General features: G+C 72.5%; 206 protein-coding genes, 3 tRNA genes, 1 other RNA gene, 4 pseudogenes and 2 riboswitches (1 of these 216 running past the window's edge). Of the genes and pseudogenes, 130 read left to right on the top strand and 84 right to left on the bottom strand.

The annotated features are described in order from the left end of the window. Positions 1-164: the 3' end of a molecular chaperone DnaJ gene (dnaJ, locus tag ABZU69_RS18745; protein WP_172899204.1), read on the top strand. It extends 982 nt beyond the left edge of the window; the window shows 164 of its 1,146 coding nt (coding positions 983-1,146); the start codon falls outside the window, past its left edge; the stop codon is at positions 162-164. Positions 165-187: 23 nt separating this feature from the next. Continuing rightward, positions 188-922 (top strand): 16S rRNA (uracil(1498)-N(3))-methyltransferase, encoded by a 735-nt coding sequence (locus tag ABZU69_RS18740; protein ID WP_354965586.1) that lies wholly within the window; start codon positions 188-190, stop codon positions 920-922. Between the two features lie 227 nt (positions 923-1,149). Here ABZU69_RS18740 and ABZU69_RS18735 read toward each other — a convergent pair whose 3' ends face one another. After that, positions 1,150-1,911, bottom strand: a complete 762-nt coding sequence (locus ABZU69_RS18735; protein WP_354965585.1) for an SDR family oxidoreductase — start codon at positions 1,909-1,911, stop codon at positions 1,150-1,152. Between the two features lie 62 nt (positions 1,912-1,973). Between ABZU69_RS18735 and ABZU69_RS18730 the strand changes: the two genes are divergently transcribed. The 8 genes from ABZU69_RS18730 (at position 1,974) to ABZU69_RS18695 (ending at position 9,370) form a co-directional block, all read left to right on the top strand. Then, a complete protein-coding gene (locus tag ABZU69_RS18730; RefSeq protein ID WP_089019445.1) occupies positions 1,974-2,333 on the top strand; it encodes a histidine triad nucleotide-binding protein in 360 nt (119 codons plus the stop codon). Next, entirely contained in the window at positions 2,330-3,727 is a 1,398-nt protein-coding gene (locus ABZU69_RS18725) for a serine hydrolase domain-containing protein (protein WP_354965584.1), read from the top strand. Before ABZU69_RS18730 ends, ABZU69_RS18725 begins: the two co-directional genes overlap by 4 nt. 131 nt (positions 3,728-3,858) lie before the next feature. Beyond that, positions 3,859-4,914, top strand: coding sequence for a PhoH family protein (locus ABZU69_RS18720; RefSeq protein WP_354965583.1), 1,056 nt, complete (start codon positions 3,859-3,861; stop codon positions 4,912-4,914). Between the two features lie 15 nt (positions 4,915-4,929). Then, positions 4,930-5,403 carry an rRNA maturation RNase YbeY gene (gene ybeY / locus ABZU69_RS18715; RefSeq protein WP_210912337.1) on the top strand — a complete coding sequence of 158 codons (474 nt, stop codon included), beginning with the start codon at positions 4,930-4,932 and terminating at the stop codon, positions 5,401-5,403. Then, positions 5,403-6,800 (top strand): hemolysin family protein, encoded by a 1,398-nt coding sequence (locus ABZU69_RS18710; RefSeq protein WP_354965582.1) that lies wholly within the window; start codon positions 5,403-5,405, stop codon positions 6,798-6,800. The genes ybeY and ABZU69_RS18710 overlap by 1 nt, the downstream gene beginning before the upstream one ends. Further along, on the top strand, positions 6,793-7,179 hold the full coding sequence (locus ABZU69_RS18705) for a cytidine deaminase (RefSeq protein ID WP_354965581.1): 387 nt from the start codon (positions 6,793-6,795) through the stop codon (positions 7,177-7,179). The genes ABZU69_RS18710 and ABZU69_RS18705 overlap by 8 nt, the downstream gene beginning before the upstream one ends. A 5-nt stretch (positions 7,180-7,184) precedes the next feature. Next, the gene (gene era / locus ABZU69_RS18700; RefSeq protein WP_354965659.1) at positions 7,185-8,081 is read left to right on the top strand and encodes a GTPase Era; all 897 of its coding nucleotides are present in this window, start codon (positions 7,185-7,187) and stop codon (positions 8,079-8,081) included. 167 nt (positions 8,082-8,248) lie between these two features. Beyond that, positions 8,249-9,370, top strand: a complete 1,122-nt coding sequence (locus tag ABZU69_RS18695) for an acyltransferase (RefSeq protein ID WP_354965580.1) — start codon at positions 8,249-8,251, stop codon at positions 9,368-9,370. Here the strand turns inward: ABZU69_RS18695 and ABZU69_RS18690 are convergent. Further along, positions 9,357-10,166, bottom strand: a complete 810-nt coding sequence (locus ABZU69_RS18690) for a DUF4097 family beta strand repeat-containing protein (protein ID WP_354965579.1) — start codon at positions 10,164-10,166, stop codon at positions 9,357-9,359. The genes ABZU69_RS18695 and ABZU69_RS18690 overlap by 14 nt on opposite strands. 102 nt (positions 10,167-10,268) lie before the next feature. Between ABZU69_RS18690 and recO the strand changes: the two genes are divergently transcribed. The 5 genes from recO (at position 10,269) to ABZU69_RS18665 (ending at position 13,366) form a co-directional block, all read left to right on the top strand. Then, positions 10,269-11,144 carry a DNA repair protein RecO gene (gene recO / locus ABZU69_RS18685; RefSeq protein ID WP_354965578.1) on the top strand — a complete coding sequence of 292 codons (876 nt, stop codon included), beginning with the start codon at positions 10,269-10,271 and terminating at the stop codon, positions 11,142-11,144. An 8-nt stretch (positions 11,145-11,152) separates the two neighbouring features. After that, entirely contained in the window at positions 11,153-11,953 is an 801-nt protein-coding gene (locus ABZU69_RS18680) for an isoprenyl transferase (protein WP_354965658.1), read from the top strand. A 69-nt stretch (positions 11,954-12,022) separates the two neighbouring features. Continuing rightward, positions 12,023-12,208 carry a hypothetical protein gene (locus ABZU69_RS18675; RefSeq protein WP_354965577.1) on the top strand — a complete coding sequence of 62 codons (186 nt, stop codon included), beginning with the start codon at positions 12,023-12,025 and terminating at the stop codon, positions 12,206-12,208. A 199-nt stretch (positions 12,209-12,407) separates the two neighbouring features. Further along, entirely contained in the window at positions 12,408-12,608 is a 201-nt protein-coding gene (locus ABZU69_RS18670) for a thioredoxin reductase (protein ID WP_354965576.1), read from the top strand. Further along, positions 12,605-13,366 carry a pirin family protein gene (locus ABZU69_RS18665; protein WP_354965575.1) on the top strand — a complete coding sequence of 254 codons (762 nt, stop codon included), beginning with the start codon at positions 12,605-12,607 and terminating at the stop codon, positions 13,364-13,366. The genes ABZU69_RS18670 and ABZU69_RS18665 overlap by 4 nt, the downstream gene beginning before the upstream one ends. Positions 13,367-13,407: 41 nt before the next feature. Here ABZU69_RS18665 and gndA read toward each other — a convergent pair whose 3' ends face one another. Continuing rightward, on the bottom strand, positions 13,408-14,850 hold the full coding sequence (gene gndA / locus ABZU69_RS18660; RefSeq protein WP_354965574.1) for an NADP-dependent phosphogluconate dehydrogenase: 1,443 nt from the start codon (positions 14,848-14,850) through the stop codon (positions 13,408-13,410). A gap of 445 nt (positions 14,851-15,295) precedes the next feature. Here gndA and ABZU69_RS18655 point away from each other — a divergent pair, with 445 nt between their 5' ends. Continuing rightward, complete coding sequence (locus tag ABZU69_RS18655; protein WP_354965573.1) at positions 15,296-15,697, top strand: hypothetical protein; 402 nt, start codon at positions 15,296-15,298, stop codon at positions 15,695-15,697. Positions 15,698-15,774: 77 nt separating this feature from the next. On the opposite strand, the gene ABZU69_RS18650 is transcribed toward ABZU69_RS18655, so the two are convergent. The 3 genes from ABZU69_RS18650 to ABZU69_RS18640 form a co-directional block, all read right to left on the bottom strand. Then, positions 15,775-16,575 (bottom strand): energy-coupling factor transporter transmembrane component T, encoded by an 801-nt coding sequence (locus ABZU69_RS18650; protein ID WP_354965657.1) that lies wholly within the window; start codon positions 16,573-16,575, stop codon positions 15,775-15,777. A gap of 11 nt (positions 16,576-16,586) precedes the next feature. After that, positions 16,587-18,002 carry an ABC transporter ATP-binding protein gene (locus ABZU69_RS18645; RefSeq protein WP_354965572.1) on the bottom strand — a complete coding sequence of 472 codons (1,416 nt, stop codon included), beginning with the start codon at positions 18,000-18,002 and terminating at the stop codon, positions 16,587-16,589. Positions 18,003-18,115: 113 nt separating this feature from the next. Beyond that, positions 18,116-18,706 (bottom strand): ECF transporter S component, encoded by a 591-nt coding sequence (locus ABZU69_RS18640; RefSeq protein WP_354965571.1) that lies wholly within the window; start codon positions 18,704-18,706, stop codon positions 18,116-18,118. A gap of 76 nt (positions 18,707-18,782) precedes the next feature. Beyond that, positions 18,783-18,887, bottom strand: a riboswitch (TPP riboswitch). A 103-nt stretch (positions 18,888-18,990) separates the two neighbouring features. Between ABZU69_RS18640 and ABZU69_RS18635 the strand changes: the two genes are divergently transcribed. The 5 genes from ABZU69_RS18635 (at position 18,991) to ABZU69_RS18615 (ending at position 24,162) form a co-directional block, all read left to right on the top strand. Beyond that, positions 18,991-19,821 (top strand): alpha/beta fold hydrolase, encoded by an 831-nt coding sequence (locus ABZU69_RS18635; RefSeq protein WP_354965570.1) that lies wholly within the window; start codon positions 18,991-18,993, stop codon positions 19,819-19,821. Between the two features lie 30 nt (positions 19,822-19,851). Further along, positions 19,852-20,652 (top strand): AAC(3) family N-acetyltransferase, encoded by an 801-nt coding sequence (locus tag ABZU69_RS18630; protein WP_354965656.1) that lies wholly within the window; start codon positions 19,852-19,854, stop codon positions 20,650-20,652. Beyond that, the gene (locus tag ABZU69_RS18625; RefSeq protein ID WP_354965569.1) at positions 20,649-21,398 is read left to right on the top strand and encodes an SIS domain-containing protein; all 750 of its coding nucleotides are present in this window, start codon (positions 20,649-20,651) and stop codon (positions 21,396-21,398) included. Before ABZU69_RS18630 ends, ABZU69_RS18625 begins: the two co-directional genes overlap by 4 nt. Before the next feature lie 136 nt (positions 21,399-21,534). Further along, positions 21,535-22,035, top strand: coding sequence for a DUF6328 family protein (locus ABZU69_RS18620; protein ID WP_354965568.1), 501 nt, complete (start codon positions 21,535-21,537; stop codon positions 22,033-22,035). A gap of 204 nt (positions 22,036-22,239) precedes the next feature. Then, a complete protein-coding gene (locus ABZU69_RS18615) occupies positions 22,240-24,162 on the top strand; it encodes an acyl-CoA dehydrogenase family protein (protein WP_354965655.1) in 1,923 nt (640 codons plus the stop codon). A gap of 34 nt (positions 24,163-24,196) precedes the next feature. Here ABZU69_RS18615 and ABZU69_RS18610 read toward each other — a convergent pair whose 3' ends face one another. The 8 genes from ABZU69_RS18610 to ABZU69_RS18575 all read right to left on the bottom strand — a co-directional run bounded on the left by ABZU69_RS18610 (position 24,197) and on the right by ABZU69_RS18575 (position 28,937). Further along, positions 24,197-24,364 carry a hypothetical protein gene (locus ABZU69_RS18610; RefSeq protein ID WP_167517539.1) on the bottom strand — a complete coding sequence of 56 codons (168 nt, stop codon included), beginning with the start codon at positions 24,362-24,364 and terminating at the stop codon, positions 24,197-24,199. Positions 24,365-24,374: 10 nt separating this feature from the next. Beyond that, entirely contained in the window at positions 24,375-24,992 is a 618-nt protein-coding gene (locus tag ABZU69_RS18605; protein WP_354965567.1) for a hypothetical protein, read from the bottom strand. A 314-nt stretch (positions 24,993-25,306) separates the two neighbouring features. Then, entirely contained in the window at positions 25,307-25,705 is a 399-nt protein-coding gene (locus tag ABZU69_RS18600; protein WP_354965566.1) for a Fur family transcriptional regulator, read from the bottom strand. Further along, complete coding sequence (locus tag ABZU69_RS18595; RefSeq protein WP_089019464.1) at positions 25,705-26,001, bottom strand: metalloregulator ArsR/SmtB family transcription factor; 297 nt, start codon at positions 25,999-26,001, stop codon at positions 25,705-25,707. The genes ABZU69_RS18600 and ABZU69_RS18595 overlap by 1 nt, the downstream gene beginning before the upstream one ends. 43 nt (positions 26,002-26,044) lie before the next feature. Further along, positions 26,045-26,911 carry a metal ABC transporter permease gene (locus ABZU69_RS18590; protein WP_354965565.1) on the bottom strand — a complete coding sequence of 289 codons (867 nt, stop codon included), beginning with the start codon at positions 26,909-26,911 and terminating at the stop codon, positions 26,045-26,047. A 2-nt stretch (positions 26,912-26,913) separates the two neighbouring features. After that, positions 26,914-27,675 (bottom strand): metal ABC transporter ATP-binding protein, encoded by a 762-nt coding sequence (locus ABZU69_RS18585; protein WP_354965564.1) that lies wholly within the window; start codon positions 27,673-27,675, stop codon positions 26,914-26,916. Further along, entirely contained in the window at positions 27,672-28,625 is a 954-nt protein-coding gene (locus ABZU69_RS18580) for a metal ABC transporter substrate-binding protein (RefSeq protein ID WP_354965563.1), read from the bottom strand. The genes ABZU69_RS18585 and ABZU69_RS18580 overlap by 4 nt, the downstream gene beginning before the upstream one ends. Positions 28,626-28,679: 54 nt before the next feature. Next, positions 28,680-28,937 carry a hypothetical protein gene (locus ABZU69_RS18575; protein WP_354965562.1) on the bottom strand — a complete coding sequence of 86 codons (258 nt, stop codon included), beginning with the start codon at positions 28,935-28,937 and terminating at the stop codon, positions 28,680-28,682. Between the two features lie 27 nt (positions 28,938-28,964). Between ABZU69_RS18575 and ABZU69_RS18570 the strand changes: the two genes are divergently transcribed. From ABZU69_RS18570 to ABZU69_RS18560, 3 genes are all read left to right on the top strand, one after another. Then, entirely contained in the window at positions 28,965-29,306 is a 342-nt protein-coding gene (locus tag ABZU69_RS18570) for an antibiotic biosynthesis monooxygenase (RefSeq protein WP_074313566.1), read from the top strand. A gap of 24 nt (positions 29,307-29,330) precedes the next feature. Next, on the top strand, positions 29,331-29,810 hold the full coding sequence (locus ABZU69_RS18565; protein WP_354965561.1) for a hypothetical protein: 480 nt from the start codon (positions 29,331-29,333) through the stop codon (positions 29,808-29,810). 115 nt (positions 29,811-29,925) lie between these two features. Continuing rightward, positions 29,926-31,305: a glycine--tRNA ligase gene (locus ABZU69_RS18560; RefSeq protein WP_354965560.1), complete on the top strand. Its 1,380-nt coding sequence runs from the start codon at positions 29,926-29,928 to the stop codon at positions 31,303-31,305. A 94-nt stretch (positions 31,306-31,399) separates the two neighbouring features. On the opposite strand, the gene ABZU69_RS18555 is transcribed toward ABZU69_RS18560, so the two are convergent. Beyond that, the gene (locus tag ABZU69_RS18555) at positions 31,400-32,374 is read right to left on the bottom strand and encodes a type IV toxin-antitoxin system AbiEi family antitoxin domain-containing protein (RefSeq protein WP_354965559.1); all 975 of its coding nucleotides are present in this window, start codon (positions 32,372-32,374) and stop codon (positions 31,400-31,402) included. Between the two features lie 177 nt (positions 32,375-32,551). On the opposite strand from ABZU69_RS18555, the gene dusB reads away from it, so the two are divergent. Next, on the top strand, positions 32,552-33,724 hold the full coding sequence (dusB, locus tag ABZU69_RS18550) for a tRNA dihydrouridine synthase DusB (RefSeq protein ID WP_354965558.1): 1,173 nt from the start codon (positions 32,552-32,554) through the stop codon (positions 33,722-33,724). Between the two features lie 66 nt (positions 33,725-33,790). Here dusB and ABZU69_RS18545 read toward each other — a convergent pair whose 3' ends face one another. Continuing rightward, positions 33,791-34,450 carry a C39 family peptidase gene (locus ABZU69_RS18545; protein ID WP_354965557.1) on the bottom strand — a complete coding sequence of 220 codons (660 nt, stop codon included), beginning with the start codon at positions 34,448-34,450 and terminating at the stop codon, positions 33,791-33,793. Between the two features lie 437 nt (positions 34,451-34,887). Between ABZU69_RS18545 and ABZU69_RS18540 the strand changes: the two genes are divergently transcribed. Beyond that, positions 34,888-36,024, top strand: coding sequence for a Clp protease N-terminal domain-containing protein (locus tag ABZU69_RS18540; RefSeq protein ID WP_354965556.1), 1,137 nt, complete (start codon positions 34,888-34,890; stop codon positions 36,022-36,024). Here ABZU69_RS18540 and ABZU69_RS18535 read toward each other — a convergent pair. Continuing rightward, positions 36,021-37,700, bottom strand: a complete 1,680-nt coding sequence (locus tag ABZU69_RS18535) for a beta-N-acetylhexosaminidase (protein ID WP_354965654.1) — start codon at positions 37,698-37,700, stop codon at positions 36,021-36,023. The two genes, ABZU69_RS18540 and ABZU69_RS18535, sit on opposite strands and share 4 nt — an antisense overlap. Positions 37,701-38,023: 323 nt before the next feature. Between ABZU69_RS18535 and ppdK the strand changes: the two genes are divergently transcribed. Beyond that, positions 38,024-40,732, top strand: coding sequence for a pyruvate, phosphate dikinase (gene ppdK / locus ABZU69_RS18530; protein ID WP_354965555.1), 2,709 nt, complete (start codon positions 38,024-38,026; stop codon positions 40,730-40,732). A gap of 50 nt (positions 40,733-40,782) precedes the next feature. On the opposite strand, the gene ABZU69_RS18525 is transcribed toward ppdK, so the two are convergent. Next, positions 40,783-41,283, bottom strand: coding sequence for a roadblock/LC7 domain-containing protein (locus ABZU69_RS18525; protein WP_354965554.1), 501 nt, complete (start codon positions 41,281-41,283; stop codon positions 40,783-40,785). Positions 41,284-41,537: 254 nt separating this feature from the next. On the opposite strand from ABZU69_RS18525, the gene ABZU69_RS18520 reads away from it, so the two are divergent. Genes ABZU69_RS18520 through ABZU69_RS18510 form a run of 3 tightly spaced genes read left to right on the top strand, consistent with a single transcriptional unit; the run spans position 41,538 to position 44,034 of the window. Then, the gene (locus ABZU69_RS18520) at positions 41,538-41,891 is read left to right on the top strand and encodes a VOC family protein (protein WP_354965553.1); all 354 of its coding nucleotides are present in this window, start codon (positions 41,538-41,540) and stop codon (positions 41,889-41,891) included. Between the two features lie 28 nt (positions 41,892-41,919). Beyond that, positions 41,920-43,188: a deoxyguanosinetriphosphate triphosphohydrolase gene (locus ABZU69_RS18515; RefSeq protein ID WP_354965653.1), complete on the top strand. Its 1,269-nt coding sequence runs from the start codon at positions 41,920-41,922 to the stop codon at positions 43,186-43,188. Between the two features lie 15 nt (positions 43,189-43,203). Beyond that, positions 43,204-44,034, top strand: coding sequence for a siderophore-interacting protein (locus ABZU69_RS18510; protein WP_354965552.1), 831 nt, complete (start codon positions 43,204-43,206; stop codon positions 44,032-44,034). A gap of 6 nt (positions 44,035-44,040) precedes the next feature. Here ABZU69_RS18510 and ABZU69_RS18505 read toward each other — a convergent pair whose 3' ends face one another. Further along, a complete protein-coding gene (locus ABZU69_RS18505; RefSeq protein WP_354965551.1) occupies positions 44,041-45,000 on the bottom strand; it encodes a low temperature requirement protein A in 960 nt (319 codons plus the stop codon). A gap of 9 nt (positions 45,001-45,009) precedes the next feature. After that, positions 45,010-45,249: a hypothetical protein gene (locus tag ABZU69_RS18500; protein ID WP_354965550.1), complete on the bottom strand. Its 240-nt coding sequence runs from the start codon at positions 45,247-45,249 to the stop codon at positions 45,010-45,012. A 113-nt stretch (positions 45,250-45,362) separates the two neighbouring features. Between ABZU69_RS18500 and dnaG the strand changes: the two are divergent. Continuing rightward, positions 45,363-47,265: pseudogene (gene dnaG, locus ABZU69_RS18495) on the top strand (DNA primase). Then, complete coding sequence (locus ABZU69_RS18490; protein ID WP_354965549.1) at positions 47,265-47,801, top strand: hypothetical protein; 537 nt, start codon at positions 47,265-47,267, stop codon at positions 47,799-47,801. The pseudogene dnaG and the gene ABZU69_RS18490 overlap by 1 nt, the downstream one beginning before the upstream one ends. Positions 47,802-47,840: 39 nt before the next feature. Here ABZU69_RS18490 and ABZU69_RS18485 read toward each other — a convergent pair whose 3' ends face one another. Both ABZU69_RS18485 and ABZU69_RS18480 read right to left on the bottom strand, forming a co-directional pair. After that, positions 47,841-48,860 (bottom strand): TAXI family TRAP transporter solute-binding subunit, encoded by a 1,020-nt coding sequence (locus ABZU69_RS18485; RefSeq protein ID WP_354965548.1) that lies wholly within the window; start codon positions 48,858-48,860, stop codon positions 47,841-47,843. Next, the gene (locus ABZU69_RS18480; protein ID WP_354965547.1) at positions 48,857-51,142 is read right to left on the bottom strand and encodes a TRAP transporter fused permease subunit; all 2,286 of its coding nucleotides are present in this window, start codon (positions 51,140-51,142) and stop codon (positions 48,857-48,859) included. Before ABZU69_RS18480 ends, ABZU69_RS18485 begins: the two co-directional genes overlap by 4 nt. A gap of 144 nt (positions 51,143-51,286) precedes the next feature. Here ABZU69_RS18480 and ABZU69_RS18475 point away from each other — a divergent pair, with 144 nt between their 5' ends. The 23 genes from ABZU69_RS18475 to ABZU69_RS18365 all read left to right on the top strand — a co-directional run bounded on the left by ABZU69_RS18475 (position 51,287) and on the right by ABZU69_RS18365 (position 79,019). After that, a complete protein-coding gene (locus ABZU69_RS18475) occupies positions 51,287-52,219 on the top strand; it encodes an ABC transporter ATP-binding protein (protein ID WP_354965546.1) in 933 nt (310 codons plus the stop codon). Positions 52,220-52,347: 128 nt separating this feature from the next. Further along, complete coding sequence (locus tag ABZU69_RS18470) at positions 52,348-52,887, top strand: hypothetical protein (RefSeq protein WP_354965545.1); 540 nt, start codon at positions 52,348-52,350, stop codon at positions 52,885-52,887. Positions 52,888-53,109: 222 nt separating this feature from the next. Next, entirely contained in the window at positions 53,110-53,286 is a 177-nt protein-coding gene (locus ABZU69_RS18465; RefSeq protein WP_354965652.1) for a DUF397 domain-containing protein, read from the top strand. 217 nt (positions 53,287-53,503) lie between these two features. Continuing rightward, complete coding sequence (locus ABZU69_RS18460; RefSeq protein ID WP_354965651.1) at positions 53,504-54,304, top strand: ABC transporter permease; 801 nt, start codon at positions 53,504-53,506, stop codon at positions 54,302-54,304. Between the two features lie 9 nt (positions 54,305-54,313). After that, a complete protein-coding gene (locus ABZU69_RS18455; protein ID WP_354965544.1) occupies positions 54,314-55,123 on the top strand; it encodes an ABC transporter permease in 810 nt (269 codons plus the stop codon). A gap of 62 nt (positions 55,124-55,185) precedes the next feature. Further along, positions 55,186-56,211, top strand: coding sequence for a YihY/virulence factor BrkB family protein (locus ABZU69_RS18450; RefSeq protein ID WP_354965543.1), 1,026 nt, complete (start codon positions 55,186-55,188; stop codon positions 56,209-56,211). 260 nt (positions 56,212-56,471) lie between these two features. Further along, positions 56,472-57,650 carry an ROK family transcriptional regulator gene (locus tag ABZU69_RS18445; protein ID WP_354965542.1) on the top strand — a complete coding sequence of 393 codons (1,179 nt, stop codon included), beginning with the start codon at positions 56,472-56,474 and terminating at the stop codon, positions 57,648-57,650. 106 nt (positions 57,651-57,756) lie between these two features. Continuing rightward, entirely contained in the window at positions 57,757-59,304 is a 1,548-nt protein-coding gene (locus ABZU69_RS18440; protein WP_354965650.1) for a sugar ABC transporter ATP-binding protein, read from the top strand. Further along, a complete protein-coding gene (locus tag ABZU69_RS18435; protein WP_354965541.1) occupies positions 59,301-60,428 on the top strand; it encodes an ABC transporter permease in 1,128 nt (375 codons plus the stop codon). The genes ABZU69_RS18440 and ABZU69_RS18435 overlap by 4 nt, the downstream gene beginning before the upstream one ends. 96 nt (positions 60,429-60,524) lie before the next feature. Next, complete coding sequence (locus tag ABZU69_RS18430) at positions 60,525-61,577, top strand: substrate-binding domain-containing protein (RefSeq protein WP_354965540.1); 1,053 nt, start codon at positions 60,525-60,527, stop codon at positions 61,575-61,577. 20 nt (positions 61,578-61,597) lie between these two features. Continuing rightward, entirely contained in the window at positions 61,598-62,824 is a 1,227-nt protein-coding gene (locus tag ABZU69_RS18425; RefSeq protein WP_354965539.1) for a Gfo/Idh/MocA family oxidoreductase, read from the top strand. 622 nt (positions 62,825-63,446) lie between these two features. Beyond that, positions 63,447-64,613, top strand: a complete 1,167-nt coding sequence (locus tag ABZU69_RS18420) for an inositol-3-phosphate synthase (RefSeq protein WP_354965538.1) — start codon at positions 63,447-63,449, stop codon at positions 64,611-64,613. Continuing rightward, positions 64,597-65,466: an SCO3242 family prenyltransferase gene (locus ABZU69_RS18415; RefSeq protein ID WP_354965537.1), complete on the top strand. Its 870-nt coding sequence runs from the start codon at positions 64,597-64,599 to the stop codon at positions 65,464-65,466. Before ABZU69_RS18420 ends, ABZU69_RS18415 begins: the two co-directional genes overlap by 17 nt. Continuing rightward, positions 65,463-66,482 carry a sugar phosphate isomerase/epimerase family protein gene (locus ABZU69_RS18410; RefSeq protein ID WP_354965536.1) on the top strand — a complete coding sequence of 340 codons (1,020 nt, stop codon included), beginning with the start codon at positions 65,463-65,465 and terminating at the stop codon, positions 66,480-66,482. Before ABZU69_RS18415 ends, ABZU69_RS18410 begins: the two co-directional genes overlap by 4 nt. A 57-nt stretch (positions 66,483-66,539) precedes the next feature. After that, on the top strand, positions 66,540-67,178 hold the full coding sequence (locus ABZU69_RS18405) for an EboA domain-containing protein (protein WP_354965535.1): 639 nt from the start codon (positions 66,540-66,542) through the stop codon (positions 67,176-67,178). Then, entirely contained in the window at positions 67,178-68,032 is an 855-nt protein-coding gene (locus tag ABZU69_RS18400; RefSeq protein ID WP_354965534.1) for a TatD family hydrolase, read from the top strand. Before ABZU69_RS18405 ends, ABZU69_RS18400 begins: the two co-directional genes overlap by 1 nt. After that, the gene (gene eboE, locus ABZU69_RS18395; RefSeq protein ID WP_354965533.1) at positions 68,032-69,234 is read left to right on the top strand and encodes a metabolite traffic protein EboE; all 1,203 of its coding nucleotides are present in this window, start codon (positions 68,032-68,034) and stop codon (positions 69,232-69,234) included. The genes ABZU69_RS18400 and eboE overlap by 1 nt, the downstream gene beginning before the upstream one ends. Beyond that, complete coding sequence (locus ABZU69_RS18390; RefSeq protein ID WP_354965532.1) at positions 69,231-70,655, top strand: nucleotide pyrophosphatase/phosphodiesterase family protein; 1,425 nt, start codon at positions 69,231-69,233, stop codon at positions 70,653-70,655. Before eboE ends, ABZU69_RS18390 begins: the two co-directional genes overlap by 4 nt. Next, positions 70,652-71,719 carry a polyprenyl synthetase family protein gene (locus ABZU69_RS18385; protein ID WP_354965531.1) on the top strand — a complete coding sequence of 356 codons (1,068 nt, stop codon included), beginning with the start codon at positions 70,652-70,654 and terminating at the stop codon, positions 71,717-71,719. The genes ABZU69_RS18390 and ABZU69_RS18385 overlap by 4 nt, the downstream gene beginning before the upstream one ends. Positions 71,720-72,005: 286 nt before the next feature. Next, complete coding sequence (locus ABZU69_RS18380; RefSeq protein WP_354965530.1) at positions 72,006-74,876, top strand: PQQ-dependent sugar dehydrogenase; 2,871 nt, start codon at positions 72,006-72,008, stop codon at positions 74,874-74,876. Between the two features lie 75 nt (positions 74,877-74,951). Beyond that, positions 74,952-77,069 carry a ThuA domain-containing protein gene (locus tag ABZU69_RS18375; RefSeq protein WP_354965529.1) on the top strand — a complete coding sequence of 706 codons (2,118 nt, stop codon included), beginning with the start codon at positions 74,952-74,954 and terminating at the stop codon, positions 77,067-77,069. Positions 77,070-77,307: 238 nt separating this feature from the next. Then, positions 77,308-77,793 carry an ATP-binding protein gene (locus ABZU69_RS18370; RefSeq protein WP_354965528.1) on the top strand — a complete coding sequence of 162 codons (486 nt, stop codon included), beginning with the start codon at positions 77,308-77,310 and terminating at the stop codon, positions 77,791-77,793. Positions 77,794-78,011: 218 nt separating this feature from the next. Then, positions 78,012-79,019, top strand: coding sequence for a sugar phosphate isomerase/epimerase family protein (locus ABZU69_RS18365; protein WP_354965527.1), 1,008 nt, complete (start codon positions 78,012-78,014; stop codon positions 79,017-79,019). Positions 79,020-79,058: 39 nt separating this feature from the next. On the opposite strand, the gene ABZU69_RS18360 is transcribed toward ABZU69_RS18365, so the two are convergent. From ABZU69_RS18360 to ABZU69_RS18345, 4 genes are all read right to left on the bottom strand, one after another. Then, on the bottom strand, positions 79,059-80,240 hold the full coding sequence (locus ABZU69_RS18360) for an ROK family transcriptional regulator (protein WP_354965526.1): 1,182 nt from the start codon (positions 80,238-80,240) through the stop codon (positions 79,059-79,061). Between the two features lie 105 nt (positions 80,241-80,345). After that, positions 80,346-81,416: a sugar phosphate isomerase/epimerase family protein gene (locus ABZU69_RS18355; RefSeq protein ID WP_354965525.1), complete on the bottom strand. Its 1,071-nt coding sequence runs from the start codon at positions 81,414-81,416 to the stop codon at positions 80,346-80,348. 95 nt (positions 81,417-81,511) lie between these two features. After that, on the bottom strand, positions 81,512-84,841 hold the full coding sequence (locus ABZU69_RS18350) for a ThuA domain-containing protein (protein WP_354965524.1): 3,330 nt from the start codon (positions 84,839-84,841) through the stop codon (positions 81,512-81,514). Between the two features lie 277 nt (positions 84,842-85,118). After that, the gene (locus tag ABZU69_RS18345) at positions 85,119-85,538 is read right to left on the bottom strand and encodes a hypothetical protein (RefSeq protein WP_354965523.1); all 420 of its coding nucleotides are present in this window, start codon (positions 85,536-85,538) and stop codon (positions 85,119-85,121) included. Between the two features lie 292 nt (positions 85,539-85,830). Here ABZU69_RS18345 and ABZU69_RS18340 point away from each other — a divergent pair. The 4 genes from ABZU69_RS18340 to ABZU69_RS18325 all read left to right on the top strand — a co-directional run bounded on the left by ABZU69_RS18340 (position 85,831) and on the right by ABZU69_RS18325 (position 89,640). Further along, a tRNA-Asn gene (locus tag ABZU69_RS18340) sits at positions 85,831-85,903 on the top strand. A 170-nt stretch (positions 85,904-86,073) separates the two neighbouring features. Next, entirely contained in the window at positions 86,074-88,197 is a 2,124-nt protein-coding gene (locus ABZU69_RS18335; protein ID WP_354965522.1) for an MMPL family transporter, read from the top strand. After that, positions 88,187-89,425, top strand: coding sequence for an FAD-dependent oxidoreductase (locus ABZU69_RS18330; protein ID WP_354965521.1), 1,239 nt, complete (start codon positions 88,187-88,189; stop codon positions 89,423-89,425). Before ABZU69_RS18335 ends, ABZU69_RS18330 begins: the two co-directional genes overlap by 11 nt. Before the next feature lie 141 nt (positions 89,426-89,566). Further along, a tRNA-Ile gene (locus ABZU69_RS18325) sits at positions 89,567-89,640 on the top strand. Between the two features lie 238 nt (positions 89,641-89,878). On the opposite strand, the gene ABZU69_RS18320 is transcribed toward ABZU69_RS18325, so the two are convergent. Genes ABZU69_RS18320 through ABZU69_RS18310 form a run of 3 tightly spaced genes read right to left on the bottom strand, consistent with a single transcriptional unit; the run spans position 89,879 to position 92,863 of the window. Then, positions 89,879-90,778: an aminoglycoside phosphotransferase family protein gene (locus ABZU69_RS18320; protein ID WP_354965520.1), complete on the bottom strand. Its 900-nt coding sequence runs from the start codon at positions 90,776-90,778 to the stop codon at positions 89,879-89,881. A 60-nt stretch (positions 90,779-90,838) separates the two neighbouring features. Beyond that, on the bottom strand, positions 90,839-92,038 hold the full coding sequence (locus tag ABZU69_RS18315) for an MFS transporter (RefSeq protein WP_354965519.1): 1,200 nt from the start codon (positions 92,036-92,038) through the stop codon (positions 90,839-90,841). A 33-nt stretch (positions 92,039-92,071) separates the two neighbouring features. After that, complete coding sequence (locus ABZU69_RS18310; RefSeq protein ID WP_354965518.1) at positions 92,072-92,863, bottom strand: SDR family NAD(P)-dependent oxidoreductase; 792 nt, start codon at positions 92,861-92,863, stop codon at positions 92,072-92,074. Positions 92,864-92,919: 56 nt separating this feature from the next. Here ABZU69_RS18310 and ABZU69_RS18305 point away from each other — a divergent pair, with 56 nt between their 5' ends. Both ABZU69_RS18305 and ABZU69_RS18300 read left to right on the top strand, forming a co-directional pair. Continuing rightward, complete coding sequence (locus ABZU69_RS18305) at positions 92,920-93,909, top strand: winged helix-turn-helix domain-containing protein (protein ID WP_354965517.1); 990 nt, start codon at positions 92,920-92,922, stop codon at positions 93,907-93,909. A gap of 134 nt (positions 93,910-94,043) precedes the next feature. Next, complete coding sequence (locus ABZU69_RS18300; RefSeq protein ID WP_354965516.1) at positions 94,044-94,484, top strand: hypothetical protein; 441 nt, start codon at positions 94,044-94,046, stop codon at positions 94,482-94,484. Positions 94,485-94,626: 142 nt separating this feature from the next. Here the strand turns inward: ABZU69_RS18300 and ABZU69_RS18295 are convergent. Continuing rightward, positions 94,627-94,878: pseudogene (locus ABZU69_RS18295) on the bottom strand (helix-turn-helix domain-containing protein); the annotation flags it as partial. Between the two features lie 284 nt (positions 94,879-95,162). Between ABZU69_RS18295 and ABZU69_RS18290 the strand changes: the two are divergent. The 9 genes from ABZU69_RS18290 (at position 95,163) to ABZU69_RS18250 (ending at position 107,823) form a co-directional block, all read left to right on the top strand. Further along, positions 95,163-95,543, top strand: a complete 381-nt coding sequence (locus tag ABZU69_RS18290) for an HD domain-containing protein (protein WP_354965515.1) — start codon at positions 95,163-95,165, stop codon at positions 95,541-95,543. Between the two features lie 20 nt (positions 95,544-95,563). Next, positions 95,564-95,761 carry a hypothetical protein gene (locus tag ABZU69_RS18285; protein ID WP_354965514.1) on the top strand — a complete coding sequence of 66 codons (198 nt, stop codon included), beginning with the start codon at positions 95,564-95,566 and terminating at the stop codon, positions 95,759-95,761. 276 nt (positions 95,762-96,037) lie between these two features. After that, the gene (locus tag ABZU69_RS18280) at positions 96,038-97,042 is read left to right on the top strand and encodes a multicopper oxidase domain-containing protein (protein ID WP_354965513.1); all 1,005 of its coding nucleotides are present in this window, start codon (positions 96,038-96,040) and stop codon (positions 97,040-97,042) included. A gap of 23 nt (positions 97,043-97,065) precedes the next feature. Continuing rightward, on the top strand, positions 97,066-101,004 hold the full coding sequence (locus ABZU69_RS18275) for a ThuA domain-containing protein (protein WP_354965512.1): 3,939 nt from the start codon (positions 97,066-97,068) through the stop codon (positions 101,002-101,004). A gap of 8 nt (positions 101,005-101,012) precedes the next feature. Then, positions 101,013-102,539, top strand: a complete 1,527-nt coding sequence (locus ABZU69_RS18270) for a plastocyanin/azurin family copper-binding protein (protein ID WP_354965511.1) — start codon at positions 101,013-101,015, stop codon at positions 102,537-102,539. A 32-nt stretch (positions 102,540-102,571) separates the two neighbouring features. Next, entirely contained in the window at positions 102,572-103,552 is a 981-nt protein-coding gene (locus ABZU69_RS18265) for a hypothetical protein (protein WP_354965510.1), read from the top strand. A 128-nt stretch (positions 103,553-103,680) separates the two neighbouring features. After that, complete coding sequence (locus ABZU69_RS18260) at positions 103,681-104,043, top strand: hypothetical protein (RefSeq protein WP_354965509.1); 363 nt, start codon at positions 103,681-103,683, stop codon at positions 104,041-104,043. A gap of 184 nt (positions 104,044-104,227) precedes the next feature. Continuing rightward, complete coding sequence (locus ABZU69_RS18255) at positions 104,228-105,022, top strand: class I SAM-dependent methyltransferase (protein WP_354965508.1); 795 nt, start codon at positions 104,228-104,230, stop codon at positions 105,020-105,022. A gap of 143 nt (positions 105,023-105,165) precedes the next feature. Then, positions 105,166-107,823 (top strand): LuxR C-terminal-related transcriptional regulator, encoded by a 2,658-nt coding sequence (locus ABZU69_RS18250; RefSeq protein WP_354965507.1) that lies wholly within the window; start codon positions 105,166-105,168, stop codon positions 107,821-107,823. Here ABZU69_RS18250 and ABZU69_RS18245 read toward each other — a convergent pair. From ABZU69_RS18245 to ABZU69_RS18235, 3 genes are all read right to left on the bottom strand, one after another. Then, positions 107,818-108,759, bottom strand: coding sequence for a GNAT family N-acetyltransferase (locus tag ABZU69_RS18245; RefSeq protein WP_354965506.1), 942 nt, complete (start codon positions 108,757-108,759; stop codon positions 107,818-107,820). The genes ABZU69_RS18250 and ABZU69_RS18245 overlap by 6 nt on opposite strands. Positions 108,760-108,769: 10 nt before the next feature. After that, positions 108,770-109,339 carry a dihydrofolate reductase family protein gene (locus ABZU69_RS18240; protein WP_354965505.1) on the bottom strand — a complete coding sequence of 190 codons (570 nt, stop codon included), beginning with the start codon at positions 109,337-109,339 and terminating at the stop codon, positions 108,770-108,772. A gap of 232 nt (positions 109,340-109,571) precedes the next feature. Continuing rightward, positions 109,572-110,774: a hypothetical protein gene (locus ABZU69_RS18235; protein WP_354965504.1), complete on the bottom strand. Its 1,203-nt coding sequence runs from the start codon at positions 110,772-110,774 to the stop codon at positions 109,572-109,574. Positions 110,775-111,048: 274 nt separating this feature from the next. Between ABZU69_RS18235 and ABZU69_RS18230 the strand changes: the two genes are divergently transcribed. The 3 genes from ABZU69_RS18230 (at position 111,049) to ABZU69_RS18220 (ending at position 112,581) form a co-directional block, all read left to right on the top strand. Continuing rightward, positions 111,049-111,180 carry a hypothetical protein gene (locus tag ABZU69_RS18230; RefSeq protein ID WP_354965503.1) on the top strand — a complete coding sequence of 44 codons (132 nt, stop codon included), beginning with the start codon at positions 111,049-111,051 and terminating at the stop codon, positions 111,178-111,180. A gap of 94 nt (positions 111,181-111,274) precedes the next feature. After that, positions 111,275-111,544 carry a hypothetical protein gene (locus ABZU69_RS18225; RefSeq protein ID WP_354965502.1) on the top strand — a complete coding sequence of 90 codons (270 nt, stop codon included), beginning with the start codon at positions 111,275-111,277 and terminating at the stop codon, positions 111,542-111,544. Next, positions 111,544-112,581: a hypothetical protein gene (locus tag ABZU69_RS18220; protein WP_354965501.1), complete on the top strand. Its 1,038-nt coding sequence runs from the start codon at positions 111,544-111,546 to the stop codon at positions 112,579-112,581. The genes ABZU69_RS18225 and ABZU69_RS18220 overlap by 1 nt, the downstream gene beginning before the upstream one ends. A gap of 49 nt (positions 112,582-112,630) precedes the next feature. On the opposite strand, the gene ABZU69_RS18215 is transcribed toward ABZU69_RS18220, so the two are convergent. Both ABZU69_RS18215 and ABZU69_RS18210 read right to left on the bottom strand, forming a co-directional pair. Continuing rightward, entirely contained in the window at positions 112,631-113,161 is a 531-nt protein-coding gene (locus tag ABZU69_RS18215; protein ID WP_354965500.1) for an SRPBCC family protein, read from the bottom strand. Beyond that, a complete protein-coding gene (locus ABZU69_RS18210; protein ID WP_354965499.1) occupies positions 113,162-113,473 on the bottom strand; it encodes a metalloregulator ArsR/SmtB family transcription factor in 312 nt (103 codons plus the stop codon). 98 nt (positions 113,474-113,571) lie between these two features. Here ABZU69_RS18210 and ABZU69_RS18205 point away from each other — a divergent pair, with 98 nt between their 5' ends. Continuing rightward, positions 113,572-114,501 carry an LLM class F420-dependent oxidoreductase gene (locus ABZU69_RS18205; protein WP_354965498.1) on the top strand — a complete coding sequence of 310 codons (930 nt, stop codon included), beginning with the start codon at positions 113,572-113,574 and terminating at the stop codon, positions 114,499-114,501. Positions 114,502-114,507: 6 nt separating this feature from the next. Here the strand turns inward: ABZU69_RS18205 and ABZU69_RS18200 are convergent, their stop codons facing one another. Then, on the bottom strand, positions 114,508-114,945 hold the full coding sequence (locus ABZU69_RS18200) for a hypothetical protein (protein ID WP_354965497.1): 438 nt from the start codon (positions 114,943-114,945) through the stop codon (positions 114,508-114,510). A gap of 101 nt (positions 114,946-115,046) precedes the next feature. On the opposite strand from ABZU69_RS18200, the gene ABZU69_RS18195 reads away from it, so the two are divergent. Next, the gene (locus ABZU69_RS18195; protein ID WP_354965496.1) at positions 115,047-115,820 is read left to right on the top strand and encodes a hypothetical protein; all 774 of its coding nucleotides are present in this window, start codon (positions 115,047-115,049) and stop codon (positions 115,818-115,820) included. Then, positions 115,817-117,100 carry an FAD-binding protein gene (locus ABZU69_RS18190; RefSeq protein WP_354965495.1) on the top strand — a complete coding sequence of 428 codons (1,284 nt, stop codon included), beginning with the start codon at positions 115,817-115,819 and terminating at the stop codon, positions 117,098-117,100. The genes ABZU69_RS18195 and ABZU69_RS18190 overlap by 4 nt, the downstream gene beginning before the upstream one ends. Here ABZU69_RS18190 and ABZU69_RS18185 read toward each other — a convergent pair whose 3' ends face one another. After that, entirely contained in the window at positions 117,101-118,249 is a 1,149-nt protein-coding gene (locus tag ABZU69_RS18185) for a site-2 protease family protein (RefSeq protein WP_354965494.1), read from the bottom strand. Between the two features lie 63 nt (positions 118,250-118,312). Next, positions 118,313-119,167 (bottom strand): alpha/beta fold hydrolase, encoded by an 855-nt coding sequence (locus ABZU69_RS18180; protein WP_354965493.1) that lies wholly within the window; start codon positions 119,165-119,167, stop codon positions 118,313-118,315. 153 nt (positions 119,168-119,320) lie between these two features. Between ABZU69_RS18180 and ABZU69_RS18175 the strand changes: the two genes are divergently transcribed. Genes ABZU69_RS18175 through ABZU69_RS18160 form a run of 4 tightly spaced genes read left to right on the top strand, consistent with a single transcriptional unit; the run spans position 119,321 to position 122,844 of the window. Beyond that, entirely contained in the window at positions 119,321-120,220 is a 900-nt protein-coding gene (locus ABZU69_RS18175; protein WP_354965492.1) for an ABC transporter ATP-binding protein, read from the top strand. Between the two features lies 1 nt (position 120,221). Continuing rightward, positions 120,222-121,037, top strand: a complete 816-nt coding sequence (locus tag ABZU69_RS18170) for an ABC transporter permease (RefSeq protein ID WP_354965491.1) — start codon at positions 120,222-120,224, stop codon at positions 121,035-121,037. Between the two features lie 26 nt (positions 121,038-121,063). Next, complete coding sequence (locus ABZU69_RS18165) at positions 121,064-122,194, top strand: histidine kinase (protein ID WP_354965490.1); 1,131 nt, start codon at positions 121,064-121,066, stop codon at positions 122,192-122,194. After that, on the top strand, positions 122,191-122,844 hold the full coding sequence (locus tag ABZU69_RS18160) for a response regulator transcription factor (RefSeq protein WP_354965489.1): 654 nt from the start codon (positions 122,191-122,193) through the stop codon (positions 122,842-122,844). Before ABZU69_RS18165 ends, ABZU69_RS18160 begins: the two co-directional genes overlap by 4 nt. A 55-nt stretch (positions 122,845-122,899) precedes the next feature. Here ABZU69_RS18160 and ABZU69_RS18155 read toward each other — a convergent pair whose 3' ends face one another. After that, positions 122,900-123,811: a L,D-transpeptidase family protein gene (locus tag ABZU69_RS18155; protein WP_354965488.1), complete on the bottom strand. Its 912-nt coding sequence runs from the start codon at positions 123,809-123,811 to the stop codon at positions 122,900-122,902. Between the two features lie 79 nt (positions 123,812-123,890). Next, positions 123,891-125,336 (bottom strand): alpha-amylase family glycosyl hydrolase, encoded by a 1,446-nt coding sequence (locus ABZU69_RS18150; RefSeq protein ID WP_354965487.1) that lies wholly within the window; start codon positions 125,334-125,336, stop codon positions 123,891-123,893. A 275-nt stretch (positions 125,337-125,611) separates the two neighbouring features. On the opposite strand from ABZU69_RS18150, the gene ABZU69_RS18145 reads away from it, so the two are divergent. The 4 genes from ABZU69_RS18145 (at position 125,612) to ABZU69_RS18130 (ending at position 130,368) form a co-directional block, all read left to right on the top strand. Then, complete coding sequence (locus ABZU69_RS18145) at positions 125,612-127,288, top strand: hypothetical protein (RefSeq protein ID WP_354965486.1); 1,677 nt, start codon at positions 125,612-125,614, stop codon at positions 127,286-127,288. Next, positions 127,288-128,751, top strand: a complete 1,464-nt coding sequence (locus ABZU69_RS18140) for an NADH-ubiquinone oxidoreductase-F iron-sulfur binding region domain-containing protein (RefSeq protein ID WP_354965485.1) — start codon at positions 127,288-127,290, stop codon at positions 128,749-128,751. Before ABZU69_RS18145 ends, ABZU69_RS18140 begins: the two co-directional genes overlap by 1 nt. 70 nt (positions 128,752-128,821) lie before the next feature. Then, complete coding sequence (locus ABZU69_RS18135; protein WP_354965484.1) at positions 128,822-129,418, top strand: redoxin domain-containing protein; 597 nt, start codon at positions 128,822-128,824, stop codon at positions 129,416-129,418. Continuing rightward, complete coding sequence (locus ABZU69_RS18130; protein ID WP_354965483.1) at positions 129,415-130,368, top strand: cytochrome c biogenesis CcdA family protein; 954 nt, start codon at positions 129,415-129,417, stop codon at positions 130,366-130,368. The genes ABZU69_RS18135 and ABZU69_RS18130 overlap by 4 nt, the downstream gene beginning before the upstream one ends. Here the strand turns inward: ABZU69_RS18130 and serS are convergent. The 4 genes from serS to ABZU69_RS18110 all read right to left on the bottom strand — a co-directional run bounded on the left by serS (position 130,365) and on the right by ABZU69_RS18110 (position 134,636). Beyond that, on the bottom strand, positions 130,365-131,651 hold the full coding sequence (serS, locus tag ABZU69_RS18125) for a serine--tRNA ligase (RefSeq protein WP_354965482.1): 1,287 nt from the start codon (positions 131,649-131,651) through the stop codon (positions 130,365-130,367). The two genes, ABZU69_RS18130 and serS, sit on opposite strands and share 4 nt — an antisense overlap. 113 nt (positions 131,652-131,764) lie before the next feature. Then, positions 131,765-132,853: a MerR family transcriptional regulator gene (locus ABZU69_RS18120; RefSeq protein ID WP_354965481.1), complete on the bottom strand. Its 1,089-nt coding sequence runs from the start codon at positions 132,851-132,853 to the stop codon at positions 131,765-131,767. A gap of 25 nt (positions 132,854-132,878) precedes the next feature. Beyond that, positions 132,879-134,123 (bottom strand): saccharopine dehydrogenase NADP-binding domain-containing protein, encoded by a 1,245-nt coding sequence (locus ABZU69_RS18115; protein ID WP_354965480.1) that lies wholly within the window; start codon positions 134,121-134,123, stop codon positions 132,879-132,881. A 63-nt stretch (positions 134,124-134,186) separates the two neighbouring features. Beyond that, complete coding sequence (locus tag ABZU69_RS18110) at positions 134,187-134,636, bottom strand: hypothetical protein (protein WP_354965479.1); 450 nt, start codon at positions 134,634-134,636, stop codon at positions 134,187-134,189. A gap of 137 nt (positions 134,637-134,773) precedes the next feature. Between ABZU69_RS18110 and ABZU69_RS18105 the strand changes: the two genes are divergently transcribed. Next, positions 134,774-137,605 (top strand): LuxR C-terminal-related transcriptional regulator, encoded by a 2,832-nt coding sequence (locus tag ABZU69_RS18105; RefSeq protein WP_354965478.1) that lies wholly within the window; start codon positions 134,774-134,776, stop codon positions 137,603-137,605. A gap of 28 nt (positions 137,606-137,633) precedes the next feature. On the opposite strand, the gene ABZU69_RS18100 is transcribed toward ABZU69_RS18105, so the two are convergent. The 5 genes from ABZU69_RS18100 to ABZU69_RS18080 form a co-directional block, all read right to left on the bottom strand. Beyond that, on the bottom strand, positions 137,634-138,182 hold the full coding sequence (locus ABZU69_RS18100) for a DsbA family protein (RefSeq protein ID WP_354965477.1): 549 nt from the start codon (positions 138,180-138,182) through the stop codon (positions 137,634-137,636). Next, positions 138,179-138,676, bottom strand: a complete 498-nt coding sequence (locus ABZU69_RS18095; RefSeq protein ID WP_354965476.1) for a redoxin domain-containing protein — start codon at positions 138,674-138,676, stop codon at positions 138,179-138,181. The genes ABZU69_RS18100 and ABZU69_RS18095 overlap by 4 nt, the downstream gene beginning before the upstream one ends. Before the next feature lie 65 nt (positions 138,677-138,741). After that, positions 138,742-139,428, bottom strand: coding sequence for a BON domain-containing protein (locus ABZU69_RS18090; protein WP_354965475.1), 687 nt, complete (start codon positions 139,426-139,428; stop codon positions 138,742-138,744). Positions 139,429-139,729: 301 nt separating this feature from the next. Further along, a complete protein-coding gene (locus ABZU69_RS18085) occupies positions 139,730-140,137 on the bottom strand; it encodes a hypothetical protein (protein WP_354965474.1) in 408 nt (135 codons plus the stop codon). A gap of 135 nt (positions 140,138-140,272) precedes the next feature. Next, a complete protein-coding gene (locus tag ABZU69_RS18080; protein WP_354965473.1) occupies positions 140,273-140,416 on the bottom strand; it encodes a hypothetical protein in 144 nt (47 codons plus the stop codon). A 390-nt stretch (positions 140,417-140,806) separates the two neighbouring features. On the opposite strand from ABZU69_RS18080, the gene ABZU69_RS18075 reads away from it, so the two are divergent. Further along, entirely contained in the window at positions 140,807-141,169 is a 363-nt protein-coding gene (locus ABZU69_RS18075) for an STAS domain-containing protein (RefSeq protein WP_354965472.1), read from the top strand. Positions 141,170-141,193: 24 nt separating this feature from the next. Here the strand turns inward: ABZU69_RS18075 and ABZU69_RS18070 are convergent, their stop codons facing one another. Continuing rightward, positions 141,194-142,021 (bottom strand): 5'/3'-nucleotidase SurE, encoded by an 828-nt coding sequence (locus ABZU69_RS18070; protein WP_354965471.1) that lies wholly within the window; start codon positions 142,019-142,021, stop codon positions 141,194-141,196. Next, positions 142,018-142,995 carry a PfkB family carbohydrate kinase gene (locus ABZU69_RS18065; RefSeq protein ID WP_354965470.1) on the bottom strand — a complete coding sequence of 326 codons (978 nt, stop codon included), beginning with the start codon at positions 142,993-142,995 and terminating at the stop codon, positions 142,018-142,020. Before ABZU69_RS18065 ends, ABZU69_RS18070 begins: the two co-directional genes overlap by 4 nt. Before the next feature lie 178 nt (positions 142,996-143,173). Here ABZU69_RS18065 and ABZU69_RS18060 point away from each other — a divergent pair, with 178 nt between their 5' ends. After that, positions 143,174-143,641, top strand: coding sequence for an SRPBCC family protein (locus ABZU69_RS18060; RefSeq protein ID WP_354965469.1), 468 nt, complete (start codon positions 143,174-143,176; stop codon positions 143,639-143,641). A 78-nt stretch (positions 143,642-143,719) separates the two neighbouring features. Here ABZU69_RS18060 and ABZU69_RS18055 read toward each other — a convergent pair whose 3' ends face one another. The 5 genes from ABZU69_RS18055 to ABZU69_RS18035 form a co-directional block, all read right to left on the bottom strand. Further along, positions 143,720-144,238 (bottom strand): hypothetical protein, encoded by a 519-nt coding sequence (locus tag ABZU69_RS18055; RefSeq protein ID WP_354965468.1) that lies wholly within the window; start codon positions 144,236-144,238, stop codon positions 143,720-143,722. Between the two features lie 117 nt (positions 144,239-144,355). Beyond that, positions 144,356-145,369, bottom strand: coding sequence for a hypothetical protein (locus ABZU69_RS18050; protein ID WP_354965649.1), 1,014 nt, complete (start codon positions 145,367-145,369; stop codon positions 144,356-144,358). Positions 145,370-145,425: 56 nt separating this feature from the next. Continuing rightward, positions 145,426-145,558: riboswitch (cyclic di-AMP (ydaO/yuaA leader) on the bottom strand. Positions 145,559-145,699: 141 nt separating this feature from the next. Then, complete coding sequence (locus tag ABZU69_RS18045; RefSeq protein WP_354965467.1) at positions 145,700-146,617, bottom strand: cation diffusion facilitator family transporter; 918 nt, start codon at positions 146,615-146,617, stop codon at positions 145,700-145,702. 106 nt (positions 146,618-146,723) lie between these two features. Then, positions 146,724-148,841: an AAA family ATPase gene (locus ABZU69_RS18040; protein ID WP_354965466.1), complete on the bottom strand. Its 2,118-nt coding sequence runs from the start codon at positions 148,839-148,841 to the stop codon at positions 146,724-146,726. 107 nt (positions 148,842-148,948) lie between these two features. Beyond that, positions 148,949-149,893, bottom strand: coding sequence for an alpha/beta hydrolase (locus ABZU69_RS18035; RefSeq protein WP_354965465.1), 945 nt, complete (start codon positions 149,891-149,893; stop codon positions 148,949-148,951). A gap of 114 nt (positions 149,894-150,007) precedes the next feature. Between ABZU69_RS18035 and ABZU69_RS18030 the strand changes: the two genes are divergently transcribed. After that, on the top strand, positions 150,008-150,697 hold the full coding sequence (locus ABZU69_RS18030; RefSeq protein WP_354965464.1) for a carbonic anhydrase: 690 nt from the start codon (positions 150,008-150,010) through the stop codon (positions 150,695-150,697). A 92-nt stretch (positions 150,698-150,789) separates the two neighbouring features. On the opposite strand, the gene ABZU69_RS18025 is transcribed toward ABZU69_RS18030, so the two are convergent. Beyond that, positions 150,790-151,119: a hypothetical protein gene (locus ABZU69_RS18025; protein WP_074313395.1), complete on the bottom strand. Its 330-nt coding sequence runs from the start codon at positions 151,117-151,119 to the stop codon at positions 150,790-150,792. A 309-nt stretch (positions 151,120-151,428) separates the two neighbouring features. Here ABZU69_RS18025 and ABZU69_RS18020 point away from each other — a divergent pair, with 309 nt between their 5' ends. Next, positions 151,429-151,920, top strand: coding sequence for a DUF3145 domain-containing protein (locus ABZU69_RS18020; protein WP_210917691.1), 492 nt, complete (start codon positions 151,429-151,431; stop codon positions 151,918-151,920). Between the two features lie 104 nt (positions 151,921-152,024). After that, positions 152,025-153,749 (top strand): glycoside hydrolase family 3 N-terminal domain-containing protein, encoded by a 1,725-nt coding sequence (locus tag ABZU69_RS18015; protein WP_354965463.1) that lies wholly within the window; start codon positions 152,025-152,027, stop codon positions 153,747-153,749. Positions 153,750-153,823: 74 nt separating this feature from the next. Here the strand turns inward: ABZU69_RS18015 and ABZU69_RS18010 are convergent, their stop codons facing one another. Then, on the bottom strand, positions 153,824-156,526 hold the full coding sequence (locus tag ABZU69_RS18010) for a sugar-binding protein (protein ID WP_354965462.1): 2,703 nt from the start codon (positions 156,524-156,526) through the stop codon (positions 153,824-153,826). A gap of 394 nt (positions 156,527-156,920) precedes the next feature. Between ABZU69_RS18010 and ABZU69_RS18005 the strand changes: the two genes are divergently transcribed. The 9 genes from ABZU69_RS18005 (at position 156,921) to ABZU69_RS17965 (ending at position 166,790) form a co-directional block, all read left to right on the top strand. After that, positions 156,921-158,084 (top strand): ROK family protein, encoded by a 1,164-nt coding sequence (locus tag ABZU69_RS18005; RefSeq protein ID WP_354965461.1) that lies wholly within the window; start codon positions 156,921-156,923, stop codon positions 158,082-158,084. A gap of 37 nt (positions 158,085-158,121) precedes the next feature. Next, the gene (locus ABZU69_RS18000) at positions 158,122-159,165 is read left to right on the top strand and encodes an extracellular solute-binding protein (RefSeq protein ID WP_354965460.1); all 1,044 of its coding nucleotides are present in this window, start codon (positions 158,122-158,124) and stop codon (positions 159,163-159,165) included. Between the two features lie 153 nt (positions 159,166-159,318). Further along, a complete protein-coding gene (locus ABZU69_RS17995; protein WP_354965459.1) occupies positions 159,319-160,392 on the top strand; it encodes an ABC transporter ATP-binding protein in 1,074 nt (357 codons plus the stop codon). Beyond that, positions 160,389-162,185: an iron ABC transporter permease gene (locus ABZU69_RS17990; protein ID WP_354965458.1), complete on the top strand. Its 1,797-nt coding sequence runs from the start codon at positions 160,389-160,391 to the stop codon at positions 162,183-162,185. Before ABZU69_RS17995 ends, ABZU69_RS17990 begins: the two co-directional genes overlap by 4 nt. Beyond that, positions 162,182-163,066, top strand: a complete 885-nt coding sequence (locus tag ABZU69_RS17985; protein ID WP_354965457.1) for a creatininase family protein — start codon at positions 162,182-162,184, stop codon at positions 163,064-163,066. Before ABZU69_RS17990 ends, ABZU69_RS17985 begins: the two co-directional genes overlap by 4 nt. After that, the gene (locus ABZU69_RS17980; protein WP_354965456.1) at positions 163,063-164,016 is read left to right on the top strand and encodes an amidohydrolase family protein; all 954 of its coding nucleotides are present in this window, start codon (positions 163,063-163,065) and stop codon (positions 164,014-164,016) included. Before ABZU69_RS17985 ends, ABZU69_RS17980 begins: the two co-directional genes overlap by 4 nt. A gap of 63 nt (positions 164,017-164,079) precedes the next feature. Further along, positions 164,080-165,540, top strand: a complete 1,461-nt coding sequence (locus ABZU69_RS17975; protein ID WP_354965455.1) for a lyase family protein — start codon at positions 164,080-164,082, stop codon at positions 165,538-165,540. Beyond that, positions 165,537-166,466 (top strand): ROK family protein, encoded by a 930-nt coding sequence (locus ABZU69_RS17970; RefSeq protein WP_354965454.1) that lies wholly within the window; start codon positions 165,537-165,539, stop codon positions 166,464-166,466. The genes ABZU69_RS17975 and ABZU69_RS17970 overlap by 4 nt, the downstream gene beginning before the upstream one ends. Before the next feature lie 105 nt (positions 166,467-166,571). Next, complete coding sequence (locus ABZU69_RS17965) at positions 166,572-166,790, top strand: hypothetical protein (protein ID WP_354965453.1); 219 nt, start codon at positions 166,572-166,574, stop codon at positions 166,788-166,790. A 59-nt stretch (positions 166,791-166,849) separates the two neighbouring features. Here ABZU69_RS17965 and ABZU69_RS17960 read toward each other — a convergent pair whose 3' ends face one another. The 8 genes and pseudogenes from ABZU69_RS17960 to ABZU69_RS17925 all read right to left on the bottom strand — a co-directional run bounded on the left by ABZU69_RS17960 (position 166,850) and on the right by ABZU69_RS17925 (position 175,285). Then, complete coding sequence (locus ABZU69_RS17960) at positions 166,850-168,274, bottom strand: carboxyl transferase domain-containing protein (RefSeq protein ID WP_354965452.1); 1,425 nt, start codon at positions 168,272-168,274, stop codon at positions 166,850-166,852. 23 nt (positions 168,275-168,297) lie between these two features. Next, the gene (gene fabF / locus ABZU69_RS17955; RefSeq protein WP_354965451.1) at positions 168,298-169,524 is read right to left on the bottom strand and encodes a beta-ketoacyl-ACP synthase II; all 1,227 of its coding nucleotides are present in this window, start codon (positions 169,522-169,524) and stop codon (positions 168,298-168,300) included. Between the two features lie 2 nt (positions 169,525-169,526). After that, entirely contained in the window at positions 169,527-169,766 is a 240-nt protein-coding gene (locus ABZU69_RS17950; RefSeq protein ID WP_074313380.1) for an acyl carrier protein, read from the bottom strand. An 86-nt stretch (positions 169,767-169,852) separates the two neighbouring features. Beyond that, on the bottom strand, positions 169,853-170,797 hold the full coding sequence (locus tag ABZU69_RS17945; RefSeq protein ID WP_210917650.1) for a beta-ketoacyl-ACP synthase III: 945 nt from the start codon (positions 170,795-170,797) through the stop codon (positions 169,853-169,855). Then, on the bottom strand, positions 170,794-171,963 hold the full coding sequence (locus ABZU69_RS17940) for an acyltransferase domain-containing protein (RefSeq protein ID WP_354965450.1): 1,170 nt from the start codon (positions 171,961-171,963) through the stop codon (positions 170,794-170,796). Before ABZU69_RS17940 ends, ABZU69_RS17945 begins: the two co-directional genes overlap by 4 nt. 78 nt (positions 171,964-172,041) lie before the next feature. After that, positions 172,042-173,334: pseudogene (locus ABZU69_RS17935) on the bottom strand (helix-turn-helix domain-containing protein); the annotation flags it as partial. Between the two features lie 31 nt (positions 173,335-173,365). After that, positions 173,366-174,008, bottom strand: a pseudogene (locus tag ABZU69_RS17930) (response regulator transcription factor). Positions 174,009-174,079: 71 nt separating this feature from the next. Beyond that, the gene (locus ABZU69_RS17925) at positions 174,080-175,285 is read right to left on the bottom strand and encodes a histidine kinase (protein WP_354965449.1); all 1,206 of its coding nucleotides are present in this window, start codon (positions 175,283-175,285) and stop codon (positions 174,080-174,082) included. Between the two features lie 120 nt (positions 175,286-175,405). Between ABZU69_RS17925 and pyrE the strand changes: the two genes are divergently transcribed. Both pyrE and ABZU69_RS17915 read left to right on the top strand, forming a co-directional pair. Next, complete coding sequence (gene pyrE, locus ABZU69_RS17920; protein ID WP_354965448.1) at positions 175,406-175,948, top strand: orotate phosphoribosyltransferase; 543 nt, start codon at positions 175,406-175,408, stop codon at positions 175,946-175,948. A gap of 201 nt (positions 175,949-176,149) precedes the next feature. Further along, positions 176,150-176,491 carry a hypothetical protein gene (locus ABZU69_RS17915; RefSeq protein ID WP_354965447.1) on the top strand — a complete coding sequence of 114 codons (342 nt, stop codon included), beginning with the start codon at positions 176,150-176,152 and terminating at the stop codon, positions 176,489-176,491. A gap of 62 nt (positions 176,492-176,553) precedes the next feature. Here ABZU69_RS17915 and ABZU69_RS17910 read toward each other — a convergent pair whose 3' ends face one another. Next, the gene (locus ABZU69_RS17910; protein WP_354965446.1) at positions 176,554-177,204 is read right to left on the bottom strand and encodes a hypothetical protein; all 651 of its coding nucleotides are present in this window, start codon (positions 177,202-177,204) and stop codon (positions 176,554-176,556) included. 240 nt (positions 177,205-177,444) lie between these two features. Here ABZU69_RS17910 and ABZU69_RS17905 point away from each other — a divergent pair, with 240 nt between their 5' ends. Continuing rightward, positions 177,445-178,080, top strand: coding sequence for a copper resistance CopC family protein (locus ABZU69_RS17905; RefSeq protein ID WP_354965445.1), 636 nt, complete (start codon positions 177,445-177,447; stop codon positions 178,078-178,080). Between the two features lie 113 nt (positions 178,081-178,193). On the opposite strand, the gene gltX is transcribed toward ABZU69_RS17905, so the two are convergent. The 3 genes from gltX to ABZU69_RS17890 form a co-directional block, all read right to left on the bottom strand. Continuing rightward, complete coding sequence (gltX, locus tag ABZU69_RS17900) at positions 178,194-179,603, bottom strand: glutamate--tRNA ligase (protein ID WP_354965444.1); 1,410 nt, start codon at positions 179,601-179,603, stop codon at positions 178,194-178,196. A gap of 85 nt (positions 179,604-179,688) precedes the next feature. Then, positions 179,689-180,966, bottom strand: a complete 1,278-nt coding sequence (locus ABZU69_RS17895; protein WP_354965443.1) for an MFS transporter — start codon at positions 180,964-180,966, stop codon at positions 179,689-179,691. Further along, positions 180,963-182,312 (bottom strand): GH1 family beta-glucosidase, encoded by a 1,350-nt coding sequence (locus tag ABZU69_RS17890; protein ID WP_354965442.1) that lies wholly within the window; start codon positions 182,310-182,312, stop codon positions 180,963-180,965. Before ABZU69_RS17890 ends, ABZU69_RS17895 begins: the two co-directional genes overlap by 4 nt. Positions 182,313-182,499: 187 nt before the next feature. Here ABZU69_RS17890 and ABZU69_RS17885 point away from each other — a divergent pair, with 187 nt between their 5' ends. Further along, complete coding sequence (locus ABZU69_RS17885) at positions 182,500-182,949, top strand: SRPBCC family protein (RefSeq protein WP_354965441.1); 450 nt, start codon at positions 182,500-182,502, stop codon at positions 182,947-182,949. Positions 182,950-183,133: 184 nt separating this feature from the next. Here the strand turns inward: ABZU69_RS17885 and aceE are convergent, their stop codons facing one another. Next, positions 183,134-185,872, bottom strand: a complete 2,739-nt coding sequence (gene aceE, locus ABZU69_RS17880) for a pyruvate dehydrogenase (acetyl-transferring), homodimeric type (RefSeq protein WP_354965440.1) — start codon at positions 185,870-185,872, stop codon at positions 183,134-183,136. A gap of 224 nt (positions 185,873-186,096) precedes the next feature. Between aceE and ABZU69_RS17875 the strand changes: the two genes are divergently transcribed. From ABZU69_RS17875 to ABZU69_RS17845, 7 genes are all read left to right on the top strand, one after another. After that, on the top strand, positions 186,097-186,501 hold the full coding sequence (locus ABZU69_RS17875; protein WP_354965439.1) for a YjbQ family protein: 405 nt from the start codon (positions 186,097-186,099) through the stop codon (positions 186,499-186,501). A gap of 210 nt (positions 186,502-186,711) precedes the next feature. Beyond that, entirely contained in the window at positions 186,712-187,116 is a 405-nt protein-coding gene (locus ABZU69_RS17870; protein ID WP_354965648.1) for a MarR family transcriptional regulator, read from the top strand. A gap of 51 nt (positions 187,117-187,167) precedes the next feature. Then, the gene (locus ABZU69_RS17865; RefSeq protein ID WP_354965438.1) at positions 187,168-189,567 is read left to right on the top strand and encodes a thiamine pyrophosphate-dependent enzyme; all 2,400 of its coding nucleotides are present in this window, start codon (positions 187,168-187,170) and stop codon (positions 189,565-189,567) included. Between the two features lie 113 nt (positions 189,568-189,680). After that, on the top strand, positions 189,681-190,118 hold the full coding sequence (locus tag ABZU69_RS17860) for a DUF3052 domain-containing protein (protein WP_354965437.1): 438 nt from the start codon (positions 189,681-189,683) through the stop codon (positions 190,116-190,118). A gap of 89 nt (positions 190,119-190,207) precedes the next feature. Next, positions 190,208-190,669 carry a peroxiredoxin gene (locus tag ABZU69_RS17855; protein ID WP_354965436.1) on the top strand — a complete coding sequence of 154 codons (462 nt, stop codon included), beginning with the start codon at positions 190,208-190,210 and terminating at the stop codon, positions 190,667-190,669. 88 nt (positions 190,670-190,757) lie between these two features. Next, positions 190,758-190,829 (top strand) — tRNA-Val (locus tag ABZU69_RS17850). Positions 190,830-190,918: 89 nt separating this feature from the next. Next, complete coding sequence (locus ABZU69_RS17845; protein WP_354965435.1) at positions 190,919-191,470, top strand: DinB family protein; 552 nt, start codon at positions 190,919-190,921, stop codon at positions 191,468-191,470. 84 nt (positions 191,471-191,554) lie between these two features. Here the strand turns inward: ABZU69_RS17845 and ABZU69_RS17840 are convergent, their stop codons facing one another. From ABZU69_RS17840 to ABZU69_RS17820, 5 genes are all read right to left on the bottom strand, one after another. Continuing rightward, the gene (locus tag ABZU69_RS17840) at positions 191,555-192,427 is read right to left on the bottom strand and encodes a class I SAM-dependent methyltransferase (RefSeq protein WP_354965434.1); all 873 of its coding nucleotides are present in this window, start codon (positions 192,425-192,427) and stop codon (positions 191,555-191,557) included. Next, positions 192,427-193,809, bottom strand: coding sequence for a hypothetical protein (locus ABZU69_RS17835; protein ID WP_354965433.1), 1,383 nt, complete (start codon positions 193,807-193,809; stop codon positions 192,427-192,429). The genes ABZU69_RS17840 and ABZU69_RS17835 overlap by 1 nt, the downstream gene beginning before the upstream one ends. Continuing rightward, on the bottom strand, positions 193,806-194,309 hold the full coding sequence (locus ABZU69_RS17830) for a SigE family RNA polymerase sigma factor (RefSeq protein ID WP_354965432.1): 504 nt from the start codon (positions 194,307-194,309) through the stop codon (positions 193,806-193,808). Before ABZU69_RS17830 ends, ABZU69_RS17835 begins: the two co-directional genes overlap by 4 nt. Positions 194,310-194,397: 88 nt before the next feature. After that, positions 194,398-195,144 carry a 3-oxoacyl-ACP reductase family protein gene (locus ABZU69_RS17825; RefSeq protein WP_354965431.1) on the bottom strand — a complete coding sequence of 249 codons (747 nt, stop codon included), beginning with the start codon at positions 195,142-195,144 and terminating at the stop codon, positions 194,398-194,400. A gap of 43 nt (positions 195,145-195,187) precedes the next feature. Further along, entirely contained in the window at positions 195,188-195,835 is a 648-nt protein-coding gene (locus ABZU69_RS17820) for a Pr6Pr family membrane protein (protein ID WP_354965430.1), read from the bottom strand. 56 nt (positions 195,836-195,891) lie between these two features. On the opposite strand from ABZU69_RS17820, the gene ABZU69_RS17815 reads away from it, so the two are divergent. Next, a complete protein-coding gene (locus ABZU69_RS17815; protein WP_354965429.1) occupies positions 195,892-196,824 on the top strand; it encodes a phosphatidylglycerol lysyltransferase domain-containing protein in 933 nt (310 codons plus the stop codon). Here the strand turns inward: ABZU69_RS17815 and ABZU69_RS17810 are convergent. After that, positions 196,709-198,004 (bottom strand): glycosyltransferase, encoded by a 1,296-nt coding sequence (locus ABZU69_RS17810; protein ID WP_354965428.1) that lies wholly within the window; start codon positions 198,002-198,004, stop codon positions 196,709-196,711. The two genes, ABZU69_RS17815 and ABZU69_RS17810, sit on opposite strands and share 116 nt — an antisense overlap. A 244-nt stretch (positions 198,005-198,248) precedes the next feature. Here ABZU69_RS17810 and ABZU69_RS17805 point away from each other — a divergent pair, with 244 nt between their 5' ends. Next, positions 198,249-199,391 carry a polysaccharide pyruvyl transferase family protein gene (locus ABZU69_RS17805; protein WP_354965427.1) on the top strand — a complete coding sequence of 381 codons (1,143 nt, stop codon included), beginning with the start codon at positions 198,249-198,251 and terminating at the stop codon, positions 199,389-199,391. 9 nt (positions 199,392-199,400) lie between these two features. Here the strand turns inward: ABZU69_RS17805 and ABZU69_RS17800 are convergent, their stop codons facing one another. Next, positions 199,401-199,607: a hypothetical protein gene (locus tag ABZU69_RS17800; RefSeq protein WP_354965426.1), complete on the bottom strand. Its 207-nt coding sequence runs from the start codon at positions 199,605-199,607 to the stop codon at positions 199,401-199,403. A gap of 82 nt (positions 199,608-199,689) precedes the next feature. On the opposite strand from ABZU69_RS17800, the gene ABZU69_RS17795 reads away from it, so the two are divergent. After that, the gene (locus ABZU69_RS17795) at positions 199,690-200,211 is read left to right on the top strand and encodes a DinB family protein (protein WP_354965425.1); all 522 of its coding nucleotides are present in this window, start codon (positions 199,690-199,692) and stop codon (positions 200,209-200,211) included. Between the two features lie 39 nt (positions 200,212-200,250). Here the strand turns inward: ABZU69_RS17795 and ABZU69_RS17790 are convergent, their stop codons facing one another. Beyond that, positions 200,251-201,123: a PfkB family carbohydrate kinase gene (locus ABZU69_RS17790; RefSeq protein WP_354965424.1), complete on the bottom strand. Its 873-nt coding sequence runs from the start codon at positions 201,121-201,123 to the stop codon at positions 200,251-200,253. 63 nt (positions 201,124-201,186) lie between these two features. Between ABZU69_RS17790 and ABZU69_RS17785 the strand changes: the two genes are divergently transcribed. Continuing rightward, the gene (locus ABZU69_RS17785; protein WP_354965423.1) at positions 201,187-204,456 is read left to right on the top strand and encodes a DEAD/DEAH box helicase; all 3,270 of its coding nucleotides are present in this window, start codon (positions 201,187-201,189) and stop codon (positions 204,454-204,456) included. After that, positions 204,453-205,382, top strand: a complete 930-nt coding sequence (locus ABZU69_RS17780; protein ID WP_354965422.1) for an SWIM zinc finger family protein — start codon at positions 204,453-204,455, stop codon at positions 205,380-205,382. The genes ABZU69_RS17785 and ABZU69_RS17780 overlap by 4 nt, the downstream gene beginning before the upstream one ends. A gap of 4 nt (positions 205,383-205,386) precedes the next feature. Here the strand turns inward: ABZU69_RS17780 and ABZU69_RS17775 are convergent, their stop codons facing one another. Next, complete coding sequence (locus tag ABZU69_RS17775; RefSeq protein ID WP_354965421.1) at positions 205,387-205,644, bottom strand: DUF3040 domain-containing protein; 258 nt, start codon at positions 205,642-205,644, stop codon at positions 205,387-205,389. Between the two features lie 430 nt (positions 205,645-206,074). On the opposite strand from ABZU69_RS17775, the gene ABZU69_RS17770 reads away from it, so the two are divergent. From ABZU69_RS17770 to ABZU69_RS17750, 5 genes are read left to right on the top strand one after another with little or no spacing between them, the layout of a single operon-like run. Further along, positions 206,075-208,123 carry a DUF1800 domain-containing protein gene (locus ABZU69_RS17770; protein ID WP_354965420.1) on the top strand — a complete coding sequence of 683 codons (2,049 nt, stop codon included), beginning with the start codon at positions 206,075-206,077 and terminating at the stop codon, positions 208,121-208,123. A gap of 8 nt (positions 208,124-208,131) precedes the next feature. Continuing rightward, positions 208,132-209,514: a DUF1501 domain-containing protein gene (locus ABZU69_RS17765; protein ID WP_354965419.1), complete on the top strand. Its 1,383-nt coding sequence runs from the start codon at positions 208,132-208,134 to the stop codon at positions 209,512-209,514. After that, positions 209,511-210,929, top strand: coding sequence for a ferredoxin reductase family protein (locus tag ABZU69_RS17760; protein WP_354965418.1), 1,419 nt, complete (start codon positions 209,511-209,513; stop codon positions 210,927-210,929). Before ABZU69_RS17765 ends, ABZU69_RS17760 begins: the two co-directional genes overlap by 4 nt. 11 nt (positions 210,930-210,940) lie before the next feature. Then, entirely contained in the window at positions 210,941-211,531 is a 591-nt protein-coding gene (locus ABZU69_RS17755) for an FMN-binding protein (RefSeq protein ID WP_354965417.1), read from the top strand. 49 nt (positions 211,532-211,580) lie between these two features. Further along, entirely contained in the window at positions 211,581-212,303 is a 723-nt protein-coding gene (locus ABZU69_RS17750; protein WP_354965647.1) for an FAD:protein FMN transferase, read from the top strand. Positions 212,304-212,566: 263 nt separating this feature from the next. On the opposite strand, the gene ABZU69_RS17745 is transcribed toward ABZU69_RS17750, so the two are convergent. Next, positions 212,567-213,238 (bottom strand): bifunctional DNA primase/polymerase, encoded by a 672-nt coding sequence (locus ABZU69_RS17745; RefSeq protein ID WP_354965416.1) that lies wholly within the window; start codon positions 213,236-213,238, stop codon positions 212,567-212,569. A 248-nt stretch (positions 213,239-213,486) separates the two neighbouring features. On the opposite strand from ABZU69_RS17745, the gene ABZU69_RS17740 reads away from it, so the two are divergent. From ABZU69_RS17740 to mctP, 7 genes are all read left to right on the top strand, one after another. After that, entirely contained in the window at positions 213,487-214,716 is a 1,230-nt protein-coding gene (locus tag ABZU69_RS17740; RefSeq protein ID WP_354965415.1) for a helix-turn-helix domain-containing protein, read from the top strand. A 16-nt stretch (positions 214,717-214,732) separates the two neighbouring features. After that, on the top strand, positions 214,733-215,305 hold the full coding sequence (locus ABZU69_RS17735) for a flavoprotein (RefSeq protein WP_354965414.1): 573 nt from the start codon (positions 214,733-214,735) through the stop codon (positions 215,303-215,305). 163 nt (positions 215,306-215,468) lie between these two features. Then, positions 215,469-216,305 (top strand): Nif3-like dinuclear metal center hexameric protein, encoded by an 837-nt coding sequence (locus ABZU69_RS17730; protein WP_354965646.1) that lies wholly within the window; start codon positions 215,469-215,471, stop codon positions 216,303-216,305. After that, complete coding sequence (locus tag ABZU69_RS17725; protein ID WP_354965413.1) at positions 216,295-217,032, top strand: C4-type zinc ribbon domain-containing protein; 738 nt, start codon at positions 216,295-216,297, stop codon at positions 217,030-217,032. The genes ABZU69_RS17730 and ABZU69_RS17725 overlap by 11 nt, the downstream gene beginning before the upstream one ends. A 3-nt stretch (positions 217,033-217,035) precedes the next feature. Next, on the top strand, positions 217,036-218,193 hold the full coding sequence (locus ABZU69_RS17720) for a bifunctional RNase H/acid phosphatase (RefSeq protein WP_354965412.1): 1,158 nt from the start codon (positions 217,036-217,038) through the stop codon (positions 218,191-218,193). Positions 218,194-218,356: 163 nt separating this feature from the next. Continuing rightward, on the top strand, positions 218,357-218,599 hold the full coding sequence (locus tag ABZU69_RS17715; RefSeq protein ID WP_354965411.1) for a DUF3311 domain-containing protein: 243 nt from the start codon (positions 218,357-218,359) through the stop codon (positions 218,597-218,599). Next, the gene (gene mctP / locus ABZU69_RS17710; RefSeq protein WP_354965410.1) at positions 218,599-220,248 is read left to right on the top strand and encodes a monocarboxylate uptake permease MctP; all 1,650 of its coding nucleotides are present in this window, start codon (positions 218,599-218,601) and stop codon (positions 220,246-220,248) included. The genes ABZU69_RS17715 and mctP overlap by 1 nt, the downstream gene beginning before the upstream one ends. Before the next feature lie 78 nt (positions 220,249-220,326). Here the strand turns inward: mctP and ABZU69_RS17705 are convergent, their stop codons facing one another. Beyond that, positions 220,327-220,812 carry a MarR family transcriptional regulator gene (locus ABZU69_RS17705; protein ID WP_354965409.1) on the bottom strand — a complete coding sequence of 162 codons (486 nt, stop codon included), beginning with the start codon at positions 220,810-220,812 and terminating at the stop codon, positions 220,327-220,329. Between the two features lie 54 nt (positions 220,813-220,866). On the opposite strand from ABZU69_RS17705, the gene ABZU69_RS17700 reads away from it, so the two are divergent. Next, on the top strand, positions 220,867-222,099 hold the full coding sequence (locus ABZU69_RS17700; protein ID WP_354965408.1) for an MFS transporter: 1,233 nt from the start codon (positions 220,867-220,869) through the stop codon (positions 222,097-222,099). A 25-nt stretch (positions 222,100-222,124) separates the two neighbouring features. Here ABZU69_RS17700 and ABZU69_RS17695 read toward each other — a convergent pair whose 3' ends face one another. Next, a complete protein-coding gene (locus ABZU69_RS17695) occupies positions 222,125-222,886 on the bottom strand; it encodes a sulfite exporter TauE/SafE family protein (protein ID WP_354965407.1) in 762 nt (253 codons plus the stop codon). A gap of 150 nt (positions 222,887-223,036) precedes the next feature. Here ABZU69_RS17695 and rnpB point away from each other — a divergent pair. Next, an RNA gene (rnpB, locus tag ABZU69_RS17690) (RNase P RNA component class A) lies at positions 223,037-223,453 on the top strand. A 167-nt stretch (positions 223,454-223,620) separates the two neighbouring features. On the opposite strand, the gene ABZU69_RS17685 is transcribed toward rnpB, so the two are convergent. Next, positions 223,621-224,010, bottom strand: coding sequence for a MerR family transcriptional regulator (locus ABZU69_RS17685; RefSeq protein WP_354965406.1), 390 nt, complete (start codon positions 224,008-224,010; stop codon positions 223,621-223,623). A gap of 116 nt (positions 224,011-224,126) precedes the next feature. Here ABZU69_RS17685 and ABZU69_RS17680 point away from each other — a divergent pair, with 116 nt between their 5' ends. Continuing rightward, positions 224,127-225,086 (top strand): TIGR03619 family F420-dependent LLM class oxidoreductase, encoded by a 960-nt coding sequence (locus ABZU69_RS17680; RefSeq protein ID WP_354965405.1) that lies wholly within the window; start codon positions 224,127-224,129, stop codon positions 225,084-225,086. Positions 225,087-225,302: the final 216 nt, after the last annotated feature.

Genomic DNA, 225,302 nt, shown 5'->3' with positions numbered 1-225,302 from the left:
ACCTCTACGTGCACCTGGACGTCCGGACGCCGACCAAGCTCGACCCGGACCAGGAGAAGATGCTGCGCGACTTCGCCAAGACCCGGGGCGAGGAGGTCGCCGAGCTGACCAAGCAGGGCGGCTTCTTCTCCCGGATGCGCGACGCGTTCAACGGCCACGCCTGACCGGCGCGGCTAGCCTGATCATCGTGTCCGCCCCACTGTTCCTGGTCGAGTCGCTGCCCACCGCCGACACGATGACCCTCGACGGTCCCGAGGGGCATCACGCCGCCACCGTGCAGCGGCTGCGGGTCGGCGAGGAGCTGCTGCTCGCCGACGGCCGGGGCGGCACGGCCGCCGCCGTGGTCACCGCCGTCGGCCGGGGCAGCCTGGAACTCACGATCACCTCTCGGGGATACGTGGACGCGCCCGTACCCCGGCTGGTGATCGTGCAGGGCATCGCCAAGGGCGACCGGGGAGAGCTGGCCGTGCAGGCGATGACCGAGGTCGGGGTGGACGAGATCGTGCCCTGGGCGGCGGTCCGCTCGGTCACCCAGTGGCGCGGCGACCGGGGCGTACGGGCCCGGGAGAAATGGGTGGCCACGGCCCGGGAGGCGGCCAAGCAGGCCCGCCGCCCCTGGTTGCCGGTGGTGGCCGGGGCGCCGGACGAGTCGACCGCCACGGTGACCCGCCGGATCGCCGGTGCCGCCGCCGGGTTCGTGCTGCACGAGGAGGCCGACGAACGGCTGACCGTCGCCGACCTGCCGCCGGCCGGGGAGATCGTCCTGGTGGTCGGCCCCGAGGGCGGCATCGCCCCGGCCGAGCTGACCGCTTTCCGCGAGGCGGGCGGCCGACCGGTCCGGCTCGGCCCTGCGGTGCTACGGACGTCCACCGCCGGGGTGGCCGCGCTCAGCGTGCTCGCCACCCGGCTCGGCCGCTGGTAGTCCGGGCTCGGAGCCGTTCCCACCCCCGAGGGCGACGCCCGCCCCGGCTGTCCTGCCCCCGACGTCCCAGCTCCCCCAACCACCCTGCCCGCGCCCTTTGCTCTGCTTCAACCACCGCAACACTTGCGGCCGTCGGGTGTTGCGCCCGTTGAAGCAGAGCAAAGGCGCGATGAGCAGGTCGGGCGACTCGACAACCGGCGGGTCCGGCTCGATCGCGGAACCGGCGGTCAGCTGCGCAGGTAGGAGGCGCCGTTGAGGTCGACGATGGTGCCGGACGCCCACTCGGCCTGGGGCGAGGCCAGCCAGTGCACCGCAGCGGCGATCTCCTCCGGCCGGGCCACCCGGTCGAACGGGCTCTGCGCCCGGATCGCCGCGCCCGGCTCACCGCGCAGGTGCTCGGTGGTCATGTCGGTCGCCACGAAGCCCGGCGCGACGGTGGCGACGGCGATGCCGTACGGCGCGAGCGCCACCGCGAGGGACTGGCCCAGCGCGTTCAGCCCCGCCTTGCTGGCGCCGTACGCCGGCTGCGACGGCTCGCCCCGGAACGCACCCCGGGATGAGACGTTGACGATCCGCCCGCCGCGCTCCCGCATGTGCTGGGCGGCGCACCAGGTGACGTTGCCGGCGCCGGTCAGGTTGGTCTCGAGCACCTGCCGCCAGCGCTTCTGCCACTGCTCGTAGGAGGCGCCGAAGATCGGGTGCGGGTCGTCCCGGTCGCCGTACACCCCGGCGTTGTTGACCAGCACGTCCAGGCCGCCCAGCAGTTCGGCGGCCCGGTCCACCATGGCCCGGACCTCGTCCGGGTCGGTGAGGTCGGCGCGGACCACCACGTGCCCCGCGCCGGGCAGTTGGGCGCGTAGCTCTTCAGCGGCGTCCGCGGAGTCGCGATGGTGGATGGCCACCCGGTCGCCGCCGGCCGCGAACGCCGTCGCCACCGCCCGGCCGATCCCGCGCGAGGCCCCGGTCACCAGTACCGCCCGATTCGTCACGCCGGACATCCTGCCGTAGCCGCCGCGGATGTCGGGACGGGACCCTTCCTTAGACTGCCCCGATGGGATCCGATTGCCTGTTCTGCCGCATCGTCGCCGGGGAGATCCCGGCCACCGTGGTCCGGGAGACCGCCACCACGCTCGCTTTCCGGGACATCGGCCCGAAGGCGCCGGTGCACGTCCTGGTGATTCCGAAGGAGCACTACGCCGACATCGCCACCCTCGCCCAGGGTGACCCGGCGCTGGCCGGGGAGGTGTTGGCCACGGCCGCCGCGGTCGCCGAGGACGAGGGGCTGCTCGGCGACGGCTTCCGGTTGATGTTCAATACCGGCGCGTACGGCGGCCAGGAGGTGTTCCACGCGCACGCGCACCTGCTCGGTGGCGCGCCGCTCGGCCCGATGCTCGCCCGGGACCTGGCGTGAGCACCGAGGCGGCGTCGACCCGAGTCGTGGACGAGCGGCTGGGCCGGCTGGTCCGCCGGGTGCAGGCCGACGCCCGGGTGCCGGCGGTGTCGGCGGCGCTGCACCGGGCCGACCGTCCGCTGTGGAGCTGCACCGTCGGCGGCACCGGCACCGACAGCCCGTTGGGGCCACGCACCCAGTTCCGGATCGGCTCGGTCACCAAGACTTTCACCGCGGTGCTCACCCTCCAGTGCCGCGACGACGGGCTGCTGGACCTGGACGACCCGGTGGGCCGGCACCTGGACCTGCCCGCGCACGGTGAGCTGACCGTCCGCCGACTGCTGTCGCACACCGGTGGTCTGCAACGCGAGCCGTTCGGCGACGTCTGGGACAGCCTGCGCGCGCCGGACGCCGGGCAGTTGGTGGCCGAGCTGGACCGGGCCGAGCGCGTGCTGCCGCCGGCCCGCCGATTCCACTACTCGAACCTTGGCCTGGCCGTGCTCGGCCAGCTGGTCGCCCGGCTGCGCGGCGGCAGTTGGGCCGAGGTGCTCGCCGAGCGGGTGCTGACGCCGCTGGGGCTGACCGACACCACCGTGACGCCCGGGCCTGCGGCGGCCACCGGGTTCCTCGTCGACGCGTACTCCGACGAGGCGCACCCGGAGCCGCCGACCGACTTCGGCGCGGTCGGCCCGGCCGCCCAGCTCTGGAGCACCGCGACGGACATGGCCCGCTGGGCGGCGTTCCTCGCCGACCCGGCCGCGTTGGACCCGGCCGGCGCGGTGCTCGCCCCCGCCACGCTGGACGAGATGCGCTGGCCGGTGACCACCACCGACGAGACGCTCTGGGGGGCCGGCTTCGGGCTCGGGTTGATCCTGGTGCCGCAGGGCGAGCGGGTGGTGCACGTGGGGCACGACGGGGCCATGCCCGGTTTCCTGGCCGCGGCGTACGGCAGAAGGGGCGGCGACGGCACGGCGGGCGCGATGGGCGCCGCGGTGCTCGGCTCCTCCGGCACGGCGGCGGAGCTGTTCGACCTGCCGCACCGGCTGCTCGCCGCGGCGGTCGAGCACGACCCGGCCGAGATCGAGCCGTGGCGGCCCGGCGCACCCGCTCCGGCCGCACTGCGGGGTCTGCTCGGTCGCTGGTGGGGCGAGGGTTTCGAGTACGTCTTCTCCTGGCACGACGGCACGCTGCAGGCGCGTGGGGCCGGCGACCCGGCGGGACGCCCACCGGCGGTCTTCACCCCGCTGCCGGACCGGCCGGACGTGTTCCGCACGGTCTCCGGTCGGGAGGCCGGCGAGCTGCTGAGGCTGACCCGGGACGAGTCGGGCGCCGTGGTCCGGATGCACTGGGCGACGTACCGCTTCACCCGCCACCAGGAGACCTTCGACCGGTACGACTTCCGGGCCGGGAGCTGATCGCGGCCAGCGGAAATGGACGCGATGCGGGCCGCGTTGAACGGATACGATGGGGGTGACGTCCGCACGCCGTGCCAGCAGGGCCGGCGCAGAGATCGAGAGCAGGTGCGCAGGGCCCTTCGGCCCGACCTATGACTGGCACCCCACCTCCCGGCCCGCCCCGGGTGCAGACCAGGATCACCGTGCCCGACTCGAAGATCATGGTCAATCTGCTCGGCGCAGGTGACGAGATCCTGCGACTCGTCGAACGCTCGGTCACCAGTGACGTGCACGTGCGTGGCAACGAGATCACCATCACCGGTGCGCCCGCGGACAACGCCCTCGCCGAGCGGGTCTTCACTGAGCTGCTCGAACTCATCGAGAAAGGCGAGACCCTGACCACTGACGCGGTTCGGCGTACCGTCGGCATGCTCGAGCAGGGCAGCGCCGAACGGCCCGCCGAGGTCCTGACGCTCAACATCCTCTCCCGGCGCGGACGCACCATCCGCCCCAAGACCCTCGGGCAGAAGCGGTACGTCGACGCGATCGACTCGCACACCATCGTCTTCGGCATCGGCCCGGCCGGCACCGGCAAGACCTACCTGGCGATGGCGAAGGCCGTCCAGGCGTTGCAGGCCAAGCAGGTCAACCGGATCATCCTGACCCGGCCGGCGGTCGAGGCGGGTGAGCGACTGGGCTTCCTGCCCGGCACGCTGAACGAGAAGATCGACCCGTACCTGCGCCCGCTCTACGACGCGCTGCACGACATGCTCGACCCCGAGTCGATCCCGAAGCTGATGGCCGCGGGCACGATCGAGGTCGCCCCGCTGGCGTACATGCGCGGCCGGACGCTCAACGACGCGTTCATCATCCTAGACGAGGCGCAGAACACCACGCCCGAGCAGATGAAGATGTTCCTGACCCGGCTCGGCTTCAATTCCAAGATCGTCGTCACCGGTGACGTCACCCAGGTGGACCTTCCCGGCGGCACGACCAGCGGTCTGCGGGTGGTCCGGGAGATCCTGGAAAACGTCGAGGACGTGCATTTCGCCCAGTTGTCCAGCTCCGACGTGGTCCGCCACCAGTTGGTCGGGCAGATCGTCGACGCGTACGCCCGCTGGGATGAGCGGGAGACCCAGCAGGCGCAGGGCGTCCACGCGGTGCCCGGGCGACCCGCCCAGGGCGGCCGTGCCGGCCGCCGCCGTTAAAGCAGAGGAAAGCAGTTGTCCATCGAGATCGCCAACGAGTCCGGTGTCGAGGTCGACACCGACGCCGTGCTCGCCGTCGCCCGGCACGCTCTCGACGAGATGGGGGTCAACCCTCTCGCCGAGCTGTCCGTGCTGCTGGTCGACATCGACTACATGACCGAGCTGAACCACCGCTGGATGGGTGGCGAAGGCCCGACCGACGTGCTCGCGTTCCCCATGGACGAGGGCAGCGTCGACCACGGCCCGGGCGAGAGTGCCCCGTCCGGCGGCGAGCCGGCCCTGCTCGGCGACATCGTGCTCTGCCCCGAGGTGGCGGCCAAGCAGGCGGCGACCGCCGGGCACGCTCCGGCCGACGAGCTGCACCTGCTCACCGTGCACGGGGTGCTGCACCTGCTCGGTTACGACCACGCCGAGCCGGAGGAGGAGCGGGAGATGTTCGCGCTCCAGGCCCGACTGCTGGCGAGCTGGCGGTCGACCCGCACCCAGTGATGCCCACTCCGCTACTGGCGGTCGGCCCCACGGCCGGCCTGCCCGACCTGCAACTGATCGTCTTCGCGGCCGGCCTGGTGGTGCTGGCCGGCCTGATCGCGATGACCGAGGCGGCGCTCGCCGCGGTTTCCCCGGCCCGGGCCGCCGAGCTGGCCCGGGACGGCGTACGTGGTGCCCGTACCCTCCAGACCGTCGCCGCCGACGTGGTCCGGCACCTCAACCTGCTCCTGCTGTTGCGGCTGCTCGCCGAGTTGACCGCCACCACGCTGGTGGCACTGGTCGCGGTGGACACCTTCGGCGCCGGCTGGCGGGCCGCGCTGGTCACCGCCGGCGCGATGACCGTGGTGAGCTTCGTGGTGGTCGGGGTCGCCCCGCGCACCATCGGCCGGCAGCACGCGTACGCCGTGGGGCGGGCGGTGGCGCCGCTGGTCCGCTGGCTGGGCCGGGCGCTCAACCCGCTCGCGTCGCTGCTCATCCTCATCGGCAACGCGGTCACCCCGGGGCGCGGCTTCCGGGAGGGTCCGTTCGCCACCCAGGTGGAGCTGCGCGAGCTGGTCGACCTGGCCGAGCAGCGCGGCGTGGTCGAGCACGGCGAGCGGCAGATGATCCACTCGGTCTTCGCGCTCGGCGACACCATCGCGCGTGAGGTGATGGTGCCGCGTACCGAGATGGTGTGGATCGAGGAGGGCAAGACCCTCGAACAGGCGCTGGCGCTGTTCCTGCGGTCCGGTTTCTCCCGGATCCCGGTGATCGGCGAGAGCGTCGACGACGTGCTGGGTGTGCTCTACCTCAAGGACCTGATCCGGCGGTCCCGGGGCGGTGACCCGGACGCTGAGCAGTTGCCGGTGGCCGAGTTGATGCGTCCGGCCACCTTCGTACCGGAGTCCAAGCCGGTCGACGACCTGCTGTCGGAGATGCAGGCCGCCCGCAACCACCTGGTCATCGTCGTCGACGAGTACGGCGGCACCGGCGGCCTGGTCACGATCGAGGACATCCTGGAGGAGATCGTCGGCGAGATCACCGACGAGTACGATGTCGAACGCCCGCCGGTCGAACGCCTGGCGGACTCCTCGGTGCGGGTCACCGCCCGCCTGCCGGTGGAGAATCTGGGCGAGCTGTTCGACACGGACCTGCCCACCGATGAGGTGGAGACGGTCGGGGGCCTGCTCGCCCAGTCGCTGGGGCGGGTGCCGATCCCCGGAGCGCAGGCCGAGGTGGCCGGCCTCCGGCTGGTCGCCGAGGGCACCACCGGCCGGCGCAACCGCATAGACACCGTTCTGGTCAGCCGGGTGGAACCGGGCGATGAGCAGGACACCGCGGGGCGTGGCGAGCACGCCGGCCCCGGGGACGGCCAGGACCACTATCGAGACGAGGAGAGGCAACCCGCCGATGCCTGACACATCCGCCGCGCCCGCCGCCCGGCCCACCCCCACCGCGCCGGCCCCGCTGAGCGCCGAGGACGGCAAGCTTGTCGTCCTGGCCCGCGGAGCCCGTGGGCGGGTCGGTGCCGTCGAGGGCGCCGCGGTCCGGGACCAGGATGGCCGGACGTACGCGGCGGCCAGCGTCGCGCTGCCCTCGCTGACCCTCACGGCGTTGCAACTGGCGGTGGCCTCGGCCGTGGCGGCCGGGGCGAGCCGGCTGGAGGCGGCGGTGGTGGTGACCGAGGCGTCGACGCTGGACGGCGCCGGGCATGCGGCGGTGCGTGACCTCGCCGTGGACGCGCCGATCCATCTGGCGGCGCCGGACGGCACCGTGCTCGGCACGGTGACCCAGTGACCCCCGTGCAGGATCCGGACGGTCGCCCGTACCGGGCCGGGTTCGGCTGCTTCGTCGGCCGGCCCAACGCCGGCAAGTCCACGCTGACCAACGCCATCATCGGCACCAAGATCGCGATCACCTCGAACAAGCCGCAGACCACCCGTCACGTCATCCGGGCCGTGCTGCACCGGCCCGAATCGCAGCTGGTCCTGGTCGACACGCCGGGCCTGCACCGCCCCCGTACGCTGCTCGGCGAGCGCCTCAACGACCTGGTCCGATCGACGTGGACCGAGGTCGACGTGATCGGCCTGTGCATTCCGGCCAACGAGCCGGTCGGCCGGGGCGACCGGTTCATCACCGGCGAGCTGGCCGAGTTGAAGGCGACCGTGCTGGCGGTGGTCACCAAGACCGACCTGGTCGACAAGCGTCGCCTGGCGGAGCAGCTGCTCGCGGTGAGCCAGATGGGGGAGTTCGCCGAGATCGTGCCGGTGAGCGCGGTCTCCGGGCACCAGGTGGACACGCTGGTCGACGTGATGACCAGCTACCTGCCGCCGTCACCGCAGCTCTACCCGGACGACATGCTCACCGACGATCCCGAGCAGGTGCTGGTCGCGGAGCTGATCCGCGAGGCCGCCCTGGAGGGGGTCCGTGACGAGCTGCCACACTCCATCGCCGTGGTGGTGGAGGAGATGATCCCCGAGGGCCAGGTCATGAAGATCTACGCCGACCTGTACGTGGAACGGCCCAGTCAGAAGGCCATCGTTCTCGGTCACAAGGCGAGCCGGCTCAAGGAGGTCGGCACCACCGCCCGCCGGCAGATCGAGGAGTTGCTCGGCGGTCGGGTCTACCTGGACCTGCACGTGCGTGTCGCGAAGGACTGGCAGCGCGACCCGAAGCAGCTGCGCAAGCTGGGCTTCTGACCGACCCCACCGGTCCGGCCAGGCATTCCGGTCGGACCGGGGCGCGATGATCGTCTTCGGTCGGGCTGAGGGGCAATGTCACGTTTGATCGGGGTGCCGACCGTTTGGCGCGGCGGCCGCGAAGGGTAGGGGAGGTACGCCCGGCGTCCCCGACCAGATGCAGGCTGATGCGCAACAGATACCTCGATCTGCTCCGTTTCCTCGCCATCGTCCGGGTGGTCGTCTACCACGTCACCGGGTGGGCGACCCTCACTCTCGTCTTCCCGGCCATGTCCGTGATGTTCGCGCTGGCCGGCTCGTTGATGGCCGCCTCGTTGACCCGCTCCGGACCGGCGGCGGTCGGCCGCCGGCTGCGCCGGTTGCTGCCGTCGCTGTGGGTGTTGGCGGTGATCTTCGTACCGGCCATGCTGATCACCGGGCTGCCGCTGTCGCCCCGGCTGCTGCTGTGGCTGTTCCCGATCGCCGATCCACCGGCGAACCACTGGGGCGCCCTGGCGCTGAGCGTCATCTGGTACCTGCGCGACTACCTCTGGTTCGTGCTCGCCTCACCGGTCGCGTTCTGGCTGTTCCGGCGCGCCCCGCTGCCCACTCTGCTCGCCCCGTACCTCCTGCTGGTGACGATCGAGGCGGGGATCTACCCGGCGCCGCCGGTGCTGCGCGAGTTCGGGCTCTACTTCGGCGCGTGGCTGCTCGGCTTCGCCTACCACGCCGGGATGCTGCGCCGCCTGGCCGGCCGGCTGGTCTACCCGCTGGCGCTGACGCTCGCGGTGGGCGGCGGGGCCTGGATCGTCGCGCATCCGGGCCCACGGGGGTACGACCTCAACGACAACCACCTCGGCAACGCCCTCTGGTCCGCCGCGTTCGTCCTGATCGTGCTGGGTCGGGCGCCGGCGGGGATCGCCTGGCTGGGCCGTAGCCGGCTGGCCGACCGGGCGGTGACCGTGGTCAACCGGCGGGCGCTCACCGTCTACCTCTGGCACATGCCGTTCGTGGTGGCGCTCACCCCGCTGGTGGACGTGGTCGGCTGGTCCCACCAGGACCCGCTGGGACTGGCCGTCCGGGTGCTGCTGGTCTTCGCGCTGGTGGGGCTGGTCACCCTGGCCGTCGGCTGGGTCGAGGACATCGCCGCCCGCCGACCGCCGGAGCTGGTGCCCGGCCGCCGGTCGCGTCCCGCCGACCCGGCGGTCCGGTCCGGAGCCGGGCCGGCCGGGGAGACCACCGGACGAGCGGTGGTGCCGGCCCAGCGGGTGGCCGGGGACGCGGCCACCGCCGAGGTCAGCGCTCGCTGATCGTGACGTTGCCGCTGCCGGCCGAACCGTCGAGCACCAGGGACGCGGCCGGGTTGTCGGCGACGGTGATCCGCTCGTCACCGGATCCGGCGTTGGAGCGGACCCGGTAGCTGCCCGCCGGCACCAGCAGGGTGACGTCCCCGCTGGAGGCGTGCGCGCGGGCCGAGGCGGGCGTCTCCAGCTCGACGATGACATTGCCGGAGCTGGCCTCGGCGTCGACCGTGCCACCCAGTCGACGTGCGGTGATGTCCCCGGACGTGGCATGCAGCCGTACGGCCGCGCTGGTCTCGCTCACGTCGATGTTGCCGGAACGGGTCTCCACCCCGAGCGCGCCGGAGGCGTCGGCGACCCGTACGTCGCCCGAGCCCAGCCGCAGTTCCACCGTGCCGACCCGGCTCAGCTCGACGTTGCCGGAGCCGACCTCGCCCTGCACGGCCACACCCTCCGGCACGGTCACCTCGTAGGAGATGCTGCACCGCGAGCCGCAGTCGGTGTCCAGCACCAGCTCGCTGCCCTCGATCTCGTACCTTGCGTTGTCCGGTTCGCCGCCCTGGTAGCGCACCACCCGCTTGATCCGCGCCTGCCCGGCCGGGCCGGTGCCCCGGACCACCACATCGCCAGAGCCCCCCTGCACCCGGATCGTGGCGATCTTCACCGTCTCGGTGTTGTCATAGTCGAGCCGGCGGAAGGACAGGTTGTCGCACCCGGCGAGCAGGATGAGGGCGGTGGTCAGCCCCAGCGCGATGGGGGCGGCGGCGCGACGGCGGAGGTCGGCGGTGGTCTGGTGCATTGCCATGGCGAGCACGCTACGGCCGGTCATCGGCCCGACGCATCGGGGTTCCTCCGCGCATCCACCCCGAGCCGACCCTGATTTCACACCCCGAGGGAGAATGGTCCGATGGCCGGGTACCGCCGACAGCTCTACCGCGACGACGCGGTGGTGCTGCGCGTGCAGAAGCTCGGCGAGTCCGACCGGATCATCACCCTGCTGACCCGCCGGCACGGCCGGCTGCGCGCGGTCGCCCGGGGGATCCGTCGCACCACCAGCAAGTTCGGTGCCCGGCTGGAGCCGTTCGGCCACGTCGATCTTCAGCTCGCCGGCGACCCGAAGGGCAACCTGGGCAGCTCGCTGCACACCGTCAGCCAGGTCGAGGGCATCGACCTGTACGGCAAGCGGTTCCTCGGGGACTATCCCCGCTACACGGCGGCCAGCGCGATCGCCGAGACCGCCGAGCGGCTGACCCCGGTGGAGCGGGAGCCGTCGCTGCGCCTGTTCCAGCTCACCGTGGGCGCGTTGAAGGCGCTGTCCCGGGGCGAGCACGCCACCACCCTGGTGCTCGACGCGTACCTGCTGCGCGGGATGGCCCTCGCGGGCTGGGCGCCGGCGCTGATCGCGTGCGCGGTCTGCGGCACACCGGGGCGGCACCGGGCGTTCTCCGTGCCGGCCGGCGGCGCGGTGTGCCCGGATTGCCGGCCGCCCGGCGCGGCCCATCCCGCGCCGGCCACCATCGACCTGATGTCCGCGCTGACCACCGGCGACTGGGTGATCGCCGACGCCACCGAGGCCGGCGTGCGCCGGGAGTGCAGTGGGCTGGTGGCGGCTCACCTGCAGTGGCACCTGGAACGCGCGCTACGCTCGCTGCCGCTGGTCGACCGGGGTCCCTCGGCGGCCGGCGCGGTCCCGCCGCCGGGCGGCGCGGGGGCCGCGACGCTCCGGCCGCACGGCGACGTGGTGGCCGGGGCGGACGGTGCGAACAGGGAGAGAGCCGAGTGATCCGATCGATGAGGGCCGGCCGGCGTGAGCCGGTGCCGCCGACACCGCACCCGTCGGGCGCCCGGCCGCCGGCGCTGCCGACCGAGGCGGTGCCGAAGCACGTCGCCGTGGTGATGGACGGCAACGGCCGGTGGGCCAAGGAGCGTGGGCTGCCCCGCACCAAGGGTCACGAGGCGGGGGAGCACAGCCTCTTCGACACCATCGAGGGCGCCATCGAGATGGGCATTCCCTACCTGTCGGCGTACGCGTTCTCCACGGAGAACTGGCGGCGCTCGCCGGACGAGGTCCGGTTCCTGATGGGGTTCAACCGGGACGTCATCCGCCGCCGCCGCGACCAGATGGTCGATCTCGGCGTCCGGGTGGTCTGGTCGGGCCGGCCCGGGCGGTTGTGGAAGAGCGTCATCTCCGAGTTGCAGACCGCCGAGGAGATGTCCCGCGGCAACTCGACGCTGACCCTGCAGTTCTGCGTCAACTACGGCGGGCAGGCGGAGATCGGCGACGCCGCCGCCGCGATCGCCCGCGACGTCGCGGCCGGCCGACTGGATCCGGCGAAGGTCACCGAGAAGACCGTGGCGAAGTACCTCTACCACCCGGAGATCCCGGAGGTGGACCTGTTCCTGCGCCCCTCCGGGGAGGAGCGCATCTCCAACTTCCTGCTCTGGCAGACCGCGTACGCCGAGCTGGTCTTCCTGGACACGCTCTGGCCGGACTTCGACCGCCGTCACCTCTGGTACGCGTGCGAGCTGTACGCCCAGCGTGACCGGCGGTTCGGCGGCGCGCTGCCCAACCCGGTCGCCCCGGTGGGCTGAGCCCAGGCTTACCGGCACGTCACGCTGGGTACCACTGCTGTCAGGAGCCACTGACGGAGGTGAACCCACATGATCCAGAAGCGCATCGCACAGTGGGCGGTGATGGCGATCGCGGTGCCGTTGGCCGCGGCTGGCGCCCGCCGACTCAGCCACACCCTGGAGGCCCGGCGTGGTCCCTCCGGGGCGACCCGGCTGCTGACAAAGGGCGCGGACTTCATGCGCCCCCAGAAGGCCAAGCGCCGCCGATTCTGGTAAGCCCGAACCACCCGGTGCCGCTCCCACATCCGTGCGAGCGGCACCGCCGCATCTCCACCTCGGCCCGCCCTCCCCCATGGTGGGGGCGGGGGGTGTGGTGGTTTTGGAGTTGTGGCGGGTGCGGGCGGGTAGGGTCCGAGAGTGGTGGGGTTGCGGCGGTCGGGGGTGGGATGTGCGGGATCTCCGGTACAAGATGATCATGGCGTTGAACGCGGCCGATCTGGGTGACCCGATCTGCGAGCAGGTGGCCGAGATCTGCGCGGAGATCGCCGAGCAGCACTGCGCCGAGTTCGGCCACACTCCGCAGCTGCGTACCGGCGAGATCGCCGAGCTGGCCACCGGGGACCCGGCCCTGACCTGGGCGCCGTCGTCCGCCGACACCGGGCAGCGTGCCTGGTGACCGCGTCCGCCCCAGCGGTCGACGTACGCCGGGCCGAGGACCGCTTCGCCACCCGGATCTCCTGGCTGGACTCCAAGCACTCCTTCTCGTTCTCCCGGCACTACGACCCGGCCAACACCCACCATGGGCTGCTGCTGGTCAACAACGACGACGTGGTCCGCCCGGGCGCCGGCTTCGAGACCCACCCGCATCAGGACATGGAGATCGTCACCTGGGTGCTGCGTGGTTCCCTCGTGCACCAGGACTCCACCGGGCACTCCGGGGTGATCTACCCGGGGCTGGCCCAGCGGATGAGCGCCGGCACCGGCATCCTGCATTCGGAGAAGAACGACGCCTGGCGGCTCAACAACCAGGAGCCGCACAGCGACCCGGTGCACTTCGTGCAGATGTGGGTGCTCCCCGACGAGGAGGGCGTCGACCCCGGCTACGAGCAGCTGGAGATCGAGGACGAGCTGCTGCGCGGCGGCCTCGTGCCGGTCGCCTCCGGAATGGAACGCTACGACGGGGCATCCGCGATCCGGATCCGCAACCGGTACGCCACCCTGCACGCCGCCCGACTCGCCCCCGGCGACGAGGTCACCCTCCCGGACGCGCCCTTCGTGCACCTGTACGTGCCCAACGGCACGGTGAACCTGGAGGGCAGCGGCCCGCTCGACACCGGTGACGCGGCCCGGCTCACGATGACCGGCGGCCGTCGGGTCACCGCCGACGAGCCGGCCGAGATCCTCGTCTGGGAGATGCACGCCACCATCGCCTGACCCCGCACTCGACGTCGGGAGAGGGGCCAGGCGGCGGGCCGTCAGGCCGGGGACTCGGTGCGGTCTCCCGCCCAGGTGGTGTGGAACGAGCCCTCGCGGTCGACGCGCTGGTAGGTGTGCGCGCCGAAGTTGTCCCGCAGACCCTGGATCAGCGCGGCCGGCAGGCGCTCGGCGCGCAGCGCGTCGAAGTACGCCAGCGACGACGAGAACGCCGGCGTCGGCACCCCGGCCCGGACCGCGTCGGCCACCACCCGCCGCCAGCTCGGCACGCCGGCCGCGACCGCGTCGGCGAAGTACGGCGCCACCAGCAGCGTGGGCAGGTCGGGCTGCTTGTCGTACGCCTCACGGATCCGGTTCAGGAAGCGGGCGCGGATGATGCAGCCGCCCCGCCAGATGGTCGCCGTGCCTCCGAGGTCGATGTCCCAGTCGTACTCCTGGCTCCCGGCGCGGATGTGGTCGAAGCCCTGCGCGTACGCGACGATCTTCGAGGCGAGCAGCGCGCGCCGGACGTCCTCGATGAACGCCTCCCGGTCGGCCACCTGCCACCTCTCGCCGGCGTCCGGGAACGCCCGATGGGCCGCATCGCGCTGGTCGACGTGCCCGGAGAGCGAGCGGGCGAAGGTCGCCTCGGCGATCCCGGTGATCGGCACGCCCAGGTCCAGCGCGCTCTGCACCGTCCACCGCCCGGTGCCCTTCTGCTCGGCCCGGTCCTGCACCACGTCCACGAAGGGCTGGCCGGTGGCGGCGTCGCGGTGCGCCAGCACGTCGGCGGTGATCTCGATGAGGAAGGACTCCAGCTCGCCGCTGTTCCAGTCACGGAAGATCTCCGCGATCTCCGCCGGCTCCGCGCCCAGGCCAGCCCGGAGCAGGTCGTACGCCTCGGCGATGAGCTGCATGTCGGCGTACTCGATGCCGTTGTGCACCATCTTGACGAAGTGCCCGGCGCCATCCGGCCCGACGTGCATGCAGCACGGCACCCCGTCCACGTGGGCGGAGATCTTCTCGAACATCGGGCCGAGCTTGGCGTACGACTCGACCGAACCGCCCGGCATGATGCTCGGCCCGAGCAGCGCGCCCTCCTCGCCGCCGGAGACGCCGGTGCCCACGAAGTGCAGCCCGGACCCGCGCAACGCCTCCTCGCGGCGGCGGGTGTCGGCGAAGTGGGCGTTGCCGCAGTCGACGACGATGTCGCCCTCCTCCAGCAGGGGCACCAGCTCGTCGATCACCGCGTCGGTGGGGGCGCCCGCCTTGACCATCACGATCACCGCGCGGGGCCGTTCCAGCGACGCCACGAAGTCGGCCATCGACTCGCCGGCCGCGAACGTGCCCTCGTCGCCGTGCTCGGCGACCAGGCTGCGGGTGCGCTCCGGCGAACGGTTGTGCACCGCCACGGTGAAGCCGTTGCGGGCCAGGTTGCGGGCCAGGTTGCGGCCCATCACCGCCAGCCCCGTCACGCCGATCTGCGCCGTCGCCTGCTCAGCCATCCGTGCCGCCACCTCTCACCGTCGTACTGCCGTGCTGCGACCGTATCGCGGTGCGCGGCGGAGCGGGCCGCCTCGTCGACAGCCAGTCACCGGCCGGTGGCGCTCGGCCCCGGACCAGCCGATTCTCCACGCGGTCACCGTCGTGTTGAGCGCGTCGGCCAGCAGGCCGCCGATGCTGTCGGGGAAAACGGATGCGCCGGTGCCCGCCCACGGGATAGCGTGCGGGCATGCGTAACTGACGCCCCATTTCCGAGCCGGCCCGCCGCCCCGCGCCGCGGTCCGAGCGCTCCCGGGCGTCCCGCATCCCCACCCGCCGTGCGGCGGTGCTGGCCCTGCCCGACCCCGGTGAGCAGTCCCTTCCCTCTCGACCGTCGCGGTGCGACGGTCACCAGCCGAGCCGACCGACCGCGGAACGCGGGAACGGGTCGGCACGAAGGAGGCCCGGATGCCTGCCAGGCGCAACCCGAAGAAGAAGTCGTCCCGTACTCCCGCACTGACGCGGCCCGGCACCGAGCCGGCGGCCGGCCGCGGCCCGCTTCCGGCCGTGTCGACCCGGTCCGACCTGCCGGCCCTGCCGGTCAAGTCGGCCCTGCCGGCGATACCGGTCGAGCCGGCCCGGCCGGTCGGGGTGCCACCGGCCGTCGAGGTGCCGGCGGCGATCGACGTGCCCGTGGTGGTCGACGTGCCGGCGGCGCTGGACGTTCCCCCGGTGGTCGACGCGTCGTCGGTGGCCGGGCGGTCGGCGGCGCCCAAGGCCGGCCCGCCGCTGCCCGGGGCGGCCCGCTCCGCCGGTGGCAAGAGCCAGCGAGCCGGTCAACCTCGCCGCTACGCCTTCCGCCGCAGCTGACCGGCCCCGCCCCGCGAGAATCGCGGTTGCCGCCTCCGCCGCAGCGGGGGCGGCAACCGCAGGATCGTGGGGGAGCCTCAGCCCAGCAGGGGGCGGAAGGTGCCGAGCAGCACGCTCACCGTCAGGGCCGCGCCGGCCAGCGCGACCGCTCCGGCGATGAGCAGTCCGTCGGCGAGGCCGAAGGGCTGACGGCGGGCCACGGTGCGGGGGGTGCCGGCGTCGAAACCGCGGGCGTCCATCGCCACGGCCAGTCGGGTGCCCCGACGGATCGCCCCGACCAGCAGCGCGAACCCGGTCGAGGCGAACAGCCGCAGCTTCGCCGCCGGGTTACGTCCGGCGTCGACGCCCCGCGCCCGCCGGGCCATGCTGATCATCTGCCACTCCTGACCGAGCAGCGGCACCAGCCGGAACGCTGCCAGTGCCCCGATGGCGAACCGGGCCGGCGCCTTCGCGTTCTGGATCAGCGCGTCCGCCAGGTCGGTGGGGTCGGTGGTGGCGAAGACGATGACGCCGGGCAGTGCGACCGCGAGCACCCGCAGGATCAGGCCGAGCGCGGTGAGCAGCACTCCGGTGGTCACCAGCACCGGCCCCGCGTCCAGCAGGACCCGACCGGACCGGTCGGAGGCGAAGAGCACCAGGGTGACCAGGATGCCGACGGCGCTGACCAGCAGCGGCCAGGCCCGCCGGGCCAGCACCCCGTAACGGATGCCGAACAGCGGCAGCACGGCGAGTTCGACGGCGATGGCGATCGCCGGGGCCACCGGGTCCAGGGTGGCCAGCAGGGTGAACGAGAAGACCAGCGCGGCGGCGACCTTCGCCACCGGGTTACGGCGGGCCAGCGGCGCACCGGGCGCGGCGACCGGCTCGATGCTGATCATCGAGCGGCCGGTCACGATCGCTCCAGGGTGACGGTGCGGTCGGCGAGCGCGGCGACGAAGTCCGGGTCGTGGGTCACGGTGACCACGCCGTGCCCGGCGTCGCGGAGATCGGCGAAGAGATCGACCAGCTCCCGCCAGGTCCGCCGGTCCTGACCGAAGGTGGGTTCGTCGCAGATCAGCAGGCGGGGCGCGGTGGCCAGGGCGGTCGCCACGCTCAGCCGCCGGGCCTCCCCACCGGAGAGGGTGTACGGGTTGGCCGCGGCGAGCCGGGTCAGCCGCAGCCGGTCCAGCAGCCCCGCCACGGTCTCCTTGACGGCCGCCTCGGGCTGGCCGGTCCGGCGCGGGCCGAGCGCCAGCTCGTCGAAGACGGTGCTGGTGACGAACTGGTGCTCAGGGTCCTGGAACACCGACCCGATCCGTCGCGCCAGCGCGGGCGCCCGCCACCGGTGCGGGGCGGTGCGGTGGTCCGGCCCGGCCAGTTCGGCGGACGCGGTGACTCGGCCGGCACCCGGCCGGAGCAGCCCACCGAGCAGCAGCGCGAGAGTCGACTTGCCGGCCCCGTTCGGCCCGCGCACGGCGAGCGCCTCGCCGGCGCGTACCGCCAGGTCGGTGGGGGCCAGCCGGGGTGGCAGGCCGAGCCGGTCGGCGGTGAGCAGCAGCTCGCCGGGGGCGGCGGTCGCCCGCCGGATGGCCACGGGATGACCCGGCACCCAGACGCCCTCGGCGGCGAGGGCGGCGCCGTGCGCGGCGAAGACCGCCGCGGGCGGGCCGTCCGCGCGGACCCCGCCGCCGGGCTCCAGGACGACCACCCGGTCGACCAGCGGAAGCGCCTCGGCGACCCGGTGCTCGACCAGGACCAGCGTGGTGTCGGCGTCCAGCGCGCCGGCCACCGCCCGCCGGACGAGGTCTGCCCCGGCCGGGTCGAGGTTGGCGGTCGGTTCGTCGAGCAGCAGCAGGCCGGGGCGCAGGGCCAGCGCACCGGCGAGGGCGAGGCGTTGCTGCTCGCCGCCGGAGAGCGCGGCGGTGGGCCGGTCCCGGTCGTACGGGAAGCCGACCCGGCGCAGCGCCTCGTCCACCCGGGGCCAGATCGCGTCCGTCGGCACCCCCCGGTTCTCCAGCCCGAAGGCGACGTCGTCGCCGCTACGGGCCATCACCAGCTGGGTCTCCGGGTCCTGGAAGACGATGCCGACCCGTTCCCGACCCTTGCGCGGGTCGAGCCCATCGATCTCGACGGTGCCCTCCTGCTCGCCGGAGTCCTCCGGCAGCAGCCCGGCCAGCGCGCTGAGCAGCGTGCTCTTGCCGGCCCCCGACGGGCCGAGCAACAACACCCGCTCCCCAGCCTCGACCCGCAGGTCCACACCGCGTACGGCCCACGCGAGCCGCCCGGCGTGCCGCCACCCGAACCCCCGTAGCTGGACCCCGCTCACCACACCCCCCTTCCCCCGCCCGGGCCGCTCTCACGTCGTTGATCAAGAGGTTTACGTCAGTTCGCCGCCCCTTGTTGACGCAAACCTCTTGATCAACGGGGAAGACGTGGGGGTCAGATGGCGGCGCGGTCGCGGGCGACCGGGAAGCGGTCCAGGACGCCGGTGTCTGCCATCGCGCGGGTGAGGACCCAACCGCCGACGCCGGCGATCACGGTGGCGCTGACGATGGTGAGCAGCGCGTACGGGATGCGGTAGTCGACCAGCTCGTACTCGGCGTTCCAGACGAAGAAGTCGAACAGCGCGGCGCTGAGCCCGGTCAGCGCGCCGGCCAGCGCCGCGGTCGGCAGCCGGAACGAGCGGTACCGGAAGGCCGCGAAGGCCAACTCGGCGCCGAGGCCCTGCACGATGCCCTGCGGGATCACCGTGCCGGCCCACTGGCTGCCCAGCAGCGCGGAGAGGACCGCGGCGACCGTCTCGCAGTAGAGCGCGGCGCCGGGCTTGCGGATGACCAGGCCGCCCACCACGGCCGGCATCAGCCAGACGCCGTAGATCAGCGTCTGTGCCGGCGGGAAGAAGGCGAACGCCCCCTCGGTGGCGCTCCAGACCAGGCCCCAGGCCCAGAAGATGACGCCGAAGGCGACCGCGATCACCGAGGCGACCACGATGTCGATGGTGCGCCAGCGGTTGGTGTCGCTGTGGTTCATGTGAATGCTCCCAGTTCTGACTGCGAACCAGGAGAAGACGCACGCCGCGCGCCCGGTGGCACCGGACGGCGGCGCGGCTGGAGGTCGACCGAACTCCCTGCGCTGGCATTACCCAGATCAGGTTCGAGGGTCTGCGGGCGTGCCCGCACTCTCAGCGCTGTGCGCTCCCCTGTCGGATGTGAAGTTGTCTCGCTGACGCTAGCACCGACCAGGGGTACCGGCCCAGCAGGGCGTCCCGCCGCAGGGTCCGGTTCAGGAGACTTCGGCTGGGTAGGCTGACGATCATGCGGGTTGACGCACGGGGTCTCAGGTTCGACGTACGCGCCGGTGGTCCGCCGGACGGCGCGCCCGTCCTGCTTTTGCACGGCTTCCCCCAGCACTCCGGCGAGTGGGACGAGGCCGCGACGGCGCTGCACACAGCCGGGCTGCGCACGTACGCGCTGGACCAGCGGGGCTACTCGCCGGGCGCCCGGCCGGCGGCGGTCCCGGACTACCGGATCCCCGAACTGGTCGCCGACGCGGTGGCGGTGCTGGACGCGCTCGGGCTGGACGCCGTCCACCTGGTCGGCCACGACTGGGGTGCGATCGTGGCCTGGGCGCTGGCCGCCCGGCACCCCGAGCGGGTCCGTACGTTGACCGCGGTGTCCGTGCCACATCCGGCAGCCATGGCGCACGCGCTCGCCACCGACGGCCAGCAGAAGGCGCGCTCGTCGTACATCGCGTTGTTCCGTAAGCCGGGCAAGGCGGAGAAGGTGCTGCTGGCGTGGAACGCCACCGCACTGCGCAAGTTGCTCACCGGGGTGGGCGACGCGTCCCGGGTGGACCACTACGCCGACCCGATGCGCGAGCCGGGCGCGCTCACCGCGGCGCTGAACTGGTACCGGGCGATGTCCCGCGCCGACCTGGCCGGCGTCGGCCCGGTCGCGGTGCCCACCACGTACGTGTGGAGCGACCGGGACATCGCCATCGGCCGGACCGCCGCCGAGGCGTGCGCCGCCAACGTCACCGGGGACTACCGCTTCGTCGAGCTGCCCGGCGTGAGCCACTGGATCCCGGACGCCGCGCCGGGCCCGCTGGCCGAGGCGATCCTGGCCCGAACCAGCGGAACGGCCTGAGCCATGGCGGTCGGGAGGCACACCGTGACGATGGACGCCGGCGGGCCGGGGACCCGGCGCTCGATCGCCGCGCAACTGCGCATGCTGGGCGTACGCCCCGGCGGGACGCTGCTGGTGCACGCCGGGCTGCGTCAGCTGGGTTTCGTCTGCGGTGGTCCGCAGGCGCTGGTGCTCGCCCTGCGCGACGCGCTCGGCCCGGACGGCACGATCGTGGTGCCCACCCACACCCCGGACAACAGCGACCCCGCGCAGTGGCGCGACCCGCCGGTGCCGGTGGACTGGTGGCCGCTGATCCGCGCCGAGATGCCCGGATTCGATCCGGCGGTCACCCCGAGCCGATTCATGGGCGTGTTCGCCGAGACGGTCCGCGGCTGGCCCGGAGCGCTGCGCAGCTCCCATCCCCACGTGTCGTTCGCCGCCCTCGGCCCGGCCGCCGAACAGGTGGTCGCCGGGCACACCCGGGCCGACATGCTCGGTGAGGGCTCCCCACTGGCCCGGCTCTACGACCTCGACGCCCACGTGCTGCTGCTCGGTGTGGACCACGCGGTGAACACCTCGCTGCACCTGGCCGAGTACCGCCGTCCGGCCCCACCCCACGAGCAGTTGGGCGCGGCGGTACGCACCGCCGACGGTGGCCGCGAATGGGTGTGGTGGCAGGACGTACGGCTCGACGAGACCGACTTCGACGCGTTGGGCCGGGACCTGGAGGCGACCGGGGCGGTCCGTACCGGACGGGTCGGCACCGGGACCGGGAGGTTGATGCGCCAGCGGGCGGCGGTCGACTTCGCAGTGCAATGGCTCGCCAGCAACCGGACGACGGAGGACGCATGACGGTGAGTGCCGAGGACTACCTGGCCGTGGTGACCGAGACGATCGGCCGGGTGGCCGCGAGTCAGCGGGCGGCGGTGGGGCGGGCCGCCGACCTGATCGCCGACGCGGTGCGCGCTGACGGGGTGGTGCACGCCTTCGGCACCGGGCACTCCGAGGCGTTGGCGATGGAGATCGCCGGCCGGGCGGGCGGTCTGGTGCCGACCAACCGGATCGCGCTGCGCGACCTGGTGCTGCTCGGCGGCGAACCGGCCGACCGGCTCGGCCCGTTGCTGGAGCGGGACCCGGCGGTGGCGCACCGGCTCTACGAGCTGGCCCCGGTGCGACCCACCGACGTCTTCGTGCTCGCGTCGAACTCCGGGGTCAACGGCGCGATGGTGGAGTTCGCCACGCTGGTCAAGCAGCATGGCCACGGACTGGTGGCGATCACCTCCGCACAGCACTCCGGCCGGATGACCTCCCGCCACCCGTCCGGGCGCAAGCTGGCGGACCTCGCCGACGTGGTGCTCGACAACGGCGCGCCGTACGGCGACGCGACGCTGCCGCTGCCCGGCGGTGGCGCGGTGGGCGCGGTCTCCTCGATCACGGCGGCGCTGCTGGCCCAGCAGGTCACCGTGGAGGTGGTGGCCAGGTTGCTGGCGGCGGGGGAGCGGCCCCCGGTCTACCTGTCGGCGAACATCCCGGACGGCGACGCCCACAACACGGCGCTGGAGGCGCGGTACGCGGGCCGCATCCGGCGCGGCTCCTGAGGCTCGTCCGGGAGGGGCCGGTGCCCCGGCGGCGGTCGGGGTGTCGTGAACCTGTTTCGCGCTCGACCGGGTGGGGCACTTGCCTTGCTGGCGGCGGCCCGTACCGCCGGCAGTACCGTCGCACCGGAGGTAGCGCGTGTCCAAGGAGACCGAGAAGCAGCGTTGGCAGCGCAATTTCGCCGACCTGTTGCAGGAGTTGCGGGTCGCCCAGACCGGCGTGCAGATCCTCTTCGCCTTCCTGCTCACCCTGCCGTTCAGCAACGGGTTCGGTCGCACGACCGAGTTCCAGCGGGACGTCTACATCGTCGCGCTGCTCGCCGCGGCCGCCGCCACGGCGCTGATCATCTCGCCGGTGGCGTTCCACCGGGCGCTGTTCCGGCAGGGGCGTAAGCCGGAGCTGGTCCGGTTCGCGCACCGGATGGCCAGCGGCGGCCTCGCCTTCATGCTGATCTCCATGGTCAGCGCGGTGCTGCTGATCACCGACTTCGTGCTGGACCGGCCGATCGCGTTCGTGCTCAGCGCGCTGACCGCGCTCTGGTTCCTCACGTTCTGGGTGGCCCTGCCGTTCTCCCGGCGCAGCTGGGGGGACGACGACATCGACGACGACGATGACGACCCGCGCACCCTCGCCAGCTGAGGCCGGGGCCAGGTATCGAACTCGATCTTCACGGACCGCTACCCCTGAGTAACACCCGGGGGTAGCGTGACGGTAGTCGCGCACGTCGACGCAGCCGCACCGAGGTTCGAGGGGGCAGCCGTGACCACGACGCAGAACGGCCGACCGGCAGCGGACGGCCCCGATCCCGGCACCGCTCCGAACACCGCCGGCGCCGCAGCGCCGTTGCCGAAGGAGGCGGGGCAGGTCTCCGAGAAGGAGGCCCGGCAGGTCGCCGAGGCGGCTCGCGAGTCCGCGTGGGACCGGCCCAGCTTCGGTAAGGAGCTGTTCCTCGGCCGGTTCCGGCTCGACCTGATCGACCCGTGGCCGCGGTCCGACCCGGACGACGTGGCCCGCGCCGACGAGTTCCTCGGCCGGTTCCGCGCCTTCCTTGCCTCTGAAGTGGACGGCGCGGCCATCGAGCGCGACGCGTCCATTCCGGACGCGGTGTTCCACGGGCTGGCCGACCTCGGCGCGTTCGGCATGAAGATCGACCGCGGGTACGGCGGTCTCGGGCTGAGCAACCTGCACTACTGCCGAGCGCTGATGCTGGCCGGCTCGGTCGGCCCGGCGATCGGCGCGCTGCTCTCGGCGCACCAGTCGATCGGGGTGCCGCAGCCGCTGAAGATGTTCGGCACCGCCGAGCAGAAGCAGCGCTTCCTGCCCCGGCTCGCCGCCGGCGAGGTGTCCGCGTTCCTGCTCACCGAACCGGACGTCGGCTCCGACCCGGCCCGCCTGGCCACCACCGCCGAGCCGACCGAGGACGGCACCGGCTACCGGCTCAACGGCGTGAAGCTCTGGGCCACCAACGGCATCGTCGCCACCCTGCTGGTGGTGATGGCCCGGGTGCCGGCCACCGAGGGGCGGCGCGGCGGGATCACCGCGTTCGTGGTGGACGGCGACAGCGCGGGCATCACCGTGGAGCGGCGCAACGAGTTCATCGGCCTGCGCGGCCTGGAAAACAGCCTCACCCGGTTCCACGACGTGTTCGTGCCCGCCGAGAACGTGATCGGCGGCGAGGGCAAGGGGTTGAAGATCGCCCTGACCACGCTGAACACCGGCCGGCTGTCACTGCCGGCGATGTGCGTGGGCGCAGGCAAGTGGGCGCTGAACGTGGCCCGGGAGTGGTCCGCCGACCGGGTCCAGTGGGGCCGACCGGTCGGCGAGCACGAGGCGGTCGCCCAGAAGCTCGCCTTCATCGCCGCCACCACGTACGCCATGGAGACCATGCTCGACCTCTGCTGCCTGCTCGCCGACGACGACCGCAACGACATCCGGATCGAGGCCGCGCTCGTCAAGCTGTACGCCAGCGAGATGGCCTGGAAGATCGCCGACGAGCTGATCCAGATCCGGGGCGGCCGGGGGTACGAGACGGCCGACTCGCTGGCCGCCCGCGGCGAACGACCGGCCGCGGTCGAGCAGATGCTGCGCGACCTGCGGATCAACCGGATCTTCGAGGGCTCCACTGAGATCATGCATCTGCTGATCGCCCGGGAGGCGGTCGACGCACACCTGTCGGTGGCCGGCGACATCATCGACCCGGACGCGGGGTGGGGCCGCAAGGCCCGTGCCGGGGCCCGGGCCGGGGCCTTCTACGCGAGGTGGCTGCCCACCCTGGCCGTCGGCCGCGGGCAGAGCCCGTCGGCGTACGCCGAGTTCGGGCCGCTGGCCGCGCACCTGCGTCAGGTGGAGCGCTCGTCGCGCAAGCTGGCCCGGTCGACGTTCTACGCGATGTCCCGCTGGCAGGGAAAGATGGAGCGCAAGCAGGCGTTCCTCGGCCGGGTGGTGGACATCGGCGCGGAGCTGTTCGCGATGTCCGCGGTCTGCGTCCGGGCGTCCGCCGAGAGGGACAGCCGGCCGGAGAACGTCGAGCTGGCCGACCTGTTCTGCCGGCAGGCCCGGGTCCGGGTGGACGCGCTGTTCGCCGCCCTGTGGGACAACACCGACTCGGTCGACACCGCCGCCGCGAAGCGCATCCTCGACGGCCGCTACGCGGCCTTGGAGGAGGGCGTCATCACCCCGTCCGACGAGCTGCCCTGGGTGGCCCGCTGGGCACCCGGTCCGTCCGCCGCCGACGACGTCCGCCGCCGTATCCCGCCGAAGCCGTGACCGGTGCCGCCCGGCGCGTCGCCGTGCCGGGCGGTCAGCGGGCGACCGCCCAGGCCAGCACCGCCGCCAGGATCAGGCCGTTGAGCACCGCCAGACCCAGGTACGCCGCGGGCGGGATCTTCCTGCCCCGTCGGACGAAGGAGACCAGGACCGCGGCGTAGCCGAGCAGCAGGACGGCGATGACGACCAGGAAGTAGAACACGCCGACGACCTTAGCGGGCCGCTCGGCTCCTGGCGCGCAGGCCGAGCTGCCGCAACTCCAGCGCGGCCAGGGCGTCGACGGTGTCGTCGTCACCGCGCCGCCACGCCTCGGCCACGTCGGGCGCGATCCGGGTCAGCCGGCCCAGTGGCTGGGTGGCCAGCGCGCGCAGGGCGAGCAGGTCCCGGCCGGCCGGCCCCGCGGCCAGCTTCGTGGCCGAGGAGGCCCGGCGCATCCAGCGGACCCGCAGGGGCAGCCACCCGAACAGCACCAGCCCGAGCGGGAAGATCAGCACTGCGATGGCGAGGGCGAGGGCGAGCTGGTCGACCAGGTGCTGCTGGTCACGGCCGGCGTCGGCGAGCGACCGGGCGGCATCGGCGGCCCGCTGGAAGGGCGCGGTCAGCTCGTCGCCGACCAGCGGCACCCGGCCGACCTTGCTGCCGGCGTCGCCCAGGTTGTCGGCGAGCCCGGTGCCGGCGCCCTCCAGCTTCTGCCCGGGTACGGCGAGCTTCTGCACCAGGTCGTGCAGCCAGAGCGCGCCGCGGATCGCGACGTACACCCAGGCGACGACGAGCAGATCGGTGAGCAACTGGCGGGCGGCGGTGGGAAAGCGATCGGCGTAGATCTTCACGCCGGACAGCGTGCCACGAACAGCCCGGCACGACACTCGTCGTCCCGCCCACCACGTCCACGGACCCCACCTCGAAGCCGGTGCTGGTGATCCGTGGATGCGGCTGGTTCACCCGTCGAAGCGTCGTCCGCCGCCGGCGCGGGCGGCATTACCCAGCGCCTTTGCTCTGCTTCAACTGGCGCAACACTTTCGGCCGGCCGCTGTTGCGTGGGTAGAAGCAGAGCAAAGGGCGCGCGGAGGGTGCCCCGGGCCGGGAGGGCGTGCGGAGGGTGGCCGGGCCCGGGAGGGCGTGCGGAGGGTGGCCGGGGCGTTGGTCAGTGGGCGCAGGCCGGGCAGGTGCCGAAGATCTCCAGGGTGTGGCTGACGTCGGCGTAGCCGTGCTGGGCGGCGACCCGGTCAGCCCAGCTCTCCACTGCCGGGCCGGCCACCTCGACCGTGTTCCCGCAGGCTCGGCACACCAGGTGGTGGTGGTGCCCCTCGCTGCACCGGCGGTAGAGGTGCTCGCCGCCCGGCGGGCGCATCACGTCGATCTCGCCCGCGTCGGCCAGCCCCTGCAGTGTGCGGTAGACCGTGGTCAGGCCGACCCGCTCGCCGCGCTGCCGCAGCATCGCGTGCAGGTCCTGGGCGCTGTGAAAGCCTTCCATCTCGGCGAGCAGCGCGCTCACCGCCGAGCGCTGCCGGGTGTTGCGCACCGCGGCGCCACTCTCGCTCATCATCCCTCCCCGGCGTGGCTGACCGCGTCCGCCACGATGTGCGCGACGTGCTCGTCGACCAGGCTGTAGGCGATCTCCCGCCCACGGCGGGAACCCCGCACCACGCCCGCGCCGCGCAGCACCCGCAGGTGCTGGGAGACCAGCGGTTGCGCGGCCCCGAGCTTCTCCACCAGCTCGTGCACGCACCGCTCGCCGTCGGCGAGCTCACTGACGATGGCCAGCCGGATGGGCGCCGACAGGGCGCGAAGCAACTCGCTGGCCCCATCGAACCCCTCGTAGCCCGTCGCGCTGGTCACCCTGCAACGGTAACCAATATCGGCGACATCCCGCTGATCAGGTTCACCCCAGCACAACCTCGTGCGGTTCCGGCGCCGGCGCGGCGGCCGGCGCGGCCCGGCGGCGCAACGCCCGCCAGACCCCACCCGCCACGGCCACCACCAGGAACGAGGCGATCGCCAGCAGCACCACCGAGGCGCCCGGCGGCGTGTCCGCCGTGGCCGCCACCCACACGCCGGAGCCGGCGGCGAAGAAGCCGAGCGCCATCGCGGCGGTCATCGTGCTGCGGAACCCCCGGGTGACCTGTTGGGCGGTGGCCACCGGCACCACCATCAGCGCGCTGATCAGCAGCACCCCGACGGCCCGCATCGCGATGGTCACGGTGATCGCGGTGGTCACCGCGATGAGCAGGTTGAGCGTACGCACCGGCAGGCCGGACACCCGGGCGTACTCCTCGTCGTGGCAGACCGCGAAGAGCGCCGGCCGCAGCGCGATCATGGTGACGAGGATCGCCGCGCCGAGAACCGCGATGGTGATCAGGTCACTGGCCTGGATGGTGGTCAGCGACCCGAACAGGTAGGCGTTGAGGTTGGTGCTGGTCGCGTCGGAGAGCCCGACCAGCAGTACGCCACCGGCGATGCCGCCGTAGAAGAGCAGCGCCAGGGCCAGGTCGCCGGAGGTACGCCCGCGGGCGCGGACCAGCTCGATGGCGATCGCCCCGATGGTGGCCACGATCACCGCCACCAGCACCGGCGAGCGGTTGAGCAGCAGGCCGGCGCCAACGCCGGTCAACGCCACGTGCCCGACGCCGTCGCCGATCAACGCCAACCGGCGCTGCACCAGGTAGATGCCGAGCGCCGGCGCGGCCAGGCCGATCACCAGCGCGCCGATCAGGGCGCGCTGCATGTAGGGGTACTGGAAGAGTTCCATGCTCAGTTGCTCCACAGCCCGGCGGGCTCGTCGGGACCGTGCGGGTGCACATGGTCGTGGTCGGGCTCCGCGTGATGGCCGGCCGGGTCCGGCACCGCACCGTCGTGACAGATGCCGCCCTGGTGAACGACGACCGCCCGGCTGATCACCGGTCGCAGCGGGCCCAGCTCGTGGGCCACCAGCAGCACCGTCCCGCCGCCGGCGACGAAGTCGCGCAGCGCCCCGGCGAACGCCTCCTGGCTGGCCGCGTCCACGCCGGCGGTGGGCTCGTCGAGGATCAGCAGCTCCGGTTGGCCGGCCAGCGCGCGGGCGATCAGCGTGCGCTGCTGCTGGCCGCCGGAGAGGGTGGACACCGGGTCCGCGGCACGGTCGGCGAGCCCGACCGCGCGCAGTGCGGCGTCGACGGCGGCCCGGTCGGCCCTGCCCGGTGGGCGGAGAACCCCCCGGCGGGCCAGCCGGCCGGAGGCCACCACCTCACGGACGGTGGCCGGCACGCCGCCGCCGGCGCCCAGGCGCTGCGGGACGTACCCGATGCGCTGCCACTGGCGGAACTGGCGCAACGGCCGGTCGAAGAGGGTGATCGAGCCGCCGCCGAGCGGCACCAGCCCGAGCACGGCCCGGATCAGCGTGGACTTGCCGGAGCCGTTGGCGCCGAGCACCGCGACCACCTCCCCGGCGGTCACGGTGAGCGAGACGTCCCGGAGCACCGGGCGGCCGTCGTAGCCGACCGCCCCGTGCTCGACGGTGATGACGGGTGCGTTCACGAGCAGCTCAACGCCGTCCGCAGGGTCTGCAGGTTGGTACGCATGACCGAAAGGTAGTCCGCGCCGCTGCCGGCGGCGAGCCCCTCGATCGGGTCCAGCACCGCGGTCCGCGCGCCGACCTGACCGGCGATGGTCTCGGCGACCTTCGGGCTGACCAGTGTCTCGAAGAAGATCGTGGTGGCCTGGTGCTCCTTCGCCTCCTCGATCACCTGCGCGAGCCGCTGCGGCGAGGGCTCGACGTCCGGGCTCAGCCCGGTGATGCCGACCTGCTGGAGCCGGTACCGGTCGGCCAGGTAACCGAACGCGGCGTGGCTGGTCACGATCTCCCGCCGCTGGCAGGTCCGCAGGCCCTCGGTGAACTCGCCGTCCAGAGTCGTCAGGTCGGAGCGCAGCGCCGCGGAGCGGGCGGTGTAGTCGGCGGCGTGATCCGGGTCGGCCTTGCCGAGCCGCTGGGCGAACTGGTCGCCGATGGCGGCCAGTCGGGTCGGGTCGAGCCAGACGTGCGGGTCCTTGCCGCCGTGCTCCTCCTCGGCGTGCTCATCCGCGCCCTCGCCAGCGTGGTTGTGCCCGCCGGCGCTCGCGTCCAGCAGCGGCTGCACGCTGGTGACGTCGAACGTCCGGTCGTCACCGTTCTGCGCGACGGCGTCGTCCACCGCCGGCTGGAAGCCCTTCAGGTAGACGATCAGCTCGGCCTCGCTGACCTGGCCGACCTGGCTCGGTGTGAGCTCCAAGTCGTGCGGCTCTGCGCCCGGCTTGGCGAGGTTGGTCACCCGGACCGCGTCGCCGCCGATCCGCTCCGCGAGGAACTGGAGTGGGTAGAACGCGGCGACCACGTCGACCCGCTGGGGGTCGGCGCCGGCGGCGCCGCCGACGGAGCAGCCGGCGCCGGCGCCCAGGGCGAGCAGGGCGGTCGCGGCGGCCAGGACACGAGACGAGGTGCGGTTGGTCATGTCACCAACTGTCCGTCGTAACGATAATGATTGTCAAAAACGCATGAGTGCATGTCAGAGCAGCTTCACCAGGCCCACCGTCACCAGCAGGGTCAGCATCAGCAGCCGGATCAGCCGGGTCTGCGGGGCCTGAACCGGCCAGGTGGTGGCCAACAGGGCGATCAGGCCCGCGGCCAGCGCCAGCGTCAGCAGCCCGCCGATCACCCCGGGCGTGAAGAACGCGACCAGCACCACCACCAGGGTGAGCAGGAACACCGACGTCGGGTTCGCCCCGGCCAACCGAGCCAGCAGGGGGCGCTGCGTACGCTGCATCCCACAGACTCTACGAGGAGGAACCCGGTGCTGGTGACCAACCGGTTCGTGGTCGACGTCGATGTCGCCGACGACTTCACCGAACGGGCGCACGCCGCCCTCACCGCGCTGGCCGCCCGCCCCGGCTACCTGCGCGGTCAACTGGTCCGGGCGCTGGACGACCCCCGCCACTGGTCCTTGGTCACCGAGTGGGAGTCGGTCGGCACGTACCGGCGGGCGCTGGGCGCCTTCGAGGTCAAGGTGAGCGCGGTGCCGCTGCTCGCCGAGTCGGTCGACGAGCCGTCCGCGTACGAGGCGCTGGCCACCGCGGCGCCCGGCGGGGCCGTGGTGGTCGCCGAGAGTGATCGGGCTGCTGGTCCTTACCGCTGAGCCGTCGGGCACTACCCTGCTCCTATGACCGCACCCGCCCCGCCGCCCGGTCCCGGGGTGGCGCCGCCGTTCGCCGCGCCCCCCACCGAGGGCCGCCGGACCCGGCTCTGGATCGGCCTCGGCGTCGGCGCGCTCGCCGTGCTGCTCTGCTGTGGCGGAGGCGGAGCAGCCGTGGTCGGCCTGGCCGTCACCGGCGTGCAGGCGATCCGGGAACAGGGCCGCACGGTGACCGGCGACTACTACCAGGCACTGGTCGAGCGGAACTACGGACGGGCCTACGACCAGCTCTGCGACGACGCGCAGCGGCGCGAGTCCCGCCCCGAGTTCGAGCGGCGCGCGGCCGCCGAGCCACAGGTCGCCGCGTTCCGGGTGGGTGAGGTGGACACCACCAGCCTGACCGTGCCCGTCGACGTGACGCTCGACGGCGGCGACCGGGAGCAGCAACAGGTCAGCCTGGGTCAGGACGGCCAGACCGGTGGCATGGAGGTCTGCGGGGTGAGCTGAGCCGCCCCCGGTATTCTGCTGGGCTCGGGGCGACAGTGGTCGTACCGTTGTCCCGAACTGACCCGCTCCATCCACATCTCGCCCCCGCCGACCGCCAGCCGGCGTAGGAGGAAACATGCCAGCCGACCGTATCGACGCCGTCGTCAGTCTCGCCAAGCGCCGAGGCTTCGTCTTCCCCTCCAGCGAGATCTATGGAGGCACCCGATCGGCGTGGGACTACGGCCCGCTCGGCGTGGAGCTCAAGGAGAATGTCCGCCGGCAGTGGTGGAAGACCATGGTCCAGCAGCGCGACGACGTGGTCGGCCTCGACTCCGCGGTGATCCTGGCCCGCAGGGTGTGGGAGGCGTCCGGTCACATCGCCGAGTTCGTCGACCCGCTCACCGAGTGCCAGTTCTGCCACAAGCGGTTCCGGGCCGACCACCTCGAGGAGGCGTACGCCGAGAAGCACGGCAAGCCGCTGACCTCGCTCGCCGAGCTCAACTGCCCCAACTGCGGCAACAAGGGCACCTTCACCGAGCCGAAGATGTTCAACGGCCTGATGAAGACCTACTTGGGCCCGGTGGAGAGCGACGAAGGGCTGCACTACCTGCGCCCGGAGACCGCGCAGGGCATCTTCGTCAACTACAAGAACGTCGAGACGGTCGCCCGCAAGAAGCCGCCGTTCGGCATCGCGCAGACCGGCAAGTCGTTCCGCAACGAGATCACCCCGGGCAACTTCATCTTCCGGACCCGCGAGTTCGAGCAGATGGAGATGGAGTTCTTCGTCGAGCCGGGCACCGACGAGCAGTGGCACGAGTACTGGCTCCAGGAGCGCTGGAACTGGTATCTCGACCTCGGCCTGTCGGCGGACAACCTGCGGCTCTTCGAGCACCCCAAGGAGAAGCTCTCGCACTACTCGAAGCGGACCGTGGACATCGAATACCGCTTCCAGTTCGGCGGCACCGAGTTCGCCGAGCTGGAGGGCATCGCCAACCGCACCGACTTCGACCTCTCCACGCACAGCAAGCACTCCGGCGTCGACCTGTCCTACTTCGACCAGACCAAGGGCGAGCGCTGGATGCCGTACGTCATCGAGCCCGCCGCCGGTCTGACCCGCGCCGTGCTCGCCTTCCTGCTGGAGGCGTACGACGAGGACGAGGCGCCGAACACCAAGGGCGGCGTGGACAAGCGCACCGTGATGCGGTTCGACCCGCGGCTGGCCCCGGTCAAGGTGGCGGTGCTGCCGCTGTCCCGCAACGAGGCGCTGTCGCCGAAGGCGAAGGACCTCGCGGCGCTGCTGCGCAAGCGCTGGGTGGTGGAGTTCGACGACTCGCAGGCGATCGGCCGCCGTTACCGCCGGCAGGACGAGATCGGCACCCCGTTCTGCGTGACGGTGGACTTCGACACCCTGGACGACAACGCCGTGACGGTTCGTAACCGGGACACGATGGCCCAGGAGCGGGTCTCCCTGGACCAGGTCGAGCGCTACCTGATCGAGCGTCTCCCCGGCTGCTGAGGTGCAAGGAAGGGCCCCTTCTTAACGCCTCAGGTATAGGAGGGGCCCCTTCTTAACCGCGCACACTCCGGGAGTGGAGTGTGCGCGTACCCGATCAGGTGCCTGCGTGCTCCGGGCCGGCTGAGTCGACCCGGACCCGGAGCGTGGCGCCGACGCCCTGCCGGGACTCGTACGCGTCCTCGACAGTTCGTCGGATGTGGTCCGGATGGCGCCGGAGTTGTGCTGGCGTAACGTGCAGTACCAGGACACCGTGCCGACTCAGCTCGTTGTGCCGTTCCAACGTCCGCGCCCAGTCGCTTGGACTGAAGTGGTACTCCTGCGAATCGACCTCCAGCGCCACCGCCGAGTCGGTCAGGTACCCGTCCGGCGTCGGCAGCGCCGCCCCGTCGAGCGTACGAAGGCGTGGATTCCATCGTATTTCTGGCAGAACTGCGCTGCCTGCCAGGCACTCACGCATCTCCGCCTCTGGAGCCGACCGGGTGCCGGCCACGACCTCCGCGTACGCCATCCTGATCAGCGCTGTGCGACTGCGCCGCGCCCGGCGGATCTCCTCGTCCAGCCTGCCGAGATCGGTGAAGCCGCGCTGGACGGACTCGGCGACGATGGCCCGCACTGGGCGAAGCTGCCGTAGGTCACGGGCCGCGTCCACCACCGCCCGCGCCGGCGAGCAAACCGGGTAGAGCGCGGTCGACCGGGGCCGATCATCGAGTGCCAGGGCTCGCCGAACAAGGGCGTAACCCGCCGACCGGCGCCGCGTGTGGTGCGGCACCACCAGGTGTACGTCGGTGTTGCGCGGAATCTGGCGGAACCCGTACCAGGCGAGCGCCGCGAAGCTGGTGAGCTGCGCCCGCGGCCCGGCGTAGAGCGCTGCGGAGATCCGCCGTTGTTCATCGGTCAGTACGCCCGTCACCAGGGCGTACGTCGCCGGCAGGACGCGTTGCCACTGCCCGCGCCGGGCCTGACGGTACAGGTACATGTCGTCGTAGCCGGCGGCGAGCAACTGAGCTCGGGTGGCGATCTGCTGCTGCCGCTCGACCACCGCCGCCAGCTCGGGTGGATGTTCACGCATGACCGCAGCCTGGCTGCCGGAGCCGGGCTGTTCCCGTCCCAGCCGTACGAGCTGTGGACAACCCGCCTGCTGTGGACAACCCCGTTGATCATTGCTTGGTGTGATATGCGTCGTGTTAATAGGGGGCCCTTCCTATGCACCAGGCGTTAAGCAGGGGCCCTTCCTTACACTTGTCCGGTGAATGTTTCGACCGTGCCTGTGCTGCGCCCGTTGACGCTCGGGCGGTATCAGGTGTGGCCGCCGGTTGTGCTCGCGCCGATGGCCGGGATCACCAACGTCGGGTTCCGGCGGCTGTGCCGGGAGCAGGGCGGCGGCATCTACGTCTGCGAGATGATCACCACGCGGGCACTGGTCGAGCGGAATCCGAAGACGCTGCGCATGATCGCGTTCGGTGACGACGAGCAGCCGCGCAGCCTCCAGCTCTACGGCACCGATCCGGAGATCACCGCCGCCGCGGTGCGGATCGTCGTGGAGCGCAACCTGGCCGATCACATCGACCTGAACTTCGGCTGCCCGGTGCCCAAGGTGACCCGCCGGGGTGGCGGCGCGGCGTTGCCGTGGCGACGCCGGCTCTTCGCCCGGCTGGTGAAGGCCGCGGTGGACGCCGCGTCGCCGGCCGGGGTGCCGGTCACGGTCAAGATGCGCAAGGGCATCGACGACGACCATCTGACGTACGTCGAAGCCGGGCTCGCGGCCCAGGAGGCCGGTGTCGCCGCGGTGGCCCTGCACGGACGCACGGCCGGGCAGCGTTACTCGGGCACGGCCGACTGGGACGCGATCGCCACGCTCAAGCAGGCCCTGGACGTGCCGGTGCTCGGCAACGGCGACATCTGGGAGGCCGACGACGCGCTGCGGATGGTCGCGCACACCGGCGTCGACGGCGTGGTGATCGGGCGCGGCTGCCTGGGCCGACCGTGGCTCTTCGCCGACCTGGAGGCCGCCTTCCACGGTCGGCCGGAGCGGCGGCTGCCCACCCTCGGCGAGGTGGCGGTGACCATGCGCCGGCACGCCGAGCTGCTGGTCGACCAGTTCGTCGCGGGGGCGCGCAACCCGGCCCGCGGTGAGCGGGACGGGTGCACCGACTTCCGCAAGCACGTCGCCTGGTACCTCAAGGGCTTTCCGGTCGGCGGCGAGCTGCGCCGCTCGCTGGCGATGATCGAGAGCCTGGCCCAGCTCGACGACCTGCTCGGCAAGCTCGACCCGGCGGAGCCGTTCCCGGTGGCCGCCCTCGGCCAGCCGCGCGGCCGGACGAACTCCCCGGGCAAGGTCTTCCTGCCCGACGGTTGGCTCGCGAGCCGGGACGACGACGTCGTCCCCGAGGACGCGGAGCTGGACGACTCCGGCGGCTGACCGCCTCCGACGACGACGAGAGGCCGGCCCCCGATGGGGGCCGGCCTCTCGCTCACGCGCAGGGGATCAGGAGGTGGCGTAGCCGCGGCTGGCGATCCAGTTCGCCAGGTTGGCGATGCTCACGTCGTAGGCGGGGTCGTTGGGGTTGGCCGAGTCGGCGATGGTGGCCGTGTCGCCGTTGTCGCGGTAGCCCACGACGCTGATGTAGTGGCCGTTGTCGTACGAATGGGTGTTGCCGTCGGTGTCCGTGGTGGTGCCGTAGATGTTGGCGACCACGGCCCGGCCCGCGTCCACGGTGCGGACGACGTCGGCGCGCAGCGTCTTGACCTGGGCGTCGCTCGCCTGGTCGTCGCGCATCTCGACGCTGTGGTACGCGTTCTTGCCGGTCTCCTGGTTGAGCACCGGGGTGATGTCGAAGATGGAGCCGGTGCCGGCCTCGGTGGTGCCCATCTTCTTGGCCATGTCGTCGACGCTGATCTCCTTGCCCAGTACGGACAGGGCGTTACGGGTTGCGGCGGGCCCGCAGTCGAAGAAGTTGGGCTGCGCCGCGTAGCGGACGTTCAGCTCGCGTTCGCTGGGGCTCTTGCGGTCGCCCTGCGTCTGGGTGGTGGCGGGCTTGGCGTCCGACGCGGCGTATGCAGCGGTGACGGGTCCGACGATGGCGCCACCGGTGCAGGCGAGGCCGGCAGCGGTCAGAGCGGCCTTACGAATCAGATCGGTACGCATGATGGCGTGCTCCTCTGCTCGGGGTACGCGCGACACAGTCCTGCGTCACACGGGATCGGGAAGGTCCGGAGTGATCTGCCGGGCGGCCGTGTGGCCTGCTCCGGTGTCCTGGGGATGTAACCGTCTGGGCCGGCGAGCCATTCCGCCGATGCAGAGGCGGCGGTCAACCCGAAACAGGATGTCCCGTCGGTTATCGACAATGCGGGAGTGCGGGCCCCATAAACCGGACATCAGTCGTTCCTGTCATATTACCGGGCTTTGGCATGTCCCCCCCAAATGCCGCCGGAACCGGACAAGGGCAATCTTCGCTCATCTCCTCGTGGTAATCGGGTCAGTACCTCTATGTACTGTGTGCCGCAGAACTGGTGCGCAGATCGGGAAGATGATCGGGCAAATCTTCGGCTGGTTGCTCCCCTGTGGCGGGGATGGGGCGGTAAGTGGTGACGGAAGGGCCGCGCGGGGGGCGGGAGGTCGTCTCGAATCTGGCCGCCGCGGCGGCGGCCTGCTGGCGACATGGGCGCGACGTCGTCGAGACGACGGACATCCTCGTCGAACTGGCGACCTCGATCGCGTCACTCGACCGTCTGCTCGGCCCGCGTGCGCACGATCTCCCCGAGGCGGTTCGTGGCCTTCCGGCGGAGCTTGCGTCGCCCGACGCGCCGGCGACGCGCGCACCAGCCGTCCGGGAGGCCGAGGCTGTCCTGCGAGAGGCGACCTGGGAGGCCCGCCGGGAGCTGCGGCACGACCGCGGCGAGGCGGCGCCCGCCTGGAGCGCGGCCAGTCGCGCCGCCGTCACCGGGGCCCTCGACACCGCCGCAGCCAGGGGTGTCCAGCACGCACACGGGATGCATCTCCTCTCGGCGCTGCTCGACGACCCCGCGTGCCGTGCCACCGGCGCGTTGACGCGCCTGGGTTTCACGCAGGACGACATCCTGCGGGCCGTGCCGGTGGGCAAGGTAGTGGCCGAGGAGGGCTCGCCGATCGCCTTCACCGCCGGCTTCCTAGCTGCGGCGGGACTGGTACGGGAGTCGGGCGGTGCGCTGTCCCGGCGAGTGCGCCACCGGCTGAGTCGCCTGGTGCTGCGACCGCACGCCGGTGTCGTCCTCGTGTGGCTCGAGCAGGAGGCGATTCGTCAGACTGTGCGGCTGGGCAGGGCCGACGTCGACAGTGTCGCGCTGCTGGCCGCGATCCTCTCCCTCGACGAGCAGTTGCGGTTCACGCGTCGCACCATCGCGGTGCCCTGGGCCGCCTTGAATGCCGCCCGGGAGAATCTCGTGGGGCACGGGCTCGATCTGCCCACGCTGGCGTCGCGGGCCGTGCCCCTGCCGTCAGCGGTGACCGCGCCGGGCCGGACGTACCACCGGCGGGACATGACCGGAGACCCACCGTTCGGGCGGGACGCGGCGGACGTGGTGGAGCACGCTCGTGGCCTGCCGGACCGACGTGACCTGGGCACGAGCCATCTGGTGCTGGCGATGCTCGCCGAGCCGGGATGCGCCGCTCATGCCCTGCTGGCCGGCGCGGTGGACCCGGCCCGACTGGGACGCGAGCTGTCGAACCGGCTGTCTGCCTAGCGCCGCCGCGGTGTCGACTCGGTGGCGGCGCGGGGCGCAGGAAGCGGCGGCGCGGCGGGCCAGGGGACGTCCGGGGCGGGGTGGAAGGCGATGCCGGCGGCGGCCCAGCGCGGGCCGTGCCCGGCCAGGCGGTCGCGGAACGCGGCCCAGTCGTGCGTCGCCCGGGGCGACCAGCCCAGCTCGGCGATGGCGGGCAGCCGGGGCAGCAGCATGAACTCGATCTCGGCCAGCGAGGTGACCGATTCGGTCCAGAGCGGTGCCTCGACACCGAGTACCGCCGCGTCAGGCACTCCCGTCACGTGTGACCCGGGATCCCAGTCGTACGCCCGGCGCACGTCGATCAGGCCGGCCCAGTCCTGCCCGAGCGGGGTGTCCGGGTCGTACTTCATGTCCAGGTAGGCGTGGTTGCCGGGGGAGAGGATCAGCCGGGCGCCCCGGCGTACCGCCTCGAGGGTGGCCGGGTCTTCGCCGTTCGTGCCCCACCACTGGAGTACCCGCCCGTCGACGTGCGCGGCCGGCGCGAGCTGGTGCCAGCCGACGACGGTCTTGCCGGTGTCGGCGACGATCCGCTGCGTCCGCTCGACGAAACCGGTGTAGACCGCACCCTTGACCTTGAACGCCTCGTCACCGCCGATGTGCAGCCACGGTCCGGGGGTGAGCGCGGCGATCTCACCCAGTACGTCGGCGATGAAGTCGTACGTCCGTTCGTCGGCCGGGTCGACGTAGCTGAAGCCGACCTCGGTGCCGGTGTACGGCGGTGGCGCGACCTTGTCCGGCGCCAGCTCGGGGTATGCGACCAGCGCCGCGTTGGTGTGCCCGGGGAGGTCGATCTCCGGGATGACGGTGACGTGGCGGGCGGCGGCGTAGCTGACGATCCGCCGGTAGTCGGCCTTGGTGTAGTGCCCGCCGGGGCCGCCGCCGACCTCGGTCGCCCCACCGACGGTGGTCAACCTCGGCCAGGAGTCGACGGCGATCCGCCAGCCCTGGTCGTCGGTGAGGTGCAGGTGCAGGTGGTTGAGCTTGTACCGGGCCAGGTGGTCGACGACGCGCAGGACGTCCTCGACGTCGAAGAAGTGCCGTGCCACGTCGAGCATCGCGCCCCGGTACGAAAAGCGGGGTGCGTCGGTGATGGTCCCGCCCGGCAGCATCCACCGTTCGGTGACCGGGGCCGGGCTCTCGATCGCCGGTGGCAGCAACTGGCGCAGGGTCTGCACGCCGTGGAAGAGGCCGGTGGCGGTGGCCGCGGTGATGGTGACGCCGGCGCGGGTCACGGCGAGCCGGTATCCCTCCGCGCCCAGGCTGTCGTCGTCGTTGAGCACGAGCGCGATGCCGCCCGCCGCCGGTCGGGTGGTGTCGGTGACCGGCAGCGGGTAACCGGTGGCGGGTCGCAGCAGCTCGGCGAGGTGCGCGGCGACCGTCAGCGCGGCGGGGTCGGCGCTGGCCACGATGACGGCGTCGGGTGGTAGCAGCCAGTCCCCGGCCGGGTCCGGCTCGACCTGCTGCGGCGCGGGCACGACGTCGGCCAGCCGGACCGGGGCCGGCGGGGCGAGCAGTTCGCCGGCGGCCTGCTCGGCAGACCGGGCGAGCGTGGCGGCGTCCGGTTCGTGCGCCGACAGCGGCATGGAGCCGGTGGGACCGGGTCCGCCGGGGGTGGCGGTGGGTCCGGGCGAGGGGATGGTCGACACGGCGGCGGCTCCGGGGGGTGTATTCGCGTCGGTTATGGCAAAAGTGAGGTTCACCGGCTGGCGTTGCCGTCAAGGGTACGGCGACAGGCCGGGATGCGTGATCGTGCGCATGGAAGCGTTCCCAAAAACCGGTACGAACGCGGATAGTCGTGATAGCTGTGCCGATTGTCACCGAACGGTCCCGGGCCACTCGATGTTCGCTTAACCTTCGCCCACCGATCGGCGTCGACCCCGGGATTACCGGTGGTCCGTCCCGGGGTATGAGGAAACTGAACCTTCGTTAAGTGTCAATCCGGCGCGCGTGGGAGGCTCTGGTGGCAGCGCAAGAGACCGTCGATCACAAGTACGTCTACGACTTCACCGAGGGCAACAAGGACCTCAAGGACCTGCTCGGCGGCAAGGGCGCCAACCTCGCCGAGATGACCAACCTCGGTCTGCCCGTTCCGCCTGGCTTCACCATCACCACCGAGGCCTGCCAGGCGTACCTCACGACCGGCCAGGAGCCGGACGGGCTCGCCGACCAGATCGAGGCGCACCTGGAATCGCTGGAGCGCGCGATGGGCAAGCGCCTCGGTGACCCGCAGGACCCGTTGCTGGTCTCCGTCCGCTCGGGCGCCAAGTTCTCCATGCCCGGCATGATGGAGACCGTCCTCAACGTCGGCCTCAACGACCAGAGCGTGGTCGGGCTCTCCGCGCAGGCCGGGAGGAACGACCGGTTCGCCTGGGACTCGTACCGGCGACTCATTCAGATGTTCGGCAAGACCGTCTGCGAGGTGCCGGGCGAGGAGTTCGAGCACGCCCTCGACGACATCAAGCGCGCCAAGAACACCCACAACGACCTGGACCTGGACGCGGACGACCTTCGCGGGCTGGTCGACGCGTACAAGAAGATCTTCCTGAAGCACACGGGTCGGGAGTTCCCGCAGCAGCCGCGCGAGCAGCTCGACCTGGCCATCCGGGCGGTCTTCGAGTCGTGGAACGCCGAGCGCGCGGTGCTCTACCGCCGCCAGGAGCGGATCCCGGCCGACCTCGGCACCGCGGTCAACGTGGTGACCATGGTCTTCGGCAACCTCGGCCCGGATTCCGGCACCGGCGTCGCGTTCACCCGCGATCCGGCCAGCGGCGCCCAGGGCATCTACGGCGACTACCTGGCCAACGCCCAGGGCGAGGACGTGGTCGCCGGCATCCGCAACACGGTGCCGTTGCAGGAGCTGGAGCAGCTGGACAAGACGTCCTACGACCAGCTGCTCTCCTTCATGGCCCGGCTGGAGGAGCACTACCGGGACCTCTGCGACATCGAGTTCACCATCGAGCGCGGCAAGCTGTGGATGTTGCAGACCCGCGTGGGCAAGCGCACCGCCGCCGCCGCGTTCGTCATCGCCGGCCAGCTCGTCGACGAGGGCCTGATCGACCTGGACGAGGCGCTGCACCGGGTCAACGGCGCGCAGTTGGCCCAGCTGATGTTTCCCCGCTTCCAGCTCGACCACGAGTTCCAGCCGGTCGCGAAGGGCATCGGCGCCTCGCCCGGCGCGGCGTCCGGCAAGGTGGTCTTCACCTCCGCCCGGGCCGTCGAGCTGGCCGCCGAGGGCGAGTCGGTGATCCTGGTCCGCCGGGAGACCAACCCGGACGACCTGAACGGCATGATCGCCGCCAAGGGCATCCTCACCTCGCGCGGTGGCAAGACCAGCCACGCCGCCGTGGTGGCCCGGGGGATGGGCAAGACCTGCGTCTCCGGCGCCGACGAGATCGACGTGAACGTGCCGGCGAAGCGGTTCACCGTGGCCGGCCAGACCGTGAGCGAGGGCGACGTCGTCTCCGTCGACGGCACCACCGGCAAGGTCTACCTGGGCGAGGTGCCAGTCATGCCGTCGGAGGTGGTGCAGTACTTCGAGGGCAGTCTCGACCCGGAGCACATCGACAACGCGCTGGTCCGTGCCGTACACCGGATCATGACGCACGCCGACGACAGGCGGCGGCTCGCGGTCCGCACGAACGCCGACACCGGCGCGGACGCCGCCCGGGCCCGGCGCTTCGGCGCCGAGGGCATCGGCCTGTGCCGCACCGAGCACATGTTCCTCGGCGACCGGCGCGAGCTGGTCGAGCGGCTGATCCTGGCCCGCGCGGACGATGAGCGGGAGGCGGCGCTGACCGCGCTGCTGCCGTTGCAGCGGGCCGACTTCGAGGAGATCTTCCGCGAGATGGACGGCCTGCCGGTCACCGTCCGGCTGATCGACCCGCCGCTGCACGAGTTCCTGCCGCCGCTGGAGCAGCTCGCGGTCAACGTCGCGGTCGCCCAGGAGCGCGGCGAGGACGTGGCCAAGGAGGAGGCGCTGCTCGCCGCCGTCCGGCGGATGCACGAGGAGAACCCGATGCTCGGGCTCCGGGGCGTCCGCCTCGGCCTGGTCATCCCCGGATTGTTCGCGATGCAGGTCCGGGCCATCGCCGAGGCGGCCGTCGCCTGCGCCCGCGGCGGCGGGGTGGCCAAGCCGGAGATCATGGTGCCGCTGGTCGGCGCCGTGCAGGAGCTGGAGACGGTGCGCGCCGAAGCCGAGAAGATCATCGCCGAGGTGGTCGGGGACAGCGGCGTCGAGGTGCTGATCGGCACCATGATCGAGGTGCCGCGGGCGGCGCTGACCGCCGGGCAGATCGCCGAGGCGGCCGAGTTCTTCTCCTTCGGCACCAACGACCTCACCCAGATGGCCTGGGGCTTCTCCCGGGACGACGTCGAGGGCGCGTTCTTCTGGCGCTACCTGGAGCTGGGCATCTTCGGTATCTCGCCGTTCGAGTCGATCGACCGCGACGGCGTCGGCCGGCTGGTGCGGATCGCCGCCGAGGAGGGTCGGGCCGCGCGGCCCGGACTGAAGCTCGGCGTCTGCGGTGAGCACGGCGGCGACCCGGACTCGGTGCACTTCTTCCACGAGGTCGGCCTGGACTACGTCTCCTGCTCGCCGTTCCGGGTGCCGGTGGCCCGGCTGGAGGCCGGCCGCGCGGTGGTGGAGACCGACGGCTCGGACAGCCGCTGACGCGGTGCCGGCGGCGGCCCGGGCCTCCGGACCGCCGCCGGCACCGATCATCAGATCGGCGGGCGACGCCAGGTGGGCCGCGCCGAGCGGCGCAACTGCGCCGGCAGGGTGGCCATCGGGGTACGCATGACCAGCGGCGCGTGCGCGTCCGGTACGGCCGAGACGGGGGGTCTCGCGTCCCGGTTGTCCAGCACCGAGCCGGCCCGGCGCGCCACCGCCCGGGCTTCCTCGTGCAGCCCCTCCAGGTCGTCCGCCGCCGTGACGGTGACCAGGGTCAGCAGGGCGGTGCGCCCAGCCGGGTAGGTGACCACGCAGCCGGCGGTGGTGCGCACCACCGACTCCCGGAAGTCGCCCCGCCGCACCGTGTCGGCCACCCGGTGACCCAGACCGAAGCTCGCGGCGGCGAGCGCGGCGAGGTGGGTGGCGTCGGTGCTGGGCAGGTCACTGGAGATGAGCAGCCCGTCGGTGCCGGCCAGCACGGTCCCCGCGACCTCGGGGCGGCGCCGACGCAGCCCGCGTAGCTCCGTGCCGACCACCATGTCTGCGTCCACGAGCGTCTTCTCCCTACCGGTCGGGCCCCTGCGTGCGATCAGTTGGTCACGTTCCGCGCCGGGAACGCTACCGGCGGCCACTTCCGTCCGCGAGCCCGTAACGGTCGGCGATCGGCTGACAACTCCCGGCCAATCGGCGGTTGTGGACCTTTCGGCGAGGCGTCGCGGGCAGGTCGGTCGGCCCTGGCGGGCGTAATCTTGGCTCGCTCGTACACCGCCGATTGCGCACGCCGTCGAGGGGGGAAGGGGACTGCATGAGCAGCGTCTGGGAGAGCCTGACCGTCGACGCCCGCGATCCGGCCCGACTGGCCCGCTGGTGGGCCGAGGCGCTCGGCTACCAGGTCGTCGCCGAGGAGCCGGACGGCGTGGAGATCCGCCAGTCCGCGGACCGGCGTCCCGCCCTGTTCTTCGCGCGGGTGGCCGACGGCAAGGAGCGGAAGAACCGGCTGCACCTCGACCTGCGCCCCGCTGACCAGGAGGCCGAGGTCGAGCGGTTGGTCGACATGGGCGCCCGGCACGTCGACATCGGCCAGGGCGACGTGGACTGGACGGTGCTGGCCGACCCGGAGGGCAACGAGTTCTGCGTTCTTCGTGAGCGCGAGGAGTGAGCCGGGTTTGCGAGCCCCGCAGTCGCGGTTGACCGCACCGCCGTCCGGCGCGGCGGACGCCCGGCTGGTCGAGGAGGCCCCCAAGGACACCGGCCACCGTCGGTCACCGTACGAGCGTGACCGCGCCCGGGTGCTGCACTCCGCGGCGTTCCGTCGACTGGCCACGAAGACGCAGGTGCACACCGCCGGCACGGACGACTTCCTGCGTACCCGGCTGACCCACTCGTTGGAGGTCGCCCAGATCGCCCGGGAGATGGGCGCCCGGCTGGGCTGCGACCCTGACGTGGTGGACGTCGCCGGGCTCGCCCACGATCTCGGGCACCCGCCGTTCGGGCACAACGGCGAGGCGGCGCTGGACCTGCTCGCCACGCCCTGCGGCGGCTTCGAGGGCAACGCGCAGACGCTGCGGGTGCTGACCCGGCTGGAGGCGAAGGTGCTCGCCCCGGACGGCTCGTCCGCCGGGCTGAACCTGACCCGAGCCTCGCTCGACGCCATCGGCAAGTACCCCTGGGCGCGGCGGCCGGGCCAGCGGAAGTTCGGGGTGTACGCCGACGACGTTCCGGTCTTCGACTGGCTCCGGGTTGGCGCGCCCGGCGACCGGCGCTGCCTGGAGGCGCAGGTGATGGACTGGGCCGACGACGTCGCGTACTCGGTGCACGACGTGGAGGACGGGATCCACGGCGGGTACGTCTCGCTGCGCCCGCTGCTCGCCGACGCCGACGAGCGGGCAGCTCTCTGCGCCGATGTGGCCGCCACCTACTCGGGGGAGTCCCCGGCGGACCTGGGTGAGGTGCTGGTCGAGCTGCTGGCCGACCCGCTGCTCGCCCCGCTCGCGGGGTACGACGGCAGCCACCGCGCGCAGGCCGCGCTGAAGGCCACCACCAGTGGACTGACCGGTCGGTTCGTCTCCGCGGCGGTGGCCGCCACCGAGGAGCGGTCCGGACCCGGCCCGCACCGCCGCTACGCCGCCGATCTGGTGGTGCCGCGGCTGGTCCGGGCCCACTGCGCCCTGCTCAAGGGCATCGCGCTGCGCTACGTGATGCGTCGCGCCGGCTTCCGGGGCCGCTACGAACGGCAGCGGACGATGCTGGCCGAGCTGGTGGCCGCGCTGGTGCGGCGGGCGCCGGACGGGCTCGATCCGGTCTTCGCCCCGCTGTGGCGGGCCGCGCCGGACGACGCCGCCCGGCTGCGGGTGGTGATCGACCAGGTCGCCTCGCTCACCGACCCGGCGGCCGTGACCTGGCACACCCGTCTGGTCGGCGGCGGCGCACCGCCGGCGGGCGACGGCGAAGATTAGGCTAGCCTAAGTGACATGACGGAACGCCCCAGGAACGTCACCTCGGTCCGGGTGCTGCGCACCGAGCGGCCCACCCCGCACCTCATCCGGCTCGTCCTCGGCGGGGACGAGCTGGCCGACCTGCCGGTGGGCGAGTGCACCGACCACTACATCAAGGTGGTCTTCCCGCAGCCGGGCGTCGCGTACCCGCAGCCGCTGGACCTCGCCGCGATCCGCCGGACCCTGCCCCGGGAGCAGTGGCCCCGGCTGCGGGCGTACACCGTGCGGCGCTGGGACCCGCTCGCCGAGGAGCTGACCGTCGACGTGGTGCACCACGGCGACGAGGGGCTGGCCGGGCCGTGGGCGGCCGCGCTGCGCCCGGGCGATCCGGTGCACTTCGTCGGCCCCGGCGGGGCGTACGCCCCGAGCCCGGACGCGGACTGGCACCTGCTGGTCGGCGACGAGAGCGCGCTGCCGGCGATCGGCGCCGCCCTGGAACGGCTGCCGCTGGGCGCCCCGGCCCATGTCTTCGTGGAGATCGCCGACCCGGCGGAGGAGCAGAAACTACTCAGCCCGGGTGCGGTCCAGCTCACCTGGCTGCACCGCGGTGAGCGCCCGGTGGGTGCCGCGCTGGTGGCGGCGGTCCGAGAGCTGGAGTTTCCGCCCGGTCAGGTGCACGCCTTCGTGCACGGCGAGGCGACCTTCGTCCGGGAGCTGCGCCGGTTGCTGCGCACCGAGCGCGGCCTGCCCGCCGATCAGCTCTCCATCTCCGGCTACTGGCGGCGCGGCATGGACGACGAGGGCTGGCGCTCGACCAAGGCCGACTGGAACCGGCAGGTGGCTGCCGAGGAGACCACGGCCGCCTGAGCACGGTCAGCCGCCGGACCGGCGATCCCACTCCTCGCGGACCGCGGTGAGTCGCCGGTTGAGCAGCACGGCGTACCCGACGATCGCCGCGGCGATCAGGAACAGCAGCAGCCGCGGCTCGCGTACCGTCGCGCCGATCAGGCTGACCGAGACCACCCCGTAGCCGGCGATCGCCACCCGGGCCCTGCTCGGTCGGGCCGAGAGCGCGTACAGGCACAGCCCACACACCACCCAGACCACCACCGAGGCAGCCAGCAACAGCCGCAGCTCCAGCGGCAATCGGCTCGCGCCACGGTCGACCAGCCGGACCGCCTGCCCGAGCGACCAGCCGAGCAGCAGCAGCGCACCGCTGAGCGGGATGTGCAGATAGGTGTACGCCTGCCCGCCACGCAGGCGGGTCGCCGCCTGGCGGGTGGTGACGAAGGTGGTGTAGACCCACCAGACGGCGGCCGGCACGACGAAGGCCAACCCGGCGGTGAGGATCATCTGCGGCCGGGGGTGGTCCGGCACCGCGAAGAGCAGGTTGGCCAGCGCGCTGCCCAGCACGATGATGGTGAATTGCCCGATCCGTTCCGGCAGGTGCCGGTTGTCCACCGGCCATTGCTCGAGCCGGCGTCGGCCGACCCAGGGCGTGGCCAGCTCGATGGCCATCGCGACGATCCACAGCACCGGGCGCGACGCGATCGGCACGACCAGCGAGACCAGCCAGATCAGCCAGCCCAGCCCGAAGCCGAACAGGTAGACCGTGGTCACCGTGCGGGCCTCCGGGTTGGTCGGCCGGGCCCGCAGATACAGCAGGAGCAGTACGCCCCGGACGATCAGGTAGCCGATCGGCAGCAGCGGGCTCTCCGGCACCTCGTCCACGCCGAGCGTCATCGCGCCGGCGCCAACCAGGGCCACCAGCACCAACATCCGGTGCGGCAGGTCGTCCGGGTCGAATCGGGTGTCGTAGTAGACCTGCCCCATCCAGGCCCACTAGACCACCACGAAGAGCCCGATCACGGCCAGCATGGCGTTCGGCGTCGGGGTCGGGTCGGTGCCCAGCCGGGCCACCACCGCCGCCAGCGCGTACACGAAGATGACGTCCAGGAAGAGTTCCAGCCAGGTGGCGTGCCGGTGCCCGGCCTCGTCCGTCAGCGGCTCAGGCCCGCGTACGCCCAGCCAACCGGTCAACCATCCGGGCAGGTGCGCGCTGACGGTCCGTACCCTGCGCATCTGGTCATGGTCCCCGCGCGGACCCGGCTCCCGGGCCGGAACCGAAGAGCCGGTGGCGGCCGCCGCCACACCGGCGTCCCCCGGCCGGCGCGTCGTCGGTCCGGCAGGGCAGGATGTACGCCGAGGGGGTGGCGCATGGCTGGGCGGATCCGGGACGAGGACATCGCACTGGTCCGGGAACGCTCCTCGATCGGGGATGTGATCTCCGAGACCGTCACGCTGAAGTCCGCTGGGGGCGGCAACCTCAAGGGCCTGTGCCCGTTCCACGACGAGAAGAGCCCGTCGTTCAACGTCTCCCCGGCCCGCAACGTCTGGTACTGCTTCGGCTGCGGAGCCGGCGGCGACGCGATCAAGTTCCTGATGGACGCCGAGCACCTCAGCTTCGTCGAGTCCGTCGAGCGGTTGGCCGGCCGCGCCGGCATCCAACTGCGCTACGTGGAGGACGACAAGGGCACCCCGCGCCCCCGTCCCCAGCAGGGCCAGCGCCAGCGCTTGGTGGCCGCGCACGCCGCCGCGGTCGAGTTCTACCGGGCGCAACTCAGCACCGCCGGCGCCCGGCCGGCGCGGGAGTTCCTGGCCCAGCGCGGCTTCGACCGGGCCGCCGCCGAGCGCTACGGCTGCGGCTTCGCGCCGGAAGGTTGGGACCTGCTCACCAAGCACCTTCGCCAGCAGGGCTTCACCCACCAGGAGCTGGTCACCGCCGGGCTGTCCCGAGAGTCCCGCTCCGGCACGCTGATCGACCGGTTCCGCCGGCGGCTGCTCTGGCCGATCCGCGACCTCGCCGGTGACGTGATCGGCTTCGGTGCCCGCAAGCTCTTCGACGACGACGACGGGCCGAAGTACCTGAACACCCCCGAGACGCCGATCTACAAGAAGTCGCACGTGCTCTACGGCATCGACCAGGCCAAGCGGGAGATCGCCAAGCAGGGCCGTGCGGTGATCGTCGAGGGTTACACCGACGTGATGGCGTGCCACCTGGCCGGGGTGACCACAGCAGTGGCGACCTGCGGCACCGCTTTCGCAGCGGACCACATATCTGTCCTGCGTCGGCTCCTGTTCGACAGCGACGAGGTGGCCGGCGAGATTATCTTTACCTTCGACGGCGATGCTGCCGGCCAGAAGGCCGCACTGCGCGCCTTCGAAGACGATCAGCGCTTCGTCGGGCGCACCTTCATCGCGGTCAGCCCGGACAACATGGACCCGTGCGATCTGCGGCTGGCCAAGGGTGACCTGGCGGTGCGTGACCTGGTCGCCCGCCGCGAGCCGCTGGTCGACTTCGCGCTGCGACACGTGATCAGCCGCTTCGACCTGGACACCGTCGACGGCCGGGTCGAGGCGATGCGCCACGCCGCGCCGCTGGTCGCGCGACTGAAGGACCGGGAGAAGCGCCCGGAGTACGTCCGCAAGCTCGCCATGGACCTCGGCATGGAGATCGAGCCGGTGCAGCGGGCGGTGCTCGCCGCCGCCAACACCCCGCCGCCCAACGCCCGGGACGCCGCACCCGCGGCCCGGCCCGCCCCGGCCCGCCCCGAGCCGGCGCTGGACAGCCCGCAGTCGATGGTCGAGCGGGAGGCGTTGAAGCTCGCTCTCCAGCAGCCGGTGCTGGCCGGGCCCATGTTCGACGCGGTCGAGGCCACCGAATACCGCCACCCGGTGCACGTCTCGGTGCGCGCGGCCATCGCGGCGGCCGGCGGGGCCGCGTCGGCGACCGGCGGCGCGGTCTGGATCGAGTCGGTCCGCGACGCCTGCGACGACCTGGCGTCCGCGGCGCTCGTCGGCGAACTGGCCGTGGAGCCGCTGCGGATCGACGGTGAACCGGACCCGCGCTACGTGTCGATCACGATGGCCCGGGTGCAGTTCGGGTCGGTGACGGCCCGGATCCGGGAGCTCAAGTCCCGGATCCAGCGCATCAACCCGGTCAACAACAAGGACGAGTACTTCGCCGCCTTCGGCGAACTGCTGTCTCTGGAGCAGCACGCGCGGGCGCTGCGCGAGCAGGCAGCAGGAGGGCTCTGATGGGACTGTTCAGCCGCAAGCCGAAGCTTCCCCCGGCCGACCGGCCGCCGCTGACCGCCGACGAGCGGGTGCTGGCCTGGGCGGCGGCGGGCAACGGCGAGGGCGACGGGGTGGTGGTGGCCAGCAACCTCGGGTTGTGGCTGCCCGGCCGCGGGCACCGGCTCGGCTGGCACACCATTCTCAAGGCGGTCTGGTCCGGCCGGGAGCTGACCGTCACGCCCGCCGAGACCCTCGTCGAACGCGACGGCTACACGGTGGTCACCGACGGGCCGGCCGAGACCTACCTGCTGCTCGACCCGGGCGAGCTGCCGCACCAGGTGCGGGCCCGGGTGACCCGCTCGGTCGCGTACACCGAACACCACCCGGTGCCCGGCGGCGCGGCCCGGGTCGCGGCCCGGCGCGTGGCCGGGGTGGACGGTCTGACCTGGACCGTCCGCGTCGACCCCGGCACCGCGCCGGACGACGACGACCTGCTCGCCGCGACCGACCGCCTGATCACCGTCGCCCGCGCCGCCACCGCACCTGTCGACGGCTAGCGGTCGGGCGGCCACTGACCGCCCGACCCCGCCCCCCGGTCAGTTGGCGCCGAGACCCTCCAGCGCCTTGGCGGCACCGCGGTGCAGCGGAACCGGCTCGGTCTTGCGGGCGTTCTCCAGGGAGATGCCCTTGGCCGCCGGGTTGGCCTGGGCGAGGGCGTCCCGCTTGTCGAACACCGTCCGGGTGATCGCGCAGGCGACGTTGGCGTCCAGGTCCTTGCGGACCAGCAGCACGTTCGGCACGACGATCGTCGGGGTGTCCGCCGCCGTCTTGTACGCGTCCCGGCCGATCGTTCCGGCCTGGTAGGCGGGGCTCAACTCGTTCATCTTCGGCAGCAGGGGCGCGATGTCGATGAACTTCACCGTGTCGCCGGCGGTGGTGAACAGGTCGGTCAGGCCGCCGGTGGGCAGGCCACCGGACCAGAAGAAGCCGTCGACGCTGCCGTCCTTCATGCCCTCGACCGTCTTGGCCAGGTCCAGGCGCTGCGCACGGATGTCCTTGGCCGGATCGAGGCCCGCGGCCTCCAGCAGCCGGTTGGCGATCACCTCCGTGCCAGACTTCGGGGACCCGGTGGAGATCCTCTTGCCCCGCATGTCGGCCACCGAGCCGATCTGGGCGCCGTTGCGGACCACGACCTGGGTGTAGTTGTCGTAGATGCGCGCGAGCGCCTCGACCGGCTGCGGCGCGGTGAAGCTCCCCTTGCCCTGAACCGCGTTGACCGCCGTGTCGAAGAGGGAGAACGCCACGTCGTACTGGCCGCCGACCAACTGCTCGACGTTCTGCACCGAGGCGCCGGTCTCCGCGGCGGTGCCGGTGAGCTTGCCGCCGGTCGCCCCGGACAGCTGCCCGGCCAGGGCGTTGCCGACCACGTAGTAGACGCCGGTCGCGTTTCCGGTGGCGATGCCCACCCGGGTCTCCCGGTCCACCTCACAGGTGACCTCGCTGGCCGCGTCGTCCTTGGCCGCGCCGCCCTGCTGGCCTCCGCACCCCGCCGCGCCGACCGCCACGAGGGCCACCACACTCAGGCCCGCCACGAGCCGTACGTCGATTCGTCTCACAGTTTCTCCTCCCGGAGGTTGGCTGGTGATCCGGCTCGCGGCCCGCCGGTCCGGCCGGCGGCTCCGCGTCGTACGAGCACCCCCGCCACCGCGACGGCGGCCAGTGCGGCGCCGACCGTGACCGGCACGGGTTCGAGCCAGAGCAGGGTGACCCCTGCGAGTGCGCCGAGCACGCGCTCCGGGGCGCCGGCGGGGCCGACGCCGGGCAGCCAACCGCCGGCGGCGACGGCGAGCACGGCCACGCTGAGCGCGACGACCACACCGGCGAAGGCGATCCGCCCCGCGCCGCCGATGCCGAGCAGCCCCAGCCCGGCCGGCGTGATCACGAAGGCGATCGGGGTCAGGTAGGCCGGCAGCGCGTACCGCAGGGTCTGCCACATGGTCGGCACCAGCCGGCCGCCGGTGACCGCCGCGGCGGCCACCGCGGCGAGCGCGGTCGGCGGGGACACCTCGGACAGGACCGCGAAGTAGAAGACGAACATCGCCGCGGCCGGCGCCGTCACGCCCAGGTCGAGCAGCGCCGGGCCGACGATCACCCAACCGATCACGAACGAGGCGGTGACCGGCACGGCCAGGCCCAGCAGGCTCAGTGCGACGGCCGCGAGCAGCGCGGTGAGCACCAGCACGAGGGTCGGGTCCGAGGTGACCGCCTTGGCCCCGCCGATCAGCAGCGCCGCCGCCTGCGGCCCGAGGCCGGTCTTCGTGGTGGTGGCGGTGATGATGCCGGCGGCGGCGCAGACGGCGGTCACCGCCAGCACCCCGCGTACGCCGGTGACGAAGGCGGTCACCAGCCGGGCCGGGGTGAGCTGGTGCGCCCGGTCCAGGAAGGAGAGCGCCACCGCCAGGAGGGTGGCGAGGACGACCGCCCTCGTCGCGGAGAAGCCGACGGCGAGAAGCACGACGATGGCGATCAGCGAGGCGAAGTGGTAGCCGAACCGGGCCAGCAGGCGCCACGGCGAGCTGACGTCGATCACCACCGGGCGTACGCCGGAGCGCCGGGCGTCGATCTCCACGGCGAGCAGGATGCCGAGGTAGTACAGCACCGTCGGCACGGTGGCCCAGCCCAGCACCTGGAGGTACGAGACGCCGAGGTACTCGGCGATGATGAACGCCGCCGCCCCCAGGGTGGGCGGGGAGAGGATCGCGCCCACCCCGGCGGCGGCGAGCATGCCGCCGGCCCGCTCCGGGGGGTAGCCGGCGCGGCGCAGCAGCGGCCAGGTGACCGCGCCGATGCTCACCGTCGTCGCGGCGCCGGACCCGGAGACGGTGCCGAGCAGGAAGCCGGAGGCCACCGCCGTCCGTCCGGCGGCGGTGCGTGAGCGGCGGAACGCCGCCGCCGACAGATCGACGAAGAACCGCCCCGCTCCGGAGAGCTCCAGCACCGCGCCGTAGATGGTGAACAGCACGATGTACGAGGCGGCCACGTCCAGTGGTGTGCCGTAGAAGCCGCTGTCCGAGTTGTAGAACGCGTCGATCAACTGGCTGAAGTCGAGCCCCGAGTGCGCGACCGGCCAGGCCTGCGGCAGCAGCCCGCCGTAGTAGCCGTAGCCGAGGAACAGCAGGCAGACGGCGGGCAGGATCCACCCGGTGGCCCGCCGGCACGCCTCCAGCAGCAGGAGCAGCAGGACGGTGCCCATCACCAGGTCCATCGGCACGAGCAGGCCCTGCCGGTCGAGGAAGGCGTTGTAGCCGCCGCCGCCCGTACCGATGCTGATGGGCAGCACGGGGTAGAGGCAGCCGGCCACCGCCAGAGCGACCAGGGCCCAGTCCACCGCGGTGGGTCGCGCCGGCGCCGAATGTGGCAGGCCCGGCCCGACCGGTCCGTCGCCGCCGGTGCGGCGCAGCCGGGCCCGGAGCCGGGCCGCGAGCCGCAGGTCGGCCGGGTAGACCAGAAAGACCAGCGGCAGTACGCCCGCCAGAAAGAAGATCAAATAGTATTTGCTGCCCTGCGCGAGGGGGCGGAACACCTGCCAGAGGGCGAGCGCGCCGACCGCCAGCGCCGCCGCGGTGAGGAGCAGACCGGCCGGCCCGGACAACACCCGCCCCGGCTTCTCGTCCTCGAACTGGGCGGCCAGGTCCCGCGTCGCCCGTTCGGCGTCGGCGCGGGCGTCGTCGTCGACCCGCCCGGCCTGGTCGCCGCCGTCGGTCGCAGCGGGCGCGTCGGTCTCGGCCGCTCGTGGTCGGGGCGGTGCGCCGCCGTCGCCCGGTGTGGGCTCATCGGCGGAGGAGTTGGCCGGCTGTGCGGGTGGCGGCGAACCGTCGGGCGAACGGGTGGGCGACACGAGGGGACGATACACGTCGATCAAGCGACAGGTGGGGCATCGACATCCGTTTCGCCGGGTGCGGTCGAGGGTTGTGGCAGCGTCCTGTCGTCCCTGCCGGAATTTGCCTGGAGGGCTGTCGGACCCGGCGGCTAGGGTCGGGCGGTGACTTCGGGGCGACCACTGATTCAGGCTCGCGGGCTGGTGAAGCGGTTCGGCGACTTCACCGCAGTGGCCGGCATCGACGTCGAGGTGCGCTCGGGCGAGGCGTTCGGCTTCCTCGGGCCCAACGGCGCCGGCAAGTCCTCCACCATGCGGATGGTCGGCTGCATCTCCCCACCGAGCGGTGGCGAGCTGCGCATCCTCGACATGGACCCGGTCCGCGACGGGCCGGCGATCCGGGCCCGGCTCGGCGTCTGCCCGCAACTGGACAACCTCGACCCCGAGCTGACCGTCCGGGAGAACCTCACCGTCTACGCGCGCTACTTCGGCATCTCGCGGCGGGTGGCCCGGGAGCGGGCCGCCGAGCTGCTGGACTTCGTCCAGCTCAGCGAGCGGGCCGACAGCAAGGTCGAGCCGCTGTCCGGCGGGATGAAACGCCGGCTGACCATCGCCCGCGCGCTGGTCAACGACCCGGAGATCGTGCTGCTCGACGAGCCGACCACGGGGCTCGACCCGCAGGCCCGGCACCTGGTCTGGGAGCGGTTGTTCCGGCTCAAGCAGCAGGGCGTCACGCTAGTGCTCACCACGCACTACATGGACGAGGCCGAGCAGCTCTGCGACCGGCTGGTGGTGATGGACGGCGGGCGGATCGTCGCCGAGGGCTCACCCCGGGCGCTGATCGAGCAGCACTCCACCCGCGAGGTGGTGGAGCTTCGCTTCGCCGCCGAGTCGCAGGAGCCGTTCGCCGGCAAGCTCGACGGGCTGGGGGAGCGGGTCGAGGTGCTGCCCGACCGGGTCCTGCTGTATGTGCCCGACGGCGACGCGGCGGTCGCCGAGGTCGCCGCGCTGGGGCTCAGCCCGGCCAATGTGCTGGTGCGGCGCAGTGGCCTGGAGGACGTCTTCCTGCACCTGACCGGCCGCACCCTGGTCGACTGACCCGATTGGGCGCCCGACGAACGGGTCAGATGGCGGATGACCGGAGGTGCGCTGCCGGAGTGATCTTGCGTAGCATCGGCGCCCGGGTCGGCATGTCCGCCCGACCCGGAGTTGACCACGGGGGTTTCATGTCCGACGTACAGACCAACAGCCGGCATCAGGCCGGGCTGACCGCCCTCTACCTGGGCATCTTCGCGATGGTCTGGTTCAGCGTGCCCGCCGCGGAGCAGCCGTTGCGTGCCCTGCTGGTGGTGGGCAGCATCGCGGCACTGCTCACCGCCGTGGTGGGCGTCGTGCTGTCGGCCCGCACCCGGGGCGCGGGCGGCCCTCGGGACCGGGCGACCGACCGTCGGTACCTGCTGATCGTGGTCGCGGAGTTCGCCGCCGCCGGGCTGGGCGCCGCCGTGCTCGCCGCCGCCGGCTGGTCCGAGTACATCCCGGTGCTGGTCTGCGCCGTGGTCGGGCTGCACTTCTTCCCGCTCGCCCCGCTGCTGCGGGACCCGCTGCTCCGGCCGCTCGGTGTCGCGCTGTGCGTGGTGGCGGTGGCGGGCCTCGTCACCGCGCTCGCCTCGGCGGTGTCCGCCGGTCTGGTGGTCGGCACCGGCGCGGGGCTGCTGCTGCTCGGCTACGCCGTCCAGGCGCTGACCCGCGCGTACCGCCCGGTGTGACCGGCCCGCGCTTCGCCGCCGAGGTCGACACGGTCCGATCGTTGACGGTTCAGCAGCAGCCTTTCCCGCGTGTCGAGCTGTTGAGCCGCCAACGATCACGGCTCAACGGGCTCTGGCCCAGGTGAGGAATCGGTCGCTGAGTCGGTCGTGACCGGCCTGGCCGGCGAGGTCCCCGGCCGCCTCGTAAAGCAGCGTGGCGAGGTAGATGAGCAGGCCGATCCGATCCTCGCGGTATTCGCCGAGCAGCGACAGACGGGCTGGGAAGCAGGGCCACGCGGCGCCGACAACCTTCCCGCGCTGGTGGCCGTGCGCGACTCCAAGGATCCGACCGGCCCGGTGCTGGCCTTCACGCCCGATGCCTGGCGCGCGTTCGTCGGGTCCGACGTCGTTCGCCGGTAGATAGCGGCCACGCCGTTCCGATCCGCTCCTAGATCCACTCGGCTTCCGGGAAGTCGGGGTGTCGCGGCGGCTTTGACGCCCCGACATCCTGAAAGCCGTGTCGATCATCGGGCCGAAACCCGGGGGACAGGTCGGCGGATGTCGCCGTAGGGTGACCGGCGGCCTGTCGTACCCCCGGGGTAGGAAGGTCGGTGTGGCGGGGGTGGTCGTGGTGAGCGTGGCGGGTTCGGCGCGGGAGCGGGCTCGGCCCGCGCTGCCACGGGTGCCGGCGCTCGCCGTGTTCGACTACTTCCTGGTGGGTTACCGGCGCACCTGGCGGGCCGGGGTGTTCTCCTCGTTCCTGCTGCCGGTGCTGACCGTGCTCGGCTTCGGGCTGGGCGTCGGCGCCTACATCGACCAGGGCGTCGGCGGGGTGCGCTACCTCGACTGGCTGGTCCCCGGGCTGATCGCCTCGACCGCCCTCCAGGTGACCGTCGGCGACTCGACGTGGCCGGTGTTCAGCAACTTCCGGTGGATCAAGACGTACTTCGCCCAGAGCGCGGCGCCGCTGCGGGTGGCCGACGTCCTGGCCGGGCACCTGGCCTTCGTGATGTTCCGGGTGCTCACCACGATCGCGGCGTTCCTGTTGGTCACCGGGCTGTTCGGGGCGTTGCGCTCACCGTGGGCGGTGGCCACCCTGCCGGTGGTGGCGCTGCTCGGGCTTGCCGTGGCCGCACCGACCTTCGCGTACGCCGCCTCGGTGACCAGCGACAGTTGGCTGGCGATGCTGTTCCGGTTCGCGGTCATCCCGATGACGCTGTTCGCCGGGGTGTTCTTCCCGGTCGAGTCGCTGCCCGAGGCGCTGCGCTGGCTGGCGTACGGGACACCGCTGTGGCACGCCGTCGACCTCTGCCGTGCGGCCACGCTCGGCGTCGCCCCACAGTGGTCGATCGCCGGGCACCTGCTCTACCTGGCGGCCTGGTCACTCGCCGGCTGGCTGTTGGCGCTGCGCGCGTTCCGTCGCAAGCTCATCGTCTAGGGAGTTGTCGTGGTCACGCTGACCCTGCCTCGGCTGGTCGACGTCTCCGCCGCGTCCCGGCGGTCGGCGTCGGTGGTCGAGCGCAACGTCGCGGCGCTGAAGTCGGTCTACTGGCTGCTGCTGCTCTCCGGCTTCGTGGAGCCGCTGCTCTACCTGCTCTCGATCGGGGTGGGCGTCGGCACGCTGGTCGGCGACCTGCCGCTGCCCGACGGGCGGCTGGTCTCGTACGCCGAGTTCGTGGCCCCGGCGATGCTCGCCTCCTCGGCGATGACCGGGGCGCTCGCGGAGACCACTTTCAACTTCTTCGGCAAGATGAAATACATGAAGCTGTACGACGGGGTGATCGCCACCCCGGTACGGCCGTTCGAGATCGCCCTCGGCGAGTTGGGCTGGGCGATGCTGCGGGGCAGCGCCTACTCGGCGGCGTTCCTCGGTGTGATGGTCGCGCTGGGCCTGACCAGCGTCGCCCGGGCGCTGACCGCGCTTCCGGCGGCCGTGCTGGTCGGGTTCGCCTTCGGTGCGCTCGGCATGGCGCTGTCCACCTTCATGCGCAGCTGGCAGGATTTCGACCTGATGGGCTCCGCCCAGTTCACCCTCTTCCTCTTCTCCGGCACGTTCGTGCCGGCCCAGGCCTACCCGGCCCTGCTGCACTGGTTGATCGAGGTCACGCCGCTCTACCGGTCGGTGCACCTGATCCGCGGCGTCGCGCTGGGCACCGGCGGCTGGCTCTGGCTGCTCGACGTGCTCTACCTGCTGGCGATGATGGCGCTCGGCCTGTTGGTCGCTTCCCGCCGGATGGGCAGGTTGCTCTACCGGTAGGGGTTACGCGCCGCCCTCCTCGGGGCATGTCGGAGGCGACACCACGACGATGAGGAGGGGCGATGGCCTCCGACCAGTCTTCCGTTGGCAGTGGGCCTGACCGTGACCCGGCCCGTGGGCCGGTCGGCCCGGACGAGGGGCCGGACAGCCCCACCGACCTGCCCGGCAGCGGCTGGAAGGCGGCGCTGCGCCGCACGGTCACTGAGTTCCAGGACGACAGTCTGACGGACTGGGCGGCCGCGCTGACCTACTACGGGGTGCTGTCCATCTTCCCCGGGCTGCTGGTGCTGATCTCCATCCTCGGCCTGCTCGGCCCGGCCGCCACCCAGGGTGTCGAGGACACCGTCAAGCAGGCGGTGCCCGAGGGAAACATTCAGCAGATCATCACGGACGCGATCACCCAGGCGGGTGACAACGGCGGGCTGGCGAGCATCGCCGCGATCATCGGTCTGCTGGCCGCGTTCTGGTCCGCGTCCGGGTACGTTGCCGCGTTCATGCGCGCCTCGAACACCATCTACGACGTGCCGGAGGGACGGCCGATCTGGAAGACGCTGCCGATCCGGGTCGGCGTGACCGCGGTGATCGGCGTGCTGCTGCTGGCCTGCGCGGTGATCGTGGTCTTCACCGGGCGCCTGGCCGAACTGGTCGGAAACGCGATCGGGGTGGGTTCGACGGCGGTCACGGTGTGGAACGTCGCCAAGTGGCCGGTGCTGCTGATCCTGGTCAGCCTGATGTTCGCGATCCTGTACTGGGCCTCGCCGAACGCGCGGCACGGCGGCTTCCGCTGGGTCAGCCCGGGTGGCGTGCTTGCCGTGGTGATCTGGCTGGTGATCTCCGGCCTGTTCGCCTTCTACGTGAGCAACTTCGGCTCGTACGACAAGACGTACGGGACGCTGGCCGGGGTGATCATCTTCCTGGTGTGGCTCTGGCTGAGCAACATCGCGATCCTGCTGGGCGCCGAGTTCGACGCGGAGCTGGAGCGCAGCCGGGCCATCTCGGCGGGCCACTCGGCCGACGAGGAGCCGTACGTCGAGCTGCGCGACGACCGCAAGCTGAGGAAGAAGCGGAACGCCGCGGGCCGTCGCTGACCACTCCCGCCGACCGCCCCGCCACCTGGGTGTCAGGTGGCGGGGCGGTGGCGTGTCCGGCGACGGCACATTGGGCGAGCGGACCCGGGCGCGGAGCGACCCTTTTCTTGATCGACTAGTAGCTTTTGTTCGCATGGACAAAAGTTGGGATCAGAACGGCTGAAGCTCTGGACAGGCGGCACGGAACGCTCCTACTGTGTCGGACACGACACATCGGCATTGCGCCGATGTGAACGAGTCCAATGAAGAGGTGAGTCCGGGTGCGGACCGTCGACCCCCTGCACGTCCGCCTGTTGCGGTTGCTCCGCGACGAGGGGGCCGTGTCCCGGGCCGAGCTGGCCGACCGGCTCCAGATGCCCCGCCCGCGGCTGTTGGCCGAGCTGGATCGACTGGTCGCGTTGGGCTACGTCGCTGAGGCCGGGCTGGCCGCCTCCCGGGGCGGACGTCGCTCCACGCTGGTCGAGCTGAACCCGAAGCTGCGGTTCGCGGCCGTCGACCTGGGCGCCAGCTCGATGGACGTCGAGGTGGTCAACGGCCGCCTCGAACCGGTGGCGCACTACGCCGAAGCCGCCGACATCCGCAACGGACCGAAGGTGACCCTGCAACGGGTCAACGAGCTGCTGCAGAAGGCCAAGGTCGACGGCGCGTACGAGCGGCTGGACGCGGTGGGCATCGGTGTGCCCGGCCCGGTCAGCTTCCGCGACGGCGTCCCGGTCTCGCCGCCGATCATGCCCGGCTGGGACCGGTTCCCGGTGCGCGAGCTGCTCAGCCGGGAGCACGGCTGCCCTGCGGTGGTCGACAACGACGTCAACATCATGGCGATCGGTGAGCGACACGGCGGGGTGGCCCACTCGGTGGACGACTTCCTCTTCGTGAAGATCGGCACCGGAATAGGGTGCGGGATCTACCTCACCGGCGAGGTCTACCGGGGCACCGACGGCTGCGCCGGGGACATCGGCCACATCCAGGTCGACGCGCACGGCCCGATGTGCTCCTGCGGCAACGTCGGCTGCCTGGAGGCGTTGTTCAGCGGCGCCGCGCTGGCCAAGGACGCCACCGCCGCCGCCCGCAGCGGGGTGTCGCCGGCGCTGGCCGAGCGGATGGCCATGCGCGGCGTGGTGACCGCTCTCGACGTCGCCGAGGGCGCCGTCGAGGGGGACGTGACCTGCATCCAGCTGATTCGTGACGGCGGACGGCGGGTCGGTGGGGTGCTCGCCGGCCTGGTCAGCTTCACCAACCCGTCGATGATCGTGATCGGCGGCGGGCTGGCCCAGCTCGGGCACATCCTGCTCGCCGAGATCCGCAGCGTCGTCTACCGCCGATCGCTGCCGCTGGCCACCGGAAACCTGCCGGTCGTGCTGTCCGAGCTCGGCGGTCGGGCCGGCGTCGCCGGCGCGGCGGTGCTCGCCAGCGACGTCGCGTTCGCGGAGGCCACATGAGCCCGCAGTCGCAAGCCGGAGAACCGTCGTGAGCGAGGAGGAGACCGTGGCCCAGTCCGAGGAGAACGTCGCCACCGAGCCGACGGACACCGGCACCGACGCGCCGTTGATCGAAGCCCCCGCCGACACCGTCGCCGGTGAGGTCGTCCTGCGCCTGACCGACGTGGTCAAGACCTTCCCCGGCGTACGCGCCTTGGACGGCGTGCAGCTGGAGGTACGCGCGGGCGAGGTGCACTGCCTGCTCGGGCAGAACGGCGCCGGCAAGTCCACCCTGATCAAGGTGCTGTCCGGCGTGCACCAGCCGGACTCCGGCGAGGTCGAGTGGCGCGGCGAGCAGGTCACCTTCGCCAATCCGCAGGCCGCCATGCGCGCTGGCATCGCGACCATCTACCAGGAACTCGACCTGGTCGAGGATCTCTCGGTGGCGGAGAACGCCTTCCTCGGCCACGAGCACCGCAGCTTCGGGTTCGTCCGGCGCGGCCGGATGGCCCGGCACACCCGGCAGATCCTCGGCCGGCTCGGCCACGGCGAGATTCCGCCCGGGCGGATGGTCCGGGCGCTGCCGGCCGCCGGCAAGCAGATCGTCAGCATGGCGCGGGCGCTGTCGCACGAGGCCCGACTGATCATCATGGACGAGCCGAGCGCGGTGCTGGCCCACGACGAGGTCGGCAACCTGTTCCGGATCATCCGCGAGCTGACCGCACAGGGCATCGCGGTCATCTACATCTCCCACCGCCTGGAGGAGATCCGCGAGATCGGCGACCGGGTCACCGTACTCAAGGACGGCCGGACCACGGCGGCGAACCTGCCGGCACGCGACACCCCGACCCGTGACCTGGTCAGCCGGATGACCGGCCGGACCATCGAGTACGTCTTCCCGGACCGGCCGACCGACGACACGGTCGGCGCCGAGCTGCTCCAGGTGGAGGGGCTGACCCGTCCCGGCGAGTTCGCCGACGTCTCACTCGACGTCCGCGCCGGGGAGATCGTCGGCATCGCCGGCCTGGTCGGCTCCGGCCGCTCCGAGCTGCTGGAGACCATCTACGGCGCCCGCGCCGCGGAGGCCGGCACGGTCCGGATGGCCGGGCGGGTGCTGCGTCCGGGCAGTGTCGGCGCGGCGGTGCGGGCCGGCATGGGGATGGCCCCCGAGGAGCGAAAGAGCCAGGCGCTGCTGCTCGGTGAACCGATCTACCGCAACGTCACGCTGGCCACCTTCGGCCGGTACGCGCGGCTCGGCTTCACCGACGCCGCCAAGGAGCGGGCCGAGGCCGACCGGATCGCCGAGAGCCTGGAGCTGCGGCCCCGGGACGTCGGCCGGCCGGTGCGCACCCTCTCCGGCGGCAACCAGCAGAAGGTGGTGGTCGGGCGCTGGCTGCTCGGCGGCACCAGGCTGCTGCTGCTCGACGAGCCCACCCGGGGCGTGGACGTGGGCGCCCGGGCTGAGCTCTACCAGGTCATCCGGGCGTTGGCCGCGCAGGGCGTCGGGGTGCTGCTGGTCTCCAGCGAGGTGCCCGAGGTGCTCGGCCTCGCCGACCGGGTGCTGGTGATGCGGGAGGGTCGGGTCGTCCGCGAGGCCCCGGCCGGCGAACTCGACGAGAACACCGTGCTCGACCTCGTGATGGCGGGGTCCCTGATGGAAGGCGCACCGGCATGAGCGACGCGACTCCCACTCCCACCGCGACACCGGAGCGCCCGCAGCTTCCTGCGCAGTCTCCGCCGGTGGACCCGGCGGAGACGGCGGCGGCCGGCGACACGACGGCATCCAGGGGCCGGCTCTCCTGGTGGCGGGGTGAAAACGGCGACGGCGTCAAGCGCAACCTCGGTCTGATCGGGGTGCTGGCCGCGCTCATCCTGGTCGGCGCGATCACCAAGCCCGACCTCTACGACGACCCGACCTGGGTCTGGAACAACATCCTGGCCATCCTTCAGCTGGCCTCCGTCGTCGGCGTGGTCACGGTCGGCATGACCTTCGTGATCATCGGCGGCGGGATCGACCTGTCGGTCGGAGCGATCGTCGCGCTGGCCGGCGTCTGGTGCACGACGGTGGCCACCCAGAGCTACGGCGCCGGCGGCATGATCTTCACCGCCATCGTGGTCGGCATCTGCGTGGGTCTGGTCAACGGCGTGCTCATCTCGTACGGGCGGCTGGTGCCGTTCATCGCGACGCTCGCGATGCTGGTGGCCGCTCGCGGGCTCGCGGCATCGATCTCCAACAAGCAGACCCAGGTGTCCAGCAGCACCTTCATCAACGACATCGCGGCGCGCAAGGTGATCGGGATTCCGATCCTGGTCTACATCCTCGGCGCGGTGGTGGTGGCCGGGTGGATCCTGCTCAACCGGACGACCTTCGGTCGGCGGACCATCGCGGTCGGCGGTAACCCGGAGGCCGCGCGGTTGGCCGGTATCAACGTCCGCCGGCACACCATGCTGCTCTACGCGCTCTCCGGCCTCTGCTGCGGCATCGCGGCCATCATGCTCACCTCCCAGGCCACCTCGGCCCAGGCGGCGATGGCCAACCTCTACGAGCTGGACGCGATCGCCGCCGCGATCATCGGCGGGACGCTGCTCAGCGGTGGCCGGGGCACTATCGTCGGCTCACTGCTCGGCGTGATCATCTTCGCCACGATCACCAACCTCTTCGCCATCAACGGCCTCTCCATCGAGGCGCAGAACATGGTCAAGGGCGGCATCATCGTCGCCGCCGTCCTGGTCCAGCAGTTCCAGTTCAAGTCCTTCACTCGGCTCCTCGCGCGGAACAGGCTCACCACCACAACCTGACGCACCGCACGTTGTTCCTGGCGACGTCGAGATATTCGACAGTGGCCGGACCTCGCACACCCTCAACAACTCCATTCCCGTTCCCAGGAGGTCGGCATGACCCAGCACAGTCGCGACCTGTCGCGCCGTCGGTTGCTTTTCGGTGGGGCCGCCGTCGGCGCCGCCACCCTGCTCACCGCCTGCACCAGTAACGAGACCCCGGCGGCGAGCACGCAGACCAAGGCCGCCGGTGACGGCGCCGGCAACAACGCCCCGGGCAAGAAGGTCGTCATCGGCTTCTCCGCCCCGGCCGCCGACCACGGCTGGATGGGCGCGATCCACGCCAACGCCAAGGCGCAGGCCGCCGCGTACTCCGACGTCGAGCTCAAGGAGGTCGACGGCGGGACGACGTCGGAGGCGCAGCGCTCCACGCTCGGCACGCTGATCGCACAGAAGCCGGACATCATCGTCGTGCTGCCGCACGACGGCAAGGAGGTCAACGCGGTCGCTCTCCAGGCGATGCAGGCGGGCATCCCGATCGTCAACCTCGACCGGGTCTTCCCCGACGCGCTGGCGTCGCGGCTGGTCATCAAGGGCGACAACTACGGCATGGGCGTGTCCGCCGGGCACTTCATCGGCAAGCAGCTCAAGGACAAGGGCGTCACCAACCCGGTCATCGGTGAGATCGCCGGTCTGGAGATCCCGCTGACCGTCGAGCGCAGCGCGGGCTTCACGGCGGCCCTGGCCACCTACGGCTTCAAGGTGAACAACCGCCGTTCGGCCGAGTTCACCTCGGACAGCGGCCAGCGCGAGGCGGCTCAGCTGCTCCAGGCGCTGCCCAAGATCGACGCGATCTGGAACCACGACGACGACCAGGGCATCGGTGTCCTTGCCGCCATCAAGCAGGCCAACCGCTCCGAGTTCTTCATGGTCGGCGGCGCGGGCTCGAAGCTTGCGATCGACGCGATCAAGGCCGACAACAGCGTGCTCAAGGCGACGGTCACCTACAACCCGTCGATGGCCTCGTCGGCGATCTCGCTCGCCCGGCTCATCGCGCAGGGCCGGGGCCTGGGCGACTTCACCGAGCTGCAGGTGCCCAAGGAAGTGACCCTCGCCTCGGAGACGATCACCAAGGAGAACGCGAGCAGCTACGAGAAGCTCGGGTTCTGACACACGGGGGGAGACCCACCTTGTCCACGACAGACAGAGAACTGCGGGTCGGCATGGTCGGCTACGCGTTCATGGGCGCCGCGCACTCGCAGGCGTGGCGCACCGTGAACCGCGTGTACGACCTGCCGGCGCGGGCCCGGATGGCGCTGATCTGCGGCCGGGACACCGGGAAGGTGGCGGACGCCGCCGACCGGCTCGGTTGGGACGCGTACACCACGGACTGGCGTGACCTGATCAGCCGGGACGACATCGACGTGGTCGACGTCTGCACCCCGGGTGACAGCCACGCTGAGATCGCCCTCGCCGCGTTGGCCGCCGGCAAGCACGTGCTGTGCGAGAAGCCGTTGGCCAACACGGTGGCCGAGGCGCGGGCGATGGCCGCCGCGGCGGACACCGCCCGGGCAGCCGGGGTGCGGTCGATGTGCGGGTTCAACTACCGCCGGGTTCCCGCGGTCACGATGATGCGCCAGCTCGTCGCCGACGGACGACTCGGGGTGATTCGACACGTCCGAGCGACGTACCTGCAGGACTGGATCGTGGACCCGCAGTTCCCGCTGGTGTGGCGGTTGCAGAAGGACAGGGCGGGCTCCGGGGCGCTCGGCGACATCGGCGCGCACATCATTGATCTGACCCAGTTCGTCACCGGCCAACGGATCACCGGTGTCAGCGCGGTCACCGAGACCTTCGTCAAGGAGCGGCCGTTGCCGGCCGGGTCCAGCGGGTTGGCGGCCTCGGTGGACGGCGGCGGGTCGGCCGACGGCAACGCCTCGGCCACCGGTGCGGTCACCGTCGACGACGCCGCGGTCTTCGTGGCCCGGCTCGACGGTGGCGCGTTGGCCACGTACGAGGCGAGCCGGTTCGCCACCGGCCGCAAGAACGCCCTGCGTGTCGAGATCAACGGCTCGCTGGGCACCGTGGTCTTCGACCTGGAACGCCTCAACGAGCTGGAGTTCTACGACGCCACCCGGCCCAGCGTGGAACAGGGTTTCAGCCGCATCCTGGTGACCGAGGGGGAGCACCCGTACATGTCGGCGTGGTGGCCGCCCGGCCACATCATCGGCTACGAGCACTCCTTCACCCACCAGATGCGCGACTTCATCGAGGCGGTCGCCACCGGCGTCGACCCGGCTCCCTCCTTCGCCGACGCGTTGCAGGTCCAGCTCGTGCTGGACGCGGTGACCCGTTCGGCGGAGATCGGCTCCTCGTGGACCGAGGTGCAACCGGCGCTGGCCGCGGTGGCCGTCTGACCTCTGACCATCCGCGATGGTGGTGTTCGCGCCGCCATCGCCCGACCGGCTTTCCGGAGTCGACCGGCGAGGGACCGGCCGCGGTTTGCGCCCCGCGGCCGGGACGAGGTCGGCACCGGAGGGCGTGCAGCCGGGCCGTACGGCCCGGTGGCGCACGAGCAGGACGGTCGTCCGGTGCGTCCGGACCGGGATTCCCCGGCCGCACCGGAGGACCGCCACCACCCCCGGCGATCCGGAGGACCTGATGGCACCGCCCGCCGCTGCCCCCACCCGTACCGCTTCCGCTCGCCGACGTCCGGCGGGCCGTACACCGGTCGACGATCCGGTGGGCACGGCGGCCTGAGACGTCCGGTCGGGGCACGCCGACGCCCCGGTCGGCCGGATGCGGGGGAGGCAGGGTCGAGACGCCGACCGACCCTGCCTACCAGCCCCGTCTGCCCGCACCCGTGCCGGAAGCCGGCCCGGCGTCGTCGCCGCCGACGCCGATGTCGGGATCCGGTGCCATCCCGGTGCGGGGCGGGCGGGCGGGGCCCATTCACCCAGGGCGTATCTTTTCGAGAAATATTCTGATATTCCTATATTTAGCTACACCGAGGGTTCCTCCTGAACGGGAAGGAGCACCATGCGTACGGGTGTCTGGTTGGTGGGTGCGCGCGGTTCCGTCGCGACCACCAGCATCGTCGGAGGGCTCGCGCTGCGAGCCGGCCTGGCCGGGCCGACCGGCTGCGTCACCGAGCTGCCGGAGCTGCGCGGCCCCGCCCTGCCGTCCTTCGCCGATCTGGTCTTCGGCGGGCACGACCTCGCCACCACCCCACTGTGCAAGCGGGCCGAGGCGCTGGCCGACAGCGGTGTCGTCCCCGGACGGCTGGTCGCCGCGCTCCCGGACGAGCTGGCCACCGTCGAGCGGGAGCTGCGCCCCGCGCCGGTCGGCGCCACCCAGGCCGACCGGGCCGCCGCCGTGGTGCGCGACCTCACCGCCTTCCGTGAGCGGCACGCACTGGACCGGGTGGTGGTCGTCAACGTCTCGGCCACCGAACCGGCTCCCGCACCGCATCCCGGGCACGCCGATCCGGAGGCGCTGCGCGTCGCCCTCACCGGCCCCGACGAGGTGCTGCCGTCCAGCTCCCTGTACGCGTACGCGGCGCTGCTGGCCGGCTGCCCGTACGTCGACTTCACCCCGTCCACCGGGCTGCGGCTGCCGGCGCTGACCGCGCTGGCCGAGCAGGTCCGGCTGCCGTACGCGGGGCACGACGGCAAGACCGGGGAGACCCTGGTCAAGTCGGTGCTCGCGCCGATGTTCGCGATGCGGAACCTGGCCGTGCGCTCCTGGTCCGGGGTCAACCTGCTCGGCGGCGGCGACGGCGCCACCCTCGCCGACCCGGCCGCCAACGCGGCCAAGGTGCAGAGCAAGCAGCGGGTGCTCGGCGAGACGCTGGGTTACCTGCCCCAGGGCGGCACGCGGATCGAGTACGTCGAGGACCTGGGCGACTTCAAGACCGCCTGGGATCTGATCACCTTCGCCGGCTTCCTCGGCACCGGGATGCGCATGGAGTTCACCTGGCACGGCTGCGACTCGGCGCTGGCCGCGCCGCTGGTGCTCGACCTGGCCCGGCTCACCGCCGCCGCGCACGCCGCCGGGCGCGTCGGGCCGCTGGCCGAGCTGGGCTTCTTCTTCAAGGATCCGCTCGGCACACCGACCCACTCGCTGGCCGAGCAGTGGACCCGGCTGGTCGACTTCACCCGCCAGTTGCACGCCGGCCGGGACGGTGCCCATGACCACGCTGGCTGACCTCGCCGAGCTGGTCCGGGCGCCGGCGGCGCTCTCGGTCCCCGGCGACGTGGTCGCCGGCGCGGCGGCGGCTGGCACGCTGGACCGACGTACCCCCGCCCTGGCCGGCGCCTCGGTGCTGCTCTACTGGGCCGGCATGGCCGCCAACGACTGGGCCGATCGGCGGTTGGACGCCGTCGAGCGGCCCGAGCGACCCATCCCCAGCGGTCGCGTCGCCCCGGCCGCCGCGGTCGGTCTCGCGGCCGGCCTCACCGCCGCCGGCCTGGGCCTGGCCGCCGCCGTGGGCGGTCGCCGCGCCGCCGCGCTCGCCGTGCCGCTGGCGGCCAGCATCTGGGGGTACGACCTGCTGGCCAAGAACACCGCCGCCGGGCCCGCCGTGATGGCCGCCTGTCGAGGGCTGGACGTGCTGCTCGGCGCGTCCGGCGGTCGGCTGACCCGGGCGCTGCCGGCGGCGGCGACCGTCGCCGCGCACACCTGGACGGTCACCGCGCTGTCCCGCCGCGAGGTCACCGGGGCCGACGCCGCGCTGCCACTGCGTACGCTGGCCGGCACCGCCCTGGTCGCCGCCAGCGCCGCCGCACCCGCCGGCCGGGCCCGGTCGGTCGGGCTCGTCGCCGCGCTGCCCGCGATACTGTCCGGCTGGTACGCCGCCCGCTACGGCGCGGCCCAGGCCCAGGTGGTCCGGGACCCGTCGGCCGGGCGGGTACGCGCCGCGGTCGGCGCCGGGATCACCGGACTGCCCGCCCTGCAGGGAGCGCTCACCGCGCGCGGCGGTGCCAGCCTGCTCGGGCTGGCCGTCGCCGCGGCGGCACCGCTGGGCCGGCGGCTGGCCCGGAAGGTCTCCCCGACATGACCGCCCCCCAGCCGCGCACCGCGCCGCCGGCCGCCGACGCTCGGACGCTGCGCCTCGGGTACGGCACCAACGGCTTCGCCAACCACCGGCTCGACGACGCGCTGGCCGTCCTCGCCGACCTCGGCTACGTCGGGGTGGCGCTGACGCTCGACCACGACCACCTTGACCCGTTCGCGCCCGGTCTCACCCGCCGGGTCGCGGCGGTGGGCCGGCGGCTGAACGCGCTGGGCCTCGCGGTGGTGATCGAGACCGGAGCCCGCTACCTGCTCGACCCGTGGCACAAGCACGCACCGACGCTGCTGCACGACGACCCGACCCGGCGGGTCGAGTTCCTGCGCCGGGCCGTCCGGATCGGCGCCGACCTGGGCGCGGAGGCGGTCTCCTTCTGGGCCGGCGTCCGGCCCGACGCGGTGCCGGCGCAGACCGCCTGGGACCGGCTGGTGGCCGGCTGCGCCACCGTGGTCGACGCCGCCGACGCCGCCGGTGTCACCCTCGGCTTCGAACCGGAGCCGGGGATGCTGGTCGAGGACATCGCCGGCTGGCGTCGGTTGCGCGCGGCACTCGGTGAGCCGGGCCGCTTCGGCATCACCCTCGACATCGGGCACTGCCGCTGCCTGGAGCCGTGGCCGGTGCCGCAGTGCGTTGCCGAGGTGGCCGCGCACCTGGTCAACGTGCAGATCGACGACATGCGCCGAGGCGTGCACGAGCACCTGGAGTTCGGCGGCGGCGAGATCGACTTCCCGCCGGTGCTGACGGCCCTGGCGCAGGCCGGCTACCGCGGGTTGGTCGCCGTCGAGCTGCCCCGGGACTCGCACGCCGCGCCCGCCGTGGCCGCCCGGTCGATCGAGTTCCTGCGCGCCGCCGCCACGACGGCGGCGGCCCGGAGCACCACCGCGATCGTGACGGCGACCGGCCGGCGCAGCGAGGACGAGGTGCCCACGGGCGCCCTTCGCTCTGCTTCAACGGACGCACCAGCGGCCGTCCGATATCCGGACAGTGGCCGTCGCGTGGAGTGAAGCAGAGCAAGGGGCGCGCCTGGGGTGCCTGCGGAGCAGCACGAGGGAGGAGACGGGATGACACCGGATTCACTACAGGCCGCACTGCGGGGCGTACCCGATCCCGACTGGCTGGAGACGGCGCTGCGCCGGGTCGCGGCCGAGCCCGGCGCGATCAGCCGGCTCTTCCCGGCCACCGGCCGGCGCTGCGGCCGAGCCGCACTGCCCGACGCACCCGGCTGGACGGCCGACGACGCGGCCCGGGTGCTGTTGCTCACCGCCGCGCCCGCTGACCACGCCCAGCTCGCCGACACGCTCTACCGGAACGGCGACGCGGCCGAGCGGCGGGCGGTGCTGCGCGCCCTGCCGCTGCTGCCGATCGGGGCCGCCGGGGTGCCGCTGCTGCACGACGCCATCCGGACCAACGACACCCGGCTCGTCGCCGCCGCGCTCGGCCCGTACGCGCGGCACCTCGACCCGGCGGCCTGGCGGCAGGCGGTCCTCAAGTGCGTGTTCACCGGCGTGCCGCTGGCCGTCGTGGCCGACCTGGACGCCCGCGCCGACGGTGAGCTGGCCGCGATGCTGGCCGCGCTGGCCGCCGAGCGGCACGCCGCCGGCCGGGAGATGCCCGCCGACGCCACCGACCTGCTCGACCGGCTCACCGCGCACAGCGGAGGGACCGGCACCGTCGACAGTCCCACCCCCACGGAGGCGTGATGCGCATCTTCGACCCGCACATCCACATGACCTCACGCACCACGGACGACTACGAACGGATGGCCGCCGCCGGCGTCCGGGCCGTGGTGGAGCCGGCGTTCTGGCTGGGCCAACCCCGCACCAGCGCCGCCTCGTTCGCCGACTACTTCGACTCCCTGATCGGCTGGGAGCCGTTCCGCGCCGGGCAGTTCGGGGTGCGGCACCACGCCACCGTGGCGCTGAACCCCAAGGAGGCGAACGACCCGCGCTGCCGGCCGGTGCTCGACCTGCTGCCGCGCTACCTGGACAAGGACGCGGTGGTCGCGGTCGGCGAGATCGGGTACGACTCGATGACCCCGGAGGAGGACGACGCGTTCGCCGCGCAGCTCGCGCTGGCCGTGGCGTACGACCTGCCGGCGCTGGTGCACACCCCGCACCGGGACAAGGCCCGCGGCGTCGAGCGGACCCTCGCCGTGGTCACCGAGTCCGGCATCGAGCCGGGCCGGGTGGTGATCGACCACCTGAACGAGGTGACCGTCAAACTGGTCCGGGACACCGGCTGCTGGCTGGGCTTCTCCATCTATCCGGACACCAAGATGTCTCCGCCGCGGATGGTGGAGCTGCTGCGGGAGTACGGCACGGAACGAATGCTGGTCAACTCGGCCGCCGACTGGGGGCGCTCGGACCCGCTGCTGACCCGGGCCACCGGCGAGGCGATGCTGCTGGCCGGGTTCACCGACGACGACGTCGACCAGGTGCTGTGGCGCAACCCGGTGCAGTTCTACGGGCAGTCCGGCCGGCTCGACCTGACCGACCTGGAACTCGCGGCCGTGGACCCGGGGACCGGCAACTCGATCCTGCGCGGCGGCAGCTGATGCGGCTGCGGCACGCCGGCGGCGACACCGTGCACCTCGGCTACTGCACCAACGTGCACCCCGCCGAGGACCTCGCCGGCATCCTCGCCCAACTGGACACCTACGCCGTGCCGGTCCGCGCGGCGCTCGGCGGCGACCTGCTCGGCCTCGGCCTGTGGCTGGCCGCCCCGGTCGCCGCCGAGCTGGCCGCCGATCCGGCGCTGCGCCGCCGGCTGCGCGCCGAGCTGGACGCGCGTGGGCTGGAGGTGGTCACCCTCAACGGCTTCCCGTACGCGGCCTTCCAGGCGCCGGTGGTCAAGCACGACGTCTACCGGCCGGACTGGACCACCGAGCAGCGCCTGACGTACACCCTGGACCTGGCCCGGGTGCTCGCCGACCTGCTGCCCGACGACGCCGCCCGGGGCTCGATCTCCACCCTGCCGCTTGCCTGGCGGCAACCCTGGGACGACGAGCGGGCCGACGCCGCGCGGCGCCGCCTCGACCAGCTCGCCGCCGGCCTGGCCGCAGTGCAGAGCGAGACCGGCCGCCAGGTGCGGGTCGGCTTCGAACCCGAGCCGGGCTGCGTGGTGGAGAGCACCGGTCAGGCCGCCGCGCTGCTGTCCGGGATGGACACCGAACGGTTGGGCGTCTGCCTCGACCTGGCCCACCTCGCCTGCGCCTGGGAGGAGCCGGCCGCGGCACTGGACCGGCTGCGGACGGCCGGCCTGCCGGTGGTCAAGGTGCAGGTCTCCGCCGCAGTCGAGGCGGCCGACCCGGCCGGCGGCGCCGACGCGCTGCGCCGCTGGGTGGAGCCGCGCTTCCTGCACCAGACCCGGGGGGCGGGCTGCGCGGGCGGAGCCGACCCGGCCGACCCGGCGTACGCGGCCGACGACCTGGACGCGGCGCTCGACGCGGCGCTGCCCGGCCCGTGGCGGGTGCACTACCACGTGCCCCTGCACGCGCCACCCGAGGAACCGCTCGGCTCCACCCTGCCGGTGTTGCGCGCCGCGCTCGCCGCGCTCTACGCCGGCCCGGCGGCCGGCTGTGACCATCTCGACGTGGAGACGTACACCTGGGGGGTGCTGCCGGCCGCGCGGCGGCCCGGCACCGACGCGGAGCTGGCCGCCGGCATCGCCGCCGAGCTGGCCTTCGCCCGCGACGAGCTGGTCGGCCTGGGCCTGACCCCGGAGCTGACCAGGGCCAGGGCGGGGGTGCCGCGATGAGCCGGCGACTGGTGGTGCTCGACGTGGTCGGGTTGACCCCGCGACTGCTCGCGCACATGCCCCGGCTGCGGGGGATCGCCGACGGCGGCTTCCGGGCCGAGCTGGGCACCGTGCTGCCCGCGGTGACCTGCTCGGTGCAGTCCACCTTCCTCACCGGCGAGCCGCCGAGCGGGCACGGGATCGTCGGCAACGGGTGGTATTTCCGGGAGCTGGGTGAGGTGCTGCTGTGGCGGCAGCACAACGCGCTGGTCGGCGGGGAGAAGCTCTGGCAGGCGGCCCGGCGGGCCGAGCCCGGCTACACCGTCGCCAACGTCTGCTGGTGGTACGCGATGGGCGCCGACGTCGACTGGACGGTCACCCCGCGGCCCGTGTATTACGCCGACGGGCGCAAGGAACCGGACTGCTACACCGACCCGCCGGAACTGCACGACGCGCTCACCGGTCGGCTGGGCACCTTCCCGCTGTTCACCTACTGGGGGCCGACAGCCGGGCTGCCCTCGTCGCGGTGGATCTGCCGGGCGGCCGAGCAGATCCTGGCCGACGTGTCGCCCGACCTGACCCTGGTCTACGTCCCGCACCTGGACTACGACCTGCAACGGCACGGCCCGTCCTCCCCGCAGGCGGCGGCCGCGGCGGCGGAGCTGGACACGGTGCTCGGGCCGCTCCTGGACGCCGCCCGGGCCAGCGACGCGACCGTCGTGGTGCTCTCCGAGTACGGCATCACCGACGTGTCCCGACCGGTGGACGTCAACCGGCTGCTGCGCGCCGAGGGGCTGCTGCGGGTGCACACCCAGGCGGGCATGGAGTACCTCGACCCGTGGACGTCCCGGGCGTTCGCGGTCGCCGACCACCAGGTCGCGCACGTCTACGTACGGGACCCGGCCGACGTCCCTACGGTGGCGAAGCTCTGCGCCGGGCTGCCCGGGGTCGCCGAGGTGCTCGACGCCGAGGGCAAGGCCGCGCACGGGCTGGATCATCCACGCGCCGGTGAGCTGGTGCTGGTGGCCGAGCCAGACGCCTGGTTCACCTATTACTACTGGCTGGACGACGCCCGCGCGCCGGACTTCGCCCGGCTGGTGGAGATTCATCGGAAGCCGGGGTACGACCCGGCCGAGCTGTTCTTCGACCCGGCCGCGCCGGGGGCGGCGAAGCGTCGGGCGGGCGTCGCGCTGGCCCGCAAGAAGCTGGGCATGCGCTACCTGATGAGCGCGGTCGGCCTGGACGCCGGAGCCCGGGCGGTACGCGGCTCGCACGGCCGGTTGCCGACCGACCCGGCGGACGCGCCGGTGCTGCTCTGCTCCGACCCGGCCGCGGCCCGGGAGCGGATCGCCGCCACCGAGGTCAAGGAGCTGCTGCTGGAGCTGGCCGGGCTGACCCGCGGCGGTGGCGCCGACGCGGACGGGCCGGGGGAGGGGCCATGACCGTCACGGTCGCCCCCACCGACGCGAGCGGGCTGCGGGCGCGCTTCGACGCGGAGCTGGCCGGGTTCCTCGACCGGCAGGGCCCGGACTGGCCGGACGGCGCGCCACGCGGCGTGTTCACCGCGTTGCACCGGTTCGTGCTGGCTGGCGGAAAGCGGCTACGCCCGCTCTTCTGCTATTGGGGTTGGCGCGGCGCCGGGGCGCCCGATGGCACCCCGATCGTGGTGGCCGCCGCGGCACTCGAGCTGTTCCACGCGTTCGCGTTGATCCACGACGACATCCTGGACGGCAGCGACCGTCGCCGGGGCGAGCCGTCGGTGCACCGGCTCTTCGCCGACCTGCACGCCCGCTCGTCCTGGCGCGGTGACCCCGAGGCGTACGGGCGCAACACGGCGCTGCTCTGTGGGGACCTCTGCGCGGCCTGGTCGGACCAAATGTTCCACGAGTGCGGCCTGAGCACCGAGCAGGTGCACCGGGGGTACGGGGTGTTCGCGTTGATGCGGACCGAGGTGATCGCGGGGGAATACCTGGACCTGGTGTCCGGGGTGGGCGACGGCTCGGTGGCCAGCGCGCTCACCGTGATCCGGATGAAGGCCGCCCGGTACACGGTGACCCGGCCGCTGCAGATCGGCGCGGCGCTCGCCGGCGCGGGGCCGGAGCTGCTCGCCGCGCTCGGCGAGTTCGGTGACCCGCTGGGCGACGCGTTCCAGCTCCGCGACGACGTGCTGGGCGTCTTCGGCGATCCGGCGGTCACCGGCAAGTCGGTCCTCGACGACCTGCGGGAGGGCAAGCCGACGGTGATGATGGCGCTGGCCCGTAGCGCCGCTGATCGGCCGCAGACCGCCCGGCTGCGGGAGTTGTTCGGCAATCCGGCGTTGGACGCCGACGGCGCGGCGGAGCTGCGCGGGATCATCGAGGCGACCGGCGCCCGAGAGCGCATCGAGCAGATGATCCGGGTCCGGACCGAGGCCGCGCTGGCCGCGTTGGAGAGCGCGGCGGTGGCCGAGGAGGCCCGTTCCGCGCTGGTCGCGCTGGCCGCGCAGGCGATCGACCGCCGCGCCTGACCCGCCGGCGCGCGCCGGACACCGTTCCCCGGACATCGCCCGCGGCGTCTGGGGAATGGCGCTTCCTGCCGACTTTCGATCGTATCGACGAAAGTTCACGCCGATCCACCGGAAGGTATAGACACATCGACACATCGCGATTTAGTGTCGTGGCCAACACGACAATGTTTCGTCGAGGTGAACCGGCGGCGCGGTAACCCATCGGCATCCCCACCACCGCTACGGCATCCGGCGCGACGGCGCGCGCCCGGCCTGGCAGTCATTCGTCAGGAAGGGACAGCACATCATGTCCATCAAGGACGTACCCATCCACCGGTCCCGACGATGGTTCTCCACCGGATCGGCCCTGCTCCTGGTGGTCGCCGCCGGCACGGTGGCGCTCGGCGTCGGCCCGGCCGCGCTCGGTGGCCCGACCCCCGCCCAGGCCCACCCCATCAACGCCACGGACTTTCAGCAGGTCGAGCTGGCCCGCGGCGTGGCCGACATGGGTGAACCGATGTCGCTGGCCGTGCTGCCGGACCGCTCGGTCCTGCACACCGCCCGCAACGGCACGCTGCGTCGCACCGACGCCAACGGCACCACCTCGGTGATCGGCACCCTGCCGGTCTACACCCACGACGAGGAGGGCCTGCAGGGCGTCGGAGTCGACCCCAACTTCGCCAGCAACCGGCAGATCTTCCTCTACTACGCCCCGCCGCTCTCCACCCCCGGCGGCGACGCGCCGGCCACCGGCACCGACTTCTCGGCCTGGAACGGCGTCAACCGGCTCTCCCGGTTCACCCTCAACTCCGACTTCACACTCAACCAGGCGAGCAAGGTCGACGTGCTCGACGTCCCGGCCAACCGCGGCCTGTGCTGCCACGTCGGTGGGGACATCGACTTCGACGCCGCCGGCAACCTCTACCTGTCCACCGGCGACGACACCAACCCGTTCGAGTCCGCCGGCTACGCGCCGCTGGACGAGCGGACCAACCGCAACCCGGCGTACGACGCCCAGCGCAGCGCGGGCAACACCAACGACCTGCGCGGCAAGATCCTGCGGATCAAGGTGAACGCCAACGGCACGTACTCCATCCCGTCGGGCAACCTGTTCGCGCCCGGCACGGCCAGGACCCGGCCGGAGATCTACGCGATGGGGTTCCGCAACCCGTTCCGGATCAGCGTGGACAAGGCCACCGGTGTCGTCTACGTCGGTGACTACGGGCCGGACGCCGGCTCCACCAGCTCCACCCGCGGCCCGTCCGGCCAGGTGGAGTTCAACCGGGTCGCCGCGCCGGGCAACTACGGCTGGCCGTACTGCACCGGCACCAACACCTCCACCGAGACGTACAACGAGTGGGACTTCGCCACCAACACCGGCGGGGCGAAGTACAACTGCACCGGCGGGCCGACCAACAACTCGTTCCGCAACACCGGCCTGCCCACCCTGCCGCCGGCCCAGCCGGCCTGGATCCGGTACGCGGGCGACGCCGGCACCCCGCCCGAGTTCGGCGGCGGCTCCGAGTCGCCGATGGGCGGCCCGGTCTACCGCTACAACGCCTCGTCCACCTCGACGACGAAGTTCCCGCAGTCGTTCGACGGGCAGTTCTTCGCCACCGAGTTCGGCCGCGGTTGGATCAAGCCGATCCACGTCAACGCGGACGGCTCCCGGGGCACCATCGACAGTTTCCCCTGGGTGGGCAAGCAGGTGATGGACTCGGCGTTCGGCCCGGACGGCGCGTACTACGTGCTCGACTACGGCACCGGCTACTTCAACGGTGACGCCAACTCCGCGCTCTACCGCTTCGACTACGTGGCCGGCGGCAACCGGGCGCCCAACGCCACGGCCAGCGCCAACCGGACCTCCGGGGCGGCGCCGCTGGCGGTGACGTTCTCCTCGGCCGGCTCCTCGGACCCGGAGGGCGGCGCGCTGACGTACTCGTGGAACTTCGGTGACGGCACCAGCTCCACGGCGGCCAACCCGTCCAAGACCTATACCGCCAACGGCACCTACACCGCGACGCTGACCGTGCGGGACCCGCAGGGCGCCACCGGCACCGCCAGCGTGGTGATCAACGTGGGCAACACCGCGCCCACGGTGACCATCAACAACCCCGGCAACGGGCAGCTGTTCAGCTTCGGCGACACGGTGCCGTTCAGCATCACCGTGACCGACCCGGAGGACGGCACGATCGACTGCACGAAGGTCAAGATGACCTACGTCCTCGGGCACGACCAGCACGGTCACCAGATCACCTCGAAGACCGGCTGCTCCGGATCGATCACCATCCCGGTCGACGGTGAGCACGACGACGCGGCGAACATCTTCGCCATCTTCGACGCCGAGTACACCGACGCCGGTGGGCTGACCACGCACACCCAGCACACGCTGCCCCCGCGGCACCGGCAGGCCGAGTTCTTCGGCACCTCGTCCGGGATCAACGTGTTCAGCAAGACCCCGGCCGAGGGTGGCAAGACCGTCGGCGACATCAACAACGGCGACTGGATCGCGTTCCAGCCGTACCGGTTGGGCAACGTGACGTCGTTCAGCGCCCGGGTCTCCTCGGCCGGTGCCGGCGGCACAATCCAGGTGCGGGCCGGCTCGGCCACCGGCACGGTGCTCGGTTGGGCCACGGTGCCGGTCACCGGAGGCTGGGAGACCTTCACGACGGTGACGGGGGCGATCACCAACCCGCCGACCGGCACCACGACGCTCTACCTGACCTTCGCCGGGTCGGGCACCGGCGCGCTCTACGACGTGGACGCGTTCACCCTCACCACCGGTACCCCCTCCGGCGGAGGCGGCGCGATCAAGGGCCTGGCCGGTAAGTGCCTGGACGTGCGCAACGCCGCCACCGCCGACGGCACGCAGATCCAGATCTACACCTGCAACGGCAGCGCGGCGCAGACCTGGACGGTCACGCCGAACTCGACGATCAGGGCGTTGGGCAAGTGCCTCGACGTCTCGGGTGGGGGTTCGGCCGACGGCACCAAGATCCAGCTCTGGACCTGCAACGGGACCGGCGCGCAGAACTGGGCCGCGCAGGCCGACGGCACGGTCCGCAACGTCCAGTCCGGCAAGTGCCTCGACGTCTCGGGAAACAACTCGGCGGACAGCACCGCCGTGCACCTCTGGACCTGCACCGCCGCCGCGAACCAGAAGTGGACCCTGCCCTGAGTTGAAAGGAAGGGCCCCTTGTTAACGCCTAGTGTTGTACAAGGGGCCCCTCCTAACCGTTCTTAGGAGAGCGATATGCGCAGACTCCTGCGACCCATCCTCGGCGCGGCCACCGCCGTCCTCGCCGTCCTCGCCTGTACGACCCCGGCCACCCCGGCCAGCGCCGCCGACGCCCCCTACGACGTGCTGGTCTTCTCCAAGACGGCCGGCTTCCGGCACGACGCGATCCCGGTCGGCATCCAGACCATCCGCGACCTGGGCGCGGGGAACAGCTTCACCGTCACCGCCACCGAGGACGCCGCCGCCTTCACCACCGCCAACCTCAACCAGTACGAGGCGGTCGTCTTCCTCAACACCACCGGCGACGTGCTCAACGCCAGCCAGCAGACGGCCTTCGAGTCGTACATCGGCTCCGGCCGGGGGTACGTGGGCGTGCACGCCGCCGCCGACACCGAGTACGACTGGCCGTTCTACGGCAACCTGGTCGGGGCGTGGTTCGCCTCGCACCCGGCCATCCAGCAGGCCAACGTCAAGGTCGAGGACCGGGGGCACGCGGCGACCGCGCACCTGCCGCAGACGTGGACCCGCACCGACGAGTGGTACAACTACCGGACCAACGCCCGGTCCACGGCCCACGTGCTGGCCACCCTGGACGAGTCGTCGTACTCCGGTGGCGGGATGGGCGCCGACCACCCGCACTCCTGGTGCAAGAGCTACAGCGGCGGCCGGTCGTTCTACACCGGCGGTGGGCACACCCAGGCGTCGTACGCCGAGCCGGCGTTCCGGGCGCACCTGCTCGGCGGCATCCGGTACGCGGCCGGTCGCAGCAAGGCGGACTGCCGGCCCGAGACCGGCTACACCCCGCTCTACAACGGCTCGACCCGCGGCTGGTCGCAGGCCGGTCCGGGCAACTTCACCAACTCCGACGCCACCCTCACCTCGGTGGGCGGGATGGGGTTGTTCTGGTACAACGCCAAGCAGTTCACCAACTACTCGCTGAAGCTGGACTGGAAGCTGGCCGGCGACGACAACTCCGGCGTGTTCATCGGCTTCCCGCCCTCCAGTGACCCCTGGTCGGCGGTGGACAACGGCTACGAGATCCAGATCGACGCCACCGATGCGGCGGACCGCACCACCGGGTCGGTCTACACCTTCAAGTCCGCCGACATCGCCGCCCGTGACGCGGCGCTGAACGCGCCGGGGGAGTGGAACACCTACGAGCTGCTGGTCGAGGGTGAGCGGTTGCAGATCTTCCTCAACGGCGTGAAGATCAACGACTTCACCAACACGAACCCGGTTCGTTCGCTGGCCGGGCACATCGGCATCCAGAACCATGGCACCGGCGACGACGCCTCGTTCCGCAACATCCGGATCAAGGAGCTGGGCACCACGCCGCCGCCGACGGGGAACACCACCGTCCAGGCGGAGGCGTTCAGCTCGGCCAACGGGGTCACCCCGTTCACCAAGGCGGGCGCCAACGGTGGCCAGACCATCGGCTACATCGACCCGGGTGACTGGGCCGCGTACAACGGTGTGAACCTGACCGGGGTCACCTCGTTCACGTCCCGGGTCGTCTCGGGCGGCGCGGGCGGCACCATCCAGGTGCGTACCGGTTCGGCCACCGGCCCGGTGCTCGGCTCGGTCGCGGTGCCGAACACCGGCAGCTGGACCACCTTCGCCAACGTCACCACCGCGCTGTCCGGTGTCCCGTCCGGCGCCCAGAACCTCTACCTCACCTTCACCGGTAGCGGCACCGGGCTCTTCGACGTGGATGACTTCACCCTGGTCAGGGGCGGCGGTGGCGGCACGCCGGGAGTCGGCCCGATCAAGGGCCTGGTCGGCAAGTGCCTGGACGTGCGCAACAGCGGCACCGCCGACGGCACCCAGATCCAGATCTACACCTGCAACGGCAGTACGGCGCAGACCTGGACCGTGACGCCGAACTCGACGGTCAAGGCGCTCGGCAAGTGCCTGGACGTGTCCGGCAACGGCACCGCCGATGGCACCAAGATCCAGCTCTGGACCTGCAACGGCACCGGGGCGCAGAACTGGGCGGCCCAGGCCGACGGCAGCCTGCGCAACACGTCGTCGAGCAAGTGCCTCGACGTCTCCGGGAACAACTCCGCGGACAGCACCGTCGTGCACCTCTGGACCTGCAACGGCGCGGCTAACCAGAAGTGGACGCTGCCCTGATCCGCTGAGCCTGGAGGGCCGCCGGTCACGGCTGACGGTCCCTCCGGGCCACCCGCCCCAGCGCAGACCATGCCCGGCCGAGTGTGCCCCGCCCGGCCGGGCATGGTCTGTCTGCTTGCCGGCGCTACCGGCCGGAGTGGCAGCGAGACTCCTGGGAGGCATGCACACCAATCATTCGCGCCCCGCCGCCTGCGAGGCCACGGACCGACTCGCAGTTGACTGCCGTACCTTGACGAGCATGGGGCGTTTCACGCGGTGGCGCCGGATGGTGCGGGCGCACGGGCACCGGCTGCTGCACCGGGCCGAGGAGCCCGATTCGTCGACCGGGCCGGCGCCCAGCCTGAACCGCCTCGACGCGCTGGTGGAGGGCTTCGCCGCGGGTCAGCCGGTGCGCTGGACCCTGGCCGGGCCGCCCCGGCCGCTGCCCGGCGCGGTCGACGCGGCGGCGTACCGGATCATCGAGGAGTCGCTGACCAACGCGCGCCGGCACGCACCGGGCGCACCGGTCGCGGTCCGGCTGCGCTACGACGCCACGGGCATCACCATCGAGGTACGCGACGAAGGCGCTGGTGCCGCGCCGACGGGCGGGGGCGCCGGGCGCGGTCTGATCACACTGCGTCGGCGCGCCGAGCGGATCGGCGGCACCTTCTCCGCCGGCCCGCGCGCCGGAGGCGGCTTCGTCGTCCGGGCTGTCCTGCCAGCTCCCGAGGAGGTGGCCGAGTGACGATCCGGCGGCGGGGCTTTCGCGAAGGGGCCCGGCGGAAATAGGGTGGGAGCGGCGACCGTGACGGTGGCCGGTGACCCGGTGGGAGGCGCAACCCGCCGGGCTCAGGTGCGCTCCGCACCCACCGGTGTCCCGTCCCGCTGCCGCGTACCGGTCTGACCGGTCACCCTCGCCCCGGTCCGCACACGGAATCCCCATCACAACAGGGGAGAAGGACAATGGCGCGACCCATCACGCTCTTCACCGGCCAGTGGGCCGACCTGCCGTTCGAGGAGGTCTGCCGGCTCGCCTCCGAGTGGGGCTATAACGGTCTGGAGATCGCCTGCTGGGGCGACCACTTCGAGGTCGACAAGGCGCTCGCCGACGACTCGTACGTCGATCGCAAGCGGGAGACGCTCGCGAAGCACAACCTCGAGGTCTTCGCGATCTCCAACCACCTCGTCGGTCAGGCGGTCTGCGACCACCCGATCGACGAGCGGCACCAGGACATCCTGCCCGGCCGGATCTGGGGTGACGGGGAGCCCGAGGGCGTCCGCCAGCGGGCCGCCGAGGAGATCAAGGACACGGCGCGGGCGGCGGCGAAGCTCGGGGTGAAGACGGTCGTCGGCTTCACCGGCTCGTCGATCTGGCACACCCTGGCGATGTTCCCACCGGTGCCGCCAGCGATGATCGAGCGCGGCTACCAGGACTTCGCCGACCGGTGGAACCCGATCCTCGACGTGTTCGACGAGGTGGGGGTGCGGTTCGCGCACGAGGTGCACCCCAGCGAGATCGCGTACGACTACTGGACGACGAAGCGCACGCTGGAGGCGATCGGCAACCGGCCCGCGTTCGGGTTGAACTGGGACCCGTCGCACTTCGTCTGGCAGGAGCTGGACCCGGTGAACTTCATCTTCGACTTCGCCGACCGGATCTACCACGTGGACTGCAAGGACGCCAAGGTGCGTACCGGGGACGGCCGGCGCGGCCGGCTCGCCTCGCACCTGCCCTGGGCGGACCTGCGCCGGGGCTGGGACTTCGTCTCCACGGGGCACGGGGACGTGCCCTGGGAGGACTGCTTCCGGGCGTTGAACGCGATCGGCTACACCGGCCCGATCTCGATCGAGTGGGAGGACGCCGGGATGGACCGGCTGGTCGGTGCCCCGGAGGCGTTGCAGTTCGTCCGCCGGCTCGCCTTCGACGCCCCGTCGGCCGCCTTCGACGCGGCCTTCAGCAGCAAGGACTGACCCGCCGGTACCGGGGGCCGACCGCCGGTCGGCCCCCGGTCAGCCGGTGGCGAAGACGTGCTCGCTGGCCAGCCGCGCCGCACCCACCACCCCGGCCCGGCCGGCCAGGTCGGACAGGACGATCGGCATGGTGCCGGTGGCGAGCGGCGCCGACCGGCGGTAGACCACGGCGCGGATCTCGGCGAGCAGGATGTGCCCGAGCCCGTCCGCCGCACCCCCGATGACGACGATGCCGGGGTTGAAGAAGCTCACCAGGCCGACCAGCAACCGACCGAGGCGGCGGGCGGCGTCCCGCACCACCGTCTGCGCGACCGGGTCGCCGGCTGTCGCCGCCCCGGCGACGTCGCGCACGGTGAGGGTGCCCGCCTCGGCGAGCCGGGCGGCCAGCGCGTCGGACCGGCCGGTCCGAGCGGTGGCGAGCGCCGCCTGGACCAGCCCCGCGTCGCCGCAGTACGCCTCCAGGCATCCGCTGTCGCCACAAGCGCAGGCCGGCCCACCCTCGCCGAGCGCCAGGTGCCCGATGTCGCCCGCGCTGCTGGTCGAACCCCGGTAGAGGCTCCCGCCGAGGATCAGGCCGCAGCCGATGGCGGTGCCCAACTTGAGGTAGAGGAAGTCGTCGAAGGTCCGGCCGACCCCCGCGTGCTGCTCGCCGAGGGCCATCACGTTGGCGTCGTTGTCGACCAGCACGGGGCAGCCCAGCTCGGCGGCGAACGCGTCGCGTACTCCGAAGCGCTGCCAGCCCGGCAGGACCGGCGGCACGGCCGTCCCCGCGTCGACGCCGACCGGCCCGGGCAGGCCGACACCGACCCCGGTGAGCTGGGACACGCCCAGCTCGGCGCGGAGCTTCCCGACCAGTTCGACGGCCCGCCCGACCACCGGTTCCGGCCCGGTGCGGACGTCCGCCGGCTCGTCGACCTCGGCGAGCACGTTCAGCTCGCCGTCGGTCACCGCCACGGTGATCCGGTCGGGGGCGACGACCACGCCGGCGAAGCGCACCCCGCCGGCGAGGCGCAGGAGTGCGGAGCGGCGTCCGCCGCGCGACGCCGCCGGCCCGGCGGTCTCCACCAGGCCCCGCTCGACGAGCCGGTCCAGCTCCGCGGTCAGCGTCGTCCGGGACAGGCCCAGCAGGTCGCCCAGCTCCACCCGGGACCGGGGACCGTCGTCGCGCAGCAGCCGGACCAGCCGGGACTGGTGCCTGTTCTCGGGCCTGACGAGCACCATCGCCACCACCTCCGGCCGGAGTCTCGCATGGCGGTGTTTCGGCCGCATGGCGCGAGGGGCCGCATCCGATGACGGATGCGGCCCCGGGCGTGCGTGTCGGGTCGGTCAGCCCCGCAGACTCGACATGTGCTGGTAGCTGATCTCCGCGAACCGAAGCGAGCGGCCCGGGTCGGAGGCGCCGCCCGGTGCGTTGTCCTGCTCCCACATCGGGTTGTGGTAACCCTTCGCGCCCATGTTGGCGAAGAAGTTCCCGTAGTCGATGTCACCCTCGCCGAGCGGCACCATCTCGTACCCGGCCGCGCTGGCCGGGTTGTACGTGCCGTCCTTGGCGTGGAACAGCGGGAACCGGATCGTCTGGGCCGCGACCACGGCCAGCGGGTCGAAGATGCTGGTCTGGGTCACCCCGTCCGGGTCGGTGTAGCTGCGGAACCGGTGCTGGGCCACGTGCGCCCAGTAGATGTCCATCTCGAACCAGACCCACTCCGGGTTGGTCAGCCCGATGAAGTACTCCAGCTTCCGCACGCCGGAGGACCGGGTCGGCCGGCCCTGGGCGTCCAACGGCCCGCTGTCGAGCAGGAAGTTGTACGCCGCGTCGTGGTTGTGTGTGTAGAGCTTCAGCCCACGGGCGGCGGCCATCTCGCCGAACGTGTTCCACCGGTCGACGGCGGCGTCCCAGTCGGCCTTGTAGTTGCTGCCGGTCGGGTCGTTGCCGGTGCCGATGTGGGTCATGCCCAGCGTTTCGGCGATGTCGAGCTGCTGCTCGAACTGCGCGATGGTGGTCGGGTTGACGGTGCCCGGCACCGAGGCGTGCGAGCCGTTGGCGCGCAGCCCGTTGTCGTCGAGAACCTTGCGGATCTCCTCGGGGGTGATCTGCCGGCCCAGGATGGAGGTGTTCTGGGTGTAGCCGGCGAACTCCACCTCCTTGTAGCCGATCTCGGCGAGCCGGCCGAGCACCCGCTCGAAGCCGTACGGCACGCTGGTGGCGTCCGGGGCGGCGCTGATCCGGTCCCGGACGCTGTAGAGGATGATGCCGCGCTTGCCGGTGGGAACCAGCAGGCCGTTGCCGGCGAGGGCCGGGGAGGCCAGGCCGGTGGCACCGACGGCGGCCGCGCCGGCGGCGCCGGCCAAGGCGCCGAGCATCCGGCGACGGCTCATTCCGTGCTGACTGTCGTTCATCTACTGCTGCCTTCCTTTGGTACGGGTTGTCGATGTGGGTGACGGGTGGAGCGCTGGGCCGGGCCGCTGGCGGCGACCCCGGCCCACGGCGGTCGCTACGGCGCGACGCCGATGCCCTGACCGGTGAACTCGACCCAGTTCAGGTTGCCGAGTCCGCTGGTCGGGCCGCCCGGGACGGTGGTGAACACGAGGTAGAGCCGGTGCGTGCCGCCCGGGTCGGCGACCGGCACGGTGGTGCTGGTGAAGGCGTTGTTGCCGCTGGTCGCGTTGACCACGGCGGTGGTCAGCACCGGGCCGGTGGGCGAGTCGAGCCGCAGCTGAACGCCGAACCGGGGCTGCCCGGCGGTGGCTGCGCTGCCGCCGGAGGTGCGCAGCGTGACCGACTGCATGTTCCGCAGGTTCACGCCGTTGTTCACCGCGATCCAGTCGCCCGGGTCGAGGCTGCCGCGCTGCTGCCCGCCACCGGTGTCGGCGCTCGTGCCGACGGTGGTGCCGGATTCGTCGGTGGCGAATTCCACCTCCTGCCGCTTGGCCTGGATGATCTGCTGGTCCACGGTGGTCAGGGCCGGCTGCCCGTTTGCCCCCTTGTCCGTGTAGGCGGCGCTGACCACGCCGTAGATGTAGCCACCGTGCGACGCGTCGTCGGCGTCCGTGGGCAGGACGCCCGAGCAGCCGAACTGGTTGGCCTCACCGTGGCCGTGGGTGTCGTGGCCGAGGACGAAGGTCACCTCGACCTTGGCGCAGTCGACCGGTCCGTCCTCGGGGTCGGTGACCGTCACCGACCACGGGATGTCGTCACCCCAGCTGAAGAAGCCGCCCTCCACCGGGGTGGTGACGGTCACCGTCGGGGCGGTGTTGCCGACCGTGATGGTGGTGTTGGCGGACGCACTCTTGCCGCTGGAGTCGGTCACCGTCAGCCGCGCGGTGTAGACGCCGTTGGCGGTGTAGGTGTGCGTCGGGTTCGGGTCGACGGAGTCGGTCGTGCCGTTGCCGTCGAAGTCCCAGGCGAACGAGATGGAGTCCGCCGGGTCGGGGTCCTTCGACCCCTCGCTGGAGAAGGCGACGGTCAGCGGCGCCCTCCCGTTGGTCGGGGTCGCCGAAACCACGGCGGTCGGCGCCCGCAGGCCCTTCACGTAGCTGAACTTCAGCATCGCCGCGTCCGGGTTGACGTTGAAGAACCCGTCGCCGTACGTCAGCAGGTAGAAGTTGCCGTCCGGACCCCACTTCATGTCCATCGGGTTGTCGCAGAGGAACGGCTTGGTCGGCGTGGTGGGTGCCTGCCCGCAGTTCAGCACATTGTTGATCTTCAGGATGTCGCCCTGGCCGTCGAGCTTGACCTCCTTGAGCGTGTCCCGGGTGAACTCGCCGAAGAAGATCGATCCGTCGAAGTACGCGGGGAACTTCGTCTGCGACCTCAGCTCCGGGTCGTAGTCGTAGCGCGCCGCGCCGTGCGGTCCGACGCCGCCGGTGCCCAACTCCGGGAAGAGCACCGGACAGGTCTGCGTCGGGGTGGACAGGTAGGACTCCGGGCACGGGGTCGGGGCCTGGAACGAGTACCAGAGCTCCGACTTCTGCACCGCCGGCAGGTCGGTCAGGCCGGTGTTGTGCCGGGAGGTGTTGCGCGGCGCCGCGCAATCGAACGGCGCGACCGGCGTGATCGGGTTGGTGGTCCAGTTCATCTCGATGTATGGCAGGTTCGGCTGCACGCACATCGGCCAGCCGTAGTTCGCCGGCTTGTCCACCACCATCATCCGGCCGGTCCCCGCCGGTCCCCGGCCAACCGCCGCTGTCGACGAGTCGGGGGAGTAGTCGGTGATGTAGGCGACGTCGTTCTTGTCGAGGGTGATCCGGAAGGGGTTCCGGAAGCCCATCGCGTAGATCTCCGGGCGGGTCTTGTCGCCCGGGTCCTGCGCCTCGGGGAACATGTTCCCCTCGGGGGCGGTGTAACTGCCGTCCGCTCCCACCGCGATGCGCAGAATCTTGCCGCGCAGGTCGTTGGTGTTGGCGGCGCTGCGCCGGGCGTCCACGAACGGCGCCTGGTAGACGCCGGTGGCGCTGACCGAGTCGTTGTGCGGGGAGAAGCCGCCGGACCCGCCGCCGCCGGCCGGGGTGTCGTCCCCGGTGACCAGCCAGAGGTTGTTCTTGGAGTCGAACGCGATGTCACCCGCCACGTGACAGCAGGCGCCCCGGTCCACCGGCACCTGGAGGATCTTCTGCTCCGAGGCCACGTCCAGCGACGGGGTCTCGCCGTCGACGAACTTGAAGCGGGACAGTTGGAAGTAGCCCTTCCACTGGTTCCAGGCGGCCGGGTCGGTGCTGGTGGTGGGCGCGCCGCCGGTCGGAGTATTCAGCGGCGGGGCGTAGTAGAGGTAGACCCACCGGTTGGTGGCGAACTCCCGGTCGACCGCCGGCCCGTACATCCCGTCCTCGCTGTGCGTGTAGACCGGGATCTGGGCCAGCACGGTGGTCTCGTTGCTCTCCGGGTCGTGCAGCCGTACGCCGCCGCGGCGGTCGGTCTGGATCACCCGGCCGTCGGGCAGCACGTCGAAGCCGATCGGCTCGTTGACGTTGGGCTGCGCGCCGATGACCTCCATCTGGTAGTTGGCCAGCACGGTCGCGCCGCAGTCGCCGTCGGTGGTGCCGGCGGCCCACTGGATCGCCCCGGCGAGGTGGGCGCGCAGATCGGCACCGGAGTAGCTCTCCGGGGTGGCGCCGAGTCCGGTGTAGAAGGACCGGCCGCCCTGGTAGTCCTTGCACCAGGTGATCGGGTGGTCGAAGCCCATGGCGCCGCCGGAGTACGTCTTCTCGTCCACCGTGGCCAGGACGTGTGAGACGCCCCGGACGTTGGCCGCGAAGTTGTACCACCGGTCGGTCGTGGTCCACCGCTCGGGCAGCGGCGCGGACGCCGGGTGCACCCGGTCGGCGACGGTCACCGTGGCGGGGCTGACCGGCGCGGCGGCGCCGACAGCCCGGGTTCCGAGCACATTGTCGAGGAAGGCCCAGCCCGGCTCGGCCTCGATCGCGGAGTGCACGCCGACGAAGCCGCCGCCGTCGCGGTAGTACTGCTCGAAAGCGGCCTGCTGGCCGTCGGTCAGTACGTCGCCGGAGGTGTTCAGGAAGACCACCGCACGGAACTGCTTCAGGTGCGACTCGTCGAACTTCCGGGCGTCGTCGGTCACCTGGACCGTGAAGCGCCGGTCGTTGGCGAGTTCGCGGATCGCCTGGACGCCGGCGTCGGTGGCCGCGTGGCTGCCGCCGGTCGAGCGGGTGAAGACGAGAACCTTGTACTGGATACCGTTGCTCTCGGCCACGGGCGCGGCGAATGCCGGTGTGGCCCGTTGCGGCTCGGTCGCGACGAGCGTCGCGCCGACGAGGGTGAGAAGGCTGACATAGCTAGCGGCTCTTCGGCCGATTGGTCTACGCATCGAACCTCGCTCTGGTCGGGCGGGTCCGCCTCAGCGCCGGTACGTCGCTGAGGAGGTCGCCGGGGAGTACCAAGAGCCTGGCCAGGTTCTATGCAGGACGATATTTGCGCTCGGGAACAAAGAGAAGAGGTTGGGAGCAGAAGTTTTCGATGAACCGGACGAACTTTTGCTTCAAATCGGAGAAAGTGCCCCAGTGGTGATGATGCGCCGCCCTGACGTGCGGAGACACGAACGGACCCGGCCTCCACTGTGGCGGCCGGGCCCGTTCGATGTGCGTCTACAGGGTGCTGGCGTTGGTGCCCGAGCCGGACGGCTTGGTGCGGGGGGTGGCCGACGGCGACCCGGAGGTCGTGCCGACCGTGCTGCTGGTGCCCGACGAGCCGGAGCCCGCCTTGGCGCCAACGGTGGCGGGCGTGCCGGCGAACGCGTCGTCCGCGGCGGTCAGCTCCTGCTTGCCGGTGCTGCCGTTGCCCGTGCCCAGCTTCTCGCCCAGCTTGGTCTGGCCGAGCTTGTCCTTGCCCTCGCTGTAGAGCCGGTTGGCCTGGGCCTGCGCGACCCCGGCCGCCTCCTGGACGGTCGGGTGGTCGAGCACCTTGCGGCCCCGGACGACCAGCTCTTCGTACTTCTCCCGGCCGGCACGGGCGCCCAGGACGAATCCCGCAGCCAGCCCGCCAAGAAACATGATCTTTCCGCGCATGGCGGCTCCTTCCGTACCTGACGCGCCGTCGCCCCGGCGAGCTGCCCCGTCGGGAGCGACCAAATCGCGCCTGCGTCCTCTGTCCGCAGCTAACTACCCATCCTGCTCCCCGCTCATACCTGCTTGTGCCCGGATGACGATTTGCCCCGATTATCGATGGACCGCGCTGCTGACCTGGGCGTCTGGATCATGGAAGGCGGGAGGCCCAACCCGCTGGACCGACGCCCCCGGATGTCCTGTACGCTTGTCCCGTCGCACGGCGACGGAGAGATCCGGGTCGAGCGGTGCACGGTCCCCTGTAGCTCAATTGGCAGAGCAGCCGGCTGTTAACCGGCAGGTTATTGGTTCGAGTCCAATCGGGGGAGCTTCTCCACCCAACGCCCGTCGGCAGCAAGCCCGACGGGCGTCTTCGTGTTCACACACCCCTCTCGGTCCGGTTTCGCCCTCCCTCGGTCCGCTCGCCCGGCAGGATGGTCGCTGTCGACTTGGACTCCCGCTGCGTCGATTGGTGCGTCGATTCTTGGGGTGAGTGCGGATGTCCGGACGAGGAGGCCACGGCCGGGCCACCCTGATCGCGGTGGCGGTCGTGCTTGCCTGGCTGGTGATCGGGGGTGTGGCTGGGCCGTACTCCGGGCGCCTTGGCGAGGTCGCCACCAACGACAACGCCGCCTTCCTGCCCACCGACGCCGAGGCGACCCGCGCCCAGGACCTCGCCGGCGAGTTCGTCGACCGGCAGACCATCCCGGCGCTGGTCGTCTACGAGCGGACCTCGGGCATCACCGACGCGGACCGGCAGCGGGCGAGCGCCGACGTGGCCCGCTTCGCGCAGGTGCCCGGCGTGGTCAACCCGCTGCCCCCGCCGATCCCCAGCGAGGACGGCCAGGCGCTCCAGGTCGTCGTGCCGGTGGACGACGCGGAGGGGGAGGAGATCGGCTCGGTCGTCGAGCACCTGCGCGACATCGCCGGCGGCGACCGGGACGGGCTCACCGTCGACGTCGCCGGACCGGCCGGTCTGCTCGCCGACCTGATCGAGGTCTTCTCCGCCATCGACGGGCCACTGCTGCTGGTCACCCTGGTCGTGGTGCTGGTGATCCTGCTCATCGTCTACCGCAGCCCCGTGCTCTGGGTCTTCCCGCTACTGGCCGCCGGGATGTCGTACGCGCTGGCTTCGGTCTTCGTCTACCTGCTCGCCGACGCCGACGTGCTCAAACTCAACGGGCAGGCCCAGGGCATCCTCACCGTGCTGGTCTTCGGCGCCGGCACCGACTACGCGCTGCTGCTCATCGCCCGCTACCGGGAGGAGCTGCACCGGCACGACCGCCCCTGGGACGCCATTCGTACGGCGTGGAAGGGCGCCGCCCCCGCCATCATCGCCTCCGGCGGGACGGTCATCGTCAGCCTGCTCTGCCTGCTGCTGTCCAGTCTCAACTCCAACCGGGCGCTCGGCCCGGTCGCCGCCATCGGCATCGCCGCCACCCTGCTGGTGATGCTCACCTTCCTGCCCGCGCTGCTGCTGCTCGGCGGTCGGTGGGCGTTCTGGCCGCGACGGCCCCGGGCCGACCAGGCCGACCCGCGGACCGAGCACGGCATCTGGAGCCGGATCGCCGGCTTCGTGGCCCGGCACGCCCGACCGGTCTGGCTGAGCACCGCGGTCGTGCTGGCCATCCTCACGCTCGGCCTCACCCAGCTCGGCGCCACCACCCTCGGCCAGTCCGACCTGTTCACCCAGCGCACCGACTCGGTCGACGGTCAGGAAATCATCGCCCGGCACTACCCGGCCGGCACCGGCAGCCCGGCCACCATCTTCGCCACCGAGCAGACCGCCCGGCAGGTGGCCCAGGTGGCGCAGCGCGTGCCCGGCGTCGCCGACGTCCGTCCGCTCACCGCCGGACCGCAGACCGGCCCGCCCCAGGAGAACGCCGCACCGAAGGTCGTCGAAGGGCGGGTGCAACTGGAGGCGACCCTCGCCGACCCGCCCGACAGCGACGGCGCCGAGCGGACCATCCGCGACCTGCGGGTCGCCGTACACCAGGTGCCCGGCGCCGACGCGGTGGTCGGAGGCTTCACCGCGATCAACGTGGACACCTCCGACGCCGCCCGGCGCGACCAGAACGTCATCATCCCGGTGGTGCTTGTCGTCATCGCGGTCATCCTGGCCCTGCTGCTGCGCGCACTCCTCGCACCGGTGCTACTGATCGCCACCGTGCTGCTCAGCTTCGCGGCCACGCTCGGCCTCTGCGCGCTTTTGTTCCGCCACGCCTTCGACTTCCCCGGGGTGGACGCGTCGTTCCCGCTGTTCGCGTTCGTCTTCCTGGTCGCGCTCGGCATCGACTACAACATCTTCCTGATGAGCCGGGTCCGGGAGGAGTCCGTCAAGCGCGGCAGCCGAGTCGGGGTGCTCGCCGGCCTCGCCGTCACCGGCGGGGTGATCACCTCCGCCGGCATCGTGCTCGCCGCGACCTTCTCCGCGCTGGCCGTCCTGCCGCTGGTGGTGCTGGTCGAGCTGGGCACCGCGGTCGCGGTCGGGGTGCTCATCGACACCATCATCGTCCGGTCGCTGCTGGTGCCCGCGCTCGCGTACGACATCGGGCCGAAGGTCTGGTGGCCGGGCCGGTTGTCCCGGGCGAACGGTGAGCGGGAGGCACGCCATGCTCGCTGAGACCGACGTCGTCATCGTCGGCGGCGGCCTGGCCGGCCTGGCCGCCGCCCGCCGGCTGCACCGCGCCGGCGTGCCCTGGCGGCTGCTGGAGGCCGGGAGTCGGCTCGGTGGACGGATCGCCACCGACGTCGTGGACGGCTACCTGATCGACCGTGGCTTCCAGGTGCTCAACACCGCCTACCCCCGGCTCGGCACGCTGCTGGACACCGACCGGCTCGACCTCGGGTACTTCACCTCCGGGGTGCTCGTCCGCAAGGGCGACGACCTGCTGCGGCTGGTCAACCCGCTGCGCGAGCCGACCGGCGGGCCGCGCACCGCGCTGGCCGGGGTCGGCTCCCTGCTCGACCGGCTGCGTTTCGCCGCGCTCGCCACCGGCTGCGCCACCCTGCCCGCGTCCCTGCTGCTCACCGCACCGGAGACCAGCGCCGAGGTGGCGCTGCGGCGGGCCGGCCTGTCCGACGCGATCATCGAGGAACTGCTGCGGCCGTTCCTGTCCGGCGTGCTCATCGACCGGGAACTGGCGACCTCCAGCCACGTGCTGGCGATGGTGCTGCGCTCCTTCGCCCGCGGCCGGATCGGGCTGCCCGCCGAGGGGATGGCCGCGCTGCCCCGGGCGATCGCCGACCCACTGCCGGCCGACCTGATCACGCTGGACACCCCGGTCGCCGAGGTCGCCCCCTGCCGGGTCCGCACCCAGGCCGGCGACATCCGCTGCCGGGCCGTCGTGGTCGCCGTCGACCCGCCCGCCGCGGCCGCGCTGCTGCCGGCCCTGGCGACGGTACGGATGCACAGCTACACCACCTACTACCACAGCGCGCCCGAGCCACCGCTGACCGAACCGATCCTGCTCATCGACGGTGACCGGCGGGAAACCGTCGCCAACACCGTGGTGCTCAGCAACGCCGCCCCGACGTACGCGCCAGCCGGACGACACCTCGTGGCCACCTCGGTCGTCGGCCCCACGGCCCCGCCCGAGCCGACCGTACGGGCCGAGTTGACCCGGCTGTACGGCCGGTCCACCGCCGACTGGACCCACCTCACCACCGTCGCCGTCCCCGACGCGCTACCCGCCGCGCCGCCACCGCAGGGGCGGCTGCGCAAGCCGGTCGCGCTGGGGGAAGGGCTGTTCGTGGCCGGTGACCACCGCGACAGCCCATCGATCCAGGGCGCGCTGACCAGCGGCTGGCGTACCGCCGGGGCGGTGCTGGCGGAGCTGCGTGCAGCCTGACCGGCCGCCGCCCGGCCTCCCCGGGCGGTCGGCAGCGCGCTGTTATATTCCTGTAGCCCATCGTGCTACTGCGGGCGTGGGCGCCGGCCGGCTCGATGCTGGCCGTCGACGACTGGGCGGGATAAGATCCGGCACGGTGTCGGGGCGGTAGCTCAGCCGGTTAGAGCAGGGGACTCATAATCCCTCGGTCGCGGGTTCGAGTCCCGCCCGCCCCACTCCATGACGTGATCTCGCTGCCTACTTGCGCTTCTGCGGTTCGCGTGACCGGAGGGCGCGTCCAGTAGGCGGCGGTGCGCGAACCACAGGGACGGCCGCATGCTGCGGTAGGCCGCCGCTCGGTGGATACGGGCCCGGCGAGGTTCCGCGCTCTGTCTGCGTGTTACTTGCGGCTATCCGGCGCGGGCCGACGCGGCGGTATTTGCTGGCTGCGACGACGCGTTCGGGCGTGCCGGCTCAGGCTGATGGCGGGTCGGCAATGATGCGCGCGAGAGTGCGTCGGCCCATCCGACTCATGGTGGCGTTGGTCTGGTGGTAGTACCAAACCACCCCCATCGCCTGCTGGAAGGCCCACGCTTTGCCGCGCTCCCATTCGAGATCGTCGCAGCCGAGTTGCTGCCGAAGCGCCTGACGTGGCCCGCTTTCCAGCAGGTGCCAGGCACTTACGAGGTCAAGGGCAGGGTCGGCCGGCCCCAGTCCGCCCACGTCGAGAACCCCGGCCAGCCGCCCGTCGGAGACGAGGACGTTTCCCGGAATGAGATCACCATGGTTCATCCTGTCCGGGGCCTCGCCCCGCGGCAGTTCCCGCATGACCTCCCAGATCCGGCGGAGCAGCGGGACGTCCAGCAGCGTCTCGCTGTGCCCGAAGCAGGTTTCCATCCACCCGTCGTGCGCTGCTAGCTCGCCACCGCGACCCTGGCCTGTGAACGTGCGTCCCCGTGCGTCGATGGCTCGCACGCCACTGACGAACTCGGCCAGATCGAGCGCGAACGCGAACGAGTCACCTGGGTCCTGGTCGGTGGCTACGACACCGGGTACCCACGTCTGTACCGACCATGGAAGCGGGTAGCCGACGCCGGGTTCACCGATGGCGACCGGCTCGGGGGTGGGAAATCGCGTACGACCCACCAGTTCTCGGGCCGCTTCCGCTTCGCATTCCAGCCAGCGCCGCGCCGCCTCGACCTCACGAGGCTGAAGGGGGAACCGGGCCGTGAACCGTTCCCCGATACGGAAGATGGCATTGACCGTTCCCTGCGAAGCGACGCGCCCGACAGGCAGGCTCCGCCACTCGGGGAACTGCGCGTCCACCAGCTCACGCACCATCTCGAGCGAAACGGCGAGCTGGTCATCGTGCATAGGTGCATCCGGCGACAGGGGTGGGCGGTGGGTACAGGCTGGCAAGTCAACCATCCTTGGTCAGGCGTTCTGGGCAGCGACCGTGGTTCGAGTGTGGCCGGTGGCGGGGGTCGACGTCAGGTAGCGGGCAAGAGCTGTCACGGCGAGGAGCGTCAACACCGTGCATACACCCAGCCACCCGAAGTGGGCGTAGGCGCGGGCCCCCAGCCAGGAGCCGAGGCTGCCGCCGAGGTAGGCGCAGGTCATGTAGGCGGTGTTGAGTCTGCTCCGGGCTTCGGGCCCCAGGGCGTAGATGCGTACCTGGTTGGCGACCATGCCGGACTGCATTCCGACGTCGAGCAGCAACGTGCCGAGCGCCAGTGCCGCGAGGCCCCCCGCCCCGCCGAGACTGGCGAACGCGAGGACGGCGGCCGAGGCGATGATCCCGAGCAGGCAGGCCAGGTTCACCGCGTCGCTGCCCCGCCGGTCCACCTGCCGTCCGGCGACCGGGGTGCACAGCATTGTCGCCGCATTGACCAGTGCGAGCATCCCGACCGCCGGTGCGCCCAGGCCGTACGTCGGACCGGTCAGCAGCAGCGCGACGGCGGTCCAGACCGCCGAGAAACCGGCGAAGATCGTCGCCTGGTAGAAGCAGGAGCGGCGCAGGTCGGCCTCGGTGCGCAGCAGGCGCAGCGGCTCGGCCAGCAGCGCCGGATATCGGTGCCCGGACGGCGGTTGTGTTGTCGGCAGCACGCGGGCCATGACCACCGCGATGAGCAGCACGGATGCCGCCGCCGTCAGGTAGGGGGCCCGCCATCCCCACCAGTCGCCGATGGTGCCCGCGACGGTGCGGGACAGCAGCATGCCACCGATCGAGCCGCTCAGCAGCGTGCCACTGACCATGCCGCGCTGCTCTTCGGCAACGAGGCCGGCTGCCATGGGGCCGATGATCGGCGCGACCACGGTCGTGACCCCGACGAGGGCGCTCGCGCCGACGAGCGGCGGCAGCGCCGGCGCGGCGCACGCGGCGAGCAGCCCCAGCCCGCTGAGGCCGAGCAGGGTGACGATCAGCGGGCGGTGCGGGAGCCGGTCGCCGAGCGGCACCAGCAGGAAGATCCCGGCGGCATAGCCGAGCTGCACCGCGGTCACCACCAGCGCGGCCGAGTCAGCGCTGACGTGCAGGCTGGCGGCGACCAGCGGGCTGATCGTCTGGGGGAAGTAGATGTTTCCGACGGCGACCCCGCAGGTGAGGGCGAGGAGCACCAGCAGCCTGCGACTCATTTGCGAACCGCCTGTCCGAAAGCGTCGATCACGTCAGTCCACCGGCCCGCCGGCGACGTAGATGACCTGGCCGGAGACGAACCCGGCTTCGGGGCTGACCAGGTACGACGCGGTGTGCGCGATGTCCTCGGGCTGGCCGACCCGGCGCACCGGGATGGTCTGCGCCACGATCCGCTGGTGCTCCTCGAAGCTGCGGCCACGCCGCTGGGCCGCGACCCTGGTCATGTCACTGACGACGAAGCCCGGCCCGATGGCGTTCGCCGTCACGCCATGCTGCCCGAGCCGCAGCGCGAGCGACTTGGTGAAGCCGATCAGACCGGCCTTCGCGGCGGCGTAGTCGACCCGGCCGGAATCGCCGAGCGCGGAGATGCTCGACATGTTGACGATCCGTCCCCAGCCGGCGGCGATCATGTAGGGGGTCACGGCCCGAGTGAGGAAGAACGCCCCGCGCAGGCTGACCCCGACGACCGCGTCCCACTGCTGGGTGCTCGTCTCCTCGACGCCGGCGTTGGGGCCGCCGATGCCGGCGTTGTTGATCAGCACCGTCGGTGATCCCAACTCAGCGGCGATCCGGGCGACAGTGGCGGCCACGGCCGCCTCGTCGTTGACGTCGGCGGCGAACGCCGCGGCTGTTCCGCCTTCGCGGGTGATGGCGTCCACGGTGTCGGCGCAGTCTTCCTGGCTCAGGTCGACCACGGCGACCGCGAGGCCGTCGCGCGCCAGACGCTTGGCCACCCCGGCGCCGATGCCGCGTGCCGCACCCGTGACGATCGCCGTACGCTGCCGATCGGCCTGCTGGCCGGGGATGTTGATCTGGTGTGTCATGGCTGAAAGTCCACGGCACCCGGCGTCGGCTGCCAACCGATGTAGCGTATAGCTTAATGATCAGCTTTCTGCTCGGCGTCGAAGACCTCGTCGACACCCGCTTCACAATCTCACCGATCCATCAGGCCGTGCTCAGCCTGCGGGTGCTACGCGAGCCCGGCCTGTACGCGCTGCACCTACCCTGGCGCAGATCGGTACTCGGTAGGCTCGATGCGCCCGACGCCAACCTGCTGACGTCCTTGGTTGGGCCAGACCGTGGCCTTCCCGACTTCCTGACGCCCCGGCCGACCGAGTTCGCCGCGACCTTCGAAGAAGAGTTGGCCGCAGTGCGCCGGACACCTCCGGACGTCGTACGCCGCGATGTGCTCGCCGTGTACCTCCGTGGTCGGCTGCCGTCCGTTCTGCGGGAGATCACCGCAAACGACGATGAGCCGGTGCTCGCGCTTCGCGACACCATCTGCGACCACCTGCACCGCTACTGGGAGGCAGCGATCAAGCCGACCTGGCCGCAGATGCGACTCGTCCTGGAAGCAGACATGACCTATCGCGCCAGACAACTGGCCGTAGGAGGCGCGCGCCTGCTCTTCGCAGACATGCACCCGAACCTGCGCTGGCACGACGGGGTCCTGCACATCGACAAGATGATCGGCAGGCACCGCGTCGCGGTATCGGGTCGTGGACTGCTGCTGGTGCCGTGCATCTTCTCGTACAAACCCTCCCCACCGGTCAGTCCGGACGAGCCGCCAATGCTGGCATACCCCTGCCGAGGAGTAGCAACGCTCTGGGCGCCGGCACCGACCGCCGACGCGACTGCCCTCGCCTCGCTCCTCGGCGCATCCAGGGCACGACTGCTCCACCTTCTTGCCGAGCCGCTACCGACGGTGGAGATCGCTCGACGGCTCGCCGTGACACCCAGCGCCGTGTCGCAACACCTGCAAGTCCTCCACGCGACCGGTCTGGTCACTCGCGCACGCGACGGACGGCATGTGCTGTATCGGCGCACCCCTCTTGGCGATCAATTGGCTGGCTGGTCGGCGGCGCGGTGATCCTAGGGTCAAGGCGCCACCCCTGATGTGATCATGTCCACCAGTCACGTGAGACCACTTGCCTACGCACCGGAGAAATCGCCACAACAGGTCCCTGAGCCCGCCTGCTGCGCGAAGGTGATCTACTGGCCGGCGTGGGCAGCTCGTACCTGGACTACCGCGGATCTGGTTTCTGGGTCCGCGACTTTCAGGCGGAAGTGTGGCTGTACCTCCTGGCGCAGGAGGCCAAGAAAATCCCCGCAGCTCCCGTATGGCTCGTTGACGCCCAAGACGACTGGGAGACGCAGGCCACAGCCGGCTTCATGGGATGCGTGTCGTCCTACCTGGACGATCATCTCGGAACGCAGCCCGATCGCGCCGCGCTTGTGCTCGACCTGTCTGAGCGCGTCCTCCGGCGACTGCACGCCTGGTCTCCGGCCATCCCGAAGGATCTCGTGAACTCCTTTGGCGCCGGGGGTGAGCAGGAGTCGTTCACCTCGGACCTGCCTACCGGCCCGCTGCTGGCATGCGGCCACGCCTTCATCAGCCTGCTTCGTGGAGAGTTTCCACTCGGTCACGACGGGTGGGCACGTTGAGATCCGTTGGGTAGCCGGACGCGGGCTATCAAGACAGATGTCCGTCCGCTTCCTCACCGTGTGCAGTCGGAATCCAGTCCGCAAAGGTCGAGGGGCGGCGGGGGAGTGATGTGAGATGCTCCTGCCGGCGTTCGACCCGCCTTCACGCGGCCGGTCTGCGTCGGAACTGCCGGCGGTACTCCGACGGTGTGACGCCTGTGGTGGACACGAACAGCGTTCGGAACGTCGCGGCGTCGGCGTACCCGACCTGGGCGGTGATCTCGTGGATGCTGCGCTCCGACGTCTCCAGCAGCCGTTTCGCGGCGCTCACGCGGGCGGCCTGCAGGTAGGCCAACGGCGAGCTGCCGGTCGCGGACGCGAAGCGGCGCAGCAGCGTGCGAGTGCTCACGTGGAAGGCGGCCGCGAGAGCCGGGAGGTCGTACCGGTCGGCGAGATGCGCGCGTAACCACGCGCACGATCAGCGCCGTCGACTGCACGTCGATGAGCGGGTAACGCCGTGCGAGTTCCGGCGCGAACAGCCAGGACGTGGTCGCGGCGTGACCATTGAGCAGGCCCGCCTCGGCGAGCACGAACGTGCCACCGCACACAGCCGACAGTTGTGTGTCCACCAGGCCACGCAGGTAGTAGGTGGCGATCCGGCCACTCGTGGTGCGTCGCTGGATCATGAAGAGTCAGGCCATGACGATCACACCGATCTTCTCGCGCGTCCCCGACACGCGCCTCAGCGCCGCGGCGACCGATCTGCTCATCGCGTCATCTCCGGCCACGCTGGTGAACCACTGCTTGCGTACGTACCATTTCGGGCTCGCGATGGCCGACCGCGACGGCCTCGACCCGGACCTCGAGTTGCTGTTCATCGGTGCCGCTCTGCACGACCTCGGGCTCACCGAACGCTACGACGGGCCGGCGCCGTTCGAGGAGATCGGCGCGGACGCCGCCGCCGAATTCCTGCTGTCGCAGGGCGTCGACGCGACGCGCGCCGACCTGGTGGCCGAGCGATCCGCCTGCACGTGCGCGCGCAGACCGCGACGGATCCACGGCCCGAGGTCGCACTCCTGAGCATCGGCGCGGCAGTCGACGTGTTCGGACTTCGCCTGGACCTGATCCCCCCGGACATCACCCGGCGAATCATCGAGGAACATCCACGGCTCGGCTTCGCCGCCGCGATCACCGCGATCGTGGCCGGCCAGCCGGCCCGCAAGCCCGACAGCGCACTGGCCCGACTCGACCGCGCAGGCGGCGCCCAACTGCTCGCGGCGGCCCTGTTCTCCGACTGACAGTCGTGGCCTGCTCGGGCTGCCGATCCCCCGGGCCGGCCCCGTCGAGGACAAAACCCCTGCTCAGGCAGCGGAAACCGTTGTCGGCGGCCGCCTTTCCATCGAAGGATCTTTACTTTCGTCAGATCGGTACATAGATTGATGTCATCAGTCGAAAGTTCTGAGTCTTCCGAGCAAAGTCGCGACGACTCATGAGCTCGCGGGGCCGTCCCTCCTGTCTCGACGGTCGCCGCACCCTGCCCTGTCGCGGCTGTGCCCGGTCGAGAACGGAGTCCCATGGACGACCATCCCGTCGGCTTCCCCCGCCACCTGTCCCGCAGATCCCTGATGACCACCGGAGTGCTGGCCGCCGGAGCGGTCGGCGTGACCGCGTCCACGGTCGGCGTCCCCTTCAGCGGTAGTCCGGCCCAGGCCGTCGCCGGCGTCACCAAGAAGGTCACCATCTACGCCGAGCAGTTGCCCGGCGGGCTGTTCGGCTACGGCCTGGCACCCGGCCAGGCCACCGTGCCCGGGCCGGTGCTGGAGATCTACGAGGGTGACACGCTGGAGATCACCCTGGTCAACACCACCAGCCAGCGGCTGTCCATCCACCCGCACGGGGTGGACTACAGCACCGACTCGGATGGCAGCCCGCTCAACGCCTCGTTCAACAATCCCGGCGAGACCCGGACGTACGTGTGGCGTTCGCGGGAGATGTTCCTCGCGTCCGGCCGGCGGTTCATGCCGGGCAGCGCCGGCTACTGGCACTACCACGATCACGCCATGGGCACCGACCACGGCACCGCCGGGGTGGCCAAGGGGCTGTACGGCGCGCTGGTCGTGCGGCGCCGCGGCGACATCCTGCCGGAGAAGCAGTTCACGGTCGTGTTCAACGACATGATGATCAACAACCGGATGGCGCCGGACACCCCGATGTTCGAGGCGAACCTGGGCCAGCGGGTGGAGTGGCTCGCAATCGGGCACGGCGGGACCTTCCATACCTTCCACCTGCACGCGCACCGCTGGGCGGACAACCGCACCGGGATGCTCGAGGGCCCGGCCGACCCCAGCCTCGTGATCGACAACAAGGACCTCAACCCGGGCAGCTCGTTCGGGTTCCAGGTGCTGGCCGGGGAGGGCGTCGGGCCCGGCGCGTGGATGTACCACTGCCACGTGCAGTCCCACTCCGACGGCGGCATGGCCGGGATCTTCCTGGTGCGCAACGCGGACGGCAGCATGCCGCCGGGCGCCGAGGAGGCCATCCACAGATTTCAGGGCCACACCCACACGCACGGCAGCTGAGTGAATCGAGAGTGGGGATGGGGATGACACGAAAACTACGACGAACCCTGGCCGCGGCGGCGGTCATCGCGACGCTGTTGCCGGGCACGGCGGCAGCGGCAGCCGCACCGAAGGAAGCACCCGCGTCCAAGGCGGCGCAGGAGAACAAGACAGCGGTCCTCGTCTTCCACGGGCCGGTGGCCGAGCAGCAGGACCCGGTTTCGCGCGCCGCGGAGGCGATCAGAGATCTTGGCGCCGGTCATGACATCGATGTCACGACCACCACGGACCCCGCCGTCTTCACCACGGCCGGGCTGTCCGCGTACCGCAGCGTGGTTTTTCTCTCCGCGACCGGCGCCGCGCTCAACCGTGACCAGGAAGCGGCGCTGCAGAGCTACATGAAGGCCGGCGGCGGGTTCGTCGGCATCGCCGACGCGGCCCGCGCGCAGGTCGACTCCGCCTGGTTCACCGGTCTGATCGGCACCCGCCCGGCGGGCGCCATCCCGGTGGCCGAGCCGGTGGCCCGGGTGACCGCCAGCGGCGAGAACCCGCCGAACGAGACGAAGGAGAAGCTGACCGACGGCGACTCCGGCACGAAGTGGCTCGTCCGCACCCCGACGGCATGGGTGGCGTACGAGTTGAGCGCCGCCAAGCGGATCACCGGGTACGCGCTGACGTCGGCGAACGACTCTTCCGGCCGCGACCCGAAGGACTGGACCCTGCAGGGCTCGGCGGACGGCCAGAGCTGGTCCGACCTGGACCGACGCACTGGCCGGACCTTCCCGGAGCGGTTCCAGACCCGGCGGTTCGACATCGCCACCCCGCAGGAGTTCAAGCACTTCCGGCTGAACATCACCGCGAACAGCGGTGAACCGCTGACCCAGCTCGCCGACCTGCGCCTGTTCACCGGCAGCACAGCTCCACCGGAGCCACCGGCGGTGAACCGGGCGGTCGTCAACATCCTGGACCGCAACCACCCGGCGACGGCGTCGCTGCCGATGACGCTCACCCGGTCGGACCGGTGGGAGAACTGGGACCCGAACCCGATCGGCACGGTGCACACCGTCGCCCAGGTCGAGGAGCGCCACTACAACGCCGGACCGGGCGCCAACGGGCCGTTCCACCCGGTGTCCTGGTGCCGGGACTACGACGGCGGTCGGTCGTTCTACACCGGCATGGGCCACACCGAGGGCAGCTACGGCGAGGCGGCGTTCCGCACGCACCTGACCGGGGCACTCAAGTGGACCACCGGCCTGGAGCGCGGTGACTGCCAGGCGACGATCGCCGCGAACTACAAGGTCGAGCGGCTCACCGCGGCCAACCAGACCGGGCAACTGGACCAGATCGGCGAGCCGCACGGGCTGACCATCGCCCCGGACGGCACGGTGTTCTACGTCGGCAAGGCGGCCTGCCCGAGCGGCCCCGTCGCGGACTGGAACAACCCGAACGTCGGCCTGGGCTGCGGCACCATCCACTCGTGGGACCCGCGCACCAAGCAGGCCAAACTGCTCACGACCCTCGAGGTGATGGGTAACCGGGGCAGCGGCTCCGAGCTGGTGAAGAACGAGGAGGGTCTGCTCGGCATCGTGCCCGACCCCACGTTCGCCGAGAACGGTTGGCTCTACGTCTACTGGATGCCGCACGAGTCGGTCGACCGGGTCAAGCGGGTCGGGCAGCGGACCATCTCCCGGTTCACCTACGACCGCGAGACCCAGACCATCGACCAGGCCACCCGCAAGGACCTGCTGCAGTTCCCGGTGCAGATCCACAGCTGCTGCCACGCCGGTGGCGGCATGGCGTTCGACGCCAAGGGCAACCTGTACGTGGGGTCCGGCGACAACAACTCCTCCGAGGGCTCGCAGGGCTACTCCGGCAACAACTGGACCCAGGAGTACCAGGGGATCTCGTTCCAGGACGCCCGCCGCACCTCGGGCAACACCAACGACCTCGCCGGCAAGATCATCCGGATCCACCCGGAGGCGGACGGCACGTACACCATCCCGGAGGGCAACCTGTTCCCACCGGGCACCGAGAAGACCCGACCGGAGATCTACGTGATGGGCGTGCGGAACATCGCCCGCCTCCAGGTCGACCCGAAGCACCAGTGGCTGACCGCCGGCTGGGTGGGGCCCGACGCCTCGTCGCCCAGCCCGACGTTGGGCCCGGCCAAGTACGAGACCGCGACCATCATCACCTCGGCCGGCAACCATGGCTGGCCGTACTGCATGGGCAACCGGCAGCCGTACCGGGACCGCAGCAGCACCGACGCGACCGTGCTGACCGGCTGGTACGACTGCGACAACCTGAAGAACGAGTCGCCGCGCAACACCGGCCTGGTGGACATCCCGCCGGCCCGGGACAACATGATCTGGTACTCCCCGGACGGCGGCGGTCCGGTGTTCCCGGAGCGGACCGACGGCAGCGGGCTCCCGACCTACGTCGCCGCCGACGCCACCTACACCCAGCCGTACCTCCGCGGCGGCGGTCAGGCCATCATGTCCGGTCCGACCTACCACCGCGATCTGGTCGACACGACCAGCGGCGTGGCGTGGCCGGCGCACTGGGACGGCAAGTGGCTCATCGGTGACCAGTCGAACCCGAACAACCGCGTCGCGGTCACCGTCGACCCGGCTGGCGTACCCACCGCGGCCCCGCCGGTGTTCGCCGAGTCGCTGCGGGCCATCATCCCGGGCGGCAACGGCGATGCTCGACTGCAGAGCTGGATGGACGCCAAGTTCGGCCCGGACGGCGCGCTCTACCTGCTGGACTACGGAGGCGGCTTCTTCAGCCTGCACCCCAACCAGAAGCTCATCCGGATCACCTACACCGGCGGCGCACCCACCCCGGCACCGGCCGCCAGCTCGGTCGCCGTTCAGAACAAGCCGCTGACCATGGCCTTCAACGGGTCCCGCTCCGGCGGGGTCAGCTACCGGTGGGAGTTCGGCGACGGCGCCACGTCGACCGAGGCGAACCCTCGGCACACGTACGCCCGGGTCGGCACCTACACGGCGAAGCTGACCGTCAAATACGCCGACGGTGAGACGGCGACGGTGCAGACCACGGTCACGGTGGGCTGCGCAGTGCCGGACAACCGGGCCACGGTGTGGCTCGGGGACACGGACACCAAGGTGCCTAGCCGCACGGTCGGGCAGGGCTGCACCAGCAACGACCTGATCGACGACGAGAGCACCTGGGCCGACCACAACAGCTTCGTCCGGCACGTGACCGCGGTGACCGACACGCTCCAGGACGACGGCCTGCTCACCGCCCGCGAAGCCGGCACGCTGACCCGCCTGGCTGCCGCGTCCGAGATCGGCCGGGATGGTCGCACCGGGTACGAGCCGCTCTTCGACGGCACCGCCGAGTCGCTGCTCGGCTGGCAGCAGGCGCCGTCCGGATCGTTCGGCATCCAGCCGGACGGCTCGCTGCGGTCCAGTGGTGGCCTGGGCATGCTCTGGCACACCAGGGAACTCGCCGACTTCTCGCTGAAGGTGCAGTTCCGCGACATCGCGCCCGGTACCGGCCGGGCCAACACCGGCGTCTTCACCCGGTTCCCGGACCCGCGGATCCCGCTGGAGCAACGCCCACCGGGCAGCTGCGGCACCGTCGGATCGGCCCGAACCTCGCAGGCGTGGGTGGCGATCTACTGCGGCCACGAGATCCAGATCTACGACGGTGAGACCGGCGAGCCGCAGAAGACCGGCTCGGTCTACAACTTCGATCCGGTGCCGCTCGCCCAGGCCGGCGTCACCCCGAAGGACCAGTGGAACGACTACGAGATCCGCGTGGTCGGGCAGCACTACACGATGATCCGCAACGGTGTGGTGATCAACGAGTTCGACAACACGCCGGGCAAGCAGTCCTCCCGCGCGGGTGACCCGCCGACCGATCTGCGGCAGTTCCTCAGCGGCTTCATCGGGCTCCAGAACCACGGCGACAACGATCTGATCGAGTTCCGCAACATCCGCGTGCGCGAGCTCTAGGAGGATCCATGATCCGACGACTGACGGCCGCGCTGGCGGCGCTCCTGCTCACGGTGACCCCGTTGGCCGGTGCGCCCGCCTCCGCCGCCCCGCGCGTCGCGGAACAGGTGCTGACCTGGACCGCCGACGACGACATCACCCGCTACAAGTCCGCGCCCACCCAGGCGGTGGCCGGAGCGACCACGATCATCTGGGAGAACAGCGCGGCCACCGGCAACACCACCGGGATGCCGCACACGCTGACCTTCGACACCACCACCGACGGCTACAACCACGACGTCACGCTCAACATCCTGGCCAACCCGTTCGACGTGAACGACGGGCGGCACCAGGCGACGGTGACCCTGACCCCGGGCAGGTACCGCTACTTCTGCTCCATCCCCGGCCACAGCCAGATGGTCGGCGAACTGGTGGTCACCGACGGCGGCGGAGGCGGCGACACCACGCCGCCGGCAGTCTCCGCCACGGTGGCCGGCGACCGCGACCAGGACGGCAACTACATCGGTACGGCCACGGTGACCGTCACGGCCACCGACGCCGCATCGGGCGTGGAAACCGTCGAGTACCAGGTCGATGACACGAGCTTCCTGCCGTACACGCAGCCCGTGCCGGTCACCGCCGTTGGCGACCACTCGGTGCAGTTCCGCGCCACCGACCAGGCGGGCAACACGAGCGAGGTCGGCTCGGTGTCGTTCCGGATCGTCGAGCCGAGCGATGAGGACACCACCCCACCGGTGGTGACGGCCGACCTGGCCGGCGATCGGGACGACGACGGCAACTACATCGGTACGGCCACCGCCACGCTGGCCGCCACCGACGCGGATTCGGGTGTCGCCTCGATCGAGTACTCGTTGGACGGGGCCGCCTTCACCGCGTACTCCCAACCGATCGTGGTCGCCGAGGCCGGCATGCACATGCTGCACTACCGCGCGACCGACGTGGCCGGGAACACGTCGGCCGAACAGATGGCCCACTTCACCGTCGTCGAGCCGCAGGCCGAGGACAGCACCCCGCCCACGGTGTCCGCCACGGTCACCGGCGAGCAGGACGACGACGGCGCGTACGTCGGCCGTGCGACGGTGACCATCACGGCGACCGACGACGACTCAGGTGTCGCCTCGATCGAGTACGCGGTCGACACCGCCGCCTGGACCCCGTACGCCGGACCGGTCTCCGTCCGTACCACCGGGGCGCACACCCTGCGCTACCGGGCGACGGACGTCGCCGGGAACGCCTCCGCCGAGCGGTCGGCGACGTTCACGGTGGTCGCGGACGGCACCGACGCCTGCCCCGACTCGGACACCCGGGCCAGAGTGATCATCGACGGCGACGACACCGGCGTCGCCAACGTCGACACCGGCGACGGCTGCACCATCAACGATCTGATCGACGAAGGCGCCGCCTACGACGGGCACGCCGCTTTCGTCCGGCACGTCGAAGCGGTCACCGCGACCCTGGTGGCCGGCGGCACCCTCACCCTGCGGCAGCAGGGCGCCATCGTCCGGGCCGCAGCCCGATCGGACGTCGGCGCATGAGTCACCGAACCTCATCGACAGGGAGTACAGCGATGCCCAGACGTACCGTCGCCAAGCTGGCCACCGTGAGCGCCGTCATCACCGCCTCGGTGCTGGCGGTGGCGCCCAGCGCGCACGCCGACCTGGTCACCCACTGCATCGGCACCGGTGGTGCGGTGACGGTGCCCAACGACCTGTACGTGCCGGCCGGCGAGTCCTGCGCGCTCACCGGCACCACGATCACCGGAAACGTCACCGTCGCCGCCGGCGGCAACCTGGTCGTCACCGGTGGCAACGTCAGCGGCGAGGTACGCGTCGCCGCGGACGGATACCTGGACGCCACCGACACGACGATCGTCGGCCAGGTGGTGCTGGCCGCCGGCGGTTACGGCGCCTTCCTGAGGGACGCCCGGACCGGCAACGTGACGGTGCGGCCGAAGGGGGCCGCGACCATCGACAGCTTCCTGTTCGTGGAGCAGTCCACAATCGTCGGTACCGTCAACGCCGGCGCCGGTGAGGTCCGGCTCGACCGCGGCACCCAGGTGGAACGCAACCTCACCACCACCGGCACGTACTACACCGATGTGCACGACTCGTTCGTCGACGGCACGCTGTCGGTGCTGAACAGCGCCACCGGCAGCGTCGTGTGTGGCAGTGCGGTCCGGGGCCGGGCCACCTTCTCCGGGAACCTGGGTGGGGTGCAGGTGGGCCCCAACGGCACCCTCGACAGCTGCGCCTCCGGCGGCTACTGGGGCCGGGACGTCAGCATCACCAACACCACCGGCGGCGTCACCGTCGACGACAACATCATCGACGGCACGTTGACCGTGACGTCCAACAACCCGGCTGCCCAGGTGGCCGCGAACAACCGGATCCGCGGCGGCGTGACCGGTGACCAGGCGGTTGCCACCACCTCCCGGTCGGCCCGGTCCGCGGCCGTCGCGGACCGGGAGGACGCCGGAGCGCAGCGGGCGGAGGCCCGCCGTACCTCCGCTTACCAGGAGGCCGCCGCGGCCGGTGCGGCGCGTCTCTAGGTAGTTCCCCGCGCGGGGTCACGGGCTGTCCGGCCCGTGGCCCCGCGCGGCTGCCTTGTTCGCGTGGCCATTGCGGGCCTGGACATGGGCCGTGCCGCGATCGTCGTCGAACGGACCGACGGGGGTCGGTGCAGACACCGCTGCAGCGCGGCGACCTCTTCCGCCCGTTCACGTTCCGGCCCGAACTGGGCCGGTTGGCCACCTGGCCGGAGCACTACGACGAGATCCTGGCGACACTGCAGGCACATCTTCGTGAGGCGCGCCGCCGGGGGCAGGCGCCCGGCACCGGGCGACCAGCGCAGCCTTCCTCCGCCTCCGGTGCCCGGCCGACGTCCACATCCGCCGGAGCCCGCTGGACAGGCGCGTCCCCCGGTCGGCAAACCTCCGACAAGCGGCGCGACATCCATGCGCTCACCCGGCAACACCAGCGGGGCGCGCTCACCGACGCCGAGTTCGCCGCGAAACTCGCCAAGATCCACGAGAGGGGCTGACGCGACGCCCGGCATGGTCCTTCGATGAGCGATATACCTCAGGGGCATATTTATGCCTCAGAGGTATATCGCTCACAACAGCGACCGCTCGGAGGGGGCGGCCGCGACGAGATCGCGTCGCTGGTCAGGATCGCCGACGCATCGGCGGGTCATTGGGCGACCGCAGCTGTCGTATCGTTCCGGCATGGCGCAGCCGGTGTGGGCGGACGGTGACGCGTACGAGGCGTACGTGGGCCGGTGGAGCCGCCCGGTCGCGGCCGATTTCCTGCGCGGGCTGGACGTACCGCCCGGGAGGCACTGGCTGGACGTGGGCTGCGGCACGGGCGCGTTGACCTCGACGATCCTCGCCGACGCCGACCCCGTCCGGGTGATCGGAGTGGACCGGTCGGCCGGGTTCGTCGCCAGCGCGCATGCCCGGGTCGCCGGTGGTCGGGCAACCTTCCAGGTCGGGGACGCCCGCGCGTTGCCGCTGTCCGACCCGGCCGTGGACGTGGTGGTCAGCGGTCTGGCGCTCAACTTCGTGCCGGAGCCGGCGCGGGCGGTGGCCGAGTTCGCCCGGGTGGTCCGACCGGCGGGTGCGGTGGCGGCCTACGTCTGGGACTACGCCGACGGCATGGCGATGATGCGCCACTTCTGGGCGGCCGCCGCGCAGCTCGACCCGGTCGCGGCGGGGCTGGACGAGGGGCACCGCTTCACGGTGTGCCAGCCCGACGCCCTCCGGGAGCTGTGGGTGGACGCCGGTCTGGGGCAGGTGTCGGTCCGGCCGGTCGAGGTGCCCACCACCTTCACCGACCTGGCCGACTACTGGACGCCGTTCCTCGGCGGGCAGGGCGCCGCTCCGACGTACGTGACGACGCTGGCCGACCCGGCCCGCGCGGCCCTGCGGGACCTGCTGGCCGCCCGGCTGCCGGTGGAGCCCGACGGCTCGATCCGGCTCACGGCACGCGCCTGGGCGGTCCGGGGCACCGCGCCGCAGTGACGGCCCCTGCCGGGGGTCCGTTCTCCGCCGGGCACATTGCTGAGCTAGATTCAGGTGCCTCGAAGAGGCACCTGACCTGCGGCTGCACCGCTTCGCGTTGCCGGCACGACGGCCGGTGGGATCGGTGACGACGGGGGTACGTGGTGCAGGGCCGGGCGGCGGAACGCGACCGGATCGACCGGATGCTGGGTGACGCCCGGGCCGGCGCGAGCAGTGTTCTGCTGATCCACGGTGACGCCGGCATCGGCAAGACAGCCCTGCTGGACTACGCCGCCGCTCGCGCGTCCGACATGCGGGTGCTGCGAGTCGACGGCCTGGAATCGGAGACCGAGCTGGCCTTCGCCGGCCTGCACCAGCTGTTCCTGCCGGCCATGGACCTCGTCGACCAGCTGCCCGGCCCGCAGGCCCGGGCCCTGCGTGCCGTCTTCGGGCTCACCGACGACACGGTGCGCGACCGGTTCGTCATCGGCCTGGCCGTGCTCAGCATGCTGTCCGAGGTCGCCGGCGAGGGAACGCTGCTCTGCCTGGTCGACGACGTGCAGTGGCTCGACCGGGCGTCGGTCGACGCGTTGGCGTTCGCCGCCCGCCGGTTGCAGGCCGAGGGCGTCGTGCTGATCTTCGCCGCCCGGGAGGCCGCCGGCGTGGCCGGGGTCGGCGGGATTCCCGCGCTGCACCTCGCGGGACTCGACCCGGAGGCGGCCGCGGCGTTGGTCGTGGACCTGTCGCCGTACGTGCGCCAGCGGATCATGGAGGAGGCGCAGGGCAACCCGCTCGCGCTGCGGGAACTCTCCGCCGCGTTGACACCGACACAGCGCGCCGGTCAGCTCAGCCCGTTGACGCTTTCCGCACCGTCGAACCGGGTGCAGGACGCCTTCCTGGATCAGATCCGCCGGCTCCCCGAGGCCACCCGGGCCCTGCTGCTGACGGCCGCCGCGGACGACACCGGAACACTCGACCTGATCCTGCGGGCCGCGACTGCAACGATCGATGACCTGGCGCCGGCCGAGCGCACCGGCCTCATCGTGCTGACCGGCGACACGCTGCGCTTCCGGCATCCGCTGATCCGGTACGCGGCGTACCAGGGCAGCCCGTTCGCCGACCGGGTCGCCGCCCACCGGGCGCTGGCGGCCGCGCTCGTCGCGCCCGAGCACGCGCATCGGCGCGCCTGGCAGCTGGCCGCCGCAGCCACCGGGCCGGACGAGCGGGTCGCCGACGAGTTGGAGCGGGTCGCGATCTGGGCCGGCGGCCGGCAGGCGCTCGCGTCGGCGTCCGCGGCGTACGAGCGGGCGGCCCAGCTCACGGCCGAGCCGGAAGGCCAGGCCCGCCGGTTCATCGCCGCCGCACAGGTCGCCGCCGACGCTGGCCAGGACGAGCGGGGCGGCCGGCTCGCGGCGATGGTCGAGGCGGCGCCGCAGGACCCGGGCCTGGCGGCGGACCTGGCGCGGGTCCGGGCGGTGGTGGAGCTGGGGTACGGCAGCCCCGACGTCGCCGGCCGGATGCTGCTCGACTGCGCCGACCAGATCGGCGCCCAGCGGCCTGACAAACTCCCCGCGCTGCTGGTGGACGCTCTGCACGCCGCCTTCTCCTCGGGAAACGCGGAGCTGATCGCGGCGGCCGCGGAACAAGCCCCCTCCGAGCCGGTGCTGGCCGTGCCGGCCCGCCTGCTCGCCGACGACGTGCCCGGTGCCCTGCGCGCGCTCCGATCGCTCGTGGCGGCGCGCGGCCGAACCGACACCGGGTTCATGGACCGGCTGATGACCGGGATCTACTGCCACCTGGCCGCCGATGACGAGATCGCGTACGAGATCGCGGCCGAGGCGGTCGAGCACTGCCGGGACAACGGCATGGGCGGGTGGCTGCCCACCGCACTGCACCTGCTCGCCCGGGTGGAGCTGACCCTCGGGCGGCTCGACGACGCGTCCGCGCACGCCGCCGAGGGGATGCGGCTGGCAGAGGGGTACGACCTGCGCCACCGAGCCGCCCACGTGCGTGCCGTCCTGGCGGTCCTGGCGGCCGTACGGGGCGAGGAGGAGCAGACCGGGCGGTTGGCGGGCGACGCGATGGCGTACACGCAGCCGCGCGGCGTCGGCCGGGCAACGGCGGACGCCCTGTGGGCGCTGGGCCTGCTCGACCTGGGCCTCGGCCGCGCGGACGTGGCGCTGCAACGGTTCGAGGCGGCGCGAGTGGCCTCGGGTCACCGGTTGTTCGGCGCGTTCCTGCTGCCCGATCTCGTCGAAGCGGCAGTACGCGCCGGTCGACCCGAGCGGGCCGCCGAACCGGCGCGTCTGCTCGACGAGTGGGCCGAGGCCACCGGCCGTCGGGCGCTCGCCGCGCTGGCCCACCGCTGCCGTGCCCTGACCACGCCGGACGCCGAGGCGGAGCAGCACTTCGCCTCGGCCGTCCGGCTGCACGGCGACGGCAGCGCCTTCGATCAGGCCCGCACCGGGCTGCTCTACGGGGAGTGGCTGCGCCGCGCGCGCCGGAAACTCGAAGCGCGCGGCCACCTGCGGGACGCTCTCGACACCTTCGCGGCGCTCGGCGCCGAGCCGTGGGCCCGGCGGGCCGGGGCCGAGTTGCGGGCCAGCGGCGAGGTGGCGGAGCCCTCCCTGGGCGGACCGCTCAGCCGGCTGAGCCCCCAGGAACGCGAGGTGGTCCGGTTGGCCGCGACGGGCGCGACCAACCGGGAGATCGCCACGCAACTGTTCCTGAGCCCACGCACCGTGGGGCACCACCTCTACCGGGCGTTTCCCAAGCTCGGTGTCACCTCGCGCACCGACCTCGCCTCGATGCTCTCGTCATGACTCGGGCGCGGAGTAGAGCAATCGGATCTGCGCGACCCGGTAACCGGCGCGCGCGAACGCAGCGGCCATCGGCACGTTCGTCGTGTCGGTGGTGGCCGTGATCAGCTCGGCCCCCTGCTCGGCGTGGAACCGGGTGATCTCGGCGAGCACGTCGTCGATGTAGCGACGCCCGCGCAGCTCGGGGACGACGCCCAGGTAGCCGACGTTGCGGTTGTACGGCGTCGCGGACGGAATCGCCAGCCCGGCGAGCGTCCCATCGGTCGTGTGGACCAGCCGCCACCACGCCCGCTCGCCCGGGCAGTCCAGGTAGAAGTCCATCTCCTCCCGGGCGGTGACCTCCGGGCTCTTGACCGCCAGGTTCCGGCGGGTCTCCCTGTCCAGGCTGCCCACCGCGATCCGGCGGAACACGTCGAGGAACTCGTCGTCGGAGCCCTCGGAGAAGACGAGCCTGCCGCTGGAGGTGGGCACACCAACCTCGGGCGTCCACTCCAGCCGCAGCCGCTCCACCTCGTCGGTCAGCCCGACCGCGAGCGCCGCGTCCCGCCGCCACGCCACCGCCGCCGCGACGGGCTCATCGTCCCGCCAGTCGTTGGGCAGGGTCAGGTTGTACAGCGGAGGCTTCGGCGCGCCGTCCCGCGCGAACGCCCGCAGGCCCGCGGTGAGCAGACCGACCGCGACCCCCGTAGGGTCGGCGACCGACGCGTCGACGTGCAGGCAGTCCAGGGCGACCGGGTGGGCGCTGGACGCCTGCCCCCACCACAGCGCGCGGCCGACCACCCGCTGCTCGTCCTCGGCGATCCAGGTCCACTCCGGCCGGTACATGCCCTGACCCAGTTCGTCGAGGTAGCGGTCAGCGTCGATCGTGCTGACCCCGTCGTCGATGGGAAAGCCGGTGACCCGGTCGAGGTCGGCCTCGGTGGTGGCGCGGAACAGCATCGGTCCTCTTTCAGTGCTTGACATAGGTGGAGATGGTCGTGCCGGTGTTGAACACCCGGGAGTCACGCAATGCGAAGCTCGCCACGGCGAAGGGCGCCCGGAACAGGGGAATGCCGGAGCCGAGGACGACCGGGTACCGCTTGATGACCAGTTCGTCGATCTCGTCCACGAGTTGGCCGGCGAGCGTCGCCCCGCCGCAGAGCCAGATGCCCATCCCGTCCTGGCGCTTGAGCGCGCGGACGAACTCCGCCGGCTCGTCGGCAACGATCTGCACCGACGGATCGCGCTGGTCGAGGGTCCGGGAGAACACGTACTGCCGCAGGTGGGCGTACGGGCTCGTGACGCCGATGGCCAGGGCAGGTTCGTAGGTTGCGCGGCCCATGAGGACCGTGTCGAACGTGGTGTTCGCCGCCGCGGCGATCCCAAGCGGCTCCCGCGCGTGGGTTGGCAGGGTCTCGGAATAGTCGGCCAGGATGGCCGCGGCCAGATCCCCCTCGAACGCGAAGAAGTCGGACCCGCCGTCCGGCGCGGCGATGAACCCGTCCAGGCTGGTGGCGATGTAGTACGTCAGTTTGCGCACGTCAGATGCTGCTCCTTGAAGATGATGTTGACAGCTGGAACGCTAGTCGGCTCACCGGCGGCCGGCATCGGTAGCAGCGACGTAACGTGACCGAACGGCCTGGTCGTCGCGTACAGCGGTACCGCCCTCGACGTCCTGTTCGGCCAGGATGACCCGGAGCACGCCGTTCGGCGCCGACGACCTCAGCGGGGGAGCTGGTGACCGTGGTGTGGAGCGCGGTCGGGGTGGATCGTCACTGGTCGACGACCGCCGCGATGGCGGCGCGCTGTGGCCACGTCTCGTCGGTCATGCAGTCGGTGAGGCAGGAGAGGCAGAAGGCCAGCGGCCAGGAGGCGCTGTGCCGGTTCTCGGTCGGTAACAGGGTCAGTGGTGCGTCCGGGTCCCACTCGGAGGTGGGTGGCACGTGGACGGCCAGCACCTCACCGACGTACGGCCGTTCGGCCCACCGGACGGTCCGGCGCAGCACCTGCTCGGCGGTGACCTTGAGCAGGGTCACCGTGCAGAACTCGGGAGTGCCGCCGCGGCTCATCCACCGGCCGTAACCGAGGACGCCACTCTCGGCGATCTCGTTCGGTTCGAGGTGACACTCCTCGCGCAGCTCCCGCAGCGCGCCGCCGATGACGACCTCCTGCAGGCTCGGCGCGGTGGGCGTCGCCGACGCGTCCTGCGGTTCCAGGGAACCGGAGCCGGAGGGGGCGATGAGCCCCGGGCTGCCTACGTTGTCCCGGGTCTGCGCGACGAGCAGCAGCTGCCCGTCGATGGTGAACGCCAGGGTGGAGACCCCCACGACGTTGGCCAGCCGGCTGTCGGCGAACCCCCGCAACCGGCCGCGATGGTCGAGGATGAGGTCTCGCCCGCGCAGCGCCAAAGTGTCCCGGCCGGCCTCGTAGACGTCGTAGGCGGCGAGCAGGTTGCTGCAGAAGAAGTCGAAGTACCGCGCGGGCCGTAGCGTGACCACCCGGTCGTCGGTGCCGGTCGGCAGGTCGGCGGCGAGGCCCAGCACTGCGGCGTTGTGCATGGCCGCGGTGCGGGCGTGCCGGGCCAGGAAGTCGAACGACCAGCGTCGGAGGTCCCGACCGAGCAGGTAGCTCGTCGGCGTCACCTCGCAGCGGATCCGTAGGTTGCGCAGCCGGGCACTCTCGGCGATCCGGACGACGCCGGTGCTGTGGGCGTTCTCCAGCACCCGCTTGGGGTCGGTGGCCTGCTCGGCGATGTCCCGGTAATCGTCGCCGTCGCGCGGGTGGAAGCGGAACTGCCGGGCCCGTCGGCGGTTGCCGCAGATCTCCATCGCCGAGACGAGCGCGCCGGCGGTGGCCGCCGCGACGCTGAGCGCCAGCGGTGGGTTGTGCACGGCGGTCGCCACGCTCAGGGCCGCCAGGCCGACGCCAGCGGTGGTCAGGCGGTACCGCCACAGGCCCTGACGCCAGATGCTCATCGTCGTGGTGACTCTTCTCGCCGTCTTGAGCACTCGGCACCTTTTCCGGTCGCGCCTGACGGAGACGACCGCATGGTATCCGCAGCGGAAACCCGCACAATCCAGCCGAGTTGCCGTCCAAGCTTGCGAATGTGTCCGCTGAACCCCGGCACGCCGCGCCGGAGCGCCGGACAGCCGCCCTGGTCACGGCCAGGGTCCGTCGGTAGGCGCGTCCCGGGCGCTGTCGCATACCGGACAAGACGGTAAAGCCCCTGGTAGAGCACTGTTGGGGCAGGTGGAGAGGCTGCGGATGGCGGGCCACATCCCAGTCCTCCGGCCCGGCGGGGACAGCACCGTCCGCACCGGCGCCGCCTTCACCCAGCCCGGCCTCGCCGCCGTGGCGGACACGGCACAGCCGCCGGCCTGACCACGCGTACGGCCATCGCCCATCGGGACAGGGTCGTCTACACCCCGGCAGCATGGCGACGGCCCGGCGACCGAAGCAGAGAGAGGGCCCCGACATGGCCGCTCCCGCCGCGATCGCAGCCCTGAGCGCATCCGCCTACTCGCCGGGTGACCAGATGCTGCTGACCGTCACCTACTCCGACACCGACACGAAACCGCTGACCGTCACCATCGTGGTCACCGACGCCCAGGGCAACAGCAGCGCTCCCGTCAAGGTCACCGCGGTCATCGACCCGCTCACCCTGACCGTCACCGACGACTCCGGACGTACCTGGACGCGGGTCTCCGACAACGGCTCGGTCGCCGTGTACCGGGGGGTGGCGTGATGCCCCGGGTCACCGTGCAGGTCCGCGACGCCGCCGGACACACCGCGACCGCCACCGCCGACTACGCCCTGAACCAGCCGGTGCTCGGTGGCTACTACCTCTCCGGCGGGGCCGACCCCACCGCCGACATGGCCGGCGGCAACTTCCGCTCGCTCACCCAGTACCGCAGCTTCGCCGACGGCTACATCTTCCCCGGCTACAACCGGCCCTGGCTGACCAACCTGGGCAAGGCCGGGGTAAAGATCAACATGGTTCTGGAGTTGAAGCACTACGGCGCCCCGAACGCCGGGCCGCAGAGCTTCACCGTGGACGGCACCAGCTACACCGTGCCGGGGCCGTCGATGATCATCCAGCAGCGCCCCGGCACCACCTGGCCGAAAGCGTACGGGTACGGCCAGGTGCTCAACGGCCAGTGCGACGGGTTGCTCCACCGCGCACTGGCGCAGTACCGCACGCTCGGGTTCGCGGTGAACATCCAGCTCGCCTCGGAGCTGGACACGGACCACGAGTTCGGCACGACCGAGGGCAGCAAGGCGTACACCTGGGCCGAGTCGGACGCCCGCGCGGTGCAGGCGACGAACTACATCCTCACCTGGTTCAAGGCACGGACGCTGCCCGCCGGCACGACGTTCTCAATCGGCCTCGGCGGCTTCGACCGGGCCTGCTTCCAGCGCACCCACCCGGAGGCACTGATGTCCCGGCTGGACTTCCTCCAGTGGAACGTCTACGCCACCAACGCCAACGACACCGCGCTGTCCCGGTTCCGTCGCACGAAGGACTGGGCGGTGGCGGACCTCGGGCCGGTGGCGCTGTCCCGGCCCGTGATCATCGCGGAGTGGGGAGTGCGGTCGGCCGAGATCCCGAACCAACCGGCCTGGATCGCCACCGTCCCGGCGGCCGTCGCCAAGCTCAACGCCGAGCGTGGACCCCGGATCGTGCGGACCAACTACTTCAACTCCGGGTGGGGCACCCTGTCGCCGAAAGCGGCCGGGTTGGCCGCCCTCCGGACCGCGTACGCCACCCGCCCGTACGTCTGACCGGGCCGGAGTTCGTACCGGCTCGGTGGCAGGCGACAGCGTCGCCGGGTCAGCCCTTGTCGAGCCGGCCGGCGTACGTGTCGCGCAGCTCGGGCCAGCCGAAGTCGAGGGCCTCGGCCCCCCGGATCGGGCCGACCGGGTCGCCGTCGAGCAGCCGGTCGGCCACGTCGAGGCAGAGGTGCCAGCCGGCCGCGACCATCGGCAGCATTCCCGGGTCGGCGGCGGTGTGCCGCAGGGTGAGTCGGGTGCCGGTGCCCAGCGGGCTCAGCTCCCAGCGCAGCAGGTCGTCGCCCCAGGTGTACTCGAGCAGGTGCGGCGGCTCGGCCCGACGGACCGTCGCCGAGGCCGGGATGGCGGTTTCGCCGTCGACCATGGTGAGCACGGCGGCGCCGGGGACGCCGAGGTCCCGGTCGGCGAGGAAGGGCGCCCACTCGGCGAGCTGTGCCGGGTCGGTCAGCGCCGCCCAGACGGTGGCCGGCGGGTGCCGCAGGTCGCGGACGAAGACCAGCGTGGCGCCGCCGTCTGCGGGCTCGGCGCGCACCTCGCCAGGTGGGCTCGGGTGGAAGGCGTTGCGGTCCATTCACTGCTCCTGACTGTCGAGGTGTCGTTCCAGGGCGTCCAGGTGCCGGTTCCACAGCCGGCGGTACGGGTCCAGCCATCCGTCGACCGCTCGCAGCGGGCCCGGGTCGAGGCGGTAGATGCGTCGCCGAGCGGCGATCCGGCAGGAGACGAAGCCGGCCTCGCGGAGCACCCGCAGGTGCTTCGAGACGGCCGGTTGGCTGACCCCGAGGCTGTCCACCAGCTCGCCGACGCTGCGCTCCGCGTCGCGGAGCTGGTCGAGGATCCGGCGCCGGGTGGGCTCGGCGAGGACGGTGAAGACGTCGGCGGACACCACCTCAATATGCCCCAGTGGTTATATGACTGTCAAAGCATATGAGCGGCGCCCGCCGTACCGGAGCGGCACCGGGCCCGGCTTCCTATGCTCGGGGCATGGAATTGCGGATCTTCACCGAACCCCAGCAGGGCGCCAGCTACGACCAGTTGCTCGCCGTGGCACGCTGCGCCGAGGACGCCGGCTACGGTGCGTTCTTCCGGTCCGACCACTACCTCATGATGGGCGAGGTGACCGGTGATCCCGGCCCCACCGACGCCTGGACCACCCTCGCCGGCCTGGCCCGGGACACCAGCCGGATCCGGCTCGGCACCCTGATGACGGCTGCCACCTTCCGGCTGCCCGGCCCGCTGGCGATCACCGTGGCGCAGGTCGACCAGATGAGCGGCGGCCGGGTGGAGCTGGGCATCGGCACCGGCTGGTACGCCGACGAGCACACCGCGTACGGCATCCCGTTCCCCGCCCTGGCCGAGCGGTTCGACCGGCTGGAGGAGCAGCTCGAGGTCATCACCGGGCTCTGGGCCACGCCGCCGGGGGAGCGGTTCGACCACGCCGGCCGGTACTACCCGATCAGTGACTCGCCCGCCATGCCCAAGCCGGTTCAGCAGCCCCGCCCGCCGATCCTGCTCGGCGGGATGGGTCCGAAGCGGACCCCCCGGCTGGCCGCCCGCTACGCCGACGAGTTCAACCTGCCGTTCGCGTCGACGGCCGACACGGCGGCGCAGTTCGACCGGGTCCGCGCGGCGTGCGCCGAGATCGGTCGGGACCCGGCCGAGTTGGTCTGGTCCAACGCCCTGGTGGTCTGCTGTGGCCGGGACGACGCCGAGGTGGCCCGCCGGGCCGCCGCCATCGGCCGCGACCCGGACGAGCTGCGGGCCAACGGCGTGGCCGGCACGCCCGCCGAGGTCCTCGACACCATCGGCCGGTACGCGGAGATCGGCAGCCAGCGGATCTACCTCCAGGTGCTGGACCTCAGCGACCTGGAGCACCTCGAGCTGGTCGCCAGCGAGGTGATGGCGAAGCTCTGAGCCCGCTCACGAGCCTCGGTGAGCCCCGCCGCCCGTCCCGATCATGCCCGGGTCGCGCAGCACGGTGTCCAGCCGGCCGTCCCGATCGCTGTCCACATAGGTGACGTCGGCTACTCCGTCGCCGTCCAGGTCGACCTGGACGATGTCGGCGACGCCGTCGCCGTCGAGATCGGTGGCCACCTCCACTGAACCGTCCAGATGCCGGGTCACGATCGACCGCGGCTCGGCGCCGGGGGCGCGTGGCGGAGGCCCGGGCGCCGGCACCGGCGTCGGTGCTGGCGCGGGTGCCGGTGTCGGGCGGGGCCCGGGCGTGGGTGCCGGATGGCTCTGCGACCGGGCGCCCGGCGGGGCGCTGGCCGGCTCGACACCACTGCCGGTCGGGTCCAGCTCCTCCTCCGAGGGGAACACGTCGCCCCGCGGGGCTGGATCACGGTAACTGCTCATGGGCGTAGGGTTCCCCGACGATGGCGAGAACAACCGTGCCCGATCGTCCGGTGTCCTTGGCTCCCGGTCTGTCGGACGATGCTGGGACCGACGCCACGGTCATGAACGGGGGTCCGAGCGTGGAACTGCGCCGGAGTCGGGGGGCCCTGGTGCTCGCCCTGGTCTGCGTACTCGGTGGGGTGGTTCTGCTGGCGATGCCCCGTCACGACGCCCTGCTACGGACGATCATCGCGGTGGGCGCCGTCGCGCTCGGCGTCGTGGCCCTGTTCAGCGCGTTGCGGCCGTTCCGGTTCGGGATCGGCGCGGACGGGCTGACCATTCGGCGACCGGGCCTGCGCCGGTCGATCCGGTGGGCCGAGGTGGACACGCTGGTCCTCGACGAGCCACCCCGGCGGGACGGCCGCCCGGTGCCGCCACGGCTGCTCCTGGTGCCCGTGCCGGGTGTGACGCTCGGGCCACCGGTGACCGCCCGCCATCCCGTCGACGGCCGGCCAGCCATCGAGCTGCTCGTCCTCGACCAGGTCCGGGAGCAGCCGGAGCAGGTGTCCGCCGCGCTCACCCGCTACGCCGGCGACCGGTTCGTGGACCTGCCCGCGCTGCGCCGCGCCGCCTTCACCGAGCCGGACCTCACCGCGAGCCTGCGCGGCTACCGGATGGACCAGGTCGACCAGTTGATCCGGCGCGGCCAGGACGCCCTGGTGTCCGGGGACGCCCAGACCCGGCTGGCGGCCCGCGTGGAGATCGAACGAGCCCGCGCGGTCGGCCTGCCGATCGCCCAGCGCGGTTACACCCGACTCCAGGCCGACCCGGCGCTGGACGCCCTCGTCGCCGCGTTGGCCGACCACCCGTCCACCGATCGGGAGACCACATCGTGATCGCACCGGGACAGGGCGGCCCCTCGGCCGCCACGGTCGACGCGCCGCGTCGGAACTGGGCCGGCAACGTGCGCTACGCCGCGCGGGCGTTCCACCGGCCGACCTCCACCGACGAGCTGCGTCGGCTGGTCGCCGCCAGCTCCCGGATCCGGGCGGTGGGCACCGGGCACTCCTTCAACCGGTTCGGGGACACGACCGGCGACCTGGTCACCCTGGCCGGGCTGCCTCCGGCGATCGAGGTGGACGCCGAGCGTGCACGGGTCACCGTCGCCGGCGCGCTGCGCTACGGCGACGTCGCCCAGCAGTTGCACGCCCAGGGGTACGCGCTGGCCAACCTCGCCTCGCTGCCACACATCTCGGTGGCCGGGGCGGTGGCCACCGCCACCCACGGCTCCGGTCAGACCCACGGCAACCTGGCCACCTCCGTCGCCGCCCTGGAACTGGTCACCGCCGACGGCGACCTGCTGCGCGTCGACCGGGACACCGACGGGGACACGTTTGCCGGCATGGTGGTCGGGCTCGGCGCGCTCGGCCTGGTCACCCGGGTCACCCTGGACGTGGTGCCGGCCTTCGAGCTGCGCCAGTACGTGCGGCTCGACCTGCCCCGGGAGGCGCTGGACGAGGCGCTCGGATCGGCGTACAGCGTCAGCGTGTTCACCGACTGGCGCGGACCGCGACTGCGCGAGGTGTGGCGCAAGCAGCGGGCGGACCAGCCGCCGCCCCCGGCGGACTGGCTCGGCACCACCGCCGCCGACGAGCCGCGCCATCCGGTGCTCGGGATGCCGGCGGAGAACTGCACCGAGCAGCTCGGTGCGCCGGGCCCGTGGCACGAGCGGCTGCCGCACTTCAAGCTCGGGTTCACCCCCAGTAGCGGGGACGAGCTCCAGTCCGAGTACCACCTGCCACGGGCAACCGCGGCCGAGGCCCTCGCCGCCCTGGACGACGTGGCGCACCTGATCGCTCCGGTGCTCCAGGTGTGCGAGCTGCGTACGGTGGCGGCCGACGAGCTGTGGCTCAGCCCGAACCACCACCGGGACAGCATCGCCGTGCACTTCACCTGGATCGGCGACCCGGTCGCGGTGGCCCCCGTGTTGGGGGCGGTGGAGGAACGGCTGACGCCGTTCGCGCCGCGTCCGCACTGGGGCAAGGTCTTCACCATCGATCCGGCCGCGCTGACCGCCCGCTATCCCCGGTACGCGGACTTCACCGCCCTACTGGCCCACCTCGACCCGACGGGCAAGTTCCGCACCACCGAACTGGACACCTACTTCCCCCGCTGATCAGCGGGGTGCGGCCGGCGTGGGTTGGTTGGTGCGGAGGGTGCCGCGTTGGACGGCGCGGCTGATGTCGCTGGGCGAGACGATGCCGACCAGCCGGCCGTCGGTGACCACCAGGGCGCGGCCGTCGGCGCACTCGCTGAGCCGGGGGAGCAGGTCGTTGAGTTCCTCGCCGGGCTGGGCGAGGACCAGCTGGTCGGCCCGGCAGGCCACCTCGGCCAGCGTGGTCGACGCCCGCCGGTCAGCCGGTACGCCCCGCACCCGGTCCAGGGTCACCAGGCCGGTCGGCCGGCCGTCGTCGGTGAGCGGCAGCGCCGAATGCCGGTACGCGAACAGGTAGTGGTCGACGAAGTCGGCGACCGTCATCTCCGCCGAGGCGGTCTGCGGCTGCGGGGTCATCACCTCGCCGACCCGGATCCCGCGCAGCGCGCTGCCGGTGCGGGCCTGCCGCTCCTCCATCCCGGCGGCCCCGATCAGGAACCAGCCGATCAGCGCCAGCCAGAGCCCGCCGAAGCCCACCCCGGACAGGAACTGCCACAGCCCGAGACCGATCAGCAGCGCGCCGAGCACCCAGCCGGCCCGAGCGGCGACCACCGACGCCCGGGTGCGGTCACCGGTGGCCTTCCACACGGCCGCGCGCAGCAGCCGCCCGCCGTCCAGGGGCGCGGCCGGCAGCACGTTGAAGACCGCCAGCAGCACGTTGATACCGGCCAGCCACGCCATCACCCCGAGCAGCAGGCCACCCTGCCCGGCCAGCGCGAGCAGCGCGGCGATGACGCCGAAGAAGGCTCCGAGCAGCAGGCTGACCAGCGGGCCGACCCCGGAGATCCGCAGTTCCGCGCCCGGGTCGCGGGGCTCGCCCTTCAGCTCGGCCACCCCGCCGAACAGCCACAGGGTGATGCCCCCGACCTGCAGGCCGTTGCGCTTGGCGACGATCGCGTGCGACACCTCGTGGGCCAGCAGGCCGACGAAGAAGACCACCGCCGCGGCCAACCCCGCCAGGGTGTACGCCACGGGCGAGCGGTCGGGGTAGGACCGGGGGAACTGATTGGCCGCCAGCCCCCAGGCGATCAGCGCGAAGATGACCAGGACACTCCAGTTGACGCCGACCGGTACACCCGCGATCCGGCCAAGCCGGAAGCTCGCCCTCATTTCTCCCCGTTACCCGCGCTCGGCCCGCCCATGCGCTCGAGAGCCCGCCGGCGCTGTGCAAGGTCAGCGGCGCGGGCTCTCGCTGGCGATGGTCGCCTCCCGGGGCAGCGCAGCCGCCCGTAGCGCCCAGTCCAGCGCGTAGTCGGCGATCGGCTCCCAGCCGTCCTGTCCGACGGTGAAGTGTGACCGGCCGGGGAACTCCTGGTACGCGGTGAGCGCCCGGGACTTCTGGTAGAGCGTGGCGTTGGCGCGGACCACCGACGGCGGCACCACGTGGTCGACCTCGCCGGCCATCAGCAGCAGCGGCGCGCGGTCGTCGCGCCCGGCGTCGACGCGGGCGGGTGAGCGCGGGTCGAGGTTGGCGAACGCGCCTTCGAAGTACACCCGCCCCGCACCGGGGACGGCGTAGCGCTGCCAGGCCCGGTCGGAGTCTTCGCGGCTCATCGCGTTGCCGAACGTGTAGGCGAAGTCGTCCTGGGTGAACGGGACGGCCTTGTGCCGGTTGGCGGGGCTGCGCAGGATCGGGAAGCCGGAGCGCAGCTGACTCAGGGGCACCTTGAGCACCCCCTTCACCTGCGCGGGGTGCACTCCCACCGCCGCCGAGCCGAGCCCCCGGTCGACCAGGAGTTGGGTGATCAGCCCGCCGAACGAGTGCCCCATGATGATCGGCGGTCGGGGCAGCGCCCGGATGATCCGATCGTAGTGCGCGACGATCGTGGCGATGCTCTGCTCGGCGATCGGCCGGGGATCGTCGCGCAACTGCTCGACGGACCGGTCCATCCCGGGCCAGGCGGGGACGATGACGTGCATGCCGCGCGCGGTGTACCGCTCGGCCCAACCCTCCCAGCTGCGGGGGGTCATCCAGAGCCCGTGGATCAGCACGATCGTGTCGGTTCGGCCCTGCGGCGTGGCACCCATCGCGTTCCCCCTGTCGCGGCGTCCGGCCCGGCGGTTACCCGCTCCTGCGGGCGTCACGCTCCGTGTCGCCCGGACGGCCCCTGACAAATGTCACGGCCGGAACGTGACGACCGCTCCGGGTACCGCACCCCGCGCGGCCGGAGCATGGCTGACATGACCAGTACGCACCCGGCCGTCGAACTCGACGGCCTCACCAAGACCTTCGGCGCCGTCACCGCGGTCGACGGGCTGAGCCTGCGGGTGCAGCCCGGCGAGGTGGTGGCGTTCCTCGGCCCCAACGGCGCGGGCAAGACCACCACCATCGACATGCTGCTCGGGCTGGCCCGTCCGGACGCGGGCACGGTCCGCCTCCTCGGCGGCACCCCGGACGACGCGGTGGCCCGGGGCCGGGTCGCCGCCGTGCTCCAGACGGGCGGGCTGCTCAAGGACCTCACCGTCGGTGAGACCGTCCAGATGACCTCGCACTTCTACCGGCACACCCGCCCGGTGACGGAGGTGCTGGAGCGGGCCGGCATCGCCGACATCGCCGACCGGGTGGTCGGACGCTGCTCCGGCGGCCAGCAGCAGCGGCTGCGCTTCGCGCTCGCACTGCTGCCGGACCCGGATCTGATGGTGCTCGACGAGCCGACCACCGGCATGGACGTCGAGGGTCGACGGGACTTCTGGCAGGCCCTGCGCCGCGACGCGCGCGCCGGACGAACCGTCATCTTCGCCACCCACTACCTGGATGAGGCGGACGCGTACGCCGACCGGATCGTGTTGGTCCGGCAGGGGCGCGTCGTCGCCGACGGCACCACCGCGGAGATCAAGAATCTGGCCGCCGGCCGCACCGTCCGGGCCACCCTGCCCGGTGCCGACCAGGCCGCCCTCGCCGCGCTGCCCGGTGTGGACGCCGTCGAGGTACGCGGCGACAGCGTGCTGGTGCGCACTGGCGACTCGGACGCGATCGCCCGACACCTGCTCACCCGGACCGCGGCCCGGGACGTGGAGATCACCTCCCGCAACCTCGAGGACGCCTTCCTCGCCCTGACCACCGAGCACACCGGAGCCTGAGATGACCACCCTGCCGGCCACCCCCGCCGCCACCCGTGCCGACCGGCCCACCGAACCGGACCGTCGGCTGCCCGCCCTGGGCGGGTTCGCCCCGGCCGTCCTGCGCATCGAGCTGCGCAGGGTGCTGCGCAACCGCCGCACGCTCGCGTTCACACTGATCATGCCGGGCGTCTTCTTCCTCATCTTCGGCCTGCCGCAGGGTGGGCAGTCGCTGGACAACGGCCGCCCGGTGACCGCGTACGTGATGATCAGCCTGGCCGTCTACGCGGCCATGGTGGCGACCACCAGCGCCGGCGGCGCGGTGGCCACCGAGCGGGCGCTGGGCTGGAGCCGGCAGCTGCGGCTCACCCCGCTGCGCCCGACCGCGTACGTGGCCACCAAGCTGATCACCGCGATGGCCCTCGGCCTGCTCGCGGTCGTCGTCGAGTTCCTGGTGGGCGCCGCCGCCGGCGTCCGCATCCCGATGCACGTCTGGCTGCTGGCCGGGCTCGCCGCCTGGGTCGGCTCGCTGGTCTTCGCCGCGTTCGGCCTCTTCATGGGCTATCTGGTGCCGGCCGAGAACGTCATGCAGTTCATCGGCCCGATCCTGGCCGTGCTGGCCATGTTCGGCGGACTCTTCGTCCCGCTCGAGGTGCTGCCGGACGTGCTCCAGCACGTCGCCCGGTTCACCCCGGTGTACGGCGTGGGCGAGCTGTCCCGCGCCCCGCTGACCGGTGAAGGGGTGAGCATGGCCGCGGTGGCCAACATCGCCTGCTGGGCCCTGGTCTTCGGCGTCGGCGCGGCCCGGCTGTTCCGCCGGGACACCGCTCGGGTCTGACCGCTCCGACCGTTAGCGTGGACCCGATGGATCTCTCGACAGGCCACCCCCGGCCGGCGAGCCGCCACTGGCGGTTCACCGGTTGGCTGCTGGCGGCGGTGTGGCTGTTCTTCCTCAACGTGCCGCTCGCCACCACGCTGCACCAGCCACAGCCCTGGCGGCGGGTCGTCGGCGTGGCCGCGCTGCTCGCCTTCGGCGTCGGCTACGTGCTGCTGTTCCAGTGGGCCCGCCAGCTGCGCGAGTCGCTCACTCCGATCCCGGTGGGCCGGGCGCGGGCGGGGCTGCTGCTACTGCTCCTGGTGGGCCTGGCCAGCATCCCGGGCGCCGGTGGGGACTGGCTGGTCACCCTGGTCTACGTGGCCGCCGCGGCGGTGTTCCTGCTGCCGGGCCGGGGGGCGTCGCTGGCCGTGGCGCTCTGCGCGCTGACCCCGGTGCTGGCGTCCTGGCTGGTGCCGGGGTGGGAGGCCGAGAACACCATCGTCTTCGCGGTGCTGCTCGCCTCGTTCGCCATGTTCGGGGTGTCCCGGCTGGCCCAGCGCAACAGTCAGCTGCAGGCCGCCCAGCAGGAGATCCGCCGGCTCGCGGTCGCCGAGGAGCGGGTCCGCACGGCCCGCGACCTGCACGACATCCTCGGGCACTCGCTGACGGTGGTGGCGATCAAGGCCGAGTTGGCCGGCCGGCTGATCGAGGTGGACCGGGACCGGGCCGCCGCCGAGATCGCCGAGGTGGAGTGCCTGGCCCGGGCGGCGCTGGCGGACGTGCGGCAGACGGTCGGGGCGTACCGCGAGGTGACCCTCGCCAGGGAGCTGGCGGGCGCCCGCTCCGCGCTGGCCGCGGCGGGCATCGCCGCGGAGCTGCCGGGCGAGGTGCCGGCGCTGCCGGACGAGTGGGACCGGTTGTTCGGTTGGACGGTTCGGGAAGGGGTGACCAACGTGGTCCGGCACAGCGAGGCGCGGTGCTGCACGATCCGGGTGCACCCGGACCGGGTCGAGGTGAGTGACGACGGCCGGGGTCCGTCCACTTCCGACGTCTCCGGGCACGGGCTGGTCGGTCTGCGGGAGCGGGCGCGAGGGCTGGACGCCGTGGTGTCCGTGGGTCGCCGTCCGGACGGAACCGGCTTCCTGCTGCGGGTACACGCGCCGGCGGGGGCCCGGTGAGCGGCCCCACCGGTGGTACGCCCGCGCCGGGCGCGCCGATCCGGTTGCTGCTCGCCGACGACCAGGCGCTGGTCCGTGGCGCGCTCGCCGCGCTGCTCTCGCTGGAGCCAGATCTGACCGTGGTGGCCGAGGTCGGCCGGGGCGACGAGGTGGTGCCGGAGGCACTCCGAACCACCCCCGACGTGGCTCTGCTGGACGTGGAGATGCCCGGCCTGGACGGGATCGCCGCCGCCGCCGCGCTACGCGCCGCGTTGCCGGCCTGCCGGGTGCTGGTGGTGACCACCTTCGGTCGGCCCGGCTACCTGCGTCGGGCGATGGAGGCCGGCGCGAACGGCTTCGTGGTCAAGGACACGCCGGCCCGGCAACTCGCCGAGGCGGTCCGTCGGGTGCACGCCGGCCTGCGGGTGGTCGACCCGACGCTGGCGGCGGAGACCCTGGCCACCGGTGCCAGCCCGTTGACCGAGCGGGAGACCGAGGTGCTTCGGGCGGCCCGCGCCGGTGGCACCGTCTCCGACCTGGCGGGGGAGCTGCACCTGTCCGACGGGACGGTGCGCAACCATCTCTCGGCGGCGATCGGCAAGACCGGCGCCCGCAACCGGGCCGAGGCGGTCCGCATCGCCGAGCGGAACGGCTGGCTGCTCGGCGAGTGAGCGGCGTTCGCTCAAGCCGTGAGCGGCGTTCGCTCAGGCCGTGAGCGGCGTTCGCTCAGGCCGTGGGCGGCGGGGTGGGGAGCTGGTCGACGACCACCAGGCTGCTGCCGGGGCGGACCTCCGCGAGCAGCTCCCGCTGGCCGCTGCGGGTGACCCGGATGCAGCCGTTGGTGGTGCTCTCGCCCAGCTCGCCGTCGTGGTACCAGGTGTGCAGCCCGATGTGCGCGCCACGCAGCCCGGTCGGCACCGACTTCGGGTCGTCGGGCACCGAGCCGAGGGCGTAGATGTCCACCCCGCCGTAGACGTCCTGCGGTGGCGGGGTGCGGCCCAGGATGAAGGTCCGCCCGAGCGGGGTCTCCTGTCCTTCCTGCCCGAGGCTGGTCTGCCAGGAGCGCACCGCCTTGCCGGCCCGGTACCAGGTGAGCCGGTGCACCTTGCGCTCCACCACGATCTGGTCGCGCAGGGCCACGGTGTCGAACCCGCCGGACGGCAGCCAGGCGAGCCGCCGGTTGGCCGACGGGAGCAGGACGGCCGTCCAGCCGAGGCGTTCTTCGGCGATCGGCACGGTCAGCTCGACACCGGCGAGCGTCGGTTCGAGGAAGGCCAGCGGACGTCCGCCGGGCGCGTCGTACGCGGCGATCCGCCGGGTCGGGTGCACACCCTCGGTCAGGGGCGTGGTGTCCATGGTGGCCGGATCGGCGGGAAACCCCTTGGGGGCGGGGTCGTAGTCGACGACCGGTAGCCCGTCCGGGGCGGGCGCCGCCGACGGCACCGGTTCCTCGGGGCTCTGCTCGATGCTGCTCGGCGTCGGATCGGGCGCCGCCGCGACAGGTCGGTCGGTGGTCGTCGAGCGCGGCGTGAGGGCCTGGCCGACCAGCAGCGCGGCGATCAGCAGCGCGGCCACGGCGACGGCGGCGGCCACCCAGCCGCCCCGGCGACGGGACGGGGTCATTCGGTCAAACGGCACGAAACCACTGTATCGGACCTGTTAGGAAGGTGCCCTTGCTATACAAAAGGCGATAACAAGGGCACCTTCCTTGCGGTGCTCAGACGCGCGCGCCGACATGGATGGCCACGGCGTCGTGCGCGGGCACGTTGGCGGCGAACCAACCGTTACCGTCCACCGTGATCACCGGGCCACTGCACGTGCCGCCCGCGTACGTGCCGTGGATGACGTCGCAGTACCGGCCGGCGGGCAGCCCCGTGTAGTACGAGCGCCCGTTCACCGCGGAGTCCTCGTCGTTGACCGTGATGAAACCCTTGCCGCTGCGGCTGAACGCGATGTGGTTGTTGCCGTTGTCGTACCAGTTGGCCACGCCGGCGCCCTCGGTGGCGTTGCGGAAGCCGACCATGTTGGCGATCACCGGCCAGCGGTGCTCGCACTCCCAACCGGAGTAGCAGGTGGTGTTCAGCGTCTTGTTGGCGCCGTCCGAGGGCGGGCCGGCGTCCCGGTTGCTGAAGGTGTAGCTGGACATGACGGTCGGCGAGCCGTACGGCCAGGCCAGCATGAAGGCGTTCGCGAGGGCGTAGATCCCACGGTCCCGGTACGTGAGCACCCCGCCCGCGTCGCGCTGGGTGTCGTGGTTGTCCACGAACACCGAGGACGGTCCGGTGGGCAGGTGCCCCCAGCCCTCGCCGAAGTTGCGCAGGTACGCCAGCCGTTCGGAGCGGAACACCCGGGCCAGGTCCTTGCCGTAGCGGAACTCGTGCACGTCACCGTTGCCGGTGTACTCGGTCGGTTGGATCGGCTCGCCGGCGCCGTAAATGACCTCCTGCACGATGTACGCGGAGCGGGAGAGCTCGCCCCTGATCGCGGCGATGTCGGCCGCCGGCATGTGCTTGCTGGCGTCCAACCGGAACCCGTCCACGCCGAGGGAGAGCAGGTCGTTGAGGTACGACGCGATCTTCGTACGGACGTAGTCCGACTCGGTCTTCAGGTCGGAGAGGTTGACCAGCTCGCAGTTCTGCACCTCGTACCGGTCGTTGTAGTTCGCGATGTCGTCGCCGCCGTTGCGGCCGCAGTGGTGGAAGTCCTGGGTCTGGTAGATGCCCGGGTAGTCGTAGTGCGAGTAGGACGAGCCGGCCCAGCCGGTGCCGCCGTTGTCCTGACCGGACATGTGGTTGATGACCGCGTCGACGATCACCTTGACCCCGGCCGCGTGGCAGGTGTTCACCATCGACTGGAACTGGGCCCGGGTGCCCTTGCGGGACTCGATCCGGTAGCTGACCGGCTGGTACGCCATCCACCACTGGTTGCCCCGCACGTGTTCCTGCGGGGGCGAGACCTGGACGTAGCCGTAGCCCTTCGGCCCGAGTGTGCTCTGGCACTCGCTGGCCACCGACGGCCAGTTCCACTCGAAGAGCTGGACGATGACCTTCTTGCCGCCGGACGGGGCGGCGACGGCCGGGGGAGCCGTCACGGTGGTGGGAAGGAGCAGGCTGGCAAGCAGGCCGAGGGCGAGGATCGCTGAGCCGCTTCGACGTCGGTGCATCGGGACTCCTGACGGGGGATGGGGGTGGTGGTGCGGCGGGGGGAGCAGACCGGTTGCCGGAATCTTGCAACCACGACTGAAATTTTCCGAAAGGTTACAAGCGTGTTGCAGGCACTGTCAACGCATGGACATCTATCACTGCCCTTTCCGCCCTGTCGCGTGGCGGCTCCGCGCCCCGGCGGTCCCCGCTACACGCGTCCCGGTGCCGGTTGGTTCGATCCGGCCCAGAAATTTCCATCCCAGGGTGATCCGCGCGCCCCTTCGGTCCGTACTGGATGAGGGAGCAGGGTCGGCCGGTGGTGCGCCGCCGCGAGACGATCGAGGAGCAGATGGCCCGGGCAAAGCTGAACCAGAAGGCGCCCCCCGTCCGGACCAGCGCCAGCAGTCGGGGGGTGCGAACCCGGTCACGGTCGGCGACCACCCTGCTGATCGCGTCGGCCCTCGCCGCGCTCTGGGCGGCGACCATGCTGACCGGCGCGGGTCAGAAGGCGTACGCCTACGGGTTCTTCTTCACCGAGTTCTTCGCCGGTGTGATCGCCCTGGTGTCGCTGAGCCTCACCGTCATGCTCGGCCTGCTCGCCACCGACCGCCTCGTGCTGCGCATCGCGCACCGGGTGCTGTTGCAGTCGGCGCACCGGGCCACCGGTGTGCTCGGCGTCTCCGGACTGCTCTTCCACGTGCTCACCAAGATCGCCACCGGCCGGGCGGCGGCGACCGACGCGCTGGTGCCGTTCGTCGGCGGCGGAGGGCTCTACGTCGGGCTCGGCACGGTGGCCGCCCTGCTGATGGTCAGCGTGATCTGGACCGGCATCATCCGCGCCCGCTTCGCCGACGTCGGTCCGAAGTGGCTGTGGCGCGCGCTGCACTCCACGGCGTACGTCGCCTGGCCGTTCGCCCTGTTCCACGGCCTCAACGCCGGCCGGGCCGCGAAGTCCTGGGTGGTGTTCAGCTATCTCGGCTGCGTCCTGCTTGTCGTGCTGGCGCTGCTGGTCCGGCTCTCGGTCACCATCGGCCGGCGCAGCCGCGAGCAGCACCAGGCCGCGGTGCGGAACGCGGCGATGGCCGGCCGGACCAGCGAGGAGGGCCGCGGCCGGTCGCTGCGGACCGGGCTGAGCCGTCGCCGCGACACCGGCGCGGAGAAGCGTCCCGCCTGGGCGGAGACCACCACCGCCACGTGGGCCGCACCGGCCACCGCCCGGCCCCGCGACCCCGACCGGTTCACCGTGCCGGTGGTGCCCGAACCGGGCTCGCTCACCGAGCCCGCCCGGCCCAGCCGGCGCCAGCGGGACGAGGAGCCAGCGGCCCGCCGGGGCACCGAACGGGCCGCGCGCGGCCGGCGCGACGAGCTGGAGCCGGCGGCCCGCCGGTCGACCCGGCGGGACGTGGACGAGCCCCGCCGGCGCGACGAGGAGGAACTGGAGCCGGCGGCCCGGCGCCGCGGCGAGCGCACCCGGGACCGGGACGAGGCGGCCCCGACCCGGCGGCGGCGGGGCAGCGCGCCGGTCGAGGAGCCGGTCGCCGAGCGGTCCACCCGCCGGTCCCGCGCCGAGGACGACGGCAGCCGGTACTCGGCCCCGCCCCGACGGACGGCGGAGGAGCCCGAGGAGCCGTGGGACAGCCCGCGGCGGTGGCAGGCCGCGGAGCCGATCTCGGCTGGCCCGGTCTCTGCGGAGCCGATCTCCGCTGGGCCGATCTCCGCGGCGCCGCGCAGCGGCAGCGGCCGGCACAGCGTTGAGGACGACCTGCCGGAGGAGCCGGACTACTGGCGCCCGCCGGCCCGGTACCTGCCGGAGGACGTCGCGCCGCCCGTCGACGACACCCCCACCCTGGTCGACCTGGCGTCTCGCCGGGCGCGGCGGGCCTCCGGCGAGAGCCGGTCCAAGCGCCGCAAGGCCAGCGCCGACGCCGTGGACGGGGCGTACTGGGCCGGGCTGCGGGGTGAGGCGAAGTGATGCGTACGACCGTGCCTCCGGTGGCCTGCGTCGGTGAGCCCCGGCTCACCGCCGGGTTCGCCGAGTTCGGTCGGCTGGACCTGGCCGCGCACGACGAGGTGCACGGGCTGATCGGCCCGATGGAGCCCGCCCAGCTGCTCAGGCTCGCCGAAGGCATGCAGCTCAAGGGCAAGGGCGGGGCGGGTTTCCCGTTCGCCCGCAAGCTGCGCGCGGTGCTGGAGTCCTGCGAACGGCAGGACCTCGCCGCAGTGGTGGTCGTCAACGCCACCGAGGGGGAGCCCGCCAGCTGGAAGGACAAGGTGCTGCTGACCCGCGCACCGCACCTGATCCTCGACGGCGCGGCGCTGGCCGCGTACGCGCTGGACGCCGACGAGATCGTGATCGGTGTGGCGGATGACGGGGTCGGCCGGGACTCGCTGATGGAGGCGCTGGAGGAGCGCCGGATGCCGGTGCCGACGACTATCGTCACCGTGCCGCACCGGTTCATCTCCGGCGAGGGTGGCGCACTGGTCAACGGCATCAACGGGCTGCCGCACATCCCGCCCGGTACCAAGAAGCGCTCCAGCGACTCCGGGGTCAGCGGTCTGCCCACCCTGCTGTCCAACGCCGAGACGTACGCCCAGCTCGCCGTCGGTGCGCGACTCGGCCCGTACGAGTACTCGGCGCTCGGCACCGACGACGAGCCGGGCACGGTGCTGCTCACCGTGACCGGCGCGGCGGCCCGGCCGGCCGTGGTGGAGTGCACCGCCGGCATGCCGCTGCGCGACGTCCTCGACCTGTGCGAGGTCCCGGACGTCCAGGGCATCCTGATGGGCGGCTACCACGGCAAGTGGATCACTCCGGAGGCGGCGGAGAAGGCCGAGGTCTCCCGCAAGGGCCTGGCCGCGGTCGGCGGCACCCTCGGCGCGGGCATCATCGTCCCGCTCGGCGTCGACACCTGCCCGCTCGGTGAGGCCGCCCAGGTGGTGCGCTACCTGGCCGGCGAGTCCGCCGGCCAGTGCGGACCGTGCAAGATGGGCCTGCCCGACCTGGCCCGCGCGGTGGACCTGGCGGTCGCCGGCAGCCAACCGGCGGACGTGGTGCGGGCCGCCGCCGGTGAGGTGAAGGGGCGCGGTGCGTGCAGCCACCCGGACGGCACCGCCCGGTTCGCCCTGTCCGCGATCGAGGTCTTCGCCGACGACCTGCGGTTGCACAGCACCGGCGACGGCTGTGGCCGGCGGGTCAAGGGCGTGATGGGGCTGCCGGGCGCCCCCGACGGGAACCCGCAGAAGCTCACCCTGGACTGGTCGCGCTGTGACGGGCACGGGCTCTGCGCGCACGTGGTGCCCGACTTCATCCGGCTCGACGCCAACGGTTACCCCGCCTTCCCGCCCACCCCGGTGCCGACCTGGCTGCGGGAGGGCGCGCTGAAGGCGGTCAAGCTCTGCCCGGAGCTCGCCCTCCGACTCGCGAAGGCCGAGTAAGGAAGGGCACCTTTTTAACGCCTGGTGCATAGGAAGGGGCCCTTCCTAACGACTGTGGAGGGAGACGCGGATGCGCAGCTGGCACGCACGGAGGGGACCACGTCGGGCCGGCACCGCCGCCGCGCTGGTCGCGGCGCTGCTCGGCGCGGTCTCCTGCAGCGGTACGGCCGCCCCGCCACCGGCGGCCGCCGGCACCGCGCCCGCCGCCACCACCGCTGCCGCGACCGGCTCGCCGACCGCCGCCCCGACTCCGGCGCGGGTCCCGGACACCCTGCGCTTCACCGGAACCACCCTCACCGGCGCCGCGTTCGACGCGGCGCAGCTGGCCGGCCGCCCGGTGGTGCTGTGGTTCTGGGCTCCGTGGTGCGCCACCTGCGCCAGCCAGGCCTGGACGGTGGCCGAGATCGCGCCCCGTTTCCGGGACACCGTGCCGATCGTCGGCGTCGCGGGCCTCGGCGAACAGCGGGCGATGAAGGACTTCGTCACCGAGTTCGAGCTTGCCGGGACGCCGCAGATCGACGACCGCGCCGGCGCGCTGTGGCGTCGGTTCAAGGTGACCGAGCAGAGCACCTTCCTGATCATCGATCGGGACGGCAAGGTCGTCCACCAGGGCTTCCTGGACGGTGAGGCGCTCACCGCCCGGGTCACCGCGCTGGCCGGGGCGTGACCGCCCCGCTGCTGCTCGCGCTGACCGCCGGCATGCTCGGCGCGGTCAACCCGTGCGGCTTCGCGTTGCTGCCCGCGTACCTCTCGCTGCTGGTCGCCGGGGCGTCGGACGCCCGCGGCGCGGTCGGCCGCGCGCTCACCGCGGCGGCCGGGCTGACCCTGGGGTACGTCCTGGTCTTCGGCGCCTTCGGCCTCGCGCTCGCGCCGCTGGCCGGCTGGCTGCGGCCCCGGTTGCCGTGGCTGACCGTGGCGCTGGGGCTGCTGCTGGTGGCGGCCGGGTGCTGGCTGCTCGCCGGCCGGCGGCTGCCCGCCCCCGGCTGGTCGGCCCGGGCGCCCCGGCTGACCCGTTCCTGGCCGTCGATGGCGCTGTTCGGCGCGGCGTACGCGTTGGCCTCGCTCGGCTGCGCCATCGCACCGTTCCTGGCCATCGTGGTGACCAGCCTCCAGGCCGGCTCGACCGGCCGCGGGCTGGCGCTGTTCGGCGCGTACGCCCTCGGGATGGGGTTGGTGGTCGCGGTCGCCGCGCTCGGCGTGGCGCTGCTGCGCGACGGGCTGGTGGCCCGGCTGCGCGTCGCCGGCGCGTTGGTGCCCCGGCTCAGCGGCCTGGTGCTGCTGCTGACCGGCGGGTACGTCGCCTGGTACGGCTGGTACGAGCTGCGGCTGGCCGCCGGCCGTCGCGACGCCCTGCAGGACCCGGTGATCCGGGTGGCCGCCCAGGTGCAGCACGCCCTCGCCGACACCCTCGACAGACTCGGCCCGGCGGCGCTGCTCGCCGCCCTCGTCCTGCTCGCCGCGGTGGGCGTGGGCGTGCGCGTTAGGAAGGGCACTTTCTTAACGCCTGCGGTAGAGGAAGGGTCCCTTCCTAACGTGGTGGCCGAGCGTGCGACGGCACCGCCGGATACGCCGACGGGGGCCGGGGTGGACCCGGCCCCCGTCGAACGGATCGGCTAGCGCAGCGGGGTCAGACGGTCGGTGCCCATGCGGTCGCGGAGGACCTCGGGGATCAGCACCGAGCCGTCGGCCTGCTGGTATTGCTCCAGGATGGCCGGGAAGAGCCGGCTGGTGGCCAGCGCCGAGCCGTTGAGGGTGTGCACGAAGCGGGTCTGCTTGCCGCCCGGCTCGCGGTAGCGGATGGCCGCCCGGCGGGCCTGGTAGTCGCCGGCCCAGGAGACCGACGACACCTCCTTGTACTTGCCGGTGCTCGGCATCCACACCTCGATGTCGAGGGTCTTCTTCATCGACGCGCTGGCGTCACCGGCGGAGAGCAGGGTGCGCTGGTAGTGCAGGCCCAGCCCCTCCACCAGGCTCTCCGCGTGGGCGAGCATCTCCTCCAGCGCCGCGTCGGCCTGCTCCGGCAGGGTGAACTGGAAGATCTCCACCTTGTTGAACTGGTGCCCGCGCACCGTGCCGCGCTCGTCCGAGTGCGAGCCGGCCGACTCGCGCCGGTAGCACGGGGTGTACGCGAACGCCTTCAACGGCAGCTTCGTGGTGTCCAGGATCTCGTCCTGGTACGCGCCGAGGATCGCCGTCTCCGAGGTGGGCAGCAGGAACTGCCCGCGCGGGGCGGACTCCCGGTCCAGGTGGTAGACGTCGTCGTAGAACTTGGGGAACTGCCCGGCGGCGAAACCGGCCGAGTCGAGCAGCAGGTGCGGCGGGAGCAGGAACTCGTACCCGGCCCTGATGTGCTGGTCGATGAAGTAGTTCAGCAGCGCCCACTCCAGCCGCGCGCCGACCCCCGTGTAGAGCCAGAAGCCGGAGCCGCCGAGCTTGACGCCGCGCTCGTAGTCGACCAGGCCCAGCGCCCGGGACAGCTCCACGTGGTCACGGACCTTCTCGATGGCCGGCGGCTCACCGAAGGTCTTGACGACCCGGTTCGCCTCCTTGCCGCCGGGGAGGACGTCCTCGCTGGGCAGGTTCGGCAGTTCGCTCATCGCGTCCCGCAGCCGGGCCTGCACCTCGTCCAACTGGGACTCCAGCTCGGCGAGCTGCTTGCGCTCCGCCTCCGGTGCGGTGACCTGCGGCTCGGTGCCGGCACGCTTCGCCTGCGCGTACGCCCGGGCTTCCGCCTTGCGGCGCTGCCGCTCCGCGTCGATCTCCGTGATGAGGGCGCGGCGTTCCTGGTCGAGCCGCTGGATCTCGTCCAGGGCCAGGTTGACCTCGGCGGGATCCAGTCGCTTCGCCAGCGCGGTCGCCACCGCCTCGCGATCCTTCCGGATCAACTCCATGTCGAGCATGCTGCTCCGTACGCCTCCGTCCGGGGTCAGGTGGACCAACAGATGCTACCGTCGCGCCCCGTTCGCTTCGGGTCGGGGAGCGCGAGCCCACCGCGCGGAATCAGACGGCGGGTTCAGAGCCGGATCGGCATCAGCACGGAGAAGGTGTCCGCGTCGTCCGGGCGGCGTACGGCCAGCGGGGCGATCGGCCCGTCCAGCTCCAGGACCAACTGCGACCCGCCGGCCGCGTCCAGCGCGTCCAGCAGGTACGCGCCGTTCACCCCGACCCGCAGCCCGCCGACCGGGTCGGACCCGGCGGTGGGCACCAGGCGCAGACCGCCCCGCTCGTCGAGGCCGAGCACGGTGACCGCCAGCCGCGTTCCGTCGTGTTCGCGGTCCACCGTCGGGGCCGCCGGGTCGGTCAGGGCGGCCCGCAGCGCCGGCACGTCCACCGGGATCCGGCGCGCGGCCGGTCGCTCACCGACGGCCTCACGCAGCAGCCGCCGGTAGTCCGGGAAGTCGTAGGGCAGGGCGGCGCCGGTCAGCGTCCGGCCGGCCACGGCGACCCGCACCTCCGCGCCGGCCACGGTCAGCCGCACCGGCCGGGTGTCGGCGGGGTCGAGCAGCGGCCGGAACCGGTCGACGAGGTCCACCGGGACGAGCACCCGCACCGGTGGTCCGTCGACGGCCGCCCCGGCCCGGGCCAGCGCGAGCCGGTGCCGGTCGGTGGCGACGAGCCGGACGCCGTCCAGCTCCACGTCGACCAGCACGCCGGTGAGCACCGGCAGCTCCGGGTCGCGGCCGACGGCGAAGCGCACCGCGTCGACGGCGGCGGCAAGTTCGGCGGGGGCGAGCAGCAGCGTGGTGATCGCCGGCGGCGCCGGGTCGACCAGGGCCCGGAGGCGGGCGACCTCCCGGCGGGCGTCGGCGAGCCCGTCCGCCAGTCGGCGCAGGTGCGTGTCGAGCAGCCGGTGCACCGCCGCCGGCTCGGCACGTACCGCCGCGGCGATCTCCGGCACGGGCATGCCGACCCGACGCAGCCCGGCTACCAGCCGGGCTGGGGGGATCTGCTCGTCGGTGTACCAGCGGTAGCCGGTCACCGGGTCGACCAGGGCCGGCTCGAGCACCCCCGCCGAGTCGTAGAAGCGCAGCGCGCTGACGGTCAGGCCGCTGGCCCGGGCCAGCTCACCGATGCTGTGCAGGTCGCTCTCCACGACCGGCATCCTGCCCCCTCGACCGGGTCGAGGGTCAAGCCGCCGCCCCCGCGTCCGGCGCGGCGGCCGTCCGGTCGGCGGCCTCGGGCACCTGCCGCGCGGCCTCCTGCTTCAGGACCCGGAAGGTGAGCCCGGCCCGGATGAGCCGGTCGAGCAGCGCGTCGCCCATCGCGGCGACGGGGGTGAGCTGGCCGGCGGTCGGCGCCAGTTCGTCGAGCGCCAGGCAGAGCGCCGACTCGGCGAGCATCTTCGCCGTCTCGTCGTAGCCCGGGTCGCCGCCGGCCACCTCGGTGACCACCCGGCGCCCACCGCCGGTGCCGACGAACCGGACCCGGAACCAGGATGCCGCCCGCTGCTGCGGGGTGGGCCCGTGCCCGGACGCGAGCCGGCCGAGCAGCCAGCGCCGGGTGGGCGGCAGCTTCACCAGCCCGACCAGCGCGCCGAGCCCGGCGGCCGCGGCCAGCACGGTCGGCAGCCGCTTCACCGCGGCGAAGTGCCGGTACCGGAAGTCCGGGCCGTACTCCGGTCGGGCCGCCGCCGAGCGGCGTACCACCTGCGGGTCGATGGTGGGCAGCGGTACGGTCCAGATGCCCAGCTCCGCCGAGCGGCCCAGCCGGCCCGGCGCCGCCCGGACCCGGCGGTCGGTGGGACGCGGCTCGACGGCCCGGCGATCCCGGGCGGCTTGGCTGGCCTGCGCGGTGCGGGAGAACGCGGTGAGCGCGGACTGGTACGTGCCGGCGGAGAACTTGCCGCCGGCACGGACGTAACCGTCCACGGTGATCGGCGTGCCGGCGGGCAGCTGCTTGACGGTGAACCAGACGCCCAGGTCGTGCGGGATGGAGTCGAACCCGCAGGCGTGCACCAGCCGCGCGCCGGTGCGGGTCGCCTCGGCGTGGTGGGCGACGTACATCAGATCGACGAACTCCGGTTCGCCGGTGATGTCCAGGTAGTCGGTGCCGGCCCGGGCGCAGGCCGCGACCAGCGGTTCGCCGTGGTGGATGTACGGGCCGACGGTGCTGGCCACCACCCGGGCGTTCTCCGCCACCGCGCGCAGCGAGTCGGCGTCGGTCACGTCGGCGCTGAGCAGCGGCAGCGCGGCCAGGGTCGGGTCGATCGCGGCGAGCCGGTCCCGTACGGCGGCGAGGCGGCCCTGGTTGCGGCCGGCCAGCGCCCACCGCAGCCCGGACGGCGCGTGCCGGGCCAGGTATTCGGCGGTCAGCCCCCCGGTGAACCCGGTGGCTCCGAACAGCACCACGTCGTACGTCCGCTCCCCAGCCATCCCCAGAGTCTGCCATCCGCTGCCGTGCGTGGCAGATCGTGAGCGCGGTGGATCTGGACCGGATCACCCGCCAGGTCGGGGGCGGTCCAGCGCGGACCGGTCCGCGCGCAGCACCTCGCCGGCCTCGATGTGCTGCTTGGCCTGGCGCAGCGCCCGGCGGACCAGCAGACCCGGATCGTCGCCGACCAGGTGCGCGGCCAGCCCGACCCGCGGAGTGGCACCGGCCAGGGGGCGGGCGGCCAACTCGGTGCCCCGGCCGCCCGGGGCCGGCCGGACCCGCACCTCGACCGCGCCGTCCAGGCGGCGCAGCGGCTCCGGCCACCGGCCGTCGGGGAGCACCCGCTCGGGCGGCCGACCCACCGTCACGACCTCCCACCGGGCCGGCGCGGCGGGGTCGCCGCGCGCGCCGGGCCGGTGGCGCCGCCGGCGTACGCGGAGCAGCCTCGCCGCCCCGGTCAACGCCGCGCCGCCGAGGGTGACTCCCACCCGTACCAGCGGTCGCATCGGTCCCACCCGTCCTTTCCGTCCACGTCCCCCGATCGTCGGTCGGGACCGGGTGAAGCGGGCTCGCCCCGAAGGGGTGAACGCGTCCGCGCCGGGTAACCGCTCGCCGACCGGGGGGTGGAACGCGTTCGTGGGGGTGGAGCCGGGTGCCGGAGGAGCAGGATCGCGTACGGGTCGGCACGGCACCGGGGCACCCGGCGGACCCGCCGCTGCTGGCATCCCGGCTGGCCCCGGCGGTGCCACCGGAGCCGGTGGTGGCCCGGCCCCGCCTGCTGCGTCGGCTCGACGAGGGCAGCGCGGGACCGGTCACCCTGGTCTCCGCCCCCGCCGGCTGGGGCAAGACCACCCTGCTCGCCTCCTGGGTGCGGCTGGCCGGCGGTGCCGAGGACGGCCCGGGGCCGGCGTGGGTGTCGGTGGAGGCCGGCGACGACGGCGACCGGCTCTGGGCGTACCTGGCGGCGGCGTTGCGTGCGGCGACCGGGCCGGCGGACGACGGCCCGGCGGCGCCGGTGCCCGACCGGCCGCCGCGCCCCGACCAGTTGGAGCTGCTGGCCGCCGCTCTCGCCGGCCTGGAGCGACCCGTGCTGCTGGTCCTGGACGACCTGCACCGGGTCGCCGACCCGGCGGCGCTGACCGGGCTTGAGTTCCTGCTCCGGCACGCCGAGCAGCGGCTGCATGTGGTGGTCGGGGCCCGGGCCGGGTTGCCGCTGGCCCTGCACCGGCTCCGTCTCGCCGGCGAGCTGACCGAGATCGGCCCGGACGAGCTGGCCTTCACCGACGACGAGGTGGCCGACCTGCTCACCGCGCACGGGGCGCCGCTGCCGGCCGCCGCCCTACGACGGCTGCGCGAGCGCACCGGGGGATGGCCGGCCGCGCTGCGGATCGTCGCGCTGGCGTTGCGGGGGCAGCCCGATCCGGAACGCTGGGTGCGACAGTTCGGCGGCGACCAACCGGAGATCGCCGGCTACCTGCAGGAGGAGGTGCTCGCCGCGATCGATCCGGCCGACCGGGACCTGCTGCGTCGCACCGCCCTCGCCGAGACGGTCTGCGCGGACCTGGCCGGGGCGCTGACCGGTCGCGCCGATGCCGGGAGGGCGCTGGCCGACCTGGCCGGCGCGGGCGGTCTGCTGCACCGGGAGGAGGGCCGGCCGCCGTGGTACCGCTGTGACCCTTTGCTGGCCGACCTGCTCCGGGCCGAGCTGGCCCGGTTGCCTGCCGACGAGCTGCGTGAGCTGCACGCGCGGGCGGCTGACTGGTACGCCGGAGACGGACGCCCGGTTGACGGGTTGCGGCACGCGCTGGCCGCCGGCCGGTGGGACCGGGCCGGCGACCTGTTCGTCGCGCACTGGCCGGAGTTGACCCGGTACGACGTCGACCCGGTGACCGGACCGGCTCCGCCGTCCCCGCCACCGGAGGTGGTCCGCGCCGACCCGGAGGTGGCGCTGGCCTGCGCCGCCGAGCGGGCGTACGCCGGTGATCTGCCGGCCGCCACCGGCCACCTGCGTGCCGCCGCCGGGTACGCCGACGGCCTGCCGGTGCCGCGCCGGGACCGGTTCCTGCGGCTGGCCACCGCGCTGGAGCTGACCCTGGCGCGGCTCGCCGGCGATCCGGCCGAGGTCCGGGCCGCCGCCGCCCGGCTGCTGCGGACCCGCCCGGCCGGCGCCGTGCCGACCGGGGTGCCGAGTGCCTCGCGGAGCGGGGGGTCGAACGCCGCGCCGAACCATGCGCTGGCCCCGGGTACGGGCAGCGCCGCCGAGGACGCGGACCTGCGGGCGTTCACCGGCACCGCCCTGGGGCTCGTCGAGCTGGCCGCTGGCGCGCTGCCTGACGCCCGGTTCGTCCGGGCCCGGGCGGCTGCCCGCGAGGCCGGCCGGCCGCGTACCGAGCTGGTCGGCGCCAGCCGTTCCGCACTGCTGCTCGCGATGCGTGGTGACCTGCGCGCGGCCGAACAGGCGGCCCGGGACGCGCTGGGCATGCCGCCGAGCCGGGGCTGGTCCTGCCGCCTCGACTGCGCCTACGCCCACCTCGCGTTGGCGGTGGTGGCGCTGCACCGCGACCAGCCCGAGGAGGCCGCGGCCAACCTCGCGCTCGCCGCCCCGGCGACCGGCCCGGCCGGCTCCTTCGGAGCGGACTCCGGGGGCGACTGGTCGGCGGAGCCGCCCACCGAGCCGGTGGCGGCGGCGGTGGCCGCCCTCTGCCGGGCGTACCTGCACCGCGACGCCGGTGACCCGGCCGCAGGCCAGCGGCTGCTCGTGCGGGCCCGGGAGTCGTTGACCGAACCGCCGGCCGCCGCCGAGCTGGCGAATCTGCTGCGGGCCGCCGAGGCCGAGCTGCGGGCCGAGCGGGGCGACCTGGAGACCGCCCGCGACCTGCTGGCGGGTGTCGCCGACGACCCGGCCGACCCCGCGCTCGCGGTGACGCTGGCGCGGGTGGAGCTGCGGTCCGGCGACATCGGCGCGGCCGGGCGCGCGCTGCCGGACTGGCAGGCGCCGCCGGCCGCGACGTGGCCCCTGCCGGTACGCCTGGACGCGGGCCTGCTGGGCGCGGTGCTGGCCGAGCGGGGCGGAGACGGGCGCCGGGCCGGACGGATCCTGGAGCAGGTGCTCGACCTCGCCGGCCCGCAGGGCTGCCGGCGGGTGTTCACCCGGGCCGAACCGCCGGTACGGGACCTGCTGGCGGCGCACCTGGATGCGGGTACCGCACACTTCTCGCTGGTCAGTGACCTGGTTCGGGGCGCCGAGCAGATCACGGCCCGGCCACCGGCCGAGTCGGCGGGCTCGCTCGACGAGCCGCTCACCGAGCGAGAGTTGACCATCCTGCGGTACCTGCAGAGCATCCTGTCCAACGTGGAGATCGCCGGCGAGTTGTCGCTCTCGGTCAACACGGTGAAGACCCACGTCCGCAACATCTACCGCAAGCTCGACGCGACCCGCCGGCGTGAGGCGGTCCGGCGGGCGCGCGAGCTGCGGCTGATCTGAACGGCCGGCCGCTCGCCGGCCACGAGGGTCAGGTGTTGGCCGCCGCGTCCACGGCGGTCAGCAGGTCGGGCAGGTCGTACCCGCCCTCGTGCCGGACGTCGTTGACGAAGAGCGTCGGGGTGCCGTTCACCCCGCTGCGGATCCCGCCGACGAAGTCCCGGCGCACCCGGTCGGCGTACGCCCGGCCCTCCACCTCCGCGTTCAGCTCGTCCGGTGGCAGCCCGAGCTGCTCGACGCCGAGCGAGAGGTGCACCGGGTCCAGCTGGTCCTGGTGCTCGTACAGCCAGTCGTGCATCTCCCAGAACCGGCCACGGACCGCGGCGGCCTCGGCTGTCTCGGCGGCTCGTTCGGCGTACGGGTGGATGTTGGCGATCGGGAAGTAGCGGTAGACCATCCGTACCGTGTCGGCCCGCTGCCGCAGCAGCTCGTGCAGGTTGGGGTACGCGGCGCCGCAGAACTGGCACTGGAAGTCGCCGTACTCGACGATCGTGACCGGCGCGTCGGCCGGCCCCCGGACATGGTCGTCGGTGGTCACCGGGTCCCGAAGGCGGGCGGTGACCTGGAGCGGGGTGCTCATCGGGCCATCACCGCCCGGTCGGCCGCGAGCCGGTCCAGCGCGTCGAAGATGCCGTCCGCGCCCGGGTTGACGTCCGGTGGGGAGAGGTGGCTCCAGGCCACCGTCCCGGCCGGGTTGAGCACCACCAGCGCCCGGGCCGCCTCGCCCTGCGGGGTGTACGCGCCGTACCGGCGGGCCACCTCGCCCTTGGGCTCGAAGTCGGCCAGCAGCGGGAATTCGATGCCCCGGCTCTGCGCGAACGCCCGGTGCGACCAGATGCTGTCCACCGAGATGCCGAGCAGCGCGGCGTCGTACTGGTCGAACACCGGCGCCGCCGCCTGGTAGAGCGACATCTGGTCACCGCAGACCGGGCTCCAGTCGGCGGGGTAGAAGGCGAGCACGACCGGCCGGCCGCGGAACTGCTCCGGCCCGGTCGGGCGCCCGTCCGGGGTGCTCTCCAGGGTGAAGCCGGGTGCGGGTCGCCCCGGTTGGATCAGCCCGTTCGGATCACTCATGCCCCCAGCCTGCTGCCGGGGCGGGTGAGGCCGGCTCACCCGTCCCGGGTGGTTCCGCGCTCGGCTCAGCGCAGCACCGGGGCGACCGCGATGTGGTTCTGCACCTCTCGGATCCCCGGCGCGGACCAGGCCACCCGCTCCACCTCGGCCCGCTCGGGCATCGAGTGCACCAGCCCCGCGAGCACGGCGGTGTCTCCGTGCACCCGGACGCTGATCCGCTCGGCCTCGGTGGCCCCGGCCCGGGCCAGCGCGTCGACGATCCGCTCGGCCAGGTTATGGCCGGCCGGCACGGCGGACGGGCGGACGGTGATCCCGTTGCTCACCCCGCGTACGCCGGTCAGCCTGGTGACGGCGCGCTCGGCGGCCCGGCGCTGGTACTCCCACTCGACCTCGCCGTGCAACGTCACCCAGCCGGCCGAGACCGTGACCTGGAGCTTCTCGACGGGCACGAACGCGTCCCACTCGAGCGCGTGGCTCGCCGCGGCGGCCAGGTCGGGGTCGGCGCGTTCGGCCTCGCCGGGCAGTCGCACCGTCAGGTCGTTGGCGAGTGCCCGGACCCGTGCGACCCGGTGCGCGGCCCGCTCGGCGGCCCACTTCTTCGCGTAGCTGTCCACCCGCCCGGTCAGCGTGACGACGCCCTCGGCGACGGTCACGCCGATCTCGTGCGGCTGCACTCGCGGTTCCCAGGTCAGCTCGTCGAGTACGGCGGACTGGATGTCCTGGTCGGTGCGGCTGATCGTCGCGATGGCCATCTGTCCCTCCTCCGGTGCGTGGGCGGCGGACCGGGTGACGGCCGCGGCCGAAGTCCGCCGGGGTCCGATCCTGCCGCCGTCCGGGGTGAGCCGTCCTCGCCCCGCCGGGGTGAGGCGAGGGGCCCGTCCGTCCCGTCCGGTGGCGGACGCGTGCACGAGGATCGATGGTGTGAGCGCTTCCAAAGCTCTCTCACGCGGACAGCGCGCCGGGCGGGGCGGGCGGTGGTGGTGGAGAGGGAGAAAGGCAGGGGCCCCGCTGGACCGTGGGGTCGAGCGGGGCCCGCGTACGGCCGCGGGTGGGTCAGTCGTTCAGGCCGATGGGGGAGTTGGGGCGGTCGACGTCGACGAACTCGACGTCGTCCACCGCGCGGTCGTCCCGGCTGCCGGCGGCCCGGGCAGCGGAGCCGACGGCCCAGCCGACCGCCGCGCCGACCAGCGCGGCGCCGATCAGCAGCGTCCAGGGGAGTGCCGGCTGACGGCCGGCGAGCGCGTCGAAGGCCAGCGAGGCCCGGCGCCGCGCCTCGTCGGCGGCGGAGCCGACCAGGTCGGTCGCGCCGTCGGCGAGGTCGCCGCTGTCGCGCCGGGCGGAGCGGGCGGTGCCCCGGACACTGTCTCCCGCGGAGCTGACGGCGGAGACCAGGTGCTCCCACGCCTGGTCCGCGATCCGCTCCGGCTTGCCGCGGCGGTCCAGCAGGTTGGTTCCGAACATCGTGGTTACCTCCTCGGGTGCCGAAGCCTGCGGCCACTTCGGACTTCGGCGTCTGTCAGCGCGTCACGATTCGCCTACCCCGCAGTGCCCCGCGCCGGCCAGGCGCAAACCCGGCCGACCCGGCTCGCCGGACAGTCAGCGCAGCACCACCACGGAGACGCCCCGGGCGAAGTCGTCATCGTCATCGTCGTCGTCATCGCCTCCGCCACCGAAGCCGCAGGCCAGTACGAGGGCGAGCAGGGCGCCGACGCCGGCCAGCCCGGCCAGTCTCTTGATCATTGAAGGTCCTCTCCGTCACGGTGGGTTCCCCGGCCGATGCTAGGTGGCGTCGGCAACCATCCGGGCTCGTCAGGGTCGATCGACGAGGTGCGACACGCCGGTGTCACGCGGGGCTGGCACGCATGGCGGGCCGGTTGGCGGGTGCGCCGGGCCGGGACCGCTACCCTGGTCCGGCGACGCGTCGGTTCCGACCGATCGTTGAGTGGTCAGATAACGAAAAGTACTGAGTAATCAGGAAGTGAAAAATCCGGATATGGCCGACTTGCCCGTGCCCGGATCCGCATATTGCTCATCCCGAGGGGTGGCGACCGAGGCCGTCAAAGGAATACTGTCGGTCGCGGCCCGCGTACTGATGAGGCGCCCGGGGGACGGGCGGGTGGAGGTGCTCGCGTGAGCCTGTCGATCGTGAAGTCGGTTCTGTCCGGTGGTGTCGTGGAGATCGCCCCGCGCGGCGAGATCGACGTCGACACAGCGTACGAGGTGCGCGAGGCGATCGCGGAGGTGCTGGCCAAGGGCCGCCCCCTGCGCATCGAGCTGAACATGAGGCTGGTCACCTTCATCGACTCGGTCGGCATCAGCGCGATGGTGGCCGGTTTCCAGACCGCCGAGGTGAGCGGCGTGAAGCTGGTGGTCACCGAACCGAGCCGGTTCGTGCACCGGCAGCTCTGGGTGACCGGCCTGCTCGGCCTCTTCGGCGCCCCCGAGCCGTACTTCGCCGGCACCGCCACCCCCGAGGTGCTTCCCGGCGCCTGAGCGCCGACACCCGGCCCACGCCGGTCAGGGCTGTTCGTCCAGGCCGGTCAGGTCGACGTCGGCCACCTCGGTGACCGCCCGGATGGCCGTCACGGACGCGTACCCCGCGGCCAGCAACGCCACGTCCGTGCCGGGCTGCGCGGCCTGGCCCGGCTCCTCCAGCGACGTACGCACGAAGCCGTGCCCGGATTCGGCCACCGTCATCTGCACCTGACCGAAGCTGGCCAGCGTGCCCCGGCGCACCCCGCGCAGTCGCCCGTGCGGCAGGTCCGGGGCGTTGACGTTGAGCACGCTCTCGATCGGCGCGGCGGTCAGCCGGGGGAGCAGATCCAGGGCGACCCGCGCGGCGGTGCTCCAGTTGCGCTCGGCGTCGCGTACCCGGGCGGCGGCGTGCACCGCGGCGCCACCGCTGGCGGCCGTCGCCTCGCCCGCGGAGAGCACGTCCAGCGAGACCGCGATCGCCCGGCAGCCGTTCGTGGCGGCGGTGAACGCGGCGCCGACCGTGCCGGAGTGCAGTACGGCGCGGCCGGCATTGGCACCCCGGTTGATGCCGGAGAGCACCACCGACGGCGGCGGGCCGAAAGCGCCGTGCAGCGCGATCAGCGTGATGAAGCCGGGCGAGCCGCCGACCCCGTACGCCGGCACGCCCGCCAACTCCGGCAGCGGGTGGTCGTGCACCACCACCCGCCCGTCCTGCTCCAGGGCGCTCATGGCGGCGCTGGTACCGCTCGCCTCCTCCAGCGGCGCGGCGACAACCACATCCAGGCCCCGCTGCGCCGCCGCCCAGGCCAACGCCTGAATCCCCGGCGCGGCGATCCCGTCGTCGTTGGTGACGAGCACGCGGAGCGTCATCGTTCGACCGCCCGGTCGGCCAGTTCGTCGGGGGTGGTCCGCTCCTGTTGTCGGCTGTCCGCCGGGACCAACCGGACCCGCTCCACCAGACCGGTGATCGAGTCCAACCGCCCGGTGCCCAGCCCGTGCCGGGTCACGTTGAGCGCCCCGGCGGCGGCGCCGGTCCGGATGGCGGTCCGGATGTCTCCACCGCCGGCCACCACGGCGGCCACCCCGGCGGTCATCGAGTCGCCCGCGCCGCGCGGGTCGGCCGCCTGCAACCGGGGCATCTCCACCTCGAACAGCTCACCGTCGATGAGCGCGAGCGCCGGTTCGTCGGCCCGGCTCACCACCACCGTCTCGGCGCCGGCGGCGTGCAGCTCGTATATCGCCCGGGTGAGCTCCGCGCTCTCCCCGTTGCGGGCGCGGCCGTCGCGGATCAGTTCCTCGTGGCTCACCTTCAGGAAGTACACCCCGCTGTCCAGCACCGCGCCGAGGTGATCGCCGGAGAGGTCGACCACCACCCGGCCGCCGTTGGCGCCGAGGTCGGCGGCGAAACGCCGGTACAGGTCGGCCGGGACGAGCCACGGCTCGTTGGGTCCACTGAGCACGCTCACCGACGCCCGCAGCCCCTCGCCGAGGGCCAGGTTGTACAACTCGTCGAGCTCGTGCCGGCTCAGGGGCTGCCCGGGCACATCGGCGATCTCCCGCCGGGACCCGTCCCGGCGGTCGTGCACGTACCCGCCGCTGCCGGAGTCGCGGACCACCACCTTGAGGTCCACTCCCTCGCTGACGAGCAGCGGCTCCAGCACCTGGCCGATCTCGCCGCCGAGGGCGGTGCAGAGCACCACGTCGACCCCGAGCGACATCACCATGCGGGCCTGCCAGACGCCCTGCCCGCCCGGGTGCAGGTGCAGCTCGGGCTGGTCGTTCGGCTGGTCGACGGTCACCGTCAGCTGCGGCGTGGGCGCGAAGACCATCACGTGCCCGCTCACCGGTCGTACCCGTTCATGCTCACGCCCTCCGTCGCCCGTCACGGCCGGTGGTTCCCCACCAGCCGACCGTAGTGGGAACGGGGTGTGCGTGCCGAGGCAACGGTCCGTGTCCGTCCGGGCGTTGCCAGCCCGACCGGGGTACGGGACGATCGTGCGACCAACGATGGCGGGAGACGGTGTGCTCAGGAGCGATACCTTCAGCTACACCGTCCAGGCCCGGTGCGAGCCGCGGGAGGCGGCGGCCCTGCTGAGCGATCTGACCCGGCAGGGTGAGCTGCACCCGCTGATCGTCCGGGTCCGCCGGCTGCCGCCCCGGCCCGGCGCCCGGGCCAGCTACGCGATCAGCGACCGACTGGTGGCCGGCCCGCTCCGCTTCCGGACCAGCTACCAGGCGGACGTGCTGATCAGCGAGGACGACGAGATTGTGACGGTGGCCCGCCAGTGGCCGGCCACGACGGTGCGCAACCACACCCGGCTGCGTGGCGAGCCGGACGGCCTGGTCCGGGTCGACGTCGAGATCACGCTGACCGCGCCGGCCCCGCTGTTCGGGTACGCGTTCCGCCAGGCCCGGGCGGCCCACCTGGCCCTGGCCACCCGGCTGGGCGCGGCCCTGGACCGCCCCGGCGAGACCCCGCCCGCCACCTGATCGCCCGCCCCGCGCTCGGCCGCCCGCGAAGATCGTGCTCGATCCTGGATGTAGTGGCCTGCCGCCGAGAGGAGGCCACTAGATCCTGGTTGCGGCGCGATCATGGCCGGTCCGGCCCGCGACGGTGGGCCGCGCCGCCGGCCGTCGACCCCACGGCTTGTACGTGGACAGCACCGTCGCAATGATCATGAGGCTGGTCGACACGGCCGGCGCGATCACCAGGTCGGCGCGGTCCCGGGCGGGCAGGGCGGCGCCCAGCGCGCCGGCGTGCCGCAGGTTCGGGGTGAGCAGGAACAGCACCAGCCCGACCATCACCGTGGTGAGCACGAGTTTGACCACCACCCATCGGTAGCGCAGCAGGCCCCACGGGGTGAGCAGCGCGCTGGCCACGCCGACCAGCCAGACCAGCACGCTCAACGGCGCGAACAGCACGGTGCCGACCAGCGCGGCGACCGGGTAGACGACGGCCGGGTCGGCGCCGCGTTGTGCCGCGACGCCGAGCGTGAGCAGCGTCAGGTCGGCGCCGAGCCAGCCGAGCGAGGTGACCAGGTGCAGGGTGAGCAGCGCCTTGCGGGCGGTGGGCGGGATCCGACGCATACCAGGATGCTGCCCGCCGGGCCCGGTCCGGGCGTCCGACCGTCGGCGACATCCCGGGTACGTCCGCTGACGTACCCGGGGTCCGGCGCCCCGCGAGGCGGGGCGCCGGCCGGCGGGTCAGTACACCGACAGGTGCACGTGGTTGGTGTGGTCGCTGGACGGGTCGCCGCCCGCCCCGCTGTACGACTTCCACCCGCTGCTGGGCAGCCAGATCTGCCTGTACCAGATCACGTACAGCACGGCGAGCCGGTCGGCGTTGCGGATGAAGTACGCGGCCAGGTTGTTGCCGTACGTCTTGTCACCGCCGGTGGCGTCGCCGCCGAAGCCGCCCTTCTGCGCGGCGAAGTCGCACGCCCGGCCCTTCGGGTGCTCGCCGGAGCCGCCGTTGCGGTGGCAGGAGACGTACCGGGTGAAGCCGGCCGCCTTGGCCTGGTTGAGCGCGTGCAGGGTGCGCGGGGTGATGCAGCCGGAGGCCGGGGTGGGGTCGTTGACGCTGCACGACTCCGACGGCCAGGAGCCGTCGGAGTTGCGCGGCGCGGCCGTGGCGTTGGCGGTGGAGGTGCCCCGGTTCGAGCCGCCGTCGGCGGTCGTACGGGCCTTCGTGGTGGCCACGGTCAGCGCCCGTTCGGCCTGCTCCTTGCGCTTGGCCATGACCGTGACCTGCTTGCGCTGCTCACGGATCTCGCCGTCCAGGGCGATGCGGGTGCGATTGACCTCGTCCCTGGTGGCGGTGAGGTCGCGCAGCGCCCGGTCCTCGTTGGCGGCGACCGCGTCCAGCGTGACGGCCCGGTCCATGAAGCCCTCGGGGGTGCTGCTGCTGAGCAGCGCCGACACCGTGCCGAGCCGGCCGGTGCGGTAGGCCAGTCCGGCGATCTCGTCGACCTTGCCGCTGCGCGCCGTGAGTTCGATCTCGGTGGTCTTCAGCTGGGTGGCGAGCTGCTGCTGCCGCCGCACGGAGGTGTCCAGGGCGCGTTTCGCGTCCAGGTATCCCTTGCTGGCCGCCTCCAGTTGGGCCCGCAGCGCCGGGGTGCCGCCCTCTTCGTCTCCGTCGGGTGCCGCGGCGGCCCGCTGGCCGGTCGGGGGAGCGGCCGAGGCGGCGCCGGCCGGGATCGCGACGCTGAGGGCGAACATCGCGACGATCAGGGCCGCCAGTCGGGCGGCGGGTGGTCGTGCTGGTACCACTACGCATGTCCTTCCGTCAGCCGCCGACCGGGTTAGCTGACGGGTTCGGGACGGAAGATCCCTACCGCGGACGCGGATGCACCCCAGGAACATGGTTCCCCGGTTCGCCCCGTTCGGGCGATTAGGCGGCGACCGCCACCGGCGCCGGGAGGGCGCCGCCGGGTGGAGGCCGGGACCGAGCCTACCGGTGCCGATGGGACCAGTGCAGCCGATGTGACGGACGGTGCGTGCGTCGTCACGGAAAATTCCGGCCAAGCCGAGTAAAACTCCTGAAACGCACTACCATTCGACCGAACCGCACGCCCCGGGGGCCGCGCCGGGTTCGATCTGCAACGTCGCGTGCTCGATCCGGAAGTCCTCGTGCAGGGCGGTGCGTGCCGCGGTGAGCACCACTCCGACATCCGCGCCGGGCGCCATGGTCAGGTGCGCGGAGGCCACCTCCATGCCCGAGGTGAGCGTCCAGACGTGCAGGTCGTGCACCTCGACCACGCCGGGCACCGCGGCCAGCCGGTCGTGCACGGCCGTGACCTGGAGGTGCTCCGGGGCGGCCTGCACCAGGATGCGGACCGCGGCCCGTCCCAGCCGCCAGGTGCGCGGCAGGATGAACACGCCGATGGCGACCGCGACCAATGGGTCGGCCCACCACCAGTCGGTGACCTGGATGAGCAGCGCCGCGCCGATCACGCCGAGCGAGCCGAGCAGGTCGCCGAGCACCTCCAGGTAGGCGCCCTGAAGGTTGATGCTCTCCCGGGCGCCCGCGCGGAGCAGGCCGAAGGCGGCCACGTTGGCGAGCAGGCCGAGCACGGCCACCGCGAGCATCGGACCGGCCAGCACCTCGTGCGGGTCGCCGAACCGGCGGATCGCCTCGATCACCACGTAGACCGCGACACCGGAGAGCAGGACCGCGTTGGCCAGCGCGGCGAGCACCTCGAGTCGGTAGAGCCCGAAGGTGCGTTGCGGGTCGCCGGTGGCCCGCCGGGTGGCGGTGATCGCGGCGAGCGCCATCCCGATGCCGAGCACGTCGGTGAACATGTGGCCGGCGTCGGAGAGCAGGGCCAGGGAGCCGGTGTGGAACGCGGCCACCGCCTCGACCACCATCAGGGCGGCGAGCAGCCCGAACGCTGTCCAGAGCCGCCCCCGGTGCTGGTGCGCGGCGTTGGTGACCGACCCGTGGTGGTGGTCATGACCTGCGCCCACGAGACCACCCTCCGCCGTCGATCGGGACCGGGTCAAATGTATGCTCACATCGCTATGTATGCAAGTGTACGGCAGGTCGCCGACCCGCGAGGGGCGCCGCCGCAGGTCAGCCCGTCGGGTCGATGGTGGTGAGGCGCTGGGTAGCGCGGGAGAGCGCGACGTAGAGGGTGCGTACCCCGGCGCCCGGATCCGCCCGGATCTCGCTCGGGGCGATCAGCACCACCCCGTCGTACTCCATGCCCTTGGCCTCCAGGCTGGTCACCACCTGCAGCCGCGGCGCACCGAGCGCGCCGAGCCAACCGGCGACCTCGTCGCGGCGGGGGACCGGGGTGATCACCCCGACCGTGCCCTCCACCTCGGCCAGCAGGCCGGTGGCCGCCTCCACGGTCGCGGTCTCCAGCTCGGTGGCGGGCACCACCAGCTCGACCGGATCGACCCCGGTGGAGCGGACGGCGGTCGGCAGCGGCAGGTCGGGATAGATCCGGCGGATCTCCGCCGCCGCCACCGCGAAGATCTCCGCCGAGTTGCGGTAGTTGGTGGTCAGCGTGAAGTCGTGCCGCTTGCGTCGGCCCAGCGCCTGGTCCCGGGCCCGGTTCAGCTCCTCCGGGTCACCGGTCCACGCGGTCTGCGCCGGGTCACCCACCACCGTCCAGGAGGCCAGTCGGCCGCGCCGACCGACCATGCGCCACTGCATCGGCGAGACGTCCTGCGCCTCGTCCACCACCACGTGCGCGTACTCCCGGTAGTCCGCCGGCCGCTCCCGGGCCGCCGCCCGCGCGGCCCGCTGCCGGTCGCCGAAGCTGCTCAGCTCGCGGACCCCGCCCGCGAGCTGGAACGGGTCACGTCGGGCGCGGGCCGGCTGCGCCGGCTTGCCGAGCAGCGCGTCCAGCTCGTCCAGCAGCGCCACGTCGGCGATGGTCAACCCGGCGGCGTCCAGATTCTGGTACGCCGCGCTGAGCAGCCGGATCTCGGCGGTGGAGAGGATCCCACCCGCGTACCGGCGCAGGCGATCCGGTCGGGCCAGCCAGCCGAGCACGTGCCGGGGGTGCAGCCGTGGCCACCACGCCTTGAGAAACTCCCGGAACTCCGACCGCTCGGCGATCTCGTCCTCGAAGGCCCGCTGCTCCGGCAGCCGGCCGATGCCCAACCGGCGAGCCTGTGCCCACAGCGCGGCGAAGACACCGTCGAAGCCGGCCCGACGGACCTCGTTGCGCCGGGCACCCCGGTTCAGCACGCGGTCCCGGATCCCGTCCAGTTCGGCCCGGTCCAGCCGCAGCAGCGTGCCGCGGTAGAGCAGCCGCAGCTCGCCCGGGCCGCCCGGCACCGCGTCCCGCACCGCGCGTTCCAGCACCCGGCGCATCCGCAGCGAACCCTTCACCGCCGCCACCTCGGGTGAGTCGGTGCGGGTGGCGGTCATCCCCGGGAATAGGGTGCCCAGCGAGTGCAGGGTCGCGGTGTCCTCGCCGAGCGAGGGCAGCACCGAGGCGATGTACTCCACGAAGACCGAGGACGGGCCGACCACCAGGATGCCGCCGCCCGCGTACCGGCTGCGGTCGGAGTACAGCAGATAGGCGGCCCGGTGCAGGGCGACCGCGGTCTTGCCGGTGCCCGGGCCGCCGGCGACGATCGTCACCCCGGAGCCGGGCGAGCGGATCGCCTCGTCCTGCTCCCGCTGGATGGTCGCCACGATGTCGCGCATGCCCCGGCCGGTGGCCCGGGACAGGGTCGCCAGCAGCGCGCCGTCGCCGACCACCGTCATCCCCTCGGGAGCGGCGGTCGGGTCCAGTAGGTCGTCCTCGATCCGGGTGACCCGCTCGCTGCGGGACTGGATGGTGCGCCGGCGCACCACGCCCTGCGGCTGGGCCGGGGTGGCCTGGTAGAAGGCGGCGGCGGCCGGTGCCCGCCAGTCGACGACCAGCGTCGTCGCGTCCTCGTCGCGGATGCCGAGCCGACCGACGTGCAGCACCTGCCGGTCCCGCAGGTCCAGACGGCCGAAGACCAGCCCCTCGTGCTCGGCGTCGAGGGTGTGCCGCCGCTGCGCGGCGTGGAAGACCATCGCGTCGCGCTCGACGAGCGCGCCGAAGGTGCCCACCCGGGCCATCCGGTAGCCGTCCCGCTCGGCGCGGACCGCCGACCGCCGCAGTTCGGCGAGTCGGGCGTACACCCGGTCGAGGTGCCGTTGCTCGACGGCGATCTCCTGCTCCAGGGCGGTCTGGTCGGTCAACGCACGCTCCTTCGATGTCGCCGGCAAGCGGCGCGAACCGCGCGGGCCAACCGCAGAAGGGTACGGCCCTGGGCCCGGCCTCCCGCGCCCGAGGTGCGGGAACGTGGTCAGACACCCGTCCCGGCGGGGGTCGTGCCGCTCGCGCGGGGCGCCGGCTCGGCGAGCACCCGGCTCAGGACGCCCGTCAGCGCGGCGTTCACCTCGTGCGGGCGTTCCATCATCAGCATGTGCCCGGCCCCCGGGCAGACGGTCAGGTCGGTGGCCGGCAGTACCGCGGCGATCGACTCGGCGCACGGCGGCGGGGTCAGCCGGTCCCGGTCGCCGACCAGCGCGGCCGCCGGCAGGTGGGCCAGCGCGGCGAGGGTGTCCAGCCGGTGCTGGGCGCCGATCGAGGCGCGGAACCCGCCGATCGAGCGCAGCGAGGCGCGGGCCACCGCCGAGGTCACCAGCCGGATGTCGGCCGGATCGCAGCGGTCGCCGAAGAGCATCCAGCGGATGCTCGGTTGCAGCGCGCGCAGCAGCGCCCGGGGTGCGCGCCACGAACCGCACCGGGCCAGCACCCCGGCGCCGGTCGTCTCGGCCAGCCGGATCAGCCGGGCGATCCGGGGCGAGAGCCCGTAGACGGTGTGCGTGTGCCCCTCGGCGGTGGTCGAGACGAAGACCAGGCCGGCGGTCCGGGCGGCGAAGTGCGCCGGGTGGCGGTGCGCGTACTCCATGATCGTCATGCCGCCCATCGAGTGCCCGACCAGGACCACCCGCCCGGTCGGCGCGACCGCGTCGAGCACCGCGAGCAGGTCGTCGCCGAGCTGGGCCAGGGTGGCAGTGGGCAGCGGCATGCAACTGGACCGGCCATGCCCCCGCGCGTCGTAGGTGACCACCCGCACCGCGTCGCCGGACGACCCGGTGAGGGCGTCGACCTGCCGGTGCCAGCTGCGCCCGTCCAGCGTCCAGCCGTGCAGCAGAACGGCGGTGACCGGGGCGTCCGTCGGCCCCGTCGCCTCGACGTGCAGGCGTACCCCGTCGGGCAGACCGACCTCGAACCGCTCCGGCATCGCCACCTCCCAGGGCCGCCCGGCACGAACCGCACCGGCATACCCGGCGGTAACACCGGCTACCCGCCATGACACCACGCCAATCACGCGCAGAGAACATTCCCGACCCCGCCCGTGGCCACCCCACAGCGGGCCAAGCTGAACGGCATGGGGTCGTCGGGGGCAACGCCCGGACCGCCGGTGGGTGGACCGTCGGCACCGGGGCGGCAGGCCGGTGGTACGCCGCGCGCCGCGCTGGCCGAGCTGCTCGCCGGTAACCGGCGGTTCGTCAGCGGCCAGCCGGTGCACGGACACGACGTCACCGCCGCCGCGGCCGCCTCGGGCGACCAGCAGCCGTACGCGGTGGTGCTCGGCTGTATCGACTCGCGGGTGCCGCTGGAGGCGATCTTCGATCAGACCTTCGGCGCGATCTGCGTGATCCGCACCGGTGGGCACGTGCTGGACCGCGCGGTGTGCGGCTCGATCGAGTACGTGGTCGGCCAGCTCGGCGTACCGCTGGTGATGGTGCTCGGCCACGAGCGGTGCGGCGCGGTGGGAGCCGCGGTGGACGCGCTGCGCGCCGGGGTGCGTCCCGCCGGGTCGCTGGCCCACCTGGTGGACGAGATCGCTCCGGCGGTGACCGAGGCGGGGCTGGACGACCCCGCGGTGCATCCGCTGGCGATCCGCCGGCACGTCCGGCGCACGGTGCGGACCCTGCGCCACGACGACCTGCTGGCCGGGCCGGTCGCCGCGGGCGGGGTGGCCGTGGTCGGCGGTCTCTACGACCTGGCCACCGGGGAGGTCGCCCTGTTGGACCCGGCCTGAGCCCCCGGCGGCCCGGCGGCCAGGTGGCGAACGCGGAACCGCCCGCCGGGAGATCCCGGCGGGCGGTTCGAGGTGTAGCGGTGGGGGAGGGCTCAGCCCTCGAAGACGCCGGCCTCGACCAGGCGCTTCTCGGTGGCGTCCCAGCCGTCGCCCGGGTGGGTCGTGTTCAGGTTGTTGATCTCCGCCCGGATCTTGGCGGCGTGGCCGGCCGCGGCCAGCACCCGGATCTCCTCGACGAAGGCCTCGGAGTCGGTGCGCAGGTGCGCGGTCTTGCCGTTGGTCAGGTTGCGCACGTAGGCGTGCTTGCCGCCGTTGAGCGGGATGAGGTACTTGAACTCGCCCAGCACGCTGAGGGCGCCACCCTGGCCAGCCTGGCCGGCCCGGACGGACGCGCGCGCGGTCTTAGAGGTGTTGCTCGCCACGGAGGTACTCCTTGCAAGACGTACGGGAGGACTGGAACGTCCGGGGGCTGTGTGCGGGCCACCACCTGGGTCGACCCACGAAGTTGTGCGCGGCACAAGCCGCCGATGGAACTGTACAGGACCACGACATCAGGCTGGTCGTCGCGGTGTCCTGAGAGGCAACGGGGACCACCCGTCCGGCTATTCCGGCCGGCGTTTTTTCCGATTCTCTGGCGCACCATCCGTCACACGAGTAATCATGTGTAGCAGCAACAACTCCGGTGGACGAGGTCGTAGGGGAAGACGCACCTCGCTCTCCGGGAGGTCACCGTGCCAACGCGTGGCGTCGTATACGTCCACTCGACCCCGCTCGCCGTGTGCTCGCACGTCGAGTGGGCGATCGCGCGCGTCCTAGCCGCGCCGGTCAACCTGCAGTGGACGGCTCAGCCCGTCGACCCCGGCGCCCGCCGGGCCGAGTGCGGGTGGACCGGTCGTCCGGGGACGGGCGCCGAGCTGGCTGCTGCCCTACGGCAGTGGCCCATGATCCGTTTCGAGGTGACCGAGGAACCGAGTCCCGGCGCCGACGGCGAACGTTTCATGTACGTGCCGGCGCGCGGCCTGTTCCGGGCCACCGTCGGTGCGGCCGGCGACATCCAGCTCGGCGAGGACCGGCTGCGGGCGTTGATGGCCGCGGCCCGGGCGCCGGAGGCGCTGGCGCACGCGCTGGACAAGGCGCTCGGCACCGCGTGGGACGATGACCTGGAGCCCTACCGGTACGCCGGCGACGGCGCCCCGGTGACGTTGCTCACCCGGGTCGGCTGACCCGGTCACCCGCCGGTCGGGCCACCTGCCCGCACGCTGGCGCGGCGGCGGCTGACCGGTGAGGTCAAGTTGCCCCGATAAGGGCGAACTGGTGGGATGGGTGGGTGCCGATTCGCCCGCGTCGCGCCAGCGTCGCCGTCGCCGCCCTGACCGCCCTGCTCGTCTCCGGCTGCTCGGGTACCGCGGACCACCCCGCGCCGACGCCCGGTCCGGCCGGCACCTCCGCCGGCCCGAGCGCCCCCACGACCATGCCGCCTGGCGACCCCGCCGCCCAGGCGGCGGCGCTGGTCGCCACCCTCTCCGACGAGGACCTGGTCGGCCAGGTGCTGATGCCGTACGCCTACGGCGACTCGGCCACGAAGGTCTCACCCGGCTCGGCCGCCGGCAACCAGGCGCTGGCCGGGGTCGACACCCCCGCCGAGATGATCGCCAAGTACCGGTTGGGCGGGCTGATCCTGGTCGGGTTCAGCGCCGACGACCCGACCAAGGGCAACCAGGAGACCACCAACGTCGACAACCCGAAGCAGGTGCACGAGCTGACCGGCGGCCTCCGCGCCGCCGCCGGTCGGCTCGCCGCCGGCTCCGCGCCCTTCCTGGTCGGCACCGACCAGGAGTACGGCGTGGTCACCCGGATCACCAACGACGTCACCGTGCTGCCCAGCGCCCTCGCCGCCGGTGCGGCCGGCGACCCGGCGCTGACCGAGGCCGCCTGGCGGGCCGCCGGCGCCGAGCTGGCCGCGATGGGGATCAACGTCGACTTCGCTCCGGTGGCCGACGTGCTGGCCACCCGCAGCACGGTGATCGGCTCCCGGTCCTACGGCTCGGACCCGAAGCGGGCCGCCGCGCAGGTCGGCGGCGCGGTCCGGGGCCTCCAGGCGGTCGGCGTCGCCGCCACCCTGAAGCACTTCCCGGGTCACGGCCACAGCGCCGACGACTCGCACCAGGACCTGCCGGTGCTCACCCAGTCCGCGGCGGCGCTGAAGAGCGGTGCCTGGCCACCGTTCACCGCCGGCATCGACGCCGGCGCGATGGCCGTGATGTCCGGTCACCTGGACGCGCGGACCATCGACCCGGGCACCCCGGCCACCTTCTCGCACAAGCTGCTCACCGACGTGCTGCGCGGCCAGCTCGGCTTCACCGGCGTGGTGATCACCGACGGCATGAACATGCCCCCGGCGAAGCGCTGGGCTCCCGGCGAGGCCGCGGTCCGGGCACTGAACGCCGGCAACGACCTGATCCTGATGACCCCGAACGTCGGCCAGGCGTACGACGGGCTGCTCGCCGCGCTGCGCGGCGGGTCGCTGACCCGGGCCCGACTGGTCGAGGCGGTCACCCGGGTGCTGACCATGAAGTTCCGGCTGGCGGCGCTCCCGACCGCCGAGATGTCCACGCTCAACGCCCCGGCGCACCGCGCGGCGGCGGACGCGCTGGCCGCCGGTGCGGTAACCGTGCTGCGCGGCGCCTGCGGCGGCGCGGTGCGCGGACCGATCACCGTCACCTCCTCCGGCGGGCGGGACGGCACCCGGTCGCTGCTCACCGAGGCGCTGACCGCGGCCGGCGTCAAGGTGGTGCCCAAGGGAGGCACGGTGGTGCACCTGGTCGGCTACGGCGACGGCGCCACCGACCTGCGCGCCGACGCGGCGGTCACGGTCGCCATGGACACCCCGTACGTGCTGGCCAAGGCGAAGTCGCCGACGCTGCTGGCCACGTACTCCTCCAGCCGGGCGTCGATGACCGCGTTGGCCGCCGTGCTGGCCGGCAAGGCCCGCCCAGGTGGCCGGTCCCCGGTGACCGTGCCCGGTCTGCCCGCGACCACCTGCGGCACCTGACCGCCGACCGCCAGCGCGGCGGCGGGCAGGTGCCGTCCGGTTCGTCCGGCACCTGCCCGTGTTACCCGATGACCTCAGCGGCGGATCGTGACCTGCTGAGCGACGGCCGAGCCACCTGACTCGAACGCGGCCAGCACGGCCTCCGCCTTATCCCCGTCGACCGGGACCAGCACGGTCACCGGCCGGCCGGGTCGCAACTCGACCGTGCGGCTGCCCAGTGCCCGGTCGCCGTTCCAGGTGTAGAGATACGCCGTGCCCGTACGGTCGGACTGGAGGGAGACCTCGACCCCGCCGTTCACCCGGTGCTGCCGGGTGAGGCGCAGCGCCCGCTCCGGCAGCCGCGGCACCGCCGCCGGCGCCACGCCGCCGACCGCCGACTGGGCGATCGTCTGCGGGCTGTGCACGCTGCGCGCCGAGGTGTCCGGGAAGACCGGCGTGCTCGGGTCCTGCTGGGCAGGGGTGTAGCCGGGCAGGGTGACCAGGCCGTAGCGGTACGGGTCGGCTCGTACGCCGGTGAACGTCGACCAGCCGAGTCGGGACTGGGAGGCGAGATCCTGCGTGTCCGAGTCGTAGACCAGCACGTTGAAGCCCATCCGGGCCGGGTCGACCGCGTCGGGCAGCACCGCGAACGGGATGCTCGTCTCGATCGTGTAGCCGGTGTAGGGCTCGCTGACCTTGCTGACCACGGTCATTCCCGGAGCGGTCTGCCCACCCGGGCCCTGCCGGTTGTCGGCGTCGCGCTGCCAGCACGGCGGGTTGCCGTTGGCCGGGTCGTCGGTGATGGGGAAGATGCCCGCCTTGAACACGGTCGAGGTGTCCGAGGAGTCGCCCTTCGGGTCGACGATGATCTCGACGCTGTCGGTCCGCCGCTGGCGCTTGCAATCCTGCGGCACCACCTTCCGGCCGAGCACGTCGTCGGTGACCGTGACGATCACCTTGAGCGCGTCCGCGGTCCAGGCGATCCGACCCTTGGCGGAGGCGTCCGTCGCGGTGGTCGCCTCGCCCTCCCAGATGCGCGAGAAGTCGAGCTCCTCGCCCGGGTACTCGCCCGCGCTGGCCACTCCATCGACGGCGTGGGCGGCGCCGGCCTGCGGCACCTCGGTGGTCGGCACGATCTCCAGGGCGCCGGTCTCGACCGTGCTGCCGGTGCTGCTGGCGGTGGTGATGGTGATGCCGTAGTCGCCGCCGTCGCCGCCCTCGTTGGCCGTCGGCAGCGAGGCGTCACTGTTGGTGACACTGAAGGTGACCGCGCCGGTGGCGCCGGCCGCCAGGTCGCGGTAGCTCTTCGTGGCGGCGTCGGCGGTGAAGCCTGCGGGCAGGCCGAGGGTGACCGTGCCGTTCTGTACGGTCTCGCCGACGTTGCGCAGGTCGACCCGGACGTCGCGGCTCTTGCCGGAGCCGATGGTGAGCACCGGCTTGATCAGGGTGTCGAGCTGGCCGTAGCCGCCCGCGCTCGCCCAGTCGCGGAAGAGACCGACCTCGGGCAGCGGCTCCAGGGTGCCGCGTACATCGGCGACGACCCGGACGGCCTCGTCGGTGCTGCCGGAGCCCTGGCCCTTGGTGCTCAGGGTGGCCGAGAGCAGCTTCTGCGTGCCCGTCTCGGCGCCCTTCGGCACGGTGACGGTGAAGGTCGCCGTCCGATCCCGGCCAGCCGGGACGCTCACGCCGAGCCCGCTACCGCCGGAGACGGACCAACCGGCCGGCACCTGCAGCGTCACCCCGGGGTGGTTCAGTGCCCGGTTGGCGGCGGCCTTGACGTGCGCCGTGACCTCGACGCTCTCGCCGGGTGCCACGTCGAAGCGGTCGGTGGTCAGGTACAGCTCGGTGCCCTTGGGCAGCCCGCCCTTGGTCGACGGAAGCATCGACCCGCGCAGGATCGCCTCCGGTGAGCTGTCCTCCGGGTCGTACGGCACCCGGCTGTCGACGAGGGTGTAGAAGTCGCAGCGGATCTTCGCCGGGTCGGTCGGGGCGGCCGCGGTGCCGGCCCAGCCCTGGGTCACGTACTCCCGGCGGGCCTCGACCTCGATCTCCGCCCAGGTCTTGCGGCTGCTGCTCGGGGTGCCCTCCCAGACGCCGAAGACCTGGTCGGTCGGGACCGTCGGGGTGAAGCTGGACGCGCACGCCGGGCCGGCCGAGGAGCTGCCGGTTCCACCGGTACGCAGGAACTTCGCGGCCCGGAACACGCTGAGCCCTTCCTTGCGGATCTGCTCCGGGAAGGCCTTCGGGTCGGCGGCTGCCTGGAACGCCTCGGCGGCGAACCTGGCGGCCTGCTGGTGGTTGCCGTGGTTACCCGGGGTCGGCGACGGGTTCATGGTCATGATGATCTCGGGGCGGGTCGTCCGGATCACCCGGACGATCTGAGCGAGCGTGTCGTCGTGGCCCCAGATCTGCTCGGACAACGGTGCCGAGGCGGTGTACCAGAAGTCGACCCGATCGAGGTTGTACAGGTTCTGCACGCCGGCCCGCCCGATCGCGGTCCGCTCCTCGCGCTCCCGGATGATGCCGAGTGGTGGCCCCTCCTCGAGGCCGACGGCGTTGCCGCCGCCCTCGCCACGGGTGATGGTGACGACGCCGGCCTTGGCGCCGTACTTCTCCTTCCACTGCCCCAGCGTGGCGAGGCTGCCCGCCTCGTCGTCGGGGTGGGCGCTGACGAAGAGCACGTCGAGGTCGACCGCGCCGCCGGCGGCGGGGTGGGCGGTGGCGGCGAGGGCGGCGCCTGGTGTCCCGGACAGGGCCAGCGCGAGCGCCGTCGGTAGCAGGAATGCCTTGAGTCGCATGTGGATCCTTCCGAACCGCGGGGTCCGGACAGCGACGACCGGCGGGGGACGCGGGATGCGCCGCCCCGACGGGTCGGGTCCGGTTCGTTGGTGGGATGGGCGGCGGTGAGGCCCCGATCGACGGGCGTCACCGGGGTGCACAGCGGTACGGGACTTCCGTACACACTGGAAGGCCTTCGCCGGGTGACGCTAGAGATCGTCGGCGAGGAGCGTCAATACCCACGAAGGGACTTTCTTCTTTTCTAGAAGAAACGAACTCGGGCGTAACCAGGGGGTCACTCTCTGGATCCGCATCAGTGCATAAAGGCATTTTTCCTGCTCCGAGGGGTCTTGGTTGGTCGCCGAGACCCAGTCGTTACTTGACTCCATAGTTCGTTCGCCGTAGGAAGGAAGTGTGACTGACGTGGTGACGCCACCAACGAGCCCGGTGAGCCGGGAGCGGTCGAAGGAGATCAAGCGGCTTTCCGTGATCTCCACCGCCCGCCAGGTACGCCTGCTCTCGCGTGCCGAGCTGACCGAGCTGACCGGGCTGAGCCCCGCCACGCTCACGCCGTTGGTCCGTGAGCTGATCGCGGAGGGCTACCTTCTGGAGCGAGGGCCGGGCGCGTCCCGCTCGGGGCGTCCCCGCGCGATGTTGGAGTTCAACCCTCGCGCCGAGCTGGTCGCGGCCGTTTCGCTGGAGCCGTCCCGGATCAGCTGCGAGATCGCCGACAGCGACGGAGCTGTGGTCGCCCACCGTGCCGTCCGACTCGCCGGTGACATCGTCGACACCATCTGCCGTTCCATCCCCGAACTGGCCGGGGAGGGCTTGCCGGCGTTGCGGGGTGTGGCCATCGCGGCGCCTGGCGTCTCCTCCGGAGGCGCTGTCCGTCTCGCCCCGTCGGTCGGTCTGGTGGAGGGTCGGCCGGTGGGGGAGATGGTCCAACGGCGGCTGGGCGTACCGGTCGTGGTCGACAACGACGTGAACCTGATGGCGGCGGGCGAACACGCCGCCGGGGCGGGCAGTGACGTCGCCGACCTGCTGCTGCTGCACGTCGCCGACGGCATTGGCGCGGGTCTGGTGCTCGACGGGCAGGTCCGTCGGGGCGCCGGTGGCGCCGCCGGCGAGGTGGGTTTCCTGCCGCTGGACGCCGCGGATCGTGGTCACGACGGGATCGGCCCCTTCGAGGCACGCTGGTCGGAGAATGCCATCGCCGAGCGGGTGGTCGCGTTGGCGCCGGGCCGCCGTCCCGAGGCGCCGGTACGCGCCCTGGTGGAGCTGGCGCGCACCGGAGGCGCCGCCGCCGCGTTCCTGGACGAACTGCTGACCGCCTGGTCCCGACTGATCGTCTCGTGCGTCTGCGTCATCGACCCGGGTCGGGTCCTGCTCAGCGGTGCCGCCGCACAGCTCGACGATGCCGCCGTCGAGCGGATCCAGACTCTCGTCAGCGCCGGCGCGCCCGCATCGACCGAGGTACGCCGGGCGGTGCTCGGCGATCAGGCGGTGCTGCACGGTGCGGTCAGCTACGCGCTGTCGGCCGCCGCGGCCGGCCTACCCAACCTGCTTCCCGCCCCGTAACCACCCCGGTTTTCCCTCGTCCCCCCTGGAGGTACTCATGAGACGTCGCCTTTTCCTCGCCGGAGCGCTCGCCGCGGCCCTGGTCGTCGGCACCGCCGCCTGCGGTGGTGGCGACGACGCGGCCGACGGCAGCGTCGAGTCGCTGACGATCTACACGGCCCGTGACAAGAAGGTCTCGACCTTCGTGGTCGACCAGTTCACCGCGAAATTCCCCGAGTACAAGGGGAAGGTCGAGGTCCTCAACCTCGGCGCCCAGGAGATCCTCGAGCGGGTCCGGGCCGAGAAGGCCAACCCGCAGGCGGACATCTGGTGGGGCGGCACCCAACAGGGGCTGGCCGCCGGCGCGTCCGAGGACCTGCTGACCGCCTGGCAGCCGACGTTCGCCAGCAAGATGGACGCCCGGTACAAGGACGCCGAGGGCCGCTGGTTCGGCGAGATCCTGCTGCCCGAGGTCATCATGTACAACAACAAGGCGCTCACCCCTGAGCAGGCCCCGAAGGACTGGGACGACCTGCTCGCGCCGCAGTGGAAAGACAAGATCGTCATTCGCGACGTGGCCGCGTCCGGCACCATGCGGTCGATCTACGCCTCGATGATCCAGCAGCAGTCCGCCGACGGCAGCAACCCCCAGCCGGGCTACGACTGGCTCAAGAAGCTCGACGCCAACACCGGCGCGTACGCCGCGAACCCAGCGGACCTGTACCTGAAGCTCTCCCGGCAGCAGGGCCTGCTCAGCGCCTGGAACCTGCAGGACATCCTGCTCCAGGCCAACCAGTCGAACATGCCGTTCGGCTTCGTGATGCCGGCCTCCGGCGCGCCCGTGCTGGTCGACGGTCTCGCCGCGGTCAAGGGTGGCAACACCACGGGCACCCAGAAGTTCATCGAGTTCCTCTTCGACGACAAGCTCCGCGCCGACCTGGCCAAGGACTACTACCAGATCCCCGCGGTGGACATCGCCGAGGAGCCGGAGTGGCTCGCCCAGCTCCAGCTCAAGCCGATGGACGTCGACTGGGACGTGGTCGGTAAGAACGAGACCGACTGGATCAACCACTGGAACGGCGAGATCAAGAACAAGGGCTGACCGGATCGGCGCCGGACCGGGAAATCCCGGTCCGGCGCCGCGCCGGGGACGTACCGGCGCTGGACGGCCGAGGTGACTCGCGTCCGACCGGCTCCCCGGCCCGCCCCACCCCTGCGACCGGCCACGCCCGGTTCCGGACTGAGGAGAGACATCATGATCGATGTCACGCTGGAGTCGGTGAGCAAGCGCTTCTCGCGCGCCGGCGACACCGCGGCCGTCGACGACGTCGACATCACCATCGCCGCCGGGGAGTTCTTCACCCTGCTCGGCCCGAGCGGTTGCGGCAAGACCACCACCCTGCGGATGGTGGCGGGGTTCTACTTCCCGACCTCCGGGCGGATCCGGTTCGGCGACCAGGACGTCACCCGGCGCCCGCCGAACAAGCGCGACACCGGCATGGTGTTCCAGAACTACGCGCTCTTCCCGCACATGTCCGTCGCGCAGAACGTCGCGTACGGGCTGAAGATCCGCAAGGTCGGCCGGGCCGAGTCGAAGCGGCGGGTCGAGGAGGCGCTCACCCAGGTCCACCTGGCCGGCTACGGCGAGCGTCGGATCGACCAGCTCTCCGGCGGCCAGCAGCAGCGGGTGGCGCTGGCCCGCGCACTGGTCATCCGACCGCGGACCCTGCTGCTCGACGAGCCGCTCTCCAATCTCGACGCCAAACTCCGTGAGGAGACCCGGGTCGAGATCCGGCGGATCCAGCGGGAGGCCGGCACCACCTCGCTCTACGTCACCCACGATCAGGCCGAGGCGATGGCGATGTCCGACCGGATCGCGGTGATGGAGTCCGGTCGGGTGCGGCAGATCGGCGCCCCGCAGGAGATCTACCACCGTCCGGCGACCAGCTTCGTCGCCCGGTTCATCGGCCGCAGCAACGTGCTGAGCCTGCCGGTGCTGGGCGTCGGCCCGGAGACGGTCACGGTGCGGCTGCCCGACGGCAGCCAGGTCGGCGTCGCCGCTCCCGCGGATCACGGGTTGGGCACGGGGGCGACCGCCCTGGTCTCGATACGCCCCGAGCACATCGGCCTCACCTCGGCCACCGAGCCTGGCGTGGTCACCGGCCGCGTCACCGAGCTGGAGTTCACCGGCATGTCCACCAACCTCCTGGTCGACGTGGCCGGCGAGGCGGTGCAGGTGGCCGCCGTCGATCCGCCGGCCGGCCTGTCGGTGGGCGACCAGCTCGGGCTGCGGCTGCCGCGGGAGCGGATGTGGGTGGTGCGTCCATGAGCACCATCCCCGCCACCCCGAGCCCGGCCACCATTCCACCGGTCACCGGGAGCCCGGCGTCCTCCGGCGACGGACGGCGGCGACGCTTCACCGATCGGTTCACCGGCGGGACGAACTCGCGTTGGTTCCCGTACCTGCTGGTGCTGCCGCTCGCGCTGATCCTCTTCGGGTACGTGGTGCAGCCGATGTTCGCCACCTTCGCCGAGAGCGTCGGCGTCGACGGGGTGGCGAACTACACCAGCTTCTTCACCAGTTCGGGCGTCGCGCGATCATCCCTGGTCACCTCCCTGATCATCTCCGCTGCCAGCGTGCTGCTCTGCGGGATCGTCGGGGTCGCGATGGCCTTCCTGCTCAAGCGCTTCTCGTTTCCCGGCCGGCGGTTGATCGAGGCGATCATCCTGGTGCCGGCGGCGCTGCCACCGCTGATCGGCGCGATCTCATTCCAACTGCTGTACAGCGAGACCGGCATCCTGCCGCGCGGGCTTCAGCAGGTCTTCGGCACCGCCGAGCCGGTGTTGCCCTTCAGCGGCATCGCCGGGGTGCTGGTGGTGCACACCTTCACCATGTACCCGTTCTTCTACCTGTCCGCTGCCGCGGCGCTGGCCGGGATGGACCCGTCGGTGGAGGAGGCCGCCTACAACCTCGGCGCGGGTCGGGTCCGGGTCTGGCGGACGGTCCTGCTGCCGATGCTCACCCCGGCGCTGGTCTCCGCCTCGCTGCTGGTCTTCATGACGTCGCTGGCGTCGTACACCGCCCCGCTGCTCTTCGGTGTGGACCAGACCATGACCATGCAGATCTACATCAACCGCACCAACGGCGACCTGCCGATGGCGTCCACCTACGCCTCGGTGCTGGGCGTGGTCTCGGTGCTGTTCCTGCTCGGTATGCGCTGGTACGAGGGGCGGCGCAGCTACCGCTCCCAGTCCAAGGGGGTCGCCGCGCACCGCCGCGAGATCACCAACCCCTTCGGGCGTTGGGTGGCTCTGGGCGCGTCGCTGCTGGCCACCGTGGTGCTGCTGGCCCCGGTGGCGACCATCGCGCTGGTGGCGTTCTCCGCCGACGGCTCGTGGACCACCGAAGTGGTGCCCGCGGCGTACACCATGCAGAACTTCGTCACGATCTTCTCCGATCCGAACGCGTTCCAGCCGATCCTCAACTCGTTGCAGATGAGCCTGCTGGCCACCGTCGGCTGCGTCGTGGTCGGCGTACTGATCGCCTACGCGGTGCGCCGGCTCGACTTCCGTGGGCGCGGCGTCCTGGACGTGGCGGTGATGCTGGCGTGGGCGCTGCCCGGCACGGTGGTGGCGATCAACCTGATCTCGGCGTTCAGCACCGGTAACGCGTTCAGCTTCGGCCAGGTCCTGATCGGCACGTTCTGGATCATGCCGCTGGCGTACTTCGTGCGATTCCTCCCACTGGTCTTCCGGTCCAGCTCGGCCACGCTCGCCCAGATCGACCCCGCGCTGGAGGAGGCGGCCCGCAACCTCGGCGCCTCGTGGTGGCGCGCCTTCGGCTCGGTGACCCTGCGACTGATGCTGCCGGGCGTGATCGCGGGCGCGCTGCTGGCCTTCGTGCACGGCGTTGGCGAGTTCGTCGCCTCCGTGCTGATCTACACCTCGCAGACCGCGCCGATCTCCGTCGAGATCAACAACAGGATGTACTCGTTCGAGGTCGGCACCGCCGCCGCGTACGGCATGCTCCAGGTCGTTTTGATCTTCGTGGTGATGGTGGTCTCGGGTCGGCTCGAAACCGGCCGGCGGGCCTCCCGGGAGGCGGCGCAGTGGACGGCATGAGGATGTGGCCGGCCACCGGCGCGCTACTCCCGGCGGTCCGGGTGCCCGGCGGTGAGCTGGCGGCCGTGGCCGAAGCGGCGGACTTCGCGGTACTGCCGGTCGGCGCCGTCGAATGGCACGGCCCGCACCTGCCGCTGGGCACCGACCTGATCCTGGCCGAGGGCTTCGCGGGCGAGAGCGCCGCCACCTCCGGACCCCGGGGAGTGCTCTTCCCCGCCGTGCCCTACGCCGCCTGCCCCGGGCAGACCCGGCCCTGGCCGGGCACGGTGGCGATCCGGCCGGAGATCGCGGTCGGCTACCTCGCCGACGTCATCGAGGGAATCGTCGCCGCCGGGTTCCCCCGACTGCTCATCGTCAACGGCCACGACGCGAACATGTCCACGGTCCGGGCCGCGATGGAGTGGGTCTCCGGCCGGCGACAGGCCAGCCTGCTGTTGGTGAACTGGTTCCAGCTGGTCACCCCCGCGGAGACCACCGAGATCTACGGCGCCCTACCGGCGCGGGGCCACGGCGGGGCGTACGAGACCTCCGGTGTGCTCGGCTTCGACCCGGAGGCGGTGCGCCTCGACGCGGTCACCGACCTGCCGCCGAAGCCGAAACTGCCGGTGACCCACCCGTACGTGCTGGTGGAGTCCCGACCAGACCCCTGGCAGGGCTGGTCCGGGCACATCTCACTGGCCAGCGAGGAGGCCGGTCGGCGGGTCCGCGAGCTGGCCGGCGGCCGGCTGCGGGAGATCGTCGAAGCCTGGGTGGCCGCACCGCTGCCCGCGCCGCCGACCGACGACCCGCTGCCCACCTCGTCGACCCCCGGATCAGACGCGGGCCGACCGACAACCCCCACCCAGCCCGGCGACACCGCACCGATCAGGGGAGCATCATGAGCGGCGACCGTGGACTCGAGATCGTCGACTTCCACCTGCACTTCCGGATCGGTGCCGACGAGACCATCCGGGCCCGTGAGCACGAGGCCGGGATGCACCCCGGCGGTGATCACGAGCGGAGCGTCCGGGCTGCCGGTGCCGCACCGTACGCCGCCCAGTGGCGTCGGGCGTGGAGCTTCCCCGACCCGGAGCCGCCCGCCGAGCGCTGGCAGGACGAGGCCGACCGATGGGCCGAGGAGCTGCGCACGCACCACATCAGCAAGGCGGTCTTCGTCACCGGCGGCGGCAACGACAGCGTCGCCGACGTCGTCGACCGGCATCCGGACCTGCTGCTCGGCTTCGCCCATCACGACCCGTACGGCCCGGACGCCGCCGCCGAACTGGAGCGAGCGGTGACCGAGCGCGGCCTGCGCGGGCTGAAGCTCTTCGCCCCGCTCCTGCGCGGTCCGCTCGACGACCCCGCGCTGGATCCGCTCTGGGGCACCGCCCAGCGACTCCGCGTGCCGGTGCTCATCCACATCGGGCACTACGGCAGCGCGGGTGGCCTGACGTTCGGCCGGTACGGCGGCCCGGACGAGCTGGCCCGGATGGCCCGGCGCTTCCCCGAGCTGTCGGTCGTGGTGCCGCACTTCGGCGTGCAACACGTGCAGGAGCTGTTCTTCGCCGCGTGGGGCTGCCCGAACATCCTCATCGACACGTCCGGGTCCAACCAGTGGGTGCGGTGGATGCCGTACAAGCTCACCTTGGAGGATCTTTTCCGCCGCTGCTACGAGACCATCGGCCCGGACCGCATCGTCTACGGCAGCGACTCGTCGTGGTTCCCCCGGGGCTACGTCACCCGCTACCTCGACGACCAACTGCGGGTTTGTCGCGAGTTGGGCATGCCCGACGACCACCTGCGAGCCATCTTCGCCGGAAATGCCGAACGACTACTCGGCCTGACCGACTGACCGGCTGACGCCCCGGAGGCGGCGGACCCGCCGCCCCCGGCCTGGAAGGAAGTAAGGACCCTCATGAGCACCTCCGCGCTGACCACCTACCAGCGGCACCACCTACGGCCCACCTACGAGCACCACGTCGAGCACCTCTTTCCGGCGATGGTGCGAGCCAGCCAGGCCCACGTGGTGATGCTGACCGAGCGGGGGCTCATCCCCGCCGAGCGGGGCGCCGGACTGCTGCGGGGACTGGCCGTGCTGCGTGCCGACACCGCTTCCGCGCCGATCTACGACGGCAGCTTCGAGGACGTCTACTACCTGATGGAGAAGCGCCTTGCCGAGGCGTGCGGCATCCCGGCCGCCCAGCTCGACGTGCAGCTCGCCCGCAGCCGCAACGACCTCGACGCCGGGGTGTTCCGGATGCTGCTCCGTGACCAGTTGCTCGGCGTGCTCGACCGGGTGCTCGCCACCGGTGCGACCGCTCTCGACGTCGCGGACCGCTACGCCGACGTGGTCATCACCGGCTACACGCACCGCCGGCCCGCGCAGCCCACCACCATCGGCCACGCACTCGCCGGCTACGCCGAGGCGCTGGCGGGTGAGGCGGTCGCCTACGCCGACCTGATCGACCAGCTGAACATCTCGCCGCTGGGCTCCTGCGCCTTCGCCGGCACGGACCTGGACATCTCCCCGGCCCGGGTGGCCGAGCTGCTCGGCTTCAACGGCCTGGTCACCAACTCCTACGAGGCGGTGGCCGGTGCCGACCACCTGGTGCGGGTCGGCACGCTCAACGCCCAGTCGCTGGCCACCGGTGCCCGACTGGCCCGGACCCTGATGGACTGGCTGACCTGGCGCTGGGTGGCCACGCCCGGCGACTTCACCCAGGGCAGCAGCATCATGCCGCAGAAGCGCAACCCGGTGGTGCTGGAGCATCTGGTGTCGATGGCCGGCGCTGCCGCCGGGGACGCCGCCTCGGTGCTCAACAACGTCGGTGCGGCCTGGTGGGAGGACTCCAACAACGCCACCACCGACGTGCAGGTCCGGCTCTGGGACAGCAACGACCGTACGGACCGCTTCTTCGCCCTGCTCGGCGGCTTCCTGGCCGAGCTGGAGCCGCTGGAACCGCCGTCCCGGGAGGAGATTGTCGCCTCCGGTGCCACCACCACGGCCGCTGCCGACGCGCTGACCCTGCACGGGGTGCCGTTCCGGGCCGCGCACTCCGTGGTCGGCCGGCTGGTTCGGAGCGGCGCGCCGGACTCCTGGACGGAGAGCGACGTGCGCGCAGCCGCCGACGCGGTCGGCCTGAGCGCGCCGTTGGACGACGCGGCGGTCGCCGACCTGATCGCCGCCGCCGTCCGCCCGGAGCTTGTGCTGCGCCGGGCCCAGATCGACGGTCCCGGTTCGGACGCCGTCCGCGCCCAGGTGGGCGAGCTGCGCGGCGCCTTCGACACCGTCGCCGGCCGGCTCGCCGCCGTCCGGGACCGTCTCGCGGCGGCCGACGCCGCGCTGGACGAGGTCGCTGAGGTGACGGCCAGGTGACGGTACGACTGGCCGACCGCGCCGAGCAGGCCGCCGGAGCCGGAGACGTCGGCGGTCTGCTGCTCGGCATCGACTTCGGCGGCACGAAGATGGCGGTCGGGGTGGCCGACGGCTCGGGCCGGCTGCTGGCCAGCGAGCGGGTGCCGACGCACGCCGACCGGGGTGCCCGCCAGGCGCTGGACCGGGCGCTGGAGGTGACGACGAGGCTGCTCGGAGAGGTCGGTGGCCCGGTCGCGGCGGTCGGGGTCGCCTCGCCCGGTGTGGTCCGACCCGACGGCATCGACCTGGCGCCGAACGTGCCGGGCTGGGACCGGCTGCGGCTGGTCGACACGGTCCGCGACTGGCTCGGCGTACCGGCGGTCGCGGTCGACAACGACCTCAACGCCGCCGCACTGGCCGAGCTGCGGCTCGGCGCGCTACGCGACGCCGACCCCGGCCTGGTGGTCGGGCTGGGCACGGGGGTGGCGGCAGCGGTCACCGTGCGCGGCACGGTACTGGCCGGACGGCACGGGGCCGCCGGTGAGATCGGGTACGCCCTCGCTGGCGCCGCCCGTCCCGGCAGGATGCTCGAGTCGGTCTTCTCCGGGCGCGCTCTGGACCAGCTCGCCGCCGAGTTGGACGTACCGGACGGGGCGGCCGGGCTGGCTGCCCGGGCCGACCAGCCCGGCGAGGTCCGGGACGTGCTGCGCGGCAGGGTCGACGAGATCGCCCGCCATCTGATCACCTGTTGTCTGTTGGTGGATCCGCAGCGGGTGGTGCTGGTCGGCGGGGTGGCCGGCAGCGAGCTGATCCGCGGGCTGATCGTCGAACGGCTCGCCGAGGTGCTGCCATATCGGCCGGAGATCGTGCTCTCCAGCTTCGCCGCCGACGCGGCGCTGCTCGGCGCGGTGCTCCTGGCTCGGGAGGCGGTCCCGGCCGCCGGCTGACTCGACGCGGCCTGTGCCGGCCCGTACCCCCGGCCGGCACAGGCGTCGACCCGCCCGGCCGGAATCCGGTAGCGCCGCCCCGGCCGACCTGGCAGCCTGGCCGGCATGGGTCAGGCGCGGGACTTCTACTGGGTAGAGCGGGCCGACGGCGCCGTCGTGATCACGCATCACGGGCGGGTGGCCACCACGTTGCGCGGCGGCCGGGCGGCGGAGTTCCTCGCCGAGGTGGACGACGACCCGCAGCTGGTGATGGCCCGCTGGACCGGCAACTACCGCCGGGGCAACGAGCGCACCGCGAAGCACCACCCGCGCAACCGGGCCTGAACGTGAGGAAGGGCCCTTTGTTATCGCGAGGCGATAACAAAGGGCCCTTCCTCACACCGCTACAGCGGGATGTTGCCGTGTGCGCCGCGGGCGGCCGGGGCGCCGGCCAACGCCTCGGCGATCCGCCGACGGGTCTCCGCTGGCTTGATCACGTCGTCCACCACGCCGATCTCCAGCGCCCGGTTGACCCCGCCCGCCGTGCGGGTCTGCTCCTCGATCAGCTGCGCGCGCAGCGTCTCCCGCTCCTCCGCCGGAGCCGCGGCGAGCTTCTTGCGGTACAGGATGTTGACCGCCGCGCTGGCGCCCATCACCGCGACCTCCGCGTCCGGCCAGGCGAAGACCGCGGTGGCACCCAGCGAGCGGGAGTTCATCGCGATGTACGCGCCGCCGTACGCCTTGCGGGTCACCAGGGTCACCCGCGGCACCACCGCCTCGGCGAACGCGTGCAGCAGCTTCGCCCCGCGCCGGACCACGCCGTCCCATTCCTGGCCCAGGCCGGGCAGGTAACCGGGCACGTCGACGAGCACGATCAGTGGTACGCCCAGCGAATCGCACATCCGGACGAACCGGGCAGCCTTCTCCGCGCTGGACGCGTCCAGGCAGCCGCCCAGGCGCAGCGGGTTGTTGGCGATCACCCCGACCGTCCGGCCGGCGAACCGGCCCAGCGTGGTCACCACGTTCGGCGCCCACCTGGCGTGCAGCTCCACGCCGGGGGCGTCGAGCAGGGCCTTGACCACCGGCTTGACGTCGTACGCCCGGTTGGTCTCGGCCGGCATCTTCGCCGACAGGTCGTGCCCGTCCGCGTCGACGGCCGGAACGTCGTCGGGGGAGAGCCGGCCCTGACGGCCGAGCAGCGCGGCGAGCTTGCGCGACTCGACCATCGCCGCCGCGTCGTCGGCGCAGGTCACGTGCACCACGCCGGAGCGCCGGCCGTGCGGCTCGGGGCCGCCCAGGCGCTCCATGTCGACCTGTTCACCGGTGACGCTGCGGACCACCTCGGGCCCGGTCACGAAGATCCGCCCGGCGCCGCTCATCACCACGATGTCGGTCAGCGCCGGCCCGTACGCCGCGCCGCCGGCCGCCGGCCCGAGCACCACGGAGATCTGCGGTACCCGGCCCGACGCGCGGACCATGGCCGCGAAGACCTGCCCGACCGCGTCGAGCGCGACCACGCCCTCGGCCAGCCGGGCGCCGCCGGAGTGCCAGAGGCCCAGCACCGGCACCCGCTCCCGCACGGCGGTGTCGATCGCGTTGACTACGTGCCGGCACCCGTCGGTGCCCATCGCGCCGCCCATCCTGGTGGCGTCGGTGGCGTAGGCGATGGCCGGCCCGCCCTCGATCTCGCCGCGCGCCCACAGCACCCCGGAGCTGTCCCGGGGGGCCAGCAGGCGCAGCGAGCCGGCGTCGAACAGCGCCCGGAGGCGGACCTCAGGATCCCGGTAGTCCACGGTGCGGGTGTCCGCACCGAGGGCGGTGGTGGTCACGTGCGCGCCTCCAAGCTGTGGTCTCAGGGCCGGGTGAAGACCAGAGCCACGTTGTGGCCCCCGAAGCCGAACGCGTTGTTCAGCGCGGCCGGGATCTCCATGTGGCGCGCCTTGTGTGCGGCCACCTCCAGGGTGAGACCGTCATCCGGGTCGTCGAGGTTGACCGTCGGAGGTACGACACCGTCGCGGATGGCCAGGATCGTGGCGATCGACTCCAGCGCGCCGGCCGCACCGAGCAGGTGACCGGTCATCGACTTGGTCGCGGCCAGCACCGGGTGGTCGCCGAGAGACTTGTGCAGCGCGCCGATCTCCAGCATGTCGCCGACCGGGGTCGACGTGGCGTGCGCGTTGACGTGCACGATGTCCCGCTTGGCCACGTCCGCGTCCGCGATCGCCTTGGCGATGGCCCGGATCGCGCCCTCGCCCTCGGCGTGGGGCTGCACGATGTCGTACGCGTCGGAGGTGATCCCGGCGCCGGCGAGGCGCGCGTACACCCGGGCGCCCCGGGCGGCGGCGTGCTCGGCCCGCTCCAGCACCACGATGCCGGCGCCCTCGCCGAGGACGAAGCCGTCACGGCCCCGGTCCCACGGGCGGGAGGCCCGCTCCGGCTCGTCGTTGCGGGTCGACATGGCCCGCATCGAGCTGAACCCGGCGATCGGCAGCGCGTGGATGACCGCCTCGGTGCCGCCGGCCACCACCACGTCGGCCCGGCCGGCGCGGATGATGTCCAGGCCCAGCGCGATCGCCTCGGCGCCGGTGGCGCAGGCGCTGGCCACCGAGTGCACGCCGGCCTTGGCTCCCAGCTCCAGCCCGACCCACGCGGCCGGACCGTTCGGCATCAGCATCGGGATGGTGTGCGGGGAGACCCGCCGCGGCCCGGACGCCTCCAGGATGTCGTCCTGGGCGAGCAGGGTGATGGCACCGCCGATGCCGGAGCCGACGCTGACCGCCAGCCGTTCACCGTCGAGGCCGGAGTCGGCCAGGCCGGCGTCCGCCCAGGCCTGCTGCGCCGCGATGATCGCGATCGCCTCGGAGCGGTCCAGCCGGCGCAGCCGGACCCGGTCCAGCACCTCGGACGGCTCCACGGCCAGCTGGGCGGCGATCCGGACCGGCAGTTGCGCGGCCCACTCCTGGGTGAGGGCACTCACCCCGGAGCGGCCGGCGAGCATGGCGTCCCAGGTCGACGCGACGTCCCCGCCAAGCGGGGTCGTCGCGCCGAGCCCGGTGACGACGACGTCAGGACGACTCATGATCAGGACTGCGCCGCGATGTAGGTAACGGCGTCGCCGACGGTCTTGAGGTTCTGCACCTCGTTGTCCGGGATCTTGACGCCGAACTTCTCCTCGGCCGCCACCACGACCTCCACCATGGAGAGCGAGTCGACATCGAGGTCGTCGGTGAAGGACTTCCCCTCGGCCACGTCGTCCGGGTTCACCCCGGCAACCTCTTCGAGGATCTCGGCGAGTCCGGTGGTGATCTCGTCACGGGTCATTGCGGTTGGTTCCTTTCATCGGGGGGTTCTCCGGCGGCCGGCGTTGCCAGCCGCCACTCCTGGGCGCCTGTGCGCCCGAGGGGTCCTCAGGGGCAGCGGACGACCTGACCGGCGTAGGTCAGGCCACCGCCGAAGCCGAACAGCAGCACCGGGGCGCCCGAGGGCACCTCCCGCCGCTCGACCAGCTTGGACAGGGCCAGCGGCACGCTCGCCGCGGAGGTGTTGCCGGACTCGACGATGTCCTTCGCGATGATCGCGTTGGGGATGTTGAGCCGCTTGGCGATGCCGTCGATGATCCGGGCGTTGGCCTGGTGCGGCACGAACGCGGCCAGCTCCGACGGGTCGACCCCGGCCCGCTCGCAGGCCTGCAGGGCCAGCGGCGCCAGCGCGGTGGTGGCCCAGCGGAAGACCGACTGCCCCTCCTGCTGGATGTACGGGCGCCAGCCCTCGATGCGGACCGCGTCGCTCTTCTCCGGCGCCGAACCCCAGACCACCGGACCGATCCCGGCCGGCTCGTCGTCGGCGGTCGCGGTGACCACCGCGGCACCGGCGCCGTCGCCGAAGATGATGCAGGTGGAGCGGTCGGTCCAGTCGGTGAAGTCGGAGAGCTTCTCCGCGCCGATGACGATCGCGTTGCGCGACGCCCCGGCCCGGATGGCGTGGTCGACGGTGCCCAGCGCGTACGCGAAGCCCGAGCAGGCGGTGTTGACGTCGTACGCGCCCGGCGCGGCGATGCCCAGCTTGGCGGCGACCCGGCAGGCCACGTTGGGGCTGCGGTCGACCGAGGTGCAGGTGGCGACCACGACCAGGTCGATGTCGGCGGCGGTCAGGCCGGAGTTGGCCAGCGCCTTGCCGGCCGCGGCGGCGGCCATGTCGGCCACCGTCTCACTGTCGGCGATCCGCCGGGTGACGATGCCGACCCGGTCCCGGATCCACTCGTCGTTGGTGTCCACGAGCTGGGCGATGTCGTCGTTGGTCACCACCCGGGAGGGCTGGTAGTGCCCCATCGAGACGATGCGACTGCCAGTCATGAACGACCTCCGATGCGGGCGAGCGGTTGGCCCGGCGCGACCGGGTCGTCGTGGTGGGCGAGCCATTCGGTGAGGACGCCGCCCTGGTGGGCGGTCACCTCGACCGGCCCCTGCCGGGTGCCGATGTGCCCGACGACCTGGCCGGCGCGGATCGTCTCGCCCTCGGTCAGCTCGGCGGACGGGGCGAAGGTGCCGGCGGACGGCGCCACCACCACGCGGAACTGCATGGTCGGCTCGTGGCTGGGCGCCATGCCGTGCCGGGCGATCAGGTCCCGTGCGGCCGGCAGGTCGTCCGGGGTGTTCAGGGTGACGATCTCCGGTGCGCCGTCGCCCTTGAGCTCCCGCTTGACCAGCCCGGCCAGTGTGCCGGCCGGCGGTAGCTCGATCACGCCGGTCACACCGAGGTCGGCCAGGGTACGCATGCACAGGTCCCAGCGGACCGGCGCGGTGACCTGGCGGACCAGGCGCTGCAGCATGTCGCGGCCGTGGTCGACCGCGGCGCCGTCGAGGTTCGACAGCAGGATCCGGGCCGGGTCGGCCGGGGTGATGCCGGCGGCCACCGCAGCCAGCGCGGTCTCGGCCGGCGCCATGTACGGGGTGTGGAACGCGCCGGCAACCTGGAGCCGGATGATCCGGGTCTTCGCCGGCGGCTCGGCGGCGAGCTTGTCCAGCCCGTCGAGGGAGCCGGCGCCGACGATCTGCCCGGCGCCGTTGCGGTTGGCCGGGTGCAGCCCGTGTGCGGCGATCGCGGCGAGCACCTCGTCCGGGTCGCCTCCGAGCACGGCGGCCATCCCGGTCGGCTCCAGCGCGCACGCGGCGGCCATCTCCCGGCCCCGTACGCCGGCGAGGGTGATGGCGGCCTCGGCCGGCAGCACCCCGGCCAGCGCCGCGGCGCCGAGCTCGCCGACGCTGTGCCCGGCGGTGAGCGTCACGTCGTACAGCGGCAGGTGCTCGGCGGCGAGCAGCGCCGCGGCGACCAGCAGCGGCTGGGTGCGGGCGGTGTCCTTGATCTCGTCGGCGTCGGCGGCGGTGCCCAGGTGCACCAGGTCGACCCCGGCCAGAGCCGACCACCAGCGCAGTCGCGCCTCGGTGCCGGTCAGGTCGAGCCAAGGGGTCAGGAAGCCGGGTTTCTGGGAACCCTGGCCGGGACTAAGTACGGCGAGCACGACTATGACTCTCCCGGATACGCGTGGGTAACGCTGTGCCGCCCTCGACCAAACCACACTAGAAGCTTTGGAGGGTTTCTACAAAGATCGGCGGTGATCGTCGCCGGTTTGGGTGGCTTTCCGGACTGCCGGGGTCATTGTCTGGGTCGGGACCGGCGCGGTCATCGGGGTCACCGGATCCAGCCGGCCGACGGTCAGCGCCACCTGCAGGGCGAACGCGTCCCGGGGCGACAGCGGCGAGAAGCCGGTCACCTCGGCGATGCGGCGCAACCGGTAGCGCACCGTGTTCGGGTGCACGAACAGCGCCCGCGCGGCGCTCTCCAGCGTGCCACCGGCGGCCAGGAACGCGTCCAGCGTCTCCAACAGCTCGCCACCGGCGCGCACCAGGGTCGCGTACACGTCGTGCCGCAGCCGGCGGCGGGCCTCCGCGTCGCCGGCCAGGGCCCGCTCCGGCAGCAGCTCGGCGGCCGGCACCGGCCGGGGCGCCGTCGGCCAGGCCGGCGCCGCCCGGAAGCCGGCCAGCGCGGCCCGCGCCGACTCCGTCGCCTCGTCCAGACTGGGTACGGCCGGACCCACCACCACCGGCCCGTCCCCGAACGCGGTCAGCAGCTTGCCGGTGGCTCCCAGCGGGTCCGCCGCGCCGCCCAGCACGATCACCAGCCGGTCGCCGTGCACCCCGCCGATCACCTCCACGCCGATCCGCCGGGCCTGCCGGTAGACCACGTGCAGCACCGCGGAGACCTCTCCGCCGGGGGAGCGGCCGACCGCCACCGCGACCGGCGGCGCGTCCGTCCAGCCGAGCGCCGCCGCCCGGCTGGCCAGCACGTCCGGCGAGTCACCACGCAGCAGCGCGTCGACCAGCAGGGCCTGCAACCGGGCGTCCCACGCGCCGCGTGACTCGGCGGCCCGCGCGTACACCCGGGCGGCGGCGAACGCGATCTCCCGGGAGAAGCGCAGCACCGCCTCGCGCAGCTGCTGCTCCTCGCCCTCGGCGGCCAGGTGCGACACCTGCTCCTCGACAACGTCGATGGTCACCTTGATCAGCGCCACCGTCTGCTGGAGGGTGATCGACCGGGCCAGCGCCTCGGGAGCGGCGGCGAAGACCTCGTCGGAGACCTCCTGGGTGCTGTCCGCCGTGCCGCCGCCGTCGCGCAGCCACTGCACCAGCGACCGGGCGCCCGCCTGGGCCACCAGCATCACCCAGGAGCGCTGGTCGGCCGGCAGGGCGCGGAACCAGGGCAGGGTCTCGTCCATCCGGGCCACGCTGGCGGTGGCCAGCGCCCCCGCCGCGCGCTCGATCTGACGCAGCGTGGCCGTCAGCTCCCCACCGCCCGGCGTACTCACCGCCCTAGCCTGACACGCGCTGACCTGGATCTTCATGCCGGGCCGCCATGGCCCGGGATCACGGCGGCGGAGCGGGGGCGGGCAGGCCCAGCTCCTGGGCCAGGATCGCGGCTGCGCAGGTCCAGCTTCGCCAGGATCCGGCTCACGTGCGTCTTGGTGGTGCTCTCCGCCATCGCCAGCCGGTCGGCGATCTGCTGGTTGGACAGGCCCAGGCCGAGGCAGGCCAGCACGTCCCGCTCGCGCGGGGTGAGCCCGTCCAGGGCGGCCCGGGTGGCCGCCGACGACCCTGGCGCGGTGGCCGCGAAGGCCGCGATCAACCGGCGGGTCACCGCGGGGGCGATGAACCCGTCGCCGCGTGCCACCGTCCGTACCGCCGCGACCAGCCCCGCCGCGTCGGTGTCCTTGAGCAGGAAACCGGCCGCCCCGGCACGCAGCGCCCCGAAGACGTACTCGTCGAGGTCGAAGGTGGTGAGCACCAGCACGTCGGCGAGCCCTTCGGCGACGATCGCCCGGGTCGCGGAGATGCCGTCCCGGCGCGGCATCCGGATGTCGAGCACGGCGACGTCCGGTCGCAACTCCCGGCACAGCCGTACCGCCTCGTCGCCGTCGCCCGCCTCGCCGACCACCTCGACGCCCGGAGCGCCGGCCAGGATCAACGTCAGCCCGGCTCGTACCGCCGGCTGGTCGTCCGCCACGACCACCCGGACCGCCGTACCCGCGTCCCCCGGTGCCCGGGCTGTGCCAGCATCGCCCGGTGCCCGGGCCGGCCCGGTCACCCGTCCTCCCGGGTGGGCAGCGCGGCCCGGACGAGCCACCGGCCGTCGTGCGGCCCGGCGTCGAACCGGCCCGCCAGCAGCGTGGCGCGTTCCCGCATCCCGATCAGCCCGGCCCCGGCGCCGGTCAGCCCGGCGCCGCCCCGGCGCACCGGATTCTCCACCGTCAGCACCACCTCCGTCGGCCGGTACGCGATCGTCAGCTCCGCCTCGCCCGCGCCGTGCTTCAGCGCATTGGTCAGTGACTCCTGCACGATCCGGTACGCCGCGAGGTCCACGCCCACCGGCAGCGGGCCGGGCGTGCCGTCGGTGTGGACCCGTACCGCGAGGCCGGCGGCCCGGATCCGCTCGACCAGCCGGTCCGCCTCGGCGAGCCGCGCGGTGGCCGCCTCCGGCAGCGCGCCGCTGCCATCCGTCGGCGCCCGCGTGCCACCGGCACCCGGCTCGCGCAGCAGTTCGATCATCTGCCGCATCTCCGCCAGGCCCTGCACGCTGCTCTCCCGGATCACCCGCAACGCCGACTCGACCTGGCCGCGGTCCAGCCCGGGCACCGACAGCACGGCGGTGGCGTGGATGGCCACCGCGCTGAGATGGTTGGCGACCACGTCGTGCAACTCCCGGGCCATCCGGGCCCGTTCGGCGCTGACCGCCTGCCAGCGGTCCAGCTCGACCAGCCGGGCGGTCTGCTCGGCCCGAGCCCGCTCGGCCGCGGCCTGGTCGCGGTACTGCCGCACGCTGATCCCGGTCAGCACCGGCAGCAGGCCGACGAGCACCACCAGCACACCGACGGCGACCCCGCGCCACTGGTCCGAGAGGAGCACGCCGACCACCGCGCCGACCAGGCTCAGCCCGACGGTCAACCTCAGCAGCCACCGCCACAGCCGCGCCGGGCCGTACACGCAGGCGTCGTAGAGCACCTGGGTGTAGACCAGGATCGTCCCCAGCGAGCCGCCGAGCGCGATGTCCACGACCAGCGCCCCCGTGCCGACGCCCAGGCTGGAGCGCGGCGCGACCCGGCGCAGGCCGACGGCCACGCACACCGTCAGCAGCGGCGGCAGGAACAACGCGGGCGGCACGTCCGGGTGCGGACGGATCTGCGGTTGCCAACCGAGGGTCCACAGCACCAGGCCGCCGGCCAGCGACGCACCGGCCAGCGCGAGATCCCGGCCGAGCGTGCCGGAGCCGAGCCACGGTGGCGGACGCATGGTCCCGATCCCATCACAGCCGTCGAGCCCCGGACTCCGACCCGGGGAGGACTCTGCCGCAACCGGCATGCGCCGAAAGGGGTACGCCCAACGGACGCCGACCCGGAGAGAATGATCATCATGACGCACGCAGAGACCATGACCGCGCTGGCCCGCGAGATCGACACCACCTGCCGGCTGACCGGCGAGTTCGTGCTCCGCTCCGGCCGGATCGCCGACGAGTACTTCGACAAGTACCGGTTCGAGGCGAATCCCCGCCTGCTGGACCGGGTGGCCGCTCACCTGGCGCCCCTGGTGCCGGCGGACATCGAGGTGCTGGCCGGGCTGGAGATGGGCGGGATTCCGGTGGTTACCGCGCTCGGCCGGTACACCGGGCTGCCCTGCGCCTTCGTCCGCAAGGCCGCCAAGCCGTACGGCACCGCCCGGCTGGCCGAGGGGACGGAGCTGGCCGGGCGGCGGGTGCTGGTGGTCGAGGACGTGGTCACCTCCGGGGGGCAGGTGGTCACCTCCACCGGGCAGCTGCGCGAGCTGGGCGCCCGGGTGGATCACGCGCTCTGCGTCATCGACCGCGCGGAGGGTGGCGCGGCCCTGCTGGCCGAGCACGGGGTCGCGCTGCGGGCGCTGTTCACCCACGCCGACCTGGAGGCCCACCGCAGCCGCTGACCGGTTCCGGCCGGGCCGCCGCTACCGACCGTCGGCGACGATCTTGCCGGTCGCCTTCCCGGTCTGGGAGACCCTGTTCCCTCGCCGCCCGAAGCGCTGACCCCGGGGTACGCCGTGCAGACCCGTCGGTCCCTGCCAGTACGGTGGCAGGGCACGTCGGGGGGAGCACCCGCGGGTGAGTGCGAGCGTGAGGAGACCGGGATGGCGCACGGGGAGGCCGAGAACGGCTGCGCCCAGGGCGAGCCCTGCCGGCCGGGGCACCACGACCCGCAGGCGGTCGCCAAGCACCGCCGGACGGTCGGCGGCGTGCCGTCGCACCCGGCGGAGCCGACCACCGGCCGGCCCGCGGACCGGGCCGACGACGACGCCGTGGTGCCCCGCCAGCGGGCCGCCGAGCCGGTGCTGCCCGGGGAGCCCGAGCCCGACCACGCCGGCGGGTGCCGCAGCGAGATGCCCGGGTGGGCCGGCGCCCACCGGCACGGCCCGGTCCGGCCGCGCCAGCGGGCCACCCGCCGGGAGCGCCCACCGCGCCGCTGGTGCTGACCACACGACCGCCCGCGTGACATTGCAGCGGGCGGCCGTGAAGGTGGGTCGTCGGTGACGGGTCAGCGGGTGCGGCGGCGGATCAGCAGCGCGATCCCGGCGAGGCCGACCGTAATGGTCAGCATCACCGCGACGTTGAGCAGCAGCAGTCGCTGCAACTCGCCGAGCGCCTCGTCGAGGTCCCTGGCCGGGTCGAGAGTGTCCTCCGGGAGCACCCGCTCGCCACCGCCCACGCCGCCGCTGACCGTGTCGAACTGCCGCTCCAGCGGCACCCCCGCGGTGCGCAACGTCTCGGACATGCTGAGCCGGCCGAGGAACCAACCCGCGGCGGCCTTGCGGGAATCCGGCTGCTTCGCCGGCCGGTAGATCCGTGGACCGCCGGCCGCCTTGGGATACAGGTCGTACGTCTGCTTCGGGGTCTCCCCGGCGAGCACCACGACCGTGTACTTCGGACCGAGGCCGGTCGCCTTCGGCCCCTTCGCCTGGCCGGTGCGGCCGAGGAAGTTGACCTGGTCGATGACCGCTGCCACGTGCGCGGGCTGACCGTCCACACGCAACCGCAGCGGCTCGGACAGCCCCGGGCCGGTGATGTCCACCCCGGCGGGCGCCGGCTTCGGTGCCGCCTTGGCCGGGCCGGCGGTGCCGAGCGACAGCAGCGCCGCCGCCAGCGTGCCGGCCAGCACAGCGGCCCACCGCCTCATCTGTCGGACCATCCCGCCTCCTCGCCCCGTTCGATGGATGGCTTCGCCGTGACGTCCGGATCGATTGCTCGGTAGCGGAACCGACCGGGCGGTCGGTGCCACTCCTCACAGAGTCGCAGAACGTCGATGATTTGCAGCTTGTGGAGCGGTAATTGGAACTATCTGCGATCTCTGCTCGACTAATGAGGAGCCGTTGATCAGCGGGCGGATCGTACCCTTACGGAGGGGTTCATGGGGGGCAGGGTTACACGAGTGGCGCGGGTCGTGCCAGTGGTGCTCGGCGTGGCGTGCGGTGTGTCGTTGCTGGTCCCGGCGACGCCGGCCGCGGCGCACAATTCGCTGACCGGCAGCGATCCGCGCGACGGCGCCCGGGTGGCCACCGCGCCCACCCGGATCGAGCTCCGTTTCCTGGCCAAGCCGGACCCGGCTACGACGAAGATCACAGTAACCGGACCGGACAATGTGGTCGCCGGCGGGCTGCCGGCCTTCGCCAGCAGCCGCGTACGCGTGCCGTTCAAGCCCGGCGCCGCGGGGCTCTACATCGTCGGTTACCAGGTCGCCTCCGGCGACGGGCACCCGGTGAAGGGCGAGGTGCGCTTCACCCTCACCACCGGCACGGCCGCCGACCCGTCCGCGAGCCCGTCCCCCCTGCCATCGATCAGCGGTGGCACTGCCGCGACGCCGGGTGCTGCGGGCGGCTCGCCGTCGGCCGGGCCGGCCTCGGCGTCACCCGTCGCGGTGGGCGGCAGCTCGACGGCGGTCGTGCCGCTGGCGCAGGAGCGCGCCGACTCCGGTCACCGCTGGTGGCTCTGGGCACTCGGCGCGTTGGTGCTGCTCGCCGCCCTGGCGGGCGGGTTCCTGCTCCGCCGCCGGGCCACCCGCGGCTGAGCCCGATCCACAGGCTCGATCAGGTGACGCCGCCAGTTCGGTGCGGATGGCGACGTCGACGCAAGCCGCCCCACGGTGTCGTCGAGCGGGGCGGCTTGGCGCGGCGGAGGCGGTCAGACCAGGCGGAGCCGGGCGGCGCGCATCCGGGTCAGGGTGCGCTCGCGGCCGAGCACCTCCAGCGACTCGAACAGCGGCAGGCCGACGGTGCGACCGGTGACGGCGACCCGGACCGGCGCCTGCGTCTTGCCGAGCTTGAGGCCCCGCTCGGCGCCGACCGCCTCCAGCGTCGACTTCAGCGACTCGGCGTCCCAGCTGTCCAGCGCCTCGAACGCGGCGATGGCGGCGTCCAGCAGGTCGGCGGAGCCGTCCTTCATGGTCTTGGTCCAGGCCGCCTCGTCGATCAGCGGCGAGGCCAGGAAGAGGAAGTCGACGTTCGGCACGATCTCGCTGAGCACCGCGATCCGGGTCTGAGCCAGCGGCGCCACGGCGGCGAATGCGTCGGCGTCGAACTCCTCGGGCTGCCACGGCGGCGGCGCGATGGTCCCGGTGCCGGTCAGCCACGGCTGGCAGGCGTCGATGAACTCGGCCACCGGCAGCGCCCGGATGTACTCACCGTTGAACGCGCGCAGCTTCTTCTCGTCGAAGAACGCCGAGGAGAGGTTGACGTCCTCCAGCCGGAACTCGTCCTCGATCACGGACCAGGGGACGATCTCCCGGTCCCCGGAGGGCGCCCAGCCGAGCAGCATCAGGTAGTTGCGCATCGCGCCGGCGAGGTAGCCCTCGTCGCGGTACGCCTCCAGGGCGACCTTGTCCCGGCGCTTGGAGAGCTTCTGCCGCTTCTCGTTGACCACCACCGGCACGTGCGCCCAGATCGGCGGCTTGACCCCGAGGGCGTCCCAGAGCAGCTGCTGCTTGGGGGTGTTGGGCAGGTGCTCCTCGGCGCGGATCACGTGGGTGATACCCATGGTCAGGTCGTCGACGACGTTGGCCAGCAGGAAGACCGGCGAGCCGTCGCCCCGGGCGATGATGAAGTCCTCGATCAACCGGTTCTCGAAGGTGGGCTCGCCGCGGATCAGGTCGACCACCACGGTCGCGCCCTCGTCGGGCGTACGGAAGCGCAGCGCCCGGCCCTCGCCCGGGCCGAGGCCGAGGTCGCGGTGGTAGCCGTCGTAGCCCTGGTACTGCGAGCCGGTGCGGGCCTGCACGTCCTCGCGGGTGCAGTCGCAGTAGTACGCGCGGCCCGACTCGTAGAGCCGGGCGGCGGCGGCCCGGTGCTCGCCGGCGTTCTGTGACTGGAAGTACGGGCCCTCGTAGCTGCCCCTGGAGATGCCGATCCAGTCCAGCGCGGAGAGGATGCCCTCGGTCCACTCGGGCTTGTTGCGCGCCGCGTCGGTGTCCTCGATGCGCAGCACGAACACCCCGCCCTGCTGCTTGGCGTAGATCCAGTTCTGCAGCGCCGAGCGGGCGCCGCCGACATGGAACATACCGGTCGGGGAGGGGGCGAAGCGCACACGTACCGTCACGCCCCCAGCCTACGGCGACCGCCGACTGAGTAAGGAAGGGCCCCTTCTTATCGCCTGGTGTTGTACAAGGGTCCCTTCCTAACGCTTAGGGGACTGAGCGGATCTTGACGACCAGGGCGCTGCCGACCAGGGTGACCGCGGCGGTGACCGCGTAGAGCGTCGGGTAACCGCCCAGATAGACCACTAGCGGGGCGGAGAGCGCCGGGCCGAGCACCTGTGGCGCCGAGTTGGCAATGTTGATCACGCCGAGATCCTTGGCCCGGTCGGTGGCCCGGGGCAGCACCTGGGTGATCAGCGCGGCGTCCACCGAGAGGTAGACGCCGTAGCCGGCGCCGAGCAGCAGCGCGGCCACGATCGCCATCGGCCAGACCGGCGCGACCGCGAGCAGCAGCGCCGCCACCGCCATGATCAGCCCCGACGTGATCACGTAGATCTTGCGTCGCCCGGATCGGTCCGACAGCCGACCGGCGACCACGGCGGTCAGCATCATGCCGAGCGTGTAGAGCAGGATCAGGACGAGCAGGCCGCCCTCGGGGTCGGGGTGGCGTACCCCGTCGGTGAGGAAGTACAGCAGGTAGAGGGTGCCCAGAGCGTTCCCGAGCTGGACCAGGAACCGGGTGATCCAGGCCCAGGCGAAGTCCGGGTGCCGGCGCGGGTCGATCCACATCGAGGCCAGCAGCGCGCGCGTCCGCAGCACCGGCCGATGCGCGCGGGGCAGCGGGTCGTCGGGGGTGAACAGCGCGAACGGCAGGGACAGCAGCAGGATCGCCACCGCGATGGCCAGGTAACCGGCGCCGTTGCCGGTGACCAGGGCGGTGACCAGCACCGCGCCGAGCACCAGCCCGAGCGCCTGCGGGATGCCCACCCAGCCGGAGACACCGCCGCGCTGCACGACCGGCACCCGGTCCGGGATGGCCGCGGTGAGGCTGGCCAGCATCGCGTTGAAGCAGACCTGGGCGGCGACCCAGCCGAGGGCGACGCCGAGGATGGTCCGCTGCTGGGCCAGCAGCACCAGCGCCGCCGCGCCGAGCAGCGCCCCGCCGGCGGTCCAGACGTGCCGGCGGCCGAACTCCCGGCCGAAGATCCGCAGGCAGGTCCGGTCGGACAGCGCGCCCGCGAGGGGGTTGGCCAGCACCGCGGCCAGCGCGCCCAGGCCGGTGACCACGGCCAGCATGTTCTCCTTGTCGCCCGGCGCGATCTGCTCGATCTGCTGCGGCAGCAGCACCTGGATCGGGGTGAAGAACGCCATCCAGACCCCGAGGTTGGCCGCGAAGATCAGCCCGATCCAGCCGCGTCGTACCGGCGCGGTCGGCTCGGCGAGCGCGGCCGGCAGCGACGCCGGGGTCGGGTCGAGGGTGGTCACCGCGCCGACCCCGGCCGGCTGGCCGCGATCACGTCCCGCAGCCAGGTGTACGAGGACTTCGGCGTACGGGTCTGGGTGGCGTAGTCGACGTGCACCAGACCGAAGCGCTTGGTGAACCCCTCGGCCCACTCCCAGTTGTCCAGCAGGGACCACACGAAGTACCCGCGTACGTCCACCCCGTCGTCGATGGCGGCCCGCACCGCGCGCAGGTGCCCGTCGAGGTACGCGATCCGGTCCGGGTCCGCCACCCGCCCGTCCGGGTCGGGCGCGTCGTCGTACGCGCAGCCGCTCTCGGTGATCTCGATCGGGGGCAGGGCCTCGCCGTACGTGAGGCGCAGCCAGCGGAGCAGTTCGTGCAGCCCGTCGGGGGCCACCGGCCAGTCGAAGGCGGTGCGCGGGTAGCCGTCGAGCGGGACCAGTTCGAACGGCAGCGGCGACCCCTCCTCGGCGGCCCGCACGCCGGTCGGGTTGTAGTAGTTGACCCCGAGCACGTCGATCGGCGCGGCGATCGTGTCCAGGTCGCCGGCGCGGACCACGTCGGCGTCGAAGCCGGGCAGTTCCGGGTAGCCCCGGCCGAGCAGCGGGTCGGTGAAGAGGCGGTTGTGCAGGGCCTGGTACGCGGCCCCGGCGGCCCGGTCGGCGTCGCTGTCGCCGAGCACCCGCACCGGCGAGTAGTTGTTGGCGATCGCCACCGGGCTGGCGGTGCGGGCCCGCAGCGCGGCGACCGCGAGCCCGTGCCCGAGCAGTTGATGGTGGGCGACCGGAAAGGCGTCGAAGAGCAGCATCCGGCCGGGGGCGTGCACACCCATGCCGTAGCCGAGGCTCATGTGGATGAACGGCTCGTTCAGCGTGATCCAGAGCCGGACCCGGTCACCGAGCCGGGCGGCGGTCAGGTCGGCGTACTCGGCGAAGCGGGCGGCGGTGTCGCGGTGCAGCCAGCCGCCGGCGTCCTCCAGCGGTTGGGGCAGGTCCCAGTGGTAGAGGGTGGCCACCGGGTCGATGCCGGCGGCCAGCAGCTCGTCCACCAGCCGGTCGTAGAAGCCCAGGCCGGCGGCGTTGGCCGGGCCTGCGCCGGCGGGCTGCACCCGGGGCCAGGCGATGGAGAACCGGTACGCCGAAACGCCGAGCCCGGCCAGCAGAGCCACGTCCTCGGTGTGCCGGTGGTAGTGGTCGCAGGCCACCTCGCCGCTGCTGCCGTCGCTGATCCGGCCGGGGGAGTGCGCGAAGGTGTCCCAGATGGACGGCCCGCGCCCGTCGGCCGTGGTGGCGCCCTCGATCTGGTGTGCCGAGGTGGAGACGCCCCAGCGGAAGCCGGCGGGGAACTCGGGCATCGGTGCGGTCGACATGCGCCCTCCCGGTCAACGTGAAACGTGTTCGGGACTCTAGGGCGCTCCGGATGAATGCGCCATAGGCCGGGATGACGCGATGCGCAATGGTTGATCGGCGTGTCTTTTTCCAAACCCGTCCAGGTACGTCCGAATTTGCGCATAGAGTGCCGATATCGTGGGATGTCCTCAGTGGGGGAAGACGGAAATGATCCTCGTGGAACGCAGTGCGCACGTGGCGGCGCCGGTGGAAGTGGTCTGGGACGTCGTACAGCGGGCTGAGCAGTTGCCGGCCTGGCTGGCGGGGGTTCGCGCGGCCGAGGTGCTCTCGGGGGAGGGCTTCGGACGGCGGCAGTTGGTCCAGGCGGGGCGCGGCTCGGCGCACGAGGCCGAGGTGATCGCCTACCAGGAGCCGACTCTGATCGGCTGGCGGGAACGCGCCAAGGGCGCGGGCGCCCGAGCGGAGGCGCGCACCGAAATCTACGTCCAGCTCACTCCGGACGAGGAGGAGGAGGGCGGGACCATCGTGCGGCTCATCGTGGTCCGCTGGCCGGCCGGCCCGGTCAAGGCGGCCATGCTGCGCCTGGGGCTGCGTCGGGTCGGCGCGGACCTGGAGGACTCGCTGGCCCGGCTGACCGACCTGGCCGCCGTCGGCTGATCCGCCGAGTCCCCGGCGTCACCCGCCCCGGCGGTGGCCCCGGGTCCCCGCCAAGGACCCCGGACCGCCGCCGCCCCCATCTCACCCGCCGTCCGCCCGGTCGGTCGGGAGTGCGGGCGAGGGTGCGGGTGCACCAAAAAGGGCCCGGCGCACGCGCGCCGGGCCCTTCCTGGATGGTGCTGGATCAGCTGTCGCCGCCGGTCTCGCCGACCGGGGCGGCGTTCACGTCGTCGATCGCGTACTTCTTGGCGGCCTCGGCCGGCACGGTGGCCGCGACCGCGCCGCTGCGGGCGAGCTGCCGCAGCGTGGCGACCACGATCGACTCGGCGTCGACGTGGAAGTGCCGGCGCAGCGCGTGCCGGGTGTCCGACATGCCGTAGCCGTCGGTGCCGAGCGACGTGTAGTCGCCGGGCACCCAGCGGGCGATCAGGTCCGGCACCGCGCGCATCCAGTCGCTGACCGCGACCTTCGGCCCGTCCGCGTCGGCCAGCTTCTGCTGGACGTACGGCACCTTCGCCTCGGCGCCCGGGTTGAGCAGGTTGAACTCCTCGCACTCCACCGCGTCGCGGCGCAGCTCGGTCCAGGAGGTCACCGACCAGACGTCGGCGGCCACCCCCCAGTCCTGGGCGAGCAGTTGCTGGGCCTTGAGCGCCCACTGCATGCCGGTGCCGGAGGCGAGCACGTTGGCCTTCGGGCCGTCGACCTGCGGTGCCGGCGAGTAGCGGTAGATGCCCTTGAGCAGGCCCTCCACGTCCACCCCGGCCGGCTCGGCCGGCTGAAGGATCGGCTCGTTGTAGACCGTCAGGTAGTAGAGGACGTTCTCCTGCGCGTCCCCGTACATCCGGTGCAGGCCGTTCTCCAGGATGTGCGCGATCTCGAAGGAGAACGCCGGGTCGTACGCGACCACCGCCGGGTTGGTGGCGGCGATCAGCATCGAGTGGCCGTCCTCGTGCTGCAGGCCCTCACCGTTGAGCGTGGTCCGCCCCGCGGTCGCGCCGAGCAGGAAGCCCCGCGCCATCTGGTCCGCCGCCGCCCACAGCCCGTCGGCGGTCCGCTGGAACCCGAACATCGAGTAGAAGATGTACATCGGGATCATCGGCTCGTCGTGCGTGGCGTACGACGAGCCCGCGGCGGTGAACGAGGCGACCGAGCCGGCCTCGTTGATGCCCTCGTGCAGGATCTGCCCGGTCGTCGACTCCTTGTACGACAGGAACAGCTCCCGGTCGACCGAGGTGTAGCGCTGACCGTGCGGCGAGTAGATCTTCGCGGTCGGGAAGATCGAGTCGAGGCCGAAGGTGCGCGCCTCGTCCGGGATGATCGGCACCCAGCGCTTGCCGAACTCCTTGTCCTTCATGACGTCCTTGAGCAGGCGGACGAAGGCCATGGTGGTGGCCACCCTCTGCTTGCCCGAGCCGCGCTTGACGTCGGCGAACCGCTCCGGGCCGGGGATGGCCAGCCGCTTGGTGCTGGTCCGCCGGGACGGCAGGTAGCCGCCGAGCTGCTCGCGACGCTCCTTGAGGTACGCCAGCTCATCGGACTTCTCGCCCGGGTGGTAGTACGGCGGCAGGTAGGGGTTCTCCTCCAGCGCCGAGTCCGGGATGTCCAGGTAGAGGCGGTCGCGGAAGGTCTTCAGGTCCTCCAGCGTCAGCTTCTTCATCTGGTGGGTCGCGTTGCGGCCCTCGAAGTGCGAGCCGAGCGTCCAGCCCTTGATCGTCTTCGCCAGGATGACGGTGGGCTGCCCGGTGTGCTCGGTGGCCGCCTTGTAGGCCGCGTAGAGCTTGCGGTAGTCGTGCCCACCCCGCTTGAGGTTCCAGATCTCGTCGTCGCTCAGCGGCTCGACCATCTTGCGCGTGCGCGCGTCCCGGCCGAAGAAGTGCTCCCGCACGTACGCGCCGGACTCCGCCTTGTAGGTCTGGTAGTCGCCGTCGGTCGTGGTGTTCATGAGGTTGACCAGCGCGCCGTCGGTGTCCGCGGCGAGCAGCGGGTCCCACTCCCGACCCCAGACCACCTTGATCACATTCCAGCCGGCGCCCCGGAAGAACGCCTCCAGCTCCTGCATCACCTTGCCGTTGCCGCGGACCGGGCCGTCCAGCCGCTGAAGGTTGCAGTTGATCACGAAGGTGAGGTTGTCCAGCTCCTCGCGGGCGGCCACGCCGATGGCGCCCAGCGTCTCCGGCTCGTCCATCTCACCGTCGCCCAGGAACGCCCAGACGTGCTGCTGCGAGGTGTCCTTGATGCCGCGGTGCTGCAGGTACCGGTTGAACCGGGCCTGGTAGATCGCGTTCAGCCCGCCGAGACCCATCGAGACGGTCGGGAACTCCCAGAAGTCCGGCATCAGCCGCGGGTGCGGGTACGACGGCAGCCCGCCGCCCGGGTGCGACAGCTCCTGCCGGAACCCGTCGAGCTGGTGCTCGCTGAGCCGTCCCTCCAGGAACGCCCGCGCGTACATACCGGGGGAGGCGTGACCCTGGTAGTAGATGTGGTCGCCGCCACCCGGGTGGTTCTTGCCCCGGAAGAAGTGGTTGAAGCCCACCTCGTAGAGCGACGCCGAGCTCGCGAAGGTCGAGATGTGCCCACCGACGCCGATCTCCGGGCGCTGCGCCCGGTGCACCAGCATCGCCGCGTTCCAGCGGACGTAGGCCCGGATTCGCCGCTCGACGTGCTCGTCGCCCGGGAACCAGGGCTCGCGCTCCGGTGTGATGGTGTTGATGTAGTCGGTGGTGGTCAGGGGCGGAACCCCGACCTGGCGTTCGCGAGCCCGCTCCAGCAGGCGCAGCATGACGTAACGGGCGCGTTTGGCACCTCGCTCGTCAATGACACCATCAAGCGACTCGACCCATTCGCTGGTCTCTTCAGGGTCGATGTCCGGAAGCTGGCTCGGTAGGCCGTCGCTGATCACCGGGCGCTTGCGTTCCGTAGCCACAGGCGTTCCCTCGGTTGTGTGTGGGATAGGTCTCTAGCGCCATCCTGCCCCCTGGTGGCACCGGTCGTCACGTCTAGGTCCCCCCGACGCGACGAGAGACACAGGTACCCGCCGGTAACTTAGCGCTACGAGGCCTCCGCGCCGCCGTGCCCGGCGGGGGGAGACTCCGACGGGGGTGACGGTGGCGGCGGCTACTGAGCCGGCACTGCGGCAGAATGCGACGTATGCGCAGTGACGTGATCACCGTCCAGACCGGGTCCCGGCCGGCCGTCCGGGACATCACCGCTGAGGCCCAGGGGTTCGTCTCCAGCGAGGGCGACGGTCTGCTGCACGTCTTCGTGCCCCACGCCACCGCCGGCCTGGCGATCATCGAAACCGGCTCCGGCTCCGACGACGACCTGCTCAGGGTGCTGGACGACCTGCTCCCCACCGACGACCGCTGGCGGCACCGGCATGGCTCACCCGGGCACGGTCGGGACCATGTGCTGCCGGCGTTCGTCCCGCCGTACGCCACGCTGCCGGTGCTCGGCGGCCGGCTGGCGCTGGGCACCTGGCAGTCGCTCTGCCTGGTCGACACCAACGGCGACAATCCCGTCCGCCAGGTCCGCTTCTCCTTCCTCCCGGCCTGACCCGCCTCTCCCCACAAGATCCGCGCAACGTTCCGGACGTGCTGCCTCAACACGTTCCGAGGCAGCACTTTCCCTGATGTTGCGCGGATCTCGATCGCTGAGCTGAGCGGCCGGCGCCGTGCGTACGATGTGGCCGTGACGCAGGAGGTCGTTCCCGGAGCGGGTGGGCCGGTGGACCGCGCCGGCCTGGCCGCCGACGTGGTGCGCCGGATGGCACACGTGACGGCCTCCCAGCGGCACCGGCAGGGCGTTGCGTTCGCCGAGCTGGGGCTCACCCCGGCGACGGCCCGGGCGCTGCACGAGCTGAACCCGGACCGGCCGCTGCCGGCCCGCGACCTCGCCGAGCGGCTCGTCTGCGACCGGTCGAACGTGACCGCGCTGGTCGACAGGCTGGAGCAGGCCGGTCTGGTCGAGCGTCGCACCGACCCGGCCGACCGGCGGCAGAAGACGCTGGTGGTGACCGCGCGGGGCCGGGACGTGCGGGACCGGGTGGCCGCGGTGATGTCCGACTCCCGACTCCTGGCCGGGCTGACCGACCGGGAGCTCGACACCCTGCGCGACCTGGTGTGGAAGGTGTCCGACGGTGGCTGCCCGGAGCCCTGCGGCCCGGAGTGAGTCGACCCGCGCCGACCGTGTCCCACTGGGCGACCAGGGCCTGCGTCGGTAATGCTGTGCGACGTGACCACGCCGCAAGATCTCGACGACCGGTTCCGGGAGACGCTGGCGGCGCTGCCCGCCGCCGAGCGGCGGCGTGACCCCGACGACCCGGTCACCGACGACGCCCCGCTAACCGGCGCGCGACTGCTGGATCTGTTCGACGCGCAGGTGACCAGCCGGCAGCTCGACCTGGCCGGCCGCTGGTTGCGCAGCTTCGGGGAGGGCTTCTACACCATCGGCTCCTCCGGGCACGAGGGCAACGCGGCGGTCGCCGCCGCGCTGCGCCCCACCGACCCGGCGCTGCTGCACTACCGCTCGGGTGCCTTCTACTGCGTGCGCGCCGCGCAGACCACCGCCGAACCGGCGCCCGGCGCTGACGCGGCGCCACCCGACGAGCCGACCGAGCCCGAACCGGCGCCGGCCGGCGGGTTCGCGGCGTACGCGGGCGCGGCCCGGGACGTGCTGCGCGGGATGGTCGCCTCCAGCCAGGAGCCGGTCGCCGGCGGCCGGCACAAGGTGTTCGGCCGGGCCGACCTGGCCATCGTGCCGACCACCTCCACCATCGCCTCGCACCTGCCCCGGGCGGTCGGTATGGGGCTGGCCGTGGAGCGGCTGCGGCGGCTGGACAGCGCCGGACGGCGCACCGGCGCCGGAGTGCGGGTCGGCAGCGGGGCCGGCGCCGAGCACGCCCCGTGGCCACCGGACGCCATTGTGGTCTGCTCGTTCGGCGACGCCTCGGTCAACCACGCCAGCGCCAGCGCCGCCTTCAACACCGCCGGCTGGTACGACCACGCCGGGCTGCGCATCCCGGTGCTCTTCGTCTGCGAGGACAACGGGCTGGGCATCAGCGTCCGCTCCCCGGAGGGCTGGGTGGAGGCGACCCTGCGGGCCAAGCCCGGCATCCGCTACTTCAGTGCCGACGGAGCCGACCCGGTGCAGGCGTACGCGGTGGCGGCGGAGGCCGCGGCGTGGGTACGCCGGCACCGCCGGCCGGCCGTGCTGCACCTGCGCACCGTCCGGCTGATGGGGCACGCCGGGGCCGACGCGGAGTCGGCGTACCGCAGCCCGGCGGAACTGGCCGCGGACCTGGACCGGGACCCGGTGGTCGCGACCGCCCGGCTGCTCGTCGACGCCGGCGTGGCGACGGGCGAGGAGTTGCTGGCCCGGTACGACGAGACCGGCTGGCGGGTACGCCGGCTCGCTGAGGAGGTGCTGGGCGAGCCGAAGCTGACCTCCGCGGCCGACGTGGTGTCCGCGCTGGCCCCCCGCCGGCCGGTGCGGGTCGCGCGGGCGGTGGCCGACGCGGCGGCCCGGGCCAGCGGTCCGGGCGCGGGCGCCCGGGCGGAGGCGTTCGGGGGCAAGCCGCCGGAGCTGGCCGGCCCGCTGACCCTCGCGCAGAGCATCAACGGGGCGCTCGCCGACGGGCTGCTCGACCACCCGCAGATGGCGGTCTTCGGCGAGGACGTGGCCGCCAAGGGCGGCGTGTACGGGGTGACCAAGGGGCTGCGCGACCGGTTCGGGCCGGCCCGGGTCTTCGACACCCTGCTCGACGAGACCTCGGTGCTCGGGCTGGGCCTGGGCGCCGGGCTGGCCGGGATGCTGCCGGTGCCGGAGATCCAGTACCTGGCGTACCTGCACAACGCCGAGGACCAGCTGCGCGGTGAGGCGGCCACCATGCAGTTCTTCTCCCAGGGCGCGTTCCGCAACCCGATGGTGGTGCGGGTGGCCGGGCTGGCGTACCAGGAGGGGTTCGGCGGGCACTTCCACAACGACAACTCGGTTGCCGTACTCCGGGACGTGCCAGGGCTGGTGGTCGCGGTGCCGGCGCGGCCGGACGACGCCGCGCCCATGCTGCGGACCTGCCTGGCCAGCGCGGCGGTCGACGGTAGCGTTTGCGTGTTCCTGGAACCGATCGCGCTCTACCACACCCGCGACCTGTACGCCGAGGGCGACGGGGAGTGGCTGGCCGGGTATCCGGAGCCGGGCGCCTGGGTGGCCGGGCACGTGCCGATCGGCCGGGCCCGGGTCTACCGGGTCGGCTCGGCCGACGACCTGACGATCATCACCTTCGGTAACGGGGTACGGATGTCGCTGCGGGCCGCGGCCGTTCTCGCCGAGGAGGGGGTGGGCACCCGGGTGGTGGACCTGCGCTGGCTGGCCCCGCTGCCGGTGGCCGACATCATCCGGGAGGCCTCGGCGACCGGCCGGGTGCTGGTGGTGGATGAGACACGCCGATCCGGCGGGGTGGGCGAAGGGGTGATCGCCGCGCTGGTCGACGCCGGATATGTCGGTGCGGCGCGACGAGTAGCCGGAGTTGACTCGTTTGTACCATTAGGTCCAGCAGCACGTCAGGTTCTGGTCTCCGAGGAAGCCATTACCGACGGTGCCCGTACGCTGCTGGCACGGTAAATTCCGTTCCACCCGGTGCGCCACTTGCGCGCGGACGCACAACTGTGTGGACTTTGCCTGACGGCGTCGGTTCCGACGCCGCGAGCAGGGACGAGATGAGGAGGCACGCGACAGTGAGCGCGACCGCTGGTCAGGCCGCCGACGGGGTACGCAGCCTGGCGGACCGGTTCGGAATCGAACCGGGGATGGTCGTCATGGAGATGGGGTACGACGACGACGTCGACCAGGATCTCCGGGACGCCCTGACCGACCGCTGTGGAGATCTGGTCGACGAGGACACCGACGAGGTGGTCGACGCGGTGCTGGTCTGGTACCGCGACGGCGACGGTGACCTCTTCGAGCTTCTCGTCGACGCCCTCGGCCCGCTGGCCGACAACGGGGTCGTATGGCTGCTCACGCCGAAGGCCGGGCGTGACGGGCACGTCGAGCCGAGCGAGGTCGCGGAGTCCGCGCCCACCGCCGGCCTTCAGCAGACCTCGACCATCAACGCCGGGCGGGACTGGAGCGGCGCCCGCCTGGTGCTGCGCCGAGGGGCCAAGGCCAAGAAGTAGCCCAACTCGTTCCCCTCGCGCGCCCGGCGGTCCGTGCCACCGGGCGCGGCAGGCTCGTGCCTTCCCCTGACTCGACCCGAGGAGTTCGCATGCCCGTCGAGGTTGGCGCCGAGGCGCCGGACTTCGTGCTGAAGGACCAGAACAACCAGGAGGTCCGGCTCTCGAACTTCCGTGGCCGGCGCACCGTGCTGCTGGTCTTCTACCCGCTCGCCTTCACCGGCACCTGCCAGGGCGAGCTGGCCGAGGTGCGGGACAACCTCGACGAGTACGCCAACGACGACGTCCAGGTGCTGACGGTCAGCGTCGACTCGGTCTACAGCCACAAGGTCTGGGCCGACCGGGAGGGCTACCAGTTCCCCATGCTGGCCGACTTCTGGCCGCACGGCGCCGTCGCCCAGGCGTACGGGGTCTTCAACGACGTGGCCGGCTTCGCCAATCGGGGCACGTTCGTCATCGACAAGACCGGCGTCGTCCGCTTCGCCGAGCTGAACGGTCCCGGTGAGGCTCGCGACCAGCAGGGCTGGCGCAAGGCCATCGCCGCGGCCGCCTGACCACCACCGGACCGGGGTGAGCCGTGCGTCCGGGCCGGCGGCGAGCAGGGTAAGCTTGCCAGCCTCCGGCCCGCCGTACGGGCGTTCCGGGCGCGTAGCTCAGTGGGAGAGCACCCGCCTTACAAGCGGGGGGTCGCAGGTTCGAAACCTGCCGCGCCCACCCCTTCTCGCATCAGCACCGATCCGGGCGGCCGGCCAGTGACCGGCATGGGCAGCGCCCCGCCACGTCGAGCGGTAACGTCCGTCTCCATGACCAACGCGGACGAGCACGGTCACCCCGAACCGCCGATCGCCGGCGACGAGACCGCCACGCTGCTCGGCTCCCTGGACCGCCAGCGTGCCACCCTCGCGTGGAAGACCGGGGGTCTCGACGCCGCCGGCCTACGGGCGACGCTCGGCCCGTCGTCGATCACCCTGGGTGGGCTGCTCAAGCACCTGGCCCTGGTTGAGGACCTCTACTTCTCACTGAAGCTGGCCGGGCGCTCGCCGGGGCCACCGTGGGACACGGTCGACTGGGACGCGAATCCGGGCTGGGACTGGCGTTCGGCCGCCGAGGACACCCCCGAACAGCTCTACACACTCTGGCGGGAGGCGGTGGCCCGCTCCCGCGCCACCGTCGCGGAGCTGCTGGCCAACGCCGGACCGGAGCAGTTGGCCCGGGGCGACTGGCCGGACGGTCAGGCGCCGAGCCTGCGCCGGATCCTGGTCGACCTGATCGAGGAGTACGCCCGGCACGTCGGCCACGCCGACCTGATCCGGGAGTCGGTGGACGGACTCACCGGCGAGGACCCGCCCCGCTGACCACGCCTTCCTCCGTCGCCCACGTCTGCTCGACCTTGTCCGACGACCGGCGGCTCACGCCGGATGGTTCCCGACCTGGGGGCGTCAGGTGCGATCGGCGACCATCACCCGGCTGTGTGCCAGCGACCTGGCGTGGTGGATCGGCGTGTGCAGGGCCCGCGCCGTGTCGAGCAGGTCGTCGTCCCGGGTGACGGTGAAGCCGTGTCGGGCCAGCAGGGCGGCCATGGCGGCGGGCGTCCAGGTCGAGCGCCACGGCTCGTTCGCCCACACGCTCGACCGGCCGGTGGACGCCGTCAGCAGCCGTGCGATGAGGCGGCCCAGGACCACGGACGTTCCGGGCAGCTGGAAGTTGACGATCAGGCGGCTGTTCGGCGCCGAGCAGCTGGCGAGAGCCGTCACCGTGGCGGTCACCTGCACCGTGGTCAGGTATGGCACGACCCCCTCCCAGACCCAGGTCGTCGCCTGGTCGGAACGGTGCCCGGAAGCCGCCAACGCCTCGGCCAGCCGGTCGCGACCGAAGTCCACCGGAACGAACCTCGGCGGGGTGCCGGGCAGGCCTTCGGCGCGCTCGCGCTTGTCGCGCTGGGTGGCCGGCTGGTCGACCTCGAAGACCGTCACCCCGGCGAGTTCCGGCATCCGCCAGGCACGACCGTCCAGCCCCGCGCCGAGGATCACCACCTGTGGGCCGGGGTGGGCGCGTACGGCATCGTCGATGGCGACCGTACGGGGCACGATCAGCTCGGCGTTGGCGCGGACCGTCTCGTAGTCGACCCGCTGCCGCCACGGCCGGGGAGCGACGCCCTCGCGTACCCACTGGACGGCCTCCCGCTCGTCGGGACGCAGCAGGGGCATGGCCGTCGGATCGGCGAAGCGGCCGGGAGCGATCAGCCCGTCGGCGGCCGCGCGACCCTGGCAGACCAGGACCGCCGTGCGACTCGTCCGCGGGGTTGTCGGCATCAGTCGTTCCTCCGTGTCCGCCTGACCCGCCGGTCGTCGAGCCACAGCGCGATCCGATGACGGCTCGCGTACAGCACGCCCACGGTGACCAGCACCATGATGAGACCGCTCCAGAGCCAGAACCGGCCACCCACGCCGCCGGGTGGCTGCGCGTCGCGGACGCGTCCGCTCCGGACCACCTGGTCCGCGACGTCGACGGCGACCACCTGGTCCGGTGCGGTCAGCACGGTTCGCGGCGCGGTGGCGCCGGGCGTCAGTGCCAGGACCCGCACGGTGCGCACGCGCTGGTCGCTCATGGGCGGGTCGGACTGCTCCTCCAGCGGCAGGTCGGGGGCGAGGGGGTCCGGCTGATAGGCCGCCACCAGCGCCGACCCGTCCGGCGCCCAGCCGAGCAGCCGGATGGCGACGACCCCGGGCACGGCGGGCAGGCGCAGTGGACCGACGTCCCGGCCGCTGGTGGGATCGACCTGGCGCAGGGTCCACTCGGTGGTGTCCGCCCGACGGGCGGCCAGTGTCAGGTTCGTGCCGTCGGGACGCCACGCGCCCTTGCCGGCCAGCCAGGTCCCGTCGGGTAGGGCGAACGAGGAGAGCTCCCGGCCAGCCAGGTCGGTCACGGCGACCGTGCGGCCGTACTGGTAGGCGAGCCGGCCCGGCGCGGCGGCGACGACCGAGCCGACGCGCGCCTCCTGGTCGCCGGCGGCCAGCCTGGTCCAGCGCTCCCCGCCGAGGGTCACCGCACTCAGCACGGAGGTGTAGGTGGCCCCGTCGAACGCGACCGGCACGTCGTCGCGGACCACCAGCGACTGGCCGTCCGCGGACCAGCCGACCGGTATGCTCCAGACACTGCGGTCGACGGTCGACGTCAGCCGTTGGGTCCGGCCGGTGACCAGGTCGATGACCTCGACGCCCGGATCGTCCTGGTCTCCGTCCGGCCGGGCCACGTACCGGCCGTCGGGGGAGAGGTGGACCGACTCGCCGGCCAGCGACTCCCCGCCCATCCGCATGATCCGGTAGCGGTCGGAGTCCGCGTCGACCACGCCGACGACGTTCACGTCGTTCCACCCGTGCAGACGCGGTGCCGGCCCGTCGAAGATGACCGACGCGGGACCGATCCGGGGGCGGTCGGTGACGTGCAGCGTGCCGATCGGCGGCAGGGCGATGTGGTCGGGCAGCGCGGCGTCCGCCGCGGCCGGATCGAGGCCAGGGGTACGGGTCAGCGGCACCACAACGCCGGCCAACGCGAGCACCAACAACGCCGCCGCGCTGGCGGCTGACCGGCGCAGACGGTCGCGGCGCGCGGTGGCGAGCGCCCGCTCGTACACCGGGTAGGCGGGCACGTCTTCGGCGGTGGAGCGGAGCGCGTCGCGGAGTTGGGCGGTCATCGGATGCTCCTCTCCGCGACGGTGTCGACCAGTTCGGGAGCGACCGCTCTGAGCCGCCGTATCGCGTCGTGGGCGTGGCGTTTGACGGTCCCGATGGAACAGCCGAGCATCTCGGCCACCTGAGCCTCGGTGAGGTCCTCGTAGTAGCGCAGCACGATGACGGCCCGTTGGCGGGGAGTGAGGTGACGCAGCGCGGCGGTGAGGGTCAGCCGCAGCGCGGTGGTGTCGCTGTGGTCGGCGCCGGCTTGTTCGGTGGGTTCGGCTTGGAGGCGTTCGGTGAGGCGGCGGCGTCGCCACCAGGAGACCTGCTGGTGGTACATGACGCGGCGGACGTACGCCTCGGGGTCCCCGTCGCGGATCCGCCGCCAGTGCCGGTAGGTGCGGGCCAGGGCGGTCTGCACCAGGTCCTCGGCGAGCTGGTGGTCGCCGGTGAGGAGGTAGGCGGTCCGGGACAGAGCCGGCGAACGGTGCACCACGAACTCGTGGAACGTCTCGGTCATGCCCACCCCCTCGTCAGGAGAGACGCCTCCCGCCCCGGAGATGGTTGAGGCCGGGCGCGCCGGATCCTGCCCGGCGCGCCCGGTGTCCTCAGCTGGTGAAGCCGCCGTCCACGTTGACCACGGCACCGGTCACGTAGCTGGCCTCCGGGCTGGCCAGGTGCGCGATGGTCGCCGCGATGTCGGCGGGGCGAGCGTACCGGCCGACGGCGGTGAAGCCGGCGATCGCCGCAGCGTTCGGCCCGTCCGCCGGGTTGGCGTCGGTGTCCGTCGGTCCGGGGTTGACCAGGTTGACGGTGATGCCCCGAGGGCCCAGCTCGCGGGCCAGGCCCCGGGTCAGCCCGACCAGGGCGGTCTTGCTCATCGAGTAGAGGGCCAGCCCGGGGAAGACGGCCCGCTCACCGACGTTGCTGCCGATGCTGATGATCCGCCCACCGTCGCCCAGGTGCCGCAGCGCCGCCTGCGCGGCGACGTACGGCGCCCGGACGTTCACCGCGATGGTCTGCTCCAGCTCCGCGGTGCCGAGGTCGTCCATCGCGCCGACCAGGAACACCGCGGCGTTGTTCACCAGGATGTCCAGCCGGCCCAGCTCGGCGGCCGTCCGGTCGACCGCGTCCCGCACTGCGGTCGGGTCGGCGCCGTCGACCTGGATGGCCAGCGCCCGCCGGCCCAGCGCCTCGATCTGCTTCACCACGCTCGCGGCCTGCTCCGCGTTCTGCCGGTAGGTCAGCGCCACGTCGGCCCCGTCCTCCGCCAGGCGCAGCGCGATGCCCGCTCCGATGCCCCGGGAACCACCGGTCACCAGGGCGACCTTGCCGTCAAATGTCGTCGTCGTCATGCAAACGATCATGTCGCCGGGCCGCCCCCTCGTCTGGCGGCCATCAGACCCCTCGTTCCCATCCCGAGGTCCGTTTCCCGCCATCGCACCGATCGTCCGGCAGCACCCGGCCGGGCCGGGTGAGGCGGACCGCGGTCAGGGCGATCAGGAGCAGGGTCAGGGCGAAGAGCAACGCGTTGAGGACGACCGTGGGATAGCCGAGTCGGGGTACGTCGAGGAACGGGTAGAGGTAGCGGTCCTCGTTCCGGCCGAGGGCGCCGCGGACCAGGATCACCGTCAGCCACACCAACGGATAGCCGAGCAGGCTGACCGCGTACACCGGACGCAGGGCCGCTCGGGGACGGCGGGTGAGCCACTCCGCGGCGGCCAGCGGCGGCGCGACCGCGTGCAGCAGCAGGTTTCCGGCGTCGGAGACCGGCCCCCGCGCGTCGGTCGTCGCCACCATCGCGTAGCCGCTCCACGGATTCGCCAACACCAGGACGAAGACCAGGGCGGTGCCGACCAGGTAGACGGTGAGCGCGGTGCGCAGCCGGTCGCCGCCGGCCAGCAGCGCCACCAGGTAGGCCAGGTCGACCTGCACCGTGAAGTAGAACAGCAGCTCGACGGGCTCGTCACGCGCGGCGATCACGGAGAGGGCCAGCCCGACGGCGACCACCGCGCCGACGCTGACCCGCAGGACCCGGCCCGACACGCGGCGGACGCTACCATCGCCGCATCGACGGACGCCATGACGAGCAACTGCGCCGGGTGCGGGCGATCCTGGCCGCCGACGTCGACCGGGAGCCGGACTCCGGGCTCGCGCTCCTCGGCGACAAGCGGTTCCACTTCTCGCCGTCCGGGGCCAGCTTCCTCATGTACGGGGTGTGCGGCCGCTCGTGGATCGCGTTCGGGCCGCCGGTGGGGCCGGCCGCCGAGCGGTACGGGCTGCTGGCCGACTTCTGCGCGACTGCCCGGCGGGCTGGCCGACGCCCGGCGGTGTACCACGTTGGCGCGTCGCTGCTGCCCGAGCTGCGCCGGCTGGGTCTCGCCGTGCACCCGGTGGGGGAGTCGGCGAGCGTACCGCTGGCCGACTTCGCCCTGACCGGGCCGGCGCGTGGGGCGCTGCGCCGCAACTGGCAGCGGCTGGCCCGCCGCGACGACCTGTCGTTCGCGGTGCTGCCCGGCGCCGGCCTGCTCGACGAGCTGCGCCCCGTCTCGGACGCCTGGCTGGCCGGGCGGCCGGACATGTCGTTCTCCCTCGGCGGGTTCGTCCCCGGCTACCTGGCCCGGTTGCCGGTCGCCGTGCTGCGACAGCGCGGCCGGGCGGTGGCCTTCGCCGCGCTCATGCCGACGCCGCACCGGTGGGGCGTGGACCTGCTGCGGTACCACCCGGACGCACCACCCACCACGATGGACCATCTCCTCGTCGAGGTGCTGCACGAGGCGCGGGACCGGGGGCTGACCAGCGTCGAGCTGGGGCTGGCCCCGCTGTCCGGGCTGACCGGCGCGGACCCGCTGTGCCGGCTGGGCCGGGCGGTATACGAGCACGGCGAGCGCTGGTACCGCTTCCGGGGGCTGCGCCGGTTCAAGGCGAAGTTCGCGCCGGTCTGGTCCCCGCGTCACCTCGCCGCGCCTCGGGGATGGCAGCTCCCGCTGGTGCTGGCCCAGGTGGGTCGGCTGTCGTCGCGTCCGCTGCGATAACCGGCCGCAACGTCGCGTACAGGGCTGCCAGCTCGGCCAGGTAACGCGGCCCGGACCAGGCCGCCACCGCGGCCCGACCGTCCCAGATCACCGCCGCGCGCAGCTCCGGCTCGGTCAGCAGCCGGGTCAGCAACGCCCCGAACGCCGCCGCCGTGGGCTCGGCGACCGGCCGGGTGGTGGCGGCGCCGGGCCGCTCGGCCAGGGCGGCGTCCACCATGGCCACCGGCAGCCCGTGCGCCTCGGCCTCGGAGAGCGTCAGGCCCTGGGTGTCGGTGGTGGAGGCGAACGCGAGCACGTCCGCCGCCCGGTAGTGCGCGCCCACCCGGTCGTGCGGCACCGGGCGAAGCAGGTGCAGCGCGTCAGCCACGCCGAGCCGGCGGGCCGCCCGGCGGACCGCGAGCCGCTGCCGCCGCGCCCCGAGCAGCACCAGCCGTGCCGCCGGCAGCTCGCGCCGGACCCGGGCGAACGCGGCCAGCAGCAGGTCCGGGTTCTTCTCCGGCGTGGTCCGGCCCACCGCGAGCAGCACCGGCGCGTCCGCCGCGATGCCCAGCCGGGCCCGCACCAGCCGCCGGTCGTCGGCGTCGACACCCGGCGCGGCGACCGGGGTCGGCAGCACCACGATCGGGGTCCGCCCGGCCATCGGGGCCATCAGCGCCGCGGTCTTCGCCGAGGGGGTGATCAGCACGCTGGTGTGCGCCAGCAGGCACCGCCCGAGCGCCGCCAACCGGTCCTGTCGGGCCGGCCCGGGGCGGGCCAGCGCCCACAGGTCCCGGACCCGCCAGCGCAGGCCCAGCCGCAGGCCGGCGTACGCGGCGCCGATCGGCACCTCGGGGTAGTGCGCCGCGTACGCCACCAGGTCGGTGTGCCAGGTGAGCACGGTGGGTACGCCTCGCTCGGCCGCCCAGCGCAGCCCGGCAACGCCGAGCGGGCCGGTGGTGTGGACGTGCACCACGTCGGTCGGCGCGTCCGGCGGCCGGGGCGGCGCCAGCCGGTACGGCCGGGTCGGCACCGGCAGCGAGGGCACCTCACCCGGTTGGCGGCGCCGGCGGAACAGCGGGCCGGGGCAGTGCAGGACGACCCGGTGGCCGGCGGCGCGCAGCAGCGCCACGGTGGTGCCGACCGAGGTGGCCACCCCCTCCGGGTTGGCCAGGTGGCTGTCGCTGACGTGGGCGATCCGCACCCTGCCATTCTCGCCGGGCCGCGCTCATCGGGTCGCCCCGTCGAGCCTGGATCCACAACAGCGAGGCGCAATCCGGCGCAGCGGCGCCGGGGGCGCGTGTCGGATGAGCCAGCTCATGGAGGCGGAAATGGGCTGATTCGGGTCGGTGCGGGTGTGCGTACCGGCCCAGCGCAGTCTCCTCGGCAGGACTGTTCACCGGCCCAGCGGGAAACCGCCGGCGGACCGCACCCGGGAGGAGCGACGGATGACGCATGGTGCCGGACTGACCATTGGTGTGCTCGGCTCGTACGGTGGCCGGAACCTCGGCGACGAGGCGATCCTCACCGGCCTGCTCGCCGACCTGCGCGCGCAGGAGCCGAACGCCCGCATCATCGTCTTCTCCCGCCACCCGGAGCACACCCGAATCGCCCACCCCGACGTCGAGGCGGTGCCGTGGGAGGGCGTCAGCCGCACCGACTCCGCCCTGGTCCTGGCCCAGCTCGACCTGCTGATCCTGGGCGGCGGCGGGATCCTCTACGACCGGGAGGCCCGTCGCTACCTGCGGGTGGTCCGGGTCGCCCAGGAACGCGGGCTGCCCCTGATCACGTACGCGGTCGGGGTCGGGCCGCTGAGCGACGCGGTGGACACCGGGATGGTCCGGGAAACGCTCGCCAGCGCGGTCCAGGTGACCGTCCGCGACCAGGAATCCCGGATGGTGCTGGAGGAGGCGGGGCTGCTCAACCCGATCACGGTCACCGCCGACCCGGCGTTCCTGTTGCAGCCGGAGGAGTTCCCGCTCGACCTGCTCCGCGAGGAGGGGGTGCCGGCCGGCAGGCGGCTGGTCGGGATCAGCGTGCGGGAGCCGGGACGGGCCGCCGAACGGCTCGACGTGGACGGCTACCACCGGCTGCTGGCCCAGATCGGCGACTTCCTGGTGAACCGGATCGACGCGTACGTGCTGTTCGTGCCGATGGAACGCGACGACATCCGGCACGCCCACGGGGTGCTGTCCCACATGATCGCCGCCGACCGGGGGCGGATCCTGCACGGCACCTACTCGCCGCAGCAGGTGCTCGGGCTGATGCGCCACTTCGACCTGGCCGTGGGCATGCGCCTGCACTTCCTGATCTTCGCGGCGATGGTCGGCACCCCGTTCCTGCCACTGCCGTACGCCGGCAAGGTCTTCGATCTGGCCCAGCGGCTCGGCGTGCCGGCGCTGCGCGGCGTGGAACGGGAGGTCGAGGGGCCACTACTGGCCGAGGTCGACCGGCTCTGGGACGAGCGGGAGCAGCGCGCCGAGGCCACCGCGCGGCGGGTGGCCGAGGCCTGCGAGCAGGCCCGGGGCACCTCCGACGTCACCCGTGGTGTCCTCGACAGCCTCCGCAGCCAGACCCTCACCCGGGTCTGAGCCGGACGGTCACACCGCCGGGCCGGTCCACCGGTAGACCCACTCGCTGGCGTCCTCGCCCGCGGACTGCAGCTCGTAGATCTGCGCCTCGGCCAGCCCGCCGGACCCGAGGTGGTGGTGGGTCATCGGTGGACGGCCGTTGCTGTCCAGCTCGACGGTGACGCTCTCCCCGTCCGCCGTGCCGCCGACGAGGAGGATCTGCACGGATGAGGCCATACGCCCATCCTGCCCGCCGCGCCGGGACCGCGCAGCGGATAGCGGGGCAGCGGGACGGCTGGCCTGTCGCTAGGGTCGGCGAATGGCGAAGCAGACCATCGATCCGACGCTCGCCCCGGTGCTCGCCCGCACCAGCGATGAGCGCGCCGTTCTGGACTCGTTCCTCGACTTCCACCGTGCCGTGGTGGTGCGCAAGCTGCGCGGCCTCTCCGACGCCGACGCCGGCCGCCGGCTGGTGCCCTCGGCGACCACGCTCGCCGGGCTGGTCAAGCACCTGACCCTGGTCGAGCGGAACTGGTTCCCCACCCTGCTGGCTCCCGAGCCCGGAGACGTCTACCTGACCTCGGAGGAGGACGCGGTGGCGAGCTTCACGCTCGACGCACAGGACACCGTCGTCGGGCTCATCGCGGCGTACGAGCGGGCCTGCGCCCGGTCCCGGGCGGTGGCCGCGAGCTTCGACCTCGACCACGTGGTGCCGCACCCGCAGCTCGGCGAGGTGTCGCTGCGCTGGATCCTGGTGCACATGATCGAGGAGACGGCCCGGCACGCGGGTCACGCCGACATCCTGCGGGAGTTGACCGACGGCGACTCCGGCGCCGTCTGACCCCGCGCACGGTCGCCACGCCGTCAGTGCGCTGTGGCGTCAGTCGGCGGGTAACAAGCCCGGCGGGTACTCCATGCCGTCGTGGGTGCAGGCGGCGGCGGCCACCCGGGCCGCGTACCGAGCCGCGTCCGCCAGCGGCCGGCCGCGCAGCCGACCGGCGATCAGCCCGGCCGCGAAGGCGTCGCCCGCCCCGTTGCTGTCCACCACCGGCCCCGGCTGTGTGGCCGGCGGCACCGGCACCGCCGTTCCGTCGCCCGGGTACAGCTCGGCGCCGTCCGCGCCCCGGGTCACCACCACGGTGCGGGGCGCCAGCCCGCCGGCGAGCGGCACGGCCCGGTCGGCCAGCCGCACCCCGCTGACCAGGATCAGGCCCGCGACCTCGGCGAACGGCCGGTGGTAGGGGTTCGCGCCGTCCCAGTCGTGCAGGTCGGTGGAGAGCGCCACGCCCGCTGGCAGGGCGGCCCGCACCGTGGGTAGCAGCGGCACCATCCAGTCCATGATCGAGAGGTGTACGTGCCGGGCGTTCCGGACCAGCTCGGCCAGCTCCGTCGGCAGGAACGGGGAAGCACCCCGCCACCCACGCGGGTCGTACAGCGACATGCGCCGCCCGCCCGGGTCGACCAGGTTCACCGATCGCCGGGTCCCGGCGGGATCTTCGGCCAGCACCGCCGGCACGCCGGCCCGGGTCAGCGCCGCCCGGACCAGGTCCCCGGCCGGGTCCGCGCCGAGGGTGTCGACCACACGTACCCGCAGGCCGAGTGCCCGCCCGGCGAGCGCCACCCCGGCGCCGGTGTTGCCGATCCGCAGCTCGATCGGCTCGACGATGTGTGAATCGGCGGCCGGTAGCGGCAGCGCGGGCACCCGGACCCGTACGTCCACTCCGAGCCCGCCGATCACCAGCAGGTCGACCATGGCGCCGACGCTAGCTGACCGGCACCGCCTATCCTGGGCGCGGGCGGCGACGAGGGGGAGTACGTGCTGGTCATCCACGGGCTGTGGTTGCCCGGCGACGGCTCGACCGCCGGCCTCGCGGTCTGGGCCGAGGACAGCGCCGCCCCGGCCGCCGCCGCGCCACGCTCCGGCCGGGCGCCCCGCGAGCGCCCGCACCCCTTCGCCGCCGGGCACGCCACCCTGGTCACCGCCCTCGCCGACGCCGCCGAGCCGGCCCGTCCGGACACCGCGCTGCTCACCCTGCCCACCCGGGGCGGCGCGCCGACCGACTCACCGGAGCTGATCCGGACCGCCGTCGCGCCCACGGCCCGGGGAAAGCTCACCCTGGCCGGGTGGCGGGTCCCCGTGCTGGTGTACGCCCCGGACGACGCGCTGCCGCTGCTGCGCGCCCTGGACGAGCTTGCGGTGGTGCCTGGCGCCACCCTGCGTCACCTGGCAGAGCTGGCCGATTTCGCCGCCGACCTGGTGGCCCGGGGCCGTGTCCTGCCCGGCGTCGGCGCGATGCCGGGTGCGGGCGTGGCCGAGTCGGGGGACCGGCCCGCCGGAGCGTCATCGGCGGACGCTGACGTGCAGGTGCCGGCGCGGGCCATCTGGCGACCGCTGCTGACCGGCACCGATGCCGCGTGGGCGCGGTCCCTGGCGCTGGCCCTGCCGCCAGCCGCCCGGGCCGTCACCGTGCCGGCCACCACCGCATCGGCCGCTGCCTCGGACGCGATCGCGCCGGCCGCTCCCGAACCGGACAGCACCGAGTTGACGGCCGGTGCGCTGGTCGCGGACGCGCTCGACGCGCTGACCGACGCGGCCGCGCGGGCCGCCCTGGCGACCACCACGCTGGCCCGGGGGCTGCGGCCGGGCGGCCCGGCGCCGGCGTGGCTGGCGGCGCTCGCCGGCCCCCGTCGCGACTTCACCGTCGATCCGGCGGCGCTGGCCACCCTCCGCGTCGAACTGGACGCCTGGCAGCGCGACGCCGCCGGCGGTCCCGTCCGGGCCAGTTTCCGGCTGGTGGAACCGGCGCCCGACGAGGTCACCGAACCGATCCTGGCCACCCGCCCGGTGCCGGCCGGCACCGCGCCGTCGACAGCCGGAGTCGGCCTGGCCGAGGGCGGCCCGGTCGAGGCTGAGCCGGTCGGGGCTGGGCGGTGGCGGCTGGAGTTCGGGTTGCAGGCGGCCGACGAGCCGGGCCTGCACGTCGACGCCGGGCAGGTCTGGCGGGCACCGCAGACGCTCGGCGGCCTGGCCGGTCGTACCGCCAGCCCGCAGGAGACCCTGCTCGCCGAGTTGGGCCGTGCCAGCCGGCTCTGGCCGGACCTCGACGCCGCGCTGCGCACCGCCGCCCCCGAGGCGATGGACTTGGACGTCGAGGGAGCGCACCGGTTCCTCAGCGAGGGCGCCCCGGTGCTGCACGCCGCCGGCTTCGGGGTGCTGCTGCCCTCCTGGTGGCAGCGCCCGTCAGCGCGGCTCGGCGCCCGGCTGCGTGCCCGCAGCCGGACCGCACCCGGCACGGTGGCCGGCGCCGAAGCAGGGGTCGGCCTGGACGCCCTGGTGGACTACCGCTGGGAGGTGGCGCTCGGCGACCAGCCGTTGTCCGCCGAGGAGTTGGCCGCGCTGGCCGAGGTGAAGACCCCGCTGGTGCGCCTGCGCGGCAGGTGGGTGGAGCTGGACCCGGGGCGGCTCGCCGCCGGGCTGCGCCTGCTCCGCTCGGCCGGCGAGCTGACCGTCGCCGACCTGCTCCGCCTCGGGCTGGCCGACGGCGAGGACACCGGAGCGCTGCCGGTGCTGGAGGTGACCGCCGACGGGGCGCTGGGCGACCTGCTCGCCGGTGCGGTCGAGCGACGACTCACCCCGCTGGACCCGCCACCGGGCTTCGAGGGCACGCTGCGGCCGTACCAGCGGCGCGGGTTGGCGTGGCTGGCGTTCCTGCGGTCGCTGGGCCTGGGCGGCGTGCTGGCCGACGACATGGGGCTGGGCAAGACCGTGCAGTTGCTAGCGCTGCTGGCCGGGGACCCGCCGGACGCCGGACCGACCCTGCTGGTCTGCCCGATGTCCCTGGTCGGCAACTGGCAGCGGGAGGCGGCCCGGTTCACCCCGGGGCTGCGGGTGCACGTACACCATGGGGCGGAGCGGGCCCGGGGTGCGGAGTTCACGGCGGCCGCGCACGGTGCGGACCTGGTCCTCACCACCTACTCGGTGGCCGCCCGCGACGCCGTCGATCTGGCCGGCATCGACTGGCACCGGGTGGTGGTGGACGAGGCGCAGGCGATCAAGAACGCCTCGACCCGGCAGGCCGAGGCCGTCCGTGCGTTGCCCGCCCGGCAGCGGGTGGCGGTGACCGGCACGCCGGTCGAGAACCGGCTCGCCGACCTCTGGTCGATCATGCAGTTCGCCAATCCGGGCCTGCTCGGCCCGGCCGCGACGTTCCGCAAGCGGTTCGCCGAACCGATCGAGCGGCACGGCGACGCCGAGGCCGCCGAGCGGTTGCGCCGGATCACCGGCCCGTTCGTGCTGCGCCGGCTCAAGACCGACTCGTCGATCATCTCCGACCTGCCCGAGAAGCTGGAGATGGAGGTGCTCTGCAACCTCACCGCCGAGCAGGCCGCCCTGTACCGGGTGGTGGTCGACGACATGCTCGCCCGGATCGAGTCCAGCGACGGCATCGAACGGCGAGGGCTGGTGCTGGCCACCATGACTCGCCTGAAGCAGGTCTGCAACCATCCGGCCCAGATGCTGCGGGACGGTTCGCCGCTGGAGGGTCGCTCCGGCAAGCTGGCCCGGCTGACCGAGATCCTGGAGGAGGTGCTGGCGGCGGGGGAGCGGGCGCTGCTGTTCACCCAGTACGCCGAGTTCGGCGCGATGCTGCGCGGTCACCTGTCGGCCCGGTTCGGGCGGGAGGTGCTGTTCCTGCACGGTGGGCTCGGCAAGGCCGAGCGGGATGCCATGGTGCAGCGGTTCCAGTCGGCGGACGGGCCACCGCTGTTCGTACTCTCGCTCAAGGCCGGTGGCACCGGGCTCACCCTGACCGCCGCGAACCACGTCGTGCACGTGGACCGGTGGTGGAACCCGGCGGTGGAGGACCAGGCGACCGACCGGGCGTTCCGGATCGGGCAGCGGCGGCGGGTGCAGGTCCGCAAGTTCGTCTGCGCCGGCACGGTGGAGGAGAAGGTGGCGGCGCTGATCGCCGACAAGCGAAGCCTCGCCGAGCGGGTGGTCGGCACCGGCGAGCAGTGGATCACCGAGCTGTCCACCGGGCAGCTGCGCGAGCTGTTCGCCCTGGAGGCCGGGGCGGTGGTGGAGTGAGTACCGACCGGTTCGCCGACTACGGCCGTCCCCGGCGCGTCGACGGCGGCCTGCGGGCGCGCAGCGCCCGGGGAGCGATCGGCCAGTCCTGGTGGTCCCGGCGCTTCCTGGAGGTGCTGGAGTCGTTCGCGCTCGGCACCCGGCTGACCCGGGGTCGGTCGTACGCGCGAGCCGGTCAGGTGCTCCGGCTCGACATCGCGCCCGGGCTGGTCAGCGCCGTGGTGCAGGGCTCCCGGCCGAAGCCGTACCAGGTCTCCATCGCGCTGGCGCCGTTCCCGGCCGCGCTCTGGTCCCGGATCGAGGTGGAGCTGGCGGGGCAGGCGTTCTTCAGCGCCCGGCTGCTCGCCGGGGACCTGCCCGACGAGCTGGAGGAGCTGTTCGTCGCCGCCGGCGCTCCGCTCTTCCCGACCGGCGTCAAGGAGCTGACCCAGCGGTGCAGCTGCCCCGACTTCGCGGTGCCCTGCAAGCACCTTGCGGCCACGTTCTACCTGCTGGCCGAGGCGTTCGACGCGGACCCGTTCGAGCTGCTGCACTGGCGCGGCCGGGCTCGCGCGGAACTGCTCGAGCGGCTCCGGGCCCGACGCGCCGAGGCCACCGGCGCGGAGCTGTCCGGACCGGTCACCACCCCGCCCACGGATGCGGACGACGGGTCCCTTCCGGACCGGGACTTGTCCGTTGTGGACGATGCCGGGACGCCGGCCGGCGCGGCGCGGGCGCTCGCCGGGATGTCGGCGGCCCCGTTGGTCGAGGCGGTGGACCGGTTCTGGTTGCCACCGGTGCCGCTGTCCGACCGCCCGCCCCGGCTGGCGACCGGACCGGATCTGTTGCTGCGCCAGCTCGGCCCGCCAGCGCCGGCCATCGGCGGGCCGGGACTGCTGGAACGACTGCGCCGGGCGTACCGGGCGTTCGGCCCGGCCGGCCGGTGAGCGGTTACGTCCAGCGGCGGCGGAACCGCCACATGATCGCGGCGTTCGCCACCAGCACCACCGCGCAGATCGCGCCGGCCAGCCGGCCGGCGAACACGGTCATCGCTGGCAGCGACGCCCACAGCAGGATGGTCAACAACATCAGGTAGCGGCCTCGGCGGGCCCGAACACGGTGATCCAGTCGGTTGAAGAACGCCGGGTCACTCTCCCGGAGCTGACGGGTGATCTGGTCGAACCTGCGCTGATCCTCTTTGCTGAGCATGGCGCTGCCTTCCCCTCACGCGTTCAGCGGTTCGGCGGCATACCCGCTGTGGCGGCGGCTCACGCTCACCCGTTGCTGCTACTTTCCTCCGCGCGAGGGCACCTCACCTCCGGCTTATCCGAGCCTTAAGTTTGCCTGTGGTGGTGGACGGCGCTGAATGTGCCGCGTACGGCGGCGGGGCCCGTTCCGTACCCGGCTGGCGTGCGTCCGCCCTGCTGGGAAGGTACGGCCCCGGCCCCGGTACGCGGCACGCCGACACCGCGGCGCTGAGCGGTGTCTTAAGTGCCCTCGCGGGGGTCTTCCGCCCACCTTGAAGGCACCTGAGGCCTTGGTTACTTTGCCGTAGCAACCCCCTCAGGCAACAGTCGCCGCACCTGTCGCACCTGCCCGGTCGCAGCTTCCGGCGCTCTTCAGAAATCGGGATTGGTACATGGCCGACCAGAATGTGCCACCACGTCGACCGCGGGACGACCGCGGCTGGGACGGACGCCAGCACCACACCTCGGACGGGTACGACTCGCTCCACCCCCAGGATGGCTACCCGGCTCAGGCCGACCCGCGTGAGCAGTACACCGACGGGTACGGGCAGCCCGCCCCCGCCCCGCGCGGGCCGCAGTGGGTCGGCCCGGAGGGTCTCGGTCGCCCGGCCCTGGCTCGGCCGGCCGGAACCGGACTGCCCACCTTGGACGATGACGACGAGCCCGGCCCCAGGGTTGGTCGCCGCAGGGCCATGGTCGCGCTCGGCGGCACCGCCGCGGTCGTCGCCGGTGGCGCGGCGCTCGCCATGATCCCGCAGTTCCGCGGCCTCTTCGGTGACGACGCGGTGGCCGACGCGACCGGCAGCACCGTCACCGACGGCACCGCGGCCCGGCCCAGCGGTCAGCAGCCCAGCACGGTGCGCACCTACACCGAGCAGAACGAGAGCTACATGGGCTCCCGCGCCGGTGAGGCGCTGAAGAAGAACGCGCCCTCCGGCGGCCGGACGTTCTCCGGCCCGGCCGCCGCCGCGGCGGCGACCAAGGTGACCGTCAAGACCGTGCTGGCCAAGGATCCGATCCTGCACCTGGCCCGCAGGGCCACCTTCGGTGCGACGCCCGCGGTCGTCGCCGACATCAAGAGGCTGGGCATCGACGGCTGGATCCGCGCCCAGCTCGAACCGGACAAGATCGAGCCGAGCAAGGCCGAGCTGAAGCTCGCCGAGCTGCCCACGCAGAAGCTCTCGGTGCAGCAGCTGCGCGACCAGCGGGACAAGCTCAACGAGCAGGGCGCCCAGCCCGAGCGGGAGATGATCGACGCCACCCTCGCCCGGCAGATCTGGTCGAAGCGCCAGCTGTTCGAGGTGATGGTCGACTTCTGGAACGACTTCCTGCACGTCGCCGCGGAATTCGACGGCGGCGAGGTGTACCGCAACTCGTTCGACAAGGACGTGGTGCGGGCGCACGCGCTGGGCAGCTACCCGGAGATGCTGGTCGCCGCGAACAAGCACCCCGCGCTGCTGATCTACCTGAACCAGAAGGACTCCCGCAAGGACGCGATCAACGAGAACCTGGCCCGGGAGAACCTGGAGCTCTACTCGGTCGGCGTGGACGGTGGCTACAAGGAGCCGGACGTGCGCCAGGCGGCCATGCTCCAGACCGGCCGCGGCGTCGAGGACGGCAAGTACGCCTTCAAGCCCGAGCAGCACTACGTCGGCAAGGTGAAGATCCTCGGCTTCACGCACGCCAACAACTCGGCTGACCCGAAGAAGGCCGAAGCGGCGATCGACCGGTACATCACCTACATCGCGCTGCACCCGTCGACCGCGAAGTACGTGGCGCAGAGCCTGGCGACCCGGTTCGTCTCGGACACCCCGCCGAAGTCCCTCGTGGACCGGCTGGCCAAGACGTACAGCACCAACAACGGCCTGATCAAGCCGGTGTTGATGGCCCTGTTCAGCTCCTCTGAGTTCTGGGCGGGGGTCGGCCAGAAGGTACGCCGGCCGATGGAGTACCTGGTCTCCACGTACCGCGTCCTGGGCGTCTCGCCGGACCCGTCGGCGAAGAACGACAACGGCGACAACAAGCGGACCCCGTTCGCCCGCGGCCTGCGGCAGATCCAGGACAAGCTGCGCGAGCTGGGCCAGTACCCGATGGGCCAGCCCACCCCGGACGGCTACCCCGACGTCTACATCGCCTGGACCTCGGCCGGCACCATGGTCAACGGCTGGAACGAGGCCGGCGAGATCCTGGCCGGCTACCGCACCGCCTTCACGTACACGGCGCCGGAGAAGCTGGTCGCCAAGCCGCCGGCCACCGCCGGGGCGTACGTGGACGCGCTGGCCCAGCGGCTGGTGAACCAGAAGCTGAGCGCCCGGGAGAGGAACCTGATCCTCGGCGTGGCCGGCGTGTCGGCGAGCGCCAAGGTCGATGCCACGTTCAACGGGGCCATCACCGCCGTCGCGCGGGCGATCCTCGCGTCCCCTCAGCACCACCTCCGGTGAGGCACCCGATGGAGAAGACTGTGTACAACTCTTTCCCCCTGCACCCCGAATGCCCCGACCTGCGGCGGCTGGCCGACAACCCGGCCGAGGCGCTGCTGCGGGCGGAGGCCGACCTCGTCGCCGCGGAGAACGCCGCCGAGGCCGACCGCTACCGCACCCTGGAGGACCTGGAGGAGGCCCAGCAGGACGGTCGCGGCGTCACTCGACGGACCTTCGTCGCCGGTGCCGCGGCCACCGCCACCGCGCTGGCCACCGCCCAGTTCGTCACCACCTCGGCGTCGTTCGCGGCGACCAAGACCGGCACCCTGATCCACGTCTTCCTCTACGGTGGGCTGGACGGGCTGAGCCTGGTCGCGCCGGACAACGACCCGGTGCTCGCCAAGGCCCGCCCCGACCTGCTGCTCGGCAACGATTCGCTGGCCCTGGGCCGCGGCTTCAAGCTGACCAGCGCGTTCAAGCCGCTGGAGCAGTGGCTCAAGGCCGGCCAGCTGGGCTTCATCCCGGCGGTCTCCGACGAGCGGCTGTCCCGCAGCCACTTCCAGGCCGCGGACGCCTGCAACCTTGGCGGGCTCCCCAACGAGACCGGTGGCCGGGGCTGGCTCGACGGCCTGGTCGACAACCTTGGCAAGGGCACCGCGTTCCGCAGCGTCGGCGTCGGCAGCACGCTGCCCCGCTCGCTGGTCGGCAACAACGGCGCGCTCTCGCTGAACAACGTCGGTTCGCTGCGACTCAACGGCGACGACCGGTTCCGGGCCGCCACCGAGAAGGCCATCAAGGGCCTCTTCACCGGAATCAACCACCCGGTCGAGGAGGCCGTGCAGGAGGGCATGGGCGCGCTGGCCACCGCGCAGAAGCTCGCCGCCAAGCCGTACCAGCCCGCCGCGGGCATCGAGTACCAGGGCATCGGCAACGCGTTCAAGCAGCTTGCCCAGCTGATCAAGGGTGGCGCGAACGTCCGGGTCGCCACGGTCGGGATGGGCGGCTACGACACCCACGAGAACCAGGGCACCCGCGACGGCGGTCAGCTGCACCGCCGGCTGAACGAGCTGGCCAGCGCGATGGCCGCGTTCTTCACCGACCTCGGCCCGCAGGCAGCCGACGTGACGATCATGGTGTCCAGCGAGTTCGGCCGGCGGGTCGGCTCCAACAGCGGCGGCACCGACCACGGGCACGGCGGGGTGGTCACCCTGCTCTCCGGCAAGAAGCTGGCCGGCTCGCTGCTCGGCACCTGGAACGGCCTGGACAAGCTGGATTCCGGTGACGTGCCGGAGTACAACAACATGTTCAACGTCTACGGCGCGGTTGCGCAGGGCCGGTTCGGGCTCACCAACGCGGAGGTGGACAAGGTCTTCCCCCGCCAGAAGTACGCCCCGATGAAGCTGTACGCGTGACGCGTTCGCACACCCACGCCGCCGGCCGCCGTACCGGGACCACGTCCTGGCACGGCGGCCGGTCGGCTGCGCCCGTACCCCCGCAGACCCCGGCCCGGCGCGGCCCCGGCGGCCGGCGGTTGCTGGCCGCGCTGCTCCTGGTCGGCCTGCTCGCCAGCGTGCTGCCGTGGTGGCTGGGCACCCCCGCCGGCTCGCTGCGGACCACCGCGGCGACCCTGACGGCCGCCGGCCGGATCACCGGTTTGGTCGCCGGCTACCTGCTGCTGGTGCAGGTGCTGATGATGAGCCGGCTGCCGGTGCTGGAGCGGTGGATCGGCGGCGAGCAGCTGGCCCGCTGGCACCGTGACATCGGTGCCACCCTGCTCGTCGCCGTGCTGGCGCACGTGTCGCTGACCCTGGTCGGCTACGCGGACCTGCGGAACCAGTCGGTCTTCGCCGAGGTCGGCACGTTGCTCGGCGACTACGAGGACATGGTCTCGGCGTTCGTCGCCGCCGGCATCATGGTGCTGGTCGGGTTCAGCAGCATCCGGGCGATCCGGCGGGCACTGCCCTACGAGCTGTGGCACCTGCTGCACCTGTCCAGCTACCTGGTGCTGCTGCTCGGCTACGCGCACCAGTTCACCCACGGCGCGCAGCTCTACAAGCCCGGGCCGGTACGGACCGGCTGGATCGCGCTCTACCTGCTGGTGGTCGCCGCCCTGCTGTGGGGCCGGGTGATCGCGCCGCTGGCGTTCAACCTGCGGTACCGGCTGCGGGTCGCCGACGTGGTCGCGGAGAGCCCCGACACGATCTCCATCTACCTCACCGGTGAGCGGCTGGACCGGCTGGCGGTGCTCGGCGGACAGTACTTCCGCTGGCGCTTCCTCACCCGGGGCTGCTGGTGGCAGTCGCACCCGTTCTCCGTCTCCGCCGCGGCCAACGGTCGCTGGCTGCGGCTCACCGTCAAGGTGGTCGGCACGCACACGGCCGACCTGCGCGACCTGGACCCGGGCACCCGGGTCTGGGCGGAGGGTCCGTCGGGCACCTTCACCGCCGCGCACCGGGTCCGCGACCGAGCACTGCTGATCGCCGGCGGCAGCGGCATCACGCCGATCCGGGCCATGCTGGAGGAGTTGCCGCCGGGCGCGGCGCTGATCTACCGGGCCCGTACCCCGGCCAACGTGCTCCTGAGCCGGGAGCTGGACTGGCTGGCCCAGGCCCGGGAGACCTCGATCTGGTACGTCATCGGCTCCCGCGACGACCCCGGCCCCCGCCAGCTGATGAGCCCCGACGGGCTGCGCCAACTGGTGCCCGACGTGGCCCGACGCGACGTCTACCTCTGCGGGCCGCCCGGGCTCGTCGAGCAGTCGGTGCGCGCGCTGCGCCGGGCCGGCGTGCCCCGCCGGCAGATCCACCTGGCCACCTTCGAGTTGTAGGAAGGCATCGCATGCGTCGCGCGTTCCTCGCGATCACCGGTCTGGCAGCCAGCACCACCGCGCTGGTGGTCCTCAAGGGCTCGCCGGGCACCACCCAGGTCGCCCAGGACCTGCCGGCCGCCCAGCCGGTCAACCCCACCCCGCAGGGTGCGGACCCGAGCGTCGCCCCGGCGGGCGTGGCCCTGAAGCCGTCGGTGAGCGCCGACGCGCCCTCCTCACCCAGGGCGAGCAGGAGCGGCAGCACCGCGCGCCCGCCCGGCACCCGCACCACCACGAAGGCTCCGACCACGCCGCGGACCACCACCAAGGCGCCGCAGCCGACCACCCGCCGGGTCACCGGGCCGGGCGTGGACAACGAGTACGGGTACGTGCAGGTGCAGATCGTGGTCTCCGGCAACCGCATCGTCGAGGCCATCTCGCTGTCCCTGCCCAGCGGGGGTGAGTCCGACATCCACAGCGGCGACGTCCGGGACCGGTACAACGGCACCGGCGGCGAGGTGGTGCAGAAGCAGAGCGCCAACCTGAACACCGTCTCCGGCGCCACCGAGACCAGCAACTCCTACAAGCAGTCGCTGCGGGGCGCGATCGAGCAGGCGTTCTGACGTGCCGGCGGCGATGACCCGACCCGGGCTGTGCCGGGTCGAGCAGATCATGGGTACGGCGATCACCCTGGATCTCGCCGACGACCTACCGCCGGCGACCCTGCACGAGCTGGCCGATCAGGTCTTCACCTGGATGCGCGAGGTGGACGCCCGGTTCAGCACGTACCGGGCGGACAGCGAGGTGTGCCGCTTCGACCGGGGTGAGGTGCTGCTCTCCGAGGCGTCGGAAAACCTGCGGTTCGTGCTGGAGGCCTGCGCCGACCTGTGGGGCGCCACCGACGGGTTCTTCGACGCGTACGCCACCGGCGGGCTCGACCCGTCCGGGTTCGTCAAGGGCTGGGCGGCGCAGGTCGCCTCGGACCGGCTGCTCGCAGCCGGCGCGGCGAACCACTGCGTGAACGCCGGCGGCGACGTGCGGGTGCGTGGCCACTCCCCGTCGGGGGAGCCGTGGCGGATCGGCATCCGACACCCGTGGGACGCGATGGCGACCTGCCTGGTGCTCACCGGGACCGATCTGGCCGTGGCCACCTCCGGTGTCTACGAGCGCGGCCGGCACGTGCTGGACCCGCGCCGGGGCGCTCCAGCCGGTGGGCTGCGCTCGGTGACGGTGGTCGGCACCGACCTGGGGGTGGCCGACGCGTACGCGACCGCGGCCCTGGCCATGGGGGTCACCGGCATCGGCTGGCTGGACCGCCTCGCCGACCACACCCACGCCGTCATCACCGACGACGCGTACCAGTTCCTCTCCGCCAACCTGCCCCTGACGGACTAGCGGAGCGGGCGGTGGGTGCCGGCGGGGCGGGTGCCGGTGGGGCGGGGCCGACCGGGGCGCGAGCCGGACGGGCGAGTGCCGGCCCAGCGGTGCCGCGGGTGGCTGCGGCGGGGCGGTTCGGTGCCGCCGGGATGAGACGCTCTGTCGTCCGTGGACATCATTCCCCCGCTCGTGGCGCGCGTTCGCGCCGTCCTCCTGTCAACGAGGACCGGCACCCCGGCGACGCTGTCGGCGACGGGATCGAATTGGCTGCCGGGGCGCGTTCACATGCCTCGCCGGGGCAGCGGCAGGTGACCGGGGAGCAGGTCGGGGGTGAGTGTCACACCGGTGGCGCGCAGCGCCTCGATCAACGTGTTCTGCACCAGGTAGGAGTCCGGGAGCTGCCAGCGGGCCTGCTCCGGGGCGACCGCCCAACGGACCGTCCCCTCCGGCAGCCGGGTGGGTGGCGCCGGGATCCACGAGCCCGGCCCGTGCCGGACCACGTGGAAGCAGTGCTCCAGCTCCGGCCGGAGCGGATCACCGGGGCGGACGAGGAACATCCAGCGGCCGGTGGGGGTGACCAGCACCGGCCCGCGTACGCCGGTGCCGGCCGGGTGGATCTGCACCGCGTCGAGCACGCGTCGGCCGAGGTGGGCCGGCACCTCCAACACGTCGAAGGCCCGACCGGTGGGCAGCAGCAGGCCGTGCGGGCGGCTCCGCCACCAGGTGGCCACCCGGGCCGGGTCGGCGCTGGCCGCCAGCTCCCAGTTCTCCAGCGCCGGGTGGCAGCCCACGGTGGGGCAGCCGGCCCGGCCGCAGACGAACCGGCTGCGGGCCAGACACGCCCCCGGGGTCACCTCCCACCCGTGCGCGGCGTACCGCACGGCGACCCGGCGCAGCCGGACCCGTTCCAACGGCGACAGTTCGGCGACGCGCGGTCCGACGTTCCCCCACATGTGTGCCATCTCCCCTCATCGGGCCCGGCGAACGCCAGGTCGCAGTTCGAGCACCGTCACTGCCGTAACCCACGATCGTTGAGGTTGACGAACGGCTCGTGCAACTTGCACGAAAAGTACGAGGATTGGCTGTACGGCTGACGCACTGGCTGTGCGACCAGCGAGAACCTGAAGATGAACGAGGTTCGCCGCACCCGCGGACATCGCCCGGACCCGATGGCCGGGGCGTCAGGGGGAGGGATGGGCAGATGGACGAGCTACCCATAGGGCGGCGAGTGGCCTACTGGCGGGGGCGACGCAAGATGTCGCAGCAGGTCTTCGCGGACCGGTTGGGCAAGTCGAAGAGCTGGGTGGACAAGGTCGAGCGCGGCGTCCGTCGGTTGGACAAGTTCTCGGTCCTCTACGAGATCGCCGACATCCTCCAGGCGGACGTGCAGCTGCTGATGGGCAAGGACCCGGAGCGGCGGACCGACGCGTTGAACTGCATCGATCAGGTCGAGGTGCAGGAGATCAGGGCCGCGCTGGAGCGGTACGACTCGATGAGCGCGTACTTCGACGCGGCACCGTACCCACCCCCGCTGGACGACATGCGCAAGGCCGTCAACCACGCCTGGCTCACCTACCAGTACGGCCGCTACGGGATGCTCACCCGGGCGCTGCCGAAGCTGCTGCGGGACGCTCAGGCGGCCGACGCCGGCTACGGCGGCGAGCAGGCCCCGGAGGCGGCGCACCTGCTCGGGCAGGTCTACCAGATCGCCTCCTCCGTGCTGCGCAAGCTCGGCGAGTGCGAGCTGGCCTGGCTGGCCGCGGACCGCTCGATGGCGGTGGCCCAGCGGGCCGACGACCCGCTGCTGGCCGGCATCGCCACCACCCGGGTGTGCAACGCGCTGGTCGCGATGGGGCGTGCCCGTCCGGCGCTGGAGCTGAACGTCCAGATCGCCAACCGGCTCGCACCCGGTGGCGGCAACGAGGTGTCCCCGGCCCGGCTCTCCGTCTACGGCATGCTGCTGCTCCAGGGCGCGATGGCCGCCTCCCGGATCGGTGACTCGGCGACCGTCGACGACCTCATCAACGGCGCCGAGGAGGCGGCCACGCTGCTCGGCGGCGACCACAACCACTACTGGACCTCGTTCGGCCCGACCAACGTGGAGCTGCACCGGGCCGCGGCCGCGGTGGAGCTGGGCGACGGGGGGCGGGCGGTGGAGGTGCACCAGCTGCGCATCGTGGAGCCCTCCTTCAACGCGTTGCTGCCCGAGCGCCGGGCGCACCACCTGCTCGACATCGCCCGCGGTTTCGCCCAGGTCGGCGACGTGGCGAACGCTGGCGAGATGCTGCTGCGCGGCGACCGGCTCGCCCCGTCGGAGATCCGCTGCCGGCCGATCGCGCACGAGGTGATGTCGGACATCCTGCGTCGCACACGTGGTGCGCCGCCTTCTCCGGTAGCGGAGTTGGCTGAGCACATGGGAGTAGGGGTATGAGCGCGGAGCCGGTTTGATGGCCGGTTCACAGCGCACCAGCGGGCACCGCGAGGTGCTCTATGTCATCGCCTGCGGTTCGCCGCTGGCCCGGCACGTCGGCCGCCTGGTCGACCTGGCCCAGCAGGACGGCTGGGAGGTCTGCGTGGTCGCCACGCCGGACGGCGCCAAGTTCGTCGACAGGTCCGCCCTGATCCGGCAGACGGGTCACCCGGTGCGGACGCACTACAAGAACCCCGGCGACCCGGACGTGCTGCCGCCAGCCGACGCCATGATCGTCTGCCCGGCCACCGTGAACACGGTCAACAAGTGGGCCGCCGGGATCGCCGACACCCTCGCGCTCGGCCTGCTGGTCGAGGCGCAGGGCAAGGGCGTCCCCATCGTGGCGGTGCCGTACACCAACGCCGCGATGGCCGCCCACCCGGCGTTCCGGGCCGGCCTGGCCCGGCTGGCCGAATGGGGGGTCACGGTGCTCTTCGGCGATCACGTGGTCGCCCTGCACCCGCCGGGAACGGGCGAGCAGCACCTGCACGCGTTTCCCTGGCAGATGCCGCTGGCCGCACTGCTCGCCGGCTCCAGCCGCGCCGCCTGACCGCCGGGCGGGCACGTCCGGCTCGCCGCCGGATCGTCGGGCGGACGTGTCCGGCTCGCCGCTCGGCCGGCGCGGCCGGGCCGGGCATCGCCGCCCTGCGGCCCGCGCGACGGTAAGCTGGCCCGCCGTGAGCGTATGCGGATCCACCCCCACGGTGACCGACGTGGTGGCCGAGCTGGAACGGCGCTACCCGCCGGTCTGGGCGGAGGAGTGGGACCGGGTGGGTCTGGTGCTCGGCGAGCCGACGGCCCCGGTCCACCGGGTGCTCTGCGTGGTCGACGTGGTGCCCGAGACGGTCGCCGAGGCGCTGGCTGCCGGCGTCGACATGATCGTCGCGCACCACCCGCTGCTGCTGCGCGGGGTCTCCTCGGTCGCTCCGACGACGTTCAAGGGGCGGATCGTCCATCAGCTGATCCGGGCCGGGGTGGCGCTCTACGTGGCCCACACCAACGCCGACGTGGCCTCCCCGGGTGTCTCCGACGCCCTCGCTGCCCGGTTCGGGTTGACCGGGCTGCGCCCGCTGCACCGGCCCGCGCCCGGGTCGCCCGCGTACGGCGACGAGCGGGGTATCGGCCGGATCGGCGAGCTGCCCCGCCCGATGACCCTCGCCGAGCTGACCCGGCACGCCGCCGCGGTGCTCCCCGTCACGTCGTGGGGAGTTCGCGCCGCGGGGGATCCCGGGCGTATGGTTCGTACCCTCGCCGTCAGCGGCGGGTCGGGGGACAGCTTCCTCGGCGCCGCGACCGCCGCCGGGGTGGACGCGTACCTCACCGCCGACCTGCGGCACCACCCGGCCGGCGAGCACCTCGCCGCCGATGGTCCCGCCCTGATCGACGCCGCCCACTGGGCGACGGAACGACCGTGGCTGGACGACCTGGCCGCCCTCCTGCGGGAGGCGCCGGGCGTCGAGACGCTGGTGTCCGACCTGGACACCGACCCGTGGACCGTGCACGCCGCCGCACCCGTTGTGGACGACAAGGAGCCCGACCGTGAAGGCTGACCCCCAGGTGCAGCGCCGCCTGCTCGACCTCCAGGCGATCGACACCAACCTCGCCCAGCTCGCCCACCGCCGGCGTTCGCTGCCCGAGCGGGCGGAGCTGGAGGCGCTGGCCCGGGAGCTGTCGTCGCTGGAGGACGAGCGGGTCCGCGCCCAGGTGGCGGTCGACGACCTGGACCGGGACATCGCCCGGCTGGAGAAGGACGTCGACCAGGTCCGGGCCCGCAAGGAGAAGGACCAGAACCGGCTGGCTGCCGGCACCGGGCCGGCCCGGGAGCTGGAGGCGCTCCAGCACGAGCTGGTCTCGCTGAACCGGCGCCAGGGCGACCTGGAGGACGCCGAGCTGGAGTTGATGGAGCAGCGGGAGACCGCGCAGGGCGTGCTGGACGGCGTGGAGCAGCGGCTGGCCGAGACCCGGGAGAAGCGGGCCGCCACCGAGCAGCGCCGGGACGAGGCGCTGGCCGAGATCGCCAAGGACGAGGAGTTCAAGCGGGGGGCCCGTCAGCCACTGGCCGCCGACCTCCCGAGCGAGCTGGTCACCCTCTACGACAAGATCCGCCAGGACACCGGGCTGGGCGCCGCGCTGCTCACCGCGGGCCGCTGCGGCGGCTGCCGGTTGGAGCTCTCCGGCGCCGACCTGGCCCGGATCCGCAAGGCCGCCCCGGACGACGTGGTCCGCTGCGAGGACTGCCGGCGGATCATGGTCCGCACCAACGAGTCGGGCCTGTAGGTCGTGGCGCCGCGCGTGGTCGTCGTCGAGGCCGACGGCGGGTCCCGGGGCAACCCGGGCCCGGCCGGCTACGGCGCGCTGGTGCGCGACCCGGGGACCGGCGAGGTGCTCGCCGAGCGTTCCGAGTCGATCGGTACGGCGACCAACAACGTCGCCGAGTACCAGGGCCTGATCGCGGGGCTGACGGCCGCCGCCGAGCTGGGCGCCGCCGAGGTGGACGTCCGGATGGACTCCAAGCTGGTGGTCGAGCAGATGTGCGGCCGGTGGCAGATCAAGCACCCCGGCCTGCGACCGCTCGCCGCCCAGGCGGCCAGCCTGGTGGGCCGGTTCGCGGCGGTCCGGTTCGCCTGGATCCCCCGCGAGCAGAACCGGCACGCCGACGCGCTGGCAAACGCCGCGATGGACGCCGCCGCCGGGCGACCCGCGGCGACGCCGACCACCGCCGCGCTGGACGCCACCGTCGGGCGACCCGCGGCGACGACCACCGGCAGCGACCCGGCGACCGCGCCGGCCTCCTGGGAGCCGCGACCGAGCTTCACCGCCACCCGGCTGATCCTGGTCCGGCACGGCGAGACCGCGTACACCGAGCAGCGGCGCTACTCCGGCCGGGGCGACGTGCCGCTCTCCGAGCGCGGCCGGGCCCAGGTCCGGGCCACCGCCACCCGGGTGGCCGCGCTGGCCCCGTCCGTCGCGGCCGTGCTCAGCTCCCCGCTGTCCCGGTGTACGCAGACCGCGGCGGCGATCGCCGGGGCGCTCGGCGACGTCCCGGTACGCACCGAGGACGACCTGATCGAGTGCGACTTCGGGGACTGGGAGGGGCGCACCTTCACCGAGGTGCGCGCGCAATGGCCGGGGGAGATGGACGCCTGGCTCGCCTCACCCCGGATCGCCCCGCCAGGTGGTGAGTCGTTCACCCAGGTGGCCGAGCGCTGCCACCGGGTGGTCGCCGGGCTGATCAAGGCGTACCCCGGGGAGACCGTGGTGGTCGTCTCGCACGTCTCGCCGATCAAGCTGGTGCTGCGGGACGCGCTCGCGGCCAGCGACGGCTTCCTGCACCGGCTCTTCCTGGACGCGGCCGGCATCTCGGTGCTCGACATGTGGCCCGACGGCGGCGTCGCGGTGCGCACGGTCAACGACACCGCCCACCTCTCCGCCGGCTGATCCGGCCGGACCTGCTCGCCCGTCGGCCCGACCGGTCGCGCCGTTCGGCGCATGCCGTCGGCCGCTCGGCGCAGCACCCTTCGCGCAGCGCGCGTGACAGCGGTCACAGAGTCGTAGCCTCCGGCCGTTACATCGCGAGCCATTCTTCCCGGAGGTGTGTCACATGGCTGCACCGGAACCGGAGGCGCCCACCACGGCGCCGCCCAGGGCGAAGGACCACAGCCCCTGGAACTGGTTGCTTTTCATCCCCATCGTGGTGCCGCTGATCCCGGCTTTCTTCAACGGCGACTCTCCCCGAATCTTCGGGTTCCCGCGTTACTACTGGCTGCAACTCGCCTGGATCCTGCTCGGCGTGGCCACCACGACGCTGGTCTACCAGATGACGAAGAAGCGGGGTGAGCACTGATGTGGCGGGACCATCTCACCGAGATCATCGTCTTCTCCCTGCTCTTCCTACTGGTCAGCGGGATGGGCTTCGTGGCCGCCCGGTGGCGTGCCCCGAAGGACATGGCCCACCTCGACGAGTGGGGGCTGGGCGGGCGCAGCTTTGGCGGCTGGATCACCTGGTTCCTGGTCGGCGGTGACCTCTACACCGCGTACACCTTCGTGGCGGTGCCGGCGCTGATGTTCGGGGCCGGCGCGGCCGGGTTCTTCGCGGTGCCGTACACCATCGTGATCTACCCGTTGGTCTTCCTGGTGCTGGTCCGACTCTGGTCGGTGTCGCACCGGCACGGGTTCGTCACGCCGGCCGACTTCGTCCGCAACCGGTTCGACTCGCCGGTGCTGGCGCTGTTGATCGCGATCACCGGCATCGTGGCCACCATGCCGTACATCGCGTTGCAGTTGGTCGGCATCGAGGCGGTCCTCAAGACGATGGGGGTGACCGGCGACAACGCGCTGGCCCGGCACCTGCCGATCATCATCGCGTTCGCCATCCTGGCGGCCTACACCTACCAGTCGGGGCTGCGCGCGCCGGCGCTGATCGCGTTCGTCAAGGACACGCTGATCTACATCGTGATCCTGGTGGCGATCGTCTACCTGCCGTACAAGCTGGGCGGCTGGGGTGACATCTTCGCCGCCGCGGACGCGAAGTTCGACGCCTCACCGAACCCGAACGACGGGATCCTGCTCAACGGCAACAACCAGCTCCAGTACGTCACCCTGGCGTTCGGCTCGGCGCTGGCGCTCTTCCTCTACCCGCACAGCATCACCGGCGTGCTGGCCAGCAGGAACCGCGACGTGATCAAGCGGAACATGTCGGCGCTGCCCGCGTACAGCCTGCTGCTCGGGCTGATCGCGCTGCTCGGTTACATGGCGATCGCGGCCGGCGTGAAGCCGCTGCCGGGTGCGTCGGAAGGCAGCGTGGACAACAACACCATCGTGCCGCTGCTCTTCGACCAGCAGTTCCCGGACTGGTTCGCCGGTGTCGCGTACGCGGCGATCGGCATCGGCGCGCTGGTGCCGGCGGCGATCATGTCGATCGCGGCGGCGAACCTGTTCACCCGCAACGTCTACAAGGAGTACCTGAAGCGGGACGCCAGCCCGGCGCAGGAGGCGAACGTTTCGAAGATCACCTCGCTGGTGGTTAAGGTCGGCGCGGTGGCCTGCATCGTCTTCCTGGACCCGCAGTTCTCCATCGACCTCCAGCTGATCGGCGGCGTGATCATCCTCCAGACGCTGCCGGCGGTGGCGCTGGGTCTCTACACCCGCTGGTTCCACCGCACCGGGCTCATCGTCGGCTGGGCGGCCGGCATGGGGCTGGGCATGTGGATGCTCTACCAGGTGGCGAGCCCCACCCGGAAGCACTTCGGTGGCTCGGCGTTCCCGCTCTCGGAGTTCGGGTTCGACACCACCAAGACGATCTACGTGGGCATCGTGGCGGTGCTGGTGAACCTGGCGGTCGCGGCGCTGGTGACGCTGGCCGTGCGCGCCGCCAAGGTGGCCGAGGGGGTCGACGGCACCACGCCGGACGACTACTTCGCCGACGAGGGTGACCCCCGGGTCACCGCCGGCACGGAGCGCGACGTCGACTCCGCCCGGGAGCCGGTCGCCTGACGTCCCGTGAAAGGAAGGGCCCCTTGTTAACGCCTGGCGTTAACAAGGGGCCCTTCCTTTCACTGCGTGCGGCGCGGCTCAGCGGGGGCGGTTGCGCGCTTCCAGGGCCTCGTTGAGGCGGCGCAGCAGCACCGCGAGGGTCTCCCGGTCCTCGGCGGGCCAGTCGCCGAGCATGTCGCCGTAGAGCCGGGTCCGCGCGGCCCGGACCGCGGCCATCCGTTGCAGGCCGGTGGCGGTGGGGGAGATGACGGTGCCCCGGCCGTCGGACGGGTCCGGGGTACGGGTGATCAGGCCGTCGCGCTGTAGCGCGGACACCTGCCGGGTCACGGTCGAGCCGTCCAGGTTGAGTCGGGCGGCGAGCGCGGAGACGTTCTGCGGGCCGGCGGTGTCCAGATGACGCAGGATCACGTACGCCGCCCGGTCGAGCACCCGGTGCTCGGCGGTGCCGGTGGCCCGTCGGGTCGCCTCGCCGAAGCGCATCAGCAGGGCCACCTCGGTCTCGATCCGGCCCAGGGTGACCTCGTCGGTCTCGGCCTCGGCGTCCCGGTAGGGGTCATCGCTCATAGCTGTATGATACAGGATAAGTACCTGTACTATACAGCTAATTGGGGAGTTGGAGTGGATCGGCGTTCCGAACCGAACCGCAGTGCCATCTACGCCACCACACTGGTGGCCTTCCTCGCGATCGCCGGCATCGCCGTCGTCGACCCGATCCTGCCGGCCATCGGCGACGCGATCGGGGTCACCGCCTGGCAGGTCGAGCTGCTGTTCACCGCGTACATCGCGGTGATGGCCCTCGGCATGATCCCGGCGACCCTGGCCAGCGGCCGGTTCGGCTTCAAGCCGGTGCTGATCGCCGGAGTCTCCGTGGTCGGCCTGGCCGCGATCCTCGCCTCGTTCAGCGACAACATCGTGCAGCTGTCCGTGCTGCGCGGCGTCTGGGGACTGGGCAACGCGATGTTCTTCGCCACCGCCATGGTGGTGCTGGTCAACCTCGCCGTCGACCGGGAATGGGTGGTCGGCCTCTTCGAGACCGCCCTCGGCCTCGGCTTCGCCGTCGGCCCGCTGATCGGCGGCCTCCTCGGCGAGGTGAGCTGGCGACTGCCGTTCTTCGTCTGCGGCGTGTTCATGGTCCTCGCCCTCGGCGTGGCCGCCCGCAAGCTGCGCGAGCCGACCAACCGGCAGGCCCCGGTGCGCGTCGGTCAGATCTTCGCCACCTACCGCCGTCCCGCGTTCATCGCGCTCTGCGTGGTGACCGGCACGTACAACTTCGTGTTCTTCGTGGTGCTCGGCTACACACCGCTCTTCCTGGGCCTGGACATCATCCCGCTGGGGCTGGCGTTCACCGGCTGGGGACTCGGCCTGGCCACCGGCATCCTGCTGATCGGCCACCGCCTGGCCCACCGGATCGGCGCGGTGCAGACCGTCGGCGTGGCCATCGCCGGGCTGCTGGTCTGCATGGTCCTCTTCGCCACCTCCACCAGCACCACCGAGGCACTCGTCGTGCTGGTGCTCGCCGGGCTCTGCATGGGGCTGGCCAACGCCAACCTCACCGACCTGGCGCTCGGCCTCGGCTCCAGCGACCGCCGGGTGGCCACCGGCGCCTTCAACCTCGTCCGCTGGGGCGCCGCCGCGCCCGCGCCGATCATCTCCGGCAAGCTCGCCGAGCACTCGCTGTCGCTGCCGTTCTGGGTCGGCTTCGGGGTGCTCACCGTCGGCGTGCTGGTCTACCTGGCCTTCGCGCACGTGATGGCCGCCGGCTACGGCGAGCGGGTGCTCTGGTCCCGGTGGAACCGCGCCGCAGCCGACACCGAGCACGCCCCGGAGGAGCCGGTCGGCGAGGCGTACTGACCGCGCATCCCCGCCGCCGCCGGTGTCAGCTCAGGGCGCGCCAGAGCAGGTAGAGCCCGATCACCGTGCCGAACACCACGATGATCGTCTTGAGCAGCACCGGCGGCAGCCGGCGGACCAGCCGGGCGCCGACGTACCCGCCGATCAGCGTGGCCGGCGCGACCACCGCGACGGCGGCCCAGTTCACCGGCCCGAACAGGGCGAACACCACCAGCGTGGTGAACCCCACCACCGCGGAGAGCAGATTCTTGATCGCGCTCACCCGGGCCAGCGTCGCGTCCAGCACCAGCGCCAGCCCGGCGACCAGCATCACGCCGAGCGCCGCACCGAAGTACCCGCCGTACACCGCACCGAGCCCGACCATCGTCTGCACCGCGATCGTCCGCTGGCGCGGCGACATGTCCCGCGGGTGACCGACCAGCCGGCGCAGCGGGTCCTGGAAGGCAAGCACGGCGGTCGCGCCGAGCACGAGGAACGGCACGACCACCTCGAACGCGCGGGCCGGGGTTGCCAGCAACAGCAGCGCCCCGAGGATGGTGCCGACGATCGTGGTGGGCACCAGCGTGGCCAGCGCCCGCCCGCGCGGAAGGTCCGCGCGACTGCCCGCCACGCTGGCCAGGTACCCGGGAAACACGGCGACGGAGTTGCTGACGTTCGCCGGCACCGGGGGCAGCCCGACCGCGATCATCGCTGGAAAGGTGATCAGCGAACCGCCACCGGCCACCGCGTTGACCGTGCCCGCGGCGAGACCGGCGGCGAGCAGCAGCGCGGCGTGGGAGAGATCCATAGCCCCACGAGGCTAGACCCCGCCCGCTCGGGCGGGAACGCCGGACTCCCGCCCGATGAACGCCGCCACCGCCCCTGAGCTGCGCGATCTTGATCAGGCGGGGCGGCAATACCGGTGGGCCGCCCGTCGTTAGGATGAGAGCGCGACGGACGAGTCGACCGGGCGGCCGCGTCGGCGGGCTTCGGCCCGCCGCCGAGGAACGTCCGGACTCCACAGGGCAGGGTGGTTGTTAACGGCAACCCGGGGTGACCCGCGGGACAGTGCCACAGAAAACAGACCGCCGGCCCCATCGGGGCCGGTAAGGGTGAAACGGTGGGGTAAGAGCCCACCAGCACCCCGGGTGACCGGGGTGGCTCGGTAAACCCCACCCGGAGCAAGGCCAAGCAAGGGCCGTCACCGCAAGGTGACGACCCGGCGCAGACGCTTGAGGGCTGCCCGCCCGATGTCTGCGGGTAGGCCGCTGGAGCCTGCCGGCGACGGCAGGCCGAGATGGATGGCCGCCGCCGGCGCAGACCCCTTTGGGGTACGCGCCGCGCACAGAATCCGGCGTACAGGTCGACTCGTCCGTCGCCCACCAGGCCGCAGCCCCCGGGCCACTCGATCGAGGCTCCCACCATCCGCGCTGTCACGACAGGCGCGGTTGCTGCCGAGCCCCGTGGTGCGCCGGGTGGGTGTGCGGCTTCGCTGACAGCGGCGAGCAGCAACTGGATGCGGCGAGACGCTCGTCAGATCATTTACGTGGCAGTGCTTCGGGCGTTCGCTGACTTGACGCTGAGAACCGTGTCGAGGTAGTCGGCGATTGCGTCTCTGTTACGGGTCAGGCACTCGATGCGTTCGGATAGCCGAGCTTGTTCGCGTTCCAGTGTGGCGATCATTTCGGGTGTCACGTTGGGGACGTAGATGGTCTGCGGCTTGTCCAGGCACGGCAGGAGCTGCTGAATGATTCGGGTCGGCAGTCCGGCATCGAGCAGTCCCTTGATCTGCTGCACGATGTACACGTGTGACTCTTGGTACTCACGGTAACCGTTGAGGGCGCGGCTGGGTGTGAGCAGCTGCTGCTCCTCGTAGTAGCGCAGTAGTCGACGGGATGTGCCCGTACGCTCCGCGAGTTCTCCGATCTGCATGTGCTCAAGCCTACACTTGACACTCACATCAGTGTGAGGGTTCAACCTTGGGTGGGTGGACCGAGAACAGTTTCTGCGGCGGCCACGACAATCACGACTACAGCGGAGGGCTTAGAATGAAACTCGGACTTCGGCTGCCCCAGAGATTGGGAGTCGACCTACAACACGACCTGGTCGAAGCAGCCAGAACGGCCGAAGCGAGCGGATACGCCAGTTTGTGGACGTATGAGCGGTTGCTGTTCCCCGAGACACCGGCCGAGCCATACTCCGCTCTGCCTGATGTGCCGTGGCCGTCAACCCAACGCCAGGCGGCCGACCCCCTGGCAGTTCTCACGGCAGCGGCGGTGGCGACCGAAAAGGTGCGCCTCGGTACCGCTGTGCTGATCGCTCCACTCCACACTCCCATCCAGCTGGCGAAGGCGCTGGCCACGATCGATCAGATCAGCGGCGGCCGCATGGTCGCTGGCCTCGGCGCCGGCTGGTCCACCGACGAGTTCCGGGCCACTGGCGCCACCGGAGCGGATCGCGGCCGCTTCCTCGACGAGACGCTGGACGTCTTCGATGCCGCGTGGGGGCCGGACCCGGTGACCGTCCGAGGTCCTCGCGTGGTCATCGACAACGCCTCGGTCCTGCCCAAGCCCGTTTCGAAGATCCCCGTGATGCTGGGCGGTGGTGGCAGCAACATAGGCCGCAGCACCCGTTCCAAGGCCGTGGAACGCATTGCCAGACGCGCGGACGGCTGGCTGCCGTTCCTCAGCAAACCTGGACCAGCGGGAGCCGCGGAACTGCGCGCAAGCTGGGCTCGTATCCGGGAAATGGCTTCCGGGTATGGCCGGGACGCGAGCCGGATGGAGATGGTCGTGGTGGGAAACGTGACCTTCACTGACCGTCCGGCAGGACCTGACCGATCCCCGTTCGTCGGCACTCTCGACCAGATCATGGACGATGTCGAAACGGCCGCAGAGGCTGGCGCAGACGAGCTCATCGTGGATCTGAATCTGCAGGACTGGTTCACCAGCACTCGGCAGATGCTTGAGACGGCGGTGGAGATCCGCGAACGGGCCACGGTCTCGTGACCGATGGCACCCCGGGTGCGGGCGCAACCCGCCTCGAACTGTCTGCGCCGAATGCGCCCGACGTGACCATATGCGTTCAGAGGCGAGTGCTTGTATGGCCGCGACCACGACGTCTTCCGTTCTAGGGCCTGTGTCGAAGTCGGTCACAGCCACTCGTTGATGGCGGCGATGTGGACGGTGGCTTCGTAGCGGACGGCGAGTTTGTCGAAGCGGGTC

Origin of the sequence: Micromonospora sp. NPDC005206 (genome assembly GCF_040608175.1) — a bacterium.
Lineage (GTDB): Bacteria > Actinomycetota > Actinomycetes > Mycobacteriales > Micromonosporaceae > Micromonospora.
This window is presented reverse-complemented; position numbering and strand designations above follow the sequence as displayed.

What these genes read in the sequence shown, in the direction of transcription:
- ABZU69_RS18730 (WP_089019445.1), top strand. Translation starts at nt 1,974, where the DNA reads ATGGGATCCGATTGCCTGTTCTGCCGCATCGTCGCCGGGGAGATCCCG.
- ABZU69_RS18720 (WP_354965583.1), top strand. Translation starts at nt 3,859, where the DNA reads ATGACTGGCACCCCACCTCCCGGCCCGCCCCGGGTGCAGACCAGGATC.
- ABZU69_RS18710 (WP_354965582.1), top strand. Translation starts at nt 5,403, where the DNA reads ATGCCCACTCCGCTACTGGCGGTCGGCCCCACGGCCGGCCTGCCCGAC.
- ABZU69_RS18705 (WP_354965581.1), top strand. Translation starts at nt 6,793, where the DNA reads ATGCCTGACACATCCGCCGCGCCCGCCGCCCGGCCCACCCCCACCGCG.
- ABZU69_RS18695 (WP_354965580.1), top strand. Translation starts at nt 8,249, where the DNA reads ATGCGCAACAGATACCTCGATCTGCTCCGTTTCCTCGCCATCGTCCGG.
- ABZU69_RS18690 (WP_354965579.1), bottom strand. Translation starts at nt 10,166, where the DNA reads ATGGCAATGCACCAGACCACCGCCGACCTCCGCCGTCGCGCCGCCGCC.
- recO (WP_354965578.1), top strand. Translation starts at nt 10,269, where the DNA reads ATGGCCGGGTACCGCCGACAGCTCTACCGCGACGACGCGGTGGTGCTG.
- ABZU69_RS18680 (WP_354965658.1), top strand. Translation starts at nt 11,153, where the DNA reads ATGAGGGCCGGCCGGCGTGAGCCGGTGCCGCCGACACCGCACCCGTCG.
- ABZU69_RS18675 (WP_354965577.1), top strand. Translation starts at nt 12,023, where the DNA reads ATGATCCAGAAGCGCATCGCACAGTGGGCGGTGATGGCGATCGCGGTG.
- ABZU69_RS18670 (WP_354965576.1), top strand. Translation starts at nt 12,408, where the DNA reads ATGGCGTTGAACGCGGCCGATCTGGGTGACCCGATCTGCGAGCAGGTG.
- gndA (WP_354965574.1), bottom strand. Translation starts at nt 14,850, where the DNA reads ATGGCTGAGCAGGCGACGGCGCAGATCGGCGTGACGGGGCTGGCGGTG.
- ABZU69_RS18655 (WP_354965573.1), top strand. Translation starts at nt 15,296, where the DNA reads ATGCCTGCCAGGCGCAACCCGAAGAAGAAGTCGTCCCGTACTCCCGCA.
- ABZU69_RS18650 (WP_354965657.1), bottom strand. Translation starts at nt 16,575, where the DNA reads ATGATCAGCATCGAGCCGGTCGCCGCGCCCGGTGCGCCGCTGGCCCGC.
- ABZU69_RS18640 (WP_354965571.1), bottom strand. Translation starts at nt 18,706, where the DNA reads ATGAACCACAGCGACACCAACCGCTGGCGCACCATCGACATCGTGGTC.
- ABZU69_RS18635 (WP_354965570.1), top strand. Translation starts at nt 18,991, where the DNA reads ATGCGGGTTGACGCACGGGGTCTCAGGTTCGACGTACGCGCCGGTGGT.
- ABZU69_RS18630 (WP_354965656.1), top strand. Translation starts at nt 19,852, where the DNA reads ATGGACGCCGGCGGGCCGGGGACCCGGCGCTCGATCGCCGCGCAACTG.
- ABZU69_RS18625 (WP_354965569.1), top strand. Translation starts at nt 20,649, where the DNA reads ATGACGGTGAGTGCCGAGGACTACCTGGCCGTGGTGACCGAGACGATC.
- ABZU69_RS18600 (WP_354965566.1), bottom strand. Translation starts at nt 25,705, where the DNA reads ATGAGCGAGAGTGGCGCCGCGGTGCGCAACACCCGGCAGCGCTCGGCG.
- ABZU69_RS18590 (WP_354965565.1), bottom strand. Translation starts at nt 26,911, where the DNA reads ATGGAACTCTTCCAGTACCCCTACATGCAGCGCGCCCTGATCGGCGCG.
- ABZU69_RS18580 (WP_354965563.1), bottom strand. Translation starts at nt 28,625, where the DNA reads ATGACCAACCGCACCTCGTCTCGTGTCCTGGCCGCCGCGACCGCCCTG.
- ABZU69_RS18575 (WP_354965562.1), bottom strand. Translation starts at nt 28,937, where the DNA reads ATGCAGCGTACGCAGCGCCCCCTGCTGGCTCGGTTGGCCGGGGCGAAC.
- ABZU69_RS18565 (WP_354965561.1), top strand. Translation starts at nt 29,331, where the DNA reads ATGACCGCACCCGCCCCGCCGCCCGGTCCCGGGGTGGCGCCGCCGTTC.
- ABZU69_RS18560 (WP_354965560.1), top strand. Translation starts at nt 29,926, where the DNA reads ATGCCAGCCGACCGTATCGACGCCGTCGTCAGTCTCGCCAAGCGCCGA.
- ABZU69_RS18555 (WP_354965559.1), bottom strand. Translation starts at nt 32,374, where the DNA reads ATGCGTGAACATCCACCCGAGCTGGCGGCGGTGGTCGAGCGGCAGCAG.
- ABZU69_RS18545 (WP_354965557.1), bottom strand. Translation starts at nt 34,450, where the DNA reads ATGCGTACCGATCTGATTCGTAAGGCCGCTCTGACCGCTGCCGGCCTC.
- ABZU69_RS18520 (WP_354965553.1), top strand. Translation starts at nt 41,538, where the DNA reads ATGAGCAGCGTCTGGGAGAGCCTGACCGTCGACGCCCGCGATCCGGCC.
- ABZU69_RS18510 (WP_354965552.1), top strand. Translation starts at nt 43,204, where the DNA reads ATGACGGAACGCCCCAGGAACGTCACCTCGGTCCGGGTGCTGCGCACC.
- ABZU69_RS18505 (WP_354965551.1), bottom strand. Translation starts at nt 45,000, where the DNA reads ATGGGGCAGGTCTACTACGACACCCGATTCGACCCGGACGACCTGCCG.
- ABZU69_RS18500 (WP_354965550.1), bottom strand. Translation starts at nt 45,249, where the DNA reads ATGCGCAGGGTACGGACCGTCAGCGCGCACCTGCCCGGATGGTTGACC.
- ABZU69_RS18490 (WP_354965549.1), top strand. Translation starts at nt 47,265, where the DNA reads ATGGGACTGTTCAGCCGCAAGCCGAAGCTTCCCCCGGCCGACCGGCCG.
- ABZU69_RS18470 (WP_354965545.1), top strand. Translation starts at nt 52,348, where the DNA reads ATGTCCGACGTACAGACCAACAGCCGGCATCAGGCCGGGCTGACCGCC.
- ABZU69_RS18450 (WP_354965543.1), top strand. Translation starts at nt 55,186, where the DNA reads ATGGCCTCCGACCAGTCTTCCGTTGGCAGTGGGCCTGACCGTGACCCG.
- ABZU69_RS18435 (WP_354965541.1), top strand. Translation starts at nt 59,301, where the DNA reads ATGAGCGACGCGACTCCCACTCCCACCGCGACACCGGAGCGCCCGCAG.
- ABZU69_RS18430 (WP_354965540.1), top strand. Translation starts at nt 60,525, where the DNA reads ATGACCCAGCACAGTCGCGACCTGTCGCGCCGTCGGTTGCTTTTCGGT.
- ABZU69_RS18420 (WP_354965538.1), top strand. Translation starts at nt 63,447, where the DNA reads ATGCGTACGGGTGTCTGGTTGGTGGGTGCGCGCGGTTCCGTCGCGACC.
- ABZU69_RS18415 (WP_354965537.1), top strand. Translation starts at nt 64,597, where the DNA reads ATGACCACGCTGGCTGACCTCGCCGAGCTGGTCCGGGCGCCGGCGGCG.
- ABZU69_RS18410 (WP_354965536.1), top strand. Translation starts at nt 65,463, where the DNA reads ATGACCGCCCCCCAGCCGCGCACCGCGCCGCCGGCCGCCGACGCTCGG.
- ABZU69_RS18405 (WP_354965535.1), top strand. Translation starts at nt 66,540, where the DNA reads ATGACACCGGATTCACTACAGGCCGCACTGCGGGGCGTACCCGATCCC.
- ABZU69_RS18400 (WP_354965534.1), top strand. Translation starts at nt 67,178, where the DNA reads ATGCGCATCTTCGACCCGCACATCCACATGACCTCACGCACCACGGAC.
- eboE (WP_354965533.1), top strand. Translation starts at nt 68,032, where the DNA reads ATGCGGCTGCGGCACGCCGGCGGCGACACCGTGCACCTCGGCTACTGC.
- ABZU69_RS18390 (WP_354965532.1), top strand. Translation starts at nt 69,231, where the DNA reads ATGAGCCGGCGACTGGTGGTGCTCGACGTGGTCGGGTTGACCCCGCGA.
- ABZU69_RS18385 (WP_354965531.1), top strand. Translation starts at nt 70,652, where the DNA reads ATGACCGTCACGGTCGCCCCCACCGACGCGAGCGGGCTGCGGGCGCGC.
- ABZU69_RS18380 (WP_354965530.1), top strand. Translation starts at nt 72,006, where the DNA reads ATGTCCATCAAGGACGTACCCATCCACCGGTCCCGACGATGGTTCTCC.
- ABZU69_RS18375 (WP_354965529.1), top strand. Translation starts at nt 74,952, where the DNA reads ATGCGCAGACTCCTGCGACCCATCCTCGGCGCGGCCACCGCCGTCCTC.
- ABZU69_RS18370 (WP_354965528.1), top strand. Translation starts at nt 77,308, where the DNA reads ATGGGGCGTTTCACGCGGTGGCGCCGGATGGTGCGGGCGCACGGGCAC.
- ABZU69_RS18365 (WP_354965527.1), top strand. Translation starts at nt 78,012, where the DNA reads ATGGCGCGACCCATCACGCTCTTCACCGGCCAGTGGGCCGACCTGCCG.
- ABZU69_RS18360 (WP_354965526.1), bottom strand. Translation starts at nt 80,240, where the DNA reads ATGGTGCTCGTCAGGCCCGAGAACAGGCACCAGTCCCGGCTGGTCCGG.
- ABZU69_RS18355 (WP_354965525.1), bottom strand. Translation starts at nt 81,416, where the DNA reads ATGAACGACAGTCAGCACGGAATGAGCCGTCGCCGGATGCTCGGCGCC.
- ABZU69_RS18350 (WP_354965524.1), bottom strand. Translation starts at nt 84,841, where the DNA reads ATGCGTAGACCAATCGGCCGAAGAGCCGCTAGCTATGTCAGCCTTCTC.
- ABZU69_RS18345 (WP_354965523.1), bottom strand. Translation starts at nt 85,538, where the DNA reads ATGCGCGGAAAGATCATGTTTCTTGGCGGGCTGGCTGCGGGATTCGTC.
- ABZU69_RS18335 (WP_354965522.1), top strand. Translation starts at nt 86,074, where the DNA reads ATGTCCGGACGAGGAGGCCACGGCCGGGCCACCCTGATCGCGGTGGCG.
- ABZU69_RS18330 (WP_354965521.1), top strand. Translation starts at nt 88,187, where the DNA reads ATGCTCGCTGAGACCGACGTCGTCATCGTCGGCGGCGGCCTGGCCGGC.
- ABZU69_RS18320 (WP_354965520.1), bottom strand. Translation starts at nt 90,778, where the DNA reads ATGCACGATGACCAGCTCGCCGTTTCGCTCGAGATGGTGCGTGAGCTG.
- ABZU69_RS18315 (WP_354965519.1), bottom strand. Translation starts at nt 92,038, where the DNA reads ATGAGTCGCAGGCTGCTGGTGCTCCTCGCCCTCACCTGCGGGGTCGCC.
- ABZU69_RS18310 (WP_354965518.1), bottom strand. Translation starts at nt 92,863, where the DNA reads ATGACACACCAGATCAACATCCCCGGCCAGCAGGCCGATCGGCAGCGT.
- ABZU69_RS18305 (WP_354965517.1), top strand. Translation starts at nt 92,920, where the DNA reads ATGATCAGCTTTCTGCTCGGCGTCGAAGACCTCGTCGACACCCGCTTC.
- ABZU69_RS18290 (WP_354965515.1), top strand. Translation starts at nt 95,163, where the DNA reads ATGACGATCACACCGATCTTCTCGCGCGTCCCCGACACGCGCCTCAGC.
- ABZU69_RS18280 (WP_354965513.1), top strand. Translation starts at nt 96,038, where the DNA reads ATGGACGACCATCCCGTCGGCTTCCCCCGCCACCTGTCCCGCAGATCC.
- ABZU69_RS18275 (WP_354965512.1), top strand. Translation starts at nt 97,066, where the DNA reads ATGACACGAAAACTACGACGAACCCTGGCCGCGGCGGCGGTCATCGCG.
- ABZU69_RS18270 (WP_354965511.1), top strand. Translation starts at nt 101,013, where the DNA reads ATGATCCGACGACTGACGGCCGCGCTGGCGGCGCTCCTGCTCACGGTG.
- ABZU69_RS18265 (WP_354965510.1), top strand. Translation starts at nt 102,572, where the DNA reads ATGCCCAGACGTACCGTCGCCAAGCTGGCCACCGTGAGCGCCGTCATC.
- ABZU69_RS18255 (WP_354965508.1), top strand. Translation starts at nt 104,228, where the DNA reads ATGGCGCAGCCGGTGTGGGCGGACGGTGACGCGTACGAGGCGTACGTG.
- ABZU69_RS18245 (WP_354965506.1), bottom strand. Translation starts at nt 108,759, where the DNA reads ATGCTGTTCCGCGCCACCACCGAGGCCGACCTCGACCGGGTCACCGGC.
- ABZU69_RS18235 (WP_354965504.1), bottom strand. Translation starts at nt 110,774, where the DNA reads ATGAGCATCTGGCGTCAGGGCCTGTGGCGGTACCGCCTGACCACCGCT.
- ABZU69_RS18225 (WP_354965502.1), top strand. Translation starts at nt 111,275, where the DNA reads ATGGCCGCTCCCGCCGCGATCGCAGCCCTGAGCGCATCCGCCTACTCG.
- ABZU69_RS18220 (WP_354965501.1), top strand. Translation starts at nt 111,544, where the DNA reads ATGCCCCGGGTCACCGTGCAGGTCCGCGACGCCGCCGGACACACCGCG.
- ABZU69_RS18215 (WP_354965500.1), bottom strand. Translation starts at nt 113,161, where the DNA reads ATGGACCGCAACGCCTTCCACCCGAGCCCACCTGGCGAGGTGCGCGCC.
- ABZU69_RS18205 (WP_354965498.1), top strand. Translation starts at nt 113,572, where the DNA reads ATGGAATTGCGGATCTTCACCGAACCCCAGCAGGGCGCCAGCTACGAC.
- ABZU69_RS18200 (WP_354965497.1), bottom strand. Translation starts at nt 114,945, where the DNA reads ATGAGCAGTTACCGTGATCCAGCCCCGCGGGGCGACGTGTTCCCCTCG.
- ABZU69_RS18195 (WP_354965496.1), top strand. Translation starts at nt 115,047, where the DNA reads ATGAACGGGGGTCCGAGCGTGGAACTGCGCCGGAGTCGGGGGGCCCTG.
- ABZU69_RS18185 (WP_354965494.1), bottom strand. Translation starts at nt 118,249, where the DNA reads ATGAGGGCGAGCTTCCGGCTTGGCCGGATCGCGGGTGTACCGGTCGGC.
- ABZU69_RS18180 (WP_354965493.1), bottom strand. Translation starts at nt 119,167, where the DNA reads ATGGGTGCCACGCCGCAGGGCCGAACCGACACGATCGTGCTGATCCAC.
- ABZU69_RS18175 (WP_354965492.1), top strand. Translation starts at nt 119,321, where the DNA reads ATGACCAGTACGCACCCGGCCGTCGAACTCGACGGCCTCACCAAGACC.
- ABZU69_RS18170 (WP_354965491.1), top strand. Translation starts at nt 120,222, where the DNA reads ATGACCACCCTGCCGGCCACCCCCGCCGCCACCCGTGCCGACCGGCCC.
- ABZU69_RS18165 (WP_354965490.1), top strand. Translation starts at nt 121,064, where the DNA reads ATGGATCTCTCGACAGGCCACCCCCGGCCGGCGAGCCGCCACTGGCGG.
- ABZU69_RS18150 (WP_354965487.1), bottom strand. Translation starts at nt 125,336, where the DNA reads ATGCACCGACGTCGAAGCGGCTCAGCGATCCTCGCCCTCGGCCTGCTT.
- ABZU69_RS18145 (WP_354965486.1), top strand. Translation starts at nt 125,612, where the DNA reads ATGAGGGAGCAGGGTCGGCCGGTGGTGCGCCGCCGCGAGACGATCGAG.
- ABZU69_RS18140 (WP_354965485.1), top strand. Translation starts at nt 127,288, where the DNA reads ATGCGTACGACCGTGCCTCCGGTGGCCTGCGTCGGTGAGCCCCGGCTC.
- ABZU69_RS18135 (WP_354965484.1), top strand. Translation starts at nt 128,822, where the DNA reads ATGCGCAGCTGGCACGCACGGAGGGGACCACGTCGGGCCGGCACCGCC.
- serS (WP_354965482.1), bottom strand. Translation starts at nt 131,651, where the DNA reads ATGCTCGACATGGAGTTGATCCGGAAGGATCGCGAGGCGGTGGCGACC.
- ABZU69_RS18120 (WP_354965481.1), bottom strand. Translation starts at nt 132,853, where the DNA reads ATGCCGGTCGTGGAGAGCGACCTGCACAGCATCGGTGAGCTGGCCCGG.
- ABZU69_RS18115 (WP_354965480.1), bottom strand. Translation starts at nt 134,123, where the DNA reads ATGGCTGGGGAGCGGACGTACGACGTGGTGCTGTTCGGAGCCACCGGG.
- ABZU69_RS18100 (WP_354965477.1), bottom strand. Translation starts at nt 138,182, where the DNA reads ATGAGCACCCCGCTCCAGGTCACCGCCCGCCTTCGGGACCCGGTGACC.
- ABZU69_RS18095 (WP_354965476.1), bottom strand. Translation starts at nt 138,676, where the DNA reads ATGAGTGATCCGAACGGGCTGATCCAACCGGGGCGACCCGCACCCGGC.
- ABZU69_RS18090 (WP_354965475.1), bottom strand. Translation starts at nt 139,428, where the DNA reads ATGGCCATCGCGACGATCAGCCGCACCGACCAGGACATCCAGTCCGCC.
- ABZU69_RS18085 (WP_354965474.1), bottom strand. Translation starts at nt 140,137, where the DNA reads ATGTTCGGAACCAACCTGCTGGACCGCCGCGGCAAGCCGGAGCGGATC.
- ABZU69_RS18080 (WP_354965473.1), bottom strand. Translation starts at nt 140,416, where the DNA reads ATGATCAAGAGACTGGCCGGGCTGGCCGGCGTCGGCGCCCTGCTCGCC.
- ABZU69_RS18070 (WP_354965471.1), bottom strand. Translation starts at nt 142,021, where the DNA reads ATGACGCTCCGCGTGCTCGTCACCAACGACGACGGGATCGCCGCGCCG.
- ABZU69_RS18055 (WP_354965468.1), bottom strand. Translation starts at nt 144,238, where the DNA reads ATGCGTCGGATCCCGCCCACCGCCCGCAAGGCGCTGCTCACCCTGCAC.
- ABZU69_RS18050 (WP_354965649.1), bottom strand. Translation starts at nt 145,369, where the DNA reads ATGTTCGCCCTCAGCGTCGCGATCCCGGCCGGCGCCGCCTCGGCCGCT.
- ABZU69_RS18035 (WP_354965465.1), bottom strand. Translation starts at nt 149,893, where the DNA reads ATGCCGGAGCGGTTCGAGGTCGGTCTGCCCGACGGGGTACGCCTGCAC.
- ABZU69_RS18010 (WP_354965462.1), bottom strand. Translation starts at nt 156,526, where the DNA reads ATGCGACTCAAGGCATTCCTGCTACCGACGGCGCTCGCGCTGGCCCTG.
- ABZU69_RS18000 (WP_354965460.1), top strand. Translation starts at nt 158,122, where the DNA reads ATGAGACGTCGCCTTTTCCTCGCCGGAGCGCTCGCCGCGGCCCTGGTC.
- ABZU69_RS17995 (WP_354965459.1), top strand. Translation starts at nt 159,319, where the DNA reads ATGATCGATGTCACGCTGGAGTCGGTGAGCAAGCGCTTCTCGCGCGCC.
- ABZU69_RS17990 (WP_354965458.1), top strand. Translation starts at nt 160,389, where the DNA reads ATGAGCACCATCCCCGCCACCCCGAGCCCGGCCACCATTCCACCGGTC.
- ABZU69_RS17985 (WP_354965457.1), top strand. Translation starts at nt 162,182, where the DNA reads ATGAGGATGTGGCCGGCCACCGGCGCGCTACTCCCGGCGGTCCGGGTG.
- ABZU69_RS17980 (WP_354965456.1), top strand. Translation starts at nt 163,063, where the DNA reads ATGAGCGGCGACCGTGGACTCGAGATCGTCGACTTCCACCTGCACTTC.
- ABZU69_RS17975 (WP_354965455.1), top strand. Translation starts at nt 164,080, where the DNA reads ATGAGCACCTCCGCGCTGACCACCTACCAGCGGCACCACCTACGGCCC.
- ABZU69_RS17965 (WP_354965453.1), top strand. Translation starts at nt 166,572, where the DNA reads ATGGGTCAGGCGCGGGACTTCTACTGGGTAGAGCGGGCCGACGGCGCC.
- fabF (WP_354965451.1), bottom strand. Translation starts at nt 169,524, where the DNA reads ATGAGTCGTCCTGACGTCGTCGTCACCGGGCTCGGCGCGACGACCCCG.
- ABZU69_RS17950 (WP_074313380.1), bottom strand. Translation starts at nt 169,766, where the DNA reads ATGACCCGTGACGAGATCACCACCGGACTCGCCGAGATCCTCGAAGAG.
- ABZU69_RS17945 (WP_210917650.1), bottom strand. Translation starts at nt 170,797, where the DNA reads ATGACTGGCAGTCGCATCGTCTCGATGGGGCACTACCAGCCCTCCCGG.
- ABZU69_RS17925 (WP_354965449.1), bottom strand. Translation starts at nt 175,285, where the DNA reads ATGCGTCCGCCACCGTGGCTCGGCTCCGGCACGCTCGGCCGGGATCTC.
- pyrE (WP_354965448.1), top strand. Translation starts at nt 175,406, where the DNA reads ATGACGCACGCAGAGACCATGACCGCGCTGGCCCGCGAGATCGACACC.
- ABZU69_RS17915 (WP_354965447.1), top strand. Translation starts at nt 176,150, where the DNA reads ATGGCGCACGGGGAGGCCGAGAACGGCTGCGCCCAGGGCGAGCCCTGC.
- ABZU69_RS17910 (WP_354965446.1), bottom strand. Translation starts at nt 177,204, where the DNA reads ATGGTCCGACAGATGAGGCGGTGGGCCGCTGTGCTGGCCGGCACGCTG.
- ABZU69_RS17890 (WP_354965442.1), bottom strand. Translation starts at nt 182,312, where the DNA reads ATGTCGACCGCACCGATGCCCGAGTTCCCCGCCGGCTTCCGCTGGGGC.
- ABZU69_RS17885 (WP_354965441.1), top strand. Translation starts at nt 182,500, where the DNA reads ATGATCCTCGTGGAACGCAGTGCGCACGTGGCGGCGCCGGTGGAAGTG.
- ABZU69_RS17875 (WP_354965439.1), top strand. Translation starts at nt 186,097, where the DNA reads ATGCGCAGTGACGTGATCACCGTCCAGACCGGGTCCCGGCCGGCCGTC.
- ABZU69_RS17870 (WP_354965648.1), top strand. Translation starts at nt 186,712, where the DNA reads ATGGCACACGTGACGGCCTCCCAGCGGCACCGGCAGGGCGTTGCGTTC.
- ABZU69_RS17865 (WP_354965438.1), top strand. Translation starts at nt 187,168, where the DNA reads ATGCTGTGCGACGTGACCACGCCGCAAGATCTCGACGACCGGTTCCGG.
- ABZU69_RS17855 (WP_354965436.1), top strand. Translation starts at nt 190,208, where the DNA reads ATGCCCGTCGAGGTTGGCGCCGAGGCGCCGGACTTCGTGCTGAAGGAC.
- ABZU69_RS17845 (WP_354965435.1), top strand. Translation starts at nt 190,919, where the DNA reads ATGACCAACGCGGACGAGCACGGTCACCCCGAACCGCCGATCGCCGGC.
- ABZU69_RS17840 (WP_354965434.1), bottom strand. Translation starts at nt 192,427, where the DNA reads ATGCCGACAACCCCGCGGACGAGTCGCACGGCGGTCCTGGTCTGCCAG.
- ABZU69_RS17835 (WP_354965433.1), bottom strand. Translation starts at nt 193,809, where the DNA reads ATGACCGCCCAACTCCGCGACGCGCTCCGCTCCACCGCCGAAGACGTG.
- ABZU69_RS17830 (WP_354965432.1), bottom strand. Translation starts at nt 194,309, where the DNA reads ATGACCGAGACGTTCCACGAGTTCGTGGTGCACCGTTCGCCGGCTCTG.
- ABZU69_RS17825 (WP_354965431.1), bottom strand. Translation starts at nt 195,144, where the DNA reads ATGACGACGACGACATTTGACGGCAAGGTCGCCCTGGTGACCGGTGGT.
- ABZU69_RS17805 (WP_354965427.1), top strand. Translation starts at nt 198,249, where the DNA reads ATGACGCATGGTGCCGGACTGACCATTGGTGTGCTCGGCTCGTACGGT.
- ABZU69_RS17800 (WP_354965426.1), bottom strand. Translation starts at nt 199,607, where the DNA reads ATGGCCTCATCCGTGCAGATCCTCCTCGTCGGCGGCACGGCGGACGGG.
- ABZU69_RS17795 (WP_354965425.1), top strand. Translation starts at nt 199,690, where the DNA reads ATGGCGAAGCAGACCATCGATCCGACGCTCGCCCCGGTGCTCGCCCGC.
- ABZU69_RS17790 (WP_354965424.1), bottom strand. Translation starts at nt 201,123, where the DNA reads ATGGTCGACCTGCTGGTGATCGGCGGGCTCGGAGTGGACGTACGGGTC.
- ABZU69_RS17775 (WP_354965421.1), bottom strand. Translation starts at nt 205,644, where the DNA reads ATGCTCAGCAAAGAGGATCAGCGCAGGTTCGACCAGATCACCCGTCAG.
- ABZU69_RS17770 (WP_354965420.1), top strand. Translation starts at nt 206,075, where the DNA reads ATGGCCGACCAGAATGTGCCACCACGTCGACCGCGGGACGACCGCGGC.
- ABZU69_RS17765 (WP_354965419.1), top strand. Translation starts at nt 208,132, where the DNA reads ATGGAGAAGACTGTGTACAACTCTTTCCCCCTGCACCCCGAATGCCCC.
- ABZU69_RS17755 (WP_354965417.1), top strand. Translation starts at nt 210,941, where the DNA reads ATGCGTCGCGCGTTCCTCGCGATCACCGGTCTGGCAGCCAGCACCACC.
- ABZU69_RS17750 (WP_354965647.1), top strand. Translation starts at nt 211,581, where the DNA reads ATGGGTACGGCGATCACCCTGGATCTCGCCGACGACCTACCGCCGGCG.
- ABZU69_RS17745 (WP_354965416.1), bottom strand. Translation starts at nt 213,238, where the DNA reads ATGTGGGGGAACGTCGGACCGCGCGTCGCCGAACTGTCGCCGTTGGAA.
- ABZU69_RS17740 (WP_354965415.1), top strand. Translation starts at nt 213,487, where the DNA reads ATGGACGAGCTACCCATAGGGCGGCGAGTGGCCTACTGGCGGGGGCGA.
- ABZU69_RS17735 (WP_354965414.1), top strand. Translation starts at nt 214,733, where the DNA reads ATGGCCGGTTCACAGCGCACCAGCGGGCACCGCGAGGTGCTCTATGTC.
- ABZU69_RS17715 (WP_354965411.1), top strand. Translation starts at nt 218,357, where the DNA reads ATGGCTGCACCGGAACCGGAGGCGCCCACCACGGCGCCGCCCAGGGCG.
- mctP (WP_354965410.1), top strand. Translation starts at nt 218,599, where the DNA reads ATGTGGCGGGACCATCTCACCGAGATCATCGTCTTCTCCCTGCTCTTC.
- ABZU69_RS17705 (WP_354965409.1), bottom strand. Translation starts at nt 220,812, where the DNA reads ATGAGCGATGACCCCTACCGGGACGCCGAGGCCGAGACCGACGAGGTC.
- ABZU69_RS17695 (WP_354965407.1), bottom strand. Translation starts at nt 222,886, where the DNA reads ATGGATCTCTCCCACGCCGCGCTGCTGCTCGCCGCCGGTCTCGCCGCG.
- ABZU69_RS17685 (WP_354965406.1), bottom strand. Translation starts at nt 224,010, where the DNA reads ATGCAGATCGGAGAACTCGCGGAGCGTACGGGCACATCCCGTCGACTA.
- ABZU69_RS17680 (WP_354965405.1), top strand. Translation starts at nt 224,127, where the DNA reads ATGAAACTCGGACTTCGGCTGCCCCAGAGATTGGGAGTCGACCTACAA.